Genomic DNA, 230206 nt, shown 5'->3' on the forward strand with positions numbered 1-230206 from the left:
GAGCGCATCGCAGCGGAGCCACTGCTCAAGCGTGTACGCTGGCGCTTCGCCAATCAGTCTGTCTCCCATCATGATGTCTGCATCGGCAAGCTGCTGGCACCCGTCCCACGTTTTGGCGTCGTGAAAGATGACGGTCAGTTCACAACCCTGCCGCGCAAGGTATGCTTTTAACTGGCTGGCCATGGTGTGAAGCTCAACCGGCAGGTGGTAGACGAGCATCAATGCCTCTGGCAGCGCAACGTCGGTTAAATCAGGCCATTGGGGGATCGCCCAGCCGGGTAGCAGTTCCTCGGTAGGGGTAATGAGTCCTTCGTTCAGAGGAAGCGTGTGCAGCAGCGTTGAGAGGTGAATGATATTAATCAGCCGCTTTGCCTGAAGTTCGCTCAGACGCGGACTCTGTTTCAGCGTGAGGTAGCAGAAGCCCAGACTGGTGCTGTTACTCACCAGCCGCAGGCTGGCCAGCTCGTCGGCCTCGCCAATGGCGATTTGCACCGGGTGGCGACAGCTGGTGCCCAGACTGTAGTCAAAAAGCTGGGGCGTGATCCAGTACTCGATAGCCTTAAGCAACGGATGGCCAAGGTGATACTGCTCGTGGCTTTCCAGACGCACCAGTTCAGGCTCAAAAACGCTCAGCCGGAAGGGACCGCTACCCACCACGGGGTAATCGGGATGCGCCAGACGGCTACAGTAGGTTGCCAGCCTGTGCGCCAGCCAGTAGTCAGGTTGATGGAGAATAAACGTCAGGCACTGCGGTTGCGTGGTTTCGATACGTAAGACGCTGCGGAAAAGCGTGCCCAAGCCGGGCTGCGATAACAGCGCCGTCAGGCTTTGCCGGAGCTGTGCCGTCTCTATTTTATCGCCGTTATGCCAGTGCAGGGTGGAGCGAATGTAGAAATGCCAGCGCAGGCCGTCAGCGGAGATTTCCCAGTGATGCGCCAGATCGCCCGTGGGTTCACTGCTGGTACCATTAAAACGCGTCAAACCAGAGAATACCTGTCCCGCCAGATGCTGCTCCGCCCGGCCAGGGAGAAACCCCGGCTGAAGCGGCTCCAGGGAGCGATAGTAGGGAATACGCAGCGTCGGCGTATCGTTCTGCCACTGCCCGCCCATAAACGGATGCAGCAGCGATCGCAAATCTTCAGGCGCGAGCTGGGCCAGCTCCAGCGCGTTGTGCTGCTGTCCACTTTTCAGGGCCTCTTCCATCATCGTATTACGCAACGAGTCCGGGGTGACGTGAAAGCGTAATTCCCCACGCTTACCTCGTCCGGAGCGGGCGTGCCAGCTTAGCCAGCCCGCCTCCTGCGCCTGGCGCAGCAGGGTGCGAACATGTCGCTCGCTGCAAAAGCAGCGGCTGGCAAGTTCACTGATGGTAACCTGCTGCGGTGCGCCGGCGGAGGGGTGCCACAGACGCTGATACTGGTTAAGACGATTAAGCTGGCGCATGAAAAACCCGGAACAATAATTATCATCTATTCACTATTACTTCCGTATATCTCACGTAATACTAATGCACAAGTTAACCGCATCACATTTCGGGAGTAATTATGGCTCGGCTCGCTGCATTTGATATGGACGGCACGCTGTTAATGCCGGATCACCGTTTAGGGGAGAAAACCCTGAACACACTTAAGCGCCTGCGCGAGCGTGAAGTCACCCTGACGTTTGCCACTGGTCGTCATGTTCTCGAGATGCGCCATCTGCTGGGAACATTTGCCCTCGATGCGTTCCTGATCACCGGCAACGGGACGCGCATTCACTCCGTCGACGGCAATATGCTGCACCGTCAGGATCTGAATCCGGAAGTGGCGGACATTGTCCTGCACAGCACCTGGGATACGCAGGCCAGCGTGCATGTTTTTAATGATGAAGGCTGGTTTACCGGGCGTGAGATCCCGGCCTTGCTGCACGCTCACGTTTACAGCGGCTTTAAATATCAGCTTATCGATTTGCGCCGCATTCCAGCACACAAGGTGACCAAGATCTGCTTCTGTGGCGATCACGACGATCTCTGCCGCCTGCGTATTCAACTAAACGAGGCGCTGGGCTACCGGGCGCACCTGACCTTCTCGGCGGTGGACTGCCTTGAAGTGCTGCCGGTGGGCTGTAACAAAGGATCTGCGCTGGCGGTGCTGAGCGATCATCTGGGGCTGACGATGCAGGACTGTATGGCCTTTGGTGACGCCATGAACGACCACGAGATGCTGAGCAGCGTGGGTCGTGGACTGATTATGGGGAACGCGATGCCGCAACTTATCGCCGCGCTCCCGCATTTACCGGTTATCGGACACTGTCGTAACGAAGCGGTGTCCCATTTTTTGACGCATTGGCTGGACAAAAATAACCTCCCATATTCCCCCGAATAGTGAGACCCTTCCAGCAAGCCAGGCTTTAGCCTGGCTTTTTTTTATTTCACCAGCTGCGAAATCTGCGCTTTCCACGGTTCTACATCGCCAATAGTTGCCTGCACCCATTCTGCATTGTAATAGGTGTCCAGGTAGCGCTCCCCGCTGTCACACAGCAGCGTGACGACAGAGCCGGTACGGCCTTCTTCGCGCATCCTCGCGGCCAGCTGTAGCGCGCCCCACATATTGGTGCCGGTGGAAGCCCCGACTTTACGGCCAAGCTGTGTCTCCAGCCAGTGCGCCGTCGCGACGCTGGCGGCGTCCGGCACGCGGAGCATCTCATCCACAACGTCCGGAATGAACGAGGGTTCGACGCGCGGGCGACCAATCCCTTCGATCTTGCTCCCCACGGGGCTGCGCAGGCTGGCATCGCGGGATTGCCAGTAATCGAGGAACACCGAGTTTTGCGGGTCAACCACCATCAGCTGCGTATCATAACCCTGACAGCGGATATAACGTCCGATGGTGGCGGAGGTTCCGCCCGTGCCCGCGCTCATGACAATGTAAGAGGGAACAGGATGCGGCTCGTGGGTCATCTGGCGGAAAATGCTGTCCGCAATGTTATTATTGCCGCGCCAGTCGGTGGCGCGCTCGGCGAAGGTAAACTGGTCCATATAGTGACCATTCAGTTCGCGGGCCAGCATTTCGGAGGCCGCATAGATTTCGCAGGCGCTTTCCACAAAGTGGCAGCGTCCGCCGTAAAATTCGATCTGTTCGACTTTACGTTTCGCCGTGCAGGAGGGCATCACGGCGATAAACGGGAGGCCCAGCAGGCGGGCAAAGTAGGCTTCGGAGACGGCAGTTGATCCGGACGACGATTCAATAATCGTGGTGCCTTCTTTAATCCAGCCGTTACATAAACCGTATAAAAAGAGTGAACGCGCCAGGCGATGCTTCAGGCTGCCGGTAGGATGGGTGCTTTCATCCTTCAGGTAAAGCTGAATGCCGGGAAATCCAGGCAGAGGCAGGCGGATCAAGTGGGTGTCTGCCGAGCGCTGATAGTCGGCATTTATTTCGCTGATGGCATGTTTAACCCAGGTGCTATTCATCGTAGTTATCCGTTTGTCATTTTGTGCCCAGCATAGCGAAAAGCACAGAAAAAATTGTTGCTATCTGACCTTTAAAATAGAATGTAAGGAGAATAATTTTCTCTTCGAGGTGGCTATGTTAGATAAAATTGATCGTAAGCTGCTTTCTTTGCTGCAAAGCGACTGCACCCTCTCTTTGCAGGCGCTGGCAGATGCCGTTAATCTGACCACCACACCGTGCTGGAAGCGCCTCAAGAAGCTGGAAGATGATGGCATTCTGCTGGGACGCGTGGCGTTGCTGGATCCCGAAAAACTGGGGCTTGGACTGACCGCCTTCGTCCTGATAAAAACGCAGCATCACAGTAGCGAATGGTACTGCCGCTTCGTCACCCAGGTTTCCGACATGCCCGAAGTGCTCGGCTTCTGGCGCATGGCGGGGGAATACGACTATCTGATGCGCGTTCAGGTGGCAGACATGAAGCGCTACGATGATTTCTACAAGCGGCTGGTCAATAGCGTACCAGGCTTGTCCGATGTCACCTCCAGTTTCGCCATGGAACAGATTAAATACACCACAGCGTTACCCATTGAATAACTTCTTAAAATACCTTCAGGAAAAGACCGCGTGCGATTATTTGCCCAATTAAGCTGGTACTTTCGTCGGGAGTGGCAACGCTACCTCGGCGCGGTGGCCCTGCTTATTATCATTGCCATTCTGCAACTGATCCCGCCCAAAGTGGTGGGTTACGTCGTGGATGGCGTTACGGAACAACATTACACCGCCGCACGGGTGATGATGTGGGGCGGTACGCTGGTGCTGACGGCCGTGGTGGTTTACCTGCTGCGTTATGTCTGGCGCGTGCTGCTGTTCGGCGCGTCCTATCAGCTTGCCGTTGAGCTGCGCGAGGACTTTTACCGCCAGCTGAGCCGCCAGCACCCTGAGTTTTATCTGCGTCACCGTACCGGGGATCTCATCGCCCGCGCCACTAACGATGTAGACCGCGTGGTGTTTGCCGCCGGTGAAGGGGTGCTAACGCTGGTGGATTCCCTGGTGATGGGCTGTGCGGTACTGATTGTGATGTCTACGCAAATTAGCTGGGAGCTCACGCTGCTGGCGCTGCTGCCGATGCCGCTGATGGCGCTGGCAATTAACCGCTACGGCGAGCAGCTCCATGAACGCTTTAAGCTGGCGCAGGCGGCGTTCTCGTCGCTGAACGATCGCACCCAGGAGAGCATGACCAGCATCCGCATGATTAAAGCGTTTGGTCTGGAAGACCGCCAGTCCGCGCTGTTTGCCGCCGACGCCGCCGATACCGGCGCGAAAAACATGCGCGTGGCGCGTATTGATGCCCGTTTCGATCCGACAATTTATATTGCGATTGGCATGGCGAACCTGCTGGCAGTGGGCGGCGGCAGCTGGATGGTGGTGCAAGGCACGATGACCCTCGGGCAGTTAACCAGCTTTGCGATGTACCTTGGGCTGATGATCTGGCCGATGCTGGCGCTGGCCTGGATGTTTAATATCGTTGAACGCGGGAGCGCCGCTTACAGCCGTATCCGCGCCATGCTGGCGGAAGTGCCGGTCGTGAACGATGGCAGCGAGCCGGTGGCGGAAGGTCCGGGTATTCTCAAGGCTGATATCCGCGCCTTTATCTACCCGCAAACGGAACATCCGGTGCTTGAGAACGTCAGTTTCACGCTGCGTCCTGGTCAGATGCTGGGCATCTGTGGCCCGACGGGTTCCGGTAAAAGCACCATTCTGTCACTGATTCAGCGCCATTTTGACGTGAGCGAAGGCGATATCCGTTTCCACGACGTCCCTCTGCCACGTCTGCTGCTGGATGACTGGCGCAGCCGCCTGGCGGTCGTCAGCCAGACGCCGTTTTTGTTTTCAGACACCATTGCCAACAATATCGCGCTCGGGTGTCCGACGGCGACACAGGACCAGATCGAGCACGTGGCGCGTCTGGCCAGCGTCCACGAGGATATTCTGCGCCTGCCGCAGGGCTACGATACGGAAGTGGGTGAGCGGGGCGTTATGCTCTCCGGCGGACAAAAACAGCGTATCTCTATTGCCCGCGCGCTGCTGCTGGACGCTGAGATCCTGATACTGGATGATGCGCTGTCCGCAGTTGACGGGCGTACTGAACATCAAATTTTGCATAACCTTCGCCAGTGGGGAGAGGGGCGCACGGTCATCATCAGCGCGCACCGCCTGTCGGCCCTTACCGAAGCCAGTGAAATTCTGGTGCTTCAGCACGGGCATATTGCTCAGCGTGGTCAGCATGAGCAGCTTGCCGGGCAGACCGGATGGTATCGGGATATGTACCGCTATCAACAGCTTGAAGCCGCGCTGGATGAGGAGGTCGCCGATGCGTAAGTTTGGACAGATGTGGCCGACGTTAAAACGGCTGCTGGCCTATGGCTCACCGTGGCGCAAACCGCTTTCCATCGCCGTGCTGTTGCTGTGGATCGCCGCGATTGCGGAGGTGACCGGTCCGCTGCTTATCAGTTATTTCATCGACAATATGGTGGCGAAAAACTATCTGCCGCTGGGGCTGGTGGCGGGGCTGGGCGTGGCGTATGTCGGCCTACAGCTGACGGCGGCGGGGCTGCACTATGCGCAGTCGCTGCTGTTTAACCGGGCCGCCGTGGGCGTGGTCCAGCAGCTTCGCACGGATGTGATGGATGCCGCGCTGCGCCAGCCGCTGAGCGAGTTTGATACTCAGCCGGTCGGGCAGGTTATTTCGCGCGTCACCAATGACACCGAGGTGATCCGCGACCTCTATGTAACCGTTGTCGCAACGGTTCTGCGCAGTGCCGCGTTGATTGGCGCGATGCTGGTGGCGATGTTCAGCCTGGACTGGCGTATGGCGCTGGTGGCGATCGCTATTTTCCCGGCGGTGCTGATTGTGATGGTAATTTACCAGCGCTACAGCACGCCGATTGTTCGTCGCGTGCGCGCTTACCTCGCAGATATCAATGATGGCTTCAACGAAGTGATCAACGGCATGAGCGTTATCCAGCAGTTTCGCCAGCAGGCGCGTTTTGGCGAGCGAATGGGAGAAGCCAGCCGCTCGCACTATATGGCGCGGATGCAGACGTTACGGCTGGATGGCTTCCTGTTACGCCCGCTGCTGAGCCTCTTCTCTGCGCTGGTGCTGTGCGGGCTGTTGATGCTGTTTGGCCTGACGACGCGCGGAACCATCGAGGTGGGGGTACTGTACGCATTTATCAGCTACCTTGGACGCCTTAACGAACCGCTGATTGAACTCACCACGCAGCAATCGATGCTGCAACAGGCGGTGGTTGCGGGCGAGCGTGTATTCGAGCTGATGGACAGGCCGCGTCAGACCTATGGCGATGACGAACGCCCGCTGGAAAGTGGATCCATAGCGTTTGATCATGTCTCGTTTGCCTACCGCGACGACCAGCTTGTCTTGCAGGATATCAACCTCGAGGTACCGTCGCGCGGTTTTGTCGCCCTGGTTGGGCATACCGGCAGCGGCAAAAGCACGCTCGCCAGTTTGCTGATGGGCTACTATCCGTTGACGCAGGGGGAGATCCGTCTGGACGGACGGCCGCTTGCCGCGCTTAGCCACAACGCGTTACGTAAGGGCGTCGCGATGGTGCAGCAGGATCCGGTGGTACTGGCGGATACCTTTTATGCCAACGTGACGCTGGGACGACCTTTCACGCCTGAGCAGGTATGGGAGGTGCTGGAAACGGTGCAGCTTGCGGATCTGGCGCGCGGGTTAAGCGAGGGGATCCATACCCGGCTGGGTGAGCAGGGCAATAATCTCTCGGTCGGGCAAAAGCAACTTCTTGCGCTGGCGCGCGTGCTGATTGAGACGCCACAGGTGTTAATTCTGGATGAAGCGACCGCAAGCATTGACTCCGGTACCGAGCAGGCGATCCAGCAGGCGCTGGCTGCCGTGCGGGATCGCACTACGCTGGTGGTAATCGCCCACCGCCTCTCAACCATCGTCGATGCCGATACCATTCTGGTGCTGCACCGTGGCCAGGCCGTTGAACGGGGGACGCACAGAGCGCTGCTTGAGGCAAAAGGACGCTACTGGCAGATGTATCAGTTGCAGCTGGCAGGCGACGAACTGGCCGCCAGCGCGCGCGAGGAAGAGTCACTCAGCGCCTGATGCACCATAACAAGGCAATGCGCTAACAGACTTAACCGTTGGTGCAAAACTGAAACGCACCCTGCACTGCCATGGTGCGTTTTTTTTCATCCCTACCCGGCGCATGCGCGCCGCGGCGCTTTCCTCCTCACCTTTCACTTCTGGCACACCCTTTGCAATATCCCTTTCGTGTTAGCTGCGGCCATTACCGAATTCTGACTGGAGGGGATATATGAAGCTGGTTACGGTGGTAATCAAACCATTCAAACTCGAAGACGTGCGTGAAGCGCTGTCTTCCATGGGTATTCAGGGACTGACTGTCACCGAAGTGAAAGGCTTTGGGCGTCAGAAAGGTCATGCCGAGCTTTATCGCGGGGCGGAATACAGCGTTAACTTCCTGCCAAAAGTGAAGATTGATGTGGCGATTGCCGACGATCAGCTTGATGAGGTGATTGATGTCGTCAGCAAAGCAGCCTACACCGGAAAAATTGGCGACGGCAAAATTTTCGTTGCCGAACTACAGCGCGTCATTCGCATCCGTACCGGCGAATCTGACGAAGCGGCGTTGTAAGTAACTCCTGGCACACAGTGATAGGGATCGAGAAAATGAAGAAAGCAACAATGAAAACAGGTCTGGGTTCGCTGGCACTGCTGCCGGGCCTGGCAATGGCTGCACCTGCTGTGGCAGACAAAGCCGATAACGCCTTTATGATGATTTGCACCGCGCTGGTGCTGTTCATGACGATTCCGGGGATCGCGCTGTTTTACGGCGGCCTGATCCGCGGCAAGAACGTACTCTCCATGCTGACGCAGGTTGCCGTCACGTTCGCGCTGGTGTGCGTGCTGTGGGTGGTTTACGGTTACTCGCTGGCCTTCGGGGAGGGCAACGCCTTCTTCGGCAACGTTAACTGGGCGATGCTGAAAAATATCGAACTGACCGCGGTGATGGGCAGTTTTTATCAGTATATTCATGTCGCGTTCCAGGGCTCATTCGCCTGCATCACCGTGGGGCTGATTGTGGGCGCGCTGGCTGAGCGTATCCGCTTCTCTGCGGTACTGATTTTCGTGGTGGTCTGGCTGACGCTCTCCTATATCCCGATTGCGCATATGGTCTGGGGAGGTGGTCTGTTGGCTTCCCATGGCGCGCTGGACTTTGCGGGCGGTACCGTTGTGCACATCAACGCCGCGGTAGCAGGTCTGGTAGGCGCATACCTGATTGGTAAGCGCGTGGGCTTCGGGAAGGAAGCATTCAAGCCGCACAATCTGCCGATGGTCTTTACCGGCACCGCCATCCTCTATTTTGGCTGGTTCGGCTTCAACGCAGGTTCAGCCAGCGCCGCTAACGAAATCGCCGCGCTGGCCTTCGTGAATACCGTTGTGGCAACCGCCGGCGCTATCCTCTCATGGGTATTTGGCGAGTGGGCCGTTCGCGGCAAGCCATCGCTGCTGGGTGCCTGTTCCGGGGCGATTGCCGGTCTGGTAGGTATTACACCAGCGTGCGGTTACGTGGGCGTGGGCGGTGCGCTGCTGATCGGTATCGTCGCAGGACTGGCGGGGCTGTGGGGCGTTACCGCACTGAAACGTGTTCTGCGCGTTGACGATCCGTGTGATGTATTCGGCGTACACGGTGTGTGCGGCATCGTCGGCTGTATCATGACCGGTATCTTTGCTGCCCAATCTCTGGGCGGAGTAGGTTACGCAGAAGGCGTGACCATGATGCATCAGGTGCTGGTACAGCTGGAAAGCATCGCGATCACCGTTGTCTGGTCCGGTGTTGTGGCCTTTATCGGTTACAAGCTGGCTGATATGACCGTTGGGCTGCGCGTGCCGGAAGAGCAGGAGCGCGAAGGCCTGGACGTCAACAGCCACGGCGAGAATGCCTATAACGCATAATTTGAGTGCCTTGCCGGGCGGCGGCTTCGCCTTACCCGGCCTGAAAAAGCACAATTCGCAGGCCCGGTGAGCGCAGCGCCACCGGGCTTTTTACATCATCCGCGATTACGCATCACACCTTCCTGCACGGTAGAAGCCACCAGCACGCCATCCTGAGTGTAAAACTCCCCGCGTACAAAGCCGCGCGCGCTGGACGCAGAGGTACTTTCCACGCTGTAAAGCAGCCATTCATTCATATCGAATGGACGGTGGAACCACATGGAATGGTCAATTGTGGCGACCTGCATCCCTTTTTCGAGGAAGCCCACACCGTGCGGCTGTAGCGCAACCGGCAGGAAGTTGAAATCCGACGCATACCCCAGCAGGTACTGATGCACGCGTAAATCTGCGGGTACGCTGCCGTTGGCGCGGATCCACACCTGGCGGGCGGGCTCAGCGGTATGCCCCTTCATTGGGTTATGAAATTCGACCGGGCGGATCTCCAGCGGTTTATCGCACAGAAACTTCTCTTTTACCTGCGGCGGCAGCAGATGCGCGAGAGCGCGGGCAATTTCGGTTTCCGATTTCAGATCGTCCGGCGACGGGGCAGACGGCATCTTTTTTTGATGCTCATAGCCCGGCTCTGGCGCCTGGAACGAGGCGGTCATGTAGAAGATGGGTTTGCCATGCTGGATGGCCGCCACGCGACGGGCGCTGAAGCTTTGACCGTCACGCAGAACTTCCACGTCGTAAACAATCGGTTTAGCACTGTCACCGGGGCGTAAAAAGTAGCTGTGAAACGAGTGCACCAGACGGTCTGCCGGGACGGTCTCCTTGGCGGCATACAGCGCTTGCCCCACGACCTGGCCGCCAAAAACCTGGCGTAAGCCTAAATCTTCGCTCTGTCCGCGAAATAGCCCTTCTTCTATTTTTTCCAGGTTCAGTAATGTCAGCAGATTGTTCAGTGCCTGACTCATAGTGGTCCTCAATAAACGCCGTGGCGAAAGATACGCTGAGTATAACCCAGAAATGAAAGTGGTCCGATGGGTAGAATAATCTTAATATCCGGACGAAATTAGGCATAAATCCGTGATTTGTGCCACACTTGTATTCGTTATGTGAATAAAACGACATCAGATGGGATCGATCCCGCTGGTGCATTGATGATAAGGAGACTTCAATGAAACTCGTGCCTATGCTCAGTGGTGTAGCAATTGCGGTAGCGTTGTCCGCCTGTGCTGGTAAGAGTGCCGATGTACCGGTGCCAACAGCAAGCGCAAACGGGATTAACACCCTTTCACAGCAAGCTATTCAGCAGCCAAATGTTTCCGGTACGATCTGGATCAAACAGAAGGTTGCGCTGCCGCCGGATGCGGTTTTAACGGTCACGCTGTCTGATGCTTCCCTGGCGGATGCGCCGTCTAAAGTGCTTGCGCAGCGCGCGGTTCGTACAGAGGGTAAACAGGCGCCGTTCAGCTTTGTGCTGCCGTACAACCCGTCTGACGTGCAACCCAATGCGCGTATCCTCCTGAGCGCGGCGGTAACGATCAACGATAAGCTGGTCTTTATCACCGATACCGTGCAGGAAGCGGTCAACAAAGGCGGCACCAAAATCGACCTGAACCTGGTACCGGTGCAGCAAACTGAAGTGCCTGTTGCAACGCAGACCAATCAGCCGACTCTGCCTACACCGCCAACACAGCTGTAATTCTCTTTCGCCCTCTCCATGTTGACGGGAGAGGGCGTCAGTACTCCCAGCGATACTTCTGCATATCAATTTGTCCTGCCCCGGACACCTGCACCCCTTCTGAAAGTAATGCCTGACGCTGGCGCTGCAAGTCTGGCCCGGTGAGGGAAATGGCGCCATGGCGATTGACGACCCGGTGCCACGGTAACGTGCTTCCTTCTGGTAGCCTCCTTAGCACGCCGCCTACCTGACGCGCCGCGCGCGGAGAACCCGCCAGCCGGGCGACTTCCCCATAGGTCGTGACACAGCCTTCCGGGATCGAGGCTACGATTTGCCACACTCGCTGTGGGAAAGTGTCATGTTCGTCCATTGTTACTCCTGCGGGAAATCAGCGAAGGGTAATGTTATACGAAGATAAAGAAGATTGTCGGGGCAGTTTGCGCAATAATCCAGCATCCGGTTGCCAGCGGCTTGCAATTGAGGTGCTCCACAGGGATAATGCGCCAGCGCGTTGGTTATCAACGCTCTCAATGGGGGCTCTGTTGGTTCTCCCGCAACGCTACTCTGTTCACCAGGTCAGGTCCGGAAGGAAGCAGCCAGGGCAGACGACGTGGGTGCCGGGATGTAGCTGGCAGGGCCCCCACCCATTTGTGCTCCTCTCCAGTCGTTCCCCTGAATAAACCTTCTAAATTATGTGACTATTGTATTTTTTGTAATGCAACCTTCATTTGACTGAAATAATAATGTCATAAACCTGTAATAATAGACTGTCATTTTATTTTTCGATGCCTTTATTCTGTCATAAGCTAAAAAATATATATCTGGATAACAAACTTATCTTCGTGTATTAAATTAAACACGTGTTCCGAAAGGATGTGACAATCATGGTTACTGCGGTTTTAAACGTTAAAATTGATGAAGCGCTAAAAGAAAGACTTCGCCACTATGCGGAAGACAATAATGAGAATTTAAGCGTGACCACAGAGAAACTGCTGCTGCTGGCATTTGAAGCAGTAGAAGAGGCGGGAGTATCGGAAGAGGATGTTGATAATCAGCATACGGAAGAAGAGAGCGTAACTCCATTTACTCCTAAAGAAATCAAAGCACTACGTAAACTTCTGAAGAAGAGAAAATGAAACAACAACTATCGACTGCCAGTGACTACAACGAGGCCTGCAATCTGTTACGTTCCGGCTACGTGAAACATGTTCGTCTTGGCTGGAATGTAGGAAGTGATGAGTTCTTTCGTATTGCGTCTGACTGGTGTGATACCGGTGCAAAAATAAAGAAAGAAGGGGATAATTTCATTATTTCGCTGAAAGGCTTCCCGATTCCACCTCAACATTAAGTTGTTCTTCATGAAAACTGCTGACTGCATGCGATACAGTCAGCAGTTTTTATTGTTTCTGGCGAATAATTTACACCAGGCTCCGTTTTACTGACGCTACACTTTTATTTAATGCATGCCACAGCGGTTTGATCCGCAATAATGCCTCTTCAAGTTCTGGTGAACTGAGTGAGAAGGGCATACGCAGGTAGCGGTCAAACGCGCCTGATAGTCCAAAACGCGTGCCGGTGCCCATAATGATGCCTGTCGTTTCGGCGCGTGCCGCCAGCTGTGTCGCCAGCATGCCGGGTAATTCAATCCAGTATGAAAGCCCTCCCTCCGCTTCCTGAAACCGCCATTCGGGGAAATGTTCCCGCAGCATCTGGCCGCAGCGGTCGCGCCGTTCTGCCAGCATTTGCCGCCGGGCAGGCAGGAAGGTTGCACTGTTTTCGATAAGCCACAGCGTGGCCAGCTGTTCCAGCACCGGAGAGCCCAGATCCAGCGTGTCGCGCGTTTGCGCGAGGGTGGCGATAGTGCGTGACGAGGCGCGGATCCAGCCGAGACGCAGCCCACCCCAGAAGCTTTTACCTGCGGAACCCAGCGTCATCACCGTGGCCTCCGGGTTAAAGGCGGCCAGCGGCGGCGGCGGGGGAACATCGAACCAGAGATCGACCATGGTTTCATCCACCACCAGCGTGGTGCGGGTTTGCGCGGCGATGTCGGTTATGGTCTGGCGCGTCGCGGCATCCATGCAACGTCCGGTCGGATTATGAAAATCCGGCATCAGATAGGCCAGACGCGGGGCTGTCTGGGCAAGCGTTGCGGCAAAACCGTCGGTATCCCAGCCCGTTTCAGGCAGCGAGACGCCCACGGGCCGGCATAGCGCCCCCTGAATAGCGGCTATCGCCAGCGGGTAGGTGGGATGATCCACCACCACGCGATCCCCGGGACCGGTCATCATTCTTAAGATCAGGGCGAAGCCGCTGACGGCGCCGTTCACCACCATCACTTCGTCTGCCCGGGTGGGCAGACCGCGTGCGGTGTAGCGGGCGGCGATAGCTTCACGCAGCGCCGGAAGCCCAAGCTGATCGTACCCGGTCAGCGCCAGATTCGGCGTGATGGCCGTCAGCGCGTGGGCGTAGGCCTGGTGGATCTCTGGTCCCGCGTTGAGTGCGGCGGTTGAGAGATCCAGCGCCGCGCTGGCAGTAGAAAGCGTGGGCACGGCGCGGCGGTCTGGCAGGATCGCCCGCGAACCGCTGCCGTGACGGCTCTCCAGATAACCCTCTTCCCGCAGATGCGCCAGCGCGCTGCTGATGGTGGTGCGGCTTACGCTCAGAGCGGCGGCCAGTTCCCGCTCTCCGGGCAGGCGCGTGTTTAACGCCAGCCTGCCATCCAGAATTAACAGGCGTAACGCGTCAGCCAGCTGGCGCCACAGCGGGGTGCGGGAAGAGGCTTGCTGCCAGTGCCCTAACAGGCGTACCAGAGACTGGCTTCCAAAACGACGTGATGACATATGCAGTCCACTATTTGAAAACTGGACATTAATCATAGTGCCATTTTCACCGAAGATGGAACCTGGTTCTTCGGAGAAGAGAAAATGGTACGTCGTCTGGTACAACTTTATGTCGGTTTAGGCCTGTACGGGCTTTCAACCGCGATGTTTATTCGTTCGGATCTGGGTGTCGACCCGTGGGATGTCTTTCACCTTGGCGTCGCCATCCAGATCGGGATGAGCATCGGCACGGTGATTATTTTAACCGGGGCCGCGGTGCTGCTGCTGTGGATCCCGCTGCGTCAGCTGCCGGGACTGGGTACTATCAGTAATGTGATTTGTATTGGTCTGGCGGCCGATGCGTCAATGGCGCTGATCCCTGAGCTCACCTCGCTGCCCGTGCGCATCACCCTGCTGGTTTCCGGCATTGTGGTTAACGCCCTTGCCACCGGGATGTATATCGGCGCGGGTTTTGGCGCAGGCCCGCGCGACGGTCTGATGACCGGCATACATGCCCGGCTGGGCTGGTCGATCCGCAGCGTGCGTACCGCGATCGAGGTGACCGTGTTGATCGTCGGCTACCTCCTCGGGGGAGCGTTTGGCGTTGGAACCGTACTGTATGCATTAACCATCGGCCCGCTGATCCAGCTCTGTTTGCCGTGGTTTCGTCAGGGACCGCGCATTCAGAAAGCCGCGCGGCCGGAGCGGATTGTTTAATTTTGCGAAGCGCTCACAGGCTATGATGGCGTAACTGTGTCAGAATAGAGACTTCTCTTTTTACGACGCCAGAATGTATGAAAGCGATCACTCTTTATGACGTTGCCCGCGTGGCGGGCGTTTCCTATCAGACCGTTTCCCGGGTGATTAACGACGCAGAACACGTTTCTGCCCGTACGCGGGAAAAGGTCCGGCAGGCCATGGCGGCGCTACACTATGTGCCTAACCGTGGCGCGCAGCAGCTGGCCGGGAAACGTACCCGCACGCTGGGGCTAATGACCAGCGATCTGGCGCTGCATGCGCCGTCGCAAATCGCCTCAGCTGTAAAATCCCGGGCAGTGGAGCAGGGGGCTAGCGTACTCATCTCCATGGTGGAGCAACCCGCGCAGTGTCAGGCTGCTTTGCAGGAATTACTGGCGCAGCGCGTGGAGGCGCTGCTGGTGAACGTTCCGCTGGAAGATGCACAGGCAGAAATGCTTCAGGAAATGGCCTCGCCGACCCCGGTTCTTTTTCTCGATGTTTCCCCCACAGCTCGGGTTAACAGCCTTGTTTTCAATGCCGAACAGGGCGCTGGCCTGGGGGCAGAGCATCTGCTTTCGCTGGGGCACCAGCGAATTGCGCTGCTCGCCGGGCCGGAAAGTTCTGTCTCTGCCCGGGCTCGTCTGGCGGGATGGAAAACCACGCTGGCCCGGGCCGGCGTGGAGGCGTTTGCGGTGGCGCAGGGCGACTGGAGCGCGGCCTCGGGCTATGAGAAAGGGCATCAGCTCCTGGCGGGCGCGCAGCTGCCGGAGGCGATCCTCGTCGCTAACGATCAGATGGCGCTTGGCGTTTTACGCGCCTGTGCGGAAAAAGGCGTTGCGGTACCGGGGCAGATCTCGGTTGTCGGGTTTGATGATACGGCTGACAGCGCGTGGTTTTCACCTCCGCTCACCACCGTTCGGCAGGCGTTCCGCGAGGCCGGTGAGCGCAGCGTGGAGCGGCTGATGGCACCTGCCCATCACGACGAATGCTGGCAGGAACAACTTCCCGTTACGTTGATCGTGCGTCATTCCACCGCGCCGCGCGCCGCACAGCAGGCCGATCGTGAAGATCTGGCGCAACAGCTCAGAACTCTGGCGCTGCTGGCGGAGAAACTGGCGCGCAGCTAGCACTTTTGTGATCGTGCTCGCCTGGTGACGATCAAAGTCTTTACCGCCACCGTTTACCAGGGCATGTTGGCTGAAATTGTGAGCGCTTCGCGAAGAGGTTGATATGTCTTCTACATTACCGCTGACCCTCAGCGCACTTCTGGCGCGTCGTGACTGGGAAAACCCGGGCGTGACGCAGTGGAATCGTCTGGCTACACACGCGCCTTTTCATAGCTGGCGCGATGAAACCTTCGCCCGCGAGGATAAACTTTCGCTAAGCAAGCGTCTGCTTAACGGCGTCTGGCGATTCAGCTTTTTCCCGGCGCCAGAGCAGGTTCCCGAGGCATGGATAACGGACGATCTGGCTGACGCCGTTGAGATGCCCGTGCCGTCGAACTGGCAGATGGAGGGATTTGACACTCCCATCTATACCAACGTCACCTATCCGATAAATGTGAACCCGCCGTATGTTCCGGCTGAAAACCCAACTGGTTGTTACTCGCTCACATTTGAGATGAATGACGCCTGGCTGTGCAGCGGGCAAACCCGCATTATTTTTGACGGGGTGAATTCAGCTTTTCATCTGTGGTGTAACGGCCAGTGGGTGGGCTATTCGCAGGACAGCCGTCTGCCTGCGGAGTTCGATCTTAGCGCGGTGCTGCGACCGGGGCAGAACCGTCTGGCGGTGATGGTGTTACGCTGGTGCGACGGAAGCTACCTGGAAGATCAGGACATGTGGCGGATGAGCGGCATTTTCCGTGACGTCTCGCTGCTGCACAAGCCGGAAACGCGAATTGCCGATTATCAGATCGTGACCGATCTGAATGCCGAATGCGATCGGGCGATACTCCGGGTTGACGTTGCGCTGGAAGGCTCACGCTACGCCGAATGCGAGGTGGCGTTTACCCTGTGGCGTAACGGCGAAGCCTGCGCGCAAACCACGCAGCAGCCCGGATCGGCCATCGTGGACGAACGTGGCAGTTGGGCAGAACGGCTCACGGTGGCGATCCCCGTGAACGCTCCCGCGCTGTGGAGCGCTGAAACACCGGAATGCTATCGGCTGACAATGTCGCTTCGGGATGCGCAGGGTAACGTGCTGGAGACTGAAGCCTGCGATGTCGGTTTCAGACGCGTCGAAATCAGCAACGGCCTGCTGAAGCTTAACGGCAAACCGCTGCTGATCCGCGGCGTGAACCGTCACGAACATCATCCTGAGAAGGGGCAGGTGATGGATGAGGCGACCATGCGCCGCGACATCGAACTGATGAAGCAGCATAACTTCAACGCCGTGCGCTGCTCGCATTATCCGAACCATCCTCTGTGGTACACGCTTTGCGATCGCTACGGCCTGTACGTGGTCGATGAGGCGAATATTGAAACCCATGGCATGGTGCCGATGAGCCGCCTGGCGGACGATCCGCGCTGGCTGCCTGCCATGAGCGAACGCGTTACGCGTATGGTGCAGCGGGACCGGAATCATCCGTCCATCATCATCTGGTCCCTGGGGAATGAGTCCGGGCATGGGGCGAACCACGATGCGCTGTACCGCTGGCTGAAAACCACCGATCCCACGCGGCCGGTGCAGTACGAAGGCGGCGGCGCCAGTACAGCCGCTACCGATATTGTCTGCCCGATGTATGCCCGCGTCGATCAGGATCAGCCGTTCCCGGCGGTGCCAAAGTGGTCGATTAAAAAGTGGATCGGCATGCCGGACGAAACCCGTCCGCTGATCCTCTGCGAGTATGCCCACGCGATGGGCAACAGCTTTGGCGGCTTTGCCAGCTACTGGCAGGCATTCCGCAGCCATCCCCGTTTGCAGGGCGGCTTTGTCTGGGACTGGGTCGATCAGGCGCTGACGAAAAAAGCGGAAGACGGCACGGCATTCTGGGCCTACGGCGGCGATTTTGGCGATAAGCCCAACGACCGTCAGTTCTGCCTCAACGGGCTGGTGTTTCCCGATCGCACTCCGCATCCCGCCCTTTATGAGGCGCAGCGTGCCCAGCAGTTCTTTACCTTTACGCTGGTGAGCACCGCTCCGCTGGTCGTCGAGATCCAGAGCGATTATCTGTTCCGTCATACTGACAACGAGCATCTGCGATGGTCGGTGGCGCGTGACGGTGCGGTGTTGGCTACCGGCGAAACCCCCCTTTCTGTTGCGCCCCAGGGGACGCAGCGTGTTGAGATCCCGCTGCCTGAGCTTGACGCTGAGCCGGGCGAGGTCTGGCTCAACGTGGAAATCGTTCAGCCGCAGGCCACGCCGTGGTCGCCGCCCGACCACCGTTGTGCCTGGGATCAGTGGCCGCTCCCGGCTCCGCTGTACCTTGCGCCCCCGAAAGCAGGCGGAACCCCTCCGCAGCTAACGGTGCAGGACGAGGCGCTGGACATTACTCATCAGCAGCAGCGCTGGCAGTTTAGCCGTCTCACCGGAAACCTGACCCAGTGGTGGAACGAGGGTGCTGAAACGCTCCGTTACCCGCTAACGGATAACTTCACCCGCGCGCCGCTGGACAATGACATTGGCGTCAGCGAGGCGACCCGCATCGATCCGAACGCGTGGGTGGAACGCTGGAAAGCGGCGGGAATGTATGAGATGTCCTCGCGCCTCCTCCAGTGTGAAGCGGAGCAGCATGCCCGTGAGGTGGTGGTGACCACGCAGCATGTCTGGGAGCATCAGGGAAAAGCGCTGTTTATCAGCTGCAAGGTCTGGCGGATTGATGACCACGGAGTACTGCACGGTGATGTGCAGGTGACGGTGGCGTCTGATATTCCTGAGCCCGCTCGCGTGGGCCTGAGCGTTATGCTGGCGGATATCCCGGAAACGGTGCGCTGGCTGGGGCTGGGCCCGCTGGAGAACTATCCGGACAGAAAACTGGCGGCGCAGCAGGGGCGCTGGGCGTTACCGCTGGAAGAGATGCAGACGCCGTATATCTTCCCGACGGAGAACGGTTTGCGCTGCGACACCCGCGAGCTGACGTTTGGCTCCCATCAGTTGCAGGGACAGTTCCATTTCTCCCTGAGCCGTTATAGCCAGCGGCAGCTGCATGAGACAACGCATCAGCATTTTCTGCGGGAAGAGGCTGGCTGCTGGTTGAATCTTGATGCGTTTCACATGGGCGTAGGGGGGGACGACTCATGGAGCCCGAGCGTAGCCCCGGCCTTCATTCTGCAAAACCGCCGGCTGCGCTTCACGTTTAGCTGGCAGCAGAACGGCTGAGCCGACACGTGCGGCCACTACCGTGGCCGCAATGCTTATCTCAGGATCCCGCTTACGCCGTGAATGCTCATATAAATCCCGACTACCGCGATCAGTGCCGCTGAGATCCACGGCGCCTTGCGCGAAAAGGCGCTAAAGCCGGGCCAGCGCTTCGCCGCATGTTTCATGCTTAATGCGGCAATTGCGCCAGAGGCGACGAGAGTGAGCGCCAGTCCGATACTGAAACTGAACACCAGCGTGGCGCCGAGCGCGAAATGTTTCAGTTGCAGGCAGATCAGCAGCACCGTAATGGAGGCCGGACAGGGGATAAGCCCACCGGTCAGGCCGAATAGCGCGATTTGCCCGGTGGTGACCTCTTTACCGTTGAAGCGTCGGTTAATGTCCTGGGCGTGTGCGCGCTGGTGGGCATCCTGCCACTCCTCTTCAACCAGAGGAGACGTGTGGTCGTGATGATGCGCGTGGTCGTGATGATCATGATGGTGATGATGATCATCATGGTGGTGATGCGGCTGGCTCTCCTGCCAGGTTCGCCACGCCATCCACAGGGCGATCAACACGATCAGAACCCCGGAAATCAACTGAAACCAGGGCTCAGAAGTATCTGCATCCCATCCCCGACCAAACCATAATCCCGCCATCGCAATGATCCAGACGACCGCCGTATGAGACAGCGTTGCGGACAACCCAAGCAACACAGCCTGTTTCAGCGTACCGCGGATCGCCACAATGAAAGCCGCCATCATTGTTTTTGAATGGCCTGGCTCGAGGCCGTGGAGCGCGCCAAGCAGGATGGCGCTGGGGACAAACAGCCAGGCGTTACCCTGCTGTAGAAGAGAAGAAAAAGCGTTCATTGAACATTCCGGGGTGGAAAACATGCCGGGAATACTACTCCCCTCCAGTAGTATAATACTACCCCCCAGTAGAAAAATACCCAGGGGGAGTAGAGCGTGATATGCTTTTTACGCCACCAAAGAGGAGCTAAGCGATGTCACACACAGTTCGTGATAAAAAGAAGTTATTGACCCGCCTGAAAAAAATTCAGGGGCAAAGCGCTGCGCTGGAAAAAATGCTCAACAGCGATCATGAATGCGCCGAGGTGTTACAGCAGCTGGCGGCGATCAGGGGCGCGGTAAACGGCATGATGATGCAAGTAATTGAGGGACATTTAACCGATCACGTGGTGAAAGAGCCAGAGGAAGCGCAGCGCGAGGCCGATCTCGGGGTCGTGATGCAGGTGATCAAATCGTACCTTAAGTAATGTGCTTCTCCAGGTTGTGCCCGGCCCAGAGAATGAAATCCTCTTTAGGCAGTGCCTTGCTGAAATACCAGCCCTGGCCGTACTGCACGCCGTGGCGATGCAACCATTCAATCTGCCCTTCAGTTTCAATGCCTTCTGCGACCATCGCCAGTTTAAGCGATTTGGCCATTTCGATGATGTGGGGAGTCACGTTCTTGTACTCCAGCGCATCCACAAAGGATTTATCAATCTTCAGGGTATCGACATCCAGATCCTGCAAATAGCTCAGGCTGGAGTAACCTGTACCAAAATCATCAATGTAGATAGCGTGCCCGGCGCGGCGAAACGCAGTGATGGCAGGCACGCTGACGGCGGGATCGGCAAAGCCGCGCTCGGTTAATTCAAGGGCGATCTGGCGCGGGTGGACGCCCCATTTGTTGAGCAACTGACTCAGCTGGCGAGGCAGCTCGGGGGACGTTAAATCCGATGGCGCAAGGTTGACAGAAATGTGCAGTTCCGGATGATGATGCAGCCAGGCGCCTAAATCCTCAAACACCTTATTCACCACCAGCTGCGTCAGCGTTGAAATAAGCCCCGTCTGCTCAGCCAGCGGCACAAAGAGATTGGGCGACAGGTGACTGCCATCTGGCTGCGGCCAGCGCATCAGCGCTTCAGCACCCACCAGTTTTCCACTGCACAGCGCCACGATGGGCTGATAGTAAACCTCGATCTCCCGGTTGTTGATTGCGTCGATCAGGCGGTGACGCGGGGACAGCAAACGGCGGAGGATGCGCAGGACAATAAGGGCAGCAGCCAGGCTTAGCAAGATGCCAGCCGGTAGCCAGATGATCAGCTGCTGGTGCCAGGATTCCGCCAGCGGTTTTAACGACGCCCACGCGATCACCGTAAACCCCAGTTCGGGTACAGGTTTCAACACGTACATCGAGCCGTTGTATTGTACGCGCGTAACGTCCTGCTGCTCCTTAACGACAGAAAGAATATACGGGTCGACAATATTGCTTCTGGCAAATATCCGATGGGTTTCACTGCCCACCAGGGCGGCATCCATCGAAATTTCACCAAACGGGACAACATCCACAAGCGAGGCAGGATCAACCATCACCAGATAATGTCCTTTCCCCAGAACGGCCATATAACGGTGAATGCCGAGGTCGTTTTGCGAGGTGAGCCACGCGCTATACCCGTCTGCGGTGATCCGCATCGGGGGCGGCAAGATCGCCGTATTACTGGATTGTTCCAGGGATGAGCAGAGCGGCTTCAGGTTATCGGTATACATCACTTCCTGAATATAGCGCCAGGAGAATGCAACCCGACGCATCTCGCGTAAATGCGGGGGAGTGCAGGGCGGGGCGCGGAATGTCTGTAGGTGCGTGAGCGCCTGTTTTGCCTGCGCAACGACTCTGTCGGTACGGATCAGGACGCGCGAGGCATAGCTGTCCAGAGCGTCCACAAATTTATCCTCTGCCTGACGATGCGCCAGCCAGATACTGAGGCACACAGGGACCAGCACAGAGAAGATCAGTATGCCTGTTACCAGGCTGACCAGATGTCGGGTTCGCATGCTGCTTTATCCTTTCCATATGCCCACCTTGGGCCTGGAGTTTGCGCGCCAGAAGAAAAAGTTTTTTATCGCTAAATGATATAGTTATAGCATGTGACAGTCTCAGGCAGGTATCTGAATCAACCTTTCAAAAACAGGCTGTGCGTCACAGGGGTTGTTTTTGCAGTAAAGCTCAGATAGTATTTTGTTATGTTATAACAACACATGAAGGCCAGAGATGAAACCGAATATCCATCCAACCTATCGCACCGTTGTGTTTCACGACACCACGGCGAATGAATACTTTAAAGTCGGCTCAACAATTAAGACAGACCGTGAAATTGAGCTGGAGGGGAAAACGTATCCCTACGTTACCCTTGATGTCTCCTCTAAATCACATCCGTTTTATACCGGGAAGCAGAAGACCTTCTCGACGGATGGCAGCGCGGCACGCTTCCGCAAGCGTTTTGGTGGCTTTCTTGATGCGAAGCGAGGCTAATCATGCAGGTGCTGAACTCATTGCGCAGTGCAAAACAGCGTCACCCGGATTGCCAGATAGTCAAACGCAAGGGACGCTTATACGTGATTTGCAAATCTAACCCGCGCTTTAAGGCGGTGCAGGGACGTAAAAAAAGACGCTAGACGCGCGTCTCTCGCCAGCTTTCCAGGGATCTTTTCTGTTTGCCATCGGCGGTAAAATTGTCGGTGGCAAGCCAGCTTTCAAACGCGCTCGCCAGCGCTGGCCACTCTTTGTCGAGAATTGAAAACCAGTCGGTGTCCCGGTTTCGGCCTTTAATGACCAGCGCCTGGCGAAAACGCCCTTCAAACTGAAAGCCCAGACGCAGAGCCGCTTTGCGGGATGGTTCGTTCAGGCTGTTGCACTTCCATTCATAACGCCGGTAGCCCAGGGTATCGAACACGTACCGCATCAGCAGATACTGCGCTTCTGTCGACATGGGCGTGCGACTTAACAGTGACGAGAAGTGAACATGTCCCACTTCCACAACGCCGTTTTTAGGATCGATCCGCATCAGGGACAGCGTCCCGACAGGAGACTGGGTCTGGTTATCGATAACGGTAAAGTGGATGGGATCGGCTAATTCGCTCACGCTCGCCACCCATTCGGCAAACTCCTCTGCGGTGGCATCGGGTTCACGCAGCAGCCACGTCCAGCTTCGGGTATCTCCGGCCAGGGAATACGCAGAGAACAACGCCGGGGCATGCTCCACGCGCAGAGGCTCAAGCCGACAATAGCGACCCTGAAGTATCACCCGGGACGGGTGCGGGCGAGGCTGCCAGTCGATGAGGCTTTCGCCAACAGGTTGTCCAAACTCATTGAATGTATTCATCTTTATTCCCGTCACATTGAAAAGATCTCCAGATTAATGAATTGCTGGTTCCTTAAAAAGAACCACCAGGCTATGTTTTTCTGGTACCACGAGGAGGAAAGATGAATATACCGGGTGATGAGCTTTACACCTTGCTCCATGCTGCGCTGAAAAAACGTGGGGAAGAGACGCTCCAGCGTGCGCTCTATCTTGCTTTGCGGGAGGCCATACTGTGCGGAAGGCTTCGATCCGGCAGCCATTTGCCCGGCTCACGAACGCTGGCGCAGCAGATCTCTGTGTCCCGAAATACCGTCAACGCGGCGCTGGACCAGCTCACGCTCGAAGGTTATTTGCTGCGTAGCCGCCAGGGCACGCGGGTGGGGCAATTCGCTCCTCGGACGATTGCCCGGACATTACCGGACCCGGACGTCAGGCTGACAAAACGTGTCGCCCTGCTGCCCGCGCCTGTGCCGCGCGACACTCCGGTGATGGCGTTTACGCCGGGAACGCCTGCCATCAACTATTTCCCCTTGCCGCTGTGGCGGCGGTTGTACGATCGCGTCCTGCGCGAGGAGGGAAGCGCCCTGTTAGGGTATGGCGACCCGGCCGGCGAGCCGACGCTGCGGGCCGCCATTGCCCGCCATCTTGCGCTCTCCCGCGGCATTGACTGCGATGCCAGCCAGATAGTGATAACCGAAGGGGCGCTGGAGGGCGTCAATCTCTGCACGATGCTGTTAAGCGAGCCGGGGGATGTCGCCTGGGTGGAAAATCCCGGCTATAGCGGCGCCAAAAGCGCTTTTGTCAAAACCGGCCTGGCGATGACAGGCATACCGGTGGATGACGAGGGGATGTGCTGGGAAGGGCTGTCTGCGCCTTCACCCACGCTGATTTTTACCTCGCCATCGCATCAGTTCCCTTGCGGAAGCGTGCTCAGCGCGCGGCGGCGTCTGGCGCTGCTGGAACTGGCCCGGCAGCACAGCGCGTGGATCATTGAGGATGATTACGACAGCGAATTTCGTTATACCGGTGAGCCCGTCCCGGCGATGCTGGGAATGGTCAACAATGCGCCCGTTGTGTATCTGGGGACGTTCAGCAAAACGCTGTTTCCATCGCTCCGGATGGGGTTCATGGTGTTACCGCCAGCGCTGGCGAAGGCGGCGCGTCCGGCCATCGGCTCGCTGCTGCGCGGCGGGCATCGCGCTGAACAGCGCACCCTGGCGCTGTTTATTGAGGAAGGCCACTATGCACGACATCTTGCCGCCATGCGCCGCCTTTATCGTAAGCGTTACCGCCAGCTGCGGGAGGTGCTGAGCGCAGAGCTTCATACGCCGCACCGTGTTCTTGCCGGGGAAGGGGGAATGCATCTGACGCTGGCAATTGACGGTATCGACGACCAGCGGCTGGTGGAGCAGGCGAGAGCGTTTCAGCTGGCACCCGCTGCGCTGAGCGGGTATTACCTTGAGACGAAGCAGGGGCAAACCGGTCTGGTTTTAGGTTACGGTAATACCTCTGCTTCGCAGTTTGCGCCGGGTATCCGACGTCTTCAGGCGCTCATTACACAGCAGTGGGGCGGGAAAGGGTAAAGACATCATAAAAAGAGAGCTGGCCCTTAGTGATGACCATTTTCTGCAACTTCTCTTTTTGCCCGGCTTCGACGGCCGGCGAGTGCAGGATGCTGTCGATCAGCTCCTTCGGCACGTAGCGCGTGTTGTACCACTCCCCGTTGTAGCACACGCGGAAATCGAGTACGTCGATATCTTCATACCGGTAACGCGGATTGACGTCGAAAAAGAAAAACGCGTTAAACACCACGAACAGCACAACCAGTAGCCAGACGGAATCGACCAGTGTTTCAGACTTCAGCATGACGATAAGCGTTGCCAGCCAGGCGGCGTACATGGCGACGAACAATCCGGGGTGTTTGCGAATAAAGCTGATGCTAAAGCGCGGGCGATTGTCGCGCTTTTCGCGGGTATTGAGATCGTCGATGGTGGCTGTAAGCAGGCGCTGTATCTCTGTCATTTTTTGCCTTTATGATTGTTGAAAATACAGGTGATCTGCCTATTTTATGAGAGGGGTTTACGCGATGAAAGTAACAGTTATGCCAGGAAAAAGCATAACAGTTACTCAGGATACGCTTAGAGCATTTTAATGATTTTCGCCGGATTGCCGCCCACGACAGCATTGGCCGGTACGTCTTTGGTCACTACCGCACCGGAAGCGATAACCGCATTATCGCCAATGGTGACGCCCGGGTTAATGACCGCACGTCCGCCGATCCAGACATTATCACCAATGGTAACCGGTTTACCGTACTCCAGCCCGCTGTTACGTTCGGTCGCATCCAGAGGATGCGTGGCCGTATAAATGTGCACTCCCGGCGCCAGCATACAGTTATCGCCAATGCGGACAGGACAGACGTCCAGCATGACGCAGTCAAAGTTGGCGTAAAAATTTTTGCCCAGATAGATGTTATATCCGTAGTCGCAGCGGAAGCTCGGCTCTATATAGGCGCCTTCGCTTTGACCCAGCAGGTCAGCTAATAAGGCGCGACGTTCGGCCTTCTCATCGGGTGCGGTATGGTTATAGCGGTGAACAAGATGACGCGCGCGTAAACGGTCAGCCCTCAGCGTGTCATCGCCAGGGCGGTAATATTCACCTGCAATCATCTTCTGTTTTTCTTCACTCATGGGAACCTCTCTGGAATCGTTTTACGCAGCGTAAAGAGGATTAACCAGAAAGGGAACGTTCCCTAAAAGTGGCTGTGACGGGAGTCACAACATTCTTGCGCATAAATACGTTTTATACGGGAACCTGGCGTTTGCATTTGAAGCGTAATTCGAAAGGTAAATTCAGCTTAACAACGGGCGTAATGCCTTTACAGTCTCTCTTCAACGATTAACGAACAAATTTCCACACCGAAGAGGGGATCTTGTCATACAGTTTATTCATGGTCAGCTCAGCAAGACGATGGTCGGCAGCTGAATAAAATACCGCCAGTTCATTATCAGACAGCTCGTATTTATTTTTCTCAATAACTCGTTCAAGGGTGTCAATTGACTGGCAGCGTCGCAGGCGCATCAAATAATCGACTTTTGTTAATGGTTTATCAGACATAAATTCACCTTAGTAATTGTAATAATTTTAACAGGAAAGACTAACCGGATTAGCTCTGCTGACATTAGTGAAGCAGCGAAATAGACGGTTTCCTGATTTACGCCATTTCTGCAAATCCTGTGCGTTAATGCCGTAGCTGCTGAACAACATAAAGGTGTCGTCCAGGTATTCATCAATTTGCTCTATCAACTTATTATCTTCATTGTACTTAATTTTATAATTAAGTGCGAAGGTGGCGATATGCTCGATCAGCTCGTTGAGCTGTAAATTGATAGCAGACGTTGGATCGTTCACCCAGCCATGGTTACTTTCTTCAAGATTGGCAAGGCAGTCATGGTACAAGGATTCGCAGAGAAATTTCAACTGCGCGATATCATGCCTTTTTGGCGAGTACTCGTCCATAGCGCATCCCCTTCTGAGTGATTTTTTACTCACCGAACATCATGTCGGGATGGATACAACTTGCTTAGCCACACGGGAGCTGTGTTCCTGATAACTCTAACTATAAGCCACTCTGATCAAGATTTCACCGCGCTATTACGAAAAATTACAATTAAATCGTTACTGTTCGAGCCTTTACGCAAATCTACCTTTTGCAGCGAACGCGTTAATCAATAAAAAAGACGGTTTTTATCGGTTCCTTAGAATTCATTGAGTTAGCGCAAAGTTTCATGTGAAGTCCGAAACCAGATATCTTCAGATATTTTCCATTGCTTAGGAATAGTCCGAATAATTTACGTCACGAAATGATAATAAAAGAATGCTGAGTTCCTGGTGTAAGTTATCGGCCTATTATGATAGGCCTTATTAAAAAGGAGGAAAATAAATAGAAAGGCAATAGGTCTATTTTATGATTTTTTCTGAAAAAGAAAAAGGCCGCAAATGCGGCCTTTTTATCATGTGAAACCGGTATCAGTGATGTTCTACCGAATGATTGTGCTCAACGTCTTCATTCTTACGGCTGAAGCGGCGGCGAACCACCACGAAGAACACCGGTACGAAGAAGATCGCAAGAACGGTCGCGGTTACCATCCCACCCATTACGCCGGTACCTACTGCGTTCTGTGCGCCGGAGCCCGCGCCGGAGCTGATAACCAGCGGCATAACGCCGAGGATAAATGCCAGGGACGTCATCAGGATTGGACGCAAACGCATACGAACGGCTTCCAGCGTTGCTTCAATCAGGCCTTTTCCTTCTTTCTCCATCAGATCTTTGGCGAATTCGACGATTAGTATCGCGTTCTTCGCCGACAAGCCAATGGTTGTCAGCAGGCCCACCTGGAAGTAAACGTCGTTGGTCAGCCCACGGAACGTTGCGGCAAGCAGCGCACCGATAACCCCCAGCGGAACCACCAGCATAACGGAGAATGGAATCGACCAGCTCTCATACAATGCCGCCAGACACAGGAACACCACAATCAGTGAAATGGCGTACAGGGCAGGGGCCTGGTTACCGGACAGACGTTCCTGATAGGACATGCCGGTCCAGTCGTAGCCGACACCCGCAGGCAGTTTGCTGGCCAGTTCTTCCATCAGGTTCATGGCTTCACCGGTGCTTCGGCCCGGGGCTGCCTGACCGAGGATTTCCATCGATGGCAAGCCGTTATAACGCTCCAGACGCGGTGAACCGTATTCCCAGCGCGAGGTTGAGAAGGCGGAGAACGGCACCATCTGGCCATCGCTGCCGCGAACATACCAGTTGTTGATATCGTTCGGCAGCATACGGTATTGCGCTTCGGACATCACGTAGACTTTCTTCACGCGACCACGGTCGATGAAGTCGTTGACGTAGCTGCCACCCCAGGCTGCACCCAGCGTGGTATTAATGTCGCTGATGGAAACACCCAGCGCCTGCGCTTTTTCCTGGTCGATATCGATCTTGTACTGCGGCGTATCTTCCAGACCGTTAGGACGTACGCCCACCAGCAGGTCAGGGTGTTTTGCCACCTCGCCAAACAGCTGGTTACGCGCCTGAGTCAGTTTTTCGTGGCCCAGACCGCCCTGGTCAATCAGCTGGAAGTCGAAGCCGGTCGCCGTACCCAGTTCAACAATCGCTGGCAGGTTAAAGGCGAAGACCATCGCATCTTTAATCTGTGAGAAGGTGCCCATCGCGCGGCCGGTAATGGCTTCTACCTTGTTCTCTGCGCCCGGACGTTCAGACCAGTCTTTCAGAGAAACGAAGGCGATACCGGTGTTCTGACCACGACCCGCGAAGCCAAAGCCGTTAACCGCAAACACGGATTCGACGTTGTCTTTCTCTTTGGTCAGGAAGTAGTCGGTCATCTCATCCAGCACCTTTTGCGTACGCTCTTGCGTCGCACCGGCCGGAAGCTGCGCCATACTCAGGAACACGCCCTGGTCTTCATCTGGCAGGAACGAGCTTGGCAGACGAACGAACAGGAAAGCCATCCCCACCACGATGATGATATAGAGCAGCAGGTAACGACCGGTGCTGCGCAGGATGTTACCCACGCTGTCGGTGTAGTGGTGCGTACTCTTATCAAACATGCGGTTGAACCAGCCGAAGAAGCCCTTATGCTCGCCGTGACCGCCTTTCTGAATCGGCTTCAGCATCGTCGCGCACAGGGCTGGCGTCAGGATCAGTGCAACCAGTACCGACAGCGCCATCGCCGAAACAATGGTGATGGAGAACTGACGGTAAATCGCACCGGTAGAGCCGCCAAAGAAGGCCATCGGGATAAATACCGCAGACAGTACCATCGCGATACCGACCAGCGCGCCCTGGATCTGGCCCATTGATTTACGGGTTGCTTCCTTCGGCGGCAGGCCTTCTTCCGCCATGACACGCTCGACGTTTTCGACCACCACGATGGCGTCATCCACCAGCAGGCCGATGGCGAGCACCATCCCGAACATCGTCAGGGTGTTTATCGAGTAGCCAAATATCGCCAGCACCGCGAAGGTCCCGAGCAGTACAACCGGCACGGCGATGGTTGGGATCAGCGTTGCGCGGAAGTTTTGCAGGAACAAGTACATCACCAGGAAGACGAGAATGATCGCCTCAACCAGGGTTTTCACCACTTCGTGAATCGAAATTTTAACGAATGGCGTGGTGTCATACGGATAAACGATTTTCAGACCTGACGGGAAGAACGGTTCCATCTTCTTCAGTTCTGCACGGATAGCCGTCGCGGTGTCCAGGGCGTTCGCGCCCGTCGCCAGTTTGATACCCAGACCGGAAGCCGGTTTACCGTTGAACTTCGCAATGATGTCGTAGTTCTCACCGCCCAGCTCAACCTTCGCCACGTCACGCAGGCGAACCTGCGAACCGTCCTGATTCACCTTCAGCAGAATTTTGCTGAACTCATCGGCGGAGGTCAGACGCGTTTGCGCGATGATCGACGCGTTAAGCTGCTGGCCTTTCACCGGCGGTGTACCACCCAACTGACCGGCGGCAACCTGGGCGTTCTGCGCTTTAATTGCGCTGATCACGTCAACCGGCGTCAGCTGGAAGTTGTTCAGTTTATTCGGATCCATCCAGATACGCATCGCGTACTGGGAACCGAACAGCTGAACGTCACCCACACCAGACGTACGGCTGATGGCGTCCTTCATGTTGGCGCCCACGTAGTCGGAAATATCCTCCTGCGTCATGGTGCCGTTGGTGTTGATCACGCCGACAACCATCAGGAAGCTACTGGACGATTTCTCGACGCTCACGCCCTGCTGTTGTACTTCCTGCGGCAGCAGAGGCATCGCCAGCTGCAATTTGTTCTGCACCTGAACCTGTGCAATGTCCGCATCCGTACCGGATTCAAAGGTCAGGGTGATCTGAACCGTACCGGTTGAGTCACTGTTTGAGGACATGTACATCAGGTTATCGATACCGTTCATGTTCTGTTCGATAACCTGCGTAACGGTATCCTGCACCGTTTTGGCATCAGCGCCCGGATAGGTTGCGGAGATCGTCACTGCCGGCGGCGCAATCGTTGGATATTGCGCGACAGGCAGCTTCAGGATCGCAAGTCCCCCGGCCAGCATGATGATTATGGCGATCACCCACGCAAATATGGGGCGATCGATAAAGAAATTAGGCATGTCTTAACGGCTCCTGTTTAAGTTAAGACTTGGTTTGTTCTGACTGGCCAGCGGCCGACGCTTGTTGTTTGTCGTCAGATTTCACTTCCTGAGCTTTGACCTGCGCACCAGGACGAACTTTTTGCAAACCAGTAATAATTACGCGATCGCCATCTTTCAGACCTTCCGTTACCAGCCACTTGTCGCCAATCGCCTGCGTTGCAGTGATATTGCGTGTTTCGACTTTGTTATCGGCACCCACAACCAGTGCGCTCGCATCGCCGCGTGGCGTACGGGTCACACCTTGCTGAGGAACCAGAATGGCGCTTGGGTTAGTCCCTTCCTCAAGACGGGCGCGTACGAACATACCGGGCAGCAGGGTTTTATCCGGATTGGGGAAAATGGCCCGGATGGTGATAGAGCCGGTGGTCTGATCGACGGTCACATCAGAAAATTCCAGTGTGCCAGTCTGTGAGAACTTGATACCGTCGTTGGTAACCAGTTCCACTTTGGCTTTACCATTTTCCTGTTTCAGGGTGCCGTTAGCCAGCTCCTGTTTGAGACGCAGGAAATCGTTGCTGGACTGGGTGACGTCAACGTAGATCGGGTCGAGCTGCTGCACGGTGGCCAGCGCGTTGGTTTGACCGTTCTGCACCAGCGCACCTTCGGTGACGGCTGATTTACCAATGCGACCGCTGATAGGGGAGGTCACTTTGGTGTAGGCCAGGTTAATACGCGCGGTTTCTACCGCCGCTTTCGCCGCCACAACGGCTGCGTTGGCTTGCTGTGCATCGGCCAGGGCAGAATCGTAATCCTGTTGGCTGATGTACTGCGTGCCGAGCAGTTTCTTGTAACGATTCAACGTCAGCTGCGAGATTTTGGCTGCCGCTTCGGCTTTAGCCAGATCGCCCTTAGCGCTCTCATAAGACGCCTGATAGGTTGCTGGATCAATCTGATACAGAGACTCGCCTGCCTTGACATCACCGCCTTCGGTGAAGTTACGTTTCAGGATGATACCGCTCACCTGCGGACGCACTTCCGCAATGCGGTAGGCGCTGGTGCGGCCCGGTAGTTCTGTTGTCATCTGGAGAGGTTCGGATTTGAGCGTCACGACGCCAACTTCTGGCACCTGCTGAGCTCCTTGTTGAGCCTGTTTGTCGTCACATCCTGTAAGCGCTAAGCTGCCTGAGAGCATCAGAACGACCGCCAGAGGCGTTAACCCTCTGTTTTTGTTCATATGTAAACCTCGAGTGTCCGATTTCAAATTGATCAAGGGTCCTGAGTCTAAAAACCCATTGCTGCGTTTATATTATCGTCATGCTATGGTACATACATTCATAAATGTATGTAAATCTGACTCCTGTAAATTCATCAACGTATGGCACGAAAAACCAAACAACAAGCGCTGGAAACCCGACAACACATTCTGGATGTGGCAATGCGTTTGTTCTCACAGCAGGGTGTTTCGGCAACCTCGCTGGCACAGATTGCTCAGGCCGCGGGCGTCACGCGGGGAGCGATTTACTGGCATTTCAAAGACAAGTCCGATCTGTTTGGTGAAATCTGGGAGCTTTCAGAGTCCAGCATTAGCGATCTTGAGAGTGAGTATCGGGCAAAATTCCCTCACGATCCACTCTCAGTGTTAAGAGAAATTCTAGTATATATCCTTGAAGCGACGGTTGTTGAAGAGCGTCGTCGTCTGATGATGGAAATCATCTTCCATAAATGTGAGTTCGTTGGTGAAATGGCGGTGGTTCAGCAGGCGCAGCGCGACCTGTGTCTGGAAAGCTACGATCGCATCGAACAGGTCCTCACGGAGTGCATGCAGGCCAAAATGCTTCCTGCCACATTACTCACCCGCCGGGCGGCGATCCTGATGCGCAGCTATATTTCCGGCCTGATGGAAAACTGGCTTTTTGCTCCGGAGTCGTTCGATCTCAGATCAGAGGCGCGCAGCTACGTCGAAATTTTTCTTGAGATGTGCCAGCTCTGTCCGACCCTTCAAAGTAAACTTAGCCCGCGCTCTGCCTGATCGGGCATGGGAAAAATCGTAGACCCTTTCCGTCGTACTATTCTGCTTCAGCCGGGCGTGATATCCTTCATGCCCGACTATTTCCGGTCATTTCTCACATCACATTCACAACTATGCTGCACATCAATCGCTCGCAACATCCTGTTCTGGCCCTGTTTTTGATCCTGCTGTTTTACTTTGCAGCCGCGCCGCTTTCATGGGCCCGTGCAGACAACGGCAGTGACATTCCCACGCGTGCTGATGTTCAGTCGCAACTCGACACCCTGAATAAGCAAAAAGATCTCTCCGCCCAGGAAAAGCTCGTTCAGCAGGATCTGACGGAAACCCTGGAAACGCTGGACAAGATCGATCGCATCAAAGCCGAAACGGCCCAGCTACGGCAGAAGGTCGCTCAGGCGCCGGAGAACATGCGTAAGGCAACGGAGGCGCTGAGTGCGCTCAGCGACGTCGATAACGACGATGAAACCCGAAAAACGCTTGCCACGCTGTCGTTGCGCCAGCTTGAGTCGCGCGTGGCGCAGCTGCTGGACGATCTGCAAACGGCGCAATCCGATCTCTCAACCTACAACAGCCAGCTGGTTTCGCTGCAAACCCAGCCTGAGCGCGTGCAGAACGCTATGTACTCGGCGTCGCAACAGCTACAGCAGATACGTAACCGTCTGAATGGCATCTCCGTGGGGGAAGGGGCGCTTCGTCCCACCCAGCAAACGCTGCTGAACATCCAGCAGACGCTGCTAAACGCGGAGATTGAACAGCAGCGTAAGAGCCTGGAAGGCAACACGGTGCTACAGGATGCGCTGCAAAAACAGCGTGACTACGTGACCGCGAATATCAACCGGCTTGAGCATCAGCTTCAGCTGTTGCAGGAAGCGGTGAACAGCAAGCGCCTGACGCTGACTGAAAAAACGGCGCAGGAAGCGGTTTCGCCAGACGAGACGGCCCGTATTCAGGCCAACCCGCTGGTGAAGCAGGAGCTGGAGATTAACCACCAGCTGAGCGAGCGCCTGATTCAGGCGACTGAAAACGGCAGCGCGCTGGTGCAGCAAAATATTAAGGTCAAAAACTGGCTGGATCGCGCTTTGCAGGCCGAGCGCAACGTCAAGGAGCAGATTGCCGTCCTGAAGGGCAGCCTGCTGCTGTCGCGCATTCTCTACCAGCAACAGCAGACGCTGCCGTCCGCCGACGAGCTGGAAGACATGACCAACCGCATTGCGGATTTGCGTCTTGAACAGTTTGACGTTAACCAGCAGCGCGATGCGCTATTTCAGAGCGATACCTTCGTTGCCAAAGTGGAAGAGGGCCATTCAGGTGAAGTGAACGCTGAAGTTCACGACGCGCTGTTGCAGGTGGTGGACATGCGCCGCGAATTGCTCGATCAGCTTAACAAGCAGCTCGGCAACCAGCTGATGATGGCGATTAACCTGCAAATCAACCAGCAGCAGCTGGTGAGCGTTTCTAAAAGCCTCCAGGAGATCCTGACCCAGCAGATTTTCTGGGTGAACAGCAATAAACCCATGGACTGGGACTGGTTTAAATCTTTCCCGGAAACGCTGAAATCCCAGATCAAAAGCATGAAAATTACCGTGAACTGGGAGAAAGCCTGGCCTGCGGTGATGATCGCCTTCCTGACGGGGCTGCCTTTGCTGCTCATCGCTGGCATCATACGCTGGCGTTTGAAATGGCTGAAACAGTACCAGGCGAAGCTGGCCTCGGAAGTGGGGCAACTGCGTAACGACAGCCAACTGCACACCCCGAAAGCGATCCTGATCGATCTGATCCGTGCTCTGCCGGTCTGCCTGTTGATACTCGCCGTGGGCCTGATCCTGCTGACCATGCAGCTGAATATCAGCGATCTGCTGTGGGCGTTCAGCAAGAAGCTGGCGCTGTTCTGGCTGGTGTTTGGTCTGTGCTGGAAAGTGCTGGAAAAAGATGGCGTCGCCGTCCGCCACTTCAACATGCCGGAAAAACTCACCAGCCACTGGCGTCGCCAGATTGTGCGCATCAGCCTCGCGCTGCTGCCGCTGCACTTCTGGTCAGTTGTGGCGGAGCTTTCCCCGCTGCACCTGATGGATGACGTGCTGGGGCAACTGGTGATTATGCTGAACCTGCTGCTGATTGCCGTTCTGATGTGGCCAATGTGCCGCGACAGCTGGCGGGATAAAGAGTCCCACAATCTTCGTCTGGCTACCGTAACGGTACTGGCGATCATTCCTCTGGCGCTGATGGTGCTGACGGCGACGGGTTACTTCTATACCACGCTGCGTCTGTCCGGTCGCTGGATCGAAACGGTTTATCTGGTGATTGTATGGAACCTGCTGTTCCAGACCGTGCTGCGTGGTTTGAGCGTGGCGGCGCGCCGCATTGCTTATCGTCGTGCTGTTGCCCGTCGGCAGCATCAGGTGAAAGAGGGGGCTGAAGGGGCAGAGCCGCAGGAAGAGCCGACCATTGCTCTGGAGCAGGTTAACCAGCAAACGATGCGTATTACCATGCTGGTGATGATCGCCCTGTTTGCGGTGATGTTCTGGGCCATCTGGTCTGATTTAATTACCGTCTTCGCCTACCTCGACAGTATCACGCTCTGGCAATACAACGGTACCGAAGCGGGCGCTGCGGTAATGAAAAGCGTCACCATGGGCAGCCTGCTCTTTGCGCTGGTGTCGTCAGTGGTTGCCTGGGCGTTGATCCGCAACCTGCCGGGTCTGCTGGAAGTGCTGGTGCTCTCAAGGCTGAACCTGCGTCAGGGGGCGTCGTACGCTATTACCACCATCCTGAACTATGTCATTATTATTGTCGGGGCGATGACGGTATTCGGCTCGCTGGGCGTCTCGTGGGATAAACTCCAGTGGCTGGCGGCGGCGTTGTCGGTGGGTCTGGGCTTCGGCTTGCAGGAGATCTTCGGTAACTTTGTCTCTGGCCTGATTATCCTATTCGAACGTCCGGTGCGTATCGGCGATACCGTCACCATCGGTACTTTCTCCGGGACCGTCAGCAAGATCCGCATTCGTGCGACCACCATTACCGACTTCGATCGTAAAGAGGTGATCATCCCGAACAAAGCGTTTGTGACCGAGCGTCTGATCAACTGGTCGCTCTCGGATACCACCACTCGCGTGGTGATCCGACTCGGGGTGGCCTATGGCTCGGATCTGGACAAGGTGAAAGAGGTACTGCTGAAGGCGGCAGCCGACCATCCAAAAGTGATGCACGATCCTGCGCCAGCGGTATTCTTCACCACCTTCGGGCCGAGCACTTTGGATCATGAGCTGCGCCTGTACGTACGCGAACTGCGCGATCGCAGCTACACCGTCGATGAGCTGAACCGCACCATTGACCGTCTGTGTCGTGAAAACGATATTAATATCGCCTTTAACCAGCTTGAGGTTCATCTGCGCAACGAGAAAGGCGATGAGCATACGGAAGTGAAGCGCGAGATTAAGGGGGACGACCCTACTCCCGCCTAATCTATTTCCCTCTCCCCTCTGGGGAGAGGGTAGGGTGAGGGGGAAGTTTCCCCTCAAAATCTCGTCGCACAATCTCCAGCGCTTTCAGCACCGTCTCCGCCGGGATCTCGTGATTCTCCAGCAGCATAATTAAATCGACGGCCAGCTTGACCTCGTCGGGGGCATTTTCCAGTGACATCAGTGGCTCCTGTTAACGGGTCAGGCGTTCGATGACGCGTTCAATCTCATCCAGCGCCTGACGGCAGCGGACGATGCGGCCTTCCAGCGCGCTGATTTCACGCATTAATAACTGCTGCTCTTCCAGCGTTTCGCTGGTGTTCAGGCGGGCTTCGCGCTCGCGCTTCATCTCAAACAGACGGCGCTCAAACTCCTGGTTCTCCAGCCGCTTGCGCTGCCATTTTCCGAGTCCCGGCGAGGCGCTGTCCCACGCCCGTAACGGCCAGGCGGCGATTTCCCGGTGCAGGGCGGTGATCTGCTCGGTAAGATGCTCCGCAAGCCACGCGACCTGTTCCTGCTGTTCACTCTCAACCGCGTGACGAAGCTCGTCGAGATTGGTCTGCGCTTCAGCAAGATAATCCTCAATGACGGTGCTGCGGGTGCGGAAGAGCTGTCGGTCAAAGCGCGGTTTCAGCGTGGCGTGGCCCATCAACGGCGTGGCCTGCGCCCGCAGCGCGATCAGCTGATTTTGCAGCCTCTCAAGAAGCAGTGCTGTTTTCAAGGCGCTCTCCAGTGGTAAAGTAGCCGTTCAGTTTGATAACGATTCGCATTATGCAGCGTACTATTTTAATCATCATTGGCTGGCTCGCGGTAGTGCTGGGCACGCTGGGTGTGGTTTTACCCTTGCTGCCGACCACCCCGTTTATCCTGTTGGCCGCCTGGTGCTTCGCCCGCTCGTCGCCGCGTTTTCACCACTGGCTTCTGTACCGCTCGTGGTTTGGCGGCTACCTGCGGCACTGGCAAAAACACCGGGCCATGCCGCCCGGGGCTAAGCCGCGCGCCATTGCCTTCATCCTGATCACCTTCGCCGTCTCGTTATGGCTGGTGAAAATGATGTGGGTGCGCATTCTGCTGCTGGCGATCCTGGTTTGCCTGCTGATCTTTATGTGGCGGATCCCCGTGGTTGATGAAAAGCAACAAAAGCACTGAAGCCTCATCATGGCGGTTGCAATTATGGCGCACAGCCAGTAAATTCGACCGTTTTCGAGCACAGGTGCGCCTGGTCAAAGGTTAAACAACTGTTACTTTGACCGACTCGTCGCGCGCCGTGAGTAACACTGTTTCATTTAGGCACAAACCGATGACCGCAACTGCACAGCAGCTTGAATATCTGAAAAATAGCATCAAAAGTATCCAGGACTATCCAAAACCTGGCATTCTTTTCCGCGATGTCACCAGCTTGCTGGAAGACCCGAAAGCGTACGCCCTCAGCATTGAACTGCTGGTTGAGCGTTATAAAAACGCCGGGATCACCAAAGTAGTAGGTACTGAAGCCCGTGGCTTCCTGTTTGGCGCACCGGTTGCGCTGGCGATGGGCGTGGGTTTTGTGCCGGTGCGTAAGCCGCGCAAACTGCCGCGTGAAACCATTGCTGAGAGCTATGAGCTGGAATACGGCACCGATCAGCTGGAAATTCACGTTGATGCCATCAAGCCAGGCGACAAAGTGCTGGTGGTGGACGATCTGCTGGCAACCGGCGGCACCATCGAAGCGACCGTGAAGCTGATCCGTCGTCTGGGCGGGGAAGTGACCGACGCGGCATTCATCATCAACCTGTTCGATCTCGGCGGCGAGCAGCGCCTGGAAAAACAGGGTATTACCAGCTACAGCCTGGTGCCATTCCCGGGACATTAATCCCGTATCTCACAACCTCGCTCAATGGGTGAGGTTGTGATAGCATTCCCCTCCATTAATTCACCTTCCAGCGTTGCAGAGCCTGCCCATGAGTTATCAGGTGTTAGCCCGTAAATGGCGACCACAAACCTTTGCTGACGTTGTCGGTCAGGAACATGTGCTGACGGCCCTGGCGAACGGCTTGTCGCTAGGTCGCATCCATCACGCCTATCTTTTCTCCGGCACCCGCGGCGTCGGTAAAACCTCTATTGCCCGTCTGCTGGCAAAAGGTCTGAACTGCGAAACCGGGATCACCGCCACCCCGTGCGGCGTGTGCGACAACTGTCGTGAGATCGAGCAGGGGCGTTTTGTCGATCTGATTGAGATCGACGCCGCCTCGCGCACCAAAGTGGAAGATACCCGCGATCTGCTCGACAACGTGCAGTACGCCCCGGCGCGCGGCCGCTTCAAGGTCTATCTGATCGATGAAGTGCACATGCTGTCGCGCCACAGCTTCAACGCCCTGCTGAAAACGCTGGAAGAGCCGCCTGCGCATGTCAAATTCCTGCTGGCGACCACCGATCCGCAAAAGCTGCCGGTCACGATCCTCTCGCGCTGCCTGCAATTCCACCTGAAGGCGCTCGACGTTGAGCAGATCCGCGCTCAGCTTGAGCATATCCTCGATGAAGAGAACATTGTCCACGAGCCGCGTGCGCTGCAACTGCTGGCCCGTGCCGCGGACGGCAGCCTGCGCGATGCGCTGAGCCTGACCGACCAGGCGATTGCCAGCGGTGACGGTAAACTCTCCACCGACGCGGTCAGTACCATGCTCGGCACGCTGGATGACGATCAGGCGCTGTCGCTTATTGAAGCGATGATTGCCGCCAACGGTGAGCGAGTGATGGCGCTCGTCAACGACGCCGCTGCCCGTGGCATTGAGTGGGAAGCGCTGCTTGTCGAGATGCTCAGCCTGCTGCACCGCGTGGCGATGCTGCAACTGTCTCCGTCGGCCATTGGCGCGGACATGGCGACCATTGAACAGCGGATGCGTGAACTTGCGCGCACCGTGCCGCCGGCTGACGTTCAGCTTTATTATCAGACGCTGCTGATTGGCCGCAAAGAGCTGCCGTTTGCACCGGATCGCCGGATGGGCGTTGAAATGACGCTGCTGCGCGCGCTGGCCTTCCATCCGCGCAAGCCATTGCCGGAGCCGGAAACGCCCCGGCAGTCCTTTGCGCCGGTTGCGCCGACCGCGGTAATGTCACCGCAGCAGGTGCCACCGCAACCGGCATCGCCGCCGCCGCAAAACGTGCCGCTGTCGGATGCCACCAGTTCGGTGCTTGCCGCACGAAGCCAGTTGCAACGTGCGCAGGGAGCAACCAAACCAAAAAAGAGTGAACCGGCAGCGCCTGCAAGAGCGCGGCCGGTGAACAACGCCGCGCTTGAACGACTGGCCTCGGTAACGGAGCGCGTGCAGTCGCGTCCGGCACCGTCCGCGCTCGAGCAAAAAGCCCCGGCGAAAGAAGAGGCATACCGCTGGAAGGCGACCACCGTTGTTGAAACGGTCAAGGAAGTAGTCGCCACGCCAAAAGCGCTGAAAAAGGCGCTGGAGCATGAAAAAACGCCGGAGCTGTCCGCGAAGCTCGCGGAAGAATCCATTGAGCGCGATGCCTGGGCCGCCGAGGTCAGCAAACTGCAACTGCCGAAGCTGGTGGAGCAGGTCGCGCTGAACGCCTGGAAAGAGCAGGACGGTAATCAGGTGCGTCTGCACCTGCGCCCTGGCCAGCGGCACCTCAACTCCCCTGGCGCGCAAAAGGCGCTGGCCGAGGCGCTTACCGCATTACAGGGTGTACCGGTTGAATTGACTATCATTGAAGATGATAATCCGGCGGTGAAAACGCCGCTCGAGTGGCGTCAGGCCATTTATGAAGAGAAGCTCGCGCAGGCGCGCGAGGCGATAATTGCGGATAACAACATCCAGACCCTGCGCCGGTTCTTCGACGCCGATTTGGATGAAGAGAGTATTCGCCCCATTTGATCGTGAGTCTGACTTACGGTTGTAATCCTTAACGTGAAAGAAGAGAGAAGCCTATGTTTGGTGGAAAAGGCGGTCTGGGTGGCCTGATGAAGCAGGCTCAGCAGATGCAGGAAAAAATGCAGAAGATGCAGGAAGAGATCGCTCAGCTGGAAGTCACGGGTGAATCCGGTGCCGGTCTGGTCAAGGTGACCATCAACGGTGCGCATAACTGCCGTCGCGTTGAAATCGACCCGAGCCTGCTCGAAGACGACAAAGAGATGCTGGAAGATCTGGTTGCAGCCGCGTTTAACGATGCCGCTCGCCGTATCGACGAAACCCAGAAAGAGAAAATGGCCTCTGTTTCCAGCGGTATGCAACTGCCGCCGGGCTTTAAGATGCCATTCTGATGCAAACCAGTCCGCTGCTCACGCAGTTAATGGAAGCACTGCGCTGCCTGCCGGGCGTTGGCCCGAAGTCGGCGCAGCGTATGGCGTTTACGCTATTGCAGCGCGACCGCAGCGGCGGGATGCGCCTGGCGCAGGCTCTGACCCGCGCCATGTCAGAAATTGGCCACTGTGCGGATTGCCGGACCTTTACCGAGCAGGACGTATGTAACATCTGCACGAACCCGCGTCGTCAGGAAAACGGTCAGATTTGCGTGGTGGAGAGTCCGGCGGACATCTACGCCATCGAACAAACCGGGCAGTTTTCCGGCCGCTATTTCGTGCTGATGGGGCATCTCTCCCCGCTGGATGGCATCGGCCCGGACGATATCGGTCTCGATCGCCTGGAGCAGCGCCTGGAGTCGGAAACCATCAAAGAGGTGATCCTCGCCACCAACCCGACGGTGGAAGGGGAGGCAACCGCCAACTACATCGCCGAGCTGTGCGCGCAGTACGGCGTTGACGCCAGCCGCATCGCCCACGGCGTGCCGGTCGGCGGTGAGCTGGAGATGGTCGACGGCACCACGCTGTCACACTCGCTGGCCGGACGTCACAAGATTGTTTTCTGACCAAACGGAGGCTGCGCGCGCGGCCTCCGCTTGAAAATTCCTCCCCTTATCCCCATCTCTCACTCAACGTTTTACAACCCCATTAAATGGCATTGTTGAGGTCGACTTAGATGAAAGGACAAGAAACCCGTGGTTTCCAGTCAGAAGTAAAACAGCTTCTGCACCTGATGATCCATTCCCTGTATTCCAACAAAGAAATCTTCCTGCGTGAGCTGATTTCCAACGCCTCTGATGCGGCGGACAAGCTGCGCTTCCGCGCGCTGTCTAACCCGGATCTATATGAAGGCGACGGCGAGCTGCGCGTGCGCGTCTCGTTTAATAAAGAGAACCGCACCCTGACCATCGCCGATAACGGCATCGGGATGAACCGCGACGAGGTGATTGACCACCTCGGAACCATCGCCAAATCCGGCACCAAAGCGTTCCTTGAGTCCATGGGCTCTGACCAGGCGAAAGACAGCCAGCTGATCGGTCAGTTCGGCGTAGGCTTCTACTCGGCGTTCATCGTGGCGGACAAAGTCACCGTGCGCACCCGCGCCGCGGGCGACAGCGCCGAGAACGGCGTGCTGTGGGAGTCTAAAGGTGAAGGCGAGTACACCGTTGATGACATCACCAAAGCGGATCGCGGCACCGAAATCACCCTGCACCTGCGTGAAGGCGAAGACGATTTCCTGAACGACTGGCGCGTACGCTCCATCATCAGCAAATATTCCGACCACATCGCGCTGCCGGTTGAGATTGAAAAACAGGAAGAGAAAGACGGCGAAACCGTGGTTTCCTGGGAAAAAATCAACAAGGCGCAGGCGCTGTGGACGCGTAATAAAGCTGAAATTAAAGACGACGAGTACAACGAGTTTTACAAGCACATCGCCCACGACTTCACCGATCCGCTGACCTGGAGCCACAACCGTGTGGAAGGGAAACAGGAGTACACCAGCCTGCTGTACATTCCGGCGCAGGCGCCGTGGGACATGTGGAACCGCGATCACAAGCACGGCCTGAAGCTGTACGTGCAGCGCGTCTTCATCATGGACGACGCCGAGCAGTTCATGCCGAACTACCTGCGCTTTGTGCGTGGCCTGATAGACTCCAACGATCTGCCGCTGAACGTCTCCCGTGAAATTCTTCAGGACAGCACCGTCACCCGTAACCTGCGCAACGCCCTGACCAAACGTGCGTTGCAGATGCTGGAAAAACTGGCGAAGGACGATGCGGAAAAATACCAGACCTTCTGGAAACAGTTTGGCCTGGTGCTGAAAGAAGGTCCGGCGGAAGATACTGCGAACGTGGAAGCTATCGCTAAACTGCTGCGCTTCGCCTCTACGCACAACGACTCCTCCGCCCAGACCGTGTCGCTGGAAGAGTACGTCTCCCGCATGAAAGAAGGGCAGGAGAAGATCTACTACATCACCGCCGACAGCTATGCGGCAGCGAAGAGCAGCCCGCATCTGGAACTGCTGCGTAAGAAAGGCATCGAAGTGCTGCTGCTGTCTGACCGCATCGACGAGTGGATGATGAACTACCTGACCGAGTTCGACGGTAAATCCTTCCAGTCCGTTGCCAAAGCCGACGAGTCTATCGATAAGCTGGCGGATGAAGTGGACGACAGCGCGAAAGAAGCCGAGAAGGCGCTGGAGCCGTTCGTTGAGCGCGTTAAAACGCTGCTGGGCGACCGCGTGAAAGAGGTGCGCTTCACGCACCGTCTGACCGATACGCCAGCCATTGTCACCACCGATGCGGACGAAATGAGCACCCAGATGGCGAAACTGTTCGCTGCGGCGGGCCAGGCCGTGCCGGATGTGAAATATATCTTTGAGCTTAATCCGGATCACCCGCTGGTGAAACGCGCGGCGGATACCCAGGACGACGCCCGCTTTGCGGAGTGGGTTGAACTGCTGCTGGATCAGTCCCTGCTGGCCGAGCGCGGTACGCTGGAAGATCCTAACCTGTTCATTAAACGTGTGAATGCGCTGCTGCTGGCGTAATCTTCCCTCACCCCGGCCCTCTTCCACAGGGAGAGGGTGAAAGAGTTCCCTCTCCCTGTGGGAGAGGGTTAGGGTGAGGGCACCAGACCGCACGAAGCCAAATTATCTCCCCCCGTTAACCGTTTCAGCCTTCCCGCCTTCCTTGAGCCATACCCGTTCTGGTGGTATTGTTTAGCGCTTTTTGAAAAATTGAATCGACTTTTGAGGGGATTTTCGCAATGCGTATTATTCTGCTTGGCGCTCCGGGCGCGGGTAAAGGAACTCAGGCTCAGTTCATCATGGAGAAATACGGTATTCCGCAAATCTCCACCGGTGACATGCTGCGCGCCGCTGTTAAATCTGGCTCCGAGCTGGGTAAACAAGCGAAAGACATCATGGACGCAGGCAAACTGGTGACCGACGAACTGGTTATCGCGCTGGTTAAAGAGCGCATTGCTCAGGAAGACTGCCGTAACGGTTTCCTGCTGGACGGCTTCCCGCGCACCATTCCTCAGGCTGACGCCATGAAAGAAGCGGGCATCAACGTGGATTACGTGCTGGAGTTCGACGTACCAGACGAGCTGATCGTTGACCGTATCGTTGGCCGTCGCGTACACGCTGCTTCTGGCCGCGTTTACCACATCAAATTCAACCCACCTAAGGTTGAAGGCAAAGACGACGTGACCGGCGAAGAGCTGACCACCCGTAAAGACGATCAGGAAGAAACCGTGCGTAAACGCCTGGTGGAATATCATCAGATGACCGCACCGCTGATCGGCTACTACACCAAAGAAGCGCAGGCGGGTAACACCAAATACGCGAAAGTGGACGGCACCAAAGCCGTGGCTGACGTACGTGCAGAGCTGGAAAAAATCCTCGGCTAAGCGCACCTCTCTCACCCGGAGCCCCGGGTGAGAAAAATTCTCATCTTACCTATTACAGCAATGGGTTTCGTTTAAACGCATTTCCGCTACAATTGACAGCCTATCAAATGGTTAAGAGGCGTGAATGAGTCAGGCGAAAACCGGCATCCTGCTTGCCAATCTGGGCACCCCAGAAGCACCTACTCCAGCGGCGGTCAAACGCTACCTGCGACAATTTTTAAGCGACACGCGCGTCGTGGATACCCCAAGACTGCTGTGGTGGCCACTGCTGCGTGGCGTCATTCTGCCGATTCGTTCCCCGCGTGTGGCAAAGCTCTATCAGTCCGTGTGGATGGAAGAGGGCTCGCCGCTGATGGTGTACAGCCGTCGTCAGGAGAAGGCGCTGGCCGCCCGCCTGCCGGACATGCCCGTTGCGCTCGGCATGAGCTACGGTAAGCCGTCCCTGGAAAGCGCCGTCGACTCTCTGCTGGCGCAGGGCGTTGAACACATTGTGGTGCTGGCCCTTTATCCGCAGTATTCGTGCTCCACGGTAGCTGCCGTCTGGGACGAACTGGCGCGCATTCTGGCGACCCGCCGCCGTATACCGGGTATCACCTTTATCCGCGACTACGCCGATAACGAGCTGTACATTCAGGCGCTTGCCAGCAGCGCGCGCGCGTCGTTTGAAAAACACGGCGAGCCGGATCTGCTGCTGCTCTCCTATCACGGTATTCCGCAGCGTTTCGCGAACGAAGGGGATGATTACCCCCAGCGTTGCCGCGATACCACCCGCGAGCTGGTCTCCGCCCTCGGCCTGCCGCCTGAGAAGGTGATGATGACCTTCCAGTCGCGCTTCGGCCGTGAACCGTGGCTCACCCCGTATACTGATGAAACGCTTAAGATGCTGGGCGAGAAGGGCGTGAAGCACATTCAGGTGATGTCGCCGGGCTTCTCGGCGGACTGTCTGGAAACGCTGGAAGAGATTGCTGTCCAGAACAAAGAGTTCTTTATGGAGGCGGGCGGAACGAAATACGAATACATTCCTGCGCTTAACGACTCCCCTGAACACATCGACATGATGGTGTCACTGGTCACCACCCGCCGCTGATCGCGTTACGGGCCGGGTTTGTGCTACCATTCCCGGCCCGTATTCTTTGCACAGTTCAGACCATGAAATTTCCCGGTAAACGTAAGTCCAAACACTATTTCCCCGTCGATGCCCGCGATCCGCTGTTACAGCAAATTCAGCAGGAAAGCGAAACCAGCGCTGCCTGGGTGGTCGGTATCGATCAGACGCTGGTGGACATTGAAGCCAAAGTGGATGATGCGTTTGTCGCACGTTACGGTCTGAGCGCCGGGCACTCGCTGGTGATTGAGGATGACGTTGCTGAAGCGCTGTATCAGGAGCTGGTGCGCGAAAATCTTATCACCCACCAGTTTGCCGGCGGCACCATCGGCAACACCATGCACAACTACTCCGTACTGGCAGACGACCGCTCGGTGCTGCTTGGCGTGATGTGCAGCAATATCGAAATCGGTGGCTATGCCTACCGCTACCTGTGCAATACCTCCAGCCGCACCGATCTGAACTATTTGCAGGGCGTTGACGGGCCGATTGGCCGCTGCTTTACGCTGATAAGCGATTCCGGCGAGCGTACCTTTGCCATCAGCCCCGGCCATATGAACAAGCTGCGCGCTGAAAGTATCCCGGAAGAGGTGATCGCGGGCGCGTCTGCGCTGGTACTGACCTCCTATCTGGTGCGCTGCAAGCCGGGCGAACCAATGCCGGACGCAACCATGAAGGCAATTGAGTACGCGAAGAAATACAACGTGCCTGTGGTTCTGACGCTGGGCACCAAATTCGTCATTGCCGACAACCCGGAGTGGTGGCAGGCCTTCCTGAAAGAACACGTCTCGATTCTGGCGATGAATGAAGAAGAAGCCGAAGCGCTGACCGGCGAAAGCGATCCGCTGCTGGCGTCTGATAAGGCGCTGGACTGGGTAGATCTGGTGCTCTGCACCGCCGGGCCGGTCGGGCTGTATATGGCGGGCTTCACGGAAGAAGAGAGCAAGCGGAAAACCCAGCACCCGCTGCTGCCGGGCGCAATCGCCGAATTTAACCAGTACGAGTTCAGCCGCGCCATGCGTCATAAAGACTGCATCAACCCGCTGCGTATCTTCTCCCACATCGCACCGTATATGGGTGGCCCCGAGAAGATCATGAACACCAACGGCGCGGGCGACGGCGCGCTGGCCGCGCTGCTGCACGACATCACCGCCAACGCCTACCACAAAACCAATGTGCCGAATTCCAGCAAGCACACCTTCAACTGGCTGACCTACTCCTCGCTGGCGCAGGTTTGCAAGTACGCGAACCGCGTGAGTTATCAGGTGCTGAACCAGCATTCACCGCGCTTAACGCGGGGGCTGCCGGAACGGGAAGACAGCCTCGAAGAGGCGTATTGGGACAGGTAAAAGCAAAACGGCAACCTGTGGTTGCCGTTTTTAGTTTTTGTTCCCTCTCCCTGTGGGAGAGGGCCAGGGTGAGGGCATCAGGCCGCACAAAACTTACCCCGTCACCGCCTCTTCAACCGGCGGTTTCGTCAGCATTGTCAGCATCGTATTCGCAATCTCACGCTCACCCATCACCACCTGATTCGCGCCGCGCTCGGTGATGTACTCCACTTCGTCATCATAATGGGCGCGGGCAATGATTTCGATATGTGGGCATTTTTCACGGGCTGTGGCGACAATCTCGCCAGCCTCGTAACCGTTCGGGATAGTGAGCAGCAGCCAGCGAGCGCAGTCCAGATGCGCCAGATTCATAATCTCTTCGTTAGCCGCGTTGCCCAGCACCGCGCGGATGCCGCGCTCGCGAAGCTCGTCGACGCGAGTGCGGGAGGTTTCAATCACTACCAGGGGGATCCCCTGGGCCATCAGCTTCTCACCGAGCAGGCTGCCGACGCGGCCAAAACCGACCAGCAGCGCGTGGTTGCAGATATCTACGGGGATCTGTTTCTCCTCCTCAATCGCTTCTTCCAGGGTTTGCTCTTCGAGGGTTTCGGTCTTCTCGAGATATTTCTCCAGCAGGGCAAACAATACCGGGTTTAGCATGATGGAGAGGATCGCCCCCGCCAGCACCAGATTTTGCCCCGCCTGTGGCAGCAGGTTCAGGGCCATCCCCAGACCAGCAAGAATAAAGGCGAACTCGCCAATCTGCGCCAGGCTGGCGGCGATGGTCAGCGCCGTGCGCGGCGAGTGACCGAACATCCGTACCAGGAAGAAGGCGGCAACGGACTTACCAAAGATGATGATTGCCAGCGTACCCAGCACGGCCAGCGGCTGCTGAATGAGGATCAGCGGGTCGAACAGCATCCCGACGGAGACAAAGAACAGCACCGCGAATGCATCACGTAGCGGCAGGGTATCGTGCGCGGCACGGTGGCTCAGCTCGGACTCGTTCAGCACCATCCCGGCGAAGAACGCGCCCAGCGCAAAGGAGACGTCAAACAGCTCGACGGCGCCAAAGGCAATGCCCAGCGCCAGCGCAAGGACCGAAAGCGTGAACAGTTCACGCGAGCCCGTGGCGGCGCTGCGGGACATGATCCACGGCACCAGACGGCGGCCCACCAGCATCATGATGGCGATAAACGCCACGACTTTACCGATGGTAATGCTCATATCCAGCGCCAGCGAGGCGAAGCCGATATTCTCTTTTTCCATCATCCCGGCAACGGCAGGCAGCAGAACCAGCGTCAACACCATTACCAGATCTTCAACAATCAGCCAGCCTATCGCGATTTGTCCGCGCTGGCTGTCTATCAGCTGTCTCTCTTCAAGCGCGCGCAGCAGCACCACGGTACTGGCGGTTGAAAGACACAGCCCAAATACGATACCGGTCATGATTGACCAGCCCAGCACCGCCGAAAGCGCCATGCCCAGCAGCGTCGCCACCCCTATCTGGGCGATCGCTCCCGGTATGGCGATCGACTTTACCGCCATCAGATCCTTCAGGGAAAAATGCAGTCCGACGCCAAACATCAGCAGGATCACGCCCAATTCCGCCAGCTCAGGCGCCAGTTTGGTATCTGCGACAAAACCCGGCGTAAAGGGCCCTGCCAGCACGCCCGCCAGCAAATAGCCTACAAGGGGCGAAATACGCAGTTTATTGGCAATCATGCCGAGAATAAAAGCGAGCACAAGTCCACCAACAATGGTGGTGATAAGCGGTGTGGCGTGGTGCATTCCGTCTCCTTTCGCGATGGGTGATCCATTTTTGGTGCAAATACCAAAAAGCCGATTAATAGTTTATGACAATTTTTACGCTTATGTTTATGAATAATTGTTGAAATCACAATAAAAAGGCAATAAGCATGAAAAAAGGCAGATTTTGATAAATTTGCTGAGGGGAGGGAGAGGAAAGCCTTATGGCATCAGGTTATCCGGCTGCCAAAGTTTAACTTTGGCAGCCGTGAAGTCACGCTTTATGACGATTGTCAGGCAGGAATATGGTCAACATCCCCAGAAGTGGCAGGAAAGCGCAGATTTTATAGACCAGGAAGATGCTGGTGTGGTCTGCAACCATCCCCAACACGGCTGCGCCAAGGCCGCCCATGCCAAAGGCAAAACCGAAAAAGAGGCCGGAAACCATACCGATACGTCCCGGCAGCAGCTCCTGCGCGTAGACCAGGATGGCTGAAAATGCCGATGCGAGAATAAAACCAATAATCACCGTCAATATTCCGGTCCATTCCAGCGTTGCGTACGGTAAAACAAGCGTAAACGGCGCGACGCCGAGGATAGAGCCCCAAATCACATATTTACGTCCAATTTTATCCCCTACAGGGCCGCCTATCACCGTGCCTGCCGCCACCGCAAACAGGAAGGCAAAGAGGTGGAACTGGGCGTTTTGTACTGATAATCCGAATTTTTGCATCAGATAGAAGGTGTAATAGCTGCTGATGCTCGCCATATAGAAATATTTCGAGAAAATCAGCACCAGCAGCACGCTGACGGCAAGGATCACCTTATTGCGCGGAAGGGGATTGGTTATCTTCGCGGCAGGTTTTCCCTTATTTACGCGATGCTGCGCGGCATACCAGCGGCTGATTTGCGCCAGGACGACAATCGCCAGCAGCGCGGCCAGCACAAACCACGCCACGTTGCCTTTGCCGTAAGGCGCGATAATTACCGCCGCCAGCAGAGGACCGAGGGAGCTACCAAAGTTACCCCCCACCTGGAACAGAGACTGCGCCAGCCCGTGACGTCCGCCGGAGGCCATACGTGCCACGCGGGACGATTCCGGATGGAACACCGATGAACCGGTTCCCACCAGCGCCGCGGCAACCAGTACCGCCTCAAAGCTGCCCGCCATGGCCAGCAGCACCAGCCCGCTCAGGGTAAAGCACATCCCAATGGGCAGCGACCATGGCATCGGGTATTTGTCCGTCCAGTAGCCCACCACCGGCTGTAGCAGCGAAGAGGCCAGCTGGAAGGTCAGGGTGATCATCCCGATCTGCACGAAGGTTAATGAGAACTCAGATTGCAACAGCGGGTAGATCGCCAGAATCAGCGACTGGATCATGTCGTTGAGCAGATGAGAGAGACTGATTGCGCCTAATACTTTAAAGGAAGTGCGCGATTTCGGCGGCGACGCCGGAGCGCCCTGGACGGGCTGGGTTGATTCACTGATTGCCATAAATACCACGTCGATTTGTTATTAGAGATGCAGGGAGTAATTATTATCCGACTAACATACCCGTCCGTGACATTTGAAGAAAGTCGCAATTCTGAAAACTTATTTGTCTATTCTTGTGAGTCACTGTAATTTTTGCGTTTGTCTATGGGTCAGGGAGAGAGAAGATGAAGTTAATGAAGCGTGGCGTCGCGCTGGCGCTCATCGCCGCATGGGGGCTGACAAGCCTGCCCGCGCAGGCGTATGAAAAAGATAAAACCTATAAAATTACCATTCTGCATACTAACGATCATCACGGCCATTTCTGGCGCAGCGAATACGGTGAATATGGCCTGGCGGCGCAAAAAACGCTGGTGGACGGCATTCGTAAAGAGGTCGCGGCCCAGGGCGGCGGCGTCCTGCTGCTGTCGGGCGGGGATATTAATACCGGGGTGCCGGAATCTGATTTACAGGATGCCGAGCCTGATTTCCGCGGCATGAATTTAATTGGTTACGACGCGATGGCGGTCGGAAACCACGAGTTTGATAATCCGCTGAGCGTGTTGCGCCAGCAAGAGAAGTGGTCCAAATTCCCGTTCCTTTCCGCCAATATTTATCAGAAAAGCACCGGCGAGCGTCTGTTTAAACCGTGGGCGCTGTTTAAGCGTCAGGATCTGAAGATCGCGGTCATCGGCTTAACCACCGATGATACGGCCAAAATTGGCAACCCTGAATTTTTCACCGACATCGAATTCCGTAAACCGGCGGACGAAGCGAAGCTGGTGATCCAGGAGTTGCAGCAGAATGAAAAACCGGATGTGATTATCGCGACCACCCACATGGGGCATTACGATAACGGTCAGCACGGCTCTAACGCGCCGGGCGACGTGGAGATGGCGCGCAGCCTTCCAGCGGGCTCGCTGGCGATGATTGTGGGCGGTCACTCACAGGATCCGGTCTGCATGGCTTCTGAGAATAAAAAGCAGGCAGATTATGTGCCCGGCACGCCGTGTGCGCCGGATCGTCAGAACGGGATCTGGATTGTACAGGCCCACGAGTGGGGTAAATACGTTGGCCGCGCGGATTTCGAATTCCGTAACGGCGAGATGAAGCTGGTGCACTATCAGCTCATCCCGGTCAACCTGAAGAAGAAAGTGACCTACCCGGACGGCAAAAGCGAGCGGGTACTCTACACGCCAGAGATCGCTGAAAACCAGCAGATGCTCTCGCTGCTGACGCCGTTCCAGAGCAAAGGGAAAGCGCAGCTGGACGTGAAGATTGGCACGCTTAACGGACGACTGGAAGGGGACCGCAGCAAAGTCCGCTTTGTACAGACCAACATGGGGCGTCTGGTGCTGGCCGCGCAGATGGCGCGCACGAATGCGGATTTCGGCGTGATGAGCGGCGGCGGTATTCGTGATTCCATTGAAGGCGGAGACATCACCTATAAAGACGTGCTCAAAGTGCAGCCGTTTGGCAACGTGGTGGTCTATGCGGACATGAGCGGGAAGGAGGTGATTGACTACCTGACCGCCGTGGCGCAGATGAAGCCGGATTCCGGGGCGTATCCGCAGTTTGCTAACGTCAGCTTCGTCGCGAAGGACGGCAAGCTTAACGATCTCAAAATCAAAGGCGAACCGGTTGATCCGGCGAAAACCTACCGCCTGGCAACGTTAAGCTTTAACGCCACCGGCGGCGACGGCTATCCGCATATCGATAACAAACCGGGCTATGTAAATACCGGGTTTATTGATGCGGAAGTGTTGAAGCAGTTTATCCAGCAAAATTCACCGATTGACGTGAACATGTATGAGCCGAAAGGCGAGGTGAGCTGGCAGTAGTGCGTTTTTTTGCCGGGTGGCGGCTTCGCCTTACCCGGCCTACATTTGAATCGTAGGCCCGGTAAGCGCAGCGCCACCGGGCAATTTTCTCAATCCCGGCGCGCAATATCCGCAAATTTAGCGTCCAGCATTTTCGCCAGATCGCCTGCGGCCAGTTCGATATCCAGCCCGCGTTTGCCGCCAGAAATATAGATCGTCTCAAATTCCTGCGAAGGCGCATCGATCAGCGTCGGCAGACGCTTTTTCTGGCCGAGCGGGCTGATCCCGCCGACCAGATAACCCGTTGTGCGTTGCGCAACCATCGGGTCAGCCATATCGACCTTTTTCGCTCCCAGCGCTTTGGCCACTTTCTTCAGATCAAGCTGTCCGGCGACGGGCGTCACTGCCACGGCGAGGTGCTTCATATCGCCGTTCACCGCGACCAGCAGCGTTTTGTAGACCTGGTCCGCGTTCAGCCCCAGCTTGCGCACCACTTCATCACCAAAGTTGGTTTCGTTCGGATCGTGATCGTATGTGTGGATCCGGAAAGAAATGTTGTTTTTTTCGAGTAATTTAACGGCGGGAGTCATGGCTATCCTTCTTACGACAGACGATTCATACCAGCAGCATACGCCTGACGTTTGTCTAAAAAATAGCACCATCTTGCGCAATAGTATTGGCAGTGATGGTTACTTTGAGCGACAATCGGCGTAGCCGAAGGTCACTTCGGTATAATAAAAACGATGAAATTCCTCTTTGACGGGCCAATAGAGATATTGGCCATTTTTTTATTTCAGCAGCGACGGCAAATTCCCTTCTCCGTACAAATGCAACGCGCCAACCGCGACAACATAACGACCGGCAGGCAGGGCATATAGTATCTCCCGCCACGCCTGGTTGCGCGCGTTCATCAGCACATCATACAACGATTCACTGAACGTCGACGGTAACGCCAGCTTACCGTCTGCGGGCGGCGCATCCAGCCACCAGCCAATCATCGTTTGCAGCAGACGCGCGTTGGTGTGCCAGTGGGTCAGGGTATCATCCAGCAGCATCAGGCCGTCATCGGGAAGCTGGCGAAGAAGCGCAATCTGGCTGTCCGTGCCTTCCAGTTCAATGACGGACAGGTTGCGCGCCCTTGCCGCATTCAGCAGTTGATAATCGATACCGTAATCGCCGCGCAGCCCCAGGCGCTGCGCCTGGGTGGCCTGTAACACCATGGCAATTTGCCACAGGGGCAGAGTGTCGAGCATTGAGAGCGAGACGCCGGTCTCATCCGCAAGACGGGTAAGCTCAGCCAGCTGCGTCCCGTTAAGACGTTCCGCCAGGGGGCGATCGCTTTCCAGCCCGGCAAACGGCGATTCATGGCCGGAGATGTCGGCTTCGACGATCAGCGCGTCGGCGCGCTTCAGCAGTTTAATCAGGCCGGAGGGCAGGGGGGACATGTCCTGCGTGCCCATATGAATGCTTCCCACCAGGTGCAGATGCTGCCCGCCCGGAAGCGAAATATCCATACCGGGCCAGGCATAACGGCGGGGAAAAAGGGCGCGAAACGATGTTTTTAGACGATTAAACAGACCCATACGCGCTCCATGATCGGAAAGGTTCATGCTAGCGCGTAAGGGTACAAGGTTCAATCCTTCGGTTTAAACCGCAGCAGACGGTTAGCGTTGCTCACCACGGTAATTGACGAGAGCGCCATCGCCGCACCCGCAACAACCGGGTTCAGCAGGGTACCGGTCAGCGGCCACAAAATCCCGGCGGCAATCGGAATGCCGAGCGAGTTATAGACGAAGGCCCCCAGCAGGTTCTGCTTCATGTTGCGCAACGTGGCTTTCGAAATCGCCAGCGCATCCGCCACCCCCATCAGGCTGTGGCGCATCAGGGTGATCGCCGCGGTTTCAATGGCGACATCGCTCCCGCCGCCCATCGCAATGCCTACGTCAGCCTGCGCCAGCGCCGGGGCGTCGTTGATGCCGTCGCCCACCATCGCCACCTGGCGACCCTGACTTTGCAGGTTCTTGATGGCGTCCGCTTTGCCGTCCGGCAGCACGCCCGCGATCACCTCATCAATACCGGCTTCTTTCGCAATGGCGTTGGCGGTGGTCGGGTTGTCCCCGGTCAGCATCACCAGACGATAGCCCGCGCGGTGCAGGCGCTGTAAGGCATCTACGCTGTCCTGGCGTAACGGATCGCGCACGGCCAGCAGCGCCGCCACCTGACCATCCCTCGCCAGCAGAACCGGCGTCGCGCCCTGAGAGGCCTGCGCGTTTAGCTCTGCGTCCAGCGCGGACGTATCAACGCCGTGTTCAGTCAGCAGTGCCTGGTTGCCCAGCAGCAGCGTATGGCCTTCGGCTTCACCGCTGACCCCTAAACCGCGCAGGGTGCGGAAGTTGCTGACCTGCGGCAGACGGCCATCACCGGCTTTCTCCAGGATGGCGCGCGCCAGCGGGTGGCTGGAACCTTGTTCCAGCGCGGCGGCCAGGCGCAAGGCGTCCGTCTCCGTACAGCCAACGGTACTGACGGCCACCACCTGCGGTTTGCCCTCGGTGAGCGTGCCGGTTTTATCAAAGACAAGGGTGTCCAGCGTGCTTGCCCGTTGCAGGGCGTCAGCATCACGGACCAGTACGCCAAATTCGGCGGCGCGTCCGACGCCAGAGATAATCGACATCGGCGTGGCCAGGCCAAGGGCACAAGGGCAGGCGATGATCAGCACCGTGGTGGCGATCACCAGGGTGTAGACAATCTGCGGCGCCGGGCCGAAGAAATACCAGATCGCCGCGCTCAGCAGGGCAATACCGACGACCACCGGCACAAAAATGGCGGAGATTTTATCGGCAAGCTGACCAATCTCCGGCTTACTGCTCTGCGCCTGGCGGACCATGCGAATGATGCGTGACAGCGTGGTATGGCTCCCGACCGCGCTGGCGCGGAACAGTACGCTGCCGTCCTGTACCACCGTACCCGCATGCACCGCATCGCCCTGAGATTTCTGCTGGGGTATCGGCTCGCCGGTCAGCATCGCTTCATCCAGCCAGGCATCGCCCTGGGTTATTTCACCGTCGACGGGCACGCGGTCGCCGGTGGTCAGGCGCAGCGTCATTCCCGGCTGTACCTCTGAGAGCGGAACGCTTTTTTCCCCGTCGTCCGTGACCACGCGGGCCGTCGGCGGGGTTAAATCGAGTAATCTTTCCAGCGCTTTCGACGAGCGCTGACGCGCGCGGGCTTCGAGCATATGGCCTAAGTTAATCAGACCGATAATCATCGCACTCGCTTCATAATAGAGATGGCGCGCCTCCATCGGGAACCACTGCGGCCAGACGTTCACGCTCATCGAATACAGCCACGCCGCGCCGGTACCGAGCGCGACCAGCGTGTCCATCGTCGCGGTGCGGTTTTTCAGGCTCTTCCAGGCGCTGGTATAGAAATGTCCGCCAGCAAACACCATCACCGCAAGGGTAATCAGACCAATCACCAGCCACAGGGTGCGGTTGTCAGCGGTGACCATCATGTTGTCACCCATCATGCCCCACACCATCACCGGAATACCGACCAGCAGGGCGACAATCGCCTGCCAGCGGAAACGCTTCATAGTGGCGACAGCCGTTTCCTGCTGGCGCTCGCGGCGCTCGGCATCATCTTCGATGGCCTCCGCCCCGTAGCCCGCTTTCTCCACGGCCTGCACTAACTCTGCGGCGGAGGCGCTGCCCATCACCAGCGCAGTACGCTCCGCCAGGTTTACCCGTGCCTGTGCGACGCCCGGTACCGCCTGTAAGGCGTTTTGTACCCGGGAGACGCAGCTGGCGCAGCTCATGCCGTTGATCAGCAGCTGTTGGCTGTCATCAATATCATCAGCTACCGGAAGCTCAGGAGTGGCCGCTGTCAGTGCTTCCGACGGGGATGATGACTCTGCCAGCGGTTTAGCCTTTGGGTGGCTTAACTCCGCCCCGTAACCGGCCTGTTTAATGGTATCAATCAGCGCGTCGGCGCTGGCGCTGCCGGTCACGGCGGCATGATCGATACTCACCTCAGCGCTTTCCACGTCAGGACGCTGCTCCAGGCTTTCTTTAACGCGTTTGACACAGTGGCCGCAGGAGAGGCCGTCCAGTGTCAGGTCAATAGTGTGAGACATAACAAAACTCCCGTATAATGTTCTGGTCAATTGTTGACCTTCACTCTGCTTTTCGCTAACTGTTATGAAGGTTAAACCTTCCATCAAGGGGAAGGTCAAGGGGGAAATGTGAATATCAGCGATGTTGCGAAAAAAACCGGCTTAACCAGCAAAGCGATTCGCTTTTATGAGGAAAAAGGGCTGGTGACGCCACCGTTGCGCAGTGAGAACGGCTACCGCAGCTATACGCAGCTGCATCTTGATGAACTGACGTTACTGCGTCAGGCAAGACAGGTAGGATTTAACCTTGAAGAGTGCGGCGAGCTGGTTAACCTGTTTAACGATCCGAAACGCCACAGTGCCGACGTGAAAAAACGTACGCTGGAAAAAGTGGCGGAGATCGAACGCCATATCATCGAATTACAGGCGATGCGTGAGCAACTGTTACAGCTGGCAGAATCCTGCCCGGGAGATGACAGCGCCGAGTGCCCGATTATCGACAATCTTTCCGGCTGCTGCCACCGTAAAACCCACGCCTAACGGGCTTTAACCCGCAGGGTAATGCCTTCCACCGCAATGACCTCAACCCGTGTGCCGGCGCTGAGGTCATCGTCGGCCACTACCGGCCACGAACTGTCCCCCACGCGCATATGACCGCGTCCGTTGATCAGCGCGTTATCAAGCGTAAAGCGTCTACCCACGATCTGCTGCCCACGCTGGTTGAGGTGCGCGTCGACCGGCTTCTGCGCCTTCACCCGTTTGTTCAGCCAGCGCCACCACAGCCAGGCGGCCAGCAGCGTCAGCACGGCAAACAGCGCGCCCTGCCACTCCCAGCCGACAGGCAGCAGCCAGACGACCAGCCCGGTAATCACCGCGGCAACCCCGCTCCACAGCAGATAACCGTTGCCGCCAAGCATCTCGGCGGCCAGCAGTAAACCGCCAAGGCTTAGCCAGAACGCATGAGGATGTGCAACGATGAGCTCAATCATTTTTTACGCTCGTTTCCGCCGTCTTTGATCAACTCGGCAATTCCGGCGATAGATCCCATCAGACTGCTGGCATCCAGCGGCATCATCACCACCTTGCTGTTGTTCGCGGAGCCGATCTCCTTTAGCGCATCGGTATATTTTTGCGCGACGAAGTAGTTCACGGCCTGGATATCCCCGGCGGCAATCGCCTCGGAGACCATTTGCGTCGCACGGGCTTCTGCTTCTGCCGAACGTTCACGCGCTTCCGCCTGGAGGAAGGCAGACTGACGGTCGCCCTCGGCTTTCAGGATCTGCGACTGTTTTTCCCCTTCCGCTTTCAGGATTTCAGCCTGACGCACCCCTTCGGCTTCAAGAATATAGGCACGCTTGGTACGCTCGGCCTTCATCTGCGCGTTCATGGAAGCAATCAGCTCTGCCGGTGGGCGCACGTCGCGGATCTCAATGCGGGTCACTTTGATCCCCCACGGATTGGTGGCTTCATCCACAATGTGCAGCAGGCGGGTATTTATGCTGTCGCGCTGGGAGAGCATTTCGTCCAGCTCCATTGAGCCAAGCACGGTACGGATGTTGGTCATGGTCAGGTTGACGATCGCCAGCTCCAGGTTGCTCACCTCATAGGCCGCTTTCGGCGCATCAATCACCTGAATAAAGCACACCGCATCGATGGTGACGTTGGCGTTATCCTTGGAGATGACTTCCTGGGAAGGGATATCCAGCACCTGCTCCATCATATTGATCTTACGCCCAATTCTGTCCATGAACGGGACGATCAGGCTTAAACCCGGCTGAAGAGTATTGGTGTAGCGACCGAAGCGTTCGACGGTCCACTGGTAACCCTGCGGGACAATTTTGACGCCTGCGCCCACGATAACCAGCGCAACGAATATAAGGACAGGAACAACGATGAGCATAAAAACCTCCTGTTTTGCATGCCGTAACGAGAAAAACTGCGTATTTGTTGAACGTAAGTATATCGGCTAACGAACAGGATTTCGCCCCTGTAAAGAGGTGGGAACCGGACTGGCAGAAATAAAACGCCCCGTTCGGGATGCGGGGCGCAAAGCGTTACTTTTCAGACCAGGTATAGCTGAAGTCAGTGATAAACCCATCCCCGGCGTCAGCGATAGCTTTTGATAAGCCCTGATAGTATTTTTCCAGGCCGATGGCCTCTATCTGCTGGATCTGCTCGCGAACGGGAGCGCAGAACAATACCGCATTGCCCGCCCCGACACGTTTGTTGTTCGGCGGCAGATCGCCGGTAATCGCTTTAAACCAGGTTCTGATCCCTTGCTTTAAGCTGTGCGGCGCTTTTGTAAGATCCTCCTGGCCGGTCAGCACCTGTAGGGTAGGGAATTCATTAGCATTGACGGCGGTTTTCATACGCGCAAAGAACGCGGTAAAAAGCTCAAAAGAGCCGAGATCCGTGACGCGAGGCTTGGTGGTTTTTCCGTTTTTATTGCCCATTTTTCCGGCAGGGGCTGTAGGCGCCGGAACCACATTGACCTTATGCAGATCCAGACCAAACAGCAGATTGCAGTGCGCCCGGCGCTCTTTAAGCGGGTAGGACATCAGCACGTCAATAAACGCCGTCGCCTTCACATCGGCCAGATCATGGTTAATCAGCCATTGCGAGCGGGCAAATTCCGCGGGGGAAACGAACCAGTCCGGCACCTCAGTAAAGCGTCTGGATTTACCCTTGCCGTCAAACTCGAGAAAGTAAGCTCCATCATCGAAAGCAAAATAGCAGTTTTTAAAGCTACCGATTGTGGTATTAACGATGAGCGCCTTCTTAACAAAATCGACCACCTCTGCACCCATGACAAAACGCGTGAGTTCAGAAGAATTGATGACTTCCATTAATGTTTCCACATCAGGAACACCAGGCTTCAGGGAAGAGAACTCATAAAAGATATGTGTCATGTTGCTGACTTCCTGTAGTTATAGAGGTGACAATTAGCGAGCAAAAAGTTTAACACTTGCTATAGGTTAAGGCTATTCGCGCTGCGTAGCGGAAAGGATTATGCTAAAGGCTGTTCTTATTACAGCGGTTAACGGAATCGGAATGAATAATAAAAAAAATCTTCTGGATATCAGGGATGTTGGCTTTCGTGTGGGTGATAACACCATCCTTCAGCACGTCGATTTTTGTCTCTCTCCGGGCGAATTTAAACTGATAACTGGCCCCTCCGGCTGCGGCAAAAGCACCCTCCTGAAAATCGTGGCTTCGCTACTGAGCCCAACGGAGGGAACCATCCTGTTTGCAGGAAACGATATCGCCACGCTTTCACCGGAAAGCTATCGCCAGCAGGTGTCATACTGCGTGCAAACGCCGTCCCTGTTTGGCGACACGGTGTACGACAATCTGGTTTTCCCCTGGCACATCCGCAACCAAACGCCTGATCCGAAAAAGTTTACCGACGATCTGACCCGGTTCGGGCTTTCGCCGGAGACGCTGACCAAATCGATCGCCGAACTGTCGGGAGGGGAAAAGCAGCGCGTCTCGCTGATCCGTAACCTGCAATTCTTGCCGAAGGCGCTGTTGCTGGACGAAATCACCAGCGCGCTGGATGACGCTAACAAGCGCAACGTCAATGACATTATCCATCGCTACGCCCGGGAGCAGAATATTGCCGTGCTGTGGGTGACGCATGATTCAAATGAAATTACCCATGCGGATGATGTCATCACGCTCAGGCCGCAGGGCGGGAAAATGGAGGAGGCTCACCGTGGGTGAACATAACATAACCAACGAATCGCTGGCGCTGTCGATGGTCCTGGTGCTGGTGGCGATTGTGGTCAGCTACCGGGAAAAGCTGGGGCTGGAAAAAGATATTCTTTGGAGTATCGCCCGCGCGGTCATTCAGCTCATCATCGTCGGCTATGTGCTGAAATACATCTTCAACGTCAATCATGCCGTGCTGACCCTGTTGATGGTGCTGTTTATCTGCTTTAACGCGGCATGGAACGCGCAGAAACGCAGTAAATACATCGATAAAGCGTTCATTTCGTCGTTGATCGCCATCACTACCGGGACCGCGTTAACGCTGGCGGTACTGGTACTCTCCGGCTCGATAGAATTTACGCCGATGCAGGTGATCCCCATTTCCGGGATGATTGCGGGCAATGCGATGGTGGCGGTCGGGTTGTGCTACAACAATCTGGGGCAACGGTTCAGCAGTGAACAGCAGCAGCTTCAGGAGAAGCTAAGCCTGGGCGCGACGCCGAAGGTGGCCTCGGCGCGGTTGATCCGCGACAGCATTCGCTCTTCGCTGATCCCAACGGTGGACTCCGCCAAAACGGTGGGTCTGGTGAGCCTGCCGGGCATGATGTCGGGGCTGATTTTTGCCGGTATCGATCCGGTAAAAGCGATTAAGTACCAGATTATGGTGACGTTTATGCTGCTCTCTACGGCGAGCCTGTCCACCATCATTGCCTGCTACCTGACCTATCGGAAGTTTTACAACGCGCGCCACCAGCTGGTGGTGACGCAGTTGAAAAAGACGGGGTAATATCGGCTTTTGTAGGCCCGGTAAGCGTTAGCGCCACCGGGCATTTTTTTGCTAGTAGAGCAACGCGTACAGCTGACGACGATATTTCGACGCCAGCGCGTCACCGGTACCCAGCGCGGCCAGGATCTCCTGGAACATCTTCCGCGCCTGTCCGTCTGCGGCGCCCAGGTCCTTCTGAAGATGGCTAAACAGCAGCTCCAGCGCCTCTTCGTTACGCCCCACCTGATGAAGCTGAAGCGCCAGCTGGCTTGCCAGCGCGGCATCCTGCGGGTTGTCCGCAACCTGCTGCTGAAGCTGTTGAATTTCAGGGGTATCGGCCGCCTGTTTCAGCAGGTCAATCTGCGCCACCAGACCCTGATAACGGGTATCCTGATCCTGCATCGGCACCGTTTTCAGCACGGCTTCCGCGTCTTCAGGGCGGTGCAGCGCAATCTGGGTCTCTGCCAGCAGCAGACCAATCTGGCTGTTCTGGTTCGACAGCTGCCACGCGTCTTTTAACAGCGGCAGCGCCTCGTCGTACTTGCCTTCCTGCATCAGCGCCATGGCTTCCTGCGCTTTCAGCTCTTCTTCGCGCGGCAGAACTTTATCCAGCAGGGCGCGGATCGCCTCTTCCGGCTGCGGCCCCTGGAAGCCATCCACCGGCTGACCGTTCTGGAACAGGTAGACGGTTGGGATCGCGCGCAGGCCAAACTGGGAAGCCACCATTGGTTCGGCGTCACAATCCAGCTTCGCCAGAATGAACTGACCGTTGTACTGCGCGGCAAGGCTTTCCAGGACCGGCGTCAGTTGCAGGCAGTGTTGGCTGCGTTCAGACCAGAAGTAGAACAGCACCGGTTTAGTCATTGACTGTTCGAGCGTCTGTTGCAGGTTAGCTTCAGTTATGTTGACGATATTCTGTACGGACATGCGGCATTCTCTTTTATCGGTTTACTCTTTACATGGGGGTAAGCGTCGTCGCTTCAACTCAACCCTGCAAAATTTTGTCCATCATCCGCCCCGGCAGCAGGCGTTTCAACCAGCCGACGGCATGGGTTACCAGCGTGACCGGATAGCGCATTTTAGGGGTATCGCTCTCAAACGCGTGGCGCACTTTGGCAACGACGGCTTCTGGCCCAAGCGTAAAACGCGCCGCGATGCCGGGGTTTTCGACCGGTTTGTCCGCCTGCGTCTGGTTAACGTTTTCCGTAAAGCGGGTGCGGATCGGGCCCGGTTCAATCAGGCTGACCTTAATACCGCTGTGGCGCAGCTCCATGCGCAACGCATCGGACCAGGCTTCAAGCGCATATTTACTGGCGGCGTAAGCCCCGCGGCCCGGCGTGGAGATCAGGCCCATGACCGAGGAGGTCATCACGATGCGCCCTTCGCCGTGCGGCAGCATGGCGGGGAGAAGGCGCATGGTAAGCTGATGCGCCCCGAAAAAGTTTGCGGAGAACTGCTGCTCCAGCTGTTCCCGTGAGAGAGTCTGTAGCGGGCCGTACACGCCGTAGCCCGCATTGTTGAACAGACCGTAAAGACGGTTGTTGGTCAGGGCGATAACCTCATCGGCGGCCTGCTCTACGCTCTCTGGCGAATCGAGATCCAGCAGAATGCCGGTAAATCCCAGCCCTCGCATGCGTTCGACATCCTCGGGTTTACGGCAGGCTGCCAGTACCCAAAACCCCTGGCGTTTCAGTTCAAGGGCGCTTTCAAGGCCAATTCCGCTGGAACATCCTGTTATTAAGACCGATTTTTGCATAACTTTACCTGTCAGGTTCTCAGCTGTTTGACGAGTCATGTTTTACTAAAGGAGCCAGCCGGGTTGCCATCCAGTCGGCAATGAACGGCTGGGCATCGCGATTGGGGTGAATGCCATCATCCTGCATCCACTGGGGTTTCAGATAGACCTCTTCCATGAAAAATGGCAGCAGCGGAATATCAAACTCTTTGGCAAGCTTAGGATAGATCGCGCTAAACGCCTCATTATACCGACGGCCGTAGTTGGCGGGCAGGCGAATTTGCATCAGCAGCGGCTGGGCGTTGGCGGCCTTAATGGTCTGCAAAATGGTCCGCAGCGTTTGCTCCGTTTGCTGAGGCTGGAAGCCGCGCAAACCATCATTACCGCCCAGTTCAACCAGCACCCAACGCGGTTGATGCTGCTTAAGCAGGGCAGGCAGGCGCGATAAGCCTTGCTGCGACGTATCGCCGCTGATGCTGCCGTTCACGACAGACGCCCGGGACTGCCATTTATCATTGAGCAGGGCGGGCCAGGCCGCACTGGCGGCCATACGATAGCCCGCGCTCAGGCTGTCGCCCAGAATCAATAACGTGTCCGCAGCCGCCGCGCGGAAGGTCATCAGCATCAAAAACAGGAAGGGCAAATGCCAGCGGAAAACATTGTTGAAGTTCATCGTCTTAAGAAGTCCGTCGGTCAGGGAGAACACGAGCTTTCCATCCTCACCGGAGTTGAACTCGTTGTCAAACGTGCCGAAACCATCGCCCTGATTGGTGAATCCGGTTCCGGTAAGTCCACGCTGCTGGCCATTCTCGCCGGTCTGGACGATGGCAGCAGTGGGGAAGTGAACCTGGTCGGCCAGCCCCTCCACGCGCTTGATGAAGAGGCCCGCGCCGCGCTGCGTGCCCGGCATATCGGGTTTGTCTTTCAGTCATTCATGCTGATCCCGACGCTGAACGCGCTGGAAAACGTTGAGCTGCCCGGCCTGCTGCGCGGTGACAATACTCGTGAAAGCCGCGATCACGCGAAGGCGTTGCTGGAACAGCTGGGGCTGGGCAAACGTCTCGACCACCTTCCGGCACAGCTTTCCGGCGGTGAGCAGCAGCGCGTGGCGCTGGCCCGGGCGTTTAACGGCCGCCCGGAAGTGCTGTTTGCCGATGAGCCAACGGGCAATCTCGACCGTAAAACCGGGGACAAAATTGCCGATCTGCTGTTTTCCCTCAACCGCGAGCACGGCACCACGCTGATTCTGGTTACCCACGATCCGCAGCTGGCCGCCCGCTGCGACCGCCGCCTGCGGCTGGTGAACGGTATTCTTCAGGAGGAAGCATGATTGCCCGCTGGTTCTGGCGCGAGTGGCGCTCGCCCTCGCTGCTGATTGTCTGGCTGGCGTTGAGCCTGGCGGTGGCCTGCGTGCTGGCGCTCGGTAGCGTCAGCGATCGTATGGAGAAAGGGCTTAGCCAGCAGAGTCGGGAATTTATGGCCGGGGACCGGGCTCTGCAAAGTTCTCGCCCCGTGCCGCCGGGCTGGATTGAGGAAGCGCGCAAAGAGGGGCTGAAGGTAGGGGAGCAGATCACCTTTCAGACTATGACCTTTGCGGGCGACACGCCGCAGCTTGCCAGCGTAAAAGCCGTGGATGACATCTACCCGATGTATGGTGACTTACAAACCAGCCCGCCGGGGCTAAAACCGGCGGCCGGTACGGTCCTGCTGGCATCGCGACTGATGGCGCTGCTGAACCTGAAACCCGGCGACAGTATCGACGTCGGCGACGCGACACTCAAAATTGCCGGGGAAGTGGTGCAGGAGCCCGACTCTGGATTTAATCCGTTCCAGCTTGCGCCGCGCCTGCTGATGAACACCGCTGATGTGGCGAAAACCAACGCCGTCCAGCCGGGAAGCCGTGTCACCTGGCGGTATAAGTTTGGCGGGACGCCTGCTCAGCTGGAGGCGTACGAAAAATGGCTCCTGCCGCAGCTCAAGCCGGAACACCGCTGGTACGGGCTGGAGCAGGATGACGGGGCGCTCGGCAAATCCCTCGAACGTTCCCAGCAGTTCCTGCTGCTGTCGGCGCTGTTAACTCTGCTGCTTGCCATTGCGGCGGTTGCCGTGGCGATGGGGCACTACTGCCGCAGCCGTTACGATCTGGTGGCGATCCTCAAAACCCTCGGCGCGGGCCGCGCGCAGCTGCGCAAGCTGATTGTCGGCCAGTGGCTGATGGTGCTGGCGCTGTCGGCTCTGACCGGCGGGGCGATAGGGCTGCTGTTTGAAAAGCTGCTGATGGTGCTGCTCAAACCGGTATTGCCCGCCGCATTACCGCCTGCCAGCCTCTGGCCGTGGCTGTGGGCCATCGGCGCGATGACGACGATCTCCCTGCTGGTGGGGTTACGCCCGTACCGGCTGCTGCTCGCCACCCAGCCGCTGCGCGTGCTGCGCCGCGATGTGGTGGCCAGCGTCTGGCCTCTGAAGTTCTATCTGCCGGTGATTATTGCGGTGGCGGTCGGGCTGTTGGCCTGGCTGATGGGCGGCAGTACGCTGCTGTGGGCGGTGCTGGCGGGCGCGGTGGTGCTGGCGCTGCTGTGCGGCGTAGTGGGCTGGATACTGCTTAATGTCCTGAGAAAGCTGACAGTTAAATCACTCCCCATACGGTTAGCGGTTAACCGACTGCTGCACCAGCCGTGGTCTACCCTCAGCCAGCTCTCGGCATTTTCGCTGTCGTTTATGCTGCTGGCGCTTCTGCTGGTGCTGCGCGGGGATCTGCTGGATCGCTGGCAGCAACAGCTTCCGCCGGAAAGCCCGAACTATTTCCTGATCAACATTGCTCCCGAACAGGTGACGCCGCTGAAGGGTTTCCTGTCTGAGCATCACATTATTCCGGAATCGTTCTATCCGATCGTGCGCGCCCGCCTGACGCAGATCAACGGCCAGTCGACGGAGGGAAATAAGGATGAATCGCTCAATCGCGAACTCAACCTGACCTGGCAGGCGAAACGTCCGGACCATAACCCGATCGTTGCCGGCACCTGGCCGCCGAAAGCGGGGGAAGTGTCGATGGAAGAGGGGCTGGCGACACGCCTGAACGTGAAGCTCGGAGACAGCGTGACCTTCACCGGCGATACCCAGGATTTCACCGCCAAAGTCACCAGCCTGCGCAAAGTGGACTGGGAAAGCCTGCGACCAAACTTCTTCTTCATCTTCCCGCCGGGTGCGCTGGACGGACAGCCGCAGAGCTGGCTCACCAGCTTCCGCTGGGAAAACGGCAACGGCATGCTGACGCAGCTTAACCGGGAATTTCCGACGGTGAGCCTGCTGGATATCGGCGCGATCCTCAAACAGGTCGGGCAGGTGCTGGAGCAGGTGAGCCGCGCGCTGGAGGTGATGGTAGTGCTGGTGACCGTCTGCGGTGTGCTGTTGCTGCTGGCGCAGGTGCAGGTGGGCATGCGTCAGCGTCATCAGGAGCTGGTGGTCTACCGCACGCTGGGAGCCAGTAAACGGCTGCTGCGCGCCACGCTGTGGAGCGAATTTGCCCTGCTCGGTCTGGTGGCGGGCCTGGTGGCGGCCATCGGGGCGGAAACCGCGCTGGCGGTACTCCAGAGCAAAGTCTTCGACTTCCCGTGGGAGCCCGACTGGCGGCTGTGGCTCACGCTGCCCGTCTGCGGCGCCGTGCTGCTGTCCCTGTGCGGCGGCTGGCTCGGAACCCGGCTGTTGAAAGGTAAAGCGCTATTCCGCCAGTTTGTCAGCTAGTTTACTGACGTGATGATGACGCACCGGCATTTCTGCTGGTGCGTCATCGCTTAACGGCACAAATCGTTAATGCCCCTGCATTTAGTAGCACAAAACATTAAAAACCCGCCCACACAGCCCGAATTTTTCCGGTTAATATTCACCAGCTAAATATTTAGCAGCGTGTCTATCAAGGAAAAAGAATGACTATAAGAAAAACAGCGCTGGCGACAACGATCGGCGCAGCAGTGGCATTGGCTTCTTTCGCATCTCAGGCGGAAATCACCCTTCTGAAACAGGATCCGTTGGCGGCAGTATTCGTCCTCAGTTCCAGAATATGACCGGTGATGACGGCAAAAACAGCTACAAGCGCAACGGCTTTGACGGCGGCACCCGCTTCCGTTTCGCTGCGGATTACTACCTGTTCGATGACATCAGCTGGATCAGCTACTACGAGCTGGGTGTGAACATTCCGGCGCAGTTCAACTGGGATCATCACTACGCCGACGGCGCGCACGACACCTCTCGTCGTATGCTCTACACCGGTCTGAAGAGCGACACCTGGGGTACGCTGACCTTCGGCCAGCAGAACAGCGTGTACTATGACGTAGTGGGCGCAAAAACCGATATCTGGGACTACGACATGATTGGTCAGGCGCCAGGTAACGGGATCAACGGCGACTATGACGGCTCTTACCGTTCACGCCAGATGCTGAAGTACAAGAAAACCGTGGGCGATGCTGACATCTACGCCTCTTACCTGTTTGAAGACAGCGAATACCTGCCGGGCAACGGCCTGCGTTACAAACGTAAAGGCGGCGGTTCACTGGGTATCGATTATCACCTGACTACCGATCTGACCTGGGGCGCAGCGTGGAACTACACCCGCGCGGACATGCGTAACCCGGACAACGGCGACAGCAAATCCTACGACCAGAACATCCTTGGTACCGCCCTGAGCTGGACGCCGGATAACTGGACCTTCTCCGCAGGCGGCGGCTGGTATCAGAACTTCCTGACCACCAAAAAAGTGTCCGTTAACGACTACTTCGCCGGTGATGCATGGGGTATTGAATACTTTGCGGGTTACAAGTTCCCGGTTGGTCAGTATGCGGTGAAATCCATCCAGCCGTACTTCATGGGCGACCGTATTGAGTACGTGAATGGCCGTAACTACCAGCGCATCGACAACGGTGTGGGTATCAGCTTCCAGCTGGATTACGGTTTCCGCGTGGATTACGAACACGTGTTCACCTCCAGCACCGACAACCTGGGCGACATGAACCTGGTGCGTCTGCGTTACGACTTCTAAGTGGTTTGTTCCCCGGTGGCGCTGCGCTTACCGGGGCTACAAAAGCACGCGTAGGCCGGGTAAGGCGTAGCCGCCACCCGGTTTTTTTCAGCGTTCAAGCCATTCGGCAACGTCTTCGAACACGAACACGTGTTCACCTCCAGCACCGACAACCTGGGCGACATGAACCTGGTGCGTCTGCGTTACGACTTCTAAGTGGTTTGTTCCCCGGTGGCGCTGCGCTTACCGGGGCTACAAAAGCACGCGTAGGCCGGGTAAGGCGTAGCCGCCACCCGGTTTTTTTCAGCGATCGAGCCATTCGGCAACGTCTTCGAACACGAACACGTGTTCACCTCCAGCACCGACAACCTGGGCGATATGAACCTGGTGCGTCTGCGTTACGACTTCTAAGTGGTTTGTTCCCCGGTGGCGCTGCGCTTACCGGGGCTACAAAAGTACGCGTAGGCCGGGTAAGGCGTAGCCGCCACCCGGCTTTTTTCAGCGATCGAGCCACTCAGCAATTTCTTCGTACGTCCCGCGATACACAATCTTCTCCGCCTTTTTCTCCAGCTGATAGCCGTACATCGGGTCGTAATAGTCCTTCAGCAGCGGCACAAGCCAGCTGAAGTGCGCGTCAGTGCTGCCAGTACGCTGTTGCTCGACAAGCGCGGCATCCAGCAGGGCGGTAAATTCCGCAAAGCGTTGCAGCCCCAGACGGCGACGAATGGCGTACAGGCCGTGATGCAGATATTCGCTGTACGCTTTCCAGCCCGCCTCTTCACCGCAGGCGGCAGAAAAGTCGGCCCACATGTGGACGAAATACTCTTCGCGCAGGCGCTCAAGACGGATCTCAAACGGATCCTCGACCACTACGACAGGCGCTTCAGCCATGCGGTCGCGCAGGCACTCCGGCAGGTGGTTAGAGCCAATCATCCGGCCCTCGTCTTCAAGCACCCAGCGCGCGGCGTCTTTTTTCAATAGCTCAACCGCAAGGTGATTCTCGAAGCTCGCCTGAGAAAGCTGCGGGGTGAGCGTGCGGCCAAACGACGAGCCGCGATGGTGCGCCAGCCCTTCCAGATCGATGCCCTGCGCATGCTGCTTCACCAGCAGCGTTTTCCCGTTACCGGTGCAGCCGCCGATAAGCACCATCGGCTTTTGTGACTGCTCAATGGTCACCTGAATCGCCGTCTGACGCAGGGCCTTATAGCCGCCGCGGATCAGCGGGTAGTCGATTCCCGCCTCTTTCAGCCAGGCCTGGGAGATGTGTGAGCGCTGGCCACCGCGCGCGCAGCAAAGGTAGCCCTCAGGATGGGCAAGGCTGGCTTCCCGCCAGGCGCTGATGCGCGCCTCGCGCGTCTCGCCGTTGACCAGGCTATGACCGAGCGCCAGCGCGGCGTCCGGACCCTGGCGTTTATAGCAGGTGCCGACGGCGGCACGCTCGTCGTCGTTCATTAAGGGCAGGTTGAGTGCGGCGGGCATCGCACCCTGGGCAAATTCGATCGGCGCGCGAACGTCGATTAAAGGGGTATCGGACGCGAGGATCGCGCGATAGTCCGTTCCATCGTTCATGGTGGTTCCAGAAGAAAACTGAGCAGCAATGGGCGGGGATTGTACGCCGGGGAAGGGGAAGGTCAACTCCCCGGCGAGGGATACTTACTTCAGTTTTGACTGCGCCCAGACAATACCGCTCGCATATTCTGGCGGCAGCAGGGGAACAATCGCTTCCAGCGTGGCGCTCAGGCGGTCCGTGTCGGTATCGTTCAGGTTCAGATGGCCGACCTTACGCCCCGGACGCACCTCTTTGTCGTACCAGTGCAGGTGCACCAGCGGCAGCTTCAGCCAGTTGTAGTTCAGATCGGTACCGATCAGGTTGATCATCACCGACGGGCTGGTCACAACCGGCTGCGGCAGCGGCAGATCGGTGATGGCGCGCAGGTGCAGCTCGAACTGGCTGATGGAGGCGCCGTTTTGCGTCCAGTGGCCGCTGTTGTGCACGCGCGGCGCAAGTTCGTTGATCAGCAGACCCGACGGCGTGACGAAACACTCCATCGCCATCACGCCCACATAGCCCAGCTCATGCATAATGGCAGACAGCATCTCTTCCGCCTGCGTCTGCTGGTCAGCATTGGCGTGCGGGAAGGCGACGCTGGTGCGCAGAATGCCGTCCTGATGCAGGTTATGCGTTAGCGGGTAAAAAACGGTGTGCCCGTCATGCCCGCGCGCGCCAACCAGCGACACTTCACCGCTGAAGTTAATGCCCTGCTCAACAATGCACTCGCCGTAGCAGTCGTCCGGCAGCTCGGCGGTGTCGTTCGCGCGCAGGCGCCACTGCCCGCGGCCGTCGTAGCCGCCGACGCGACGCTTCACAATCGCCAGGTCTCCCAGCATCGCAAACACGTCATCCCACTCGCGCTTATCGGAAAGCAGCTGCCACGGCGCGGTCGCGAGGCCGAGCTTGTCGAAAAGCTGTTTTTGCGTGAGACGGTCGGCAATGATCGGGAAGACGTCGCGGTTCACAAAGGCGTTATGGCGCGCCAGCTCGCGGGTCAGGGCGGTTTCCGGCCAGCGTTCAATTTCGGCGGTGATCACGCTCTGATGGAACGGCACGGCTTCCGGCTCGGCATCCAGCCCGACGGGCCAGACGGCAATACCCAGCGGCTCACCGGCCTGACGTAGCATCCGGCCAAGCTGACCATTACCAAGAACGCAAACCTGCTTCATGCTGCACCCCGCGGATCCGGGTTATCCAGCACCTCATCGGTCTGGGCTTTACGCCACTCCGCCAGACGCTGGTGCAAATCTTTATCATGCGTCGCCAGGATCTGCGCGGCCAGCAGGGCGGCATTTGCCGCACCCGCTTTACCAATCGCCAGCGTACCGACTGGAATACCGCGCGGCATCTGGACGATAGAGTAAAGGCTATCCACCCCGCTTAACGCGGCGCTTTGCACGGGAACACCCAGTACCGGCACCAGCGTTTTGGCGGCAATCATGCCCGGCAGATGTGCTGCGCCGCCCGCACCGGCAATGATCACCTCGTAACCGTTCTCTTCGGCGCTTTCGGCGAAGCTGAACAGTTTATCCGGCGTACGGTGCGCGGAAACCACTTCGACGTGGTGCGGAACATTCAGGATTTCAAAGATTTCGGCGGCGAACTGCATGGTAGCCCAGTCGCTTTTGGACCCCATCACGATGGCGACACGCGCCGGATTATTGCGGGAAGACATGCGTCTTAAAACTCCTGTGGTGCGGAACACACTGCTTTCGAGGGCACAGAGAATAGCATGTAATACCGGCAAGGAAAACGGTTGCGTGGTCGGGAAATGAGCGAAAAGACGGGGAGGCGTTAAAACGGGAAGGCGATCAGTTCCACACCTTCCGGCGTGACTTTGACCATCGTTCCTTCGCTGTGCCAGGCGCCTAAAACCACGCGATGGGCGGGCTCGCCGTTGGCGATAAGGGAATGCACATCGGGACGATGGGTATGGCCGTGGATCAGCCACTGAACGCGATGCTTCTCCATCACCTTCACCACCGCCTGCGGATTGACGTCCATGATGGTCATCGATTTGCTGCTGTTGGCGGCCTTGCTGCCCGCGCGCATTCTGGCGGCGATGCGGTTGCGGATAAACAGCGGCAGGGCGAGGAACACTTTCTGGATCCACGGGGTGTGAACTTTGGCGCGAAACGCCAGGTAGCCGGTATCGTCAGTGCAGAGCGTGTCGCCGTGCATGATCAGAATATTGCGGCCATAGAGGTTTAGCACCTGCTCTTCCGGCAGCAGCGTCATACCGCTCTCGCGGGCGTAGCGCTGGCCGATCAGGAAATCACGGTTGCCGTGAATGAAATAGCAGGGGACGCCGGAATCCACCAGCACTTTAATGGCCGCAGCTATCTCACGGTGCAGCGGGTTCGGATCGTCGTCGCCAATCCAGGCCTCAAACAGGTCGCCCAGAATGTACAGCGCGTCGGCGCTTTTCGCTTCACCGCGTAAAAAACGCAGAAAACCGGCGGTTATCGCCGGTTCTTCTGTTTGCAGATGCAGATCCGCAATAAAGAGTGTCGCCACGAATTACTCGCTGACGGTCACGCTTGTGATCACAACGTCTTCTTTAGGAACGTCCTGGTGCATACCGCTGCGGCCAGTAGAAACGGCTTTGATCTTGTCGACCACGTCCATTCCTTCAACCACTTCTGCGAATACGCAGTAGCCCCAGCCTTGCAGACTTTCGCCAGAGAAGTTCAGGAAGTCGTTGTCCGCTACGTTGATGAAGAACTGTGCGGTCGCAGAGTGTGGCGCCTGAGTACGGGCCATTGCCAGCGTACCACGGGTGTTTTTCAGGCCGTTGTTCGCTTCGTTTTTGATCGCTTCTTTCGTCTCTTTCTGGCGCATGCCAGGCTCGAAACCGCCGCCCTGGATCATAAAGCCGTTGATCACACGGTGGAAAATAGTGTTGTTGTAGAAACCTTCGCGGCAGTAGTCCAGGAAGTTTTTAACTGTTTCAGGCGCTTTGTCATCAAAGGTTTTGATTACGATATCGCCATGATTAGTGTGGAAAGTAACCATTTTTGCATCCTGTTCCGTTATTGTGGTGCGTCGACCCGTGCTCGGGTCACATATAGGGGCTTGTTATAGCATAACCACAGGACACGATCACCTTGCATTGTGTGCTGACCGTACTCCGAATTATGGGTATTATAAGGAACAAACAATCCACACACGTGTTTACATGGAATCTTCGATGTTAAAAATCTTTAATACAATGACGCGCCAAAAAGAGGAATTTAAACCTATCCATGCCGGGGAAGTCGGCATGTACGTGTGTGGTATTACGGTTTACGATCTCTGTCATATCGGCCATGGCCGTACCTTTGTCGCGTTCGACGTGGTGTCACGCTACCTGCGCTTCCTGGGCTACAACCTGAAGTACGTGCGCAACATCACCGACATCGACGACAAAATCATTAAACGTGCTAATGAAAATGGCGAAAGCTTTGTCGCGCTGGTGGATCGCATGATCGCCGAAATGCACAAGGATTTTGATGCCTTAAATATTCTGCGCCCGGACAGCGAGCCGCGTGCGACCCACCATATCCATGAAATCATTGATATCACCCAAAAGCTGATCGAGCGTGGTCACGCCTATGTGGCGGACAACGGTGACGTGATGTTCTCGGTGCCGACGGACCCAACCTACGGTGCGCTTTCCCGCCAGGATCTGGACCAGCTCCAGGCCGGTGCGCGCGTGGACGTGGTTGACGTGAAGCGCAATCCGATGGACTTCGTGCTGTGGAAGATGTCCAAAGCGGGCGAACCGAGCTGGCCATCCCCGTGGGGCGAAGGGCGTCCGGGCTGGCACATTGAATGTTCCGCGATGAACTGCAAGCAGCTGGGCAACCATTTCGACATCCATGGCGGCGGTTCGGATCTGATGTTCCCGCACCATGAAAACGAAATCGCGCAGTCCACCTGTGCACACGGCGGCGAGTACGTGAACTACTGGATGCACTCCGGGATGGTGATGGTTGACCGCGAGAAGATGTCGAAATCGCTGGGTAACTTCTTCACCGTGCGCGACGTGCTGAAGTATTACGACGCGGAAACCGTGCGCTACTTCCTGATGTCTGGCCACTATCGCAGCCAGCTGAACTACAGCGAAGAGAACCTGAAGCAGGCTCGCGCTGCGCTGGAGCGTCTGTATACCGCCTTGCGCGGCACCGATAAATCTGTTCCGGCCGCAGGCGGTGAGGCGTTCGAGGCCCGCTTCGTTGAGGTCATGAACGACGACTTCAACACCCCGGAAGCCTACTCCGTGCTGTTCGACATGGCGCGTGAGGTGAACCGCCTGAAGTCAGAAGATATGGCGGCGGCCAATGCGCTGGCGTCTCATCTGCGTAAGCTCTCTTCCGTGCTCGGCCTGCTGGAGCAGGAGCCGGACCTGTTCCTGCAAAGCGGCGCGCAGGCGGACGACGGTGAAGTGGCGGAAATTGAAGCACTGATTAAAGCACGTCTCGAAGCGCGTCAGGCGAAAGACTGGGCGGCGGCGGATGCGGCGCGTAACCGTCTGACCGAGATGGGCATTATTCTGGAAGATGGCCCGCAGGGAACGACCTGGCGTCGTAAGTAGGTCCGTAGCGCCCGGTGGCGCTAACGCTTACCGGGCCTACAGGTGAAAGTAGGCCGGGTAAGGCGCAGCCGCCACCCGGCTTTTCTTTTACCTCCGCCTCCACCACAGCAACCCCATCAGCACCATCCCCGGCAGCCACACCCACAGCAGTTCCGAGATAATGACCTCATGCCCGTAGGGCGTGGCGTAGCGCGACAGCGCAAACGGCGCGACCTTGATCACCTGCCACGGCGCAAAGAAGCGCTCATCTGACCAGGGCCACAGCCAGCCGACGCCTTTCCCGCCTGTCGTTATTGAATCCAGCAGGCTGTGCGACAGCAATGACACGGTTAAAAACAGCCAGCAGCGCGTCAGGCTGGCTCTGAACCAACGTCGGCCTGCCAGCACGCAGAGTATCGGCACCACCAGGGCAAACAGTAGCGAATGAGTGAAACCGCGGTGGCCGAAAATATTCCCGTAGGCGACACCGAATTTAAACGCCAGTACGTCGGCATCGGGCAGCATGGCGAGGACGATCCCGGCAAACAGCAGGCGGGGTGGGATGACTTTGGTTCCGAGCCCTAAGCCCAGACACAGAGGTACGGCAGCGTGGGTGATAATGGTAGGCATTGCATTTATCCATGGCAAATCATGGGAATATAGCAGCAGCTCCGCCGCAGCAAACCTGTGCTAAATTCTGATTTTACGCCGATTCCCGCGCGATAAGCTGCCCGGAGAGGGTAATGCGCTGCGTTTGCAGATCCGGCTCTTTCAGCCTGCGGATCATCAGCCCTGCCGCCTGGCGGCCGGTCTCTTCGCTGGCAGACGAAACGTAAGTCAGTGACGGCGACGTGAGATTAACGTGGAGCATATCTTCAAAACCAATCAGCGCCACCTGCTGGGTTAAAAACACGTCTTTACCCACCGTGCGCCCCACCTGGTGAATACCTGAGATTGAACCGATCATCGCGTCCGGTGAATGGCAGAGCAGGGCGGTAATCGTGTTGTTCTTCTCCAGCAGCTGACGAGTCGCCATGGCCGCCGCCTGCGTGTCATCGGTGCAGGCGGGAGAATATTCCTCACGCCAGACCAGGCCGCTCTGCGTCATCGCGCTGCGAAAACCAAGCAGGCGCTGCTCGCGGATACGGCACCCGTCGCGCCCGCCAATGTAGGCGATGTTACGGTGCCCGCGCTCGATAAGATAACGCGCGGCCAGGTTCGCCGCCTGGCGATTATCGCGCATCACCAGGTTGCATTTCTCTTCCAGCAACGACTGCGAAACCGCCACAAGCGGCAGCGGGCAGTGACGAATGTGTTCCGGAAGAGAGGCGGCGCGGGTGTCCGACGCCAGGTAGATGACGCCCGCCACGCCCTGCTGCTTAAATGAGAGCAGGGTACGCTCAAGATGTTCGCCGTCGTTCAGCGGCTGACCGAGAAATACCATATAACCCTGTTTCTCCAGCTCCTGAACGATGCTCGCCATCACCTTGATGGAAAAGCTGTCGCTGAAGTCGCGCAGGATCAGGCCGATTAAGTTGGAGGTGTTGGCGCGAAGATTGGCAGCGGCGACGTTATGAACATAGCCCAGCGTTGTGATGGCGGCATTGACCTTCCCGATCGTCGCCTCTGAGATCTTCCCTTTCTGGCGCAGCACCAGCGAAACGGTAGAAACCGACACGCCCGCATGCTTTGCGACATCAATGATGCTGACTTTCTTCAAAACCGCTCCCTGAAATTTCCCGATTATCAGCCAGATAAGAGGCGTCCCCCAGCGTACAGGAGACGCCTCCTTCAGGCATCTTATTATTTGCCAATCATCGTGGACATGGTCTGGGCGATAAACTGTGCTCTGGCCCCGAAAATCACCTGTATTCCGTTATCGCCAACGAACACCACGCCGCGCGCGCCAAGCCCGTTCAGCCCGTCCCGGTCCACCGCTTCGCTCTTCGCCACTTCCAGACGCAGACGTGTGATGCAGGAGCCGACGGAATCAATGTTCTGCGCACCGCCCAGTAGGCCGATGATTTCGGTGGCAAGTTCGGAATCGGACTTGTCATTCGCACTGGCGGTCACTTCGGTGCGGCCCGGCGTTTTCACGTCGAAGCGACGGATCACGAAGCGGAAGGTGAAGTAGTAGATCAATGCCATCGGAATGCCGATGATAATGGCGCTCAGGAAGTTGGTCTGATAGCCGTTAAACGACGGCAGGATCCCGAACGACAGGTAGTCGATAAAGCCCGCCGAGAACGACTTGGCGATGTGCGCATGCAGCAGGTACATGGTCATGTACGCCAGGCCCGCCATGATGGCGTTGAAGACGTAAAGGATCGGCGCCACGAAGATAAAGGTGAACTCTACCGGCTCGGTGATGCCCGTCAGGAAGCAGGTGAGCGCCGCAGAGAACAGAATACCGGCCGCGATTTTCTTATTCTTCGTGTGCGCTTCGTGGTACATCGCCAGACACGCCGCGGGCAGTGCGAACAGCATCAGCGGGAACTCGCCCTGCATGAATTTCCCGGCGTTCTGGTAGGTGTCGCTGCTGAAGGATTTCACTCCCTCTTCCAGCATCTTGAACCAGATGGTCTGGTCACCGTGGATCACCTGTCCCGCCTGGGTAGTGTAATCCCCGAACGAATACCAGAAGGAGGGATACCAGATATGGTGCAGGCCGAGCGGGATCAACGCGCGCTCCACCAGCCCGAAGATAAAGGTCGAGGCCGCCTGGTTATCGCCGTTCACCACCACGGACAGGGCGTCGATCCCGGACTGAATATGCTGCCAGACGTACGGCAGCAGCAGGCCGAGCAGGAACGACAGAAACGCCGTCGCAATCGCCACAAAGCGCTTGCCGGAGAAGAAGCCGAGGAACTCCGGCAGCTGCATGGTGTGAAAGCGGTTGTAACACCAGGCCGCAAGAATACCGCAGATCAGGCCGCCAAAGACGCCCATCTGCAACGTCGGAATGCCAACGACCATGGCGTATTTGCCGCCCTGAGAGGCCATTTCTGGCGTGATGCTCAGCACGGTGCTGATGGTGATGTTGGTGACAAACACGGAGACCGCCGCAGAGAGTGCGGCAATGCCGGATTCCGAAGCCAGACCGACGGCAGAGCCGATGGCGAACAGCATCGGCAGGTTATCAAAGATAACCCCGCCGGCGTTCATCATCAGCGGCAGATGGAACTTATCGCCGAAGGCCAGCAGCAGGCCCGCAGCGGGAAGCAGTGAAATTGGCAGCATTAAGGCGCGACCAATCATCGATAACTTAGACAGCGATTTAACAAACCCTGATATCAGGCTCATGCTGATTTCCCCCGAGTAGCGCTTTTTCGCGCTGTTATTGTAAGTAGAACGTTTTAGTAGAACGTTCTACTTATCGTGAGGAAAGTCTGAAAATCGCGCAACTTAAATTTCACATTTCGCCAGAGGGAATAGTGATTATTTGAAGTTGATCGATAATTAACCGTGATGGGTGTGAGGGGATTGTGAGAGAAATTGCCGGGTGGCGGCTTCGCCTTACCCGGCTTACAAACGGAGACCGTACGTAGGCCCGGTAAGCGCAGCGCCACCGGGCATCAGACAGCTTACGCCGTCACGGTCACGCTCTGACCTGCAAAGCTCACGGTCTGACCCGCGACAATTTTGCAGCGCTTGCGGGTTTCCACCGCGCCGTCTACTTTTACCTGCCCGTCGGCGATGACGATCTTCGCCTGCGCACCGCTTTCGCTCCAGCCTTCCAGCTTCAGCAGATCGCACAGCTCAACGTGCGGATGTTTACCTAAAGAAAAAGTTGCCATGATTACGCGTCCTCTACGTCGTGATACTCCTCGCACGCCTGCAAGGTATTCTGAATCAGTGTTGCTACCGTCATCGGGCCTACGCCGCCCGGGACCGGAGTGATATAGGATGCGCGCGCTGCGGCATCTTCATACACCACGTCGCCGACCACTTTGCCATTTTCCAGACGGTTAATACCCACGTCCACGACGATTGCGCCCTCTTTGATCCACTCGCCCGGAATAAAGCCCGGCTTGCCGACCGCAACGATCAGCAGATCGGCGTTTTCGACGTGGTGACGCAGGTTTTTAGTGAAGCGGTGGGTAACGGTGGTGGTACAGCCCGCCAGCAGCAGCTCCATGCTCATCGGGCGGCCCACGATGTTGGAGGCGCCAATCACCACGGCGTTGAGGCCGTAGGTATCGATGTTATAACGCTCCAGCAGCGTCACGATGCCGCGCGGGGTGCACGGACGCAGGCGTGGCGCGCGCTGGCACAGTCGGCCTACGTTATACGGATGGAAACCGTCAACGTCTTTGTCCGGCGCGATGCGCTCCAGCACCTTCACGTTGTCAATGCCCGCAGGCAGCGGCAGCTGAACCAGGATGCCGTCGATCTCCTTATCGGCATTCAGAGTGTCGATCAGTTCCAGCAGTTCCGCTTCGCTGGTGGTTTCCGGCAGATCGTAAGAGCGGGAGACGAACCCCACCTCTTCACACGCTTTGCGTTTGCTGCCGACATAAATTTGCGAAGCCGGGTTGCTGCCAACCAGCACAACGGCCAGCCCGGGGGCGCGAAATCCGGCGGCTTTACGCGCCTTCACTTTTTCCGCAACCTCAGAGCGCACCTGCTGCGCAATCGTTTTACCGTCAATAATCTTTGCTGCCATCAGAGAGAAGATTCCGTCTGTAACGTTAGAAAGGAGGGATTGCCTGTATTTTGTCAGAAGCGAGCGCCGCTGTCAGTCACCCTTTACGAGATTTCATCGATGTCCCGCAAAATCCCTTCTCAGGGCATGGTCAATTTCTTAGAGGTGATTAGGATGTGACCTGGCAAAATGGCAGCGTTTTGACATATTACAAAATAGATTCCTGAGCTACTTTGTCCTCTCCGAAATAAGCCTTCAATTTTTTAATTGATCGTATTTCTTATTCCCGAATATGCGCGGGAAGGGTTATTTACATTTTAAAGGAATAGACATGAAACTCAGCAACATTGCTTCTACTGTTATTGCAACTCTGGCCCTGGTCGCGGGTGCCGCTCACGCAGAAGATACTACCACGCCTGTATCTGTAAACGGTGGTACGGTGCATTTTAAAGGTGAATTAGTGAATGCCGCGTGCTCAGTGAATACTGACTCTTCAGAGCAGACGGTTAATCTTGGCCAGTACCGTACCGCGAAATTCACTAAAGTAGGTGACACCACCTCCAATATTCCGTTCACCATCGAACTGAACGACTGCGATCCTGCGGTAGCGAAAACCGCTGCTGTCGCGTTTACCGGCCAGATCGACGCCACCGACAAAACGCTGCTGGCGGTAAGCTCCGGTAATAACGACAACTCCGCGAAGGGCGTGGGTATTGAGATCCTCGACAGCAAATCCTCCACGCTGACCCCGGACGGCGCCACCTTCTCTGCGGCGCAGAACCTGATTGAAGGGACTAACACCCTGAACTTCACCGCGCGCTATAAAGCCACGGCGGCGACCACCGAGCCAGGCCAGGCAAACGCGGACGCAACATTCGTAATGAAATACGAGTAATGCCTGAGTACAGGGATGTGGCTGGCCTCAGGGAAGAGGTCTTTTGATCGCCTATACCGGGAGCGAAGGATGACAAGGACTGGGATACTGCTGTGTGCCCTTGCGATTGCCTCAGCGGTAAACGCACATACCGTGGTCATAGACGGCGGCAAAGTACACCTCAGGGGAGAGCTGGTGAACGGCGGCTGCGCCGTGGCCCCGGACAGCCAGAATATGCGCGTGGATATGGGGCAATACCGCACAAACGCCTTTTCCGGCGTCGGCAGCTTTTCCACGGTTAATGTGCCTTTCACCGTACGTCTGCTGGATTGCAGCGTGGACGTCTCCCGCACCGTGGGGATCCAGTTCCAGGGAGTGACACCGGCAGAAGATCCGCAGGTTTTCCTGGCGACATCGCGGCCGGGGGAAAATGCGGTCAGCAGCGGTGTCGGGCTGGCGCTTTTTGACGAACAGCAACGTCAGATCATCCCGAACGCGACGGCGGTGAGCTGGTTACCCATTGACACCCGCGAGCTGGTATTTCATTTCAGCGCCCGCTACCGGGCAATTTCCGAACACCTTGTACCAGGCACTATTCAGTCGAATGTCTGGTTTACGTTGATTTATCCCTGACGCCTGCGAACTAATTATTAAAGGTACGGTTGTGATGAACACCCTGATTAAACCTGGACTGTTTTTAGCTTTTATTTTGATGATGGTTTCTGCCAGCGCGAATGCGTCCGGCGGAATTGCGCTGGGCGCGACGCGCGTTATTTATCCGGCCGATGCCAAACAAACGTCGCTGGCGATCACCAACAGCAATAAACAAGAGCGCTATTTAATTAACGCGTGGATAGAAAATGCCAACGGGCAAAAGGAAAAAACCTTTGCCGTCACGCCGCCGCTGTTTGTCAGCGAGCCGGCCAGCGAAAACACCCTGCGCATTATCTACGCAGGCCCGGCGCTGCCTGCCGATCGCGAATCACTCTTTTACATGAACGTCAAAGCGATTCCCTCCGTCAGCAAAAAACATCAGGACGGCAACAACGTCCTGCAACTGGCTATTCTGTCACGTATCAAGCTGTTTGTTCGCCCGGCTAACCTGGCGATGCCGCCGGAAGAGGCGCTCTCACAGCTGCGCTTTGAGCGCGTCGGCAACCATCTTAAGGTGAGCAATGCCTCGCCGTATTACGTCACGCTGGTCAATCTGAAGCTCGGCGGTCAGACGCTGGATAACCTGATGGTTGCTCCTAAAAGCTCGGCGCAGCAGGTGCTGCCTGCCGCTGCGAGCGGCACGCTCTCCTGGCAGAGTGTGAATGACTATGGCGCCATTACGCCGGCGCGTAGCGTCAGCCTGTGAGCAGAGACAGGGCGATGAACACTCAATGGCGTTACTGCCCGGTTGCGCTGGCACTGATGGCAACGCTCTGGCCACTCGCTGGCTGGGGCGAAAGCTACTTTAACCCGGCGTTTCTCTCCGATGACACGGCGAACGTGGCGGATTTGTCGCGTTTTGAAAAAGGCCACCAGCAGGCACCGGGCGTCTATCGCGTCGATATCTGGCGTAACGATGAGTTTATCGGCACGCAGGACGTGCGGTTTGAGCAAGCTGACAACACGCCGCCGGTCGCGGGTGGTTTGTCGCCGTGCATTACGCGCGCGATGCTCGATCGCTTTGGCGTCAATATCGCCGCCTTCCCGGAACTGAGCAACGTGCAGGGCGATACCTGCGTTCCGCTCACCACGGCTATTCCGGGCAGCGAAACGGCGTTCAACTTCGCCTCGTTGCGCCTGAACGTCAGCCTGCCTCAGGTGGCGATGCAAAACAGCGCCCGCGGGTATATTCCGCCTGAACAGTGGGATGAAGGCATCCCCGCCGCGCTGCTGAACTACAGCTTTACCGGCAACCGGGGCAGCGACGACGACAGCTACTATCTGAACCTGCAAAGCGGGTTGAACTATGGCGCCTGGCGATTACGCAATAACGGCGCGTGGCGTTATACCGAAAGCAACGGCCAGCGGCACAGCAGCTGGCAAAATATTGGTACCTGGGCGCAGCGTACGATCATCCCGCTGAAAAGCGAGCTGGTGCTTGGCGACAGCAACACCGGTAACGATGTCTTCGACAGCGTTGGTTTTCGCGGTGGTCGCCTCTATTCGTCCGACAGTATGTACCCGGACAGCCTGCAAGGTTACGCGCCTACCGTGCGCGGAATCGCCCGCACCCCTGCCAAAGTGGTGATCCGCCAGAACGGATACGTGATTTACCAGAGCTATGTGCAGCCGGGGGCTTTTGCGATAACTGATCTTAACCCGACCTCCTCAAGCGGTGACCTGGAGGTGACGGTGGAAGAGAAGGACGGCAGCCAGCAGCGCTACACCGTCCCGTATTCCACCGTTCCGCTGCTCCAGCGTGAAGGACGCTGGAAATACGATCTGGTGGCAGGGGACTATCGCAGCGGCAACAGCGAGCAGGACACGCCGTTCTTTACTCAGGGTACGATGATTGCGGGTCTTGCCGACGGCTACACGCTGTACGGCGGAACGCAGCTGGCCTCGCGCTATACTGCCATCGCTATTGGCGCGGGTAAAAACCTCGGTGACTGGGGGGCGGTTTCACTTGATCTCACCCATGCCCGCAGCCAGCTTGCCGATGACAGCCGCCATGAAGGGCAGTCCCTGCGGTTCCTGTACGCAAAATCCCTTAACGGATTCGGCACCAACTTCCAGCTGCTGGGCTATCGCTACTCGACCAAAGGCTTCTACACCCTCGACGATGTGGCCTGGCGCACAATGGAAGGCTACCAGTATGGCGACGATCAGGACGATGACGGCGTGCCGGACGTGCAGAGCTATCACAACCTGACGCTGAATAAAAAAGGGCGTTTCCAGCTCAATATCTCCCAGTCTCTCGGCAATTACGGCTCGGTGTACGTGTCGGGCAGCCAGCAGAGTTACTGGGGCACCAGCGAATCCAACGTCTGGTATCAGCTTGGCTACGCGGGCGGGGTGAAAGGGGTCAGCTACGCCTTATCCTGGTCGTGGAACAAGGCCGTCGGCATTGACGGAACCGACCGGATCGCCTCGTTCAACGTCTCCGTCCCGTTCAGCCTGTTCACCCGTCACGGCTACCGTCGCGATAACGCGATCGACCGGGCCTATGCCACAGCCTCTGCCAGCCGTAACAGCGATGGTGATACCAGCTGGCAGACCGGGATCAGCGGAACGCTGCTCCAGGATCGTAACCTGAACTACAGCGTCACGCAGGGTCACACCAGCAATAACGGTGCCAGCGGCAGCGCCAGCGCTAACTGGCAGGCGACGTACGGCACGCTGGGCGTGGGCTACAACTACGCCCGGGATCAGCACGACCTCAACTGGCAGCTCTCCGGCGGCGTGGTAGGGCATTCAGACGGCATCACATTCAGTCAGCCGCTGGGCGATACCAACGTCTTGATCAAAGCGCCGGGCGCGTCAGGCGTGAGCGTCGAAAACCAGACCGGCGTCAAAACAGACTGGCGTGGCTATGCGGTGATGCCGTACGCCACGGTGTACCGTTACAACCGCGTGGCGCTCGACACCAACACCATGAGCAACAACACCGACATTGAAAATAACGTTTCCAGTGTCGTGCCGACGAACGGTGCGCTGGTGCGCGCCAGTTTTGACACCCGCATCGGCGTGCGTGCGCTGCTCACCGTGAAGCGTGATAACCAGCCTGTACCGTTTGGGGCGGTGGTACGCGAGACGCAGAGCGGCGTAACCAGCATGGTGGGAGATGACGGTCAGATTTACCTGAGCGGGCTGCCGCTGAGCGGAGAACTGCTGATTCAGTGGGGAGACGGGAAACAGTCCCAGTGTCGTGCGCCCTACAGCCTGCCAGAACAAAGCCTGCAACAGGCGATCACACTTAAGGGGATCCGCTGTGAATAAAATCCATTATCTGGGGCTATCCCTGCTGGCGTTTTTTCCGCTATCTGAGGCCTTCGCCACGGTCTGCGTCAATGAAAATGGCGTGCCGACGGAGGTGTATTACGACCTGACGGATAAATTTAACAGCTCCAATAACCAGGTGGGGCAGATTGTCACGCTCAGCGAGAAGTCCCAGTGGGTGGGCGTCAACGCCGTCTGCCCTAAGGGAACGTCCGGGAACACCACCAAGCGCAGCTATGTTACCGATTTCCCTGTTACGGGCACCAGCGATGGCTACCAGTATCTGAAGCTAAACGACTATCTGGACGGGGCGATGAAAATTACCGACAGCTACGCTGGCACGTTTTATCCGCCCAAAAGCTACATCCAGATGGGGAGCCACCCGAATGTGTCTAAAAACAAACCGTTTGGCGTACAGGATTCCAGCCTCGTCTTCCGGCTTAAAGTGACCCGACGCTTTATCAATATGGTGGTGATCCCCCGGGCGACCATGTTCCGGGTTTACGTCACCACGACCTCCTCGGATCCGCTCACCACGCCGGTTTATACCATCAGCTACAGCGGGACTATTCAGGTGCCTCAGAGCTGTGAAATTAATGCCGGGAATGTGGTGGAGTTCGATTTCGGAGACATCGGCGCCTCCCTGTTCAGTAAAGCAGGCATCGGGAATAAGCCGGAGGGGATCTCAGCGCAAAGCAAAACCATCGGCATCAAATGCACCAACGTCGAGGCGAACGCCATGCTCACGATGCGTGTTGAAGCGGAGAAGGTTTCAGGCAGTGCGCTGGTTTCCGATAACGCGGATGTGGGTTTTGTGATTGCCAACAGTAATGGCGTGCCGCTGACGCCCAACAACCTGACCAGCAAAATCCCGTTCCGTCTGGACGACAGCGCTCAGGCGCAGGTGGGGATCCGCGCGTGGCCCGTCAGCGTAACCGGTAAAAAACCTGCCGAGGGGCGTTTTACCTCTCGCGGCTATTTACGCGTCGACTACGACTAAGGAACAGGTATGCGAAACGGAATGCGGTATTTAGCCGTCGCTCTCTTTGCGCTTTGCTCCCCTGCACACGCAGAGACGGCGCTTGGGGAAATTAACATTCAGCTTTACGGCAATATCGTGGATTTTACCTGCGTGGCGGAGGGGGACGACAGCAATAAAACCGTCACGCTCGGCACCTGGCCCACGAAACAGCTTCGCACAACGGGGAGCCGGACGCAGCCTGTACCATTCACCCTGAAGCTGACCGGATGTCCGCCGGGGGCGGCTTCGGTCACATTTACGGGGAAGATGGACGGGCATGATAACAGCCTGCTGGCGCTGAATGATGCCAGCGCGGCCAGCAACGTGGCCGTGGAGATCCTCGACCGGGATAAAACGCGCCTCGCGTTGCAGCAGACCAGCCAGACGGTGGCGGTAGATGCGCAGGGAAATGCCGAACTGTCGTTTTATGCCAATTATATCGCCACGGCGGATAACCCGCAGCCGGGACGGGCTGACGCCGATGCAACTTTCATGATTAATTATAATTAATCGTATCCACTCTCCCTGTAACGGTTATATGTTGCAGGGAGAGGGTAGGATTATAGTAATTCGTGCGCCTTCGCGTAATCAATTAATTCAACGATACTTTGCACGCCCAGCTTGGAAAAGATATTAGACTTATGGGCGCTAATTGTTTTGTTGCTAAGTAATAATTGATCCGCAATCTCCTTATTAGATAATCCGTTCGCCAGATATCGCAGAACCGTCACTTCACGATTTGATAATGGCATATCCACGGCGGCGCCCGTCCGCGAGCCCAGGTGGTTTATAAAACTCAATGTTTCTGAGGGGAAGAAGGAATAGCCCGTCAGGATCATTTCCACCGCGTTATAAATTTCCCCCAGATCTTTTCGCTTACTGACAAAACCATTTGCCCCGGCGCGGATGGCGCGTCCTGCGTAGAAGGCTTCAGATTTTGAAGAGAGGAAAAGAACCTTAATGTCTTTATTTAAGTTCCTGATTCTTTTCAGTAATACGAACCCATCCGTGCCCGTCATTTCAATATCGAGAATGACCAGGTCAATGGGGTGGTTGCGTATACAGTCAAGCACCTCGTGGCTGTCGCCTGACTTCAGTTTGACCTGGATGTTTTTATTTTTCTGTAGCAGGACTTCTATCGACATTCTGACGATAGGGTGTTCGTCCATAATGATAACGGATGCCGGTTTCATTTTTTATGCCTCAGATTGTTAAAAGCGTTATGCTGAGTTTTGTTAAAACTCTCGAAAAGCCGGAAGGATAATTGCGCAGATCCTTGTACGGTAAATGTCCCTGGGAAGAGCGAAAGCATCCTTGTTTACGTAGTGGTGATATCAATGCCTCAGCGCAGTTATCTCATAAGGCTGGTTATGGCAAAATGATTTTTCTTATTCGCGTGTCAAACACGTCTTATTATACCGTTTAAGTATTGTCCGAAAAGCCTGTAAATTAATATCCATATATTGCTGATTATTATGTTCTGGATCTGAATCACTAACTTTTTAAAATTAGCAAAAATGTCCTGATATTGCATTTACCACACACTTTCATCTTTATGTAATAACAAAAAATAAACGATTTTACTGTATGTTAAATGAATGTTAACAGCGGGCGGGCTGTGACAACCAACATCCCGCCTGCCTGCCATCCCTGAAATCCGCCATTTCGTGCGTCATCTCTCCGTTTCAAACGCCTCCTGGCAAATTGCCGTTCCCAACAACAGAACAGTACTATCTGCTGTTTTCTTCACCTCTCATCGCATTCTTTTACAGGTGAATCGCTTGTTTTTACACCATTATCATCCTGTTAACTGAAGCGCCAGAACCTTAACGCATGGATAAAATCACTCTCGTTGAGCGTACCGGCAGCATTTCGCATGGTTTAAGACCTGGAATTAGGAATAGTTATAAAATCGAAAGTTTTGTTAAAAAACACAAAAATTTAACATACATCCTAAGTAATTTCCTAAAGGTCTTTAGGAATTAAGAAGTTACTGAATACGTTAATACGTGAAATCTGAGAGGTTGTTGAGAAGATGTAGCAACTCATGACGATGATTCAGCCCAAGTTTCGCCAGGATGCAGCTGAGACGGTAAATAATGCGGCTGTAGGGGCGGTTCTGTAACTGCGCGATCTGCCGCAAGGAGCTCCCCTGCGACAGCGCCTGTAAGATCGGCCATTCATCCCGTGAAAACCACTCTTTGCGGTTGCCGGCCGGTGACGGTGCTTCCAGCAAGGTTTGTTGCATAGCCAGCGCCGTTAGCTGGCGTTCAAGCACATGAAAAGGGCCAGCCGCTTTACAAAACAGGCGAGCATCATAATCATCGGCGCGGACGAGCAGGTAGGGTGTCAGGTAGGGGGCGAACAGGCTGTGGCGGCGTAATCGGTCCAGCAGGTCGATGAGCGGCGAGGCGCGGCTCTCAATGTCTATTACCAGACGCGATGAAGGCCAGTGATTTAAATCACTGAGGGCGGCTTCCAGCGTGGAATAGTCGCAGCAATTGCTCAGGGGCGACTGCCCGCTCAGTAAACCGGAACGGAAAAAATTATCCTGTGTGACCAGAATGATAAAGGGAGCATCGGTTTTGCGGGTCTGGTTGATTGACTGGCTCAAATATTCGAGACGATCAAAAAATGGGAGAGCAAAAGGCGAGTGCGTAGAACCCAGTGAATCACTTCCTGTCCGACGACGCCGGTAACGGCGCACTGTCATTCGCATAGCTTCCCTCTTGGCGATGACCGTTCAGTCCTCCTGCCATCTCCAGGATGGCCAATAATATCCCTGACCGAAGCGCGCGCCAGCATGAAGCGCGCAAGTACGGTCCCGTTCTGTTTCAATGCCTTCAATAAGCACATTCGCAGCGATTTTTGAACAAAGGGTGACCAGCTGTGTCAGCGCCTGCGTTTCACGTAAACGCCAGAAAGCGATCTTATCGATTTTTATTCCGCTTAATGGCAGGCGGCAGGATAAAAATGCTTGTCCTGACGCTTCATCAATATCATCCAGCCAGATCCGGTGTCCTCGCGCGGTCAACTGCTGAAGCGCACAACTCACCCTCAGACGCGCCGGGTCTGAGAGTGTAAAGAACGAGGCAGGCTCCACGAGTTCAATGTTCAGCGGTGGGCTGTTAAGTTGCAGTAAACGCTGGAACATTTCCGGTATGGTCAGAACGGTTATCGGCAAATTTATGAAAAGGTTGTCACAGGGGAAGGGGTTTTTTAACGCGGCGATCTGTGCTTCCAGCAGCATAAGCGCCCGGGCGGCGGACCAGTCCTGGAAAAAGCTTTCGTTTTGCTGATGCGGCGACAGCACGCTGAGCACTTCGGCCCCCACCGTGCGCGAAGATGAGAGGGCGACAATGGGTTCAAGCTTAATGCCTGTAATATCGTGTGAGATGTGCTGCACGCACGAGGGAAAACCTGTCTGGTCTGGCGCTGTCACTCCGTCGTCCTGTTCACTTCCAGCCTCCAGGCGGCCGGGTTACCGCTGGACAGTGTGAAGGTGAAGTAAACAGGAAAACAGCAGGCGTTACTTAAAAGCGGCTAAGCCTTTTCGCAGCCCGTAAAAGAGGGATAAATGTTGAAAAAACAGCCGTATTTACAATCAGCTAGTCATTATCGCCAGAGAAGGCGGAAAAGGCATTGACTCACTACGCATTGACCGTATAATTCCAGGCGTTTCACCACCGCGAAGTACACTCTTCTCCGTGCGCCCTTAGCTCAGTTGGATAGAGCAACGGCCTTCTAAGCCGTAGGTCGTAGGTTCGAATCCTACAGGGCGTGCCATTAAATTTCACAGATTGCCGCCTGCGCGACGTCCTGCTGATTTTCTCCATGAAATACCCCTCGCGAAAGTAGCGTTAACGCACATTTTTCACAGCACAATTGACTGTTATAACAGTATTTTTCTTACCCTATGGCAATTTTGCTATTCCTCTACCATGCTCATATCACCTCACTCTTACTCGTGGGGCTTTTCGTAGTTGCTGATTAATCTCAAGGAAAAAGGTTATGAAAAAAACGACTGCTATTTTGATGGGCACTGCATTTCTGTTTACCACCAATACCTTTGCGGCTGAACTGCTGACGAAAAACGAGTTTGAGAAAGTGGAATCACAGTATGAAAAAATCGGTACGGTTAGCACTTCCAATGAAGTCTCGGTAGACGACGCGAAAAAAGAGCTGATCGAGAAAGCCGATAAAGAAGGTGCTGATGTTCTGGTGCTGACTTCCGGTAATACCAACAACAAAATTCACGGTACCGCCGATATTTTCAAGAAAAAATAATGCCTTAGCAACCACCCCTGTTTCGGGGTGGTTGCGCGCCATACCTCCCCCTCAACATTGTTTCTTGCCGCTTCTCGCGCAGAGAGGCTCGTTGACACTTGATTACGTATTCATAATGCGTATAGTTCTCATTTGCATTTCTTTTAATAACATTTAAGGCCCGATAACGGGTCATTTTTGCGCGCACGTTAAGAGCTCATTATGAACAACACCACAATGCACAAAACGCTGCTGGCGATAGCCATCGGCGCGGTAACCCACTCCGCTTTTGCGGCGGATGAAAAAAAAGAGGACACCATCGTCGTCCAGTCCACCGCGGGGAGTGATTTCAAACCCGGCGGCGACCAGCTGGTGCCCGCCTTCCTTGACGGGCAGGTGGCGAACGGCGGACGAATGGGGATGCTCGGTCAGCAGAACGCCATGGACGTGCCGTTCAACATCATCAGCTACACCTCGAAGCTGGTGGAAGATCAGCAGGCGAAAACCATTGCTGACGTGGTTGCTAACGACGCGGGCGTGCAGTTCGTTCAGGGGTACGGCAACAGCGCGGAAACCTTCCGCATTCGCGGCCTGAAGTTTGACGGCGACGATATGACCTTTGGCGGATTGTCCGGCGTGCTGCCGCGTCAGGTGGTGGATGCCCAGATGGTTGACCGCATCGAGATCTTTAAAGGCGCCAACTCGCTGATGAACGGCGCCGCAAGCTCCGGCGTGGGCGGGATGATCAACCTTGAGCCTAAACACGCGGGCGACACCCCGCAGGCGAAAGTGGGCGTTGACTACACCTCGGATTCCCAGATTGGCACCACGCTGGATGCGGGTCGTCGCTTTGGTGATAACGACCAGTTTGGCGCGCGCGTGAACCTCGTGCATCGCGAAGGGGAAACCGGCGTGCCGAACGACCGCCGCCGCACCACGCTGCTCTCCACCGGCCTGGATTACAAAGGCGACCGCTTCCGCACCTCGCTGGACCTGGGCTACCAGAAAAAAACCTTCCACGGCAGCCCAACCAGCGTCAACATCTCGGCGGTGGACTTTGTGCCTGAACCGCCGAAGAACGATCGCAACTTCTCGCAGAAGTGGGCCTACAGCGATATCGAAAACGAGTTCGGGATGTGGCGCAGCGAGTACGACATCACCGATAGCTGGACGGCGTATACCGGTCTCGGCGCGCAGCACGCGCACGAAGAAGGGATCTACAGCGCGCCGAAGCTCCTCGATAAGAGCGGTAATGCGACGGTCAGCCGCCTTGATACCAACCGCATCAGCGATTCCGTCAGCGGCATGGCGGGTATTCGCGGTAACTTCACTACCGGCTTCGTCACGCACAAGGTCAACGTCGGATATTCGGCGATGACCAAAAACGAAAAAATCGCGTGGAAGATGTCGGCCGCGGCGGATAACCCGACCACCAACATCTACCACAACACCGGCGTGGCTATGCCGGACAGCAGCAACTTCAGCGGCTCAGGCGGCAAATACAGCGATCCGCTGACCAGCGGGCGCACCCGCACGCAGGGCTGGCTGCTGAGTGATACCCTGGGCGTGCTGGATGACAGGCTGCTGTTCACCGCAGGCGCACGTCATCAGAAAGTTGTCATCCGCGGGTACAACAAAATCACCGGCGCAGAGAACGATGCGGACGGTTTCGACGGCAGCCGCTGGATGCCAACCTACGGCGTAGTCTATAAACCGTGGGAGGAAATTTCCCTCTACGCCAACCACACCGAGGCGTTACAGCCCGGTGAAACTGCGCCTCGCTCAGCAAACAACTACGGCCAGAGCACCGGTATCGTGCACTCTAAGCAGAACGAAGTGGGCGTAAAGGCGGACTTTGGCCGCGTGGGCGGCTCCCTGGCGCTGTTTGAGATCAAAATGCCGTCGGCGATCCTTGACGACAGCGGTCACTATGGCCTGGATGCAGAACAGCGTAACCGCGGCGTGGAGCTGAACGTCTTCGGCGAGCCCATGCTCGGGATGCGCCTGAATGCCAGCGCCACCTGGTTGCAGGCCGAGCTGACCAAAACCAAAAACGGTGTCAATCAGGGCAACGATGCGATCGGTATTCCGAGCTTCTACGCCGTGCTGGGCGCAGAGTACGACATCAAGCCGATTGAAGGCCTGACGGCGACCGCGCGCGTTAACCACTCCGGCACGCAGTATGCCGATCTTGCGAACACCAAAAAGCTGGACAGCTACACCACGCTGGATTTGGGCATGCGCTATCGCTTCGCGGTGAACCACAATGAAAACCAGATGACCGTGCGGGCAGGCATCGACAACGTGACCAACGAGAACTACTGGTCAAGCGTGGACGATTCCGGTACTTACATCACTCAGGGCGAGCCGCGTACCTTTAAGGTCTCGGTTGGCTACGAGTTCTAAGCGTTCCACCTCGTTATCCGGGGCAGGGACGCCCCAATCCCTTCGTTGTCGTGTTATAAAATTGTAATAAAAGCTTCTTACACTGGTCGCCACATCCTTACCTCTTGGCCAATGACAGGAAGCCGCTATGGGCAGACCCCTCAAATCCGTATTTAAAAAAGAACATCGCGACGATATCAGTAACCGCAGCGCTAACCCGGTATTCTCCGAGGTGGCAGAGGTGTTCCTCTCCCGCCGCCGTTTTCTCCAGATGGGGGCCGTAGCGGGGGCCGCCGTATCATTCCCGTATCTGATTACACCCGAAAATGCCATTGCCGCGGTATCGAAGCCTTCCGCGCTGGCAAAAGCGGTTTCCCTGGGCTTTACCAGCATCGACGTCTCCACGGAAGACACGGTCAGGGTGCCGGAAGGCTATATTGCCCGCCCGTTCTATCGCTGGGGTGATCCGACGGGGATCAAAGACAACATGCCGGCATTTAAGCCGGACGCCAGCAATACCACAGACGAACAGGCTGTGCAGGCGGGCATGCACCACGACGGCATGGCGTGGTTTAGCCTGCCGCAGGGGGCGCAAAACCCGGAACATGGCCTGCTGGCGCTGAACCATGAATACATCGATAACGGGATGCTGTTTACCGACGGTACGGCGAACTGGAGCCTCGATAAAGCCCGCAAGGGGCAGAACGCGATGGGCGTGTCGGTGGTGGAAGTGAAAAAAACGGGCAGCGGCTGGGAGGTGGTGCGTCCGTCTTCCTTCGCCCGGCGTATTACCGTCAATACGCCGATGCAGCTTACCGGCCCGGCGCGGCATCAGGATTTAATGAAAACCGCCGCCGATCCGCAGGGGGAACGCGTTCTGGGCACCATGCAGAACTGCGCCAACGGCCACACGCCGTGGGGCACCTATCTCACCTGCGAGGAGAACTGGTCGGACATTTTTGTGAAAAAAGCCGATCTCAATCCGCTGGAAAAACGCTACGGCATCAGCGACAGCGATGAGTCCTATCGCTGGAACGAGGTGGATGAGCGGTTTAGCGTCGATAAAACCCCTAACGAACCCAACCGTTTCGGCTGGGTGGTGGAGATCGATCCCTTCAACCCGACCTCCACCCCGCGCAAGCACACCGCGCTGGGCCGCTTCAAGCATGAGGGGGCCGCCGTCACGCTCGCCGCCGATAATCGCGTGGTGGTCTACATGGGCGACGACCAGAAGTTTGAGTATATCTATAAGTTTGTCTCCGACAAAAAATACGATCCCGCGAACCGGGAAGCCAATATGCAGCTGCTGACGTCCGGCACGCTGTACGTCGCCAGGTTCAACCAGGACGGAAGCGGCGACTGGCTGCCGCTGATCTTCGGGCAAAATGGCCTGGATAAAAGCAACGGGTTTGAAAGCCAGGGCGATCTGCTGATCAAAACCCGCCTGGCGGCCGACGCGGTGGGGGCAACGAAAATGGATCGTCCCGAGTGGATTGCCGTCGATCCGCACGCCAGCGGCAGCGTCTACTGTACGCTCACCAACAACAGCGATCGCGGTAAAGAGGGGAAGGCACCGGTCGATGCCGCTAACCCGCGCGCCAACAACGTGTTTGGTCACATCATGCACTGGCACGAAGAGGGTGCCGATCCTGCCGCCGCACGCTTTAAGTGGGATATTCTGGTTATGGCCGGGCGTACCGACGGCGACGATCCGAAGGCCAAAGGCTCCATGCAGGGCGCGGCATTCGGCAGCCCGGATGGGTTGTCGTTCGATCACCAGGGCGTCCTGTGGATCCAGACCGACGTCTCCTCCAGCACCATCAATAAGAAAGCGTACGAGGGGATGGGCAATAACCAGATGGTGGCCACCATTCCGGGCACCAACGAGTATCGCCGTTTCCTGACCGGGCCGCGCGGGTGCGAAATCACCGGCATTGCGTTTACGCCTGACAACCGCACGCTGTTTATCAACATTCAGCATCCGGGGGAGGGCGGGGATGATATTACCGACCCGGCCAATCCGCGCGCTGTTTCCAACTGGCCAGACGCCAGCCCGAACGGGCGTCCGCGATCGTCAACGGTGGTGATTACCAAAGCGGACGGCGGGATCATCGGGTCGTGACGTTTATCCGCCGGGCGCATGCGCTGGCCCGGCGTTAAGCTTGCTACCACCAGCATGAAGTGTTAAAACGTGCCCCTTCTAAAAAAGAGACAGGGGTAGGGCGTGAAAGACGCGTCATCCGCTTCAGGCCATGGTAGCGCTGAAGCTTCGTCGGATCAGAGTCCGACGCTGCAACGTGGTTTGCAAAATCGACATATTCAGTTAATTGCCCTTGGCGGCGCGATCGGTACCGGGCTGTTTCTCGGCATCGGCCCCGCCATTCAAATGGCTGGCCCGGCGGTTCTGCTGGGTTACGCTATCGCCGGGATTATCGCCTTCCTGATCATGCGCCAGCTCGGCGAGATGGTCGTTGAAGAGCCGGTGTCCGGCTCCTTCGCACACTTTGCCTATAAATACTGGGGGCCGTTCGCAGGCTTCCTCTCCGGCTGGAACTACTGGGTGATGTTCGTGCTGGTGGGCATGGCAGAGCTGACCGCCGCCGGCATCTATATGCAGTACTGGCTCCCGGACGTGCCGACGTGGATTTGGGCCGCGGCCTTCTTCATCATCATTAACGCCGTTAACCTTGTGAACGTGCGCCTGTATGGCGAGACCGAGTTCTGGTTTGCGCTGATCAAGGTGCTGGCGATTATTGGCATGATCGGCTTTGGCCTGTGGCTGCTGTTCTCCGGTCACGGCGGCGAGCGTGCAAGCATCGACAACCTGTGGCAGCACGGCGGCTTTCTGGCGACCGGCTGGAAAGGGCTGATCCTGTCGCTGGCGGTCATTATGTTCTCCTTCGGCGGGCTGGAGCTGATTGGCATCACCGCGGCTGAAGCGCGCGATCCGCACAAAAGCATTCCGAAAGCGGTCAACCAGGTGGTGTACCGTATCCTGCTGTTCTATATCGGCTCGCTGGTGGTGCTGCTGGCGCTCTATCCGTGGGTAGAAGTGAAATCTGACAGTAGCCCGTTCGTGATGATCTTCCACGATTTGAACAGCAACGTGGTGGCTTCGGCGCTCAACTTCGTCATTCTCGTGGCGTCATTGTCGGTTTACAACAGCGGGGTTTACTCCAACAGCCGCATGCTGTTTGGCCTCTCCGTACAGGGCAACGCGCCGAAGTTCCTCACCCGCGTCAGCCGTCGCGGCGTGCCGATCAATTCGCTGTTCCTTTCTGGCGCTATCACCTCGCTGGTGGTGCTGATTAACTATCTGCTGCCGAAAGAGGCGTTTGGCCTGCTGATGGCGCTGGTTGTCGCCACGCTGCTGCTGAACTGGATCATGATCTGCCTGGCGCACCTTCGCTTCCGCGCGGCGATGCGACGCAAGGGGCGCGAGACGCAGTTTAAAGCGCTGCTCTATCCGGCGGGGAACTACCTCTGTATCGCCTTCCTCGGCCTGATTCTGGTGCTGATGTGCACCATGGATGAGATGCGCCTGTCAGCGATGCTGCTGCCGGTGTGGGTGGTGTTCCTGTTTATCGCATTTAAGCTTTCACGAAGGTAAAAGCAAAACGGCAACCTGGTTGCCGTTTTTAGTATTTGCACCCTCTCCCTGTGGGAGAGGGCCGGGGTGAGGGCACCAGACCGCACCACACTGCCCGCCTTAACGCCCGGTGGCGCTGCGCTTACCGGGCCTACATGTTCGGGGACGTTATTTAGTAGGCCGGGTAAGGCGCAGCCGTCACCCGGCACCTCCCCTTCACCGTTATCGTGACTCCCCTCCCAATTCTGTTTTGATCCACAGGATCTTTTTTTTGTAATCGATTACTTTTCATTTGAGCGAATTTGTAATCGATTACTTTTTCCGGGTGAGGCTTATCATGGTGTCAACTGAGAGTAGTGAAAAGGCGATAACACAGCACCGGCTGCTGGTGCCGCGTCTGTCGCTGATGATGTTTCTGCAATTTTTTATCTGGGGTAGCTGGTCGGTCACGCTTGGCCTGGTGATGACCCGGCACAACATGTCTTTGCTGATTGGCGACGCGTTCTCTGCCGGACCCATCGCTTCCATTCTTTCGCCGTTCGTGCTCGGGATGCTGGTGGACCGCTTCTTCGCCTCGCAGAAGGTGATGGCGGTGATGCACCTCGCGGGCGCGGCGATCCTCTGGTTCGTGCCGGGGGCGTTGATTGCTGAGAACGGCGCGCTGCTGATTGGCCTGCTGTTTGGCTACACGCTCTGCTATATGCCGACGCTGGCGCTGACCAACAACATTGCGTTTCACAGCCTGGCGAACGTGGATAAAACCTTCCCGGTAGTGCGCGTGTTCGGCACCATCGGCTGGATCGCGGCGGGCATTTTCATCGGCGTCACCGGCGTGGCGTCCAGCGTCACCATCTTCCAGGTGGCGGCGGTCAGCTCCGTGCTGCTGGCGCTCTACAGCCTGACGCTGCCGCACACGCCCGCGCCAGCGAAAGGCCTGCCGGTAAAGGTGCGGGATCTCTTCTGCGCGGACGCCTTCGCGCTGCTTAAAACCCGCCACTTCTTCGTTTTCTCCGTCTGCGCGATGCTGATCTCCGTCCCGCTCGGCACCTATTACGCCTACACCGCCTCGTATCTGGCGGATGCCGGGATTGCCGACGTCAGCACCGCCATGTCCTTCGGGCAGATGTCTGAGATTGTCTTCATGCTGGTTATTCCTCTGCTGTTCCGCCGCCTGGGCGTGAAATATATGCTGCTGATCGGCATGCTGGCGTGGTTCGTGCGTTATGCCATGTTCGCGCTGGGCGTCAGCGAGGAGGGGCGCATTCTGCTGTATCTCGGCATTCTGCTCCACGGCGTCTGCTACGATTTCTTCTTTGTCGTTGGCTTTATCTACACCGACCGCGTGGCGGGCGAAAAGGTCAAAGGCCAGGCGCAGAGCATGATCGTGATGTTCACCTACGGCATCGGCATGCTGCTCGGCTCGCAGATTTCCGGCGCGCTCTACAACCGTCTGGTGGCAGGGCAGACCGTGCCGCAGGCGTGGGTCACATTCTGGTGGATCCCGGCGGTGGCTGCCGCGGCGATCGCGCTGATTTTCCTTCTCACGTTTAAGTATGACGATGACAAGGCGTAACGTTCAGGAGGTGGTATGAGGACAATGAAAGGACCGGGCATTTTTCTGTCGCAGTTTATTGGCGGGGAAGCGCCCTTCAACACGCTCGACGGGCTGGCAGGATGGGCGGCGGGGAAGGGTTACAAAGCGGTGCAGATCCCCTGCAACCATCCGCATATTTTTGATGTGGAGAAAGCCGCAGAGAGTCAGGCCTACTGCGACGACATCACCGCCAGGCTGGCCGCGCATGGGCTGGTCATCAGCGAGCTGTCGACCCATCTGGAAGGGCAGCTTGTTGCGGTAAACCCGGTTTACAGCGAGGCGTTTGAACACTTCGCCCCTGCCTCCGTGCGGGGTAACGAGGCGGCGCGTCAGGCGTGGGCGACGGAAAAGCTGAAGCAGGCGGCGGTCGCCTCGGCCCGATTAGGCCTGAAAGCACACGCCACCTTCTCCGGATCGCTGGCCTGGCCGTTTTTCTACCCGTGGCCGCCGCACAACGAGCAGCGTTTTCAGGATGCATTCGGGGAGCTGGCAGCCCGCTGGCGGCCGATTCTGGATACCTTCGACGAGCAGGGCGTGGACGTCTGCTTTGAGCTGCATCCGGGGGAAGATCTGCACGACGGCGTCACCTTCGAGCGTTTTCTGGCGCTGGTCGATAACCATCCGCGCTGTAATATTCTCTACGATCCAAGCCATATGCTGCTCCAGCAGATGGACTATCTGACCTTTATTGATATCTACCATGCGCGCATTAAAGCGTTCCACGTGAAGGACGCCGAGTTCCGCCCCAGCGGGCGCAGCGGCGTCTACGGCGGCTACCAGCCGTGGATCAACCGCGCCGGACGCTTCCGCTCGCCCGGCGACGGACAGATCGACTTTAAGGGCATTTTCAGCAAGCTCACCCAGTACGACTACGACGGCTGGGCGGTGCTGGAGTGGGAGTGCTGCCTGAAGGATGGCGATACCGGCGCGAGTGAGGGCAGTGAATTTATCCGCCGTCATATCATCCCGGTTTCCGGACGGGCGTTTGATGATTTCGCCGCAGGGGGCAGCCATGATTAACGTCGGGATTATCGGCAGCGGGTTTATTGGCCCGGCGCATATCGAGGCGCTCAGGCGTCTCGGGTTTGTGCAGGTGGTCGCGCTCTGTGACGGCTCGCTCGTTAAGGCGCAGGAAAAGGCGCACCAGCTCAATGTGCCGCACGCCTGTGCCAGCGTGGAGGAACTGCTCGCGCTCCCTAATCTGCACGCGGTGCACAACTGCACGCCGAACCACCTGCACGCGGAGATTAACCGCCAGATCCTGCGTGCGGGCAAGCACGTGTTTTCCGAAAAGCCGCTGTGCATGACGCCGGACGAGGCGCGCGAGCTGGTGGCGCTGGCGGAGCAGGCAGGCGTGGTGCATGGCGTGAGTTTTGTCTATCGCCAGTTTGCGATGGTGCGCCAGGCGGCGAGCATGATGCGTGCGGGCAGCCTCGGGCGGCTGTTTGCTTCGCACGGCAGCTATTTACAGGACTGGATGCTGCTGGAAACCGACTACAACTGGCGGGTGGATGCCGCGCTCGGCGGCGCGTCGCGGGCGGTGGCGGACATCGGCTCCCACTGGTGCGATACGGTACAGTATGTGACCGGCAGGCGTATTACCGGGGTGATGGCTGATTTATCCACCGTCTGGCCGACGCGCAAGGCCAGCGCGGGCGGTCATCAGACCTTCTCCCATGACGAGCAGGCGGAGTATGAAGACAAACCGGTCACCACCGAAGACTTTGGCTCGGTGCTGTTCCGCTTTGACGACGGCAGCAAGGGCAGCTTTAGCGTCTCGCAGGTGAGCGCGGGGCGAAAAAATCGCCTGACCTTTGAAATTAACGGCAGCGAGCAGTCGGTGGCGTGGGATCAGGAAATCCCGCAGCAGCTGTGGGTCGGCCATCGCGCCAGGGCAAACCAGATACTCTGCGACGATCCGGGCCTTATGAACCGTGACGTGGCCGACAGCGCCCACTTCCCCGGCGGGCACATTGAAGGCTGGCCGGATGCCTTTAAAAATATGATGGCGCAGTTTTACCGTGCCGTGCAGGCGGGCGCGATGCCGGATAATCCGCAGTTTGCCACCTTCCACGATGGCGCCTGTGTGATGTATATCATTGATGCGATTATGAAAAGTCATCAGCAGCAGCGCTGGGTGCGCGTGGAATACTGACGCATTGCCCGGTTCGCCGGGCAATCAATTTATGGTAGCCTGCACAAAACGCTAACCGCAGGATGTATCGTCGCTATGTCAATTCAGAAAATCGCTCAACTGGCCGGGGTATCCGTAGCAACGGTCTCCCGCGTACTGAATAACAGCGATACCGTGAAGGCGAAAAACCGCGAGCGCGTTTTGCAGGCGATCCAGGAGAGTAACTATCAGCCCAATCTGCTGGCGCGTCAGCTGCGCACTGCCCGCAGCTATATGATCCTGGTGATGGTCTCGAACATCGCCAACCCGTTCTGCGCCGAAGTGGTGAAGGGCATTGAAGCCGAGGCAGAAAAGAACGGCTATCGCATTCTGCTTTGCAACTCCGGCTCGGATATTGAGCGCTCCCGCTCGGGCTTAAGCCTGCTCTCCGGCAAAATCGTCGACGGCATTATCACCATGGATGCATTCTCGAAACTGCCGGAGCTGGCCGCGCTGATTGGCAACGCGCCGTGGGTGCAGTGCGCTGAATACGCCGATGCGGGCGCGGTCTCCTGCGTGGGGATTAATGATGTTGATGCCTCCCAGCACGTTGTCAGCCAGCTTGCCGACGGGGGACGCAAACGCATTGCGCTCATCAACCACGACCTCAGCTACAAATATGCCCGTCTGCGCGAGCGCGGCTATAAGAGCGTCATACACCTGCGGGATCTGGATTATCAGGCGGTGGAGTACGCCAGTGAGCTCAGCTCTGGTGCGGGCATGGCGGCGATGCAAAATCTGTTAAAAGCAAACCCGCCGGATGCGGTGTTTGCCGTTTCCGATACGCTGGCGGCGGGGGCGCTGCGCGCCATTCAGCAGGCAGGGCTGCGGGTGCCAGAAGATATCGCGGTGGTCGGCTTTGACGGCACTGAGCTGGCGGAGATGATTTCACTCACCACTATTGAACAGCCGTCGCGGGATATCGGGCGCAAGGCGGTCAATCTGCTGTTAAATAAGATCGACAACCCGGATGCGCCCACGGAAAGGGTCATGATGGACTGGCGCTTTATTTCCCGCGCCAGCTCCTGATTATCTGGCGATGACGCCAGCCAGCGAGCGAATATCGTTTCCGGTTGGCGACTGGTGAATACGCAGGCCAAATTCATCTACCACCGCGAAAATATGATCGAAGATGTCGGCCTGAATATCTTCGTATTCCGCCCAGATCACCGTGTTGGTAAAGGCATATATTTCAATCGGCAGCCCGTTGGCATCCGGCGCGAGCTGGCGCACCATCAGCGTCATATCTTTGCGAATGCGCGGGTGGTTACGCAGATATTCATTCAGGTAGGCACGGAAGGTGCCGATATTGGTCATCTTGCGCAGGTTTAATACCGATTCCCCTTCGCCGTTCTGCTGATTCCACAGGTTAATTTCCTCATGACGCGCCGCCAGATACGGCTTCAGCAGTTTCGCCTGAATCAGTTTCTGCTGTTCCTGCTCGTCGAGGAAATGAATGCTGGTGGTATCGATGTTCAGGCTGCGCTTAATGCGGCGGCCACCGGAGGCGGACATGCCGCTCCAGTTGATGAACGCATCGGACACCAGCGCCCAGGTCGGGATGGTGGTGATGGTGTTATCGAAGTTGCGCACTTTAACGGTGGTCAGGCCGATGTCGGTCACCGTGCCGTTAGCGCCGTACTTCGGCATCTCCAGCCAGTCGCCGAGCTTGAGCATGTCGTTGGCGGAGAGCTGAATGCCCGCCACTAAGCCCAGTATCGGGTCTTTAAAGACCAGCATCAGAACGGCAGCCATCGCACCCAGGCCGCTTATCAGAATGGCGGGTGACTGACCGATCAGCAGGGAGATAATTAATATTCCCACCAGAATGGCGCTCACCAGCTTGATGCCCTGGAATATCCCCTTCAGCGGCAGCTGCGAGGCGGTAGCCATTTTCTGCGACAGATTGAAAATCACGTCCAGCAGCGAGAAGAAGGAGAGCAGGGCATAAACCATCACCCACAATTTTGCGCAGGTGGTGAGTAATTCCGCCGCTTCGCTGCCTTTTTGCAGCCACAGAACCGCCTGAACGTTGACGATTATCCCCTGGAGGGTAAACGCCAGACGGTGAAATAATTTGTTCTGCGTAATGATCTGCAACCATAAATGACTGCTGGCCTGGGCGCGTTTCTCGAATGCGCGCAGCACCACTTTGTGCAGAATAAAATGAACGATAATGGCTGTAAGAAAAATAATACCAAAGATAATCACTAAAGAGGTGGTGTGATTAATTTCAATCCCTAACTCTTCAACCTGAGCAATTAATTCCTGCATAACGTCTCCTGTATTGATGCAGCCCCATAATGGCGGCTGCGGATCTATTATGCAAATTCAGGCAGTTTTATTTTGTCGCCGGACAGGCCTTGACGACCGGTAAACACAGACGATGGCGCATACGCAGCGTGGCCAGCGCCAGCACCCCCATCATGGCCGTTTCCACCATCAGGAAGACGTTGACCGCCTGGGTATAATCTCCGTGATGATTTTGCAGCCCGTGCAGCAAAATCGCGCCGAAAATGGCCGGGCCAAGCCCCAGCGCAGCCTGTTGCAGCGTGCTTAAAATCGCGCTCGCGGCCCCCGCGTCGTCAGGCTGAATATCGCGCATCCCGATACGGTAGAAGCTGTTTACAATCAGCGCCTGCCCGTAACCCACCAGCCCGGTGGCCGGGGCCAGCGTCAGCGCGGTATTCTGCATTCCCCAGTGACGGAACGTGGCGATCAGCGCCACCAGGCCGACAAGCTGAATCGCAAGCCCGGTCAGCAGGATGGCGCTGGTGCTGTAGCGGGCAATCAGGCGTGGGGCGAACCAGGCAGAAATAAAATAGGTGACGCCAAGCGCGATAAAGCTGTTTCCTGACTGCCACGGCGCCATCCCCAGACCGCTTTGCATGGTCAACGCCATACAGAACATGAACCCGGACCAGACGCTGAAAAAGAGTATCCCGATCAGCACGCCAAAGCGGATGCTGCGCAACTGCAACAGGCGCGGCGCGATAAGCGGGTGGGCATTCTCACGCTCTTTTTTGCGCGCGTTCAGTACCATCAAACAGGCCAGCGGCACAATCGCCAGCAGTGCGGCCTTCAGCGGCCACGACCAGTGCCACTGCGGGCCGAGCGCCATCGGGAACAGCAGACAGCACAGTATTGCCGTCAGCAGGACAGTCCCGGTCCAGTCAATGCGCGACGGCGTGTCGCGGCGGGTTTCCGGCACGTAGCGACGGCTCAGCGCCAGCACCACCAGACAAATCGGCACGTTGATAAAGAAGGCGTTGCGCCAGCCCAGCCCGGCGATGTCCGCCGACACCAGCCAGCCGCCACCCATCTGGCCGACGATAAATGCAATACCGCCGATACCCCCGAACAGGCTGATCGCTCTGGCGTGTGCCGTTCCTTTTAACGTCACATGCAACGTCGCGAGAATTTGCGGCATGATCAGCGCGGCGCCCGCACCCTGAATAATGCGCGCGCCAAGTAACTGTTCGATATTGCCTGCCATGCCGCACAGCAGCGAGGCCAGGCCAAAACACGCCACGCCCCACATAAACAGGCGACGGCGGCCAAGGTTATCGCCCAGCTTGCTGCCGGGTGCCAGGCAGACGGCAAAGGCCACGCCGTAGAGGGCGACGATCAGCTCCAGTTCAGTGGCGGTGGCGTGTAATGAATGGGTGATGGAATCCAGCGCCACGTTGGTGATTGAGGTATCAATCAACGGCAGCATCTGGCCGGTTAACAGCAATATCAGGCCCGCACGACCCGGTGAAACAACTGACGTATTCATGGTGACTCCATTGCGTCAAACAGCGTAGAGTCGTAGCATCAACCATCTGATAAACGGGTACCAGTTCTTGCTTATACTGGTACTGGCACTACCATGCAGGAGATGTTATGGCGCTGATGTCTGAACCTGTCACCTCTCTCCAGGATGACACCCGCAAGCAGCTGGGCGCGTTTTTGCGTGCCCGGCGCGAAAGCCTCGATCCGCAGCGTCTCGGCTTACCGCGCAGCGGCCGCCGCCGCACGCCGGGCCTGCGCCGGGAGGAGGTGGCGATGCTCGCGGATGTCGGCGTGACCTGGTACACCTGGCTGGAGCAGGGCCGGGACGTCAATCCGTCCAGCGCGGTGATGGCCGCCATTGCAAAAGCGCTGCAATGCACCCCGACCGAAGCCCGACATCTTTTTGTGCTCGCCGGTTTGCCGCCGGGTGAAGCCCCGCAGGCGGTATGCTGCGAGGGGATCAGCGAAGGCACGCGTCGCCTGCTGGATACCCTGATGCCGAAACCTGCCAGTATTCAGAAACCGAATTTCGACATCGTGGCGTGGAACGACAGCTTTGGCCACCTGATGGGCGTCGATTTCAACGCCATCCCGCCGGAAGATCGCAACTGTATTTACCTGTTCCTCACCCATCCGGCGTGGCGCGCGCGGCTTGGCAAACGTGACGACGTGCTGCCGATTTTCGTCTCCTACTTCCGCGCGGCCATGGCTGAGCACCGTGGCGACCCGCTCTGGGAAGCGAAGCTGGCGCGTTTTTTTGCGGTGTCCGAAGAGTTCAAAACCCTGTGGCACCAGCGTAACGACGTGCGCGGCGTGGAGAACCAGCTCAAGCTGTTCACCCATCCCGAGCTGGGGGATTTTCATCTCCAGCAGATGTACTGGTACTCCGCCCCGCGAAACGGATCGCGGCTGCTGGTCTATTTACCCGTGGATGAGGCAGGGGAGAAGGCGATGGCGTGGCTGGCGGAGCAGGGGAAGTAAGTTTTTTGCGAGGGGCTTTCAGGGAATCAACGCGTGACTTAGCCTTTAATGCAAATTGCCTTATATGCTAATATCAGGGGGCCTTTTTCTGCCTTCAGGAGTACAGGCGAAGCTGACCGCCAGCTTGATAAATTTCTCGCTAACCCGACGGCGATGGGGATATTTATCAAGAAGACGCAAAAAACGCCCTCTGCTGAACTCCGTCTGGCACTGAAACGACAACAGGAGATGTTGGATGAGCAAAAAGATTATTGACTGGGACGAACTCAGAGCTGAACTGTTAAGCGATTCAGAAGTTCAGGCTTCCTTTGATGCAGAAGAGCGCAAGGAACGCCTGCGGGAGATGCTGGCGCAATGGCGCAATCATGCTGGTCTGACGCGCGCCCAGGTGGCGGAGCGGATGGGCGTCAGCGCACCGACGGTATCACGAATGGAAGCAAATATTACCCGGGCGAGTCTCGATACATTAACGCGTTATGCGCTGGTGTGCGGGGTAAAGCATCCGCAGATATCGCTTTACTGAAAACGGGCACGCCGATAGCCGGCGTGCCAGAAGCGCTTAGCATTCAGTCACAATCGTGCTCAGCGGCAGGCGAGATTTCGGCAGCGTGGCGTTGAAATCTTCCACGCTGTGATGCCCGACCGGGACCACCACCAGGCTGGTGAAGCCTTTCTCTTTCAGGCCAAACTCTTCGTCGAGGATCGCGGCGTCAAACCCTTCGATGGGTACCGCATCCAGGCCCATCGCGGCCACGCCCAGCAGGAAGTTGCCGACGTTCAGGTAAACCTGCTTCGCCATCCACTGGTCGTCATCTTTCAGATCCACGCGGTGCATGTCGGCAAAATAGCAGCGGCCTTTGTGGTTCGCGGCTTTAGCTTCTGGCGTGGCGAAACGGCCGTCAGCCTCTTCCTGATCGACAACGCGCTCAAGCCAGGCATCGTCCATCGCGGTTTTCGCGCAGAACACCACCACGTGAGAGGCATCCAGCATTTTGCGTTCGTTAAACACATAGGTGCCCGCCGCGGATTTTGCCACGCGCGCTTTACCCTCTTCAGTGCTGGCAACAATAAAGTGCCACGGCTGGGAGTTGGTGCTGGACGGGCTGTATTGCAGCAGCGTTTTGATTTTTTCCGCTTCTTCTGCGGTCAGTTTTTTGGCTGGGTCGAACGCCTTGGTAGAGTGGCGTTTCAGGGCGACAGAAATAATATCCATAACAACTCCTGGTGATGAAATTCGCCCGCGGGCGGGCGTGAAAGGAAAGCAGATTACCGCGCGAAGCGGGAAAAGATAAGTGCGATTCGAGCGCTTATTCTGTTCGTCTCAGACGAACAATCAGGCTGGCCGAATCCACTTCTGATCTTTTTTCGGCAGTTTATCAACGACCAGATTCCACGAATCCGTAATCAGGTCGGTGACCAGTTCAGGCGTGATGTCGTCCGTGCCATAAAGTGAGATCCAGTGTTTTTTATTCAGATGGTAACCGGGCTCCACGCCACGGTAGATCTGCTGATTGAGCAGCGATTTTTCCGGATCGGATTTCAGGCTGACGTGGGCCCGACCGTGTGCGGTCGCCATCAGCATAAAAATTTTCCCGCCCACCTTAAACACGTCATACTCCGGGCCAAACGGCCAGCAATGTTCGGTAAAAGGCATCTCCAGCGCGACGCGTCTGGCATGTTCCTGCAAGGATTTACTGTCCATGGTTATCTTCCTCAGCAAGCCCGCGCCACATGGCTTCAAAGCCCAGCGCTTTAAAATCGACGGCACGGGACGGATCGCGCGCGGCAAACTCCATGGTGGTTTCAGCCAGCGATAAGAACATTGCATCACCGAAGGTCTTAAACTCGTCAGACATAAACACCGGGCGGATCGAACGACGACACAGTTCATGCAGTTCCGGGAACATGTCTTTCACCGCCTGCTCGGTTTCGGCGTTCAGCTTTTCACTGACGCCAATCTGGCGGATAGCCGCATGCGCCAGGGGGTTACGAATGCCCCAGTCTACATAGCTGTTCCAGATATTGCGGGTATGCTCTTTTGGCTCGGTGATGGTGCGATCGAGATTCGCCAGCATGGTCTGGCAGAGATCCTGCTTCAGATGCAGGTAGAGGGCATTCAGCAGATCGTCTTTGGTAGCAAAGTAGCGAAACAGTGTCCCTTCAGCGACGCCCGCATTACGGGCAATTAACGCCGTTGAGGCGGCAATACCTGACTGCGCAAACGCAGCCGTTGCTGCTTCCAGTAAGGCCTGTTTTTTATCTTCACTCTTCGGACGTGCCACTAAATTTTTCCTCCCGTCAATTGTAAAAGCCCTGATTGAAACACGAGCCTTGATACGCTGCAACGCGGAATGTCAAAGAACGAAAACCTTCTTGACGGCGTAATCATCCTATCTATAATGAGTGCTTACTCACTCATAATCAAGTGTCACCCGCGCAAACCATCGGATGGGGCGCGTAGGCGGGTCAGGAAATGAAAAAGCCTCTATTCATCTGCATGGTGTTAGTCATGATTATTGCTTCAGCTGCCAGTTTACCGTTTGTACTAAATGCCGGATTTGGCCAGCCACCGCAGGGTGCGCAGCTCTCTGAAGTGGAAGCCTCTCCGCACTATCGCGACGGGCAATTCCATAACACGCTCCCTACGCCGGGCTTTACCGGGCAACAAAATATGCTGGTGGCGTGGTGGCAGTTCCTTACCCGTAAAACCGAAAACGCCCGTCCTGCGCAGCCGCTGCCGCTGGTGAAAACCGATCTGGCGAGCCTGTCGCCTGAACAGGACACGCTGGTGTGGCTCGGCCACTCCTCCTGGTATATGCAGCTGGCGGGGAAACGCATCCTGATCGATCCGGTTCTGAGTAGCTACGCCGCACCGTTCTCCTTTCTCAATAAAGCGTTTGCGGGGGAGTACCCGTGGCGTGCGGAGAGCATGCCGGAGATCGACCTGCTGATTATCTCCCACGATCACTATGACCATCTGGATTACGCCACCATCAAGGCGCTGCTGCCGAAGGTTAAGCGCGTGGTCACCCCGCTGGGCGTGGGGTCGCATCTGCGCTACTGGGGGATGAACCCTGAGATTATCGACGAGCGGGACTGGAACCAGTCGGTGCATATCAGCGATACGCTGACGGTGCACGTTCTGCCGGCGCGCCATTTTTCCGGGCGCGGCATTAAGCGTAACCAGACCCTGTGGGGCAGCTTTATGTTTGTCACCCCAGAGCGAAAGGTCTACTACAGCGGAGACTCCGGTTACGGCCCGCACTTCAAAGCGATTGGCGAGCAGTTTGGCGGAGTTGACTTAGCCATCATGGAAAACGGCCAGTACGACCAGGACTGGAAGTACATCCATATGCACCCGGCAGAAACGGCGCAGGCCTCGGCAGATCTCAATGCCAAAGCGGTCGTACCGGGACATAACGGGCGTTTTGTGCTGGCGAAACATACCTGGAACGATCCACTGATCCAGCTGGCGAAAGCCAGTAAGGATAAAAACTACCGGCTGCTGACGCCGGAGCTGGGCGAGCCCGTGCGGGTGAGTGATACCACGCAACAATTTCGCGAGTGGTGGGAATAATGTTTAAGCGAGAAGCAGAGGGGGAGAGCAGTATGACGATTTCCGCTCAGGTCATTGATACGATTGTCGAATGGATTGATGACAATCTACACCAGCCGTTACGCATCGAAGAGATTGCCCGCCATGCGGGTTACTCAAAATGGCATTTACAGCGGCTGTTTATGCAATACAAAGGCGAAAGTCTGGGGCGCTACATCCGCGAACGCAAGCTGCTGATGGCGGCGCGCGATCTGCGTGAGTCAGACGAGCGCGTGTACGATATCTGCCTGCGCTACGGGTTTGACTCGCAGCAGACGTTTACCCGCATCTTTACCCGCACCTTCAACCAGCCGCCGGGTGCGTACCGTAAAGAGAACCATAGCCAGACACATTAACATGTCGCGTGTAGGCCGGGTAAGGCGTAGCCGCCACCCGGCTTTTTTGTGGGCCCGGTGCCCTAAGTTGCCCGGTGGCGCTGCGCTTACCGGGCCTACAAATCACTTACCACCGATAATTCACCGTTGCCGTCACCGTCCGGCCAATCCCGTAGAAGCACGCCGTATCGCTTGCGCATGACGCCACATACTTCGTGTCTGCCACGTTATTGACGTTGAACTGCACGCTTGCCCCTTTCAGGCTGCGGTTCATCTCGCCCAGATCGTAGCGCAGCATCGCGTCATACAGATCCACCGATGGCACCTTGAAGGTGTTCTTCGCATCGCCGTAGCTGGTGCCGATGTAGCGCATCCCCACGCCAGCGGTCAGGCTCTTCAGCGCTCCGCCCGGAACGGTATAGCTGGCGAACGCCGATGCCATATGCGCTGGAATGCGCGCAGGCGTTTTGCCTTCAGTTCCCGCCACCGTGGTGCTTTCGGTTTTTGCATCGGTGTAAGTGTAGGAGCCAATCAGGTTGATGTTATCCATCAGCGTGGCGTGGATTTCCGCTTCGGCGCCTTTCGAACGCACCTTGCCCGCATTTTCGAACCAGCCTTCAGCGCTGTTATAGGTCGCGACGTTGTCCTGAGTCAAATCGTACAGCGCCAGGGTCATCAGCGTGGTGTCGACCGGCTGATATTTCACGCCAATCTCGGTCTGCTCCCCGGTAGTAGGCCTGAATGGCGCAACGCCCGGCGCACGGTTGGTTTGCAGGTTCGGTTCAAACGAGGTGCTGTAGCTGATGTACGGCGACAGGCCAGAATCAAACGCGTACAGCAGGCCAGTGCGCCAGGTAAATTTGTTGTCGTTCTGCTGCGTAAAGCTGTTATCGGTGAAGTCGTTGGTACGCACTTCGCTCCAGTCGTAGCGCCCGGAAACCAGCCACTCCCAGTTGTTCCAGCTCATCTGATCCTGAAGATACAGGCCCATCTGGTCGAGATTTTGCTGCTCGTCGGTGGCCGTTTTGAAGGTACTTTCATCCACGTTCACACCGTAAACCGGGTTTGTCCAGTCGAGGTCATACTGTGAGCCGCTCCCGCGCGCCAGCAGCTGTTTATCCTTACTGGTCTTGTAATCAAACCCGCCGAGCAGGGTGTGGTTGACGCTTCCGGTCTCCAGCAGATATTCCAGCTGGTTATCAAGGCCAAATTCGTTGGTCGTGCGCTCTTCACGCTGGGCGCGACGGGTCAACACCGTGCTGTTGGCCGCGCTGTTGGCGTAAACCAGATAACGATATTTCTGCTTGATGGTGGCGTAACGGGCGTTCTGGCGGAAGGTGAGGTTGTCGGCGAACTGGTGTTCCAGCTCGTAGCCAATCATCGTCTGCTCGCGCCAGGATTGATTGTAATTCGGATCGCTGACGTTAAAGTCGCGCGGGATGTACTTCCCGTCGGCGCTTTTCACCGTGCCATACGCGGGCAGGAAGTTGCGGTATCCGGCATCCGGATCTTTCTGGTAGCTGGTCAGCAGCGTAAAGCGGGTCTGATCGTTCGGGTACCAGGTGATCGCCGGGGCGATCGCCATCCGCGTCTCTTTATAATCGTCCACCTGATTATGCTGCGTACGGGCGATACCGTTCACGCGATACAGCACGCGGCCGTCGTCGCTCAGCTTGCCGCCGAAATCAAACGCACCTTCGGCGAGATCGTTATTGCCGGTGCGGAACTGCACGTTGTGAATGGCCTCCGCCGTCGGGCGCTTGCTGGTCATACTGATTAACCCGCCCGGATTCACCTGTCCAAACAGCACCGAGGCCGGGCCGCGCACCAGCTCCACGCGCTCCAGCAGCCACGGGTCAACTGTGCCCGTCTGTGAGGAAGCCGTTGCGCCAAAGCTTAAGCCGTCGAGGAATTTCGGCACGTAGCTAAAGCCGCGCACAAACACCTCGTCGTTACGGTTAGACGAGCCCCGGTACTCGGTAAACACGCCCGCCGAGTAGCGCAGCGCCTGCGAAACGGAGGTGACGTCCTGCATGTTCATCTGATCGCGGGTGATCACCGATACCGACTGCGGCGTCTTCACGATCTCCGCGCTGGTCTTGGTGGCGGAGAGCGTTTTCGTCGCCACAATGCCTTTTACGGGCGCAGTGGGCTCTTCACTCACGCCCTGCGTCACCGTAATCGTTTCTTCTTTCGTTTCTGCCTGAGCCGCGACGCTGGTCGTCGCCAGACTCAGCAGCCAGAGCTGCATTATCTTATTATTTTTAAACATTTTTATTGAACGTCCTTGGTTGCTATCGCCATAAAAACACCGGTAAAACGCCGTTGATGATATTGCAAATTATTACCATTTGCATTAGCGTTGTTAACAAATTTCGTTGGGGAACAAGCGGTAATGAAAAGGGTATGGAGTGGGTTGCTGTTGGGGATCGGCGCGCTGCCCGCCGTGGCGGCAACGTGCGAGCAGTCGTCCCGGCAGGGCGATGTTCAGGGAAAGTTTGATGCCAGCGGCGAAGTCTGCTTCTCCCTGCCCGAGCTGGATGAAAATTACGTTTCCGCCACGCTGCATGGCGTGACGGATGCGCGCCTGCTGGATGGGCAAAACCGCCGCATCCGCACGCTGATCGAAAACGGTCCTGCGGACGGGGAACACACGCTGCTGTTTGCCCTGCCGGTGAAACAGAACACCTCGCTGGTGCTACACGGCGAAGCCGGCAAGCCGTGGCGTTTTCAGTGGCGGATGAAAGAGACCTCTCCGTTACCACGCGTGCAGATGCTGGCGCCAGAAAGCCCGACGCTGAAGGCGCTGGCAAACGTCATTTCTGCCGGTGGAAGTACCGAGGCGTTCTGGCAGGCGCAGCGTCGACAGGGAACGCCGATGGTGGAGCCGGTAGATGCGAGCCATAAGCGGGTGACCTTTCTGTGGCGCGGCGCGCGGGATAACGTCTTCATTCTCGGCTCTCCGGCGGGGGATCACGATCCGCTGTTCCGTCTGGGCAACAGCGACGTCTGGTTCCGCAGCTACGTGGTCCCCGCTGATACGGTGATGCAGTACAAGCTCGCCCCCGATGTGCCGATCGTTGAAGGCTCTGCCCGCGATCAACGCCGCGCCATCCTGGTAAGCGCGCAGGCCGATCCGCTTAACCCGAATAGCTTTGGGGAGCAGAAGACCGATCGCTGGAATCGCTATTCTCTGCTCGATCTCAGCCCGGCGCGCTACTGCTCCGTTCGGGCTACGGCACAGCCGCTGTTACACGGGACGTTGAGCCGCCAGAGGCTGAGCAGCAACATCCTCGGCAATGCCCGCGACGTGATGATCTACCAACCGCGCGGCGCACAGCCTGCACGCTGGACGCTCATCCTTTTCGACGGACAGGTTTATCAGGACGAATACCATTTTGCCAACGTGCTGGACGGTCTGATTGCCCGACATCACCTGCCTCCGATTAACGTGGTGTTTATCGACAGCCTCGATCACGCCCGTCGCGGCAACGAGCTGCCGCCGAACCCGGATTTTGCTGACTTTATGGCGCACGAGCTGCTGCCGTGGCTGCGGGGGAAGGGCATCGGCATGCAGCGGCAGAAAACCGTACTGGCAGGATCAAGCTACGGGGGAATTGCCTCTTCATGGGTGGCGCTGCGCTATCCGCGCCTGTTTGGCAACGTGCTGAGCCTTTCCGGTTCTTACTGGTGGGCACCAGAAGGTGACGCTCCCGGCTGGCTGACGCGTCAGTACCAACAGTCTCCACCGTATCCGGTGCGCTTCTGGTTACAGGCCGGGAAGTTTGAAACCACGGGACCGGGCGGCGGCATCTATCGCACCACGCAGGATTTTGAACAGGTGCTGAGGAATAAAGGCTACCGCGTCAGCTTCCACCCCTCATCCAGCGGCCACGACTACGCGGCCTGGTGTGAAGCGCTGATCCACGGGATGCGCGATCTCACTGGCTTACGACGCCAGTGAAAACCAGCGGCGCCAGATGAAACGCAGGATAAAGAATTCGATGGCGCCGAGCACCAAAAACCACAGACAGAACAGAATGGTGTACAGCTGATTCAGATCGACCATATGAAAGGTCTGAACCAGCTTCTGCGCCAGCACCAGACCCAGCGACGGCGCGGGTAACAGCAGGCAGGAGAGCAGGGCCATCAGCAAAATGCCCCCTGCGGTGAGCAGCGATTCTAACGGGTGTTTCATCGTAATGTTAATCGTCAGTTAAAAATGTCATTGTCCGGCATCCTGAAACGTAAAGCAATATCATCCCCGCTGGCAAAATTGGGTAAAAGGCCACCGTTATTCTGCGAATTAATAACAGAAAATAGATAATATTTTCGGGGCGATTAAATTAATATCGCGTTATGTAAATAAACGTCTTTCTCACGAAAATAATTTTACAAAGCTATAGGTGCTATATCCAATTAACGTCGCAATAACAATGGCTGCGACAATGTATAACGCCAGACGCCGTCCGCGATAAATACCAAACATGCTTCCTCCTCGTTTAGTGTTGGTTTAGAAATATTTTGTAAAAATCAACGCGTCGAAATAATTTTAATCAGTTTTGAATAACCGGGTAGTCAATATATTGCGGTAGATCAATTTAACCCGCAAGACTTAAAAATGAATTATTTAAAGCCAGAAAGGAATTCCGGCTTCCGTCCACCGGATATTGAAGGAAAAATACCATGACCAAAAAAAATTTCTCGCAGAATATGCCACCCGCAGGCGGGCAGGCGTACCAGCAGACCGTAGAGCAGGTGCTTGCTCAGGCGCAGAGCCAGGCTAATGGCCTGGACCGTGCCGAGGCGCAGGCGCGTTTACAGAAGCATGGCCCGAACGCGCTGCCGGAGAAAAAAGGCAAGCCGGGCTGGCTGCGTTTTCTCGCGCATTTTAACGATGTCCTGATTTACGTCCTGCTGGCAGCCGCCGTATTAACGGCAGTAATGGGACACTGGGTTGATACGCTGGTTATTCTGGGCGTGGCGGTAATCAATGCCTTAATTGGCCACATTCAGGAAAGTAACGCGGAAAAATCCCTGAAGAGTATTCGCAATATGCTCTCCAGCGAGGCGCGCGTTATTCGTAACGGCAACCATGAAACTATCCCGACGACGGAAATCGTCCCGGGCGATATTATTGTGTTGCGCGCAGGAGATCGTATACCGGCGGATATGCGCTTAATCGAAGCGCATAATTTACGCGTGGAAGAGGCAATTCTGACCGGTGAATCCACCGTGGTGGATAAACACACGAGCCCGCTGAACGGCGAATTACCGCTGGGCGACCGCACGAACCTGGTCTTTTCCGGTACGACGGTAAGCGCGGGCGGCGGCGTTGGCGTGGTCATTGCCACGGGCCAGGAGACCGAACTCGGCCACATCAACCAGATGATGGCGGGCATTGAAAAACACCGCACCCCGCTGCTGGTGCAGATGGACAAGCTGGGCAAAGCGATCTTCGCCATCATTCTGGCGATGATGGCCGCGCTGTTTGTCTTCAGCCTGGTGTTCCGCGAGATCCCGATGGGCGAGCTGCTGCTCTCCCTGATTAGCCTGGCGGTAGCCTCCGTACCGGAAGGTCTGCCAGCGATTATCTCCATTATCCTCTCCCTGGGTGTGCAGGCGATGGCGCGCAAGCGGGCGATTATCCGCAAGCTGCCGACGGTTGAAACCCTGGGCGCGATGACCGTGGTCTGCTCGGATAAAACCGGCACCCTGACCATGAACGAGATGACGGTGAAAGCCATCATCACCGCCGACACCTGCTATCGCGTGGACGGCAACAGCTACGAGCCGGTGGGCAACATCTACCTCGAAGGCAGCGACGAGCCGGTGCAGATCCAGCCGGGCACCGTGCTGGAGCAGTACCTGCGCACCATCGACCTGTGTAACGACAGCCAGCTGATTCAGGACGAGCGTGGCCTGTGGGGCATCACCGGCGGGCCAACCGAGGGCGCGCTGAAGGTGCTGGCGGCCAAGGCCCACCTCGAGCCGGTCGTGACCACGCTGGTTAACAAGATCCCGTTCGACTCTCAGTACAAGTACATGAGCACCCACTACCAGATTGGCAGTGAGGAGCAGATTTTGATTACCGGCGCGCCGGACGTGATTTTCGCCCTGTGTGAGCAGCAGCAGACCCGCAACGGTGCGCAAGCCTTTGACCGCGCGTACTGGGAAACGGAGATGGAGCGCTATGCGCGTCAGGGGCTGCGCATGGTCGCCGCGGCGTTCAAGCCAGCGAACGGCGAGCAGGCATTAACTCACGACGACCTGAGCCACGGTCTGATCTTCCTCGGCATTGCCGGGATGATGGATCCGCCGCGTCCGGAAGCGATTGAGGCGATTAACGCCTGCCAGCAGGCGGGGATCCGCGTGAAGATGATCACCGGGGATCACCCGCAGACGGCGATGAGCATCGGCCAGATGCTGGGGATCACCAACAGCGAGCAGGCGGTTACCGGCTACCAGCTGGAGAAGATGGACGACGCCGAGCTGGCGGAAGCGGCGGTGAAGTATGACATCTTCGCCCGTACCAGCCCGGAGCATAAGCTGCGCCTGGTGAAAGCGTTGCAGGACAAAGGCGAAATCGTCGGCATGACCGGTGACGGCGTGAACGATGCCCCGGCGCTGCGCCAGGCGGACGTGGGTATCGCGATGGGCATCAAAGGCACGGAAGTGACCAAAGAGGCGGCGGACATGGTCCTGACGGACGATAACTTCGCCACCATCGCCAGCGCGGTAAAAGAGGGGCGTCGCGTTTACGACAACCTGAAGAAGACCATCCTGTTCATCATGCCGACCAACCTGGCGCAGGGGCTATTGATTGTGATTGCGCTGCTGGCGGGGAACATCATTCCGCTGACGCCAGTGCTGATCCTGTGGATGAACATGGCGACCTCCGCCACGCTCTCCTTCGGCCTGGCCTTCGAGGCCGCCGAGCGCAACATTATGCGCCGCCCGCCGCGTCAGACCGGGCAGCACGTGATGGACGCCTACGCCGTCTGGCGCGTGGCCTTCGTCGGCACCATGATTGCCATCGCCGCCTTTGCGCTGGAAGCCTGGCTGGCCCCGCGCGGCCACAGCGCGGAGTTCATCCGCACCGTGCTGTTGCAGATGCTGGTCTGCGCCCAGTGGGTATACATGATTAACTGCCGCAATACCGACGGGTTCTCCCTGAACCGCGGCCTGCTGGCGAACAAAGGGATCTGGCTGGTAACGGGCGTACTGTTCCTGCTCCAGGCGGCGATTATCTACCTGCCGTTTATGCAGATGCTGTTCGGCACCGAAGCGCTGCCGCTGCGCTACTGGTTCGTGACGCTGGCGGTGGCGGGCGTGATGTTCTTCGTCGTCGAAATCGAGAAGCGACTGACCCGCAGGTTCCGTAAGGCTGCATAACCTTTTGCCCTTACCCTAACCCTCTCCCACAGGGAGAGGGAACTCTGACCTCCCTCTCCCTGTGGGAGAGGGCCGGGGTGAGGGAAAACAACGCCGAGGTACTCCCATGAAATTCCCACTCCTGTTCGCGCTCCTCGCCTGCACCCTGCCACCCGCATTCGCCGCGGCCATTCCCGTGCGTGTCGCCACCGTGGAGCAGACCGCCCACGCCGCCGAGCGTCAGATCCCGGGTCGCATTGAAGCTATCCACACCGTTGAACTGCGCGCCCGCACGGAAGGCGTCATCACCAGAATCCACTTCCGCGACGGGCAGTACGTGAAAAAAGGCGACGTGTTGTTCGAACTGGACGACGCCGAGCCGCGCGCCGCCCTGCGTCTGGCGCAGGCCGAAGTGAGAAGCGCCGAAGCCACGCTGCGTCAGGCGCAGCAGCAGCTGTCACGCTTCGAAAACCTGGGCAGCAGCAACGCCATCAGCCGCCACGACGTGGACAACGCCCGCATGCAGCGCGACGTAGCGAGCGCCGCGCTGGAGCAGGCGAAAGCCCGTCTCGACACCCGCAGCGTCACCCTCAACTACACGCGTATTATTTCACCGATTGACGGGCGCGTGGGGCACAGCAACTTTCACGTCGGCAGCCTGGTGAATCCTGCCAGCGGTGTGCTGGTGGAGGTGGTGCAGCTCGATCCCATCCGCATCGCCTTTGCGCTGGAAGAGGGCACGTTTGCCACTAAAGCCGGACAGCATGCAGATATCAACGCCATGAAGCAGGCCTGGCAGGTGCTGATTGACAGCAACGGCCAGCGCATCAGCGGGGAACTCACCTCCGTGGACAACCGCATCGACCCGCGCACCGCCAGCGTGATGCTGCGCGCCGAGTTTGCCAACCCGCGCCATCAGCTCTTGCCCGGCGGCAACGTGAACGTCTACCTGCGTCCGTCAAGTGAGCAACCAGTGCTGACTCTGCCCGCCGCTGCCGTACAGCAGAATGGCCACGGGTTCTTCGCATGGGTGGTTAACGCCGAGGATAAAGCCGAAATGCGTCCGCTGAAGGTCGCCGGACAGATCGGCCAGCAGTTCCAGATTGCCTCCGGCCTGAAGCCCGGTGAGCGAGCGATTACTGACGGTGCGCAGCGCGTGCAGCCAGGCGTTGCCGTCCAGATACTGAATTAAGGAGCCATCATGCTGACGTTTTTCATCAAACGCCCGCGCTTTGCGATGGTGATAGCGCTGGTCATCACCCTGCTGGGGGCCATCGCGCTGAGGATTATTCCGGTGGAGCAGTACCCGCAGATCACCCCGCCGGTCGTGAATGTGTCAGCGTCATGGCCGGGCGCCAGCTCGGCTGACGTGGCGGAGGCCATCGCCACGCCGCTGGAAACCCAGCTGAACGGGGTGGATCATATGCTCTATATGGAGTCCACCAGTTCGGACGAGGGTAGCTATAGCCTGAACATTACCTTTGCGGCGGGCACCGATCCGGACCTCGCCGCCATCGACGTGCAAAACCGCGTGGCGCAGGCCGTGGCGCAGCTGCCGACCGAGGCGCAGCAAAACGGCGTGCAGGTGCGCAAGCGCGCCACCAACCTGATGATGGGGGTAAGCCTTTACTCACCGAACAACACCCACACGCCGCTGTTCGTCAGCAACTACGCCAGCACCCAGGTGCGCGAGGCGCTGTCTCGCCTGCCGGGCGTCGGGCAGGTACAGATGTTTGGCGCACGGGACTACAGCATGCGCATCTGGCTGCGTCCGGACCGCATGAACGCCCTGAACGTGACCAGCGATGACGTGGCGCAGGCGCTGCGCGAGCAGAACGTGCAGGGGGCGGCAGGCCAGGTCGGCACGCCGCCGGTGTTTAACGGCCAGCAGCAGACCCTGACCATTAACGGGCTGGGGCGCTTAAATCAGGCCGACGACTTTGCCAACATCATTATCCGCGCCGGGGAGATGGGTCAGCTGGTGCGCCTGAAGGACGTCGCCACCATCGAGCTTGGCTCGCGCAGCTACAGCTCTGGCGCGCAGCTGAACGGGCACGACTCCGCCTACCTCGGCATCTACCCGACGCCGTCCGCTAACGCCCTGCGCGTGGCCGATGCGGTGCGCGCGGAGCTGAAACGGTTATCCACGCGCTTCCCGGACGATCTGGTCTATGAAGTCAAATTCGACACCACCTCCTTTGTGGCCGCCACCATCAAAGAGATTGGCGTCTCGCTGGCGCTGACGATGCTGGCGGTGGTGGTCGTGGTGTCCCTGTTCCTGCAAAGCTGGCGCGCGACGCTGATTGTTGCCCTTGCCATTCCGGTGTCGCTGGTGGGCACCTTCGCGGTGCTCTATACGCTCGGCTACTCCGCCAATACGCTGAGCCTGTTCGCCATCATTCTGGCGCTGACCATGGTAGTGGATGACGCCATCGTGGTGGTGGAGAGCGTCGAAACGCTGATGGCGGAAGGGCAGAGCCGGACGGCGGCGACCGCGCTGGCGCTGCGTCAGATCGCTGGGCCAGTGATTGCCACCACGCTGGTGCTGCTGGCGGTGTTTGTGCCGGTGGCGCTCTTGCCGGGGATTGTGGGCGAGCTGTACCGCCAGTTCGCGGTGACGCTCTCCACCGCCGTCACGCTCTCAAGCCTCGTGGCGTTGACTCTTACGCCCGCCCTGTGCGCGCTGTTGCTGCGCCCGCGACCGGAGAAACCTGCGGCACTCTATCGCGCCTTTAACCACGGGCTGGACGCCACGCGCGGTTTCTACACCCGCATCGTGAACGTTTTAAACCTGCGCCCGTGGCTGGCGCTGCTGGCCACCGCGGGTGCGGCGGCGGTGGTGGTATTCAGCTTCATGTCGATGCCAAAGGGCTTCCTGCCGCAGGAGGATCAGGGCTACTTCTTCGCCAGCGTCCAGCTGCCGGAGGCAGCCTCGCTGGAGCGCACCGAAGCGGTGATGACCACCGCGCGCGAGCTGATCGCTAACAACCCGGCGGTAGAAGACGTGATTCAGGTCTCCGGGTTTAACATCCTCAACGGCACCAGCGCATCGAACGGCGGGTTTATCTCCATCATGCTCAAAGACTGGAGCGAGCGTCCGCCGCTGGATGAGGTGATGGGCATCCTTCAGCGCCAGCTGCTGGCCCTGCCGGAAGCCACCATCATGACCTTTGCGCCGCCGACGCTGCCGGGGCTGGGCAACGCCTCCGGCTTCGACCTGCGCATTCAGGCGCAGGCGGGGCAAAGTCCGGCGGAGCTGGAGCGCGTGACGCGTGAGGTGCTGGCGAAAGCCAACCAGAACCCGCAGCTGAGCCGCGTGTTCACCACCTGGAGCAGCAACGTACCGCAGATGACGCTCACCGTTGACCGCGAGCGCGCGGCCCGCCTCGACGTGCCGGTGTCACGCATCTTCAGCAGCCTGCAAACCGCCTTTGGCGGCACGCGCGCCGGGGATTTCAGCGTCAACAACCGCGTCTACCACGTAGTGATGCAGAACGAGATGCAGTGGCGCGAGCGCGCGGAGCAAATCAGCGAGCTGTTCGTGCGCAGCAACAGCGGCGAGCGGGTGCGTCTGAGCAACCTCATCACCATCACGCCGACCGTCGGCGCGCCATTTATTCAGCAGTACAACCAGTTCCCGTCGGTATCGGTGAGCGGCTCGGCAGCGGAAGGGGTGAGCAGCAGCACCGCAATGGCGGCGATGGGCGAGATTCTGGCGGAAAACCTGCCAGCCGGGTACGACTACGCCTGGAGCGGCATGTCGTATCAGGAGCAGCAGACCGGCAATCAGGCGATATGGATCGTGCTGGCGGCGGTGGTGATGGCGTGGCTGTTCCTCGTCGCCCAGTACGAGAGCTGGACGCTGCCGGCGAGCGTGATGCTCTCAGTGCTGTTCGCCATCGGCGGGGCGCTGGTCTGGCTGTGGCTGGCGGGCTACGCCAACGACGTGTATGTGCAGATTGGTCTGGTGTTACTGATAGCCCTCGCCGCCAAGAACGCAATTCTTATCGTGGAGTTTGCCCGCGCCCGGCGCATGGATGGAATGGCGATTGTCGATGCCGCACGGGAGGGGGCATCGCGCCGCTTCCGCGCGGTAATGATGACCGCCGTGTCGTTCATTATCGGCGTCCTGCCGATGATGCTGGCGACCGGGGCGGGTGCCCAGAGCCGCCGCATCATCGGCACTACGGTGTTCAGCGGCATGCTGGTGGCGACCGTGGTGGGGATAGTGTTCATCCCGGCGCTGTTCGTGCTGTTCCAGCGCCTGCGCGAGTGGGGCCACGGCCTTACGGACTCGTCGCCCACAGCTCACAGTGCTTCTGCACCAGAGAAATCAGCGAGCCGCCATCGGCGATAAAGTCCCGCATGCGCTGCGCCTCGCTCTTGCCCTGCTTTAACCGCAGGGCAATCTCATTGATTGCGCTTGTCGCGCCGAGCTTCTCGGCCGACGGCGCAACCTGCTCGAGCAGCCAGGCGATATCGTCCGCCACGGTTTTGTGCTCGCCGGTATGTACGTCCGTCAGAATGCCTTCCAGCCCGTAGCGACAGGCCTGAAAACGGTTAAAGCGATAGAGCAGAAAATCCCGTTCCTGATGCTTATACGGCCGCGCGGTCAGCAGCCAGTGCGACGTCGCCTGAATAAGCCCGGCGATGTTAATGGCGTGGCTGAGCGTCAGCGGCGTATCCATTACCCGCACCTCGACGGTGCCGAAGTGCGGGCTGGGGCGGATGTCCCAGTGCAGATCCTTAATGCTGTCGATCATGCTGGTGGAGCTCAGGCGGCGGAACAGCCCCTCGAACTCCTGCCAGCTGTTGACCCACGGCATCTGACCGTTATCCGGGAAGCCCGAGAAGATGTTGAGACGCGATGAGGCGAACTTCGTGTCCGTGCCCTGCATATACGGTGATGCGGCGGTCAGGGCGATAAAGTGCGGCACAAAACGCGACAGGCCGTGCAGCAGGTAAATGGCGTCGTCCCCGGTCCGACAGCCGACGTGGACGTGTTGGCCGAACACCGTCGCCTGCAAAATCAGGTAGCCGAAGCGCTCAAGCGTGACGTTATAGCGCTCGTCGTCGCACACCTCCTGCCGCTGCCACTTCTGGAACGGATGCGTCCCGCCGCCGCATATCTGGATATGCTGATCTTCCGCCGCGCGCAGGATGCTCTGCTGCATCACCGAGAACTGCGCGGCCGCCTGGTCGATGGTCTGGCACACGCCGGTGGCGATTTCGAGCATGCTTTCAGTAATGTCGTGTTTGACTTCGCCCCCTTTGATGTCGTCTTTGACGGCGGCGATGAGGGCAGAGGAGTCCTGGCTCAGATCGTAACCCGGCGGGTTAACCACCTGGAGTTCGAGCTCAATGCCGAGGGTATAAGGTTCAGAGGATTTGAAGTCGGGTAAAGGCATGGCGCACTCCGTTGTCTGTTATGAGTTGAGTATAGACAATGGGCGTGGCGCGCTCGTCTCAGGGTGGTATAACTGATAGCAGGCTTAGCAAAAGGGGAGTGATCCATGTCTGACTATCCAACCATTGCGCTGACAGGACCCGGTGCGATTGGGACCACCATCGCCGCGGTGCTGCATGAAGCGGGCCGCACGCCGCTGCTGTGTGGTCGCACCGCGCATCCGGAACTGCGCCTGCGTCATGATGAGGGTGAAATTGTGGTGCCCGGTCCGGTACTCACCGATCCCAGCGTCATTACGCGCCCCGTTGACCTCGTTTTTTTGGCGGTAAAAACCACGCAAAATGCCGACAGCACCGGTTGGCTGCGCGCCCTGTGCGATGAAAACACCGTGGTCTGCGCGCTGCAAAACGGCGTGGAGCAGAAAGCCCAGCTTGCGCCTTTGGTCAATGGCGCAACGGTGTTGCCCTCGGTGGTCTGGTTCCCCGCCCAGCGCGAGCCGGATGCCTCCGTCTGGTTGCGGGCGAAGCCGCGCCTGACGCTGCCGGAGGTGTCGCAGGCGCAGCGGGTGGTGGAGGCGCTTCGCGGCACGCGCTGTGACGTTGAGCTCTCGACAGATTTCACTACCGTCGCCTGGCGCAAGCTGCTGCAAAACGCGGTCGCCGGGCTGATGGTGCTGGCCAATCGCCGCGCCGGGATGTTCAGGCGCGAGGATATCAGCGAGCTGGCGCTGGCCTACCTGCGCGAGGGGCTTACCGTCGCCCGCGCCGAAGGGGCGAAGCTGGACGATGCGGTGGCGGAGGAGATCCTGGCGAACTTCCAGCGTGCGCCAGTGGATTTAGGCACGTCGATCCTTGCCGACCGTCAGGCGGATCGCCCGATGGAGTGGGACATACGCAACGGCGTGATCCAGCGCTATGGCCGCAGGCACGGGATTGCGGTGCCCGTCAGCGATGTGGTGGTGCCGCTGCTGGCGGCGGGGAGCGAGGGGCCGGGCTAACGGCCGCTGTTTTTCCGTTCGGCATAGTAATGGGCGGCCGTGCTGCCCATCGCTTTTCTAAACAAGGTGATAAACGCATTCATACCTGAGAGTGGCGGCGGGCCGATAGAGAGGAAGAGAGATGAATATGAATGTCCGCTCTGTGCCAGAAGCAGAAGTTGTTAACATTCCTATACAAGGGTAGAACTTTTAGGTGAACACTTCAAACCAAACTCTTAGCCACGTAATAATTTAAAACAAAACAATAAAATGAGAAGATATACAATTGGTGGCGTATTTTTAATTTTACATGTCTGCTGTTCATAAAGCCCTGATGGAGATTTACTATGAATGATAAGGATAAGGTCATGAGAGAGAAAACAAAGGATTTTTTGCTATCGTTAGGAGTTGTCGCGACTGGGCTGCTGCTTCTGGAGTTCAAGCATGTTTTTATCGCATTTTCAGTTTTGTTCATCTACAGCTTATATAAGCTGTACCCAGAAAGATATATGCTGGAAAAAATAATAAAAAGCACATTTTCTATTAAGTTTTATAATGTAGTGATATGGTTTATTTCATATGTATTGACGCTAAAAATGCTTAGTGTGATTTATGGTGTTGATGAGGAGTATTTGAAGTATTCCCCTGCCGTTGTTGCTATCCCTATTTCTATTTGTATTCTGTACTTCTTCTTGGTGCTTGTCGCCGGCATATCCAGTGCAGTAGGCATGATTACTGGTAACGTTGTTGGCTTCCTCCCCGAACGGGCAAAAGTTTATTATGAGCAATCAATCTTTGTCAGGTTTGTTACCATACTTCAATCTCTGGTGATTGTTGTAGCAATACCGTTCTTACTTGCCGCTATATCTTCAGGTTATGTCGCAAAGATAGCTATCTTGTCGGATGCGTCATTTGTATCTGATTGCGGAGTAAAGCAATGGGGGGTGATGTATCTAAGAAGAAACAACAATGAGTGCTATAGGTTTACTTTAAATAGGAATGTGTTTAGTGAACAGCCAGTGATTATGAATTCAAAAAAATAGAAAGGTGAGTTTCCCAGCCTTGGCTTTTACAGGTGAATCATGAGCAATAGAGTTGCGGGACAAATATATACGGTCCAACCAGACTCAGATATTAAAAAGTGATTCTACTCATCTTATTGCACATCATGAATCGCCACGGCTTCGGCAGCCAGCTTCCGCTCCTCGCTCTTAACGGACATTCAACAAACCACATTGCATTATGCATAAGGCCGAAATCCTGCTTTTTACCCCAGCAGAGCCCCGGCCTCCCATCACCCGCCTCAGTGCGCCGTTATATAAGGCTCCTTCACAAACTCCGCCAGCAGCCAGACCATATCATGCAACAGCCCGGTGAGTTCTTTCGCCACGCTCGCAGGCAACGTCCCGCCCATCACCGCCAGCGTTAACGCCTCGGCATAGTCCACCTGCATCGCCGTATCCTGCCAGCAGTCCGGCACACAGGAGGCGATCTTTTCCCCTGCGATCAGCTGTTCAACCAGATACGAAGGCAGTTCGGCATCGCAGCATTCCCGCAGCCGCTTCAGCGCTGCCAGCAGTTGCTTACAGAGCGTGGCAAATGTCACCGCATCGTCCGTTTCCACCAGTACGCTCACGTATGCCGCACAGGTGCCAGCCAGTTCAAAGAGATCCGCAGAATCGGGAAGTTGCAGGTGAAGAAGGTGATGAACAGCGCTTTCTTCAGCGTGTACGTATGAAAATCCAGGGGTAGTCGCCATTTAGCATCCTCGTTGTCCAAAAAAATGTCATGTCATGCTAACGGGTTCCTACGCCCGGTTACGGATGTGCCGCAACGCAGGCACTTTACGACCGCGGAGAAGGGATGAAAAGGGATGCCCCTGAATTACATAAGGTTGCTTAAAAGTTTGCGAGGCGGCTTCCAAAGGGCATTGCCGGGTGGCGGCTGCGCCTTACCCGGCCTACAAAACCGCCAACAAGCCAACCAACCCGCGACACGAACCGTAGGCCCGCGCAAGCGCAGCGCCGCCGGGCACAGCCACACCGTAGCTACCCCTCGCTCATCATCGCCAGAAACCGCTTCACCGTCCGCGAACGCTCAAAACGCCGCCAGCAGAGCGCGATATCGGTATAAAGCTCCGACGAGCGCAGCGCATGGTAGGTGACATTCGGCGGAGAAATAGCGGCCATGGATTTCGGCACCAGCGCGAACCCGCAGCCGGCGGAGACCATGCTCAGGGAAGAGGACAGTTGTGAAGATTGCAGCGTGTGTTGCATATCGATCCCGGCCCGCTCGCAGCTGCCGTAAACGCGGTCATACAGCCCCGGTGCTACCTCCTGGGGGAACAGCACCACCGGCGTATCCCGCAGCTCATCCAGCGCCAGATCGCCACATGCCGCCAGGGGATGATCGCGATGCAGCGCCACCACCATCGGCTCCCGGTCGAGGATTTTTAATTCGAACACCTTGCTGCTTTCGCACGGCAGGCGCACAAAGGCGATATCCAGCTCACCCTCCGCCAGCATCGTCGTCAGCGACGACATATTGGCTTCCACCTGGTGAACCTGCACAGCCATGTTCTGCATCTGAAACTGGCGAATCAGGGCGAAGATTTTGGGATGAAAAGCATCTGAACTGGTGATGCCAATCGACAGGCTGCCGTTCAGCCCGCGCGCGATGCCCCGGGCTTTCTCCAGCGCGGCGTCGCTCAGCGCCAGGATCTTACAGGCGTCCTCATAGAAGGCCTCTCCCGCTTCGGTCAGCTCCACGCCCCGTGTCAGGCGCCTGAACAGCGGCGTGCCCACTTCCTCTTCGAGCCGTTTGATCTGCTGACTCAGAGGAGGCTGTGAAATACCCAGCGCTTTGGCCGCCCTGGTGAAGTGTCGCTCGCGTGCTACCGCGACAAAATAGCGCAGATAACGAAGTTCCATATCAAAAACGTCTCAAACCAGCATGGATTCTATATTGGAACTCTCTGCTGAATCGGGTCAACATTTATTTAACCTTTATAAATAAAGTTGAAGAGGACGGGCATGATGATGCATTCATCTGCATGCGACTGTGAGGCGAGTTTATGCGAGACCCTGCGTGGGTTCTCGGCTCAGCATCCTGACAGCGTGATCTATCAGACATCGCTAATGAGCGCCCTGCTAAGCGGCGTCTACGAAGGGGAGACGACCATCGCCGACCTGCTGGCACACGGTGATTTTGGTCTCGGTACCTTTAACGAGCTGGACGGTGAAATGATTGCCTTCAGCAGCCAGGTATACCAGCTGCGCGCCGACGGCAGCGCCCGCGCCGCGAAGCCGGAGCAAAAAACGCCGTTCGCGGTGATGACCTGGTTCCAGCCGCAGTACCGCAAAGCCTTCGACGGGCCGGTCAGCCGTCAGCAGATCCACGACGTGATCGACCAGCAAATCCCCTCCGACAACCTGTTCTGCGCGCTGCGCATCGACGGCAACTTCCGCCATGCCCACACCCGCACCGTACCGCGCCAGACACCGCCGTACCGGGCGATGACCGACGTGCTGGATGACCAGCCGGTGTTCCGCTTTAACCAGCGCGAGGGCGTGCTGGTCGGGTTCCGCACCCCACAGCATATGCAGGGCATTAACGTGGCGGGCTATCACGAACACTTTATCACCGACGACCGTCAGGGCGGGGGCCACCTGCTCGACTATCAGCTGGAGAACGGCGTGCTCACCTTCGGCGAAATCCACAAGCTGATGATTGACCTGCCCGCCGACAGCGCGTTTTTACAGGCCAACCTGCACCCCAGCAACCTTGATGCGGCTATCCGCGCCGTCGAAAACTAACAGGAGAACTACCGTGAACAGTGAGAAACAGTCACGTCAGTGGGCGCACGGCGCCGATATGGTTGTCGGCCAGCTGGAAGCGCAGGGTGTGAAGCAGGTGTTCGGCATACCGGGCGCAAAAATCGACAAGGTCTTTGACTCCCTGCTGGACTCCTCCATCGAGATTATCCCGGTGCGTCACGAGGCGAACGCGGCGTTTATGGCGGCAGCGGTAGGGCGGCTAACCGGTAAGGCCGGGGTCGCGCTGGTCACCTCCGGGCCGGGCTGCTCCAACCTGATCACCGGCATCGCCACCGCCAACAGCGAAGGTGACCCGGTGGTGGCGCTGGGCGGTGCGGTGAAGCGGTCAGATAAAGCGAAACTGGTGCACCAGAGCATGGATACCGTCGCCATGTTCAGCCCGGTCACCAAATACGCCGTCGAAGTCAATTCACCGGACGCGATTGCCGAGGTGGTGTCGAACGCGTTTCGCGCTGCCGAGCAGGGCAGGCCGGGCGGGGCGTTTGTCAGCCTGCCGCAGGATATTGTCGACCAGCCCACCACGGGGGCTATTTTACCCGCCAGCACCGCGGCGCTGATGGGCCCGGCGCCGGAGTCAGCCATCAACGACGTGGCGAAGCTTATCGCGAAGGCCAAAAACCCGGTCATCTTACTCGGCCTGATGGCCAGCCAGCCCGCCAACAGCGCCGCGCTGCATAAGCTGCTGGAGAGAAGCCGTATTCCGGTCACCAGCACCTATCAGGCCGCCGGGGCGGTGAATCAGGAACACTTCACCCGCTTCGCCGGACGCGTCGGCCTCTTTAACAACCAGGCTGGCGACCGGCTGCTGCATCTGGCGGACCTGATTATCTGCATCGGCTACAGCCCGGTGGAGTACGAGCCGTCCATGTGGAACAGCGGCGACGCCACGCTGGTGCACATTGACGTGCTGCCCGCCTATGAGGAGCGCAAGTATGTTCCCGATCTGGAACTGGTCGGGGATATTGCTGCCACGCTGAATCTGCTTGCCAGTCGAATCGAGCACAAACTTGAACTCAGCCAGCGCGCCTCGGAAATTCTTGTCGATCGCCAGCATCAGCGGGACCTCCTCGACCGTCGCGGCGCATCGCTCAACCAGTTTGCGCTGCATCCGCTGCGCATCGTCCGGGCCATGCAGGACATCGTGAATAACGACGTAACGCTCACCGTCGACATGGGCAGCTTCCATATCTGGATCGCCCGCTACCTCTACAGCTTCCGGGCGCGTCAGGTGATGATCTCCAACGGTCAGCAGACCATGGGCGTGGCGCTGCCGTGGGCGATTGGCGCGTGGCTGGTCAACCCGGGGCGCAAGGTGGTCTCGGTCTCCGGGGACGGCGGCTTTTTGCAGTCGAGCATGGAGCTGGAAACCGCCGTACGCCTCAACGCCAACGTGCTGCACATCATCTGGGTGGATAACGCCTACAACATGGTGGCCATCCAGGAAGAGAAAAAATACCAGAGGCTTTCCGGCGTCGAGTTCGGCCCGGTCGATTTCAAAGTCTATGCCGACGCGTTCGGTGCGAAAGGCTTTGCCGTCGAGAGCGCCGATGCGCTCGAACCGACGCTGCGTGCGGCAATGGATGTCGATGGCCCGGCCGTGGTGGCCATTCCCGTCGACTACAGCGATAACCCGCTGCTGATGGGCCAGCTCCATCTCAGCCAGATTTTGTGAATCAATATAAGGACAGAGAAATGCAAAAAGTGGCTCTCGTAACCGGCTCCGGCCAGGGGATTGGCAAAGCGATCGCGCTTCGCCTGGTGAAGGATGGTTTTGCCGTTGCTATTGCGGATTACAACGAAGAGACGGCGAAAGCGGTCGCGGATGAGATCAACCGTAACGGCGGGAAGGCCGTCGCCGTGAAGGTGGACGTCTCTGACCGCAAGCAGGTGTTCGCGGCGGTGGAAAAAGCCCGCACCGCGCTGGGCGGTTTTAACGTCATCGTCAATAACGCCGGGGTGGCGCCGTCCACGCCCATCGAATCCATCACGCCGGAGATTGTCGACAAGGTTTACAACATCAACGTGAAAGGGGTGATCTGGGGCATTCAGGCCGCAATTGACGCGTTTCGTAAAGAGGGGCACGGCGGCAAGATCATCAACGCCTGCTCCCAGGCGGGCCACACCGGTAACCCGGAGCTGGCCGTCTACAGTTCCAGTAAATTCGCGGTGCGCGGCTTAACCCAGACCGCCGCGCGGGATCTCGCGCCGCTGGGGATCACCGTTAACGCCTACTGCCCGGGGATCGTCAAAACGCCGATGTGGGCGGAAATCGACCGTCAGGTCTCCGAGGCGGCGGGTAAACCGCTTGGCTACGGGACGGAAACCTTTGCCAAACGCATCACGCTTGGCCGTTTGTCCGAGCCAGAAGACGTGGCCGCCTGCGTCTCTTACCTCGCCGGGCCGGATTCCGACTACATGACCGGTCAGTCGCTGCTGATTGATGGTGGGATGGTGTTCAACTAAATACACAATACTAAAAAGCTCTGACATGAACTTTCCCCTGCTCCCGTGCAGGGGCTTTTTTTTGTCTCGTCAGCCATTGTGCATTACACTGCGCGCTGCAAAACTTTAGTCTTAAGATCTGACAGGCGGTAACAGCGATGAACGGTACAATCACAACGTGGTTTAAAGATAAAGGCTTTGGATTTATCAAAGATGAAAACGGCGACAACCGCTATTTTCATGTGATTAAAGTCGCCAACCCTGATCTGATTAAAAAAGATGCGGCGGTGACCTTCGAGCCAACCACCAACAGCAAAGGCCTTTCCGCGTATGCGGTGAAGGTGATCCCGGAGAGTAAGCATCTCTATATTGCGGGCGAGCGCGTGAAGCTCACCTCAATTAAATCCTTCGTGGTGTTCAGCGAGGAAGAGCCCGTTGAGACCAAAATCGACAAAGAGAATGCGGTGCTGTCGGTGGGGTTGCTGATGAACAGCATCAAACCCAAAACCGAGAAAAAGCCGGGCGAAATGCGCACGGTGAAGAAGCTGGCGATCACCACCTTCCAGAACACGACGCTGATCTTCACTGAAGATGAGATCGACATTGATGCCACGGTGAAGCTGCTGAAGTAACGTTTTGCCGGGTGGCGGCTACGCCTTACCCGGCCTACGAAAAACCATCAACGCGGCACGAAACGTAGGCCCGGTAAGCGCAGCGCCACCGGGCACCGCCGCGCGCACTTACCCCATCCTGTGCTCCCCCCGCAACATTGCTTCACGGTCAAATACCCGCTGGATCTCCCCGTGCGCCATAAATGCCGCCCGGTCGGACATATGCGCAATCACGTCCGCATCGTGGCTCACCAGCAGGTAGGTCATGCCGTGCTGCGCCTTCAGGCGGTTGAGCAGGTTCAGGATCTCCGCCTGTACCGACATATCCAGCGCCGAGGTCGGTTCATCCAGCAGCAGAAGCTGCGGGCGCAGCAGCAGCGCGCGGGCAATGGCCACGCGCTGACGCTGTCCGCCGGAAAGCTGATGCGGGTAACGCCTGCCCGCGTCGGCAGCCAGACCCACCTGTTGCAGCGCATCCGCCACCTTTTCGGCAACCTGGGTTTCGCCGTGGATGTTTAACGGCTCCGACAGGGTGCGGGCAATGGTGTGGTTCGGGTGCAAAGACGCCCACGGATCCTGGAACACCATCTGCACGTTACGTCGAAGCGCGCCTTCAAAACGTCGTCCTGGCCGTAAATTTTCCCCGAGGACGGAAATGTGGCCATTCCACTCGCGCAGCAGCCCCGCCAGCACGCGCAGAAGAGTCGATTTGCCGCAGCCGGATTCACCGATCAGGCTGAAGGTTTCGCCTTTTTCGATCGCAAAACTGGCGGCGGACACCGCCGTTTTTTCACCGAAGCTCACCTGGAGCTGATTTACCTCAACGAGGGCCATTGTTCACCTCCTTCCACGGCTGCGAGCGGTCCAGCGTCGGCAGCATCTGGCCAAAGGTTTCCGCATTGGGCCGGCAGGTCCACAGGGTGCGCGTATACGGGTGCGTCGCCTGCGGCAGCCGGTTCGCCGCCATTTCATCAACTTTCTCACCCTGATACATCACCAGCACGCGGTCGCAGTGTTCCGCGACGAGCGGCAAGTCGTGGCTGATTAACAGCATCGCCATCTGCCGCGCCTCGCACTGCTGTACGAGCAGCTCCAGGATCTGGTTGCGCAGGCGTGCGTCCAGCGCGGAAGTCGGTTCGTCGGCGATCAGCACCTGCGGGTTGTTGACGAGCGCAATGGCGATCATCACGCGCTGGCCCATGCCGCCGGAGAGTTCGCCGGGATAGCGCTGGAGCACGTGCTCGTTCAGCCCCACGGCGCGGATGATATCGTGAATGCGCGCCAGGCGTTCGGCGCGGGGCAGGCGCTGATGCAGGGTCAGCGCCTCATCAAGCTGGGCGGCGACGGTTTTCACCGGGTTCAGCGCGTAGCGCGGGTCCTGTAGAACCATCGCAATGCCGTTGCCGCGCAGCGCCTGCCAGCGGCGGCTGTTCAGGGTCAGCAGGTCGTTGCCAAGCACGTTAAGCCGCTTAGCGCTCACGATGCCGGGCTTGCGCACCAGCCCCATCAGGGCGCGGGCAGACATGGACTTGCCGGAGCCGGATTCTCCCACCAGCGCCAGCCGCTCGTTGCCAAGCGTAAAGCTCAGGTTGTGGACCACGCGCGCGGCGGGGTAGTCGATATTCAGCGCATCGACGATGACGCGGTGTTCAGTCATGCTGTGGCTCCAGTACGTCGCGCAGGCCATCGCCCAGCAGGTTAAAGGCCAGGCTGGCAAACAGAATCGCCCCGCCTGGAATGGCGGCAATCCACCACTGGTCAAAAATGACCTGCATGCCGTCGGCAATCATCGCGCCCCATTCCGCCATCGGTGGACGTGCGCCCAGGCCAAGGAAACCCAGCCCGGCGGCGGCCAGAATAATCCCGGCCAGATCCAGCGCCAGCCGCACAATCGCGGAGGGCAGGCACAGGGGCAGAATATGGCCGACCAGCAGGCGCGGGCCGCGAATGCCCATCATCTCCGCGGCGGCCAGATAATCGCTGTGGCGCAGACGCTGGATTTCACTGCGCGCCTGGCGCGCATAGGCAGGCCAGGTCGTTAAGGCCAGCGCCAGCGCGCCGTTCACCAGACCGGGGCCGAGCATCGCGACAAACGCGAAGGCGAGGATCAGGCGCGGCATCGACATCACCACGTCGGTAAAGCGCATCAGGATGCGCTCCATCCAGCCGCCGTAGTAGCCTGACAAAATCCCCACCAGCAGACCGGCGGGGAGGGTAATAACGGTGACTAAGGCCACCAGCCCCAGTGCCGGACGAGTGCCGTAGATTAATCGGGAGAGCAGATCCCGCCCATAGCTGTCGGTACCCAGCCAGTGCTGCGCGTTGGGCGGTTTCAGACGCGCGGCGGCGTCCTGCCAGTTGGGATCATGCGGCGCAAGCCACGGCGCGAACAGGGCAATGAGCACCAGCAGCGCGATGGCGATCAGCCCGCAAAACGCGGCAGGGGAGCGGCGCAGGCGGCGTAAGAAGAGATAAAACGGCATTAGCGCACCCTGGGATCGGTCGCCCGCACAAGCAGGTCGGTAAGGTTATTGATCAGAACAAAGCAGACGCCAATCAGCAGCGTACCGCCCATCACGGCGGTGGTGTCACCGGCGAACAGGGCGGTGGTGAGATAGCGCCCGATACCCGGCCACGAAAAGACGGTTTCGGTTAATACTGCGCCCTCCAGCATGCTGGTGTAGGCCAGTGCGATGACAGTCAGCAGCGTACTGCGAATGTTCGGCAGAACGTGACGCAGCAGGATGGTCATCTCTCCGGCGCCTTTGGCGCGGGCGAGCAATATATACTCTTTGTTCATCTCGCTCAGACAGGCGGAGCGCGTCAGTCGGGTGATACTTGCCAGCGAGTAGTAGGCCAGCAGCAGCACCGGCAGCACCAGGTGGCTGATGGCGTTGCGGAACGCCTCGCGGTCGCCGGAAAGCCAGGTATCAACCAGCGCAAATCCGGTTCGTGGCTCAACGGTGAATTGCCAGATGTCGTCCAGCCTGCCGGGGCCGGCGCTCCACTGTAGTTTCGCGTAGAACAGAGCCAGCATCAGCAGTCCGAGCCAGAATATCGGCACCGAATTGCCGAGCAGGGTGAGCGTTCTGATCGCTAAGTCCAGTGGCGAACCGGCGTAGCGGGCGCACAGCACACCCGCAATCACGCCGAGTACCGTGCCGATAATTAGCGCCAGCGTTGCCAGTTCCAGCGTGGCGGGAAAGGCGTGCAGCAGGTCCTGCAATACCGGCTGACCGGTAGCGCTGGCGGTGCCTAAATCCCCGTGAGCGAGGTTTTGCAGGTAGTGCCAGAACTGCACCGGCAGGGGCCGATCCAGCCCAAGCTGGTGGCGAACCTGATCGTAAGTGGACTGGCTGGCGTGATCGCCGACGATCTGCAATACGCGATCGACCGGGGAAAAGGCAGAGAGCGCAAACGTGACCAGCAGTAGCCCGAACAGCGTGAGCAGGAGAGTCAGCAGACCCTGAAGCACGCGGGTGGAAAGATGTGGCATGGGAAATCTCTTTATGCCGGGTGGCGGCTTCGCCTTACCCGGCCTGCAAAAACCAGGAACGTAGGCCGGGTAAGCGCAGCGCCACCCGGCAACAAGGGCTACTTCGTAACGCGATCGTACCAGACCATATCCGCGTTCAGCCCCTGCTGATACCCCTTCACGTTATCGCGCACCACGATCTGGGTTTTGCCCTGGTCAACGAACACATACGGCGAGTTATGCTGTAACTGTTCCTGCATCTTCTTATACAGATCCAGACGTTTTGCCGGATCCGGCTCGGCAACCGCCGCCAGCGTAGCGTTGTTCAGCTCCGGAATTTTCCAGCCGTTAAGCCCGGCCACGGTGCTGGATTTCCCGTCATTCCATGCGAAGGCGCTGGCGTTGGAGTGCGCATCGAAGTAGTCCGGGATCCACAGACGTATGGCTGCCTGATGCTGTTTCGCACGCACGCGGGCGTACACCTGGCTACCCGCAGCGGGCAGCAGATCCACCTTCACGCCGCCCTGAGCGAAGCTCGCCTGCATGGATTGCGCGATGGTGATGAACGGCGGTTTATTCTCTACGTCCAGCGTGAAATGCGCGTCTTTGATGCCCGCTTTGGCGAGGATCGCTTTTGCTTTTGCCGGGTCAAACGTGAACGGATTGTCCTCCAGCGCGCCCGGCAGGCCGACCGGCAGGAAGCTCTGATGAACAAAATACTGGCCTTTCAGCAGGTCTTTGGTGATGCCTTCATAATCCACCAGCCAGCGCGAGGCTTCCCAGAACGCAGGATTATTCAGCAGCGGGTTGGCGCTGTTGCCGGTGTTAAACACCAGATAGTTTTGCTCGGCAGAAGGAATGCTTAGCACCTTCACGCCCGGCTTGCCGCTGAGGGCGCTTATCTGGTCTGCCCCCAGATCGCGCGCCACGTCCGCATCACCCTGCTGGATCAGCAGGCGGCGGGAAGCGGGATCGGGGACGTTTTTAATGATGATGCTTTTAAGCTTCGGCGCACCGCCGGGCGCGGATTCGTTGGCTTCCAGCACGATGGCCTGATGCGGCTGGTAAACGCGCATTTTGAACGCGCCGCTGCCCGCAGAGTGCATTTTTAACCACGCGTTGCCGAAGTCGTTATCCTTCACGTTCGCCGCAACCTGCTTTTCATCGACGATGGAGGCAATCGGCGTGGAGAGAATATTCAGCGCTACCGACGGGCTGACGTCCGCCGTCCAGTGAAGCGTGAGGGTATGGTCGTCCACTTTCTTCAGCTGGCTGGTGATGTTGCTGGCGTCCCAGCCCAGTACGTTGAGGATAAACGCCGGAGATTTGTTCAGCGTCACGGCGCGGGTATATGAGAAGATCACATCTTCCGGGCGCAGCGGGTTGCCGGAGGCGAATTTCGCATCGGGCTTAAGTTTGATGGTCAGGGTTTTTGCTGCCGCGTCCGCTTCCCAGCTTTCGGCCAGAACCGGGGTGATTTTTTCCGGGTTATCGCGGTCCGGCTGTACCAGACGCTGATACAAACTCGGTACGGTCTGGATGCTGGAAAGTTCGTTGGCTTCGGCCGGGTCAAGGCTCACGATATCATCCAGACCCTGGGCGACAACCAGCGTGTTGGGTGGGGTAGCGGCGTGAGCAGCGCTGGAGAGCGCAGCCAGCACCAGTAACGGCAGCAGTTTTTTAGTCATAGCGATCCCTGAAGAAAATATATTGTGATTGTTTTATGCACCGTTACGGTAGGCTGGCTGAGGATTTCCTCAAAGTCGAAATTCTGCTTTACTTATGCCATCCGGGAATAACGCATTCGGTCTGGTTATGAGTCACCTCTCTTTGCGTTCGCTTTTTAACCTGCTATAACAAACTCCTTACCTTTCAGGGAGTCACCGCCGTGCCCGAAATCAATCAACATGGTCAAACCGTTAACGATATTGTCCCGGACTGGAAATGCGCCCGCGCGTTAACCCGTACCCTGCTCACCGGCCAGTATTGCCGCCTGGAGCCGCTGGATGCCGACCGCCATTCGGCTGATTTGTTTGAAGCCTATGCGCTGGGTGACGACAGCGACTGGACGTGGCTTGCCAGCACCCAGCCTGGGAGCGTTGAGGCCACTGCGCACTGGGTGCTCGGAAAGGTGCTGGATGACGACCTGGTGCCCTTTGCCGTCATCGATCTGCGCACCGAAAAGGCGGTAGGGCTGGTCAGCTATATGGCGATAGAACGCTTTCAGGGCTCGGTTGAGATCGGCCACGTCACCTGGTCGCGCAGGATGAAGGGCACCCGCGTGGGTACCGAAGCGGTGTGGCTGCTGCTGAAAAATGCCTTTGAGCATCAATATCGCCGGCTGGAGTGGAAGTGCGATTCGATGAACATCGCCTCACGCAACGCGGCGGAGCGGCTGGGGTTTGTCCTGGAAGGGCGCCTGCGCCAGAAGCTGGTGCGTAAAGGACGCAACCGCGACAGCGATATGCTTTCGATTATTGACGGGGAATGGCCGCAGCGCGATGCAGAGCTGCGCGCCTGGCTGGCGGCGGAGAATTTTGACGGGGAAGGACGGCAGGTTAAGCGGCTTGAAGCATTTCGGCAATAATTTCCCCTCACCCTAACCCTCTCCCTCTGGGAGAGGGCCGGGGTGAGGGGAGAAGTTCGCACTCAGCGGCGAACCGGCGCCCCATCCGCCACATAATACGCCGCCGTGCTCTTCGCCAGCGGCTCGCGCCCGCGAATGGCGTCGGCAATCTTTTCGCCAATCATGATGGTGGTGGCGTTCAGGTTGCCGGTGATAATCTGCGGCATAATCGACGCATCCACTACGCGTAACCCTTCCAGCCCGTGAACCCGGCCTTCGCCGTCAACCACCGCCATTTCGTCGTAGCCCATTTTGCAGGTGCCGCACGGGTGGAAGGCGGTTTCGGCGTGGTTGCGCACAAACTCGTCCAGCTGTTCGTCGGTCTGGCATTCGATGCCCGGGCTGATTTCACGACCGCGATACTTGTCCAGCGCCGGCTGGTGCATGATCTCGCGGGTGATGCGGATCGCGTCGCGGAACTCCTGCCAGTCCTGCTCGTGGGACATGTAGTTGAACAGGATCGCCGGATGCTGGTGCGGATCGCGCGACTTGATGCGTACGTGGCCGCGGCTCGGCGAGCGCATGGAGCCAACGTGGCACTGGAAGCCATGTTCTTTCACCGCGTTGGAGCCGTTGTAGTTAATCGCCACCGGCAGGAAGTGGTACTGGATGTTCGGCCACTCAAACTCCTCGCGGCTGCGGATAAATCCGCCCGCTTCGAAGTGGTTGCTCGCGCCCACGCCTGTGCCGCCAAACAGCCACTCCGCGCCAATCTTCGGCTGGTTCCACCATTGCAGGGCAGGGTAGAGTGAGACCGGCTCCTTACATTCATACTGAAGGTACATCTCCAGGTGATCCTGCAAGTTTTCACCCACCCCGGGTAAATCATGTACCAGCGGGATATCAAACTGCTTCAGCAGTTCAGCGTTGCCCACGCCGGAGCGCTGGAGGATCTGCGGAGACGCGATGGCGCCCGCGCACAGCAGCACCTCTTTCTTCGCCGTCGCTTTTGACGGAATGGTGCTTTCGCCTTCCAGCCACTCGACGCCAACCGCGCGCTTGCCGTCAAAGATAATGTGATCGGTCATGGCGTGGGTGCGGATGGTCAGATTCGGGCGCGGTTTGGCCTGGTCCAGATAGCCGCGCGCGGTGCTGGCGCGTCGGCCCTGCGGCGTGACCGTACGGTCCATCGGGCCAAAGCCTTCCTGCTGATAGCCGTTAAGGTCGTCGGTGCGCGGGTAGCCCGCCTGCACGCCCGCCTCTACCATCGCTTCAAACAGCGGGTTCACGCCCGGCTTAGAGGTGGTGACGCTCACCGGACCGTCGCCGCCGTGGTAGTCGTTCGGCCCCACGTCGCGGGTCTCTGCCTTGCGGTAGTAGGGCAGGCAGTTGAGGTAGCTCCAGTGCTCCAGACCCGATTGTTTCGCCCAGTTGTCCAGATCCATCGCGTTACCGCGCACGTAGCACATGCCGTTGATCAGCGACGAGCCGCCCAGCCCTTTACCCCGTCCGCATTCCATGCGGCGATTGTTCATGAAAGGCTCAGGCTCGGTTTCATACGCCCAGTTGTAGCGCTTGCCCTGCAACGGGAAGGCCAGCGCGGCAGGCATCTGGGTGCGGAAGTCAAAGCGGTAGTCCGGCCCGCCCGCCTCAAGCAGCAGGACGGTGGTGTTCGGATCTTCAGTCAGTCGTGTTGCCAGTACGTTGCCGGCAGAGCCGGCTCCGATAATGATGTAGTCAAATTGCAAATAAACCTCCCGGTTAAAATATGGACTGGAATTTACCCATCTCAACCTGGATGGACTTCACCTGGGTGTAACTCTGAAGCGTCATGACGCCGTTCTCACGGCCAATGCCGGAGTGTTTGTAGCCACCGACCGGCATCTCTGCGGCGGATTCGCCCCAGGTGTTGATCCAGCAGATGCCCGCTTCGAGCTGATGAATGGCGCCGTGGGCGCGGTTCAGATCGGCAGTGACGATGCCTGCCGCCAGACCGTAGTCGGTATCATTGGCGCGGCGAATGGCTTCTTCGTCAGTGTCATAGGTAAGGATGGACATCACCGGGCCGAAGATCTCTTCGCGCACGATGGTCATTTCGTCGGTGCAGTCGGTGAACACGGTCGGGGCCACCCACGCGCCGTTATCAAAGCCGTCGCCCTTCAGTACGTCGCCGCCGCACAGCACGCGCGCGCCTTCCTCTTTGCCTTTGGTGATGTAGCGCAGCACGCTGTCGCGATGCGGGAAGCTGACCATCGGGCCAAAGTTGGTGTTTTCATCGAACAGGTCGCCCGCGCGGATGCGGCCCACGCGCTCGACGATTTTTTGCTCAAACGCGGCTTTGACCTTCGCGGGCACGAACACGCGGGTGCCGTTGGTGCACACCTGGCCGGAGCTGAAGAAGTTCGCCATCATGGCGATATCTGCCGCGAGATCCAGATCCGCGTCGTCAAACACTATTAGCGGGGATTTACCGCCCAGCTCCATCGTCACCTCTTTCAGGGACGAGGCCGCCGAGTTCGCCATCACCTTTTTGCCGCTGGCCACGCCACCGGTGAAGGAGACTTTGGCGATGCCCGGATGCTCGGTCAGGAACTGGCCGGTCTCTGCGCCCACGCCCGGCAGGACGTTAAACACGCCGTCCGGCACGCCTGCTTCGGTGTAGATTTCCGCCAGCTTCAGGGCGGTGAGCGGGGTCACTTCGCTCGGCTTGAAGATCATCGCGTTGCCCGCCGCCAGCGCCGGGGCGGATTTCCACAGGGCGATCTGGATCGGGTAGTTCCACGCGCCGATGCCCGCCACCACGCCCAGCGGCTCGCGGCGGGTGTAGACGAACGAGGTGCCGCGCAGCGGGATCTGGCTGCCTTCCAGCGCCGGGATCAGCCCCGCGTAGTACTCCAGCACGTCTGCACCGGTGACGATGTCGACGGTCGAGGTTTCGGAATACGCTTTACCGGTGTCGAGGGTTTCCAGCTTCGCCAGCACATCGTTGCGCTCGCGCAGGATATCGACGGCGCGACGCAGGATGCGCGAGCGCTCCATGGCGGTCATCGCCGCCCAGATTTTTTGCCCGCGTTTTGCGCTTTCGACGGCGCGGTCGACGTCTTCGCGCCCGGCCGCCTGCACGGTCGCCAGAACTTCACCGTTCGCCGGGTTGATGGTCTCGAAGGTACGACCGCTGGTGGCGGATGTATAACCACCATTGATATAAAGCTGCTGTTCTGCCATTCGGGACATAAATTCTCCTCGGTTAATCGGTCGGTAAATGCTGGCTGATAAAGTGGCTGGTAAGCGACTGGGCCAGGGTTTTATCCAGCGGTTTGCCGCTGAGCGCAGCGCGCAGCCACAGCCCGTCAATCAGTGCGGCGAGCCCGTAGCCCGCCTCTTCAGCCTGTTCACGCGGCAGCTCGCGGCGGAACTCGTACACCAGGTTTGAGAGCAACCGACGGCTGCTGACCTGCTGCAAACGGTAGAGCATCGGCTGATGCATGCTGCTCGCCCAGAAGGCCAGCCAGGCCTTCATCGCCGCGCCGCTGACCTGGGTTTCATCAAAATTGCCGCCGACAATCGCCTGCAAACGCTGCTCTGCGCTGCCGTCCGGCAGGGCGCGTAAACGGCTTAATACCGCGTCGCGCAGCTGACCGGTAATGTCGCGCATGGTTGCTTCCAGCAGACCATTTTTATCTTTGAAATAGTGGCTGATGATCCCCGTGGACACGCCCGCCCGACGGGCGATCTGCGCAATGGTTGCGTCATGCATTCCCACTTCATTAATTGCTTCCAGCGTGGCATCGATTAGCTGCCTGCGCCGGATCGGCTGCATCCCCACTTTGGGCATTTTTGCCACTCCATTCATCAGCGTTGGTTAACTATTAAAGCGGTTTTTGATTGGACGTTCAATATAAAATGTGTCTTAATTGTTGCGATTTTGGATTTTAATAGTTACAAAAACAGTGGGGATACTGGATGACAGACCTTTCACAGGACAGAGAAAAAGACAAAATCAACCCGGTCGTTTTTTATACGTCCGCCGGGCTGATTTTGTTGTTTTCCCTGACGACGATCTTCTTTCGTGATTTTTCTGCCGAGTGGATTGGGCGCACCCTGAACTGGGTGTCGAAGACCTTCGGCTGGTACTATCTGCTGGCGGCGACGCTCTATATCGTGTTCGTGGTATGCATTGCCTGCTCGCGCTTTGGGTCGGTGAAGCTCGGGCCGGAGCAGTCTAAACCCGAGTTCAGCCTGCTGAGCTGGGCCGCAATGCTGTTTGCCGCGGGTATCGGCATCGACCTGATGTTCTTCTCCGTGGCGGAACCGGTCACGCAGTATATGCAGCCGCCGGAAGGGGCAGGGCAGACGATGGAGGCCGCGCGCCAGGCGATGGTCTGGACGCTGTTCCACTACGGCCTGACGGGCTGGTCGATGTACGCCCTGATGGGCATGGCGCTCGGATACTTTAGCTATCGTTATAATTTGCCCCTTACCATCCGCTCCGCGCTGTACCCGATTTTCGGCAAAAAGATCAACGGTCCGATTGGCCACAGCGTCGACATTGCGGCGGTGATCGGCACCATCTTCGGCATTGCCACCACGCTCGGGATTGGCGTGGTGCAGCTTAACTACGGGTTGAGCGTGCTGTTTGACATCCCGGATTCGATGGCGGCGAAGGCGGCACTGATTGCGCTGTCGGTGATTATCGCCACCATCTCGGTGACCTCCGGCGTGGATAAAGGGATTCGCGTGCTCTCCGAGCTGAACGTCGCGCTGGCGCTGGGGCTGATCCTGTTCGTGCTGTTTATGGGCGACACCTCGTTCCTGCTGAATGCGTTAGTGCTGAACGTAGGTGATTACGTAAATCGCTTTATGGGCATGACGCTGAACAGCTTCGCCTTTGACCGTCCGACAGAGTGGATGAACAACTGGACGCTCTTCTTCTGGGCGTGGTGGGTGGCGTGGTCGCCGTTTGTCGGCCTGTTCCTGGCGCGTATTTCGCGTGGGCGCACCATCCGTCAGTTCGTGATGGGCACGCTGATCATCCCGTTCACCTTTACCCTGCTGTGGCTGTCGATTTTCGGCAACAGCGCGCTGCACGAGATCATCCACGGCAATGCGACTTTTGCCCAGGAAGCGATGGCGCACCCGGAGCGCGGCTTCTACAGCCTGCTGGCGCAGTATCCGGCGTTTACCTTTAGCGCGTCCGTAGCGACCATTACCGGCCTGCTGTTCTACGTCACCTCGGCGGACTCCGGCGCGCTGGTGCTGGGGAACTTCACCTCGAAGCTCAAGGACATTAACAGCGACGCGCCGAACTGGCTGCGCATCTTCTGGTCCGTCGCCATCGGCCTGCTGACGCTCGGCATGCTGATGACCAACGGTATCTCGGCGTTGCAGAACACCACGGTGATCATGGGCCTGCCGTTCAGCTTCGTGATCTTCTTCGTGATGGCCGGGCTGTATAAATCGCTTAAGGTGGAAGACTACCGCCGCGTCAGCGCCAGCCGCGACACCGCCCCGCGTCCGCTGGGCGCGCAGGACAGGCTGAGCTGGAAGAAACGCCTCTCGCGCCTGATGAACTACCCCGGCACGCGCTACACCAGCCAGATGATGGAGACGGTCTGTTTCCCGGCGATGGAAGAGGTGGCCCAGGAGCTGAAGCTGCGTGGCGCCTACGTGGAGCTGAAAAACCTGCCCCCGGAAGAGGGCGAAAATCTGGGGCACCTGGATCTGCTGGTGCACATGGGCGACGAGCAGAACTTTGTCTATCAGATCTGGCCGCAGCAGTATTCGGTTCCCGGCTTTACCTACCGGGCGCGCAGCGGGAAGTCGACCTACTACCGGCTGGAGACCTTCCTGCTGGAAGGCAGCCAGGGGAATGATTTGATGGATTACAGCAAGGAGCAGGTGATCACGGACATTCTGGACCAGTATGAACGGCACCTTAACTTTATCCATCTGCACAGGGAAGCACCGGGGAATAGCGTGATGTTCCCGGATGTTTGAGGCTTGATCTGAAGAACCTACAAAGGCAGCGCCGCTGCCCTCATGCCGGGTGGCGGCGATGCCTTACCCGGCCTACAAAACCGGTTTATCGTAGGCCTGATTAGCGAAGCGCCATCAGGCGTTTAATGAGCATTGGATCTGAAGGGCAATATTTCCTTTCTTTATATTCACCATTTTATTTTTCTTTATTTACTCGAGCCGCCTCGCATTTCCCTAATATTCGACCCCTGTACATTTATCCATGGCAGTGTAATAGCGGCAGTTAAGCCAGCACTGAGATCTTGAAAGAATAGGTAAAAAGGTAAGAAAAGGAATCGCGGTACAAAGGTGTGCGACCACCTCCATACCGCTAACCACAAACAACTAAACAGGAGTTGATTATGGCTGCGAAGAATTCTATGCCAGAGCGAGCTATTGCCCAAACAGAAAATGCAGATTTAGAGATTCAGCAAGAAAATCGCGAGAAGCTACGCAAAAAACGCATCCGGGCGTTACATGACGAACCGGTTAACTCTGCGTATCTTCATGAAAGAGGAGAGGCGGGTTCCGCCTGTGTGGAACTTTATACTCGAATGGAGCGCAACTATCTGCCGTTAACCGGCGTGTGGTTAACCCGCGCAGGGTTTAAAGCAGGAATAGCCGTGAAGATCCGCGTGATGCCGGATTGTATTGTGATTACGCCGCAAAATTCCCGTGAGCTGTGGGGCTGTCTGGAAGGCGTCAGTGCAACGTATACCAACAAACTGAAGATGATGAAGTGGCTGGAGACGTTTCCGGGAGCGTTAATTGATACGGGGGATTTGCCCGTGAATGAAAGTGGAAAAGGGTAGCGCTTAAGATTAACCAGGCGATCCTGGGAATGCCAGGATCGCCGTTTCTGAGCGCCAGCATGCATTGATCTTTATGAGCCAGGTAAATTATGCGTTACTCTTCTCTTTCTGTGCAGGTTTCAACCATGCATCGCCATAAAGAATATTGCCTTTCACATAATTCCACTGAATGCCCCGGAATCGAAGCCCCACCACTTCATGCATATTCGGGGCTGAACTGCCCGGGTAATAAACATGCGTGAAATCCAGAGATGAGATCACCACGCTGTCAAGCGTAATGGTGTAGATCTCTCTTTCTGCTCCCGCTTCAACAATTTCATAATATTTGATAATGGCTTTTTGCAGCCGTCTGCCCTCGCAGGCGGCAACGGCAAGATAAGGGCTCACTTTATCTAATTGCTTATGCACGGTAACCGGACTATGCTGCCGTGTTCCGGTCATATTCCCGGTATGGCTGTCCACTGCCTGTTTTATGCCGTAACTGCTGTTCATAATTTCGATAGCACCTTCCCGGCCTGGCATCATACAGTCGCCCTGAATGAGCATTCCGTTCTCATCGTAGAGAAATAAGTAAGCGGGTAATGACATTATAATCCTCCTAAATTAGTAAGCTGTCCGTCATTATCAATAAAGAATTCGTGATGATAATTTTTATTATTTAAACCATAGCTAATAACATACGTATAGCCATACTCCCATTTCACATCTATGCAATTGTTAGGATAAGACCAACTGAGTTTATTACTTCCTGAACTTGTGATAGTTGTAATGTCGGGACCTTTGCTGGAATCAATGGTGTAATAGTTCACGACATCTTTTTTATCAATACTAAAGCAAACATGGTTACCATCAATAAAAGTAGCTCTGGAATGAGACAACGGCGGGCAACCAGGGCACCCCGTCAGGAGAATACATAATGGTGAGATGAGCGTTATAGTTTTCATCCTGGGAATCCTTTCAGAATATTTTTATATTTTTGCAGCATAGAATAAACGGGTTCATTCGAATTAATATCTCGATATTTTGGCAGGAATGTATATTTTTCAAACCCATAAAACTGTAATAACCAGTAGTCACTTACGATCGATGCTTGCTGTTCTAATCCGTAATGCAATAGATCTGCTTTATCAAAGCTATAGGTGTAGTCAGCAATACCAGAGAATAATCCCCTTGTTCTGACAAACATCCCTTTTTGGGCTTGCCAGACATGCATCATTTCATGCATGAATAGATGTTTTTTATCTAACAATTTTTCTAATGAAAAATCCGGAGAATATGTGTCTTCTCTAAACCACATTTCCCCGTTGGGAGTCATAGCAACATTTACAGGTTGTAAATTAAAAGGAAGATAGCTTTCCCTGTGTACCCACACCAGATGATAACGGATGCTGTAACCGTAAAGCGTCTTCGCAAGGGCGATTTCACCAATTGTGAGCTGTCGGATCCCGCCCGGATTAATCGGGGTTCCCGAAGTGGGGTGAATTCTTTCATTAACCGGCATGTCAATTCCCTTTTATTAATATGGGTATTGGCCGTAAATAATACTCCTGACCGTGAGAGAAAAAAGAAAGCACATTTCCTAAAAATTCCGCCTGACAGTCCAGGTTGACACAACTTTAATGATAATTATTTTCATTTAAACATAGCCTGTGCTATACCTTATAGCACAGGCTAATTTTGCTTTGAATTTAATCACCTCAGGAGACTTCTGCGATGCATCCACGGCAAGGATTGAAGCGTCTGTTGCTCGGCGCGCTGCTCATGACTGCGACCACGACCGGCGCGCTGGCGGCTGAAAAGTTCCAGGTCATCACCACTTTTACCGTTATTGCTGATATGGCGAAAAACGTGGCGGGGGATGCCGCAGAGGTCACCTCCATTACCAAACCGGGCGCGGAAATTCACGAATACCAGCCCACCCCGGGCGATATCAAACGCGCGCAGAAGGCACAGCTGATCCTGGCGAACGGCATGAATCTGGAACTGTGGTTCCAGCGCTTTTATCAGCATCTGAACGGCGTGCCGGAGGTGATTGTCACCAAAGGCATCACCCCGATGGGCATCAGCGAAGGGCCCTATAACGGCAAGCCCAATCCGCACGCGTGGATGTCGCCGGACAACGCCCTGATTTACGTCGATAACATCCGCGACGCGCTGGTGAAGTACGATCCGGCCAACGCACAGACCTATCAGCGCAATGCGGAAGCCTACAAGCAGAAGATCACCGCCACTCTCGAACCGCTGCGCAAGCAGGTCGCGGAGATACCTGAAGACAAACGCTGGATGGTAACCAGCGAAGGGGCGTTCTCCTATCTGGCGCGGGATTTGGGCCTGAAGGAGCTTTACCTGTGGCCGATCAACGCCGATCAGCAGGGCACGCCCCAGCAGGTGCGCAAGGTTATCGACATGGTGAAAAAACATCACATTCCGGCGGTGTTTAGCGAAAGTACGGTCTCGGATAAGCCCGCCCGTCAGGTGGCGCGTGAAACCGGCGCCCACTATGGCGGCGTGCTGTACGTCGACTCTCTGAGCGCGGAAAACGGCCCGGTGCCGACCTATATCGATCTGCTGAACGTCACCACCCGCACGCTGGTGCAGGGCATCCGTGACGGCATGAAGGAGTAACCATGCACGAGGGGATTGTTGTAACCGACGTGACCGTGACCTACCGCAACGGCCACACGGCGCTGCGCGACGCATCGTTCAGCGTGCCGGGCGGATCGATTGCCGCCCTGGTGGGGGTGAACGGTTCCGGCAAGTCCACGCTGTTTAAGGCGGTGATGGGGTTTGTGCGGGCGGCGAGCGGCACTATCTCCATTCTGGGGCTGCCGCCTCACCGGGCGCTGCGTCAGAACCTGGTCGCCTACGTGCCGCAGTCGGAAGAGGTCGACTGGTCGTTTCCGGTGCTCGTCGAGGACGTGGTGATGATGGGCCGCTACGGGCATATGGGGTTTCTGCGTCGTCCCAAAGAATGCGATAAGCAGATCGTCACCGACGCCCTGAAGCGTGTAGATATGCTCGAGCTGCGCCATCGGCAGATTGGCGAGCTGTCCGGCGGGCAGAAGAAGCGCGTGTTTCTGGCGCGGGCGATTGCCCAGCAGGGCGAGGTGATCCTGCTCGACGAGCCGTTTACCGGCGTGGACGTCAAAACCGAAGCCAGGATCATCAGCCTGCTGCGGGAGCTGCGCGACGAGGGCAAAACGATGCTGGTCTCGACCCATAACCTGGGCTCGGTCACGGAATTCTGCGATTACACGGTGATGGTCAAAGGCACCGTGCTGGCGAGCGGCCCGACGGAAACCACCTTTACCGCCGAGAATCTCGAGCGCGCCTTTAGCGGCGTGCTGCGCCACGTGGTGCTCAGCGGCTCGGAAGATCGCATTATTACCGACGACGAACGCCCCTTCGTCACGCACCGTCAGGAGGCCAAATGAACGTGCTTCTCGAACCCTTCGGCTACGAGTACATGCTCAACGCGATGTGGGTCTCGGCGATGGTGGGCGGGCTGTGCGCGTTTCTCTCCTGCTATCTGATGCTCAAAGGCTGGTCGCTGATCGGCGATGCGCTGTCGCACTCCATCGTGCCGGGCGTAGCGGGGGCCTACATGCTCGGGCTGCCGTTCTCGCTGGGGGCGTTTTTATCGGGCGGGCTGGCGGCGGGCAGCATGCTGTTTCTCAACCAGCGCAGCCGCCTGAAGGAGGACGCCATTATCGGGCTGATCTTCTCCTCGTTTTTCGGGCTGGGGCTGTTTATGGTCTCGCTCAACCCGACCTCGGTGAACATTCAGACCATCGTCCTCGGCAATATTCTGGCTATCGCCCCGGAAGATATCGTCCAGCTGGCGATTATCGGCGTGGTGTCGATAGTTATCCTGCTGTTCAAATGGAAAGATCTGATGGTGACCTTTTTTGATGAGAACCACGCCCGCGCCATCGGCCTGCGTCCTGAACGCCTGAAAATTCTCTTCTTCACGCTGCTGGCGGTCTCTACCGTGGCGGCGCTGCAAACCGTCGGCGCATTTCTGGTGATCTGTCTGGTGGTCACGCCCGGCGCGACCGCGTGGCTGCTGACCGACCGCTTCCCGCGCCTGCTGATGATTGCGGTCGCCATTGGCAGCATCACCAGCTTCCTCGGCGCGTGGGCCAGCTATTACCTGGACGGCGCCACCGGCGGCATTATCGTGGTCGCCCAGACGCTGCTGTTCCTGATGGCGTTCGTCTTTGCGCCGAAGCACGGACTGCTTGCCAGCCGCCGTCGGGCGCGGGAGGCACACCCATGTTGACGCTGCTTCTCGAACCCTTCCAGTTTGCGTTTATGAACAACGCGCTGCTGATTTCACTCCTGGTGGCCGTGCCCTGCGCGCTGCTGTCGGTTTTTCTGGTGCTGAAAGGCTGGGCGCTGATGGGCGACGCCATGAGCCACGCGGTGTTTCCCGGCGTCGTGCTGGCCTGGATGATGGGCCTGCCGCTGGCGCTGGGCGCGTTCGTGGCCGGTCTTTTCTGCGCGGTCGCCACCGGATATCTGAAGGATAACAGTCGCATCAAACAGGATACGGTCATGGGGATCGTCTTTTCCGGCATGTTCGGCGCGGGCCTGATCCTCTATATCGCCGTCAAACCTGAGGTGCATCTCGACCACATTCTGTTCGGCGATATGTTGGGTATTAACGGGATGGACATTCTGCAAAGCGGTCTCGTCGCGGGGCTGATTGCGCTGGTGATTGGCCTGAAGTGGCGCGATTTTCTGCTGTTCTGCTTTGACTATCAGCAGGCGCAGGCGAGTGGCCTGCGCACCCGCTGGCTGCACTACGGCTTACTGTGCATGGTTTCGCTGACCATCGTTGCGACGCTGAAAGCGGTGGGGATCATTCTGTCGATTTCCCTGCTGATTGCGCCCGGCGCCGTGGCGGTGTTGATTACCCGACGCTTTCACATGGCGCTGCTGGTGGCGGTCGCCGTTTCAGCGCTGGTGTCGGTAAGCGGCGTTTATGCCTCGTTTTATCTCGACAGCGCGCCTGCGCCGACCATTGTGGTCCTGTTCGCGATGGTGTTTATCGTGACGTTTGTGGTGACCAGCGTGAAGGCTCGTCGCCAGGAGCGTGTGACAGCAGGGTGATGACCTGTTCGCCGTGCTGCTGCCAGTGCAGGCGGAAGGCGGTGCCTTCTTCAAAGCCTGCCAGTTGACGGGTCAACGCCAGCGTGAGCGTCTTGTCGTCGAGCTTGGTAACGCGGGCGCAGTCAAAACCCATCCAGGCCTGTACCTGCGGAAAGAGGGCCTTAAACAGGCTCTCTTTGGCGCTGAAGACCAGCGTCAGGGCGAGGGCGAACGGGTATCCCTGGCGGGAAAGCACAGGTTCTTCCTGCGTATCAATAATGCCGTCTTTGATTTCCCTGGCTTCGTTTTCGAAGAGGATCGTTTCACAATCGATGCCGATAAGCGCCGGGTATTGCGTGACGACGGCTATCGCCTGCGTGCCGCTGTGGGTGATGCTGCCGGAAATACCTTGCGGCCAGAGCGGTTCCCCGCTGGGGCCGATGGCGGGCATGGTGTGGTCAGGTAAGGCGTGCGCGGCGGCGATGCGGCCTGCCAGGTGGTCGGCCTTGCGTTTGCGTCCAGCGTCAGCAAGCTGCGCGTGATGGGGGAGCCAGAGGAGATCGGCGTCGGTAAAGGTGGCGGGGTCGAAAGTGATGCGGTGGAGGGTGTGGCCGGCGAGAGAAAATGTGCTGTGGGTGGTGTGCATGGTTTTTCCCCTCACCCTGACCCTCTCCCCGGAGGGGAGAGGGAAGGATTGACTTCAGTGCCTTAAAAACGCGTATTCACGCTCATATACCAGGTACGGCCCGGTTCATTATACGTATACGCGCCCGCACCGTACATATACGCGCCGGTGGTGGTATTACCCGTGGTCTGGGCGTTACCCGCACGCCACTGGCGCTTGTCGAAGACGTTGTCCACGCCGCCGGTCAGGCTGACGTTTTTGGTCACGTCCCAGGTCGCGCTCAGGCCCACGATGCTGTACGGGCTGACTTCGTCTTTCTCAGACCCGGTGACCGGCTGACCTTTGTAGTTGTACTTCTTCGGCTGCTGCTTGCCGTACCAGGTGAAGGTCGACTGGAGCGATACGTCCTGATGCACCTGCCAGCTCAGGGTAGAGTTCAGCGTATACTCCGGGATGATCGACAGACGATCGCCGGTCTCCTTGTTCTTGCTTTGCAGCATGTAGGTGATGTTGTTGGTCCAGTTGATGGTGTCGCTGACCGGCACGTTCAGGGAGCCTTCCAGACCTTCTACTACCGCCTTCGGCACGTTTTCCCACTGGTAGATATCGGTGGTGACTTTGCCGGTGGACGTCTGGCCAATCGGCGCGTAGCCCGCTTCAATCTTGTTGCGGTAGTCGTTGCGGAACCAGGTCACGCCCGCCAGCCAGCCGTCGCGTTTCCACTCCAGGCCAATCTCTTTGTTGATGCTGGTTTCCGCTTTCAGATCGTCGTTACCCATCATGTAGCAGCCCACGCCGTCGGAACTGGCGTAGCAGCCCTGGCCTTTACTGTACAACAGGTAGTTAGGGTTGGTCTGGTACAGGCTTGGCGCTTTATAGGCGCGCGCGATGCCCATCTTCAGGGTGAAGTCATCCCCCAGACCCTGCGACAGGTTCAGGGACGGGCTCCAGTTATTACCCACAATGGTGTGGTGGTCGAAGCGCAGGGCAGGGGTCAGCATGGTGCTGTCGGTCAACTCCATGTTGTTTTCGGCAAACAGGGAGAAGATCTCCGCTGAAGTGTACGGGCTACGGTCTTCGCTCATGCCCGGAATGGTGCCGCCCTGCTGGGTTTGCGTGAAGGAGGTCGAGTCCTTCATGCGCTGCTGGTTCCACTCGGTGCCGAGCGTCAGGTTTTGATTCACAATGAAATCAATCGGCAGGTTGATTTCGCTGTGCAGCATCACGTCGGCCAGGTCGGTATCGGTGAATTTATTGCTGTTGAACAGGCCTTCCAGACCGCCCGCCAGGCCTTCGCCCAGACGTGAGTTGCGGGTGTGCTCGTACTGCGCCCAGTTGCTGGTGGTAATGCCGTTATCCCAGCCGCCGTTCCAGGTCACGGCGAAGTTCTGACGATAGATACGGTTAGTCTCTTTACCGTAGTTCTTCTTCACCAGCCCGCTGGAGCTGTTGTCGTTGTTGGTATTCTGGGTATCGCCCGCGTAAAGGTTGTTCTGGCGGCTGTATCCCGCCTCAAACTCCAGGGACTGCATAGGCGCAAAGTCCCAGCGCACCACGCCGTTGATGTCTTTATTCTCGACCCCTTCACGGCCTGCCGGCAGCGTGTCGGCATATGTGCCGGTACGGTCAGACTGATGGCCCTGGTTAATGTCCCAGGCGTCGGCCTGAGTTTTATCCAGGTTACCGTACATGCGGAAGCTGAAATCCCCGCCCAGCGGGCCGCTCAGGCTGAAGTTAGTGCGTTTGGTGGAACCTTCGTCTTTATGCTCTGGCGCATTCAGGTAGGTGTTCCAGGAGCCGTGCCACTGGTCGTCAAATTTTTTGGTAATGATGTTCACCACGCCGCCCGCCGCACCATTACCGTAGCGGGCAGCAGCCGGGCCACGGATCACTTCGATGCGCTCGATCATCTCCGGCGGGACCCAGCCGGTATCGCCGCGGGTGTCACGCTCGCCACGCCAGCCCAGACGGATGGAGTTGCGGCTGGTGACCGGCTTGCCGTCGATCAGGATCAGGGTGTTTTCCGGGCCCATGCCGCGAATGTCAATCTGACGGTTATTCCCGCGCTGGCCGCTGGTGGAGTTGCCGGTCAGGTTAACGCCCGGCATGGTGCGGATGATTTCCGCCACGTCGCGCGCGGGCGGGTTTTTGCGGATCTCGTCGGCGGTGATGGTCGACACGCCCGGCGCCTGCAAATTCTGCTCGGCGGCGGTGATCACCATGGTGTCTTCGTGCTGCGCGGCGGTGGCGGTGTTGTCGTCTGCCATGACGGGCAGCGCGACACCATAAATCCCTAAATTGACCAGCAAGGCCAGAGAGTGAATCTTCTTATTCATTGTACGTCCCGCTTTTATGGTTATTTAATGAGCGCGCTTCCCACAGCGCGGGCATTACGCTATTGCAAATGCAAATAGTTATCAATAATATTATCAATAAAATTTGCTCTGAAACAAAAAAGACTGTTAAACATGGGGTTATAAGGGTGACGGCGTTAACAACCGGAAGTGAAGCGTGGTGGCAGGCGAAAGACGGGCCGGAACGGGAACGTCATCAGGAAAACTATCGCGTGACATTCTGGTGGCGGGACCCGGCGGGAACGCAGAAAACGTCGACGGTTAAACGCGTCTGGCTCTACGTCACCGGTGTGACCGATCACCATCAAAATGCCCGTCCGCAGTCCCTTGAACGTATCCCGGATACCGACGTCTGGCAGTGGCAGGGCGAGTTCAGCCCGGAATGGCGCGGCAGCTACTGTTTTATCCCCTCCGACAATGAAAACGATTTTGCCAGCGCAGTGTTTGAAGGCGATCAGCCGGACCGCATGGCGCTGCGCGAAGGCTGGCGCAAACTATTGCCGCACGCGGTGTCCGACCCGCTGAATGCCCAGAGCTGGCGCGGCGGGCGCGGGCACGCCGTCTCGGCGCTGGAGATGCCGGAGGCGCCCGTACAGCCCGGCTGGAACCATCCCGATACCCCTTACAAAAAGCCTGTCTGCATTGAGTGGCACAGCGCGCGTCTGAAGAACCGTCGCCGCGTGTGGGTTTTTACCACCGGGGATGAAAGCCCCGAGCGCCCGCTGGCGGTGCTGCTCGACGGGCAGTTCTGGGCCGAAAGCATGCCCGTCTGGCCTGCGCTGGCGTCGCTCACCCATGAAGGCAAACTGCCGCCTGCGGTCTATGTCTTAATCGACGTGATTGACACCGCACACCGCAGCCGCGAGCTGCCGTGTAACCCTGATTTCTGGCTGGCGGTGCAGGACGAACTTCTCCCGCAGGTGAAAAGCATGGCCCCGTTCAGCGACCGCGCCGACCATACCGTGGTGGCGGGTCAGAGCTTCGGCGGGCTCTCTTCCCTCTATGCGGGCCTCAACTGGCCGCAGCGTTTTGGCTGCATCCTCAGCCAGTCCGGATCCTACTGGTGGCCGCACCGCGGCGCGCAGCAGGACGGGCTGCTCATCGAACAACTCAAAGCGGGTGACAAAACCGCTCGCGGGCTGCGCATCGTCCTTGAGGCCGGGCGCAACGAGTCGCTTATTTTGCGCGCAAACCAGGCGATCCTCGCCGAACTACACACTCAGCAACCGGTTTTCTGGCGTCAGGTTGACGGCGGACACGATGCGCTTTGCTGGCGCGGTGGGCTGACGCAGGGGCTGATGACCCTCTGGCAGCCGCTTATTCAATAACGGAGTCTGTATGGAATTCAGCAATCCTTTCGATAATCCGCAGGGACAGTTCGCCATTTTGCAAAATGACCAGGGGCAGTACAGCCTGTGGCCGCAGCAGTGCGAGTTGCCCGCGGGCTGGCGCGTGGTCTGCGAACCGCAATCTCAGGAGGCGTGCCAGCAGTGGCTGGCGGAACAGTGGCAGACGCTTGAGCCGTCATGTTTTGCGGGGGAGCGCGCATGAACCGTCTCCCTCTTGTCGCCGCCCAGCCGGGGATCTGGATGGCAGAGCAGCTTTCCTCCCTGCCAAACGCCTGGAGCGTCGCGCACTACACCGAGCTGAAAGGCGCTATCGATGCGCCATTGCTGGCAAAAGCCATCGCTGAAGGCATGATGCAGGCCGACACCCTGCGGATGCGTTTTGCCGAAGATAACGGTGAGGTGTGGCAGTGGATCGATGAGGCCATGCTCCTGCCGGAGCCGTCCATCGTGCGCGTTGACTCCCACGACGCCGCCGTGGCGCTGATGGAGGCCGATCTCAACCAGAACCTGCGCGTCGACAGCGGTCAGCCGCTGGCGTTTCACCAGCTGATCCAGGTGGGAGAAAGCCACTGGTACTGGTATCAGCGGTATCATCATCTGGTGGTAGATGGCTTCAGCTTCCCTGCTATTACCCGTCAGATCACCGCCATTTACGCTGCGTGGCAGAAAGGTGAATCCACGCCGGCCTCGCCGTTTACCCCGTTCGCCGAGGTGGTGGAGGAGTATCAGCGCTATCGCGACAGCGAGGCGTATCAGCGCGACGGTGCTTTCTGGGCCGAACAACGCAAACAGCTTCCTTCTCCGGTCTCGCTCTCTTCCGCGCCGCTGCCGGGACGCGCCGCCACTACCGATATCCTGCGCCTGAAAATTGCGATGGACAGCCATGCGTTCAGTCAGCTTGCACAGATGGCAGGCCAGGCGCAGCGTACCGATCTGGCGCTTGCGCTGGTGGCGCTGTGGCTGGGCCGCCTGACCGGACGGCTGGACTACGCTGCCGGGTTTATCTTTATGCGCCGCATGGGCTCCGCCGCGCTGACCGCGACCGGGCCTGTGCTCAATGTCCTGCCGCTGGCGGTGAATATTAACCCACAGGAGAACCTGCCGACGCTGGCGCTGCGCCTGGCGAACCAGCTGAAAAAGATGCGCCGCCATCAGCGTTACGACGCCGAGCAGATCGTGCGCGACAGCGGGCGTGCCGCAGGCGATGAAGCCCTGTTTGGTCCGGTGCTGAACGTCAAGGTGTTCGATTATCAGCTGGATATCGACGCCGTGGAGGCCATTACCCACACGCTGGCGACCGGTCCGGTGAACGATCTGGAGCTGGCGCTGTTCCCGGACGAGCAGGGCGGACTGAGTATTGAGATCCTCGCCAACAGGCAGCGTTACGACGAGGCGACGCTGAAGGGACACGCGGCGCGCCTGAACGCAATGCTGACGCAGTTTGCCGCCAATCCGGACCTGCGCTGTGGCGACGTGGAAACCGTATCAGAGCAGGAATACGCCCGGCTGGCGCGCATCAACGATACCGGGCTGGCGCTGCCGTCCACCACGCTGGCGGATCTTGTGGCGGAGCAGGCGAGCAAAACGCCGGACGCCCCCGCGCTGGCGGATGCCCATACTGAACTGAACTACCGCCAGATGCGCGAGCAGGTGGTCGCGCTGGCAAACCTGCTGCGCGCGCGCGGCGTGAAGCCGGGCGACAGCGTGGCGGTGGCGCTTCCGCGCTCGGTGTTCCTGACCCTGGCGCTGCACGGGATTGTTGAAGCTGGCGCCGCCTGGCTGCCGCTGGATACCGGTTACCCGGATGACCGTCTGCGGATGATGCTGGAGGACGCGAAGCCGTCGCTGCTCATTACCACCGACGAGCAGCTTCCGCGCTTTAACAATCTGCCGATCGCCACCTTTAGTTACAACACACTATTACCGGCCACCGATGCTGAACCTCTGCGCCTGGCGAAGCCGGAGCAGACCGCGTACATCATCTTTACCTCCGGTTCGACGGGGCGTCCAAAAGGGGTGATGGTCGGCCATACCGCCATCGTTAACCGCCTGAAGTGGATGCAGGATCATTATCCACTGGCGGCGCATGACGTGGTGGCGCAGAAAACGCCGTGCAGCTTTGACGTATCGGTGTGGGAGTTCTGGTGGCCGTTTATCGCCGGGGCGAAGCTGGTGATGGCCGAGCCGGACGCGCACCGCGATCCGCAGGCAATGCAGAGTTTCTTTGCGCAGTACGGCGTGACCACCACCCACTTCGTGCCGTCGATGCTGGCGGCGTTCGTCGCCTCGCTGACGCCGGAAAACGTCGACTGTTGCAGGACGCTGAAGCAGGTGTTCTGTAGCGGCGAGGCGTTGCCGACTGCGCTGTGTCGCGAGTGGGAACAGCTCACCCATGCGCCGCTGCACAACCTCTATGGCCCGACCGAAGCGGCGGTGGATGTCAGCTGGTATCCGGCGTACGGCCCCGAGCTGGCGGCGGTGGAAGGCAACAGCGTGCCGATCGGCTTCCCGGTGTGGAATACGGGGCTGCGCATTCTGGACGCGATGATGCGCCCGGTGCCGTTCGGCGTGGCGGGGGATCTGTATCTCACCGGCATTCAGCTGGCGCAGGGGTACCTGGGACGCCCCGACCTTACCGCCAGCCGCTTTATCGCCGATCCTTTTGCCCCCGGCGAGCGAATGTACCGCACCGGGGACGTTGCCCGCTGGCTGGACAACGGCGCGGTGGAATATCTGGGCCGCAGCGACGATCAGCTGAAAATCCGCGGCCAGCGCATCGAGCTGGGCGAAATCGACCGGGCGATGCTCGCGTTGCCGGATGTGGCCCAGGCGGTGGCGCACGCCTGCGTGTTCAACCAGGCGGCTGCCACGGGCGGCGATGCCCGCCAGCTGGTGGGATACGTTGTCTCTGAATCCGGCTTACCGCTGGATCGCGACGCGCTGCTTGCATCACTTAAAGCCCAGCTGCCACCGCATATGGTGCCGGTGGTGCTGCTGCAAATCAGCGCGCTGCCGTTAAGCGCCAACGGCAAGCTGGATCGCAAGGCGCTGCCGATGCCGGAGCTGACCAGCAAAACTTCCGGTCGCGCGCCCGAGACGCAAACCGAAGTCGCCGTGGCGCAGGCGTTTTCTGCCCTGCTGGGCTGCGCGGTGAACGATATCGAAGCCGATTTCTTTGCCCTCGGCGGCCACTCGCTGCTGGCGATGCGCCTCGCGGCTCAGCTCAGCCGTGCGTTCAGCCGCAAGGTCACGCCGGGGCAGATTATGGTCGCCTCGACGGTGAGCAAGCTTAGCGCCCTGCTGGACTCGCAGATGAGCGACGAGCAGGCGCAGCGTCTGGGGTATGAAACCGTTCTCCCGCTGCGTGAAAGCAACGGCCCCACGCTGTTTTGCTTCCATCCGGCGTCCGGCTTTGCCTGGCAGTTTAGCGTCCTGGCGCGCTACCTCAGCCCGCGCTGGTCAATCGTCGGCATTCAGTCTCCCCGGCCTGAGGGGCCGATGCAGCAGTGTGCGGATCTCGATGCGGTGATCGAACATCATCTGAACACGTTGCGTAAGCAACAGCCGCAGGGGCCGTATTATCTGTTCGGCTATTCCCTCGGCGGCACGCTGGCGCAGGGCATTGCGGCGCGTCTGCGCGAGCAGGGTGAAGACGTAGCGTTCCTCGGCCTGCTGGATACCTGGCCGCCGGAAACCCAGAACTGGGCGGAGAAAGAGGCCAACGGCCTCGATCCGGAGGTGCTGGCGGAAATTGAGCGCGAACGCCAGGCGTTTATCGCTGCCCAGCAGGGGCAGGGCTCCAGCGAGTTGTTTAACGCCATTGAAGGCAACTATGCGGACGCGGTGCGGCTGCTCACCACGGCGCACAGCGCGCGGTTTGACGGTAAAGCGACGCTGTTTGTCGCCGAGCGAACGCGAACCCTGGATCCGCAGGCCGCGTGGGCGCCGTGGGTGGATGAGCTGGAGGTGTACAGCCAGGACTGCGCCCACGTGGATATCATTTCACCGCAGGCGTTTGAAAAGATTGGGCCGGTACTGAAGGAAATTTTTGGATAGTGCAAATGCCCGGTGGCGCTGCGCTTACCGGGCCTACGGGAGCGAAATGTAGGCCGGGTAAGGCGTAGCCGCCACCCGGCAATTACCGCCGACCCAACGGCACCACCAACGGCGTACCCGCCACCGGATCCTCAATAATCATGCAGCGCATGCCGTAGATCCGCGCGATCAGATCCGGCGTCACAATCTCTTTCGGCGCGCCCTGCGCCACAATCTCGCCGTCGCGCAACGCAATCAGATGCGTCGCGTAGCGGCACGCCTGGTTTAAGTCGTGCAGCACTGCCGCCAGGGTGTACCCCTGCGTACGGTTCAGTTCGCTCAGCAGTTCCAGCAGGTCAATCTGATGGCTGATATCCAGCCAGGTCGTCGGCTCGTCCAGCAGCATGATGGAGGTCTCCTGCGCCAGCACCATCGCGATCCACGCGCGCTGGCGCTGTCCGCCGGAGAGGGTATCGACGCTTTGCTGGGCCAGATCGGTGATGCCCGTCGCCTGCATCGCGCGCTTCACGGCCTCGTCGTCCTCCTTGCGCCAGCGGGTAAACAGCGGCTGGTGCGGGTAGCGCCCGCGGGAGACCAGCTCCTGCACGGTAATATCCCCCGGCGTGGTGGCGTTTTGCGCCAGCAGCCCAATTCGGCGCGCCACCTCTTTGCTGGCGAAGCGCTGGATCTGCTCCCCGTCGAGGAACACGCTGCCCTCAACCGGCGACATCAGGCGGCTCAGCGTGCGCAGCAATGTCGATTTGCCGCAGCCGTTTGGCCCGATAATGGCGGTGAAGTGGCCGTCCGGAATGGCAACGGATAAGTCCCGGGCAATGATTTTTTTACCGTAGCCGAGGGTCAAGTTTTCGCCGCGCAAGCGGGGTGTTGAATCTGTCATTTCTTGCGTGACTCCTGAACGAGCAAGACGATGAGGTAAATCCCGCCGAGGCTGACGGTCACCACGCCCACCGGCAGTTGATAAGGCGTAAACAGCCGCTGAGCGCAGAGATCGGCGGCCAGCAGTAATACTGCGCCGCACAGCGCTGCCTGGGTTAATCCCCAGCGCGCGGTGCCGCTAAGTCGCCGCGCGATATGCGGCGCGACAAGGGCAATAAACGAGATCGGCCCGGCGATGGCGGTAGACGCTGCGGTCAGCAAGACCGCCACCAGCATCAGCATCAGGCGCGAGCGCTCTACGCTCACGCCCAGCGCGCAGGCGCTGTCGTCGCCCATCTCCAGCAGCCGCATGCGCCTGACCAGCAGCAGCGCGCCAATAAACATCAGGATAATCAGCGGCGCGGCGGGCCAGGTTTTTCCCCACGTCAGACCGTTGAGGGAACCGGCGTACCACAGCCCGGCGGAGAGTGCGGTTTCCAGCGACGCCTGTAGCAGAAGCCAGGTGTTAAACGCCATCAGCATCGCGCGGATGCCGATCCCGATGATGATCAGGCGGAAGGTGTCGATGCCGTTGCGCCAGGCCAGGGCCCAGATAAGCAGGGAGGTGAGAATGCCGCCCGCCATCGCCGTAAAGGTAATGGCCATGAGATGCTGCCCGAACAGCACCATCGCCACCAGCACGCCGCTCCACGCGCCGGTATTCAGGCCCATCACGTCCGGGCTGCCGAGGGGGTTACGCATCAGCGACTGGAATATTGCGCCGCTGACGCCAAGCGCTGCGCCAACCAGGATCGCCATCGCCACACGCGGCAGTCGCCATTCGGTGACCACCATGGTGATGTTACGTGGCGCGCTGCCGGTGAGAGCGTGAAAGACCTGCGCGAAATCAAGCGTTACGGCACCGCTTTGCAGGCTCCAGACCGCCAGCAGCAGACTGGCGACGACCAGCAGGGCGACGCTGGTGAGTAATCGACGGGACGGGGCCATCATGCGCCACCCCCGCGTCTGCGTCGTACCAGGAAGATCAGCACCGGCGCGCCGATAAAGGCGCTGACCACCGAGACGCGCAATTCACCCGGCACCAGCAGGCGGCCCAGTACGTCGGCAAACAGCAGCAGGGCAGGGGTCGCCAGCAGCGTGACCGGCAGTGACCAGCGGTGATCCGCCCCCACCAGCCAGCGCGCCATGTGCGGCATCATCAGGCCGATAAAGGCAATCGGCCCGACGACGGCGGTCGCGCTGCCGCACAGCACGGTGATGACAAGCAGGCCCGTCAGCTGCGTGCGCGCCACGCGGTTGCCGAGGGCGGTCGCGGTGTCGCTGCCGAGGCTCAGGCTGTTGAGCGCCCGGCTTAAACACAGCGCTACGGCGGCAGAGATAAACACCGGGAATGCCACCACTTTCAGGGTATCAAGGGTACGGATATCCAGCGAACCGGCCTGCCAGAAGCGCAGCTGGTCATACACGTCCGGGTTGAGCAGGGCGATGCCGTTCGATAAGCCTTCCAGCACCGCCGCGAGCGCCACGCCCGCCAGTGTCAGACGTACCGGGCTGAGCTGTCCGCCGCCCTGGCTGCCGGTAAAGGCCACCACCAGCGAGGCGGCCAGCGCGCCGCAGAAGGCCATCACCAGCTGTTCAGACGGAGAGGTGAAACCAAACAGCGCCGCGCCGAGCACAATGGCGAAACTGGCACCAGAGTTCACGCCGAGAATGCCAGGGTCCGCCAGCGGGTTGCGGGTGAGGGTTTGCATCAGGGCACCGGCAAGCCCGAGTGCGCCACCGGCCAGCAGGCCGGCAAGGGTGCGGGGCAGCCGGGCGTCGAGCACGATAATGCAGTCGGCGCTCTGGCAGGTACCGGAGAGTGCATCGACAATAACGGACGCGGGCAGCGGCTTCGCGCCAACCAGCAAACTGAGTGCAATCGCAAGGATCAACAGCAGCAATAAAACGGGCACGGCTACGGCGCGCACCGCGGAAGAGGAAAACGACATAGCAACGTCCATGATGTGATAATGATAGTAATTATCGTTATCTATCTTATTTGGCTATGTTAGCATGTGCGCCCATGGAAATGGTAGACCGATACCTCAAGGCCTTGTCATGAATCAAAAATCCTGGCTGCTCAACCTCAGCCTGCTGAAAACGCACCCGGCGTTTCGAGCGGTTTTTATCGCCCGCTTTATCTCCATTTTATCCCTCGGCCTGCTCGGGGTCGCCGTGCCGGTACAGATCCAGACCATGACCCACTCCAGCTGGCTGGTGGGGTTATCCGTCACCTTAACCGGCGGGGCGATGTTTATCGGCCTGATGGTGGGCGGCGTGCTGGCGGACCGCTACGAGCGTAAAAAACTGATCCTGCTGGCGCGCGGCACCTGCGGGGTGGGCTTTGTCGGGCTGTGTCTGAACGCAATGCTGCCGGAGCCGTCGCTGATGGCGATTTATGCCCTGGGCCTGTGGGACGGCTTTTTTGCCTCGTTAGGCGTGACGGCGCTGCTGGCGGCCACGCCCGCGCTGGTCGGGCGCGAGAACCTGATGCAGGCGGGGGCGATCACCATGCTCACCGTGCGTCTGGGATCGGTGATTTCGCCGATGGTCGGCGGCCTGCTGCTGGCGACCGGCAACGTGGCGTGGAACTACGGCCTTGCCGCGGCGGGAACCTTTATCACCACCCTGACGCTGCTGCGTCTGCCGCTCCTGCCACCGCCGCCGCAGCCGCGCGAGCATCCGCTGAAGTCCCTGATGGCCGCGATTCGTTTTCTGTTCAGCAACCCGCTGATTGGCGGCATTGCGCTGCTCGGCGGCCTGCTGACGATGGCGAGCGCCGTGCGCGTGTTGTACCCGGCGCTGGCGGGCGAGTGGCAGATGAGCGCCTCAGAGATTGGGGTGCTGTACGCCGCCATTCCGCTCGGCGCCGCGTGCGGGGCGCTGACCAGCGGAAATCTGGCGCAGAGCGCGAGACCGGGGTTAATCATGCTGGTGGCGACGCTGGCCTCGTTTATCGCGATTGGTTTCTTCAGCCTGATGCCGGTGTGGGCGCTGGGGGTGATGTGTCTGGTGATTTTTGGCTGGCTGAGCGCGGTCAGCTCTCTTTTACAGTACACCCTGATCCAGACCCAGACGCCGGAAGGGATGCTCGGGCGCATTAACGGCCTGTGGACGGCGCAGAACGTCACGGGCGATGCGATTGGCGCAGCGATCCTCGGCGGGCTGGGGGCGATAATGACCCCGGTGGCGTCGGCGAGCAGCAGCGGGTTTGTGTTAGCCGTGGTTGGCGTAATTTTATTGGCGGTTTTGGTGGAGTTGCGTCGGTTCAGGCAGAACCTGTAGGTCGGGTAAGGCGTAGCCGCCACCCGACAAAACGCCCGGTGGCGCTGCGCTTACCGGGCCTACGGGAAACGTGCCACTTATTTAAAAATTGAATTCAAACGCTGCAACACCAACAACGCGCTGTAATAATCCAGGCGGAACGTCTCCGTTCCCAGCGCCCAGACGCGCTTGTTCTTGACCGACGGCAGATGCGCCAGCAGCGGATTGGCGTAAATCGCGTCCACGTCTTTCTGGTCGCCGGCAAACACGAACAGCCCTTCGCCGTTCAGCCCCGTCGCCAGGTTTTCCCCGCCCAGCTGAATAATGTCGTGACGCTTGCCCTGGCTTTGCGAGGTGTGCAATCCATCAGGTAACGCCGCCAGCGTGAAGCCCAGCTGGTGCAGCAGCTTGCCCTGAGCCGAGTCTGTCGTCCACAGGTTCGCCGTGTGCGCCGCGGCGGTGTAGACGATGGCGTTCACCGGCTGCGGCGGCAGCTTCATCTGCTGCTTCACCTGGGCGAGCTGTTTATCGAAGGCAGCGATGCGCTCTGCGGCCTGTGTTTCCTGCCCGGTGATCGTCCCCAGCTGGGTCAGCAGTTCCTGCCAGCTTTTGTCGTCGTAGTTAATGATAAGCGTCGGGGCGATGGCGGAAAGCTGATCGTAGAGCGCCAGCGCGGAATCCCCGCCAGTGGCGCTGATCAAAATCAGGTCCGGCATCTGGGCCGCGACCGCTTCGGCGCTCGGCTCGCCGATGTACAGCCGGGCAACCTTACGCTGTTTCGCGATATCGCCCCACTGACGTAAAAAGCCCTGTGCATCCGCCACGCGGTTGTTTGGCGTGGTGGCTCCGCTGGCAATAACCGGGGCGTCAATGGCCAGCAGGGAGCCGGTTAGGGTCACGCTGGTGGAGACAATGCGCGTCGGTTTGCTCTCAAGCGTATGTACGCCGCGGCTGTCTGTGACCTGACGCGGCCAGTCGGCGGCCGTCGCTGAGGTTAGTCCTAAAACAAAAAGTCCTGTTAAAAGAAAGGCATTACGGCAAACGGCAGGGAGTTTCACAGAGCGGCATCCTGTTTTTGTTGAAGTTAATGCTTCTCATTTTCATGAATGCGGGGAAGGTATGCAAGCGTTAGTCGCACAAGTTGTTTGCTCTGCGGTTGACACCAGGGCGATGTGGGATTAGGTTAGCCGACGAAAATATAAATGATAATCATTATTACTGCTTTTATCATTTTAGGAGGATGATATGGATACGTCATTGGCTGAGGACCTTCAGCACACCGCGACCACGCTGCAATCAGACAGCTTTTTCTTTATGTCGCCCTATCGCAGTTTTACCACGTCAGGCTGTTTTGCCCGTTTTTCTGAACCCGCCGTCGGCGGTGACGATCCGGCGGGCCCCTTTCAGCAGAAATTAGCTCAGGCTTTCCAGAATGCGAAAAATAGCGGCATTGCCCATCCGGTGATGGTAGGGGCGATCCCCTTCGATACCCGCAAACCGTCATCGCTGTTTATTCCGCAACGCTGGCAAACCTTCTCCCGCCCGGCGCGTCAGCAGTCCGCACGCTACGCCTCCGGCGCGCAGACGCTGAACGTGCAACAACGCACCGAGATCCCGCCGCAGCCGGTTTTCGAGGAGATGGTCGCCCGCGCCGCGTCGCTCACCGCCACGCCGCAGGTGAATAAGGTGGTACTGTCGCGCCTGATTGATATCGCCACCGACAAACAGATTGATAGCAGCGCGCTGATGGAGCGTCTTATCGCCCAGAACCCGGCGAGCTTTAACTTCCACGTACCGCTGGAAGACGGCGGCGTGCTGCTGGGCGCCAGCCCGGAACTGCTGCTGCGTAAAGAGGGCGCGCACTTTAGCTCGCTGCCGCTGGCGGGCTCTGCGCGCCGTCAGCCGGACGATGTGCTGGATCGCGAAGCGGGCACTAAGCTGCTGGCCTCCGAAAAAGACCGTCACGAGCACGACCTGGTAACGCAGGCGATGAAAACCATTCTGGAACCGCGCAGCCATCATCTGACCATGCCGGCTTCCCCGCAGCTCATCACCACCCCGACGCTGTGGCATCTGGCGACGCCGGTAGAAGGTGACGCGCGTGAAAACGAGAACGCCCTGACGCTGGCCTGTCTGCTGCACCCGACGCCAGCGCTAAGCGGCTTCCCGCATCAGGCGGCAAAAGAGCTGATTGCCGAGCTGGAGCCGTTCGATCGTGAGCTGTTCGGCGGCATCGTCGGCTGGTGCGACAGCGAAGGTAACGGCGAGTGGGTGGTAACTATCCGCTGCGCGCGGCTGCATCAAAATACCGTTCGCCTGTTTGCCGGCGCGGGCATTGTGCCTGCTTCCTCCCCGGTGGGCGAGTGGCGCGAGACGGGCGTGAAGCTCTCCACCATGCTCAACGTGTTTGGTTTGCACTAAGGAATACTCATGACCATCCCTTTTACCCGCTGGCCTGAGGATTTTGCCCGCCGCTACCGTGAAAAAGGCTACTGGCAGGATCTGCCGCTGACCCACATCCTGACGGACCATGCGGACAACGATGCGGTCGCGATAATTGACGGCGATCGCCGCATCACCTACCGCGCGTTTAATCAGGCGGTGACGAATCTGGCGTCTGTCCTTCAGGCGCAGGGGCTGCATCGCGGCGAGACAGCGCTGGTGCAGCTCGGCAACGTGGCCGAGTTCTACATCACCTTCTTCGCGCTGCTGCAAATCGGCGTCGCACCGGTCAACGCGCTCTTTAGCCATCAGCGCAGCGAACTCAACGCCTACGCGGAGCAGATCAAACCCGCCGTGCTGATTGCCGATCGCGACCACACGCTGTTCGCGGGTGATGATTTTCTCAATACCTTTGTGGATGCGCATCGCTCGGTACGCGTTGTGCTGCTACGCGGCGATAAGGGCGAACACGCGCTGGAGGCGGCGATTGCACGCCCGGCGGACAATTTCATCCCGAACCCGACGCCCGCCGACGAAGTGGCGTTCTTCCAGCTCTCCGGCGGCAGCACCGGCACGCCGAAGCTGATCCCGCGTACGCACAACGACTACGACTACAGCATCCGTCGCAGCAACGAAATCTGCGGTATCACTGCGCACACCCGCTATCTGAACGCGCTTCCTGCGGCGCATAACTACGCCATGAGCTCGCCGGGATCGTTAGGCGTTTTCACGGCGGGCGGCTGCGTGGTGCTGGCTAACGATCCGAGCGCCACGCTCTGCTTCCCGCTGATTGAGCAGCATCAGATAAACGTCACCTCACTGGTGCCGCCCGCGGTCAGCCTGTGGTTGCAGGCGATTGCCGACGGCGCGGGGAACGCCCAGCTGAAATCCCTCGAACTGCTCCAGGTAGGCGGCGCACGTCTCTCCGCCACGCTTGCGGCACGTATTCCGGCGGAAATTGGCTGCCAGCTTCAGCAGGTGTTTGGCATGGCGGAAGGGCTGGTGAACTACACCGCCCTCGACGATGCGCCGGAGCGCATCATCAATACCCAGGGCCGCCCGATGTGCCCGGACGATGAAGTGTGGGTGGCGGACGAGGACGGCAACCCGCTGCCGCGCGGGGAAGTCGGGCGTCTGATGACGCGCGGCCCTTACACCTTCCGCGGCTATTTCAATAGCCCGGAACACAACGCCAGCGCCTTTGATGCCAACGGTTTCTACTGCTCGGGCGATCTGATCGCCATCGATGAGCAGGGTTACATCACCGTGCAGGGGCGCGAGAAAGATCAGATCAACCGCGGTGGCGAGAAGATCGCCGCCGAAGAGATCGAAAACCTGCTGCTGCGCCACGACGCGGTGATCCACGCCGCGCTGGTGAGCATGGAAGACAGCCTGCTGGGCGAAAAAAGCTGCGCGTACCTGGTGGTGAAACAGCCCCTGCGCGCGGTGGAGGTGCGCCGCTTCCTGCGCGAGCAGGGCGTCGCCGAATTTAAGCTGCCGGACCGCGTGGAGAGCGTGGATGCGCTTCCGCTCACGCCGGTCGGCAAAGTTGATAAGAAACAGTTGCGCCTGTGGCTTGCTGAACGCGCCCAGGGCTGAGGAACAGATAATGGCCATTCCAAAATTAACCGCATACGCGCTGCCAACCGCCGCCGAACTGCCGACCAGTAAAGTGAACTGGGCGTTTGAACCGGAGCGCGCCGCGCTGCTGATCCACGATATGCAGGAGTACTTCCTGAACTTCTGGGGCGAAAATAGCGACATGATGCAGCAGGTAGTGGCGAACATCGCTAAACTGCGCGCGTACTGCAAAGAGCACAATATTCCGGTGTACTACACCGCGCAGCCGAAAGATCAGAGCGATGAAGACCGCGCCCTGCTGAACGATATGTGGGGGCCGGGCCTGACTCGCTCGCCGGAGCAGCAGCGCATCGTCGCTGAGCTGACCCCGGACGAAGCGGACACCGTGCTGGTGAAGTGGCGCTACAGCGCGTTTCACCGCTCGCCGCTGGAGCAGATGCTTAAAGAGACCGGGCGCAACCAGCTTTTGATCACCGGCGTGTACGCCCACATCGGCTGCATGACCACCGCCACCGACGCCTTTATGCGCGACATCAAACCGTTCTTTATCGCCGACGCGCTGGCGGATTTCACCCGCGACGAGCACCTGATGTCGCTGAAATACGTGGCAGGACGTTCGGGCCGCGTGGTGATGACCGACGAACTGCTGCCGTCCGTTCCGACAACGAAAGCCGCGCTGCGTGAGCTGATCCTGCCGCTGCTGGACGAGTCCGACGAGCCGATGGATGACGAAAACCTGATCGACTACGGTCTGGATTCAGTGCGCATGATGGCGCTGGCCGCCCGCTGGCGCAAAGTGCACGGCGACATTGATTTCGTGATGCTGGCAAAAAATCCGACCCTCGATGCCTGGTGGGCGCTGCTCTCCCGCGAGGTGAAGTGATGGCTTTTGATTTCACCGGTAAAACGGTCTGGGTGACGGGCGCGGGTAAGGGCATTGGTTATGCGACCGCGCTGGCATTTGTGGAGGCCGGGGCGCAGGTGACCGGGTTCGATCTGGCTTTCCCTCACGGCGAATATCCGTTTGCCACCGAAACGCTGGACGTGGCGGATGCGGCGCAGGCGAGTGACGTCTGCGGGCGTTTGCTCAGCAGCCTTGAGCGGCTCGATGTGCTGGTTAACGCGGCGGGCATTCTGCGTATGGGCGCGACGGATCAGCTCTCGCAGGAGGACTGGCAGCAGACCTTTGCGGTCAACGTCGGCGGCGCGTTCAACCTGTTCCAGCAGACGATGGGCCAGTTCCGTCATCAGCAGGGGGGGGCGATTGTGACGGTGGCCTCTGACGCGGCGCACACGCCGCGCATCGGCATGAGCGCCTACGGCGCGTCGAAAGCGGCGCTGAAAAGCCTGGCGCTGACCGTCGGGCTGGAACTGGCGGGCAGCGGCGTACGCTGTAACCTGGTGTCGCCGGGTTCAACGGATACCGACATGCAGCGCACCCTGTGGACCAGCGATGATGCGGAACAGCGGCGCATTCGCGGCTTTGGTGAGCAGTTCAAGCTCGGCATTCCGCTCGGTAAAATTGCCCGTCCACAGGAGATTGCTGCGACCGTGCTGTTCCTGGCATCCGATGCCGCCAGCCATATCACCTTGCAGGATATCGTGGTGGACGGCGGCTCCACGCTGGGGGCGTAATGATCTGGAAACGTCATTTAACGCTCGAGGAGCTGAACGCCACCAGCCTGAATACGATGGTGGGGCACCTTGGCATCGTCTATACCCGCCTCGGGGACGATACGCTGGAAGCAGAGATGCCGGTGGATGCCCGCACCCACCAGCCGTTTGGCCTGCTGCATGGCGGCGCCTCGGCGGCGCTGGCGGAAACGCTGGGCTCAATGGCCGGTTTTCTGATGACCCGTGACGGGCAGAACGTGGTGGGCACGGAACTGAATGCCACGCACCACCGCGCGGTCTCTCACGGTAAGGTACGCGGCGTGTGTCAGCCGCTGCATCTGGGCCGTTCCAGCCAGAGCTGGGAGATCGTGGTGTTCGACGAGCAGGGGCGGCGGTGCTGTACCTGTCGGTTGAGTACGATGGTGTTGGGGTAAGTCATTCAGCTGAAAGTGATCGGCTTAACACTGTGGTGTAAATCTCTGGTTTGACCACGCATTATTGCGTTTCAAAGTTGTTAAATTTTATCCGTTGTTCTAGAAACAAAATGTAACATCTCACTGTTTCACAACAACGGACAACAACTATGAACAACTCAGGGAAATACCTTACGTGGGCGGTGCTCTCCGTGGTGGGAGCCTTTGCCCTGGGCTATATCGCCCTCAACCGGGGGGAGCAGATCAACGCGCTGTGGATCGTCGTCGCCTCCGTCTGCATTTATCTAATCGCATACCGTTTTTATGGCCGCTATATCGCTAAGACGGTACTGGGCGTAGACGGCACGCGCATGACGCCGGCCGTGCGTCATAACGACGGGCTGGACTACGTGCCGACCGATAAAAAAGTGCTGTTCGGTCACCATTTCGCGGCGATTGCCGGGGCAGGCCCGCTGGTGGGGCCGGTACTGGCCGCGCAGATGGGCTACCTGCCAGGGATGATCTGGATCCTCGCGGGGGTGGTGCTGGCGGGCGCGGTGCAGGACTTCATGGTGCTGTTCGTCTCCACCCGCCGCGACGGTCGTTCGCTGGGTGAGCTGGTGAAAGAGGAGATGGGCGCAACCGCCGGGGTGATTGCGCTGGTGGCGACCTTTATGATCATGGTGATCATCCTCGCGGTGCTGGCGATGATCGTGGTGAAAGCCTTGACCCACAGCCCGTGGGGAACCTATACCGTCGCCTTCACCATTCCGCTGGCGCTGTTTATGGGGATCTATATCCGCTATCTGCGTCCGGGGCGCATTGGTGAAGTTTCAGTTATTGGCCTGGTGTTCCTGGTGTTTGCCATTATCTCCGGCGGCTGGGTAGCGGAAAGCCCGACCTGGGCGCCGTTCTTCGACTTCACCGGCGTGCAACTGACCTGGATGCTGGTGGGCTACGGCTTTGTGGCGGCGGTGCTGCCGGTGTGGCTGCTGCTGGCCCCGCGTGACTACCTCTCCACCTTCCTGAAAATCGGCACCATCGTCGGGCTGGCGATCGGCATTCTGATTATGCGCCCGACCCTGACCATGCCTGCGCTGACCAAATTTATTGACGGCACCGGCCCGGTCTGGACCGGCAACCTGTTCCCGTTCCTGTTTATCACCATCGCCTGCGGCGCGGTGTCGGGCTTCCACGCGCTGATCGCCTCCGGAACCACGCCGAAGATGCTGGCGAATGAAAATCAGGCCTGCCTGATTGGCTACGGCGGCATGCTGATGGAATCCTTCGTGGCGATTATGGCGCTGGTTTCGGCCTGTATTATTGACCCGGGCGTTTACTTTGCGATGAACAGCCCAATGGCGGTACTGGCCCCGGCCGGCACCGTTGACGTGGTTGCCTCTGCCGCGCAGGTGGTCAGCGGCTGGGGCTTTGCGATTACCCCTGAAACGTTGACGCATATCGCTAATGAGGTCGGCGAGCAGTCAATTATCTCCCGCGCAGGCGGGGCGCCAACGCTGGCGGTGGGCATGGCCTACATTCTGCACGGCGCGCTGGGCGGGCTGATGGATGTCTCGTTCTGGTATCACTTCGCCATTCTGTTCGAGGCGCTGTTTATTCTGACGGCGGTGGATGCCGGTACGCGTGCGGCGCGCTTTATGTTGCAGGATCTGCTGGGGGTGATCTCCCCGAACCTGAAGCGTACCGATTCACTCCCGGCTAACCTGCTGGCGACGGCGCTGTGCGTGCTGGCGTGGGGCTACTTCCTGCATCAGGGCGTGGTCGATCCGCTCGGCGGGATTAACACCCTGTGGCCGCTGTTCGGTATCGCCAACCAGATGCTGGCGGGCATGGCCCTGATGCTCTGTGCCGTAGTCCTGTTCAAGATGAAGCGCCAGCGTTACGCATGGGTGGCGCTGGTGCCAACGGCGTGGCTGCTGATCTGTACCCTGACCGCGGGCTGGCAGAAAGCCTTCAGCCCGGACAATAAGGTGGGCTTCCTGGCGATCGCCAACAAGTTCCAGGCGATGATCGACAGCGGTAAGATCCCGGCACAGTACACCGAATCTCAACTGTCGCAGCTGGTGTTTAACAACCGTCTGGACGCCGGGCTGACCATCTTCTTTATGGTGGTGGTTGTGGTGCTGGCGTTGTATTCTCTGAAAACCGCGCTGGCGGCGTTGAAAGTCGACAAACCGACGGCGAAAGAGACGCCGTATGAGCCAATGCCTGAGAACCTGGACGAGATTGTCACCCAGGCGAAAGGGGCGCATTAACCCGTGTGCCGGGTGGCGGCTTCGCCTTACCCGGCCTACATTTCCTGTGAGATCAGAACTATGTTCGACACCCTTTCCAAAGCAGGTAAATACCTGGGCCAGGCCGCTAAAATGATGATTGGCGTGCCGGATTACGACAACTACGTCGAGCATATGCGCGTCAACCACCCGGACCAGACGCCCATGACCTACGAAGAATTTTTCCGCGACCGTCAGGACGCCCGCTACGGCGGCAAGGGCGGGGCGAAGTGCTGTTAACCCTCTTTTGGTAAATAGAGGCTGATCTGCTCCTGTTTACAGCCGTAAATTGCCGCCAGCTTTTCGCGGGTGCGCTTTTGCGGTCGGGAGTCCAGCGCCTCAAGCTGTGATACGGCGGACTGGCTGATGTCAAGCTTCTCCGCCACCTCCTGCTGGGACATGCCGCGTAAAATGCGCCAGGCGGCCTGTAGGCTGACGTTCTCGCTATGCATGATGTCGCATACTTCACCAGGTAATCCTACGTCATCATAACAATCGTGTTCGACTTCAATATCCTCTAGATCATCATCGGTTTCGTCGTCAATTTCTGCCATCTGTAAGCACATACGAAAGTATTCATCATAGGGAATAACGACGTACTGCGCTTTTCCGTCATCGTCCTTAATTAGCTGAACAGCCATAGGGGGCTTTCTCCTCGTGAAGGTAGGTCGTTGATGTTCTGCGCTTGACGGCCAAAACATAACAATGGTTATCGGGATCGTCCCGAAGTGTAATCAGAATGCGGTAATCGCCAACGCGTAGCCGGAAATGATTTTCTGTTGCCGATATTTTTTTGATATCGGGCCGGGGAGCTGAGCGATCGTCCAGCTCAGCAAGTTTTGCTTTGATTCTTCGCTGATATCGGCCATCGATTTTGGAAAACTCTTTCTTTGCATTCTTTGACCAGACAATCTTCATCCGTACCTCCACTGTACGACCACACAAATTATAAGGAAATAATAAGACTATTAGATAAATTCCGAATTTCTTATGGGGTACTGTAGAGCGGAGAAAAACCGCGAGAAAGCGGCAAAACGCGAATCGTCGAGGCGGCTCGAACAGGCCTCTGCCGGGCGACAGAGGCATACAGTAAATTTGCGATCAGGCGTTCAGACCGCCGTCGACATCCAGACCGGTGCCGGAAATTTGCCCCGCAGACGGGCTGGCGAGGAAGGTGACCGCCGCTGCGATATCCTCCGGCTGGCCGTAATGGCCCAGGGCAATAAGCTGACGCTGAGAGTCAGCCTGCTCGCCGTCTTCCGGGTTCATATCGCTGTTGGTCGGGCCGGGGTGGACCAGGTTGACGGTAATGCCGCGCGGGCCTAAATCGCGGGCCAGACCTCGGGTGAGGGAGTTAAGGGCAGACTTGGTCATCGAGTAGACGGCGATCCCCGGCTGTGCCACGCGGTTCGCCAGACAGCTACCGATGTTGATGATGCGTCCGCCGTCAGACATATGCACCAGCGCTTCCTGAATGGCGATCACCACGCCGCGGATGTTGACGTTGATCAGAGCGTCGATGTCCGCCAGGGTCATGGACTCCAGCGGGCCGCCGCGCGCAATCCCGGCGTTATTGACCAGAATATCCAGCCCGCCGAGGGAGCGCGCCGCCTGCGTGACCGCATCCTGAATCGCCTGCGCGCTGGCGCTGTCGGCCTGAATCGCCTCGCCGTGTCGCCCCAGCGCGTTGATCTCATCGACAACCTGCTGGGCTTTATCGACGGATTTTTCGTAGGTGATAACCACATCGGCACCGGCGCGTGCCAGCGACAGCGCAATCGCCCGACCCAGCCCACGACTGGCGCCAGTAACCAGCGCCTTTTTACCTGTTAAATCGATCTGCATGATGACCTCGTTGCAAGAGTGGAGAGAATCATCATTAGGTATAGCCCGTCGGCGCGATTAACGGCTGAAGGATTCCACCTTCTCAAACGCGGCGCGCAGCACCTCAGGCGTTAACGTCACCGGCAGATAGTGAATCGACTCCACCGGGCGCAGGGTGTGGGCAATGACCTTATCCAGCTCGTCGCGGTTGTGAATATCGACGTCCAGCTCGCGAAGCGTGGTCGGCAGATTGAAGCGCTGGTACGCTGCCACCAGCTGCGCCAGCACGTCGTCCTGACCGAGCAGGGCGCTCTGCACCAGAATGCCGTAGGCCACCTTGGTGCCGTGCAGGTATTTTTCCGTCTGCGGCAGCACGGTTAAGCCGTTGTGCACCGCGTGCGCCGCCGCCACGCGGGTATAGCGCTCACCCAGACCGCCGACCATTCCGCCTCCGGCAATAATCGCATCCACCACGTCCCGGAACGCCTGCGTCTGTTCGCCGCGCTGCTGATCCGCAAGCGCCTCTTCGCTGCGTTCCAGCAGCACGTCACGGATCGCCAGCGCACCGTTCAGGCCAAGACGCACGGTCAGCGGCAGACTCTCAGGTTGAGGGGCGAGCACCGCCGCTTCGTACCACTTCGCCAGCGTATCGCCGATGCCCGCCAGCAGATATTCCGCCGGGGCGTTAAGGATGATCTGCGGCTCCACCAGCACCAGAAAGTTGGCGTCGTCAAAAATCTCAAACTGTAGCGCCTGACCGGCATCGTTGTACCAGACGGAGAGCGGGGTCCACGCCGCGCAGGTGGCGGCGATAGTGGGAATGCCTACGAACGGCACGCCCAGACGACGCGCCACGGCCTTGACGGTATCCATTACCGCACCGCCGCCCACGCCAATCACCACGCTGGTTTCACTACCAGACTCGTTCACCAGATGGGTGACGTCACTCTCGCTGCAATGGCCCTTAAACAGCAGATGTTTTGCCCCCGTCGCGTTAAAACTCTGCGGCAGATAAGGGCGTGCGCCCTCGATTGCCCGCTCGCCGTAGATCCACACCGCGCGGGAAAGCTGTTCCGGAGTAAAGAAATCATCCAGGTGGGCAAAGCTTCCCGGATGAGAGAAGTAGTTCGCCGGGCCGGGCACTACGCGGATATCGGTGTTGCTCATGAAGTTGTCCTTTTTTAGCAAGCGCTAACCCGATGTTATGTCTGGACATCCGGATGGCTAATAATATTTTGCTTTAACTTATGCCTTTTACGTCGTTGTCAGTCAACAAGAGCTGTGAAAAATTCGCTAAATCAGAAGAGTAATGAAGGATTTACGCGGATGGTTTCCAGTCGCCTTGAGATGCGCGGTATCAGCCTGGCCTTTTCCGGCTTTCAGGCCCTGTCGCGCGTGGATTTCACCCTGAACGGCGGGTCGGTGCATGCGCTGACCGGCGCCAACGGCGCGGGGAAATCGACGCTGATGGCGGTGCTGTGCGGGACGCACGATCGTTATGAAGGCGAAATCTGCATTAACAACCAGCCGGTAAGTATCCGCGAGCCGCTGGACGCCAAACGGCTGGGTATCCACCTTGTGCAGCAGGAGGTGGATGTGGCGCTCATACCCGGGTTAAGCATTGCCGAAAACATCATGCTCGACCAGTTGGCGCATCCGGGGCACCGCTACAGCTGGCGCGCGGTTCGTCAGCAGGCGCGGCAGGCGCTGGCGCAGCTGGATGTTTCGCTCGACGTACGCCGCTCCATCGACAGTTGCACGCTGGCTGAAAAACAGCAGATTTTGCTGGCGCGGGCGCTCTCGCACCACTGCCGTTTTCTCATTCTTGATGAGCCCACCGCGCCGCTGGACGCGCACGAGAGTGAGCGTCTGTTTGCGGTAGTAAGACGTCTGCAACAGCAGGGTATCGGCGTGGTGTTTATCTCTCACCGCATTCACGAGCTGAAGGCCATCTGCGACACCCTGACGGTGCTGCGCGACGGCAGGCTGATTGAGTCCGGCCCGATGGCGGATCTGAGCGGCGAAGCGATTGTTGAGAAGATGCTCGGCCACGAGCTGAGCGATATCTATCCGCCCCCGCGCCCGCCGCACGGTGAGGAGACGCTGCTGCGGGTGGAAGGGCTGCACGACGATGCGCTGCTGAAAGATATCTCCCTGCACCTGCGCAAAGGTGAAATCCTCGGCATTGCCGGGCTGGCGGGGGCGGGGAAAACGGAACTCTGCAAGGCGCTGTTTGGCGCCAGCAAAAGCCGCGTCGCGCGCGGCGAGCTGAACCATCAGGCCTGGAAACCGCGCGATCCGGCAGACTCGGTACTGCGCGGTCTGGCGCTGGTGCCGGAGGAGCGGCGCAAAGAGGGCATTTTTATCGACGAGCCGGTGAGCATGAACCTTGCCGTGTGTGCCGATAACAGCTTCTCGCGCTGGAGCCTGTTTGGTCATCGTCAGGCGTGGCGCTGGGCAGAAGAGGTGATTGCCCGCGTCGGTGTGCGCACGCGCGGGCCGGGGCAGGTGCTGCGTCGGCTTTCCGGCGGTAACCAGCAGAAGGTCGCCATCGGCAAATGGCTGCGCAATGACGCCAGCGTGCTGATATTCGACGAGCCGACCAAAGGCGTGGACGTGAAGGCCAAAACCGATCTGTTTCAGCTGATCGACGGCCTGGCGCGCGAGGGCAAAGGGGTGATTTACGCCTCGGGCGAGTTTGCCGAACTGGTCGGGCTGTGCGACCGCATCTGCGTACTGTGGGACGGGCGCATCGTGGCGGAAATCGCCGGAGCCGAGGCCCGGGAAGAGACACTACTTTATTATTCAACCGGAGGAACGGCGTCGTGAGCAAGGCCCTTTCAGTGAACGCGGCGGCGTCTGGCCGTCAGCAGGTTTTCGATTTTCTCTACAGGTGGGGCATGCTGTTGACCGTCGTCGCGCTGGTGGCGGTGTTTGGCCTGGCGTCGGACAGCTTCCTCGATCCGAACAACATCATCAACATTCTGCGCTCGATTGCCATCGTGACGGTGATTGCCATCGGCGTCTCGATTTCGCTGACCGTCGGCGGGTTCGATCTCTCGGTGGGGTCAACCGCGTCGCTGGCGAACGCGCTGGTGATTTCGCTTTTCGTCTGGCACGGCTTCGGCACCACCGAGTCGATTCTGCTGACCCTAGCGCTCTGCACGCTGGTCGGCCTGTTTAACGCCTTTCTGATCGTCATCCTGCGCATTCCGGACATGCTCGCGACCCTTGCCAGCCTGTTTGTCATCCAGGGCGTGGCGATGACCTACAGCTACGGCGGGTCGATTACCGAGAACATGGTGCTGCCGAGCGGCGACATGGCGGAAGGGACCATTCCGGCGGCGTTCAGCCTGCTGGGACAGGTGCCGACCATTGTGATCGTCATGCTGGTGGTGACGATTCTGGCGCAGCTTGGCCTGTCGCTGACCACCCACGGACGCCGGATGTACGCCATTGGCGGCAACCCGGAAGCCGCGCGACTTTCCGGCATTCGCACCACGCGCTACAAGGTGGCGGCCTACGTGATTGCCTCGCTGCTGGCGGGGCTGGGCGGCATTCTGCTGGCCTCGCGCATTGGGTCGTCGCAGGTGAATGCGGGCGGCGGCTACCTGATGGATGCGGTGGCGGCGGCATGGATTGGCTTCTCGCTGGCCGGGTCCGGCAAGCCGAACGCGCTGGGCACGCTGGTGGGGGCGGTGATCCTCGGCGTGCTCTCCAACGGGCTGGTGATGCTCTCCGTGCCGTATTACGCCATGGACATTATAAAAGGGCTGGTGCTCGCGGTGGCGCTGGCGATTACTTACATACAAAAACGCTGACAACACAACGGGATAATAAATGAAAAAGATTGCACTCTCTTTAGTGGCTCTTGGGTTACTCACTGCTCTGCCGGGCCTGGCGGCTACCCCCGCGCCGGTTCCGGCCGCCATTGCGAACCATGACGGCCCCATTCGCATCGCGGTGATCCGCAACCTGGGCTCGGACGACAACACCACGCAGTTTGTTGCCGGGGCGATTCAGGAAGGGAAAAAGCTCGGCTTTAAGGTCAGCACGTTTTTAAGTAACGGGGACGACGCCAGATTCCAGGACTTCGTTAACCAGGCCATCAGCCAGAAATACGACGGGATTATTCTCTCTCAGGGGCGCGATCCGTACTCCACCGCGCTGGTGAAGAAGGCGGTGGATGCCGGGATCAAAGTTTCGGTGTTTGATACCGCCGTGAACGGCGAGATCCCGGGCGTAACCGTTACCCAGCAGGACGATGCCTCCCTGACCAACCTCTCTTTTGGTCAACTGGCGAAAGATTTCAACGGCAGGGCCAATATCGTCAAGCTGTGGGTCGCGGGCTTCCCGCCAATGGAGCGCCGTCAGGCGGCGTATAAAGAACTGCAAAAGCAGTATCCGGAGATTAAAGAGCTGGAGTCCATCGGCGCGGTCTCCTCTGACGTGCAGGGCGACACCGCCAACAAGGTGGGGGCGATCCTCGCGAAATACCCGAAAGGTAAAATCGACGCCATCTGGGGGACCTGGGATGCCTTCAGTCAGGGCGCGTATAAGGCGCTGAAAGAGAATGGCCGCACCGAGATCAAGCTCTACAGCATCGACATCTCCAACCAGGATCTCCAGCTGATGCGCGAGCCGGGTAGCCCGTGGAAGGTGAGCGTGGCGGTAGATCCGAAGCTGATTGGCGCGACCAACGTACGCCTGATCGCCAATAAGATTGCCGGAGAAGCGACGCCTGCCACCTACGATTTCAAGGCGGCGGCTATTCCGCAGGCGCTGCTGATCGCCCAGCCGGGCGCGGTGAACGTGGCGTCTCTGGGGAAAATCATTCCAGGCTGGGGCCAGACGGAAGATTTTATCGCGCCGTGGTTTGCGACGCTTGCCGCTAAAAACAAGTAAACCAAGCCGGGTGGCGGCTGCGCCTTACCCGGCCTACATTTCGTACCCGTAGGCCCGGTAAGCGTAGCGCCACCGGGCGTAAGGAGCATAAGGTGTCTCAATTACCCCCTCCCGAATACAGCCGCAATATGCGGCTGATTGGCCATAGCGACCAGGGCGGTCGTCCGGACGGTGTACAGCTGATGGTGCACCGTGGTTTCGCCTATATCGGTCATATGGTGTCGCAGGGCTTTTCCATTGTCGACGTGCGCGATCCGAAAAAACCAAAAGCCGCAGGTTACGTGCCCGCGCCGCCGGGTACCTGGAACGTACACCTCCAGGCGCACGACGATTTGCTGCTGGTGATTAACGCCCGGGATCTGTTTGCCGATACGCGTTTTGCCGATGAGAAGGTCTACTACACCCGCCAGGTGGGGGAGACCGTCAGCGACGTGCAGGATAAAGGCTGGAGCGCCGGGCTTCGCGTCTTTGATATCTCCACGCCAGACAGGCCGCGCGAAATCGGCTTTCTGTCGCTGAGCGGCATCGGCATTCACCGCATCTGGTACGTCGGCGGCCGCTGGGCCTACGTTTCAGCGCTGATCGACGGCTTTACCGACTACATCTTTCTGACCATCGATCTTGCGGACCCGCGTAAGCCTGAAGTCGCGGGGCGCTGGTGGCTGCCCGGGATGAACCAGGCCGAAGGTGAGAAGCCGGACTGGCCGGAAGGAAAACGTTACGCCCTGCACCATGCGATTATTGCCGGCGACACCGCCTACGGCAGCTGGCGCGACGGCGGCCTGACGCTGCTGGACGTGAAGGACCGCGCGCAGCCGAAGCTGATTAGCCATCGCAACTGGAGCCCGCCGTTTGGCGGCGGAACGCACACCGCGCTGCCGCTGCCGGACCGCGACCTGCTGGTGGTGCTGGACGAAGCGGTGCTCGACAATCAGGAAGACGGCGAAAAGCTGATCTGGCTGTTTGATATCCGCGAGCCGTCGAACCCGGTCAGCATCTCGACCTTCCCGCAGCCGGATGAAACCGACTACGTGGCGAAAGGGGCGCATTTCGGCCCGCACAACCTGCACGAGAACCGGCCGGGAAGCTTCGTCAGCTCAACGCTAATTTTTGCGACGTATCAGAACGCGGGCGTGCGCGCGTATGACATTTCCAATCCGTATCGCCCGGTAGAAACGGGAGCGCTGGTGCCCGCGGCGCCGGAGAGGATGATGGATACGCGGCCCAACCGCCCGCAGGTGATCCAGTCGTGCGACGTGTTTGTGGATGCGCAGGGGATTATTTACAGCACGGACTATAACGGCGGGATGTCGGTGATTGAGTATCTGGGGTGAGTGCGGTTTGATGCCCTCACCCCGGCCCTCTCCCACAGGGAGAGGGAGAAAATCAGCTGTACTGCCGCACTCGCGCCACCAGCTCTTCCGCGCTGTCGATGCGGTCGGCAATGACAATCAGCGCTTTACCGAGGGATATTGCATGGCGGAGGCATTCGTGGCGCATGGCTTCATCCTGGATGGTATCGATATCCGCCACGTGTGAAAGCCCGACGCTGCGGCGAATCAGCTCGGTGCCGCAGAACCCGATGGCGTCATGCCAGACCTTTTTCAGGAACGCGGAGGCATAGCCCGGCGCGCTGAGTGCGGCGTCGCGGGCTTTCTCGTTTGCCAGCGCCTGGAAGCGCTCCGCGAAGGTGTTCCACAGTTCCTGAATATCGTTCAGGCGCTGCTCGCGCGCGGCGGCGGCATCGCGAATGCCGAGGTGCCCAGGCAGGCCGCAGAAGTTCAGCAGCAGGTTGCCGATGGCGGTGCCAACGTCAAAGCCAATCGGCCCAAAATAGCCGAACTCAGCGTCGATGGCCTTCAGGCTGCCGTCGGCCACAAAAATCGAACCGCTGTGAATGTCTCCGTGCAGCAGGGCTTCGGCGTGCGAGAAAAAGCGGTGCTTGAGGGAGGCCACGGCGATTTTAAGCTGGGCGTCGTCGCGCAGGGCGGCAACATCGTTTTCCAGCTCGGCCGGGTAGCTGTTGCGCGCGTGGATCTGGTACGGATCGTTAAAGAACAGATCTTCGGTGATCTCGCACATCTCCGGGTTGATGAATTTCGCTACCTGCGCTTTTTTATCGTGCGGATGCAGATAAAAATCGCTGGTGTGGAACAGGGTGTGAGCCAGATATTCCCCCAGCTGACGCGCCGCCTGGGGGTAGTAAATGTTGTTAATCAGCTCGCCGCGCCAGATGCGATGGCTGGAGAGATCTTCCATCACCATCACCGCCAGTTCCGGGTCAAAGTGGTGGATTTTCACCGTGTGCTGCGGGCTGTGCTGGTAATGCTCGACCAGGGTTTGCGCTTCAAGACGGGCACGATCCAGCGTCAGCGGCCAGGATTCGCCGACGCAGCGTACATAGGGCAGCGCCTGCTTAACGACGATGCGGCTCACGCCCGCGCGGTCGAAAATTTTAAAGACCAGGTTGAGGTTGCCGTCGCCGATTTCCTGCGCCTCTACCAGCGATGAAGGATCGTCAAGTCCGCCAAACTGCCTGGCATACTCCACGGCGTCCTGAGCGGTAAAGGTACGGTATTGCGACATGGCCTGCTCCTCAGTTTTGCTAATTAAGACATGTAGACGTCTATACATCTGGAATTCATCCTGACACAATGTGCTACAACAACGCAACAGGGAATTAACGACATGCAGACATTACAGACGACCAGCCTGCGGGTGGCGGATAATCAGCTCTTTATTCTCGACCAGCAGGCGCTTCCACAGGAGAAACGCTGGCTGGATGCCTCGACGGTCGAGGCGCTGGTCGGGCACATCCACACCCTGCGGGTGCGCGGCGCGCCGCTGATTGGTCTCTCTGCAAGCCTGCTGCTGGCGCTGTTAGCGGAAAGCGGCAAAAGCCGCGACGAGCTGGCGGTGGCGCTGGAAACCCTGCGCGCCTCCCGCCCGACGGCGGTGAACCTGATGAACAATCTCGACCGCATGAAGCTGGCGCTGTGGCAGGAAGATTATGTTCCGGCGCTGGTGGCTGAAGCGCTGCGGCTGATTGACGAAGACAAACGGCTCTGTGACGCTATTGCCAGTGCGGGCAGCGCGCTGGTGAAGCCCGGCAGCCGTCTGCTGACCCACTGCAACACCGGCGGGCTGGCGACGGCGGGCGTCGGTACCGCGCTGGGGGTGATTGCTCGCGCGCATCAGGAAGGCAAGGTAAGCAACGTCTGGGTGGATGAAACCCGTCCGCTATTGCAGGGCGGCAGGCTGACCGCGTGGGAACTCGGCGAGCTGGGCGTACCGTATCAGCTGATTACCGACTCCATGGCCGCCAGCCTGATGGCAAAAGGGCAGGTGGACGCCGTGTGGGTGGGTGCAGACCGCATTGCCGCCAACGGCGACGTGGCGAACAAAATCGGCACCTATTCCCTGGCGGTGCTGGCGAAGTTTCACGGCATTCCGTTCTACGTCGCTGCCCCGCAAACGACCCTCGACCCGGACTGCCCGAACGGTGACGCAATCCCGATTGAGCAGCGCGCGGCCAGTGAAGTGACGGGCGTGGCGGGGAGCTTTGGCGCGGTGCAGTGGGCGCCGCAAGAGGCGCAGGTCTATAACCCGGCGTTTGACGTCACGCCTGCCTCGCTGATTAGCGGCTGGGTGCTGGATACTGGCGTGGTCACGCCGGACGAGGTAGCGAAAGGGAAATTTGCCTGAGTCCGGCTATCCTTTAAGGGGGGCCCTGAGAGGACAACATCGTGACGCTCGATCCTGACACAGACTTAAAACTGGAGCGCGTGGTGGATGCACCGCGCGACCTGCTGTGGCTCTGCTGGACCACGCCGGACCACATCAAAAACTTCTTCATCCCTGCACCGCATAAGGTGATCGACTGCGACCTCGATCTGCGCGTGGGTGGGCGGTTCAATACCATATTTGAGGTGGATGGGCAGCGGATGGATAACCGGGGCGTGTTTCTTGAAATCGACCCGGGGAACAAGCTGGTCTTTACCGACGGTTATACCGAGGGCTGGAAGCCTGCCGAAAAGCCGTTTATGACGGCGATCCTGCTGCTGGAGGACGTTGGGGAGGGCAAAACCCGCTACACGGCGATTGCGCGTCATCCGACGAAGGAAATCCGTGAGCAGCATGAGCAAATGGGCTTCCACGAGGGGTGGGGCGTGGTGCTGGATCAGCTGGTGGGGTATGTGAAGTCTCTTCAACCCCCTCTCCCTTGAGGGAGAGGGTTGGGGTGAGGGGGAGAAGGCGTTGATCATGTTGAAGACAGATTTCTCTTTTTTGTATTCCTCATCTGACGAAATACTGGCGCTCCCTTTTCATCAAAATATCTTTCCGGCCATATCACATCAGGCGGAATGTCTAGCGCCTGAGCGATAAGCAATTCACCTTTAGGCCATGGTCGGGTAAGCGCATTTGCCAGTGTGGATGATGAAAGCCCAGCCTTTCGAGACAAGGCTGCGAGGCTTGTTCCATGTTTCTTTAGTGCGGCGATAATATCGGCTGAGTGCCAGTTCTGCTGACGCATTTTGTCCTCCTTAGGTGTGTTTGTTACGCACTCAATTATCCTGTTTTGGGATAAAAACACAACGGGAGGATATTCGATTTCAGGATATTTGTATGGAATCGGAACAATGGCCTCAGTTTACTCGGATGAATACCAGCGTGTTATCAATGCGTTGAAGAAAGCTCGTAAAGAGAAGGGGATTACTCAGGCCCAGCTTGCGGAGGCTTTAGGGAAACCCCAATCGTTTATCGCTAAAGTGGAAAGTGGTGAACGCAGGTTAGATGTGGTGGAGTTTGTGCATCTGGCGAGGTTGGTTGATGTGAATATATCGTTGATTTTGAATGAAATAATATAGATAAGAAAATAGCAAAGTTAATTATATGGTAAATGATAAAACATCGTGCTCAAGGGGCTAAAATGAATGATAAATTACAAATTTATGCTGATAATATTAAAAGTACTGGATTTATTTTAGAAAGTAAAGTTTCTGATTTTTTAAATAATCATGGTTGGGGGGTTATTAATAATAAATATTATATAGATGATGTTCAAAGTGTTGCGCGAGAAATAGATATTATTGCTTACAAAGCGACAAAAGTTAGAGATGTATTAGTTTATACAACTCTCATAATTAGTTGTAAGAAAAATGAAGAAAATGTTTGGGCGTTATTAGTGAAAAACATTAAGCCCAATGATCCTAATATAGATTATGAGCCATTGAAAAACTGGAGTAATCACCCAGTACTAAACTATGAATTGAATTTTAATAACAAAGAGAAAATCGGCGTGCCGGATGGTATTGTTTATGAAAAAATTTTCAACGTAACAAAAAATGTTTTTGCTTTTCAAGAAATGAGTAAGAAAAGTGGAAGATCAAATAATGATAAAAATATATTCAATTCGATAACGTCATTGATGAAAGCGCAGTTTTATGAGTTAACCTCTTTATCATCAAGAAAAAAAGAACGTAGTGTTTATTTTTTCCATCTAATGTCATTAATTGATAGTGAGATGATACTACTGGATTGTGAAGGAGATGAAATACATCCAAGCGAAACGGAATCGCATACTATCATAAGTAATTATATTATAAATGGTGAATCGACTGCTTCAAAAATAAATTTCATGACACTTAATGGTTTTTTAACTAATGAAATTTATTATCAAAAACTTCACGAATATTATGTAACTTATATCAATAAATGCTTTTCGAATTTTTACAATGATGCTTTTTCTAATATTGATAAACGTAAGATTTTAACAAAAGAACTATGGCATAAGTATGGGGCAAAGTTATCGCTCGAAGTAATGAGGGGTTTTAAAGTATATGATCGTTTTAGCATAGATGACATCTGGCCTTCTGATGATTCGCTAATAGTTGAGATAACTACTAAGAGTTCGCAGCTTAACGAGCTGTTGGAGGGTAGCGAAAAAATAAAAGAGCAACTTCGAATTTATATTGAAGACGTTTTTAACATGAAAGTGAATAAAAAAATAGCTTTTATAGATGATATTCCATTTTGATTCGTTAAAAGTGCCATTGATTAACGTTAATGGCACTAGAAATGTAAATACCTATGCCAGCCTTGGATACGCATCCGCAATCGCATCACCCGTAAACTGCGCCACCCAACCCTCCGGGTTATCGAAAATACGGATCGCCGTAAAGTTCGGCTCTGAGCCCATATCAAACCAGTGCGGCGTGCCCGCAGGGACTGAAATCAGGTCGTTTTTCTCGCACAGCACCTGATACACCTCATCGCCAATATGCAGGCAGAACAGCCCGGCACCTTCCACGAAAAAGCGCACTTCGTCTTCGCCGTGGGTGTGTTCGTTCAGAAACTTCGCGCGCAGCGCCTCTTTCTGCGGATTGTCGGCGCGCAGGCTAATCACGTCCCAGCTCTGGTAACCTTTCTCTGCCACCAGCTTGTCGATCGCATGCTGATACGCTTCGATCACGGCTTCGGGCGCAGGATCGTGGCCTAAATCGCGATCCGCCGCCCAGCGTTCAAAACGCACGCCTTTCGCGTTCAGCTGTTGGGCAATCTCGGCGGCGTCGGTGCTGTGCCACTGATGCTGACTGGCGTCTTTATCGGAATAAATGGTCAATGCGCTCATGAAGGGATCTGCTCCGGATTAATCTCGTCAAACTGGTGGATCTGATGATGATGGCTTGCGCCGTCATCTTCACCGCGAATCAGTTGCAGGGTGCGAAAACCCGCCTGTTCAGCCGCGTCCAGCTCCTGATGAATATCCGACAGAAACAGGATCTGCGACGGGGCAATGCCCGTTTGCGCCGCAATATTTTGATAAGACTGCACCTCGCGCTTGGCGCCAATGTGGGTATCAAAATAGCCGCTGAACAGATGAGTAATATCACCTTCGTCGCTGTAGCCAAATAACAGTTTCTGCGCGGCGACAGAGCCAGAGGAATAAACATAGAGATCAATCCCTTGCGCCTTCCATTTTTCCAGCGCGGGCAGTACGTCAGGATAGAGGTGTCCGGTAAAGTCACCGTTGACGTAACCGTCCTGCCAGATGATGCCTTGCAGGGCTTTGAGCGCCGTCGATTTGCGGTCTTCATCCATAAAGGTAAACAGTACGTTGATGAGATCGCTGACGCTGGCATGCGGAGCGCTGATTTCATCGCGCAGGTTGTCCAGAATCGATTTGACCGGCTCGGCGTACTGCTGCGCGGTCACGAAGGCCGCCAGCCGCTCACGCGCGTAGGGGAACAAAACATCATGGACAAAACGGATATCGCTGGTGGTCCCTTCAATATCCGTCACAATCGCGCGAATCATACTCTCTCCCATTGTCGTAAACGCATTTCGCATTCAAATAAGAATTCTAAACCTTCCAGATGACGGCGGGCTTCGGCCACGTCGCGTCCCCAGCAGGTTAAGCCATGGCCGCGCAGAAGAAAACCATAATTAAGCGGGCGTGCCTGCGCGTAATGGGCGATGCGCGAGGCGAGGGCGTCGATGTCCTGGTCGTTATCAAACACCGGGATGGCCACCGTATCCTGGTGCGTGGTCTGCCCGGTAAGGGATTTTTGCATCTCGAAACCGGTGATCTTCAGCTCGGCCTCGTTGACCAGACGCGACAGCACCGTGGCATTGACAGTGTGAACGTGCAGGACGGCGTTAGCCTCGGGAAACAGGCGATAGATGAGGGTATGCAGCCCGGTCTCTGCCGATGGTTTACGGCCAGACGGCGCACGGTTGGTGGCGATTTCAACCTGTAGAAAATCGGCGGTGGTCAGGCTGCCTTTGTCTTTTCCGGATTCGCTCAGCCAGCACAGGTGTTCATCCTGACGCAAGGACATATTGCCGCCGGTAGCGGGCGCCCAGCCTTTAGCGCCAATCCAGCGGCAGGCCTCGACCAGGTGTGTGAGTTGCAGGTTGTCTGTCATTTCCTTTTACCCTCTCGGTCAGGAATATTTATATCGTTTAGACGTCTAAGCGTCTTGATTGCCAAAGACTAACATCGTGTTATAGTGTCAGCAACATAAGTATTACAGGCAGGCACACTACAATGAGCAATAACCCGTTGATCCCGCAGAGTAAACTTCCAAATCTCGGCACGACGATTTTTACCCGGATGAGCGCTCTGGCGCAGCAGCATAACGCCATTAACCTCTCGCAGGGGTTCCCGGATTTTGACGGCCCGCGCTATTTGCAGGAGCGTCTGGCGTACCACGTGGCGCAGGGGGCAAACCAGTACGCGCCGATGACCGGCGTGCAGGCGTTGCGTGAAGCCATTGCGGATAAAACGGCTGAGCTGTATGGCTATAAACCTGATGCGAACAGCGATGTCACGGTAACCGCAGGGGCGACCGAAGCGCTGTATGCGGCGATAACCGCCCTGGTGCGTACCGGCGACGAGGTTATTTGTTTTGACCCAAGCTACGATAGCTACGCCCCGGCGATTGAACTGGCCGGCGGCGTAGTGAAACGCGTGGCGCTCCAGCCGCCGCATTTTCGTCCGGACTGGCAGGCGTTTGCCGCGCTGCTGAGCGATAAAACCCGGCTGGTGATCCTGAATACGCCGCACAACCCATCGGCGACGGTGTGGCAGAAGAGCGATTTTGCCGCCCTGTGGCAGGCCATCGCCGAACGTGAAATCTATGTTCTGAGCGACGAGGTGTATGAGCATATCTGCTTCGCCGAAGAGGGACATGCCAGCGTGCTGGCGCATCCGCAGCTTCGTGAGCGTGCAATCGCGGTATCGTCATTTGGCAAAACCTACCATATGACCGGCTGGAAGGTCGGGTACTGCGTGGCGCCCGCCGCCATCAGCGCTGAGCTGCGTAAAGTGCACCAGTATCTGACGTTTGCGGTGAACACACCCGCTCAGCTGGCGCTGGCGGATATGCTGCGCAGCGAACCCGGACACTACCGTGAGCTACCGGATTTCTACCGTGCGCGTCGGGATCGGTTTGTGGCTGCGTTGAGCAAAAGCCGTCTGGAGATTTTACCCTGTGAAGGGACCTATTTCCTGCTGGCCGACTACAGCGCGATTTCCGATCTGGACGACGTGAGTTTCTGCCAGTGGCTGACGAAAGAGGTGGGCGTGGCGGCCATTCCGCTGTCGGTGTTCTGCGCCGATCCCTTCCCGCATAAGCTGATCCGACTTTGCTTTGCGAAGCAGGAATCGACGCTGCTGGCAGCGGCAGCGCGGTTAAACGCGCTCTGACTATTTCACCGTCCAGGCTTCAGAAAAACGACGGTCTGCGAAGAGTTCGAGCAGACCGTTGATCTGCTTCAGACGCAGTACTTCATCGCTGTCCATACCCAACTCCTGGCCAATTTTCTGCTCACTCCAGCCCATAAGCACCAGCTCGCGCACGATTTCTGACATGGCGTTGATCTGGTGGCGTCCGCGCGCGCGGTTGTGGCGAATGGTCGCCGCCATGCGGTCGAACTTTTCCTGCCGCGCTTTACGCAGGCAGGTGACAGGAAGGTAACCCTTAAGCTGGCGCTTCAGGGGCGCCCGGTTACTGCCGATATCATGGCGGTGAAAACCATCGACAATTTCGTAGTGCTGTGGCGCATTTTCCGTCACCACGATAGGCTGTGTGAATCCATCCAGCTCCAGTGACTTGCTGAGCAGCCGCTTTTCCGGTGGCGCGACGTTATTTGGGTTGTAATCGTTAGCGCTGATGTTTGTCTTTTTTATCCACAATACGCAATCGACGGGCTGATCGCGAAAAGGGCTGATTTCATGTAATGCCTGACGAAACGCATTAATAGCGGCTATTCGCTCTTCCTCAGAAAGTGCCTGAAGGTACGTTTCCATTTCGGTGATTATTCGTTGTTGCATAAAATCCCCCATTCCTTGCGTTTTGCTTTCACTCTGTCGCTGTAGCGCTGATAGTGTTTGGGCTTATTTGGGCTAAACGAAAGTGCCCGGCACCAATAGTCATTGTTGAGTAAAACCTTACAAATGCGTCGCCAGGAGGGGATATCTTTTGCACCAATGTCACCCTCCTGCGTATCGGGAATATCGTTCATGCCTCGCTTTTGATACCAGTGGAGATAAACCGCGATTTTATTGCGGTAATGTTCCGCCGTATTTTGCGGCATGCTGTCGAGTAGCAGCATGGCGTATTCGCGCCAGCCAAGATGGTCTGGTTTCAGGATCTTCCGGTGGCCATAAAAATGGTTATCGTGCCCGGCATAAATACCGCCGCTGCGCACCCCGCAGGCACGCTCACACATCGCCGCCCAGCGTTCGGGTTCAATGACATGATAGAGCCACAAGCCCTGACGCTGTTCCGGGCCAAACGGTTCGCAGATGCGCATATAACGCGGCGGCACCCCCGCCTTGTACATCAGGTCGTATAACGGGTTATAGCAACATTTTGATTTCGCGAACCACGTCCAGATGTCGGCGGTTTTCCAGTCGTACAGAGGGTAGATGTACCAGGTGTGCCCGCCCGGTGCGACGGTCGTCCAGGGTTTATCGTCAGAAAAGCGCTGCTTACGTGCCGACGCGATAGCCAGAAAGCGGTTGTAGGATTCATCGGCGCGGATCCCCACCATAACGGCGGCAGGACGTTTTTGCGCATACCATTCGGCAAACTCTCGCACGAAGACTTCAAACGTCATTCCCTGCTGATAAAAATCGAAATAGTGATAATCGGTAATGGCATCTTCCGGTGGCTGGCGAACCCAGTTTGTCCCGGGTTCCCAGCACTGCCATTCAGGTTGAAACTGTGACAGGGCGTTCTGGGTCGTGAGCGGAAGCGCTACCCACCAGAACTGATGGATAACATCCCGATACAGCGTTCTCATCGTGTCAACATGCTGAATGGTTGAGGAGAATTGCGCTTCCCAGTCCAGAAAGATGACATCTATTTTTCGCTTTAATTGCCGTGCTTGCTGGGCAACGAGATGCAGCATCACGGTAGAATCTTTTCCACCGGAAAAGGAAACGCATACCCTGGAGAAATTGTTTAGCGTCCAGTCTATGCGTTCCGCTGAAGCGTCTAAAACATTTTCCTGTAAAGGGATTTTATAGATCGACATGGTTAATCGCATCCTGCGTGTTAAATGTCTGGAAAAAATTAAGACGATATTATGAAATCATTTTTCATTATTTTCACGGGATCATTTTTTCAGTTTGCGATTTTTATATTCATCATATAAATGATTTTACGCAGACGGAGCGGAAAGACAGAGTTTATGCATTTTCTCAATGAACGTTGAAAAAACACTGCTGTTCAGCGATGAACGGCTGTAAAGCATATAGACATGTATTTCGGGCAATTCAAATGGGGCGGCGATCCGTTTTAATTTTAACGTCTCTTTATAGGCTTCATAGATTGATACGGGTATAAAGCCTAACAGATCAGATGAACTGACCATGGAGATAAGCGAAATGATGGAGTCCGTGCGAAAAGCAATATCTCTTTCCGGGAAAAGGTCATTGGCGCGATTCTGGAACTCTTTAACGCCCGGGTGCGCACTCTGGTAAAAGGTGAATTTTTCCCGGTATAACGCTTCAAGACTGACCGTATCGGCGAGTCTTGGATGGTTTTCTCGGCAGATTAACGCTATTGGCACCGTGGCAAAGTGAGAACACACCACAGAGCGATTCTTAATTGGGGCAATAGTAAAGATCAGGTCGGCTTTACGGTAGGCGAGCAGGTCCTCTGCGGATTCCGGAGAGATAAGCATATCTCGTTGTTCTATCTCGTAATTTTCCTCTGACATTAGCAGCTTCATTGGTTCGAGCATATAGCCGGGCGACATCATTTGAGAGCAATAGATAACGAACTTTTTCTTGATGTCCGAGTGATGCATCATGTTGATCGTCTGCTCAATTTGGTTGAGATTCTGTTCAAGATGATGATGCAGGTTGGTGCCCACCGTGGTCGGCGTAATTCCCTTACCTGAGCGGATGAACAGGGGGTCATTGAGCTGGCCACGCAGACGTTGCAGCGACTGGCTCACGGCGGATGGCGTGATATAAAGTGTCTCGGCAGCCTTACTGATACTGAGATGTTGGTAAATGCATTCGAAGATGACTAACAGATTGAGATCGAATTTTTTTAGGTCGTAGAGGTTGGCCATGTTTCGTCCTGAGTGTGCTGTGTTTGCTGTCGTTATCACATCATGGAGTACGACAGAGGGAAGTTACCTTTAACAATCCGTGGGGGTAACTCGCTTAATTTAAAAATTAAGTGATCTTAATATATCACGGCTTTGGATTATTGAAACACAACTTCAAGATTTATTAAGATAATTTTATCTTTAAAGTGTGATTGAATTATTTGAATGACAACTGGCATTTATATATAGCGCGAAATTTATAATGAAATTAAATTTATAACGTTTCTGAGATCTGTTCGATTCTGCCTATCACAACCATAGGCAGGACTATCCCTCTTATGCATTGCTCAATGCGCGCACGGATGCTGTAATCAAAGCGCTGTTACGGCCTTGATACAAGGTATGTAGAGCGCAACGCAACGCCAGCTTCGGCTGGCACTGAATGTACCTGCGGGGAATTCAGGTATCAGGGCCGCCCGTTGAGGCGGCCTTTTTACTTTCAGGCTTTCCTGTAAAAGGTTCACCTTGCTGTCTTGTTGCTGTTGTAAGGTTTGGCTGATTGATTTGATAAAGCATACGCATTAGCCCCGATGAACAAAGTTGGTTACCTTACATCTCAACGAAAACACGGAGGAAGTACAGATGTCCTTGATTAACACCAAAATTAAACCTTTCAAAAACCAGGCGTTCAAAAACGGTGAGTTCATCGAAGTGACCGAGAAAGATACCGAAGGCCGCTGGAGCGTGTTCTTCTTCTATCCGGCTGACTTCACCTTCGTTTGCCCGACCGAACTGGGTGACGTGGCAGACCACTACGAAGAACTGCAAAAGCTGGGCGTAGACGTTTACTCTGTTTCTACCGATACCCACTTTACCCACAAAGCGTGGCACAGCAGTTCTGAAACTATCGCGAAAATCAAATACGCGATGATCGGCGACCCGACTGGCGCCCTGACCCGTAACTTCGACAACATGCGTGAAGATGAAGGCCTGGCTGACCGTGCGACCTTCGTTGTTGACCCGCAGGGCATTATCCAGGCTATCGAAGTTACCGCTGAAGGTATCGGCCGTGATGCATCTGACCTGCTGCGCAAAGTGAAAGCGGCTCAGTACGTTGCTTCTCACCCAGGCGAAGTGTGCCCGGCGAAATGGAAAGAAGGCGAAGCGACGCTGGCGCCATCTCTGGACCTGGTTGGCAAGATCTAAGTCTGTAAAGCCTGGCGGCGCTACGCTTGCACAGGCCTACAGTATCGTAGGCCGGGTAAACGAAGTGCCACCCGGCAATCAATGGGCGCTCCCCGCGCCCATTTCATTCCAGCACCATGATGCAAGTTGCATTCAGGCAGCCCGTATAAGGCGGCTTGCATGATGACGTTTTAAGAGAGGGAAGAATAATGCTCGACGCTAACATGAAAACCCAGCTCAAGGCCTACCTTGAGAAACTGACCAAACCTGTTGAGCTGATTGCCACGCTGGACGACAGCGCGAAATCGGCAGAAATCAAAGCGCTGCTGACAGAGATTGCTGAGCTGTCGCCGAAGGTGACCTTCAAAGAAGACAACACGCTGGCAGTCCGTAAGCCTTCTTTCCTGATCGCCAACCCAGGGTCTGACCAGGGGCCGCGTTTCGCGGGCTCTCCGCTGGGGCACGAATTTACGTCCCTGGTGCTGGCGCTGCTGTGGACCGGTGGTCATCCGTCAAAAGAAGCGCAGGCGCTGCTGGAGCAGATCCGCGATATCGATGGTGATTTTGAGTTTGAAACCTATTACTCACTCTCCTGCCATAACTGTCCGGACGTGGTGCAGGCGCTGAACCTGATGTCAGTCCTCAACCCACGCATTAAGCACACGGCGATTGACGGCGGTACGTTCCAGAACGAAATCACCGAGCGCAACGTGATGGGCGTTCCGGCGGTTTACCTGAATGGTCAGGAGTTCGGCCAGGGGCGTATGACCTTGACCGAAATCGTCGCCAAAGTGGATACCGGCGCAGAAAAACGTGCGGCGGAAGAGTTGAACCAACGCGATGCGTACGACGTACTGATTGTTGGCTCCGGCCCGGCGGGCGCGGCGGCAGCGGTCTACTCCGCACGTAAAGGGATCCGTACCGGTCTGATGGGGGAGCGTTTCGGTGGTCAGGTTCTGGATACCGTTGACATTGAAAACTACATTTCCGTGCCGAAAACCGAAGGCCAGAAGCTGGCCGGGGCGTTGAAAGCGCACGTCAGCGACTACGACGTGGATGTCATTGACAGCCAGAGCGCCAGCAAACTGGTTCCGGCCGCGGTCGAGGGTGGTTTGCACCAGATTGAAACGGCGTCCGGCGCGGTGCTGAAGGCGCGCAGCGTGATCATTGCCACCGGCGCGAAATGGCGCAACATGAACGTCCCGGGCGAAGATCAGTATCGCACCAAAGGCGTGACCTATTGCCCGCACTGTGACGGCCCGCTATTCAAAGGTAAACGCGTAGCGGTGATCGGCGGCGGTAACTCCGGCGTGGAAGCGGCTATCGATCTGGCGGGAATTGTTGAACACGTTACCCTGCTGGAGTTCGCCCCGGAGATGAAAGCGGACCAGGTGTTGCAGGATAAGGTGCGTAGCCTGAATAACGTCGATATTGTGCTCAATGCCCAGACGACAGAAGTGAAAGGCGACGGCAGCAAAGTGACCGGTCTGGAATACCGTGACCGCGTGAGTGGCGATATCCACAGCGTGGCGCTGGCAGGGATCTTTGTTCAGATTGGCCTGCTGCCAAACACCACCTGGCTGGAAGGCGCGATTGAGCGCAACCGCATGGGCGAGATCATCATTGATGCGAAATGCGAAACCAGCGTGAAGGGCGTATTTGCGGCGGGCGACTGCACCACCGTGCCGTACAAACAGATCATCATCGCCACTGGCGAAGGTGCGAAAGCGTCGCTGAGCTCGTTTGATTATCTGATCCGCACCAAAACCGCATAATAAAAGAAAGCAAGACGACACCTGCAATGCCAGAGGCCACCAAAAGGTGGCCTCTTTTTTTATCTCACGACCATCACCGGAATGTGGGTGTGGCGGATCACGCTGGAGGCGTTCGACCCCAGCAGGTGAGTGGTGATGGAAGGGTTACGTGAACCAATCACTACCACGTCGGCATTTAATTCCCCCGCCAGCTCATTAACGGCGTCGCGCACGCTACCGAACCGGACGTGGGTTTTGATGCGGGAAGGATCGATGCTGAAGTGCCCGACCATGGTTTGCAGGCGTGTCTCGGCTTCATGCTGTAAATGCTCTTCAAAACGACGCACATCAGCAGCGAAACGATGCAGGCTCAGGCTGGCAGAGCCCGGTAAAACATGCAGAAGATGAATAACTCCGTCCTGCTGCGCGAGAAATTCCGCGTGACGTACAGCCTTATCACTCAGTTCCATTTCGAAAACATCAACCGGCATAATGATTGTTTGATACATAACCGTTTCTCCTTGTTTATAAACGCTGAAATCATTCAACCACAAAATATAAAAGGTTTCTGTAATCCCGACAGCACTTTTTTATCTCGCCAGGATAAATCTCAAAACAGCCGGATTCCGGGGCAGATCCCGAGAGGTAGCTACCCTTTTATAAGCTTACCCACACCCTTTCGGAGGTTGCATGAAAGCTCTCACCTATCACGGTCCACATCATGTTCGGGTCGATAATGTCCCCGATCCGGGCATCGAACAGCCTGACGATATCATCCTGCGCGTAACGGCCACGGCGATCTGTGGTTCTGATTTGCATCTTTATCGCGGAAAAATTCCCAAGGTCCAGCACGGCGATATCTTTGGTCATGAATTTATGGGCGAGGTGGTGGAGTGCGGGAGCGAAGTGAAAAACGTGCAGAAAGGTGACCGGGTGGTGATCCCGTTTGTGATTGCCTGCGGTGACTGCTTCTTTTGCCAGATGCAACAGTACGCGGCCTGCGAAAACACGAACCGCGGGCAGGGCGCGGCGCTGAACAAAAAGCAAATTCCCGCCCCTGCCGCGCTGTTTGGCTACAGCCATCTTTACGGCGGCGTGCCGGGCGGACAGGCGGAGTATGTGCGCGTCCCGAAAGGCAACGTGGGGCCGTTTAAAGTGCCCCAGCTGCTGTCTGACGACAAAGCGCTTTTCCTGTCAGATATTCTGCCTACCGCCTGGCAGGCGGCAAAAAATGCGCAGATCCAGAAAGGCTCCAGCGTCGCCGTATTCGGGGCCGGGCCGGTGGGGTTACTGACCATTGCCTGCGCGCGGCTTCTCGGCGCAGAGCAGATTTTCGTGGTTGACCATCATCCCTATCGACTGCGGTTTGCCCAGGAGCGCTACGGCGCGATCCCGATTAACTTTGATGACGATAACGACGCGGCGGAGAAAATCATTGAGCAAACGGCCGGACAGCGCGGAGTGGATGCGGTGATTGATGCCGTCGGGTTTGAGGCCAAAGGCAGCACCACGGAAACGATCCTCAGTAACCTGAAAATTGAAGGCAGCAGCGGCAAAGCCCTGCGCCAGTGCATTGCTGCGGTGCGACGCGGCGGCGTGGTCAGCGTGCCGGGCGTGTACGCCGGTTTTATTCACGGCTTCCTGTTTGGCGATGCCTTCGATAAAGGGCTGAGCTTTAAGATGGGGCAGACCCACGTCCATGCCTGGCTGGGAGAGCTGCTGCCGCTCATCGAAAAAGGGCTGCTTACCCCAGAAGATATTGTGACCCACTATCTTCCGCTGGCTGATGCGGAACGCGCCTATAAGATCTTCGAAAAACGGGAGGAGGAGTGCCGCAAGGTGATCCTGGTGCCTGGCGCAGACACCCCGGAGGCAGCGCAGCAGAAAGTAAAGGGACTGGTGAATGCCTTCCCCGGCGGCGTTGTGTGAGGTTCCTCACTCACCAGTGGCGCTCAAGATACAGCACCGCCACGACGAGGATCGCCAGGATGATGAGAAAAACCAGTGTGATAACAAGTATCTCACCCATGACCGTCCCCACGGCACTACAACAGACTAAGCGTGGATTAAGCGGTTTTTGTCCGGTATAGCACAATAGGGTGAATTTGCGGAAAGAGGATGCGGGTGCATCCTCTGTGCAAAGCGGGGTCGCTTGTTCAGAAGGGATTAACGCAGGTAATCGCCAGCGGCTTCGGGCTGGTAGAGCAGCTCAAGCACTTCCAGGTGAGCTGAGGCGCCGCCCGGGAGTTCCCAGTGGATGGTATCGCCCGTGCGCAGTCCAAGCAGCGCTGCGCCCACGGGTGCCAGCACCGACAGTTGCGTGCTGCTGTCGGTCATCTGCGCCGGATAGACCAGCGTACGGGTGAGCTCCTCTCCGGTGGTCAGGTTGCGGAACTTCACCTGGCTGTTCATGGTGACCACATCATGCGGCATGGTTTCAGGCGTACACATCTGCGCCCGGTCGAGCTCTTCGTTCAGCGCATCGGCTACCGGCAGCGAGGCGAATTCTGGTTTCTCCAACAGTCGGTCAATACGTTCTGCGTCGAGTTCATTGATGATAATCGTAGGTCTGGACATTTTTACTCCATGTCGTTAATGCTGCGTGTAACGCAGAAACCAATCCAAAAGAAAACCCTCGCCGTCTGGCAGCGAGGGTTTAACTTATCTGATGATACTGTCTGAAACCGTAAGTTTGAAGTGATGAAGGTCACAATCATGCGCCATATGAATTTTTGGCAATAAACCCGGCGTCCCGATTCACGCTGAACGGAAATTTCGTTACGCTGGAAAGACTGAACCCGGGCAATGCGCGTTGCAGCCCCAGCGTAGAGAGAGCGATATGTACTTTTACCAACCGTCTCAGGGGCACGGCCTGCCGCACGACCCTCTGAACGCCATTATCGGTCCACGTCCGATTGGCTGGATCTCATCCTGTGATAAGGCCGGTCAACTGAACCTTGCCCCGTACAGCTTCTTTAACTGCTTTAACTATCGCCCACCGATCATTGGTTTTTCAAGCAACGGCTGGAAGGATAGCGTGCGGAATATTACCGAAACGGGGGAGTTTGTCTGGAACCTCGCAACGCGCGATCTCGCCGAGGCGATGAATGAAACCTCCGCCACGCTCCCTCATGGCGAGGATGAATTTACCTTTGCCGGCCTGACGCCCGTAGCCAGCCAGCTTGTGAGCTCGCCGCGCGTGGCGGAAAGCCCGGTGAATTTCGAGTGTCGATTGTCACAGTGCATTCAGCTTACCGGCGCGGATGGGACACCGATTGATACCTGGCTGGTGCTCGGCGAAGTCGTGGGCGTCCATATCGCCGAGAGTTTGCTGGAAGAGGGGATTTACCAGACCGCGAAAGCGCAGCCCATTCTGCGTGCGGGTGGACCTACAGCCTACTACGCCATCAGTGACAGCCATCGCTTCGATCTGGTACGCCCGGATGCGCGCAGGGGGTGATATGCGCGCAACCCTGTTGCCCGCCGATCAGCAGTTTTTTGCCGATCTGTTGAGCGGCCTGGTGCTCAACCCACAGCAGCTGGGGCGAGTCTGGTTTGCTCAACGTGGCGCGTCTGACGCTGTCGGAAGCGTGAGCCGCGACTGGCCACGGCTTGATGTCGTTCTTCGCGGGGAATATGGCAACAGACTGGTTACCGGGCAGCAGACCCTCTGCCAGGGGGAAATGCTGTTTCTTCCCGCCCAGGCCGCCAGCGTCCCGGTGTTTGAACGACCGGTCATGCTGCTGAGCATTCTTTTTGCGCCGTCGTGGCTGGGGCTGGTGTTTCATGATACCCGTCACGGGCGCTCCGTGCCTGCGCAGCGACACGTTGAGCTTCCTCACCCTGAACGAGGCGAATGTGCTGCGATGCTGATGGCCCTGACGCACCTGAGCGCTTCCCCGCAGGATCAGGCCATTATTCAACCGCTGGTGCTGAGCCTGCTGCACTGGTGCCGGAAAGTGGTGTCGTCGCTGCCTGAACCGGGACTGTCGCGCGGGGATTTTCTCTATCAGAGCATTTGTAACTGGGTGCAGGAAAACTATGCTGAATCCCTGTCGCGGGACAGCGTCGCCGCGCTTTTTAATATTTCGGCTAACCATCTGTCACGCCTGTTCTCCCAACAGGGGACGATGAGTTTTGTGGATTACGTTCGTTGGGTGCGTATGGCGAAGGCGAGAACCATCCTGCAAAAATACCACCTGCCGGTGGGGGAAGTGGCGAAGCGCTGCGGCTATGCCGATAGCGACTATTTTAGCCGTCTGTTCCGGCGCCAGTTTGGCCTGACGCCGGGGGAGTATCGCGCACGCTTTCAGTGACAGTCAGAACGTGATTTCAGCGTTCAGCAGATCCAGGATACTTTGCGGCGTCGTTGCTGCAAACAGCGACTCGCGAAACGTTTTATTGACCAGCTTCCGCGCCAGCTGGGAAAAGACCTTCACGTGATTAATCCCTTCCTGAGCGCCGAGCGTCAGCATGATCACCAGCTCGACGTCGCCCAAATCCGACTCCCAGTCAATCGCCTTGTCCAGGCGTGCAATGCTGATGCTGGAGTGGCGTATCCATTGCGATTTGGTGTGAGGGATCGCCACGCCAAACCCGACGGCGGTGGTGACAATCTCTTCGCGCTGCCAGAGATCTTCTTCAAGTTCGAGCGGGTTTTCGGTCCTGCCATGAATCGCAAGATTTCCGCATAAGAACTGAAGCACCTGCTCTTTTGAGGTCAGCGGCTCATTGACCACGATAGTCTCCAGCGCCAGCAAGGGACGCGGCGGCGCTTCCGGTGTGAAATCCGCCAGCAGGGCTTCAATTTCCTCTGCGCTGCGGCTGTCGCAGACCTTATCTGCCAGCGCCCGGCAGGCCGCCATGTCCAGCTGACGCAGCTGGGTTTTTACCGCAGGGATGCGCGGCCCGCTCATGCTGAACTCATCTAAGCCCAGACCAAGCAGAAGAGGGAGGTAGCGCTGCTCTCCGCCAAGTTCCCCGCAAATGCCGACCCATTTCCCGTGACGATGCGCTGCGGCGACAATCTGGCGAACCATGCGTAAAAAAGACGGTGTGATGGGGTTATACAGCCCCGAAACGCGCGGGTTGTTGCGATCGACAGCGTAGAGATACTGAGTCATATCGTTCGAGCCGATACTGAAGAAATCCACCTCTTCGCAGAAGTGATCGATGATAAAGCAGACTGAAGGCACTTCAACCATGATCCCCAGCGGCAGGTGTGCGGTGTGACGTAACCCCTGTGAGGCCAGGGCGTCACGAACGTTTTGCAGCTCCTGTTTGATCCATAAAATCTGATCGAGACTGTGCACCATCGGGATCATCAACAGCGCATTGCCGCTGGCGCCTGCGCGTAAGATCGCGCGCAGTTGGGTGCGGAAGAGATCGGCAAATTCGGGATAAATACGAACGGCACGATAGCCGAGGAACGGGTTTTCTTCCTGGGGAATGTTCAGGTAAGAGAGCTGCTTATCGCCGCCGATGTCCATTGTGCGAAAGATGACCGGCTTGCCCTGCGCGGAGAGCAGCACCTGCTGATAGGCTTCGAATTGCTCCTGCTCGTCCGGCGCGGAGTCTCTGTCCATATACAGCATTTCAGTGCGAAACAGCCCGATACCCTGCGCGCCGCAGGTAAACGCCCCGGGCGCTTCCAGCGCGCTGCCGATGTTAGCGGCAATCTCTACCGGTACGTTGTCGCGGGTGAGTGCTGGAAGACCCGCATCTTTGATCTGCTGCTGGTGGCGTCGGTCGGCAAGGCGCTGCGCCACGCTATAGTAATCATTCACCGCGTCGTTGGGTTCAACGACCAGCACGCTACAGATGCCGTCCAGAATGACCTCTTTTCCCATCAACGGCGCCAGCGAGGCGACCGTTAAACCACTCAGCACAGGCACGGAGGCCGCGCGTGCCAGTATCAGCGTATGCGACGTCCGGCCTGTTTTTTCAAGCACCATTCCTTTCAGATACTGCGTGTCGAGGCTGAGAAACTGGCTGGGCGTCAGATCTTCCGCCACCAGAATAGTGGGAGCGCTGAGGGTTAATGCGGAGGTTTGCTGCAACTCCGGCCAGGTAATGTTAAGAAGCTGCTCGCTGATGTCTCGAATATCGCTGACGCGTTCACGCAGGTAGTCGCTGGCGGAGAGCGACAGCTTGTCGCAGATCAGCTCCATATTACGAATGATCGCCTCCGCAAGGCTTAGCCGCTCCTCGGCGATCAGTCGGCGTATGGTGCCGCCAAACTCCTCATCCTGGATCAGCGAAAGATGCGCGCTGAGAATGGTTTTACTCTCGCCGTCCAGCCCGCGCAGACGGTGGTTGAGCTGTTCAGCCAGCGTCGCCAGGCTGTGTTCCAGGCGGGTAATATCTTCCGGCGAGGCGGGGATCTGACAATAACGTTTGAGGTTATCGCTCTGCCAGCCTCGCAGAGTGCCAGCCCCGATGCCACTGGCGAGCGTAATGCCGTGCTGAAGGTGGGGAGCAAGCCTTACAAGCGAACGGGGTAGGGGATGCGCAACGTGCGGCGCGTCGCCGGAGGGAATACTGTCGCTGTCGATAAACGCGCCGGTGAGATACGCCTCCAGCACGCGTCGGGCCTGCTCCTCGTCGCTGCCGTTAATTTCCAGCACGCAGCTGTCATTAAACAGCGTACCGGTACTGATCAGCGCCAGCGAGCTTTTGGCATCCGCGTGAGTGTTAAGCCGTCTGTTGATAAAACGGATGTCGCTGCGCCATGCGCTGCACTGCTCTTTTAACGCCCAGGCCGGACGCGCATGCAGGCCGTTGGGCAGTGGGCAGAAAAATTCAATTGAAAGCATACTTCCTCCTGGCCGCGTGAGATCAGCATCTGAAGTCCGTCAGATGATCCACGGTCTCACGGTTCATGCATGCCACAAGCGCGACAAGCAGTTGTTGGGTGTGATGAATGTCTTTTTCGTCGGCAATGGATGCCGCGCAGTGCCCGTGTCGGGTCGGGGGACCAAGCACAAGAGTCGGCACGCCAGTGCCGGAGAGATGGATCGCCCCGCCGTCCGTTCCGCCGTTGCTGAACATGTCTTTTTGCAGCGGGATCCCTTGCGAGCGCGCGATCGTCTCAGCCAGCGCAGTCAGTTTGGCTGGGGCGATGAGCGTTTTGTCGTACAGCACCAGCATCGGGCCCGCACCGATCTGGCGATGGTTGGCGCTGCCATAATCGAAATTTTTTGACCAGCAGGCGGTATCCAGCACCAGCGCGATATCAGGATGAATGGCGCGCGTGGCGGTCTGGCCGCCGCGCAGGCCGACCTCTTCACTTGAGCTGGCCACCAGCCAAAGCTCGCAGTCGAGCGGCGTCTGGTGCAGCTCACGCAGCAGCGCGATCAGCAGGTAACAGCCGAGACGATCGTCGAAGGCTTTACCCATCACCCGATTGTGGGGAAGGGTCTGAAAGGGTGTATCGAACGCCACGCGGTCGCCTGCGTCGATACCGGCGGCGAACACCTCCTCCGCCGACGTCGCGCCAATGTCGACACGTAAATTGTCAACGTTTTCTCCTTTCAGATCCCCATCCAGCAGTCCCGGTATTTTTTCCCCGTTACGCGTGGTGATGCGCACCGGCTGAAGGGTACGGGCCATCATGCGCACGTTGCCGATGGGCAGGACATCAATGGCCCCTTCGCGCGAGACGCTACGCACCATAAAACCGACTTCATCCATATGGGCGCAGACCATCACCTTCGGGCCCCGGCTTTGGTTGACGCGGATAAGCACGGAACCCAGCCCATCAAACTGAACCTCTTTATGGTATTTTTGCGCCTCACTGAGCAGGATGTCGCGCACCTCTTGCTCTGAGGCCGCAATGGCGTCTGCTTCGCTCAGGGCGCGCAGTAAATCTCTGTCCACTCTTGTTCTCCCGTCAGCAATAGCCGTTTGTCGAGGGTATAAAGCACCTCGGCGCCCGTTTCCGTCACCAGCACCACATCTTCAATTCGTACCCCGCCCTGGTGTTCAAGGTAGATCCCCGGCTCAACGGTCAGCACCATGCCGGGCTGCAACGGGGTGCGGTCGGTAGGGGAAAAACGTGGATTTTCATGGACATCAATACCAATGGCATGGCCGGTGTTATGCCCGAACTGCGGGCCGTAACCTGCACGTTCAATCACGGAACGTGCGGCGCTATCGATCTGATGACAGGAAACGCCGGGGCGGATGGCATCAATGGCCGCCTGTTGTGCCGCCAGAACGATCTGGTACACCGCATAGAGAGGGTGCTCCTCCGGCGGCGTGTTTTGCCCGGCGACAAGAAAGGTCCTTGTCATATCCGAGCAATACCCCTGGTGTTGGGCGCCGAAATCAAGGGTGATCATCTCGCCAGGCATAATCACTTTGTCAGAGGCTTTGCCGTGGGGCAGCGCACCGCGCGGCCCGCTGGCGACAATGGTGTCGAAAGAGGGCTTGTCCGCACCCTCCTGCTTCATAAACCACTCCAGCTCGGCAGCGACTTCACGCTCGCGCATACCGGGCTGAATGAAACGCCGGATGTGTCGTGCGGCGCGGTCGGCAATGCCGCATGCTGCACGGATACGGTCGATTTCGTCAGCGCTTTTTATCTGCCGCAGCGCGTCGAGCGAGGTGCTGCAAAGGGTAGTATTCAGCGTATCGCGCCACAGCACGCCTGTTTGCCAGCTCACGTATTCACCCTCAAAGCCAAGACGGGCGAGATTGTCCTTCGCAATAATCTGGTTCACCGCCTGCGCAAACGGGTTCTCCGTGTTAAGCAGGTGCATCTCATAGCCCGCCGCTCGTGAAGCGATATCGCTGTAGTAACGGAAATCCACCAGGATATGTGCCGCGGTTTGTGTCACCAGCACATATCCCGAACCGGTTGAAATGCCCAGGTGCGGCTGTTTATTCTGGCGCGAAGAGATGAGCACGCCGTCCAGTTTTTCCGCAGCCAGCCAGGCATGAAGCCTTCTCAGTAATTCCATGGTTCACCCCGTTACAGCGTGTCGATAGCGAGTTTTCCGCGCTTGTGCAAACTGTTACGAATAATCACGACCAACAGCGCGGTGATCGCCGCCCCGACCACAATACTGAGCATGTACGCCCCCAGATTGGTGACCAGCGGCCACGCCCAGATCGCCGATTCAGGGAACCACTGCACGGCACCGAGCGCGGTGGCGGTCATCGCACCCGCGATCGCACCCGCCATATACGCCGGCAGCGTCGCAAGCGGATTTTCCAGCAGGAACGGGATGGCCCCTTCACTGATGCCCATAAAGGCGAGGAACATGGCCGTTTTGCCTTGCGGATAAAGCTGCGGACTAAACAGCCGTTTGCCGGTCAGACGATGGTCAATCAGCGTGGCCAGCCCCAGACCAATGGGCGGAATAACAATCGCCACGGCGCGGGAGGTGATGGGCAGGACATGATCGGTTGTCAGCCCTAGGCCAACAAATCCCGCCGCTTTGTTAATGGGGCCGCCAAGATCAATCGCCGTGGCCGCCGCCATCCCGATGGCGTACATCATGGAGCCCGCCTGACCCGCCGCCAGCAGTACGGTCCGCATACCTGCATTCAGCCAGCCGCCAATCGGCGTGATGATGTAATACATCGCCAGCATCACAAACAGCGCCGAGAGGATTGGGATCAGAAAGGTGCTTTTAAAGGCCAGCAGGTACTGCGGTACGTTAATACGGCTATTCAGCCATTTGACCAGATAGCCTGCGGCTATGGCGATAATCAGCGCGCCAATAAACGTGGAGGGCACGGGTTTGGTGGCAAGCCAGGTCAGTTTTTCCGCATCAAAGTTCAGCACCAGCGTCGGCTGCGTGGCGACAAGGCCACCGATAAACCCGGCCGGGAAGGCCAGCTTTCCGCCGATAGAGTTGGCGACAAAGGCGGCAAACATCGGGATGGCGAAGCTGAACAGCAGCCCGCCGAACGATTCGGTCAGATAGCCAAATTTCAATACCGAGAGATTGAAACCGGTGAATTTGCCAGAGTTAAGCGCGTCGAGAATACCGGTGTCAGGCGGGATCTCCAGCCAGACGTAGGCGATGAGCTGTGAAATGGCGAGGATAACCCCGCCCATGATAAGCGTTGGCACCATGCGGGATATCCCCGACATAATGTGCTGTGGAAGCTCTTTCCAGAAAGACGCACCGGCGGCAACCGGTGCGGATTTGATGGCAAGTGTGTCACCCTCGTGACTGTCCGGGCGAACCGCGCTGCGTTTTTTAATAGCCATGACGAAAACCCCTGGGTGTGAGGATTATTATTGTTCTGCTGCAATCATCTCTTCGATCTCTTTCAGGGTGCCTGCCGCGTTTTTAATAGCGTCCTGAAGCGTAATCTCATACACGTCGCGCGTTTCGAAGCGCTCATTGTCTTCCGGGGTGATCGCGATGGCGTGGATAATAATGTCAGCGTCGGCAATATCCTGTGGGGTCAGGCGATTCTGGATCCCGTCCGCGCCCTGGGTTTCAATTTTTACCTCATAACCGGCTTCCGTCGCCGCGTCTTCCAGCGCCTGGGCTGCCATGAAGGTATGTGCCAGGCCCATCGGGCAGGCGCACAGTGCAATCAGTTTTTTAGCCATGTGAAATTCCTCCTGTAGATAACGCCATGATTATGGCGGGGAGGTTTCAGTGATGTTTACCGGATTAATAATGCTTTAGCTGGAAAAATGATGCGTGTGAGCGGAAGTGTGAGGTTAATCGTCATATCACGGAAATCAATGAAAAACCGGGCAAAAAGGTGCCCGGCGCAGTATCAGTAACCGGCTTTATCAATGACAAACTGTTTGCCGCAGTTGCCCGGATGCGGCTGTGGCGCAAAGGAGCCGGCAGAGAGCGGGTTGTTGATGGTGCTGGCGTTCAGCGAGATCTGCATCTCGGTCAGATAAGCCGGATTGCCGTGGCAGGTAAGCTTGAACGCTTTTACGCTCTGTTTCCCCCAGCTTTTGGCCACGGCGGCATCGAAGTCGCTGCGGCGGACGGTTTTGCCATAGTTTTCTGCCAGAAATTTTCCTGCCGCGCTGTGCTTCACTTCCTGGTTCATGCGCACCATGGTGCCGAAGTAAGCGTCGGGATCAAAACCAAAGCAGACGCCGTGTTTCGCGTATTCATAACGTTCAAGGCAGGAGTTGCCGCCCGCGCCGGGCATCACGCTGTTCAGCTTCGCCGCGCCGGTTAGCGATAGTCCGGTCTCTGCGGCGTCACATTTGCGGCTGGCTTTTGCTTCCGGCATATTTGGAACCGGACGAGTGGCACAGCCGAAGCGCATCCAGCGGCGTTCATCCACTCCGCGAGCGGCAATAGATTTCGGCAGCGCGGGCCATAAGCCGTGGACGGTCAGAAAATCGGTTTTGTTGCTGCTCTCTTTTTGCAGGCGACACTCTTCCGGTTCGTCACGGTTACGTTCGACCATGCTCTGGCAAAATCCGGTTTGCCAGGAAAGGGCCAGAACGTAGCGATCGAAATCGCCGTACTGGGTTGGCTTAAGCGGATCTGCCTGAATTGAGAAGACACAGAGTGCAAGCGCTACTGCGCCAGACGGGATAACGATATCCTTCCTGAACATTTGCTTTCCTGATTGGTTGGGCGCGATTAATTTCTGGGGGTTATTAAAGCACAAAAAGCGCCCACAGGCGCTTTTTGGAAATCAGGAATTTCGCTTAGGCAGCGCCGGGAACCAGCACTTCGGTGGCGATAATAACGATAATCAGGCCAACCAGCACTGGCACTGACGTGCGTTTTACCACTTCAAACGGAGAGATTTTCGCCATCCCCGCAACCGCAACCACCACGCCCGATACCGGAGAAATGGTACGACCCAGGTTGGAAGCCTGAAGCATTGGAATGGACAGGTAAGCCGGGTTGATGCCGGAGGAGTGCGCCAGCTTAGGGATCATCTCAACAAAGGCGTAGAACGGCGCGTTACCGGAGCCGGTTGTCATCGCCGCCAGCATGGTCAGCACCACCAGCACCAGCATCAGGATAATGCTGGCCGAGCCGAACGAGGTGGCGATAGAGATCAGGCTCTGAATAAAGCCGATGGTGCTCAACCCCTGGGCAAACACCCCCGCGGCAACCAGCAGCATCACCACGCCCGCGAAGGCATCCGCCATACCGCGGAAGGCAACTTCCAGACCCGTGAACACTTTCTGGGTGTTAAAACCACGAACGAATTCCAGGATGGCCGCCAGCAGCATACAGATCACCAGGATAGTGATGATGTGCAGCTGCGGGCCCCATTTGCCGTCGAAAATAAGCACGCCAATAATCGGCGTGAAGGGCAGGATGGAATAAAACGCCGGGGCGGTAGTGGTGATTTCGCTGACGTCCATCATTTCGTGGCTGACGTTCTCTTTCTTATCGAGATAGCGCTGCCAGAAGAAATGCGCCACGCCCATGCCGAGAATAGCGGTGATGGAGATCGGTAGTGTGGTTTTGAAGGCGAAGTCAATCAACGACATTTCCGCGGCTTTTGCGGCCAGCACTACGTCACCGGAAGTCGGGGAGAGAATAATCGCCGCCGGAGAGGCGCAAATAGCCGCCGCTGCGCCACGGCTGATCCCGACGTTAACCATTACCGGGAACAACGTTGCCATTAACAGCACACCAAGACCCGTTGCTGAGGAAACGGCTAATGACATCAGACAGGCCAGGAAATAGGCCGCGACCATCAGCAGATAGGGGGAATTAATATATTGCAGCGGCTTAGAAGCCAGCTTTACCACCATATCATTCGCGCCGATATGGGTCATATAGGCAGCAAATCCGCAGAGCATCATGATCATCATGCCCAGATCGCCGCCGCGGCTCATCAGCAGAATTTTTATATATTCCACAATATCGGTAGCGGTATATCCGGTGCTGGCTTCGCTGGCGGGTAAAACCTGATGACCCATTAGCGCGCTAATGATCAGCAGCGTCAGGCCGCCGACAAATAGCACGCCGGTGGCTGAGTAACCTTTAATGATGTAGCGTGCTACACCAACAATGACCACGACTCCAATGAGGAGTTCGAGAAAAGTAAGCATGATTTCCCCTGTATCCTTGCTGCCCGAGAGACAAATAATCAATAAAAAAGAAGCTGAAATGTGCCGAATAAATGTCCAGTCCTTGCTGATTAAAATCAAGAAAGAGACTACTAAAGGCACTGATGACGATATTTTTGCTAACCCTGCGTCATTTATATTAAGACGTTATTGACCTGATGAATAGATATTATATGTCATTAAATTGATGGTGAAGTGTTAAGGTTTTGAGTATTACTTGCCGAGAATCGATTTAAAACGTAAATCTCTTTAAAACCACTTCTCTTTCATTCTTTTGCCTGCTTATACTCGGTTCACTTTTACCCTATCCGACGATCTGAATATGCACGCCAGCTGGACATATCGCCTGCGCTTTATAAAAAAACATCTGCTGATGTTTTTGCTGGCGTTTGGCTGGCTGTTGATCCAGAGTCAGGTGGCCGTCGCCTCCCATCAATGTTCAATGGATTTGCGCGGTGAGGTGGCCACTATCCAGCATATGGAGATGATGGCGCAACCGGGGCCGCATTATGCTGCCGGTGCTTCACCGCTGTGTGAAAAGCATTGTGTGCCGGATCAGGTACAAAAAGATCCTGCCCAGCCGCATCTGGTGGCGCTGCCTGCCGCCATGACCCTGACCTTAACGACCCCAGAGTGCTCGTCTGCAAGCCATTCTGCGTGGTCCGTTACCCCCCCTGCTGTGGGGCCGCCGGCAACGATCCGCTACTGCCGGTTTCGGGAGTAAAAACCTGTTAATTCGTTGATTTTATTTACTTAACGTTTAACAGGAGTTTTTTTCATGCGTACTATATTCCTTTCCGCGCTGGTTGGCGCGTCCGTCTCTTTCGCTTCTTATACCGTTCAGGCAAACCAGACCTGGCAGGGCCACGGCGTGGTTCAGTCGATCTCTGACAGCGCCGTCATGCTCCGGCACGAGGCCATACCGGAACTAAAATGGCCAGCAATGACCATGCCGTTTACTTTATCTGCCGGCGCCACGCTGAGTGACGCCAAACCAGGGGATGAAGTGACCTTCACGCTTGAGTGTGCGGGTGACGGTTTCCAGATTATCTCGCTGACGCCAGCACGCTAAGCGAGGTCACCATGAAACAACACACACTGAGCCTGTGGCTCGGTGGGGTGTTGTTCGGCCTGTTAACCTCCGCCGCGCAGGCGGAGCCGTGGACGCTCGAACACACCCTCACCGAAGCCCAGCGCTACTCAGCAGAACTCTCCGCCAGCCGTAACGAAGCGCAGGCGCTGGATGCGATGGCGGATTCCGCCAGGCAATTACCTGACCCAAAACTGAAATTCGGCATCGAAAACGTGCCGGTACAGGGCAGCAACGATCGGCGGCTGACGCGCGAAGGGATGACCATGCAGAAGGTTGGCATCATGCAAAGCTACGTCAGCTCAGAGAAGCGGGAACGTAAAGCGCAGACCTTTCAGGCGCAGGCGCGAAGCGTGCTGGCAAAATCCGAAGCCGTCCGCGCCGCGCTTCAGCGTGATACCGCCCAGGCCTGGCTGGATCTGGCGCTGGCCCAGCAGGCGCTGAACACGGCCAGAACGCTGGTCCGTGAAACCGAACGCCAGCGGGGCGTGCAGAAGGCGAGCGTCGGGGCGGGAAGCGCCACGCCGGACAGCGTACTGGCCCTGCAAATGATCCTCAGCGCCATGCGCGACAAAGAGACGCTGGCGCAGCGGGATGTGCAGCTGGCGCAAAGCCGTCTGCTGGAGCTTACGGGGCACGCGATTACGGCGGTTCGCGGTCCGTTGCCGCGCTATCAGCGTCTTCCTGCCGATGAAAAAACGTTGCAGGAGGGGATCGTCAGGCACCCGGAAGTGGAGGCCGCACGACGTGAAGCCGAGACCGCGAAAGCGCGTTCAGCGCAATCTGCCGTGGCGGCGATACCCGATGTGGATGTGGAGGTCTATTACGCCCACCGCGCCGAAGGCTACGACGATATGGCTGGCGTGATGTTCAGCGTGGATCTGCCTCTGTTCCAGTCAAAACGTCAGGACAAGGATTACGCCGCCGATGTTTCCCGCTCAATGCAGGCGGTGGATCAACTCACGCTGCTCAAACGCGAACACATTGCCCAGGTGCAAACGCTGGTGGCGCAGTATCAGGCTGCGCAAACGGTGTGGCAGCGTCAGCGGGACGAGGTACTGCCGTTGCAACGTCAACGGCTGGCGGTGCTGACGGCGCAATATCGCTCTGGACAGTCGGCGCTTCCGGCCCTGCTGGAGGCGCGTCGTGGCGTACTGGATACGGAACTGGCGGTGAACCAGGCGGAGCGCGAAATGGCGCGAACCTGGGCTGCCGTGAACTGGCTGATCCCGCAGGAGCTGGCGCAATGAAAAAAACAACGTTAATGGCGATTGCCATCGCGATAGCTGCCGCTGGCGGCTATTTTGTCGGAAAGAAGCAGACGCATCAGCCGGCTGCGGCTGCACAACCCTCTGAACGTAAGCTGCTTTACTGGTACGACCCTATGGTGCCCGGTCAGCGCTTCGATAAGCCGGGTAAATCCCCCTTTATGGATATGGATCTGGTCCCGCGCTACGCCGATGAAGCACAGGCGGCGTCAGGCGTGGTCATCAGCACTCAACAGCAGCAAAACCTGGGGATGAAAACCGCCAACGTTGAGATGCGCCAGCTGGTTTCGCCGTTCTCGGCCTTTGCCACGGTTGCAACGGATGAACGTAACGTCTCGGTGGTGTCAGCCCCGGCCAATGGCGTGGTGTCAAAATTGTTTGTTAATGCGCCACAGCAGCAGGTGAAAGCCGGAGAGGCGCTGGCGCAACTGTGGATCCCGCAATGGACCACCGCCCAGCAGGAGTACCTCGCGGTTCGTCAGCTTGGCGATGCCGCATTGACCCGCGCCGCACGCGAGCGGCTGGCGTTGCAGTTTATGCCGGAAGAGGTCATTCGTTTGCTGGAGCGTAGCGGTAAACCGCAGACCACGCTCACCCTGCGCGCTGACCGGGCGGGCTATGTGGTGAAGCTGGACGTGCGGGAAGGGGCGCAAATCACCGCAACGGCGCCGCTGTTTGAGATCGCCAGCCTCGATCCTGTCTGGCTGGTGGTCGACTACCCGCAAACGCAGGCGCAGTCTCTGGCAGTGGGCAGCAACGTGGTAGCAACGTCAGAAAGCTGGCCGGGGGAGCAATTCCACGGCACGGTCAGCGAATTGCTGCCGCAGATGGAGGCGACCACGCGAACCCTGAAAGCCCGTATCGTGCTGGAAAATACCGCACATAAGCTGAAGCCAGGCATGTACCTCTCCGTCAGGCGTGCGGAAGAGATGAAAGGCCCGCCGGTGCTGGCGGTGCCGGAAGAGGCGGTGATTAACAGCGGAGAGTCTGCGCGTCTGCTGCTGGCCAGCGGGGACGGTTATTTCCAGCCTGTGACGGTGACAACCGGCCTGACGGCGCAGGGCTGGACGGCGATCCTGTCCGGGGTCAAAGAGGGCGATAAGGTGGTGACGTCCGGGCAATTCCTCATTGATTCCGAAGCCAGCCTGCGTAGCGTGATGCCGGAGGTGACGCCATGATTGCCGCTGTGATTCGCGCCTCGTTGCGTAACCGCCTGCTGGTGATCCTGGCCGCGCTGATGATGGCCGGCTGGGGCTGGTGGGCGGTGCAGCGCGCGCCGCTGGACGCGTTGCCCGATCTGTCTGATGTGCAGGTCATTATCAAAGCGAGTTACCCCGGAAAAGCGCCGCAGGTGATTGAAGATCAGGTGACCTGGCCCCTGACAACGTCCATGTTGTCTGTGCCGGGAGCTAAAACCGTGCGTGGTTTTTCAATGTTTGGTGACGCTTATGTGTATGTGCTGTTTGAGGATGGCACCGATCTCTACTGGGCGCGATCCCGGGTGCTGGAATATTTAAGCCAGGTACAGGCGCAGTTTCCGCCGGGCGTTAAGGTGTCGCTGGGGCCGGATGCGACGGGCGTGGGCTGGATCTACGAATATGCGCTGATCGACCGTAGTGGAAAACACAGCCTGGCAGATCTGCGGGCCCTTCAGGACTGGACGCTTAAGTTCGAGCTTAAGGCGGTACCGAATGTATCTGAAGTGGCAAGTATTGGCGGAATGGTGCGTCAGTATCAGATCGTGGCGGACCCGGCGAAAATGCGCGCGCTGAATATTACCCATAGCCAGCTATCCGGCGCGGTGCAGGCCGCCAATAAAGAGAGCGGCGGCGCCCTGCTGGAGATGGGCGAAGCGGAGTATATGGTGCGGACAACGGGCTATGTGCGCTCGCTGGAAGATTTTCGCAATGTGGTGATCGCCACCCGCAATGGCGTGCCTGTCCTGCTGAAAGATGTCGCCACCATTGGTATTGGCCCGGAGATCCGCCGGGGCGTGGCGGAGCTTAACGGTGAAGGGGAGGTCGCTGGCGGCGTGATCGTGATGCGCTACGGGCAGAATGCGCTGGAAACGCTTCGTGCGGTAAAAGCGAAACTGAGCGAGCTGCAAAAAACGCTGCCGCAGGGCGTCGAGATTGTTCCGGTCTACGATCGCTCCACGCTGATTGAGGACTCGGTCAAAACGCTGACGCACAAGCTGCTCGAAGAGTTTGCCGTGGTGGTACTGGTGTGCGCGCTGTTCCTGTTCCACCTGCGCTCCGCGCTGGTAGCAATGGTCTCTCTGCCGCTGGGGATCCTCGGGGCTTTTGTGGTGATGCACTATCAGGGCATTAACGCGAATATGATGTCGCTCGGCGGGATCGCCATTGCCATCGGGGCGATGGTGGATGCGGCAATTGTGATGATTGAAAATATGCACAAGGTGCTGGAGCAGTGGCGGCATGATAATCCGGGCAAGGAGCCCGCGACGGGAGAGTACTGGCGTCTGGCGGAAAAGGCGGCGGTTGAAGTGGGACCAGCGCTGTTTTGCAGCCTGTTAATCATCACGCTGTCATTTATACCGGTTTTTTCGCTGGAAGCGCAGGAGGGACGAATGTTCTCGCCGCTGGCGTTCACCAAAACCTGGTCGATGGCCGTGGCCGCCGGGCTTGGGATCACCCTGGTGCCGGTGCTAATGGGCTTTTTCATTCGCGGGAAAATCCCGGATGAGAAGGCAAACCCGATCAACCGCCTCCTGATCCGCCTGTATGAGCCGCTGCTGGACAAGGTGCTGACCTTCCCGAAAACGACCCTGGCGCTGGCATGTCTGCTGCTGATCGCCACGCTCTGGCCGCTGAGCCGCCTGGGAAGCGAATTTATGCCGCCGCTGGATGAAGGGGATTTACTCTATATGCCCTCCACGCTGCCGGGGATCTCTGCTCGCGAGGCATCGCGGCTGCTTCAGCAGACGGACCGCTTGATCAAAAGCGTACCGGAGGTCGCGAGCGTGTTTGGCAAAGCCGGTCGCGCGGAGTCGGCAACCGATCCCGCGCCATTAACCATGCTGGAAACAACCATTCACTTTAAGCCCCGCGAGCAGTGGCGGCCAGGAATGACGCCGCAAAAGCTGGTGGAGGAGCTTGATAAAACCGTGTCGCTGCCGGGTATTGCCAATGTGTGGGTGCCGCCTGTCCGTAACCGCCTGGACATGCTGGCAACCGGGATCAAAAGCCCTGTCGGCATTAAGGTGAACGGCAATAATATTGCCGACATTGAGCGCGTGGCCCGGCAGATTGAGCAGGTGGTGAAGGACGTTCCTGGCGTCTCCTCTGCGCTGGCGGAGCGTCTGGAAGGCGGGCGCTACGTGGATATTCGTATCGATCGGCAAAAAGCCGCGCGCTACGGCGTTTCCGTCGATGAACTGCAAAGCCTGGTCTCCACGCTGGTCGGGGGCGATAACATTGGTGAGGTGATCCAGGGACGCGAGCGGTATCCCATCAACCTGCGTTATCCCCGCGATTTGCGTGATAACGTCGACACGTTGCGGGTGTTGCCGGTAGTGACCGCCAGCGGTAGCCAGGTGGCGCTGGGGGAATTGGCCGATATCGTCGTGACGGAAGGCCCACCGATGCTCAAAAGTGAAAACGCGCGCCTTTCCAGCTGGATCTACGTGGACTTGCGCGGGCGCGATCTGAAGTCCGCCGTGGATGAAATGCAAAAACGGGTGGAGGAGAAGGTGGTATTGCCGCAGGGCGTGTCTCTCTCCTGGTCCGGGCAGTTTGAATATCTGGAACGGGCGACCGCGACGCTCAAAATAGTTTTACCTGTCACGCTGATGATTATATTCGTCCTTTTATGGTTAACCTTCAGGCGGATATCAAATGTCCTGATAATAATGGGGACATTGCCGTTCGCGCTTATTGGGGGCGTGTGGTTACTGTGGCTGCTTGAATATAATTTGTCAGTGGCGGGGGCCGTTGGCTTTATCGCCCTTTCCGGAGTGGCGGCAGAATTCGGCGTAATTATGGTTCTTTATTTGAATCATGCGCTCGATAAATATCACAGGCTGGAGCCAGAAGGGGGAAATACGGTGCTGATGCGGGCGATCCACGAAGGTGCCGTGCTGCGCGTGCGTCCGAAGGTGATGACGGTCGCCACTATTATGGCAGGACTGCTGCCCATTATGTGGGGGAGTGGGAGTGGTTCGGAGGTGATGCAACGTATTGCCGCGCCGATGATTGGTGGCATGGTAACGGCACCGTTATTATCGATGTTAGTTATTCCCGCACTCTACAAATTGTTACATCAACGTTAAATATGTCAACTGCATGTGCTTATTCAGGCATGCAGTTTATGTATCCTCAGATTATTCCCAGGAACGGGATGGTAATTAGGAATAACACCCATGCTGTTAAGCGTTCATTCAAGTATTCTGTGTTAAGGTCTGCACCGAATACTAAATATGGTAATGGCATTGTGATTGTACGAATTAAATTCCCCCTGATTTTGTTGTTTATTATTGGGCAGTTATCGTTTGCGTCTGCGGTTAATGCAGACAGCAATACAGCGGATAAAGGCTGGTTCACCACCTTCACGGATAACGTTGCGCAAACATGGAATGAACCTGAGCATTACGATCTCTATATTCCGGCCATTACGTGGCATGCACGTTTTGCCTACGATAAAGAAAAAACTGACCGTTATAACGAGCGTCCGTGGGGGGCCGGCTTCGGTCAGTCTCGCTGGGATGAAAAAGGTAACTGGCATGGCCTGTACCTGATGGCGTTTAAGGACTCCTACAATAAATGGGAGCCTATTGGTGGCTACGGCTGGGAAAAAACCTGGCGTCCGTTATCAGACGACAACTTCCGTCTGGGGCTGGGCTATACGGCAGGGTTCACGGCGCGTGATAACTGGAAATACATTCCTGTTCCGGTACTGCTGCCGCTTGCCTCCATCGGCTATGGTCCGGCAACGTTTCAGATGACCTACATACCGGGTACCTATAACAACGGTAACGTTTACTTTGCCTGGATGCGGTTTCAGTTTTAACTGAATTTTTCTGCTAAATCGGCCAAAAAACGCACAGACATTGAAATGTAAAGGATAAAAATCGAACAGCGAAAATTAACGCGACTTTTGTCACTTTTTATCAAAGATCCGCTGGACAAAACGCCTCACAATTGTTGTACTGATACCCGACACAGCATTTGTGTCGTTTTTTAATGTAAAGGTAATTTTGATGTCTAAGATTAAAGGTAACGTTAAGTGGTTTAATGAGTCCAAAGGATTCGGTTTCATTACTCCTGAAGATGGCAGCAAAGACGTGTTCGTACACTTCTCTGCAATCCAGTCTAATGGTTTCAAAACTCTGGCTGAAGGTCAGCGCGTAGAGTTCGAAATCACTAACGGTGCCAAAGGCCCTTCTGCTGCTAACGTAATTGCTCTGTAATTCAGACGCGTCAGCAAGAATTTCAAAACCCGCTCAATGAGCGGGTTTTTTTCGTTCTGAATCAACCAATAAGATAGATCTTCAGGAAGCTGGCCACAATCGCGACGCTTAGCAATACCATACCCACGCCTGACAGAGTTTCTTTCATGCTATCACCCTCGTTCAATATTGAGCCAAGAGTGACAGAGAAAAATTAAGCCAACATTAAGGTTGCCGCGCTTAATGTCCGCTGGCGGAGGAAAATAACCAGAATGCGATCGCAGTCATCGCAAACGAGCCAAGCATGTTAACGGCAATGTTGGTCAGCGCCCAGCCCATCCGGCCTTCCTGAAACAGAAAGACCACCTCCGCAGAGAAGGTAGAAAACGTTGTTAAACCGCCGCAGAAACCAGTTGTAATCAGAACCTTCCACATAGGGTCGATGTTGGTCATGCGATTAAACCAGGCCAGCCCCATCCCAATAATAAACGCCCCGATCAGATTTGCCGCCAGTGTCCCCATCGGAATGGCCTGATGCAGGGGGTTAAACCGCATGCTTAAGAGCCACCGCGCAACGCTACCCGTGCCTCCACCAATAAAAACGGCTATAAGTAGTTGTAACACTGTCAATACCTGCTATTTGCTGTGTAAGTGCGTCGAGTGTAACGCTGTTTTTAACCGGGAGACAATTATGTATGTTGCAGTAGGGCAGTTCGCGGTGACGCCGGACTGGAATGAAAACGCGGAAAAATGCGTCTCCCTGATGCATCAGGCGAAGCAAAAAGGGGCGTCGTTGCTGGTACTTCCCGAGGCGTTACTGGCCCGTGATGATGGCGATCCAGACCTGTCGGTAAAGTCTGCGCAAACGCTGGAAGGGGCGTTTCTGAAACGACTGCTGGCCGAAAGCGTTGGCAACACGCTCACCACCATCTTGACGGTCCATGTTCCGTCCTCGCCGGGGCGCGCGGTAAACACGCTGGTGGCGATACGTGAGGGTGCCATCGTCGCGAGTTACGCCAAACTTCATCTGTATGATGCGTTCAGCGTTCAGGAGTCGCGCCTGGTCGATCCGGGGAGTGTCATTCCGCCGTTGATTGAGGTGGCGGGTTTTAAGGTTGGCCTGATGACCTGCTACGATATCCGTTTTCCCGAGCTGGCGCTAAACCTGGCATTGCAGGGGGCCGAGGTGCTGGTTCTGCCCGCCGCGTGGGTCAAAGGACCGCTTAAGGAGCATCACTGGGCGACGCTGCTGGCAGCACGCGCGCTGGATACCACCTGTTACGTAGTAGCCGCGGGTGAATGTGGTAACAAAAATATCGGGCAGAGCAGGGTTGTCGATCCGCTGGGGGTGACGGTTGCGGCGGCGGCAGAGACGCCTGCTTTATTGCTGACGGAGATAATTTCAGCCCGAATAGCGCTTGCGCGTCAGCAATTACCTGTTCTGCGCAACCGCAGGTTTGCGCCACCGCAATTAATGTGATGTTTTTTTCAACAATGCTTGATTCACCTTGTTACAGATTGCTATTGTGTGCACGCGCCAAATGACCGTTAATACGTTCAGGTTTTTTGGCGGAATGCAGCCTGTTTCATGTAAAGAAGGTATTTATGGGTGAGATTAGTATTACCAAACTGCTGGTGGTTGCCGCACTGGTCGTCCTGCTGTTCGGTACCAAGAAGTTACGCACGCTGGGTGGAGACCTGGGTGCTGCCATTAAGGGCTTTAAGAAAGCAATGAACGATGACGACGCGGCAGCAAAGAAAAGCGCCGAAGATGACATCACTGCGCAGAAGCTTTCACACAAAGAGTAATGGCAATGCTGCAAGGCTTGCATAAAAAAACCGGCTCACGAGGCCGGTTTTTTGTTTTACTGTAAATAAATTTTACAGCTTTATTTCACTTCTTCGCCCTTCGCCTGCATATCGGCGTGATAAGAGGAGCGAACAAACGGACCGCACGCGGCATGGGTAAAGCCCATCGCCATCGCTTCGGCTTTCATTTCATCGAACTCATCCGGGCTCACGTAACGCTGTACAGGCAGGTGGTGACGGCTTGGCTGGAGGTACTGGCCCAGCGTCAGCATGGTGACGCCGTGGCGGCGCAGATCGCGCATCACTTCAATGATCTCAGCGTTGGTTTCACCCAGGCCGACCATCAAGCCAGACTTGGTTGGAATATGCGGATGGGCTTCTTTAAAGCGTTCCAGCAGCTTCAGCGACCAGTTGTAGTCTGCACCGGGACGTACCTGACGGTAGATGCGCGGTACGTTCTCCAGGTTGTGGTTGAACACGTCTGGTGGCGTCGCGGTCAGGATATCAAGCGCGCGATCCATACGGCCACGGAAGTCCGGCACCAGCGTCTCAATCTTAATGTTCGGGCTTTTTTCGCGGATGGCGGTAATACAGTCAGCAAAATGCTGAGCACCGCCATCGCGCAGATCGTCACGGTCAACGGAGGTGATAACAACATAACGCAGCGCCATATCGGCAATCGTCTGCGCCAGTTTTTGCGGTTCGTTTGCGTCAGGCGCAACAGGACGGCCATGGGCAACGTCACAGAACGGACAGCGGCGGGTGCAGATGGCACCCAGAATCATAAATGTCGCGGTACCGTGATTGAAACATTCAGCAAGGTTAGGGCAGGAGGCCTCTTCACAGACAGAGTGAAGGCCATTTTTGCGCATCGCCGCTTTGATCCCCTGGATACGCGAAGAGTCGGCCGGAAGTTTGATTTTCATCCATTCCGGTTTTCTTAACAGCGCCTCGCGCTCTGTAGCCACGTTTTTAACCGGGATAAGGGCCATTTTATCGGCATCGCGGTATTTAACACCGCGTTCCATCACAATGGGTTTACTCATAGCGTGCGTGTTCCAGTTGCGAATATCGAAGGAAAGCGTTTCAATTCAAGGGAATGTTGTAATTATCAACTATTTTTGAACGAACGACAGGCAGTATATCATTTAAAGGGGCGATAAAGCAGCCTGCCAGGTCGCCAATTTGTAAAATAGTTGTTGTTTTGTGCCTTTTGCCCCGCTTGCGGCAGGGGCTTGTGCTGAAAGGCGGGATCAGAATGTCTGGCGGATCACGTTAATGACGTTTTCCAGCACCGGATCGCGCAGGCTTAGCTTGTTGTAATGCAGTGAGATTTCAACAGATTCCGTCGTAAGTTGACTCAATGGAATGCTCTCCAGCGGCCAGCACTTTTGAAGCAGAGTGAAGAGACGCACAGGCATAATACAGAGCAAATCGCTGCTGCCAATCAGGGCCGCGAGGGTAAACATATTGTAACTGCTGAAGCTGATCAGACGGTCCGGGAACAGTTCGTCAATACGCTGGCGCAGCGGATCCGGACCCTGCCCCTCGGACATAAAGGTTGCATGTTCGTAATGACGCAAATTTTCAGGCGTCAAAGCTGCGCCCAAAGCAGGATGATTCTGACGACAAACGAGCGCCAGAGAGTCGGTATAGAGAACGTTATGCCCTAATGCCCTGGCCGCGAAGCTGTTGCTATCGATGATCAGGTCCGTCTGGAATTGTGCCAGCTGAGTTTCCGGATCGTTAACGGGCACGTTGCGGATCAGCAGCTGTGGCGCATGCTGTTTAACAGCCTGGTAAATAGCGGGCATGACCAGAACGCCCACAGAGGGAGAGGTGCCTATGGTGATGGTTCGTTGCTTATCGTAACTGCCGGTGAGATCCAGCGCGCCCAGAATCGATTCCAGACCCTGGCTGATGTACTCATGCAGATGGGTGGCGTACGCGGTGGGGGTTACGCCCTGGCCTTTACGAATAAATAAGGGATCGGGAAATATCGCGCGCAATTTTTGAATTGACTGGCTAATAGCGGAGGGCGTGAGATTAAGAATTTTCGCAGCATTAACGATACCTTTGTGGACATATACCGCCTCAAAAATAGTCAATAAATTGAGATCAATATTACGTAAAGTCCGGAAAATTTGCGGCTTATCTTCGCCGCTGGTTTCATTCAGGCGTTTGGCTGGTAAATTAGTAGGCTCCACGCTCTTACTCCGTATCCATTCACAATATGAATGATAGTTGAATTTATTTATTATGCTTGCAGAGATTCGTAAAGTGTTTCGCAAGTTTCCCTTGTTTATCGAAAACAAGCAGTTGGATGATTATCACGCACGTTACACGATACCCGGTGATGGTACTATTAAGGTTCTAATTAATATGGGACGCTAATATATGGGCGACTCGAAAATATAGAATATGCGGTTTATTGTAAAGCGTAAATGCGGCAATTAAGCAGTGGCTGGTCAAATAACCGAACCACTGCCGGAAGTGTGTTAAGCAGCAATATATTCGTAGTCAGGATTGTTAAGCAGCGCTAAAAACTTCTTCAGAAGCACGGGGCGGATATTCTCAGGGGTGGCGGTATCGACCCACTGGCGCATTTGCGTCATTTCCATACCGGCATACCCGCATGGGTTGATCCGCTGGAAAGGGGTCAGATCCATATTGATATTCAGCGCCAGCCCGTGGAACGAGCAGCCTTTACGGATACGCAGCCCCAGCGAACAGATCTTCATCTCTCCAACATAGACGCCCGGGGCATCGGCGCGAGGGTGAGCATCGATACCGTACTCAGCGAGCGTGTTCACCACGGTTTGTTCCAGTAAGGTCACGAGCTCACGCACGCCCAGCTTTCTGCGTTTCAGGTTAAGCAGGACATACATTACCTGCTGGCCCGGGCCGTGGTAGGTTACCTGTCCACCGCGATCGCTCTGGATCACCGGGATATCACCCGTCATCAATAAATGTTCGGCTTTTCCTGCCTGGCCTTGAGTAAACACCGGCAGGTGTTCAACCAGCCAGATTTCATCAGGGGTAGTGTCATCGCGCATATCGGTAAAGTCATGCATAGCCTGAGAGACTGGCTCGTAAGGCTGTAGCCCAAGATGGCGGACAAGAATTTTATCCTGGTACAAAAGGACGTCTCCGAAGACAAGGGAGAATAGGTAACGGGGAGTATATCACAGCGGGGGAGTGGGTTACCCGGCAAACCGGGTAACCGCTGAGGGACTACAGCACCATACGAACAATTTCGATATTGCCGAGCTCTTCGTACAGCGTCTCAACCTGCTCAATGTGTGTCGCAGTGATGGTGATTGAGACCGAGTGGTAGTTACCTTTGCTGCTCGGTTTGACTGATGGAGAGTAGTCGCCCGGCGCATGGCGCTGTACCACTTCAACCACCTGATCAACCAGCTCAGGTTTCGCCAGACCCATTACTTTGTAAGTAAAAGGGGTAGGGAATTCAAGCAGTTCGTTAAGTTTGGTTTTCATGTCAGCTCCGGCGTGTGTGTAAAAAATAATAACTCCCGCCACGGGGCGGGAGTTTTACTGATACGTAGTATATGGGGATCAAAATCACACTTTCAAGTGTTCAATTTTTAACCAAACCAGTGATGGAACATCAGCTTAATGTAATCAATGATTTTGCCGAAGAAATTGCCTTCAGGAATTTCCTCCAGCACCACCAGCGGGCGCTGATCGATGGTTTTGCCATCCAGCTGGAAGTTAATCGTACCCACGACCTGATTCTTTTGCAGCGGGGCGTGCAGCTCGGTGGTATTCAGCACGTAGCTGGCTTTCAGATCTTTCATACGACCGCGTGGGATCGTCAGATAGAGATCTTTGTCCACGCCCAGGGAAGCGCGATCGTTATCGCCAAACCAGACAGGTTCAGAGGCAAATTCTTTACCGGCTTTCAGCGGGTTCACGGTTTCGAAGAAGCGGAAGCCCCAGGTCAACAGCTTTTTGCTTTCCGTTTCGCGGCCTTTAAACGTACGCCCCCCCATCACGGCAGAGATCAGACGCATCTGGCCTTCAGTGGCGGAGGCCACCAGGTTATAGCCGGCTTTATCGGTGTGGCCAGTTTTGATGCCGTCGACGTTCAGGCTGTTGTCCCACAGCAGGCCGTTACGGTTGGTCTGACGAATGCCGTTGAAGGTGAACTCTTTCTCTTTGTAGATAGAGTACTCGTTTGGCACATCGCGGATCAGCGCCTGACCGATCAGCGCCATGTCACGCGCGGAACTGTACTGACCTTCGGCGTCCAGGCCGTGAACGGTCTGGAAGTGGCTGTTTTTCAGGCCCAGGGCGGAGACGTAGCTGTTCATCAGGCCCACGAACGCGTCCTGGCTGCCCGCTGCAAAATCGGCCATGGCCACGCAGGCGTCGTTACCGGACTGCAAGTTGATGCCACGGATAAGCTGAGAGACCGGAACCTGCATGCCTGGCTTCAGGAACATCAGCGATGAACCTTTGAACACCGGGTTGCCGGTTGCCCACGCATCGTTACCGATGGTCACCAGGTCGGTTTCTTTGAATTTGCCTGCTTTCATGGCCTGGCCGATAACATAGCTGGTCATCATTTTGGTCAGGCTGGCCGGATCGCGGCGGGCATCGGCGTTCTGTTCTGCCAGAACTTTGCCGGAGTTGTAATCAATCAGGATGTAGGATTCCGCGTCGATCTGCGGAACGCCAGGGATCATGGTCTTGATGTTCAGGTCGTCCGCGTGAGCTGCGGAGAACGCAGCAGCGCAAAGGGCCGTGGTCAGCGCCATGCGCTGCACAAAACGAGCAGAAAAAGTGGTCTTCATGGTCAGAACTACGACATCCGTGATGGAATTAAAAAAAGTGCCTTACTATAGCAAATGCTATACGGGCAGGCATCCGACTTTCATCATGAGAGTGTTAACGTGCTTTACACAAACTGACATTTCGGATACCACCGAATAATTATTTTGCAACAGCGATAAACGACTGGAGCTGCGCCTCGCTCTGCAAACGCTGTTGCAGGGACGCTGCCTGCGATTTGCTGGCAAATGGACCCATCTGGATACGCCATACCGCACCGTTTTGCTCAACGCGGCCTGGCACGCCAAACTGCTTGCTTAAACGCTGCTGATATTGCTCTGCACGGGTCCGATCGCTGACGGCGCCAACCTGAACCACGTAGCTGCCGCTCGCCGTCGCAGGCGCCGCCGTCTGCGTAGCAGCAGGCGCGGTCACCAGGGCGGGTTGTGTAGCGGGTGCAGCAGCGACGGGCGCAGGCGCTGGGGCAGGTTCATTTGATTCAATCACGCCCGGCGCTAACGTGGTGGGTGCGCCAAGGAAACCACTGCTTTTCACCGGGGCGCCTGTCGCGTCTTCACTTTGCAGCGTATCGTTGCTGATAGCGCGCACTTCACCCTGCGGCTGTGCGGGCTCTGCCGGCGTTGAAGCGCCCCCCATACCACCGCTCAGATCCGGGCGAGCGGGCAGGGCATAGGTCTGTTTCGCGACCGTGGTACAGGCCGTGCCCGGGCCAGACAGTGAACCATCCTGCGCCACGATAATCGGGTCGATACGCACTTTAGTATTGTTTGAGGTGTTCAGACGGTCGGCCGCCGCACGGGACAGGGAGATCACGCGATCGGTGCCGTAAGGACCGCGATCGTTGATACGCACCACGATCATTCGGCCATTCGCCAGGTTAGTGATGCGTGCATAGCTCGGGACAGGCAACGTCGGGTGTGCCGCCGTGATCTGCATCGGATCGAAGGTTTCACCCGACGCGGTCAGATTGCTGCCGGGCTCAGCGTCATAGATGGCAGCAAAGCCAGCCTGGCTGAAACGGGAAGGATCCTGAACGATTTTATAGCTTTTACCGTCGCGCTGATAATCCTGATTCACGCTGGCGTTCAGCGGTTCATAAACGGGATCGGCACCGCTAATCTCAACAATCGGGCCATTACAGACCGCAGGCTGCGGCGGCGCGACGGTTGCCTGTTGCTGACCATCATCACTTGTACAGGCGGCAAGTAAACTTGCTGCGATGCAGATCCCCAGCCACTGCTTACGCATTGCGATCCCCTTATTTTTATACGCTTTTGGACAACATTTTCCTGTGGGTATGGATCGACATGACGATACCAAACCCGGCCATCAACACGATCAGTGCCGAGCCCCCGTAACTCACCAGCGGCAGCGGTACGCCAACAACCGGCAGAATACCACTCACCATACCAATATTTACGAAGACATAAACGAACAAAATCAACATTAATCCGCCTGCCATCACGCGACCAAAGGTGGTTTGCGCGCGCGCGGCAATCCACAAACCTCGCATGATCAGCAGCACGTAGAGTGCAAGCAGCACCAGGATGCCAACCAGCCCTAACTCCTCAGCCAGAACGGCAAAGATAAAGTCGGTGTGGCGTTCCGGTAAAAATTCGAGCTGCGACTGCGTACCGTGCAGCCAGCCTTTACCACGCAGGCCTCCGGAGCCAATCGCAATCTTCGACTGAATAATATGATAGCCTGCGCCCAGCGGATCGGTCTCGGGATCGAGCAGCATCATAACGCGCTGACGCTGGTAATCATGCATCAGGAAGAACCAGAGGATGGGGATAAACGCGGCAACCAGCACCACGGCGATACCAATCAGACGCCAGCTCAGGCCGGACAGGAACAGGACGAACAGGCCGGAGAGGGCGATAAGAATTGAAGTACCGAGGTCCGGCTGTGCGGCCACGAGCAGCGTCGGCAGGAAAATCAGCACCAGCGCAATGGCGGTATTTTTCAACGACGGCGGGCAGACGTCGCGGTTAATAAAGCGCGCCACCATCAGCGGGACGGCGATTTTGGCGATTTCCGACGGCTGGAAGCGGACAATCCCCAGATCCAGCCAGCGTTGAGCCCCTTTCGAGATGGCGCCGAAAGCATCTACTGCCACCAACAAAATGATACAGAAAATATAGAGATAGGGCGCCCAGCCCTCGTACACGCGCGGCGGTATTTGCGCCATCACCACCATAATGACCAGACCCATGGCGATCTGGCCGATTTTACGCTCCATCATGCCGATATCCTGGCCGCTGGCGCTCCAGATAACGAGGGCGCTATAGACCAGCAGAGCCAGCAGGATCAGCAGCATGGCAGGGTCGATGTGGATCTTGTCCCACAGCGATTTTTTATTCGGATTATCTGTCATGATTATTGGTCCTCCGCCGCAGCGGCTGCCGGGTTTTCAGCTGGCAGTTCGGTGTTGTTGTCACCCAGCATGATGTGGTCGAGAATTTGACGCATGATGGTACCCACCGCCGGGCCTGCGCCGCCGTTCTCAAGAATCATCGCCACCGCAACCTGCGGGTTATCATAAGGGGCAAACGCCGTCATGAGCTTGTGGTCACGCAGACGTTCGGCAATTTTATGTGCGTTATAGGTTTCATTCGCTTTCAGACCGAAGACCTGAGCCGTACCTGATTTCGCGGCTACCTTATACGGTGCGCCAGCGAAATATTTGTGCGCCGTCCCGTTAGGGCGGTTGGCTACACCGTACATGCCGTCTTTCGCGATTTCCCAGTACCCGGAATGAATGTCACCCACCGGCGGCTCGTGCGGCTGTATCCACGGCACTTTTTTGCCGTCTTCAACGGTGCTTTGCAGCAGGTGCGGCACTTTCACGACGCCATCGTTGATGAGGATCATCATCGCCTTGTTCATTTGCAGCGGGGTTGCCGTCCAGTAGCCCTGGCCGATCCCCACCGGAATGGTGTCACCCTGATACCAGGGTTTTTTAAAGCGCTTCAGCTTCCATTCGCGGGTTGGCATGTTGCCGGAACGTTCTTCCGCCAAATCTATGCCGGTGTAATGCCCATAGCCGAACTTGCTCATCCATTCAGACAGACGGTCAATACCCATGTCGTAGGCGACCTGATAGAAGAAGGTATCCGCCGACTCTTCCAGTGATTTGGTCACGTTCAGATGGCCGTGGCCCCATTTTTTCCAGTCGCGGTAGCGTTTCTCAGAGCCAGGCAACTGCCACCAGCCGGGGTCAAACAGACTGGTATTACGGGTGATGACGCCCGCGCTCAGCGCAGACACGGCGACGTACGGTTTAACCGTTGAAGCTGGAGGATAAACCCCCTGCGTCGCGCGGTTCACCAGCGGCGTGTTTGGATCGTTGAGCAGGCCGGAGTAATCCTTGCTGGAGATGCCATCCACGAAGAGGTTCGGATCGTAGCTTGGCATGGAAACCATCGCCAGAATGCCGCCGGTACGCGGGTCGGTCACAATAACCGCAGCACGGCTACCCGCCAGCAGCGTTTCGATATACTGCTGGAGCTTCAGGTCGAGCGTCAGATAGACGTCATGTCCCGCCTGCGGGGGAACCTCTTTCAGCTGACGGATCACGCGGCCACGGTTGTTAACTTCAACCTCTTCATACCCGGTCTGACCGTGCAGCACATCTTCGTAATAACGTTCGATCCCCAGCTTGCCAATATCATGGGTTGCGGCGTAGTTAGCCAGCTTGCCGTCTTTATCAAGGCGTTCGACGTCTTTATCGTTGATTTTGGAGACGTAACCAATGACGTGCGTCAGCGCGGAGCCGTAAGGATAGTAGCGGCGTTTATAGCCTTTGACTTCCACACCGGGGAAACGGTACTGGTTAACGGCAAAACGGGCGACCTGCACTTCCGTCAGGTTGGTTTTTACCGGAATGGAGGTGAAGCGGTGAGAACGTGCGCGCTCTTTTTTGAACGCAGCGATATCGTCATCAGTCAGGTCGACAACGCTTCTCAGCGCGTTCAGCGTATCCTGCACGTTATCCACTTTCTCGGGCATCATCTCTATCTGGTAGATGGTGCGATTAAGCGCCAGCGGCGTGCCGTTACGATCGTAGATAATGCCGCGGCTGGGCGCGATGGGCACCAGCTTGATACGGTTTTCGTTTGAGCGGGTCTGGTAATCGGTATAGCGGACAATTTGCAGATTATAGAGGTTGGCGATCAGCACGCCGGTAAGCAGCAAAATCCCCGTAAAGGCGACCAGCGCCCGGCGCACAAACAGCGCGGACTCAGCCGTATAGTCGCGAAAAGAATTCTGTAGTTTCATCCGCTGCTTAAATTACCCTGGTCAGTCATTACTCGCGGTGATAAGGGTGGTTGGTAGTGATGCTCCATGCGCGATACAAACTTTCTGCCACGAGAACCCGTACAAGCGGGTGGGGCAGCGTCAGCGCCGAGAGTGACCAACTTTGTTCTGCTGCCGCTTTGCAGGCGGGAGATAACCCCTCTGGTCCGCCAATCAACAGACTGACGTCCCGACCATCCTGCTTCCAGCGCTCCAGTTCGTGCGCCAGCTGCGGCGTATCCCAGGGTTTGCCCGGGATATCGAGGGTCACGATGCGGTTTTTGCCTGCGGCAGCCAGCATCAGCTCTCCCTCTTTATCGAGAATACGTTTGATATCTGCGTTCTTGCCGCGCTTTCCTGCTGGGATCTCCACCAGTTCGAACGGCATATCTTTTGGGAAACGACGCAGATACTCAGTAAAACCGGTTTGTACCCAGTCCGGCATTTTGGTGCCGACGGCGACCAGTTGCAACTTCACGCATTAACCCCAGAGTTTTTCCAGCTCATACAGGCGACGGCTCTCTTCCTGCATGACGTGGACAATCACATCGCCGAGATCGACAACCACCCAGTCAGCGGTCGCTTCACCTTCAACGCCCAGCGGAAGCAGCCCTGCCGCGCGCGATTCCTGAACAACATGGTCAGCAATCGAAACAACGTGACGAGTTGAGGTCCCGGTGCAGATGATCATGCAGTCGGTGATGCTGGATTTACCCTTAACGTCGATAGCGATGATGTCCTGACCTTTCAGGTCATCAATTTTGTCGATAACAAAATCCTGGAGTGCTTTACCCTGCAAGTTTTCCCCCTGGGTGAATGAGATTGTACAACTATGAATTCGTGGTCAGTCAGTATACCTGAACTGACGCCAGTCGCGGGACAAATGTCACCGCCCGGCTTTTGAAGGCGGGTATCATCCCACCCTCCGCCTGATATTGCATCGCCATTTTTGTAAAACAATTTCTGTAAAGCAGCGATCGGCGGGAAAGTCTGGCAGCGGAGGATATCAGTATGGCTTAGCCTGTCAAGGCAGGATAATCATTAACGGACAATTTCGCCGGCGATGCTCAGACATCTGTACTTTTCTGATACAGACCGTGCGCATGGATATAGGCCAGCACGGGCGAGGGGAGGAGATCGTCACAGTCTAAACCCTGCTGGAGACGCTCGCGGATGAGGGTTGCGGAAATATCAAACCACGGCGTTTCAGCGAGGTAAATTTTCCCGGCGGGGAGACTGTGCAGGTCTTCTATATTGTCCGTCAGATGTGCGTCAAGCCACTGCTGATGCTGTGCGTCGCGCATGGTCAGCGGGTAGCCCGGACGGCGGCAGACCAGCAGATGACTGTTTTCCAGAATGGTTTCGTACTGGTACCAGCTGGAAAAGTTGAGCAAGGAATCCTGGCCGATGATGAACGCCAGCGGTTTCATGGGCCCCTGCTCATCGCGCCACTCCCGCAGCGTTTGCGATGTCCAGGAAGGGGTATCCCTGCGCAGTTCACGCTCATCAAGCGTGAAGAGAGGCTTATCGGCGATAGCCAGCGCGAGCATCGCTTTACGCTGCTCGCTGGTTGCTTCTGGCTGAGGACGGTGCGGCGGAACATTGTTGGGCATGATGATTACCCGCTGCAACCCAATCAAATTCGCGAGGATTTCTACCGGCTTAAGATGCCCATAGTGTACCGGGTCGAAGGTCCCGCCATACATTGCCTGTAAAGAATGCATATCACCCATCGATAAATACGTCTGCCAGCGCCTTATGGCAGAGCAGCAAAGAGAGGCTCTCCAGCTCCGCCCAGACAGACTGGCCGTAATCCTGTTTTAACGTCAGTTCGGCGCGCATCAGAAGTTGTACTGCCTGACGCAACTGCTCCTGGCTCAGGCGGTTTATCGCCTCCGTGGTCATCGCCCGACGGTTTTGCCAGACGCGATGTTTGTCGAATAAGGCGCGCAGGGGCGTGTGTGCTGACTGGCGTTTAAGGTTGTTCAGCAGCAGTAATTCGCGCTGGAGCGTACGGAGCAGAATGACCGGCTCACTCCCTTCCAGGCGCAGCTGTTGCAGGATGTGCAGAGCACGCTTACTTTTCGCCGACAGCAGCGCATCAACCCAGTGGAAGGGGGTAAAGTGCGCGGCATCATTCACCGCCTGTTCCACGCGCGGCAGCGTCAGCTTACCATCGGGCCACAGCAGGGCGAGCCTGTCCAGCGCCTGCGCCAGTGCCAGAAGGTTGCCTTCGTAGCAGTAGCATAGGAGCTGACTGGCGGCCTCATCCAGCTGCAAATTGTGCTGCTTTGCTCGCGCGGCAACCCATTTTGGCAGATGCGCCTGCTCTGGCGTCTGGCAGGTGACCAGCACCGCACTGGGGGCTAGCCGGGTAAACCAGGCCGCGTTTTCCTGCGCTTTTGTGAGTTTGTTGCCGCGTACGATAAGCAGCAGATCGTCGTGTAACAAACTTACCAGCATGGCCAGCTGTTCATTGATAGCAGCGTTAGGTCCATTCTCTGGCAGCAGGATCTGGATTGTCTGACGAGAGGCAAACAGGCTCATGGCCTGACAAAGCGAGAAGATAGCGTTCCAGTCGGTACTGTTATCGATCTGGAACGTATGATGCTCATCGAAACCCTGCGCGGCTGCCGCATGGCGAACCGCATCAAGGCTTTCCTGAAGTAACAGGGGGTCATTGCCGAGTAGCAGATAGGCCGCGCGCAGCCCTTCGTTGAGCTGCGCGCGGAGTTGTTCAGGATACAACCTGATCATCAGTTACCCAGAGACGTTGGCATATCCGGCGTGCTGGCATCCGGTGTTTCGATGACGTCAGCGCCTTTTTTCGTCGACGCGGCAATGGCAGGCAGTCTGCGGATCAGCTGTTCCGCGGCCTTATCGTACATCTCTTTGATGATAATCTGCTGTTCGGCGTCTTTTGCCAGCGCCGTCTGCGGGTTATCGAAGAACGAGCGGTAGACTTTGGTATTGATAGGGTAAATATCTTTACCTGGCATCAAGACGGCCGCATCAACGGTAAGCACCATCTGATATTCCGCCGTCCGCCCATCCTGGAAGATCGAGGCCGTATCTTGTGACAGCGTTGATTTCAGGACGCGAAGCGAAGGAACATCCTGACGCAGGGTTCCCTTCTCGATCAGCTCAACATCGTTCAAACGCAGCTGGTTACGAATGGCCCGGCTCAGCGGTCCGTTCGGATCGGATGAGTCGAAGATCATTGTTTTCATCTGAGCAGGCACTGCCGTGGTGTTGCGCAGGTGCCAGCCACAGCCAGCGGTGACCAGCACCGCCAGAGATAAGAGTATTGTTGCCAGTTGTCGCACGTTTCCTCCCGCGCTTAGCCAACGACCAGATTCAGCAGTTTACCAGGTACGTAGATCACTTTACGTACGGTAACGCCCTCAAGGTATTTCGCGACCAGATGCTCCTGGCCTGCGCGCTCGCGAACCTGTTCTTCGGTTGCGTCGACCGCGACGGTAATTTTACCGCGCACTTTACCGTTAACCTGCACCACCACCAGCGTGGTGTTTTCCACCATAGCGGATTCATCCGCCACTGGCCACGGCGCGTTGTCGATATCGCCTTCGCCTTTCAGCTCCTGCCACAGGGTGAAGCTAACGTGCGGCGTGAACGGGTTAAGCATGCGAACGACCGCCAGCAGCGCTTCACGCATTAAGGCGCGATCCTGCTCGCCGTCCTGCGGGGCTTTCGCCAGCTTGTTCATCAGTTCCATAATAGCCGCAATTGCGGTATTGAAGGTCTGACGACGACCAATATCATCGGTGACTTTCGCAATGGTTTTATGAACATCACGACGCAGCGCCTGCTGATCTTCGCTCAGTGCAGCCACGTTCAGCGCTGGCGCATCACCCTGAGAGGTGTGCTCGTACACCAGTTTCCAGACGCGTTTCAGGAAGCGGTTTGCCCCTTCAACGCCAGATTCCTGCCATTCCAGCGTCATATCTGCCGGGGAGGCGAACATCATGAACAGACGCACGGTGTCAGCGCCGTAACGCTCAACCATTACCTGCGGGTCGATACCGTTATTTTTCGACTTGGACATCTTGCTCATGCCGGTATACACCAGTTCATGACCTTCGGCGTCTTTCGCCTTCACGATACGGCCTTTCTCGTCGCGCTCCACAATCGCATCAACCGGAGAAACCCAGTTACGCTCGCCGTTCGCGCCAACGTAGTAGAACGCATCTGCCAGCACCATACCCTGACACAGCAGCTGTTTTGCCGGCTCGTCGGAGTTGACGAGGCCTGCGTCACGCATCAGTTTGTGGAAGAAGCGGAAGTAGAGCAGGTGCATGATGGCGTGTTCAATGCCACCGATGTAGATGTCTACCGGCAGCCAGTAGTTTGCTGCATCGGAATCCAGCATGCCTTCTTTGTACTGCGGGCAGGTGTAGCGCGCATAGTACCAGGAGGATTCCATAAAGGTGTCGAAGGTGTCGGTTTCACGCAGCGCTGGCTGACCGTTGACGGTGGTTTTCGCCCACTCAGGATCGGCTTTGATCGGGCTGGTGATGCCGTCCATGACCACGTCTTCCGGCAGGATCACCGGCAGCTGATCTTCCGGCGTTGGCATCACGGTGCCATCTTCCAGAGTCACCATTGGGATTGGCGCACCCCAGTAACGCTGACGGGAAACGCCCCAGTCGCGCAGACGGTAGTTCACTTTACGCTCGCCCACGCCCAGGGAGGCCAGCTTGTCGGCGATGGCGTTGAAGCCTTCTTCGAAGCTCAGGCCGCTGAACTCACCGGAGTTAAACAGGGTGCCTTTTTCAGTCAGCGCTTGCTCAGAGAGATCGGGCTCAGAGCCGTCAGCGGCAAGAATAACAGGCTTGATGGTCAGGCCGTATTTGGTGGCAAATTCGTAGTCGCGCTGGTCGTGACCCGGCACGGCCATCACTGCGCCTGTGCCGTATTCCATCAGTACGAAGTTGGCTGCCCAGACAGGGATCGCTTCGCCCGTCAGCGGGTGAATGGCTTTAAAGCCGGTATCAACGCCTTTTTTCTCCATCGTCGCCATGTCGGCTTCGGCCACTTTAGTATTGCGGCATTCGTCGATGAAGGTCGCCAGTTCCGGATTGTTTTCTGCCGCTTTCTGCGCCAGCGGGTGACCTGCGGCCACGGCCAGGTAGGTCGCGCCCATGAAGGTGTCCGGACGGGTGGTATAGACGGTCAGGGTCTGGTCGTAGTTCTCAACGTTGAAGGTAATTTCCACACCTTCGGAACGGCCGATCCAGTTGCGCTGCATGGTCTTAACGGTATCTGGCCAGTGGTCCAGATTATCCAGATCGTTCAGCAGTTCGTCAGCGTAGGCAGTGATTTTGATAAACCACTGCGGGATCTCTTTACGCTCTACTTTGGTGTCGCAGCGCCAGCAGCAGCCGTCGATAACCTGCTCGTTCGCGAGAACGGTCTGGTCATTCGGACACCAGTTAACGGCAGAGGTCTTCTTGTACACCAGGCCTTTTTTATACAGCTCGGTGAAGAATTTCTGCTCCCAGCGGTAGTATTCCGGGGTACAGGTTGCCAGCTCGCGACTCCAGTCATAGCCAAAGCCCAGCATTTTCAGCTGGTTTTTCATGTACGCAATGTTGTCGTACGTCCACGGAGCCGGTGCCGTGTTGTTTTTCACCGCCGCGCCTTCAGCAGGCAGGCCGAACGCATCCCAGCCGATAGGCTGAAGAACGTTTTTGCCCAGCATACGCTGGTAGCGCGCAATCACGTCACCGATGGTGTAGTTACGCACGTGGCCCATGTGTAGTCGACCAGAAGGATAGGGAAGCATCGACAGGCAGTAATACTTCTCTTTGCTCTCGTCTTCGGTTACTTCAAAGGTGCGCTTCTCGTCCCAGTGTTGCTGGACTTTTGATTCTATCTCTTCCGGGCGGTATTGCTCTTGCATGGCAGCCAGTGGTCCTGTGTTCAATACAGCTACAAATGTAGCCAATGGATGTGGTAATTCAGATCCGCATAGCATAGCCCAAACGCCCGCGTCAAAACAGCCTTTCACGCAAATGCACTTTGCAGGAATTTACCGGGTCTGTGCTTCACCTGACAAAGCGGCGGCGAAATAAGGTCTATTATTAGAGACAGTTACTTACCCGGGAGGCAAAATGATGAACAAGGTTGCTCAATTTTACCGTGAACTGGTAGCGACTCTGACGGAACGGCTGCGTAACGGCGAGCGTGATATCGACGCGCTGGTCGAACAGGCACGCGCACGCGTGACGCAAACGGGTGAGTTAACGCGAACCGAAGTGGAAGAGGTGACGCGCGCCGTACGCCGTGACCTGGAGGAGTTCGCGCGAAGCTATGAAGAGAGCCAGGACGAGATCGCCGACAGCGTTTTTATGCGGGTCATCAAAGAGAGCCTGTGGCAGGAGCTGGCGGATATCACCGACAAAACGCAGCTGGAATGGCGTGAGGTGTTTCAGGATTTAAACCACCACGGTGTCTATCACAGCGGCGAAGTAGTGGGGTTGGGGAACCTGGTGTGTGAGAAGTGCCACCACCATATCGCCGTTTATACGCCGGAGGTGCTGTCGCTGTGTCCGAAGTGCGGGCACGACCAGTTCCAGCGTCGGCCGTTTGAGCCGTAGGTAAAAGCAAAACTGTTTGCACCCTCTCCCTGTGGGAGAGGGCCGGGGTGAGGGCATCAGGCCGCAGAATAATAAGCCAGCCGCTCCGCCAGTAAATCCACAAACGCTTCCCGATCGATATCCACCATCACCGTGGTATTCGGCTTGTTTCCCGTCAGCGAGTAATAGTCCACCACTGTCATTCCCTGGGTATATTTCCCCTGTGTTTCCACACCAGCCCAACGCTCGACCGTGGTAAACATTTCCGGCTTCAGCAGCCAGGCGATGGTGCATGGGTCATGCAGCGGGGCGCCGTGGAAGCCCCACTTCTCGGCTTTGTGATACTCCATAAAGAAGTCGAGCAGCTCGGCCACGGTCGTTGCAACCGGGTTGCCCACGGCGCGGAAGCGTTCAATATCGTCTGTCATAATCTGTGCCCGATGCGTCACGTCCAGCCCCGCCATCACAATCGGCAGGCCCGACTGGAAGACGATTTCCGCGGCTTCCGGGTCAACGAAGATGTTGAACTCTGCTGCTGGCGTCCAGTTCCCCAGCCCCATTGCCCCGCCCATGATGACGATACGGGCGATGTTGCTGTGCAGTTCAGGATGGCTGTTCAGCAGCAGCGCTACGTTGGTCTGCGGGCCGGTCGCCACCAGCGTCACGGGCTCTGCGCTCTCACGTAGCACCTTCGCCATGAGCTCGACGGCAGTGCAGTTTTGCGGTGTGAAATTCGGCTCCGGTAGCGCCGGGCCATCCAGCCCACTTTCACCGTGAACATTATCCGCAATGATCAGCTCGCGCATCAGTGGTTTAACGGCGCCACCTGCGACCGGAATATCGGTGCGTTTCAGCAGCGTCAACATGCGCAACACGTTTCGCAAGGTTTTATCCGGCGTCTGGTTCCCGGCGGAGGAGGTGACAGCTTTTACGTCCAGTTCAGGGGAAGCAAGAGCAAGGACGAGTGCGATCGCGTCATCATGACCCGGATCGCAGTCGAGAATAATTGGCTGTGCCATAGCGTTCTCCATTCTCAGCATTATTTGTGACAAGGTTAACGCTGCGATGTGACACCGAATAGAAAAAGAGATCTAAAGCGTGAAGCAGTGCGCAATCCGCAGATTGCGCACTAAAAAGATTAATGCAGGATTTTGGCGAGGAAGTCTTTTGCACGTTCAGATTTAGGATTTGCGAAGAACTCTTCTTTTGGTGAGTCTTCAACAATTTTCCCTTCATCCATGAAGATCACGCGGTTGGCCACTTTACGGGCGAAGCCCATTTCATGCGTCACCACCATCATGGTCATCCCTTCGTGCGCCAGCTCCACCATGACGTCCAGCACTTCGTTGATCATCTCAGGGTCGAGCGCGGACGTCGGCTCATCAAACAGCATTGCCACCGGATCCATGCACAGCGCACGCGCGATTGCCACACGCTGCTGTTGGCCGCCCGAAAGCTGGGCCGGGAACTTATTCGCATGCGCAGACAGCCCGACGCGTTCCAGCAGCTTCAGCCCCTTTTCGCGCGCCGCTTTTTTGTCGCGCTTCAGCACTTTGACCTGCGCCAGCGTCAGGTTCTCAATGATGGACAGGTGAGGGAACAGCTCAAAATGCTGGAACACCATCCCTACGTGGGAGCGAAGCTGGGCAAGGTTGGTTTTGCGGTCATTTACTTTGGTGCCGTTAACGACAATCTCGCCCTGCTGGACAGGTTCCAGCCCATTAACGGTTTTGATAAGCGTGGACTTACCGGAACCGGACGGGCCGCATACCACTACCACATCGCCTTTTTTTACTTCTGTTGAGCAGTCGGTCAGCACCTGAAAGTGCCCATACCATTTAGAAACATTTTTCAGGGAAATCATTATACCGTCCTTTTCTTCAGCCAGCTGACCAACAGCGATGCGCTTAAACTAATCACAAAATAGACCCCGCCCGCGAAGAGGATCATCTCAACCTGCGTTCCGTCACGTTCGCCAATGGTGGAGGCGGTACGGAAGAAGTCTGCCAGACTCAGCACGTAGACCAGGGAGGTATCCTGGAACAGGACGATGCCCTGCGTCAGCAGCAGCGGAACCATGGCGCGAAACGCCTGCGGCAAAATAATGAGCTTCATGGACTGCCAGTGCGTCATACCGAGCGCCAGCGCAGCGCTGGACTGCCCGCGAGAGATACTCTGAATACCTGCGCGGATGATCTCTGAGTAGTAGGCGGCTTCAAACATGGAAAACGCCACCATGGCAGAGATCAGGCGGATATCGGTCTTTGGCGACAGTCCCAGTACGTTCTGTAAAAAGCCGGGAACAATCAGATAAAACCACAGCAGCACCATGACCAGTGGAATGGAGCGGAACACGTTAACGTAAGCCGTGGCAAACCAGGCGAGCGGCTTAAAGCTCGACAGGCGCATCACTGCAAGCAGGGTGCCCCAGACGATACCGACGATAATGGCGATAACGGTGATCTTTAAGGTGATTGCCAGTCCATCCAGCAGATAGGGCATGGAGGGAACAATGGAACTCCAGTCAAAATCGTACATTTATTTGCCCCCCAGATTGCCCGGCAGGCGTACTTTGCGTTCAACCAGGTTCATCACCAGCATGATGAAAGCGTTAATCAGAACATAGGCGAGCGTGATCGCCGTGAAGGATTCCCAGGCGTGAGCGGAGTAATCCAGCAGTTTGCCCGCCTGTGCCGCCATATCCACCAGACCGATGGTTGAGGCGATAGCCGAGTTTTTTACCAGGTTCATCATCTCGGACGTCATCGGCGGAACGATGACGCGGTAAGCGTTAGGCAGCAGTACGTAACGGTAGGCCTGGGGCAGAGTCAGGCCCATTGCCAGTGCCGCATTCTTTTGCCCGCGCGGCAGTGACTGTATGGCGGCACGTACCTGCTCGCAGACGCGCGCAGCGGTGAACAGCCCCAGACACAGCATAGAGGAGACAAAAAATTGTACGTTAGGATCCAGCTCGGCCTTAAACCACATGCCGAGATCTTCCGGCAGCAGTTCCGGGATCACCAGATACCAGGTAAAGAACTGCACGATCAGCGGAACGTTACGGAACAGTTCCACATAGAGCGTGCCAATCAAAGAGAGAAAACGGTTAGGGACGGTACGCAGAATACCGAACAGCGAACCGACAAGAAACGCGATAATCCACGCCGTTATCGATAACGCAACGGTAACCTGAAAGCCGCTCCACAGCCAGCCGAGATAGGTGGTGTTGCCGAACGGGGCTTGTTGCAGAAAGATGCCCCAGTTCCAGTCAATTGACATAGTAAACTCCAGAAAAAAAAGGGTAGCAGCGCTACCCTCGAAGATTGGTGAGAAGCTCAATTTTTGCGCTGAGTGGGGAACGACCACTCAACGTATAGTCTGTCCATGCTTCCCGACAATCGAGAGGGCAGGAGATCCCGCCCCTGTCGTTCTAATTAGTTAAGAGCTTTGTCGTTTGGTGATTTGAACAGCGCTTTCATGTCGTCAGACAGTTCAAAGTTCATGTTCAGGTTTTTTGGTGGAATTGGGTTCTTGAACCATTTGTCGAACCATTTTGCCGCTTCGCCGGAGGTTTGCGCCTGAGCGATGGTGTCATCGATCAGTTTCTTGAAGTCCTCGTCACCTTTACGCAGCATACAGCCGTAGGCTTCTTTCGACTGGGCGGTACCGACGATTTCCCAGTTGTCTGGTTTCTTCGCTTTCGCGCGTTCGCCCGCCAGCAGGGCGTCATCCATCATAAACGCGACAGCACGGCCGCTTTCCAGGGTACGGAAGGAGTCGCCATGATCTTTCGCGCTGATGATGCGCATGTCCATTTTCTTCTCGTCGTTCAGCTTGTGCAGCAGCACTTCGGACGTGGTACCGGAGGTCACGACAACCGCTTTGCCTTTCAGGTCAGCAAAATCTTTGATGTCGCCGCCTTTCTTCGTCAGCAGGCGGGTGCCTACAACGAAGATGGTGTCCGAGAAAGCGGCCTGTTTCTGACGCTCAAGGTTGTTGGTGGTTGAGCCACATTCAAAATCAAATGTGCCGTTTTGCAGCAGAGGAATACGGTTCTGTGAAGTGATGGGGATCAGCTTCACTTGCAGGTCAGGTTTGTTCAGCTTTTTCTTCACGGCTTCAACGATGGCGTTGGAGTAATCCTGTGAATAGCCCACGACTTTTTGCGTGTTGTCGTAGTAAGAGAACGGGACAGAAGATTCACGGTGGCCGACCACGATCACGCCGTTTTTGGCAATCTTGTCGAGAGTGCTTCCTGCTGCCGGAGCGTCTTCAGCGTGGACAACCCCCGCAGACATTCCCATAACCAGCATTGCTGTGGCCAGTTTACGTAATTGCATACCCAACTCCTTTCTTATCAGCGCCAGTGACGCATAGATACCCATTGTGATGTTGTTATATCTCGCGCAATGCGAGTGCAGTGTTATGCAAGCTTGTTAACATTTAGTCTGGCTTAATGTAAAGATTTTGCTGCGTTATTGTTTATTTTTGCGAAGCGCGCCGCACCATTCAGAGGCAATAATCCCTCGTTGCACCGTTTCGGTGCTACCGATGATCTACGCTGGTGCGACAAAGTTGCACGTTAAGCCAGACAGCGTTGATATGAATAAACAAAGCAACAGGCGTGCCAGAATTGAAGTTTGGGAGGAAATTGTCGGGTGGGGGCGGCGGAGAGTAGGCCGGGTAAGGCGTAGCCGCCACCCGGCAACAGAAGGTAAGGTTATTTACGACGCTGACGCAGGCTCATCAGTACTGCGCCAAAGCCGAAGAGCAAGGTCAAAATCCACAGCGGCCAGTTCCCGGTGCGCGCGTAAGGCGTAAGCCCGGTAGTTGGCGTGACGTTAGTAGTCAGCACCTCACGGGTAAATTGCGGGATCATGGCCTGGATTTCACCCTGCGGACCAATCACGGCGGTAATGCCGTTATTGGTGCTGCGCAGCAACGGACGCGCCAGCTCCAGAGAACGCATTCGCGCCATCTGGAAGTGCTGCCACGGGCCAATCGATTTACCGAACCACGCATCGTTTGAGATGGTCAGCAGATAGTCGGTGTCCGGGCGGAAATT

General features: G+C 57.2%; 215 protein-coding genes, 1 tRNA gene, 1 other RNA gene, 1 pseudogene and 1 other annotated feature (2 of these 219 only partly in view). Of the genes and pseudogenes, 108 read left to right on the forward strand and 110 right to left on the reverse strand.

Going from position 1 to position 230206, the window contains the following annotated elements:
• A protein-coding gene (locus IMQ56_RS01820; RefSeq protein WP_196063764.1) for an SgrR family transcriptional regulator crosses the window boundary here: on the reverse strand, positions 1 to 1443 show its 5' portion. 258 nt of this gene lie to the left of the window's left edge; the window shows 1443 of its 1701 coding nt (coding positions 1-1443); it begins with the start codon at positions 1441 to 1443; its stop codon lies off the left edge, out of view.
• A gap of 101 nt (positions 1444 to 1544) precedes the next feature.
• On the opposite strand from IMQ56_RS01820, the gene cof reads away from it, so the two are divergent.
• The gene (cof, locus tag IMQ56_RS01825) at positions 1545 to 2363 is read left to right on the forward strand and encodes an HMP-PP phosphatase (RefSeq protein WP_196063763.1); all 819 of its coding nucleotides are present in this window, start codon (positions 1545 to 1547) and stop codon (positions 2361 to 2363) included.
• A gap of 41 nt (positions 2364 to 2404) precedes the next feature.
• On the opposite strand, the gene IMQ56_RS01830 is transcribed toward cof, so the two are convergent.
• Entirely contained in the window at positions 2405 to 3451 is a 1047-nt protein-coding gene (locus tag IMQ56_RS01830) for a PLP-dependent cysteine synthase family protein (protein WP_017383196.1), read from the reverse strand.
• A 115-nt stretch (positions 3452 to 3566) separates the two neighbouring features.
• On the opposite strand from IMQ56_RS01830, the gene IMQ56_RS01835 reads away from it, so the two are divergent.
• The 5 genes from IMQ56_RS01835 to amtB all read left to right on the forward strand — a co-directional run bounded on the left by IMQ56_RS01835 (position 3567) and on the right by amtB (position 9456).
• A complete protein-coding gene (locus tag IMQ56_RS01835) occupies positions 3567 to 4025 on the forward strand; it encodes an Lrp/AsnC family transcriptional regulator (RefSeq protein ID WP_015571267.1) in 459 nt (152 codons plus the stop codon).
• 30 nt (positions 4026 to 4055) lie between these two features.
• Positions 4056 to 5810, forward strand: coding sequence for a SmdA family multidrug ABC transporter permease/ATP-binding protein (locus tag IMQ56_RS01840; RefSeq protein ID WP_039271554.1), 1755 nt, complete (start codon positions 4056 to 4058; stop codon positions 5808 to 5810).
• Positions 5803 to 7584 carry a SmdB family multidrug efflux ABC transporter permease/ATP-binding protein gene (locus IMQ56_RS01845; protein WP_015571266.1) on the forward strand — a complete coding sequence of 594 codons (1782 nt, stop codon included), beginning with the start codon at positions 5803 to 5805 and terminating at the stop codon, positions 7582 to 7584. Before IMQ56_RS01840 ends, IMQ56_RS01845 begins: the two co-directional genes overlap by 8 nt.
• A 211-nt stretch (positions 7585 to 7795) precedes the next feature.
• On the forward strand, positions 7796 to 8134 hold the full coding sequence (glnK, locus tag IMQ56_RS01850) for a P-II family nitrogen regulator (protein ID WP_006809867.1): 339 nt from the start codon (positions 7796 to 7798) through the stop codon (positions 8132 to 8134).
• A gap of 35 nt (positions 8135 to 8169) precedes the next feature.
• Positions 8170 to 9456, forward strand: coding sequence for an ammonium transporter AmtB (gene amtB, locus IMQ56_RS01855; RefSeq protein WP_015571265.1), 1287 nt, complete (start codon positions 8170 to 8172; stop codon positions 9454 to 9456).
• A 95-nt stretch (positions 9457 to 9551) separates the two neighbouring features.
• On the opposite strand, the gene tesB is transcribed toward amtB, so the two are convergent.
• On the reverse strand, positions 9552 to 10412 hold the full coding sequence (gene tesB, locus IMQ56_RS01860) for an acyl-CoA thioesterase II (RefSeq protein ID WP_015571264.1): 861 nt from the start codon (positions 10410 to 10412) through the stop codon (positions 9552 to 9554).
• A gap of 203 nt (positions 10413 to 10615) precedes the next feature.
• Between tesB and IMQ56_RS01865 the strand changes: the two genes are divergently transcribed.
• Positions 10616 to 11143: a YbaY family lipoprotein gene (locus IMQ56_RS01865; RefSeq protein WP_040117270.1), complete on the forward strand. Its 528-nt coding sequence runs from the start codon at positions 10616 to 10618 to the stop codon at positions 11141 to 11143.
• A gap of 37 nt (positions 11144 to 11180) precedes the next feature.
• On the opposite strand, the gene IMQ56_RS01870 is transcribed toward IMQ56_RS01865, so the two are convergent.
• The gene (locus tag IMQ56_RS01870) at positions 11181 to 11492 is read right to left on the reverse strand and encodes an MGMT family protein (protein ID WP_003859016.1); all 312 of its coding nucleotides are present in this window, start codon (positions 11490 to 11492) and stop codon (positions 11181 to 11183) included.
• A 170-nt stretch (positions 11493 to 11662) separates the two neighbouring features.
• Between IMQ56_RS01870 and ffs the strand changes: the two genes are divergently transcribed.
• From ffs to IMQ56_RS01885, 3 genes are all read left to right on the forward strand, one after another.
• Positions 11663 to 11759: signal recognition particle sRNA small type (gene ffs, locus IMQ56_RS01875), an RNA gene on the forward strand.
• 247 nt (positions 11760 to 12006) lie between these two features.
• The gene (locus IMQ56_RS01880; RefSeq protein ID WP_006809862.1) at positions 12007 to 12258 is read left to right on the forward strand and encodes a hypothetical protein; all 252 of its coding nucleotides are present in this window, start codon (positions 12007 to 12009) and stop codon (positions 12256 to 12258) included.
• Positions 12255 to 12470 (forward strand): hypothetical protein, encoded by a 216-nt coding sequence (locus IMQ56_RS01885; protein ID WP_015571263.1) that lies wholly within the window; start codon positions 12255 to 12257, stop codon positions 12468 to 12470. The genes IMQ56_RS01880 and IMQ56_RS01885 overlap by 4 nt, the downstream gene beginning before the upstream one ends.
• A 70-nt stretch (positions 12471 to 12540) precedes the next feature.
• On the opposite strand, the gene IMQ56_RS01890 is transcribed toward IMQ56_RS01885, so the two are convergent.
• On the reverse strand, positions 12541 to 13962 hold the full coding sequence (locus IMQ56_RS01890; protein ID WP_045142058.1) for a PLP-dependent aminotransferase family protein: 1422 nt from the start codon (positions 13960 to 13962) through the stop codon (positions 12541 to 12543).
• 84 nt (positions 13963 to 14046) lie between these two features.
• On the opposite strand from IMQ56_RS01890, the gene IMQ56_RS01895 reads away from it, so the two are divergent.
• From IMQ56_RS01895 to IMQ56_RS01905, 3 genes are all read left to right on the forward strand, one after another.
• Positions 14047 to 14658, forward strand: coding sequence for a membrane protein (locus IMQ56_RS01895; RefSeq protein WP_045142059.1), 612 nt, complete (start codon positions 14047 to 14049; stop codon positions 14656 to 14658).
• Between the two features lie 77 nt (positions 14659 to 14735).
• On the forward strand, positions 14736 to 15806 hold the full coding sequence (locus tag IMQ56_RS01900; RefSeq protein ID WP_017694402.1) for a LacI family DNA-binding transcriptional regulator: 1071 nt from the start codon (positions 14736 to 14738) through the stop codon (positions 15804 to 15806).
• Positions 15807 to 15909: 103 nt separating this feature from the next.
• On the forward strand, positions 15910 to 18999 hold the full coding sequence (locus tag IMQ56_RS01905) for a beta-galactosidase (protein ID WP_196063762.1): 3090 nt from the start codon (positions 15910 to 15912) through the stop codon (positions 18997 to 18999).
• 35 nt (positions 19000 to 19034) lie between these two features.
• Here IMQ56_RS01905 and IMQ56_RS01910 read toward each other — a convergent pair whose 3' ends face one another.
• Positions 19035 to 19850 carry a nickel/cobalt efflux protein RcnA gene (locus tag IMQ56_RS01910; protein ID WP_063931497.1) on the reverse strand — a complete coding sequence of 272 codons (816 nt, stop codon included), beginning with the start codon at positions 19848 to 19850 and terminating at the stop codon, positions 19035 to 19037.
• Positions 19851 to 19984: 134 nt separating this feature from the next.
• Here IMQ56_RS01910 and IMQ56_RS01915 point away from each other — a divergent pair, with 134 nt between their 5' ends.
• The gene (locus IMQ56_RS01915) at positions 19985 to 20257 is read left to right on the forward strand and encodes a metal-sensing transcriptional repressor (RefSeq protein ID WP_015571258.1); all 273 of its coding nucleotides are present in this window, start codon (positions 19985 to 19987) and stop codon (positions 20255 to 20257) included.
• Here IMQ56_RS01915 and IMQ56_RS01920 read toward each other — a convergent pair.
• Positions 20250 to 21818 (reverse strand): EAL domain-containing protein, encoded by a 1569-nt coding sequence (locus IMQ56_RS01920; RefSeq protein ID WP_049134106.1) that lies wholly within the window; start codon positions 21816 to 21818, stop codon positions 20250 to 20252. The two genes, IMQ56_RS01915 and IMQ56_RS01920, sit on opposite strands and share 8 nt — an antisense overlap.
• A gap of 217 nt (positions 21819 to 22035) precedes the next feature.
• On the opposite strand from IMQ56_RS01920, the gene IMQ56_RS01925 reads away from it, so the two are divergent.
• Together IMQ56_RS01925 and ykgO are read left to right on the forward strand one after the other, a co-directional pair.
• Positions 22036 to 22296: a type B 50S ribosomal protein L31 gene (locus IMQ56_RS01925; protein ID WP_015571255.1), complete on the forward strand. Its 261-nt coding sequence runs from the start codon at positions 22036 to 22038 to the stop codon at positions 22294 to 22296.
• Positions 22297 to 22298: 2 nt separating this feature from the next.
• Complete coding sequence (gene ykgO, locus IMQ56_RS01930) at positions 22299 to 22439, forward strand: type B 50S ribosomal protein L36 (protein WP_003859006.1); 141 nt, start codon at positions 22299 to 22301, stop codon at positions 22437 to 22439.
• Here ykgO and IMQ56_RS01935 read toward each other — a convergent pair.
• Complete coding sequence (locus tag IMQ56_RS01935; protein ID WP_017383207.1) at positions 22436 to 23146, reverse strand: GNAT family protein; 711 nt, start codon at positions 23144 to 23146, stop codon at positions 22436 to 22438. The two genes, ykgO and IMQ56_RS01935, sit on opposite strands and share 4 nt — an antisense overlap.
• 101 nt (positions 23147 to 23247) lie before the next feature.
• Here IMQ56_RS01935 and IMQ56_RS01940 point away from each other — a divergent pair, with 101 nt between their 5' ends.
• Positions 23248 to 24708 carry a PLP-dependent aminotransferase family protein gene (locus IMQ56_RS01940; RefSeq protein ID WP_032647455.1) on the forward strand — a complete coding sequence of 487 codons (1461 nt, stop codon included), beginning with the start codon at positions 23248 to 23250 and terminating at the stop codon, positions 24706 to 24708.
• On the opposite strand, the gene IMQ56_RS01945 is transcribed toward IMQ56_RS01940, so the two are convergent.
• The 6 genes from IMQ56_RS01945 to acrA form a co-directional block, all read right to left on the reverse strand.
• Entirely contained in the window at positions 24680 to 25147 is a 468-nt protein-coding gene (locus tag IMQ56_RS01945) for a YlaC family protein (protein ID WP_015571252.1), read from the reverse strand. The two genes, IMQ56_RS01940 and IMQ56_RS01945, sit on opposite strands and share 29 nt — an antisense overlap.
• A 116-nt stretch (positions 25148 to 25263) precedes the next feature.
• Positions 25264 to 25815: a maltose O-acetyltransferase gene (gene maa / locus IMQ56_RS01950; protein ID WP_017694396.1), complete on the reverse strand. Its 552-nt coding sequence runs from the start codon at positions 25813 to 25815 to the stop codon at positions 25264 to 25266.
• 208 nt (positions 25816 to 26023) lie between these two features.
• Positions 26024 to 26242: an HHA domain-containing protein gene (locus IMQ56_RS01955; RefSeq protein WP_015571250.1), complete on the reverse strand. Its 219-nt coding sequence runs from the start codon at positions 26240 to 26242 to the stop codon at positions 26024 to 26026.
• Between the two features lie 27 nt (positions 26243 to 26269).
• Positions 26270 to 26644, reverse strand: a complete 375-nt coding sequence (tomB, locus tag IMQ56_RS01960; RefSeq protein ID WP_006809850.1) for an Hha toxicity modulator TomB — start codon at positions 26642 to 26644, stop codon at positions 26270 to 26272.
• A gap of 510 nt (positions 26645 to 27154) precedes the next feature.
• The gene (gene acrB / locus IMQ56_RS01965; protein WP_015571248.1) at positions 27155 to 30301 is read right to left on the reverse strand and encodes a multidrug efflux RND transporter permease subunit AcrB; all 3147 of its coding nucleotides are present in this window, start codon (positions 30299 to 30301) and stop codon (positions 27155 to 27157) included.
• Between the two features lie 22 nt (positions 30302 to 30323).
• A complete protein-coding gene (gene acrA / locus IMQ56_RS01970) occupies positions 30324 to 31517 on the reverse strand; it encodes a multidrug efflux RND transporter periplasmic adaptor subunit AcrA (protein WP_017694395.1) in 1194 nt (397 codons plus the stop codon).
• 141 nt (positions 31518 to 31658) lie between these two features.
• Between acrA and acrR the strand changes: the two genes are divergently transcribed.
• Together acrR and mscK are read left to right on the forward strand one after the other, a co-directional pair.
• Positions 31659 to 32312, forward strand: a complete 654-nt coding sequence (acrR, locus tag IMQ56_RS01975; RefSeq protein ID WP_015571247.1) for a multidrug efflux transporter transcriptional repressor AcrR — start codon at positions 31659 to 31661, stop codon at positions 32310 to 32312.
• 113 nt (positions 32313 to 32425) lie between these two features.
• Positions 32426 to 35773 carry a mechanosensitive channel MscK gene (gene mscK / locus IMQ56_RS01980; RefSeq protein WP_196063761.1) on the forward strand — a complete coding sequence of 1116 codons (3348 nt, stop codon included), beginning with the start codon at positions 32426 to 32428 and terminating at the stop codon, positions 35771 to 35773.
• Between the two features lies 1 nt (position 35774).
• On the opposite strand, the gene rsmS is transcribed toward mscK, so the two are convergent.
• Positions 35775 to 35951, reverse strand: coding sequence for a pleiotropic regulatory protein RsmS (gene rsmS, locus IMQ56_RS01985; protein WP_017694394.1), 177 nt, complete (start codon positions 35949 to 35951; stop codon positions 35775 to 35777).
• A gap of 12 nt (positions 35952 to 35963) precedes the next feature.
• Entirely contained in the window at positions 35964 to 36491 is a 528-nt protein-coding gene (gene priC, locus IMQ56_RS01990) for a primosomal replication protein N'' (protein WP_017383213.1), read from the reverse strand.
• A gap of 50 nt (positions 36492 to 36541) precedes the next feature.
• On the opposite strand from priC, the gene IMQ56_RS01995 reads away from it, so the two are divergent.
• From IMQ56_RS01995 to IMQ56_RS02035, 9 genes are all read left to right on the forward strand, one after another.
• Complete coding sequence (locus IMQ56_RS01995) at positions 36542 to 36919, forward strand: DUF454 family protein (protein WP_015571246.1); 378 nt, start codon at positions 36542 to 36544, stop codon at positions 36917 to 36919.
• Between the two features lie 151 nt (positions 36920 to 37070).
• Positions 37071 to 37622, forward strand: a complete 552-nt coding sequence (gene apt, locus IMQ56_RS02000) for an adenine phosphoribosyltransferase (protein ID WP_000127359.1) — start codon at positions 37071 to 37073, stop codon at positions 37620 to 37622.
• Between the two features lie 88 nt (positions 37623 to 37710).
• Positions 37711 to 39639, forward strand: coding sequence for a DNA polymerase III subunit gamma/tau (gene dnaX, locus IMQ56_RS02005; protein ID WP_017694393.1), 1929 nt, complete (start codon positions 37711 to 37713; stop codon positions 39637 to 39639).
• Positions 38969 to 39033: a sequence feature (DnaX frameshifting element), on the forward strand. It overlaps the preceding gene by 65 nt.
• Before the next feature lie 53 nt (positions 39640 to 39692).
• Positions 39693 to 40025, forward strand: a complete 333-nt coding sequence (locus tag IMQ56_RS02010) for a YbaB/EbfC family nucleoid-associated protein (protein WP_003858972.1) — start codon at positions 39693 to 39695, stop codon at positions 40023 to 40025.
• Complete coding sequence (recR, locus tag IMQ56_RS02015; protein WP_045348601.1) at positions 40025 to 40630, forward strand: recombination mediator RecR; 606 nt, start codon at positions 40025 to 40027, stop codon at positions 40628 to 40630. Before IMQ56_RS02010 ends, recR begins: the two co-directional genes overlap by 1 nt.
• Before the next feature lie 110 nt (positions 40631 to 40740).
• Complete coding sequence (gene htpG / locus IMQ56_RS02020) at positions 40741 to 42615, forward strand: molecular chaperone HtpG (RefSeq protein ID WP_032670453.1); 1875 nt, start codon at positions 40741 to 40743, stop codon at positions 42613 to 42615.
• A 218-nt stretch (positions 42616 to 42833) separates the two neighbouring features.
• Complete coding sequence (gene adk, locus IMQ56_RS02025; protein WP_006809841.1) at positions 42834 to 43478, forward strand: adenylate kinase; 645 nt, start codon at positions 42834 to 42836, stop codon at positions 43476 to 43478.
• Between the two features lie 124 nt (positions 43479 to 43602).
• Positions 43603 to 44565 (forward strand): ferrochelatase, encoded by a 963-nt coding sequence (hemH, locus tag IMQ56_RS02030; protein WP_017383216.1) that lies wholly within the window; start codon positions 43603 to 43605, stop codon positions 44563 to 44565.
• Between the two features lie 62 nt (positions 44566 to 44627).
• Positions 44628 to 45932, forward strand: coding sequence for an inosine/guanosine kinase (locus IMQ56_RS02035; RefSeq protein WP_032104066.1), 1305 nt, complete (start codon positions 44628 to 44630; stop codon positions 45930 to 45932).
• Between the two features lie 93 nt (positions 45933 to 46025).
• Here the strand turns inward: IMQ56_RS02035 and ybaL are convergent, their stop codons facing one another.
• Positions 46026 to 47702, reverse strand: coding sequence for a YbaL family putative K(+) efflux transporter (gene ybaL, locus IMQ56_RS02040; RefSeq protein ID WP_017383218.1), 1677 nt, complete (start codon positions 47700 to 47702; stop codon positions 46026 to 46028).
• Between the two features lie 232 nt (positions 47703 to 47934).
• Positions 47935 to 49155 (reverse strand): MFS transporter, encoded by a 1221-nt coding sequence (locus IMQ56_RS02045; RefSeq protein ID WP_015571242.1) that lies wholly within the window; start codon positions 49153 to 49155, stop codon positions 47935 to 47937.
• A gap of 164 nt (positions 49156 to 49319) precedes the next feature.
• On the opposite strand from IMQ56_RS02045, the gene ushA reads away from it, so the two are divergent.
• A complete protein-coding gene (gene ushA, locus IMQ56_RS02050; protein ID WP_196063760.1) occupies positions 49320 to 50972 on the forward strand; it encodes a bifunctional UDP-sugar hydrolase/5'-nucleotidase UshA in 1653 nt (550 codons plus the stop codon).
• Positions 50973 to 51061: 89 nt separating this feature from the next.
• On the opposite strand, the gene ybaK is transcribed toward ushA, so the two are convergent.
• From ybaK to copA, 3 genes are all read right to left on the reverse strand, one after another.
• Positions 51062 to 51541 (reverse strand): Cys-tRNA(Pro)/Cys-tRNA(Cys) deacylase YbaK, encoded by a 480-nt coding sequence (gene ybaK, locus IMQ56_RS02055; protein ID WP_021241623.1) that lies wholly within the window; start codon positions 51539 to 51541, stop codon positions 51062 to 51064.
• A 198-nt stretch (positions 51542 to 51739) separates the two neighbouring features.
• Complete coding sequence (locus tag IMQ56_RS02060) at positions 51740 to 52534, reverse strand: TraB/GumN family protein (RefSeq protein WP_023303208.1); 795 nt, start codon at positions 52532 to 52534, stop codon at positions 51740 to 51742.
• Between the two features lie 50 nt (positions 52535 to 52584).
• Positions 52585 to 55083 carry a copper-exporting P-type ATPase CopA gene (gene copA / locus IMQ56_RS02065; RefSeq protein ID WP_017694389.1) on the reverse strand — a complete coding sequence of 833 codons (2499 nt, stop codon included), beginning with the start codon at positions 55081 to 55083 and terminating at the stop codon, positions 52585 to 52587.
• A gap of 108 nt (positions 55084 to 55191) precedes the next feature.
• Between copA and cueR the strand changes: the two genes are divergently transcribed.
• A complete protein-coding gene (gene cueR / locus IMQ56_RS02070; protein WP_017383222.1) occupies positions 55192 to 55602 on the forward strand; it encodes a Cu(I)-responsive transcriptional regulator in 411 nt (136 codons plus the stop codon).
• Here the strand turns inward: cueR and IMQ56_RS02075 are convergent.
• The 3 genes from IMQ56_RS02075 to IMQ56_RS02085 form a co-directional block, all read right to left on the reverse strand.
• Positions 55599 to 56051, reverse strand: coding sequence for an NfeD family protein (locus tag IMQ56_RS02075; protein ID WP_196063759.1), 453 nt, complete (start codon positions 56049 to 56051; stop codon positions 55599 to 55601). The two genes, cueR and IMQ56_RS02075, sit on opposite strands and share 4 nt — an antisense overlap.
• Complete coding sequence (locus tag IMQ56_RS02080) at positions 56048 to 56962, reverse strand: SPFH domain-containing protein (protein WP_003858941.1); 915 nt, start codon at positions 56960 to 56962, stop codon at positions 56048 to 56050. Before IMQ56_RS02080 ends, IMQ56_RS02075 begins: the two co-directional genes overlap by 4 nt.
• A 154-nt stretch (positions 56963 to 57116) precedes the next feature.
• Positions 57117 to 57971, reverse strand: coding sequence for a hypothetical protein (locus IMQ56_RS02085; RefSeq protein ID WP_015571236.1), 855 nt, complete (start codon positions 57969 to 57971; stop codon positions 57117 to 57119).
• Positions 57972 to 58113: 142 nt separating this feature from the next.
• On the opposite strand from IMQ56_RS02085, the gene fetA reads away from it, so the two are divergent.
• Positions 58114 to 58785 (forward strand): iron ABC transporter ATP-binding protein FetA, encoded by a 672-nt coding sequence (fetA, locus tag IMQ56_RS02090; RefSeq protein ID WP_196063758.1) that lies wholly within the window; start codon positions 58114 to 58116, stop codon positions 58783 to 58785.
• On the forward strand, positions 58778 to 59560 hold the full coding sequence (gene fetB, locus IMQ56_RS02095) for an iron export ABC transporter permease subunit FetB (protein ID WP_017383223.1): 783 nt from the start codon (positions 58778 to 58780) through the stop codon (positions 59558 to 59560). The genes fetA and fetB overlap by 8 nt, the downstream gene beginning before the upstream one ends.
• 51 nt (positions 59561 to 59611) lie before the next feature.
• Here the strand turns inward: fetB and IMQ56_RS02100 are convergent, their stop codons facing one another.
• The 3 genes from IMQ56_RS02100 to tesA are packed head-to-tail and all read right to left on the reverse strand — an operon-like array spanning position 59612 to position 61947.
• Positions 59612 to 60466, reverse strand: a complete 855-nt coding sequence (locus tag IMQ56_RS02100; RefSeq protein ID WP_003858935.1) for a co-chaperone YbbN — start codon at positions 60464 to 60466, stop codon at positions 59612 to 59614.
• 58 nt (positions 60467 to 60524) lie between these two features.
• Complete coding sequence (locus tag IMQ56_RS02105) at positions 60525 to 61334, reverse strand: SDR family oxidoreductase (protein WP_006809829.1); 810 nt, start codon at positions 61332 to 61334, stop codon at positions 60525 to 60527.
• Positions 61315 to 61947 (reverse strand): multifunctional acyl-CoA thioesterase I/protease I/lysophospholipase L1, encoded by a 633-nt coding sequence (tesA, locus tag IMQ56_RS02110; RefSeq protein WP_003858933.1) that lies wholly within the window; start codon positions 61945 to 61947, stop codon positions 61315 to 61317. The genes IMQ56_RS02105 and tesA overlap by 20 nt, the downstream gene beginning before the upstream one ends.
• Between tesA and ybbA the strand changes: the two genes are divergently transcribed.
• The 3 genes and pseudogenes from ybbA to IMQ56_RS02125 all read left to right on the forward strand — a co-directional run bounded on the left by ybbA (position 61918) and on the right by IMQ56_RS02125 (position 66306).
• Complete coding sequence (ybbA, locus tag IMQ56_RS02115) at positions 61918 to 62604, forward strand: putative ABC transporter ATP-binding protein YbbA (RefSeq protein ID WP_017383226.1); 687 nt, start codon at positions 61918 to 61920, stop codon at positions 62602 to 62604. The genes tesA and ybbA overlap by 30 nt on opposite strands.
• Positions 62601 to 65015, forward strand: coding sequence for a putative ABC transporter permease subunit YbbP (ybbP, locus tag IMQ56_RS02120; RefSeq protein ID WP_196063757.1), 2415 nt, complete (start codon positions 62601 to 62603; stop codon positions 65013 to 65015). Before ybbA ends, ybbP begins: the two co-directional genes overlap by 4 nt.
• Before the next feature lie 182 nt (positions 65016 to 65197).
• Positions 65198 to 66306, forward strand: a pseudogene (locus IMQ56_RS02125) (porin).
• A gap of 477 nt (positions 66307 to 66783) precedes the next feature.
• Here the strand turns inward: IMQ56_RS02125 and mnmH are convergent.
• The 5 genes from mnmH to ppiB form a co-directional block, all read right to left on the reverse strand.
• On the reverse strand, positions 66784 to 67854 hold the full coding sequence (gene mnmH / locus IMQ56_RS02130) for a tRNA 2-selenouridine(34) synthase MnmH (RefSeq protein WP_015571228.1): 1071 nt from the start codon (positions 67852 to 67854) through the stop codon (positions 66784 to 66786).
• Positions 67855 to 67938: 84 nt separating this feature from the next.
• Positions 67939 to 69006: a 5-(carboxyamino)imidazole ribonucleotide synthase gene (gene purK / locus IMQ56_RS02135; protein WP_023303212.1), complete on the reverse strand. Its 1068-nt coding sequence runs from the start codon at positions 69004 to 69006 to the stop codon at positions 67939 to 67941.
• Positions 69003 to 69512 (reverse strand): 5-(carboxyamino)imidazole ribonucleotide mutase, encoded by a 510-nt coding sequence (purE, locus tag IMQ56_RS02140; RefSeq protein WP_006809824.1) that lies wholly within the window; start codon positions 69510 to 69512, stop codon positions 69003 to 69005. The genes purK and purE overlap by 4 nt, the downstream gene beginning before the upstream one ends.
• A 119-nt stretch (positions 69513 to 69631) precedes the next feature.
• The gene (gene lpxH / locus IMQ56_RS02145) at positions 69632 to 70354 is read right to left on the reverse strand and encodes a UDP-2,3-diacylglucosamine diphosphatase (RefSeq protein WP_047738014.1); all 723 of its coding nucleotides are present in this window, start codon (positions 70352 to 70354) and stop codon (positions 69632 to 69634) included.
• Between the two features lie 3 nt (positions 70355 to 70357).
• Positions 70358 to 70852 (reverse strand): peptidylprolyl isomerase B, encoded by a 495-nt coding sequence (gene ppiB, locus IMQ56_RS02150; RefSeq protein WP_000256009.1) that lies wholly within the window; start codon positions 70850 to 70852, stop codon positions 70358 to 70360.
• Positions 70853 to 71027: 175 nt separating this feature from the next.
• On the opposite strand from ppiB, the gene cysS reads away from it, so the two are divergent.
• Positions 71028 to 72413: a cysteine--tRNA ligase gene (gene cysS, locus IMQ56_RS02155; RefSeq protein ID WP_017383232.1), complete on the forward strand. Its 1386-nt coding sequence runs from the start codon at positions 71028 to 71030 to the stop codon at positions 72411 to 72413.
• 87 nt (positions 72414 to 72500) lie between these two features.
• On the opposite strand, the gene IMQ56_RS02160 is transcribed toward cysS, so the two are convergent.
• The 5 genes from IMQ56_RS02160 to folD form a co-directional block, all read right to left on the reverse strand.
• On the reverse strand, positions 72501 to 73022 hold the full coding sequence (locus IMQ56_RS02160) for a metal-dependent hydrolase (RefSeq protein WP_047731523.1): 522 nt from the start codon (positions 73020 to 73022) through the stop codon (positions 72501 to 72503).
• 73 nt (positions 73023 to 73095) lie between these two features.
• Positions 73096 to 74112: a Mal regulon transcriptional regulator MalI gene (gene malI, locus IMQ56_RS02165; protein WP_023303216.1), complete on the reverse strand. Its 1017-nt coding sequence runs from the start codon at positions 74110 to 74112 to the stop codon at positions 73096 to 73098.
• An 83-nt stretch (positions 74113 to 74195) separates the two neighbouring features.
• Positions 74196 to 75695 (reverse strand): PTS transporter subunit EIIC, encoded by a 1500-nt coding sequence (locus tag IMQ56_RS02170; protein ID WP_003858916.1) that lies wholly within the window; start codon positions 75693 to 75695, stop codon positions 74196 to 74198.
• Between the two features lie 281 nt (positions 75696 to 75976).
• The gene (gene ybcJ, locus IMQ56_RS02175) at positions 75977 to 76189 is read right to left on the reverse strand and encodes a ribosome-associated protein YbcJ (protein WP_017694378.1); all 213 of its coding nucleotides are present in this window, start codon (positions 76187 to 76189) and stop codon (positions 75977 to 75979) included.
• Between the two features lie 2 nt (positions 76190 to 76191).
• The gene (gene folD, locus IMQ56_RS02180; protein WP_006809817.1) at positions 76192 to 77058 is read right to left on the reverse strand and encodes a bifunctional methylenetetrahydrofolate dehydrogenase/methenyltetrahydrofolate cyclohydrolase FolD; all 867 of its coding nucleotides are present in this window, start codon (positions 77056 to 77058) and stop codon (positions 76192 to 76194) included.
• A 310-nt stretch (positions 77059 to 77368) separates the two neighbouring features.
• Here folD and fimA point away from each other — a divergent pair, with 310 nt between their 5' ends.
• From fimA to sfmF, 6 genes are all read left to right on the forward strand, one after another.
• Complete coding sequence (fimA, locus tag IMQ56_RS02185) at positions 77369 to 77932, forward strand: type 1 fimbrial major subunit FimA (RefSeq protein ID WP_015571223.1); 564 nt, start codon at positions 77369 to 77371, stop codon at positions 77930 to 77932.
• A 69-nt stretch (positions 77933 to 78001) separates the two neighbouring features.
• Entirely contained in the window at positions 78002 to 78544 is a 543-nt protein-coding gene (gene fimI, locus IMQ56_RS02190) for a type 1 fimbrial protein subunit FimI (protein ID WP_017383235.1), read from the forward strand.
• A gap of 34 nt (positions 78545 to 78578) precedes the next feature.
• Positions 78579 to 79271, forward strand: coding sequence for a type 1 fimbria chaperone FimC (fimC, locus tag IMQ56_RS02195; protein WP_015571222.1), 693 nt, complete (start codon positions 78579 to 78581; stop codon positions 79269 to 79271).
• 14 nt (positions 79272 to 79285) lie between these two features.
• The gene (locus IMQ56_RS02200; protein ID WP_196063756.1) at positions 79286 to 81844 is read left to right on the forward strand and encodes a fimbrial biogenesis usher protein; all 2559 of its coding nucleotides are present in this window, start codon (positions 79286 to 79288) and stop codon (positions 81842 to 81844) included.
• Positions 81837 to 82844 (forward strand): type 1 fimbria D-mannose specific adhesin FimH, encoded by a 1008-nt coding sequence (gene fimH, locus IMQ56_RS02205; protein WP_047063265.1) that lies wholly within the window; start codon positions 81837 to 81839, stop codon positions 82842 to 82844. The genes IMQ56_RS02200 and fimH overlap by 8 nt, the downstream gene beginning before the upstream one ends.
• Positions 82845 to 82853: 9 nt before the next feature.
• Complete coding sequence (gene sfmF, locus IMQ56_RS02210) at positions 82854 to 83375, forward strand: fimbria assembly protein (protein ID WP_017383239.1); 522 nt, start codon at positions 82854 to 82856, stop codon at positions 83373 to 83375.
• Between the two features lie 50 nt (positions 83376 to 83425).
• Here the strand turns inward: sfmF and fimZ are convergent, their stop codons facing one another.
• From fimZ to IMQ56_RS02225, 3 genes are all read right to left on the reverse strand, one after another.
• Positions 83426 to 84058 carry a fimbria biosynthesis transcriptional regulator FimZ gene (gene fimZ / locus IMQ56_RS02215; RefSeq protein ID WP_003858901.1) on the reverse strand — a complete coding sequence of 211 codons (633 nt, stop codon included), beginning with the start codon at positions 84056 to 84058 and terminating at the stop codon, positions 83426 to 83428.
• An 809-nt stretch (positions 84059 to 84867) separates the two neighbouring features.
• A complete protein-coding gene (locus IMQ56_RS02220) occupies positions 84868 to 85584 on the reverse strand; it encodes a response regulator transcription factor (protein WP_017383240.1) in 717 nt (238 codons plus the stop codon).
• A 24-nt stretch (positions 85585 to 85608) separates the two neighbouring features.
• A complete protein-coding gene (locus IMQ56_RS02225) occupies positions 85609 to 86271 on the reverse strand; it encodes an EAL domain-containing protein (protein ID WP_017383241.1) in 663 nt (220 codons plus the stop codon).
• Between the two features lie 303 nt (positions 86272 to 86574).
• On the opposite strand from IMQ56_RS02225, the gene IMQ56_RS02230 reads away from it, so the two are divergent.
• From IMQ56_RS02230 to IMQ56_RS02270, 9 genes are all read left to right on the forward strand, one after another.
• Positions 86575 to 86651, forward strand: a tRNA-Arg gene (locus tag IMQ56_RS02230).
• 225 nt (positions 86652 to 86876) lie between these two features.
• Positions 86877 to 87152 (forward strand): DUF1471 family periplasmic protein YahO, encoded by a 276-nt coding sequence (yahO, locus tag IMQ56_RS02235; protein WP_017382562.1) that lies wholly within the window; start codon positions 86877 to 86879, stop codon positions 87150 to 87152.
• A 201-nt stretch (positions 87153 to 87353) separates the two neighbouring features.
• Positions 87354 to 89537, forward strand: coding sequence for a TonB-dependent siderophore receptor (locus IMQ56_RS02240; protein ID WP_196063755.1), 2184 nt, complete (start codon positions 87354 to 87356; stop codon positions 89535 to 89537).
• Positions 89538 to 89664: 127 nt separating this feature from the next.
• Positions 89665 to 91638 (forward strand): PhoX family phosphatase, encoded by a 1974-nt coding sequence (locus IMQ56_RS02245; RefSeq protein ID WP_017694375.1) that lies wholly within the window; start codon positions 89665 to 89667, stop codon positions 91636 to 91638.
• A 102-nt stretch (positions 91639 to 91740) separates the two neighbouring features.
• Positions 91741 to 93126: a phenylalanine transporter gene (gene pheP / locus IMQ56_RS02250; RefSeq protein WP_045334430.1), complete on the forward strand. Its 1386-nt coding sequence runs from the start codon at positions 91741 to 91743 to the stop codon at positions 93124 to 93126.
• A gap of 316 nt (positions 93127 to 93442) precedes the next feature.
• Positions 93443 to 94678: an MFS transporter gene (locus tag IMQ56_RS02255; protein WP_023324265.1), complete on the forward strand. Its 1236-nt coding sequence runs from the start codon at positions 93443 to 93445 to the stop codon at positions 94676 to 94678.
• Between the two features lie 15 nt (positions 94679 to 94693).
• Positions 94694 to 95719, forward strand: a complete 1026-nt coding sequence (locus IMQ56_RS02260) for a sugar phosphate isomerase/epimerase (RefSeq protein ID WP_165729683.1) — start codon at positions 94694 to 94696, stop codon at positions 95717 to 95719.
• Positions 95712 to 96854 carry a Gfo/Idh/MocA family oxidoreductase gene (locus tag IMQ56_RS02265; protein ID WP_032620131.1) on the forward strand — a complete coding sequence of 381 codons (1143 nt, stop codon included), beginning with the start codon at positions 95712 to 95714 and terminating at the stop codon, positions 96852 to 96854. Before IMQ56_RS02260 ends, IMQ56_RS02265 begins: the two co-directional genes overlap by 8 nt.
• A gap of 75 nt (positions 96855 to 96929) precedes the next feature.
• Positions 96930 to 97901 (forward strand): LacI family DNA-binding transcriptional regulator, encoded by a 972-nt coding sequence (locus IMQ56_RS02270; protein ID WP_015571213.1) that lies wholly within the window; start codon positions 96930 to 96932, stop codon positions 97899 to 97901.
• Here IMQ56_RS02270 and IMQ56_RS02275 read toward each other — a convergent pair whose 3' ends face one another.
• Together IMQ56_RS02275 and IMQ56_RS02280 are read right to left on the reverse strand one after the other, a co-directional pair.
• Positions 97902 to 99146, reverse strand: coding sequence for a mechanosensitive ion channel family protein (locus tag IMQ56_RS02275; RefSeq protein ID WP_022650531.1), 1245 nt, complete (start codon positions 99144 to 99146; stop codon positions 97902 to 97904).
• 67 nt (positions 99147 to 99213) lie between these two features.
• A complete protein-coding gene (locus tag IMQ56_RS02280) occupies positions 99214 to 100650 on the reverse strand; it encodes an MFS transporter (RefSeq protein WP_048220293.1) in 1437 nt (478 codons plus the stop codon).
• A gap of 107 nt (positions 100651 to 100757) precedes the next feature.
• Between IMQ56_RS02280 and IMQ56_RS02285 the strand changes: the two genes are divergently transcribed.
• Genes IMQ56_RS02285 through IMQ56_RS02295 form a run of 3 tightly spaced genes read left to right on the forward strand, consistent with a single transcriptional unit; the run spans position 100758 to position 102150 of the window.
• Positions 100758 to 101627 carry a helix-turn-helix transcriptional regulator gene (locus IMQ56_RS02285; RefSeq protein ID WP_045334174.1) on the forward strand — a complete coding sequence of 290 codons (870 nt, stop codon included), beginning with the start codon at positions 100758 to 100760 and terminating at the stop codon, positions 101625 to 101627.
• Between the two features lie 48 nt (positions 101628 to 101675).
• Complete coding sequence (locus tag IMQ56_RS02290; protein ID WP_039271411.1) at positions 101676 to 101882, forward strand: hypothetical protein; 207 nt, start codon at positions 101676 to 101678, stop codon at positions 101880 to 101882.
• Positions 101863 to 102150, forward strand: a complete 288-nt coding sequence (locus IMQ56_RS02295; protein ID WP_196063754.1) for a helix-turn-helix transcriptional regulator — start codon at positions 101863 to 101865, stop codon at positions 102148 to 102150. Before IMQ56_RS02290 ends, IMQ56_RS02295 begins: the two co-directional genes overlap by 20 nt.
• A gap of 36 nt (positions 102151 to 102186) precedes the next feature.
• Here IMQ56_RS02295 and nfsB read toward each other — a convergent pair whose 3' ends face one another.
• From nfsB to IMQ56_RS02310, 3 genes are all read right to left on the reverse strand, one after another.
• Entirely contained in the window at positions 102187 to 102840 is a 654-nt protein-coding gene (gene nfsB / locus IMQ56_RS02300; RefSeq protein WP_003858884.1) for an oxygen-insensitive NAD(P)H nitroreductase, read from the reverse strand.
• A gap of 120 nt (positions 102841 to 102960) precedes the next feature.
• Entirely contained in the window at positions 102961 to 103329 is a 369-nt protein-coding gene (locus IMQ56_RS02305; protein ID WP_003858883.1) for an MmcQ/YjbR family DNA-binding protein, read from the reverse strand.
• Entirely contained in the window at positions 103319 to 103909 is a 591-nt protein-coding gene (locus tag IMQ56_RS02310) for a TetR/AcrR family transcriptional regulator (protein WP_003858882.1), read from the reverse strand. The genes IMQ56_RS02305 and IMQ56_RS02310 overlap by 11 nt, the downstream gene beginning before the upstream one ends.
• Positions 103910 to 104100: 191 nt before the next feature.
• On the opposite strand from IMQ56_RS02310, the gene IMQ56_RS02315 reads away from it, so the two are divergent.
• Positions 104101 to 105204: a RomA family MBL fold metallo-hydrolase gene (locus IMQ56_RS02315; protein WP_063134766.1), complete on the forward strand. Its 1104-nt coding sequence runs from the start codon at positions 104101 to 104103 to the stop codon at positions 105202 to 105204.
• Positions 105205 to 105236: 32 nt separating this feature from the next.
• Entirely contained in the window at positions 105237 to 105578 is a 342-nt protein-coding gene (locus tag IMQ56_RS02320) for a RamA family antibiotic efflux transcriptional regulator (protein WP_017694370.1), read from the forward strand.
• Between the two features lie 106 nt (positions 105579 to 105684).
• Here the strand turns inward: IMQ56_RS02320 and IMQ56_RS02325 are convergent, their stop codons facing one another.
• Positions 105685 to 107829: a TonB-dependent siderophore receptor gene (locus IMQ56_RS02325; protein WP_196063753.1), complete on the reverse strand. Its 2145-nt coding sequence runs from the start codon at positions 107827 to 107829 to the stop codon at positions 105685 to 105687.
• A 123-nt stretch (positions 107830 to 107952) separates the two neighbouring features.
• On the opposite strand from IMQ56_RS02325, the gene IMQ56_RS02330 reads away from it, so the two are divergent.
• Complete coding sequence (locus IMQ56_RS02330) at positions 107953 to 109521, forward strand: alpha/beta hydrolase-fold protein (RefSeq protein ID WP_023303241.1); 1569 nt, start codon at positions 107953 to 107955, stop codon at positions 109519 to 109521.
• Here the strand turns inward: IMQ56_RS02330 and IMQ56_RS02335 are convergent.
• A complete protein-coding gene (locus IMQ56_RS02335) occupies positions 109507 to 109755 on the reverse strand; it encodes a DUF1158 domain-containing protein (RefSeq protein WP_003858875.1) in 249 nt (82 codons plus the stop codon). The genes IMQ56_RS02330 and IMQ56_RS02335 overlap by 15 nt on opposite strands.
• Positions 109756 to 110243: 488 nt before the next feature.
• On the opposite strand from IMQ56_RS02335, the gene IMQ56_RS02340 reads away from it, so the two are divergent.
• From IMQ56_RS02340 to IMQ56_RS02350, 3 genes are all read left to right on the forward strand, one after another.
• A complete protein-coding gene (locus IMQ56_RS02340) occupies positions 110244 to 112952 on the forward strand; it encodes a cation-transporting P-type ATPase (protein WP_015571204.1) in 2709 nt (902 codons plus the stop codon).
• Positions 112953 to 113058: 106 nt separating this feature from the next.
• The gene (locus IMQ56_RS02345; RefSeq protein WP_196063752.1) at positions 113059 to 114123 is read left to right on the forward strand and encodes an efflux RND transporter periplasmic adaptor subunit; all 1065 of its coding nucleotides are present in this window, start codon (positions 113059 to 113061) and stop codon (positions 114121 to 114123) included.
• 9 nt (positions 114124 to 114132) lie between these two features.
• On the forward strand, positions 114133 to 117288 hold the full coding sequence (locus IMQ56_RS02350) for an efflux RND transporter permease subunit (RefSeq protein ID WP_196063751.1): 3156 nt from the start codon (positions 114133 to 114135) through the stop codon (positions 117286 to 117288).
• On the opposite strand, the gene IMQ56_RS02355 is transcribed toward IMQ56_RS02350, so the two are convergent.
• Positions 117218 to 118339 carry a YbdK family carboxylate-amine ligase gene (locus IMQ56_RS02355; protein ID WP_196063750.1) on the reverse strand — a complete coding sequence of 374 codons (1122 nt, stop codon included), beginning with the start codon at positions 118337 to 118339 and terminating at the stop codon, positions 117218 to 117220. The genes IMQ56_RS02350 and IMQ56_RS02355 overlap by 71 nt on opposite strands.
• 105 nt (positions 118340 to 118444) lie before the next feature.
• Here IMQ56_RS02355 and IMQ56_RS02360 point away from each other — a divergent pair, with 105 nt between their 5' ends.
• Together IMQ56_RS02360 and IMQ56_RS02365 are read left to right on the forward strand one after the other, a co-directional pair.
• Positions 118445 to 119335 (forward strand): oxidoreductase, encoded by an 891-nt coding sequence (locus IMQ56_RS02360; protein ID WP_196063749.1) that lies wholly within the window; start codon positions 118445 to 118447, stop codon positions 119333 to 119335.
• 326 nt (positions 119336 to 119661) lie between these two features.
• Positions 119662 to 120357, forward strand: coding sequence for a hypothetical protein (locus tag IMQ56_RS02365; RefSeq protein WP_047746743.1), 696 nt, complete (start codon positions 119662 to 119664; stop codon positions 120355 to 120357).
• A gap of 260 nt (positions 120358 to 120617) precedes the next feature.
• Here the strand turns inward: IMQ56_RS02365 and IMQ56_RS02370 are convergent, their stop codons facing one another.
• Together IMQ56_RS02370 and IMQ56_RS02375 are read right to left on the reverse strand one after the other, a co-directional pair.
• Positions 120618 to 121073: a hypothetical protein gene (locus tag IMQ56_RS02370; protein ID WP_063859378.1), complete on the reverse strand. Its 456-nt coding sequence runs from the start codon at positions 121071 to 121073 to the stop codon at positions 120618 to 120620.
• A gap of 289 nt (positions 121074 to 121362) precedes the next feature.
• Positions 121363 to 122244 (reverse strand): LysR family transcriptional regulator, encoded by an 882-nt coding sequence (locus IMQ56_RS02375; RefSeq protein ID WP_196063748.1) that lies wholly within the window; start codon positions 122242 to 122244, stop codon positions 121363 to 121365.
• A 105-nt stretch (positions 122245 to 122349) separates the two neighbouring features.
• Between IMQ56_RS02375 and budA the strand changes: the two genes are divergently transcribed.
• From budA to IMQ56_RS02395, 4 genes are all read left to right on the forward strand, one after another.
• On the forward strand, positions 122350 to 123129 hold the full coding sequence (gene budA, locus IMQ56_RS02380; RefSeq protein WP_026080550.1) for an acetolactate decarboxylase: 780 nt from the start codon (positions 122350 to 122352) through the stop codon (positions 123127 to 123129).
• Positions 123130 to 123142: 13 nt separating this feature from the next.
• Positions 123143 to 124822, forward strand: a complete 1680-nt coding sequence (alsS, locus tag IMQ56_RS02385) for an acetolactate synthase AlsS (protein ID WP_062938171.1) — start codon at positions 123143 to 123145, stop codon at positions 124820 to 124822.
• A gap of 20 nt (positions 124823 to 124842) precedes the next feature.
• Positions 124843 to 125613 carry a (S)-acetoin forming diacetyl reductase gene (locus IMQ56_RS02390; RefSeq protein WP_045349884.1) on the forward strand — a complete coding sequence of 257 codons (771 nt, stop codon included), beginning with the start codon at positions 124843 to 124845 and terminating at the stop codon, positions 125611 to 125613.
• A gap of 137 nt (positions 125614 to 125750) precedes the next feature.
• Positions 125751 to 126224, forward strand: a complete 474-nt coding sequence (locus IMQ56_RS02395; RefSeq protein WP_015571193.1) for a cold shock domain-containing protein — start codon at positions 125751 to 125753, stop codon at positions 126222 to 126224.
• Positions 126225 to 126332: 108 nt separating this feature from the next.
• On the opposite strand, the gene IMQ56_RS02400 is transcribed toward IMQ56_RS02395, so the two are convergent.
• The 5 genes from IMQ56_RS02400 to IMQ56_RS02420 form a co-directional block, all read right to left on the reverse strand.
• Positions 126333 to 127037 carry an ABC transporter ATP-binding protein gene (locus IMQ56_RS02400; RefSeq protein ID WP_194302015.1) on the reverse strand — a complete coding sequence of 235 codons (705 nt, stop codon included), beginning with the start codon at positions 127035 to 127037 and terminating at the stop codon, positions 126333 to 126335.
• Positions 127024 to 127860, reverse strand: a complete 837-nt coding sequence (locus IMQ56_RS02405; protein ID WP_196063777.1) for an ABC transporter ATP-binding protein — start codon at positions 127858 to 127860, stop codon at positions 127024 to 127026. Before IMQ56_RS02405 ends, IMQ56_RS02400 begins: the two co-directional genes overlap by 14 nt.
• On the reverse strand, positions 127853 to 128686 hold the full coding sequence (locus IMQ56_RS02410) for an ABC transporter permease (protein ID WP_193136195.1): 834 nt from the start codon (positions 128684 to 128686) through the stop codon (positions 127853 to 127855). Before IMQ56_RS02410 ends, IMQ56_RS02405 begins: the two co-directional genes overlap by 8 nt.
• The gene (locus IMQ56_RS02415) at positions 128686 to 129699 is read right to left on the reverse strand and encodes an ABC transporter permease (protein WP_023303249.1); all 1014 of its coding nucleotides are present in this window, start codon (positions 129697 to 129699) and stop codon (positions 128686 to 128688) included. The genes IMQ56_RS02410 and IMQ56_RS02415 overlap by 1 nt, the downstream gene beginning before the upstream one ends.
• A gap of 98 nt (positions 129700 to 129797) precedes the next feature.
• The gene (locus IMQ56_RS02420) at positions 129798 to 131366 is read right to left on the reverse strand and encodes an ABC transporter substrate-binding protein (protein ID WP_193136193.1); all 1569 of its coding nucleotides are present in this window, start codon (positions 131364 to 131366) and stop codon (positions 129798 to 129800) included.
• A 200-nt stretch (positions 131367 to 131566) separates the two neighbouring features.
• Here IMQ56_RS02420 and IMQ56_RS02425 point away from each other — a divergent pair, with 200 nt between their 5' ends.
• The gene (locus tag IMQ56_RS02425; protein WP_047737941.1) at positions 131567 to 132265 is read left to right on the forward strand and encodes a GNAT family protein; all 699 of its coding nucleotides are present in this window, start codon (positions 131567 to 131569) and stop codon (positions 132263 to 132265) included.
• A 62-nt stretch (positions 132266 to 132327) separates the two neighbouring features.
• Here the strand turns inward: IMQ56_RS02425 and betA are convergent, their stop codons facing one another.
• From betA to betI, 3 genes are read right to left on the reverse strand one after another with little or no spacing between them, the layout of a single operon-like run.
• On the reverse strand, positions 132328 to 133992 hold the full coding sequence (gene betA / locus IMQ56_RS02430; protein ID WP_047063308.1) for a choline dehydrogenase: 1665 nt from the start codon (positions 133990 to 133992) through the stop codon (positions 132328 to 132330).
• Positions 133993 to 134005: 13 nt separating this feature from the next.
• Positions 134006 to 135478: a betaine-aldehyde dehydrogenase gene (gene betB / locus IMQ56_RS02435; protein WP_196063747.1), complete on the reverse strand. Its 1473-nt coding sequence runs from the start codon at positions 135476 to 135478 to the stop codon at positions 134006 to 134008.
• A gap of 13 nt (positions 135479 to 135491) precedes the next feature.
• The gene (gene betI, locus IMQ56_RS02440; RefSeq protein ID WP_003858827.1) at positions 135492 to 136079 is read right to left on the reverse strand and encodes a transcriptional regulator BetI; all 588 of its coding nucleotides are present in this window, start codon (positions 136077 to 136079) and stop codon (positions 135492 to 135494) included.
• 128 nt (positions 136080 to 136207) lie between these two features.
• Here betI and betT point away from each other — a divergent pair, with 128 nt between their 5' ends.
• Together betT and IMQ56_RS02450 are read left to right on the forward strand one after the other, a co-directional pair.
• On the forward strand, positions 136208 to 138241 hold the full coding sequence (gene betT, locus IMQ56_RS02445) for a choline BCCT transporter BetT (RefSeq protein ID WP_023296083.1): 2034 nt from the start codon (positions 136208 to 136210) through the stop codon (positions 138239 to 138241).
• A gap of 380 nt (positions 138242 to 138621) precedes the next feature.
• Positions 138622 to 139071, forward strand: a complete 450-nt coding sequence (locus IMQ56_RS02450; protein ID WP_196063746.1) for a SymE family type I addiction module toxin — start codon at positions 138622 to 138624, stop codon at positions 139069 to 139071.
• Between the two features lie 87 nt (positions 139072 to 139158).
• On the opposite strand, the gene IMQ56_RS02455 is transcribed toward IMQ56_RS02450, so the two are convergent.
• From IMQ56_RS02455 to IMQ56_RS02465, 3 genes are read right to left on the reverse strand one after another with little or no spacing between them, the layout of a single operon-like run.
• Positions 139159 to 139659 carry a type VI secretion system tube protein Hcp gene (locus IMQ56_RS02455; RefSeq protein ID WP_196063745.1) on the reverse strand — a complete coding sequence of 167 codons (501 nt, stop codon included), beginning with the start codon at positions 139657 to 139659 and terminating at the stop codon, positions 139159 to 139161.
• The gene (locus tag IMQ56_RS02460) at positions 139659 to 140015 is read right to left on the reverse strand and encodes a putative T6SS immunity periplasmic lipoprotein (protein WP_196063744.1); all 357 of its coding nucleotides are present in this window, start codon (positions 140013 to 140015) and stop codon (positions 139659 to 139661) included. The genes IMQ56_RS02455 and IMQ56_RS02460 overlap by 1 nt, the downstream gene beginning before the upstream one ends.
• Positions 140012 to 140572 (reverse strand): hypothetical protein, encoded by a 561-nt coding sequence (locus IMQ56_RS02465; RefSeq protein ID WP_045324902.1) that lies wholly within the window; start codon positions 140570 to 140572, stop codon positions 140012 to 140014. The genes IMQ56_RS02460 and IMQ56_RS02465 overlap by 4 nt, the downstream gene beginning before the upstream one ends.
• Before the next feature lie 212 nt (positions 140573 to 140784).
• Between IMQ56_RS02465 and sitA the strand changes: the two genes are divergently transcribed.
• The 4 genes from sitA to IMQ56_RS02485 are packed head-to-tail and all read left to right on the forward strand — an operon-like array spanning position 140785 to position 144186.
• A complete protein-coding gene (gene sitA / locus IMQ56_RS02470; protein ID WP_045339331.1) occupies positions 140785 to 141696 on the forward strand; it encodes an iron/manganese ABC transporter substrate-binding protein SitA in 912 nt (303 codons plus the stop codon).
• Positions 141697 to 141698: 2 nt separating this feature from the next.
• The gene (sitB, locus tag IMQ56_RS02475; RefSeq protein ID WP_017382524.1) at positions 141699 to 142505 is read left to right on the forward strand and encodes an iron/manganese ABC transporter ATP-binding protein SitB; all 807 of its coding nucleotides are present in this window, start codon (positions 141699 to 141701) and stop codon (positions 142503 to 142505) included.
• Positions 142502 to 143353: an iron/manganese ABC transporter permease subunit SitC gene (gene sitC, locus IMQ56_RS02480; RefSeq protein WP_023296090.1), complete on the forward strand. Its 852-nt coding sequence runs from the start codon at positions 142502 to 142504 to the stop codon at positions 143351 to 143353. Before sitB ends, sitC begins: the two co-directional genes overlap by 4 nt.
• The gene (locus tag IMQ56_RS02485; RefSeq protein ID WP_017382522.1) at positions 143347 to 144186 is read left to right on the forward strand and encodes a metal ABC transporter permease; all 840 of its coding nucleotides are present in this window, start codon (positions 143347 to 143349) and stop codon (positions 144184 to 144186) included. Before sitC ends, IMQ56_RS02485 begins: the two co-directional genes overlap by 7 nt.
• On the opposite strand, the gene entD is transcribed toward IMQ56_RS02485, so the two are convergent.
• Both entD and IMQ56_RS02495 read right to left on the reverse strand, forming a co-directional pair.
• Positions 144122 to 144811, reverse strand: coding sequence for an enterobactin synthase subunit EntD (entD, locus tag IMQ56_RS02490; RefSeq protein WP_039271382.1), 690 nt, complete (start codon positions 144809 to 144811; stop codon positions 144122 to 144124). The genes IMQ56_RS02485 and entD overlap by 65 nt on opposite strands.
• A 62-nt stretch (positions 144812 to 144873) precedes the next feature.
• Positions 144874 to 147126: a TonB-dependent siderophore receptor gene (locus IMQ56_RS02495; RefSeq protein WP_196063743.1), complete on the reverse strand. Its 2253-nt coding sequence runs from the start codon at positions 147124 to 147126 to the stop codon at positions 144874 to 144876.
• 146 nt (positions 147127 to 147272) lie between these two features.
• Here IMQ56_RS02495 and fes point away from each other — a divergent pair, with 146 nt between their 5' ends.
• From fes to entF, 3 genes are read left to right on the forward strand one after another with little or no spacing between them, the layout of a single operon-like run.
• Positions 147273 to 148472 carry an enterochelin esterase gene (gene fes, locus IMQ56_RS02500; RefSeq protein WP_045328983.1) on the forward strand — a complete coding sequence of 400 codons (1200 nt, stop codon included), beginning with the start codon at positions 147273 to 147275 and terminating at the stop codon, positions 148470 to 148472.
• 10 nt (positions 148473 to 148482) lie between these two features.
• Entirely contained in the window at positions 148483 to 148695 is a 213-nt protein-coding gene (locus IMQ56_RS02505) for an MbtH family NRPS accessory protein (RefSeq protein WP_015571182.1), read from the forward strand.
• Complete coding sequence (gene entF, locus IMQ56_RS02510; RefSeq protein WP_196063742.1) at positions 148692 to 152549, forward strand: enterobactin non-ribosomal peptide synthetase EntF; 3858 nt, start codon at positions 148692 to 148694, stop codon at positions 152547 to 152549. The genes IMQ56_RS02505 and entF overlap by 4 nt, the downstream gene beginning before the upstream one ends.
• An 82-nt stretch (positions 152550 to 152631) precedes the next feature.
• On the opposite strand, the gene fepC is transcribed toward entF, so the two are convergent.
• From fepC to fepD, 3 genes are read right to left on the reverse strand one after another with little or no spacing between them, the layout of a single operon-like run.
• Entirely contained in the window at positions 152632 to 153426 is a 795-nt protein-coding gene (gene fepC, locus IMQ56_RS02515; protein ID WP_032652926.1) for an iron-enterobactin ABC transporter ATP-binding protein, read from the reverse strand.
• A complete protein-coding gene (gene fepG / locus IMQ56_RS02520) occupies positions 153423 to 154412 on the reverse strand; it encodes an iron-enterobactin ABC transporter permease (RefSeq protein WP_026094382.1) in 990 nt (329 codons plus the stop codon). Before fepG ends, fepC begins: the two co-directional genes overlap by 4 nt.
• The gene (gene fepD, locus IMQ56_RS02525; protein WP_017382515.1) at positions 154412 to 155416 is read right to left on the reverse strand and encodes a Fe(3+)-siderophore ABC transporter permease; all 1005 of its coding nucleotides are present in this window, start codon (positions 155414 to 155416) and stop codon (positions 154412 to 154414) included. The genes fepG and fepD overlap by 1 nt, the downstream gene beginning before the upstream one ends.
• Positions 155417 to 155525: 109 nt before the next feature.
• On the opposite strand from fepD, the gene entS reads away from it, so the two are divergent.
• Positions 155526 to 156752: an enterobactin transporter EntS gene (entS, locus tag IMQ56_RS02530; protein WP_017382514.1), complete on the forward strand. Its 1227-nt coding sequence runs from the start codon at positions 155526 to 155528 to the stop codon at positions 156750 to 156752.
• A 77-nt stretch (positions 156753 to 156829) separates the two neighbouring features.
• Here the strand turns inward: entS and fepB are convergent, their stop codons facing one another.
• Positions 156830 to 157789 carry a Fe2+-enterobactin ABC transporter substrate-binding protein gene (fepB, locus tag IMQ56_RS02535; RefSeq protein ID WP_032103091.1) on the reverse strand — a complete coding sequence of 320 codons (960 nt, stop codon included), beginning with the start codon at positions 157787 to 157789 and terminating at the stop codon, positions 156830 to 156832.
• Positions 157790 to 157976: 187 nt separating this feature from the next.
• Here fepB and entC point away from each other — a divergent pair, with 187 nt between their 5' ends.
• From entC to IMQ56_RS02570, 7 genes are all read left to right on the forward strand, one after another.
• A complete protein-coding gene (gene entC, locus IMQ56_RS02540) occupies positions 157977 to 159152 on the forward strand; it encodes an isochorismate synthase EntC (protein ID WP_017382512.1) in 1176 nt (391 codons plus the stop codon).
• Between the two features lie 9 nt (positions 159153 to 159161).
• The gene (entE, locus tag IMQ56_RS02545; protein ID WP_196063741.1) at positions 159162 to 160772 is read left to right on the forward strand and encodes a (2,3-dihydroxybenzoyl)adenylate synthase EntE; all 1611 of its coding nucleotides are present in this window, start codon (positions 159162 to 159164) and stop codon (positions 160770 to 160772) included.
• Positions 160773 to 160782: 10 nt separating this feature from the next.
• On the forward strand, positions 160783 to 161637 hold the full coding sequence (locus tag IMQ56_RS02550; protein WP_015571175.1) for an isochorismatase: 855 nt from the start codon (positions 160783 to 160785) through the stop codon (positions 161635 to 161637).
• The gene (gene entA, locus IMQ56_RS02555) at positions 161637 to 162389 is read left to right on the forward strand and encodes a 2,3-dihydro-2,3-dihydroxybenzoate dehydrogenase EntA (protein ID WP_015571174.1); all 753 of its coding nucleotides are present in this window, start codon (positions 161637 to 161639) and stop codon (positions 162387 to 162389) included. Before IMQ56_RS02550 ends, entA begins: the two co-directional genes overlap by 1 nt.
• Complete coding sequence (gene entH / locus IMQ56_RS02560; RefSeq protein ID WP_015571173.1) at positions 162389 to 162802, forward strand: proofreading thioesterase EntH; 414 nt, start codon at positions 162389 to 162391, stop codon at positions 162800 to 162802. Before entA ends, entH begins: the two co-directional genes overlap by 1 nt.
• A gap of 149 nt (positions 162803 to 162951) precedes the next feature.
• A complete protein-coding gene (cstA, locus tag IMQ56_RS02565; RefSeq protein ID WP_015571172.1) occupies positions 162952 to 165057 on the forward strand; it encodes a pyruvate/proton symporter CstA in 2106 nt (701 codons plus the stop codon).
• Between the two features lie 60 nt (positions 165058 to 165117).
• Positions 165118 to 165315 carry a YbdD/YjiX family protein gene (locus tag IMQ56_RS02570; protein ID WP_006809671.1) on the forward strand — a complete coding sequence of 66 codons (198 nt, stop codon included), beginning with the start codon at positions 165118 to 165120 and terminating at the stop codon, positions 165313 to 165315.
• Here the strand turns inward: IMQ56_RS02570 and IMQ56_RS02575 are convergent.
• From IMQ56_RS02575 to IMQ56_RS02590, 4 genes are all read right to left on the reverse strand, one after another.
• Positions 165312 to 165716, reverse strand: coding sequence for a helix-turn-helix transcriptional regulator (locus IMQ56_RS02575; RefSeq protein WP_023303271.1), 405 nt, complete (start codon positions 165714 to 165716; stop codon positions 165312 to 165314). The genes IMQ56_RS02570 and IMQ56_RS02575 overlap by 4 nt on opposite strands.
• Positions 165697 to 165993, reverse strand: a complete 297-nt coding sequence (locus IMQ56_RS02580; RefSeq protein WP_023303272.1) for a type II toxin-antitoxin system RelE/ParE family toxin — start codon at positions 165991 to 165993, stop codon at positions 165697 to 165699. Before IMQ56_RS02580 ends, IMQ56_RS02575 begins: the two co-directional genes overlap by 20 nt.
• Before the next feature lie 183 nt (positions 165994 to 166176).
• Entirely contained in the window at positions 166177 to 166920 is a 744-nt protein-coding gene (locus tag IMQ56_RS02585) for a 3-oxoacyl-ACP reductase family protein (RefSeq protein WP_196063740.1), read from the reverse strand.
• A gap of 57 nt (positions 166921 to 166977) precedes the next feature.
• Positions 166978 to 168066 (reverse strand): oxidoreductase, encoded by a 1089-nt coding sequence (locus IMQ56_RS02590; protein ID WP_196063739.1) that lies wholly within the window; start codon positions 168064 to 168066, stop codon positions 166978 to 166980.
• Between the two features lie 159 nt (positions 168067 to 168225).
• On the opposite strand from IMQ56_RS02590, the gene IMQ56_RS02595 reads away from it, so the two are divergent.
• The 4 genes from IMQ56_RS02595 to IMQ56_RS02610 all read left to right on the forward strand — a co-directional run bounded on the left by IMQ56_RS02595 (position 168226) and on the right by IMQ56_RS02610 (position 173138).
• On the forward strand, positions 168226 to 169728 hold the full coding sequence (locus IMQ56_RS02595) for a sugar ABC transporter ATP-binding protein (protein WP_023296101.1): 1503 nt from the start codon (positions 168226 to 168228) through the stop codon (positions 169726 to 169728).
• Positions 169725 to 170720: an ABC transporter permease gene (locus IMQ56_RS02600; RefSeq protein WP_032647655.1), complete on the forward strand. Its 996-nt coding sequence runs from the start codon at positions 169725 to 169727 to the stop codon at positions 170718 to 170720. The genes IMQ56_RS02595 and IMQ56_RS02600 overlap by 4 nt, the downstream gene beginning before the upstream one ends.
• Before the next feature lie 19 nt (positions 170721 to 170739).
• Entirely contained in the window at positions 170740 to 171804 is a 1065-nt protein-coding gene (locus IMQ56_RS02605; RefSeq protein WP_032647657.1) for a sugar ABC transporter substrate-binding protein, read from the forward strand.
• A 92-nt stretch (positions 171805 to 171896) separates the two neighbouring features.
• Entirely contained in the window at positions 171897 to 173138 is a 1242-nt protein-coding gene (locus tag IMQ56_RS02610; RefSeq protein WP_032647659.1) for an LVIVD repeat-containing protein, read from the forward strand.
• Positions 173139 to 173190: 52 nt separating this feature from the next.
• On the opposite strand, the gene mtnK is transcribed toward IMQ56_RS02610, so the two are convergent.
• Positions 173191 to 174390: an S-methyl-5-thioribose kinase gene (gene mtnK, locus IMQ56_RS02615; RefSeq protein WP_032103099.1), complete on the reverse strand. Its 1200-nt coding sequence runs from the start codon at positions 174388 to 174390 to the stop codon at positions 173191 to 173193.
• A 102-nt stretch (positions 174391 to 174492) separates the two neighbouring features.
• On the opposite strand from mtnK, the gene mtnA reads away from it, so the two are divergent.
• Both mtnA and IMQ56_RS02625 read left to right on the forward strand, forming a co-directional pair.
• Positions 174493 to 175509 (forward strand): S-methyl-5-thioribose-1-phosphate isomerase, encoded by a 1017-nt coding sequence (gene mtnA / locus IMQ56_RS02620; protein WP_196063738.1) that lies wholly within the window; start codon positions 174493 to 174495, stop codon positions 175507 to 175509.
• Between the two features lie 41 nt (positions 175510 to 175550).
• Positions 175551 to 176030: an SRPBCC family protein gene (locus IMQ56_RS02625; protein ID WP_017382500.1), complete on the forward strand. Its 480-nt coding sequence runs from the start codon at positions 175551 to 175553 to the stop codon at positions 176028 to 176030.
• Between the two features lie 35 nt (positions 176031 to 176065).
• Here the strand turns inward: IMQ56_RS02625 and IMQ56_RS02630 are convergent, their stop codons facing one another.
• Positions 176066 to 176338, reverse strand: a complete 273-nt coding sequence (locus IMQ56_RS02630; protein ID WP_017382499.1) for a helix-turn-helix transcriptional regulator — start codon at positions 176336 to 176338, stop codon at positions 176066 to 176068.
• A 106-nt stretch (positions 176339 to 176444) separates the two neighbouring features.
• Here IMQ56_RS02630 and IMQ56_RS02635 point away from each other — a divergent pair, with 106 nt between their 5' ends.
• Together IMQ56_RS02635 and IMQ56_RS02640 are read left to right on the forward strand one after the other, a co-directional pair.
• Positions 176445 to 176672, forward strand: coding sequence for a helix-turn-helix transcriptional regulator (locus tag IMQ56_RS02635; RefSeq protein ID WP_015571165.1), 228 nt, complete (start codon positions 176445 to 176447; stop codon positions 176670 to 176672).
• A 62-nt stretch (positions 176673 to 176734) separates the two neighbouring features.
• On the forward strand, positions 176735 to 177841 hold the full coding sequence (locus IMQ56_RS02640) for a hypothetical protein (RefSeq protein ID WP_196063737.1): 1107 nt from the start codon (positions 176735 to 176737) through the stop codon (positions 177839 to 177841).
• Between the two features lie 51 nt (positions 177842 to 177892).
• Here IMQ56_RS02640 and IMQ56_RS02645 read toward each other — a convergent pair whose 3' ends face one another.
• From IMQ56_RS02645 to IMQ56_RS02655, 3 genes are read right to left on the reverse strand one after another with little or no spacing between them, the layout of a single operon-like run.
• On the reverse strand, positions 177893 to 178435 hold the full coding sequence (locus tag IMQ56_RS02645; protein ID WP_015571163.1) for an acireductone dioxygenase apoprotein: 543 nt from the start codon (positions 178433 to 178435) through the stop codon (positions 177893 to 177895).
• Positions 178432 to 179121, reverse strand: coding sequence for an acireductone synthase (gene mtnC, locus IMQ56_RS02650; RefSeq protein ID WP_006809660.1), 690 nt, complete (start codon positions 179119 to 179121; stop codon positions 178432 to 178434). The genes IMQ56_RS02645 and mtnC overlap by 4 nt, the downstream gene beginning before the upstream one ends.
• Positions 179118 to 179732: a methylthioribulose 1-phosphate dehydratase gene (locus tag IMQ56_RS02655; RefSeq protein ID WP_017694328.1), complete on the reverse strand. Its 615-nt coding sequence runs from the start codon at positions 179730 to 179732 to the stop codon at positions 179118 to 179120. The genes mtnC and IMQ56_RS02655 overlap by 4 nt, the downstream gene beginning before the upstream one ends.
• A gap of 122 nt (positions 179733 to 179854) precedes the next feature.
• Here IMQ56_RS02655 and IMQ56_RS02660 point away from each other — a divergent pair, with 122 nt between their 5' ends.
• Entirely contained in the window at positions 179855 to 181015 is a 1161-nt protein-coding gene (locus IMQ56_RS02660; protein ID WP_017694327.1) for a pyridoxal phosphate-dependent aminotransferase, read from the forward strand.
• On the opposite strand, the gene IMQ56_RS02665 is transcribed toward IMQ56_RS02660, so the two are convergent.
• The 3 genes from IMQ56_RS02665 to IMQ56_RS02675 all read right to left on the reverse strand — a co-directional run bounded on the left by IMQ56_RS02665 (position 181016) and on the right by IMQ56_RS02675 (position 183897).
• Positions 181016 to 181642, reverse strand: coding sequence for a ParB/RepB/Spo0J family partition protein (locus tag IMQ56_RS02665; protein WP_017382492.1), 627 nt, complete (start codon positions 181640 to 181642; stop codon positions 181016 to 181018).
• Positions 181627 to 182850 (reverse strand): phosphoadenosine phosphosulfate reductase, encoded by a 1224-nt coding sequence (locus tag IMQ56_RS02670; RefSeq protein WP_017382491.1) that lies wholly within the window; start codon positions 182848 to 182850, stop codon positions 181627 to 181629. The genes IMQ56_RS02665 and IMQ56_RS02670 overlap by 16 nt, the downstream gene beginning before the upstream one ends.
• 126 nt (positions 182851 to 182976) lie before the next feature.
• Positions 182977 to 183897: a LysR substrate-binding domain-containing protein gene (locus tag IMQ56_RS02675; protein WP_017694326.1), complete on the reverse strand. Its 921-nt coding sequence runs from the start codon at positions 183895 to 183897 to the stop codon at positions 182977 to 182979.
• 621 nt (positions 183898 to 184518) lie between these two features.
• On the opposite strand from IMQ56_RS02675, the gene ahpC reads away from it, so the two are divergent.
• Complete coding sequence (gene ahpC, locus IMQ56_RS02680) at positions 184519 to 185082, forward strand: alkyl hydroperoxide reductase subunit C (RefSeq protein ID WP_014882974.1); 564 nt, start codon at positions 184519 to 184521, stop codon at positions 185080 to 185082.
• Between the two features lie 188 nt (positions 185083 to 185270).
• The gene (gene ahpF, locus IMQ56_RS02685) at positions 185271 to 186836 is read left to right on the forward strand and encodes an alkyl hydroperoxide reductase subunit F (RefSeq protein ID WP_017382489.1); all 1566 of its coding nucleotides are present in this window, start codon (positions 185271 to 185273) and stop codon (positions 186834 to 186836) included.
• A gap of 59 nt (positions 186837 to 186895) precedes the next feature.
• Here the strand turns inward: ahpF and uspG are convergent, their stop codons facing one another.
• A complete protein-coding gene (gene uspG, locus IMQ56_RS02690; RefSeq protein ID WP_006809652.1) occupies positions 186896 to 187324 on the reverse strand; it encodes a universal stress protein UspG in 429 nt (142 codons plus the stop codon).
• A gap of 181 nt (positions 187325 to 187505) precedes the next feature.
• On the opposite strand from uspG, the gene IMQ56_RS02695 reads away from it, so the two are divergent.
• Entirely contained in the window at positions 187506 to 188744 is a 1239-nt protein-coding gene (locus IMQ56_RS02695; RefSeq protein ID WP_015571156.1) for a zinc-dependent alcohol dehydrogenase, read from the forward strand.
• Between the two features lie 10 nt (positions 188745 to 188754).
• Here IMQ56_RS02695 and yldA read toward each other — a convergent pair whose 3' ends face one another.
• Both yldA and rnk read right to left on the reverse strand, forming a co-directional pair.
• Complete coding sequence (gene yldA, locus IMQ56_RS23105) at positions 188755 to 188844, reverse strand: small membrane protein YldA (RefSeq protein WP_015571155.1); 90 nt, start codon at positions 188842 to 188844, stop codon at positions 188755 to 188757.
• A gap of 137 nt (positions 188845 to 188981) precedes the next feature.
• The gene (gene rnk / locus IMQ56_RS02700; protein WP_006809650.1) at positions 188982 to 189392 is read right to left on the reverse strand and encodes a nucleoside diphosphate kinase regulator; all 411 of its coding nucleotides are present in this window, start codon (positions 189390 to 189392) and stop codon (positions 188982 to 188984) included.
• A gap of 262 nt (positions 189393 to 189654) precedes the next feature.
• Here rnk and IMQ56_RS02705 point away from each other — a divergent pair, with 262 nt between their 5' ends.
• Both IMQ56_RS02705 and IMQ56_RS02710 read left to right on the forward strand, forming a co-directional pair.
• A complete protein-coding gene (locus tag IMQ56_RS02705) occupies positions 189655 to 190275 on the forward strand; it encodes a flavin reductase family protein (protein ID WP_003858756.1) in 621 nt (206 codons plus the stop codon).
• Between the two features lies 1 nt (position 190276).
• Positions 190277 to 191131, forward strand: coding sequence for an AraC family transcriptional regulator (locus IMQ56_RS02710; protein WP_026094381.1), 855 nt, complete (start codon positions 190277 to 190279; stop codon positions 191129 to 191131).
• Between the two features lie 3 nt (positions 191132 to 191134).
• Here the strand turns inward: IMQ56_RS02710 and ptsP are convergent, their stop codons facing one another.
• The 7 genes from ptsP to dcuC all read right to left on the reverse strand — a co-directional run bounded on the left by ptsP (position 191135) and on the right by dcuC (position 199836).
• Positions 191135 to 193630, reverse strand: coding sequence for a phosphoenolpyruvate--protein phosphotransferase (gene ptsP / locus IMQ56_RS02715; protein ID WP_196063736.1), 2496 nt, complete (start codon positions 193628 to 193630; stop codon positions 191135 to 191137).
• A 22-nt stretch (positions 193631 to 193652) separates the two neighbouring features.
• Positions 193653 to 194693, reverse strand: coding sequence for an aminopeptidase (ypdE, locus tag IMQ56_RS02720; RefSeq protein WP_047365423.1), 1041 nt, complete (start codon positions 194691 to 194693; stop codon positions 193653 to 193655).
• Positions 194666 to 195778, reverse strand: a complete 1113-nt coding sequence (gene ypdF / locus IMQ56_RS02725) for an aminopeptidase (protein ID WP_047365425.1) — start codon at positions 195776 to 195778, stop codon at positions 194666 to 194668. Before ypdF ends, ypdE begins: the two co-directional genes overlap by 28 nt.
• 11 nt (positions 195779 to 195789) lie before the next feature.
• A complete protein-coding gene (locus IMQ56_RS02730) occupies positions 195790 to 197040 on the reverse strand; it encodes a PTS fructose transporter subunit IIC (protein WP_017382484.1) in 1251 nt (416 codons plus the stop codon).
• Between the two features lie 27 nt (positions 197041 to 197067).
• Positions 197068 to 197391 (reverse strand): fructose PTS transporter subunit IIB, encoded by a 324-nt coding sequence (locus tag IMQ56_RS02735; protein WP_017382483.1) that lies wholly within the window; start codon positions 197389 to 197391, stop codon positions 197068 to 197070.
• Positions 197392 to 197564: 173 nt separating this feature from the next.
• Positions 197565 to 198374 carry a ribonuclease I gene (gene rna, locus IMQ56_RS02740; RefSeq protein ID WP_003858741.1) on the reverse strand — a complete coding sequence of 270 codons (810 nt, stop codon included), beginning with the start codon at positions 198372 to 198374 and terminating at the stop codon, positions 197565 to 197567.
• Between the two features lie 94 nt (positions 198375 to 198468).
• Positions 198469 to 199836 (reverse strand): anaerobic C4-dicarboxylate transporter DcuC, encoded by a 1368-nt coding sequence (gene dcuC / locus IMQ56_RS02745; protein WP_017382481.1) that lies wholly within the window; start codon positions 199834 to 199836, stop codon positions 198469 to 198471.
• 340 nt (positions 199837 to 200176) lie between these two features.
• On the opposite strand from dcuC, the gene IMQ56_RS02750 reads away from it, so the two are divergent.
• The 7 genes from IMQ56_RS02750 to cspE all read left to right on the forward strand — a co-directional run bounded on the left by IMQ56_RS02750 (position 200177) and on the right by cspE (position 207640).
• Positions 200177 to 200578 carry a hypothetical protein gene (locus IMQ56_RS02750; protein WP_032620077.1) on the forward strand — a complete coding sequence of 134 codons (402 nt, stop codon included), beginning with the start codon at positions 200177 to 200179 and terminating at the stop codon, positions 200576 to 200578.
• Positions 200579 to 200632: 54 nt separating this feature from the next.
• The gene (locus IMQ56_RS02755; protein WP_047727366.1) at positions 200633 to 200926 is read left to right on the forward strand and encodes a copper-binding protein; all 294 of its coding nucleotides are present in this window, start codon (positions 200633 to 200635) and stop codon (positions 200924 to 200926) included.
• Positions 200927 to 200937: 11 nt separating this feature from the next.
• On the forward strand, positions 200938 to 202194 hold the full coding sequence (locus IMQ56_RS02760) for a TolC family protein (RefSeq protein ID WP_015571145.1): 1257 nt from the start codon (positions 200938 to 200940) through the stop codon (positions 202192 to 202194).
• Positions 202191 to 203390, forward strand: a complete 1200-nt coding sequence (locus IMQ56_RS02765) for an efflux RND transporter periplasmic adaptor subunit (RefSeq protein ID WP_047727368.1) — start codon at positions 202191 to 202193, stop codon at positions 203388 to 203390. Before IMQ56_RS02760 ends, IMQ56_RS02765 begins: the two co-directional genes overlap by 4 nt.
• The gene (locus tag IMQ56_RS02770; protein WP_047727370.1) at positions 203387 to 206503 is read left to right on the forward strand and encodes an efflux RND transporter permease subunit; all 3117 of its coding nucleotides are present in this window, start codon (positions 203387 to 203389) and stop codon (positions 206501 to 206503) included. Before IMQ56_RS02765 ends, IMQ56_RS02770 begins: the two co-directional genes overlap by 4 nt.
• 161 nt (positions 206504 to 206664) lie before the next feature.
• Positions 206665 to 207240 (forward strand): lipid IV(A) palmitoyltransferase PagP, encoded by a 576-nt coding sequence (gene pagP, locus IMQ56_RS02775; protein ID WP_017382475.1) that lies wholly within the window; start codon positions 206665 to 206667, stop codon positions 207238 to 207240.
• 190 nt (positions 207241 to 207430) lie between these two features.
• On the forward strand, positions 207431 to 207640 hold the full coding sequence (cspE, locus tag IMQ56_RS02780) for a transcription antiterminator/RNA stability regulator CspE (RefSeq protein WP_002439184.1): 210 nt from the start codon (positions 207431 to 207433) through the stop codon (positions 207638 to 207640).
• Positions 207641 to 207859: 219 nt separating this feature from the next.
• Here the strand turns inward: cspE and crcB are convergent, their stop codons facing one another.
• The gene (gene crcB / locus IMQ56_RS02785; RefSeq protein WP_017382474.1) at positions 207860 to 208243 is read right to left on the reverse strand and encodes a fluoride efflux transporter CrcB; all 384 of its coding nucleotides are present in this window, start codon (positions 208241 to 208243) and stop codon (positions 207860 to 207862) included.
• A 67-nt stretch (positions 208244 to 208310) separates the two neighbouring features.
• Between crcB and IMQ56_RS02790 the strand changes: the two genes are divergently transcribed.
• Positions 208311 to 209099 (forward strand): deaminated glutathione amidase, encoded by a 789-nt coding sequence (locus tag IMQ56_RS02790; protein WP_062938652.1) that lies wholly within the window; start codon positions 208311 to 208313, stop codon positions 209097 to 209099.
• Between the two features lie 125 nt (positions 209100 to 209224).
• On the forward strand, positions 209225 to 209428 hold the full coding sequence (gene tatE, locus IMQ56_RS02795) for a twin-arginine translocase subunit TatE (RefSeq protein ID WP_003858723.1): 204 nt from the start codon (positions 209225 to 209227) through the stop codon (positions 209426 to 209428).
• Between the two features lie 80 nt (positions 209429 to 209508).
• Here the strand turns inward: tatE and lipA are convergent, their stop codons facing one another.
• The 14 genes from lipA to leuS all read right to left on the reverse strand — a co-directional run bounded on the left by lipA (position 209509) and on the right by leuS (position 224465).
• On the reverse strand, positions 209509 to 210474 hold the full coding sequence (gene lipA, locus IMQ56_RS02800; RefSeq protein WP_006809637.1) for a lipoyl synthase: 966 nt from the start codon (positions 210472 to 210474) through the stop codon (positions 209509 to 209511).
• Positions 210475 to 210681: 207 nt separating this feature from the next.
• On the reverse strand, positions 210682 to 211635 hold the full coding sequence (locus IMQ56_RS02805; protein WP_049134529.1) for a YbeF family transcriptional regulator: 954 nt from the start codon (positions 211633 to 211635) through the stop codon (positions 210682 to 210684).
• 291 nt (positions 211636 to 211926) lie between these two features.
• Positions 211927 to 212568, reverse strand: coding sequence for a lipoyl(octanoyl) transferase LipB (gene lipB / locus IMQ56_RS02810; RefSeq protein WP_017382471.1), 642 nt, complete (start codon positions 212566 to 212568; stop codon positions 211927 to 211929).
• 94 nt (positions 212569 to 212662) lie between these two features.
• Positions 212663 to 212926 carry a DUF493 family protein YbeD gene (gene ybeD / locus IMQ56_RS02815; protein WP_003858718.1) on the reverse strand — a complete coding sequence of 88 codons (264 nt, stop codon included), beginning with the start codon at positions 212924 to 212926 and terminating at the stop codon, positions 212663 to 212665.
• 107 nt (positions 212927 to 213033) lie between these two features.
• Positions 213034 to 214245: a D-alanyl-D-alanine carboxypeptidase DacA gene (gene dacA, locus IMQ56_RS02820; protein ID WP_003858714.1), complete on the reverse strand. Its 1212-nt coding sequence runs from the start codon at positions 214243 to 214245 to the stop codon at positions 213034 to 213036.
• A gap of 139 nt (positions 214246 to 214384) precedes the next feature.
• Positions 214385 to 215491: an endolytic peptidoglycan transglycosylase RlpA gene (rlpA, locus tag IMQ56_RS02825; protein WP_047727988.1), complete on the reverse strand. Its 1107-nt coding sequence runs from the start codon at positions 215489 to 215491 to the stop codon at positions 214385 to 214387.
• Between the two features lie 16 nt (positions 215492 to 215507).
• The gene (gene mrdB / locus IMQ56_RS02830; RefSeq protein WP_015571139.1) at positions 215508 to 216620 is read right to left on the reverse strand and encodes a peptidoglycan glycosyltransferase MrdB; all 1113 of its coding nucleotides are present in this window, start codon (positions 216618 to 216620) and stop codon (positions 215508 to 215510) included.
• A gap of 2 nt (positions 216621 to 216622) precedes the next feature.
• Positions 216623 to 218524, reverse strand: a complete 1902-nt coding sequence (gene mrdA, locus IMQ56_RS02835) for a peptidoglycan DD-transpeptidase MrdA (RefSeq protein ID WP_015571138.1) — start codon at positions 218522 to 218524, stop codon at positions 216623 to 216625.
• Positions 218525 to 218552: 28 nt separating this feature from the next.
• On the reverse strand, positions 218553 to 219020 hold the full coding sequence (gene rlmH, locus IMQ56_RS02840) for a 23S rRNA (pseudouridine(1915)-N(3))-methyltransferase RlmH (RefSeq protein WP_003858701.1): 468 nt from the start codon (positions 219018 to 219020) through the stop codon (positions 218553 to 218555).
• A 3-nt stretch (positions 219021 to 219023) separates the two neighbouring features.
• Complete coding sequence (gene rsfS / locus IMQ56_RS02845; protein WP_003858696.1) at positions 219024 to 219341, reverse strand: ribosome silencing factor; 318 nt, start codon at positions 219339 to 219341, stop codon at positions 219024 to 219026.
• A gap of 268 nt (positions 219342 to 219609) precedes the next feature.
• On the reverse strand, positions 219610 to 220275 hold the full coding sequence (gene nadD / locus IMQ56_RS02850) for a nicotinate-nucleotide adenylyltransferase (RefSeq protein WP_196063735.1): 666 nt from the start codon (positions 220273 to 220275) through the stop codon (positions 219610 to 219612).
• Positions 220268 to 221299, reverse strand: a complete 1032-nt coding sequence (gene holA / locus IMQ56_RS02855) for a DNA polymerase III subunit delta (protein WP_015571137.1) — start codon at positions 221297 to 221299, stop codon at positions 220268 to 220270. The genes nadD and holA overlap by 8 nt, the downstream gene beginning before the upstream one ends.
• A complete protein-coding gene (gene lptE / locus IMQ56_RS02860) occupies positions 221299 to 221868 on the reverse strand; it encodes an LPS assembly lipoprotein LptE (protein WP_006809628.1) in 570 nt (189 codons plus the stop codon). The genes holA and lptE overlap by 1 nt, the downstream gene beginning before the upstream one ends.
• Positions 221869 to 221882: 14 nt before the next feature.
• Positions 221883 to 224465, reverse strand: a complete 2583-nt coding sequence (gene leuS, locus IMQ56_RS02865; protein WP_015571136.1) for a leucine--tRNA ligase — start codon at positions 224463 to 224465, stop codon at positions 221883 to 221885.
• A gap of 214 nt (positions 224466 to 224679) precedes the next feature.
• Between leuS and IMQ56_RS02870 the strand changes: the two genes are divergently transcribed.
• Positions 224680 to 225162, forward strand: coding sequence for a zinc ribbon-containing protein (locus IMQ56_RS02870; protein ID WP_003858689.1), 483 nt, complete (start codon positions 224680 to 224682; stop codon positions 225160 to 225162).
• 56 nt (positions 225163 to 225218) lie between these two features.
• Here the strand turns inward: IMQ56_RS02870 and rihA are convergent, their stop codons facing one another.
• The 6 genes from rihA to lnt all read right to left on the reverse strand — a co-directional run.
• Complete coding sequence (rihA, locus tag IMQ56_RS02875) at positions 225219 to 226160, reverse strand: pyrimidine-specific ribonucleoside hydrolase RihA (RefSeq protein ID WP_047732912.1); 942 nt, start codon at positions 226158 to 226160, stop codon at positions 225219 to 225221.
• A 119-nt stretch (positions 226161 to 226279) separates the two neighbouring features.
• The gene (locus IMQ56_RS02880; protein WP_017382465.1) at positions 226280 to 227005 is read right to left on the reverse strand and encodes an amino acid ABC transporter ATP-binding protein; all 726 of its coding nucleotides are present in this window, start codon (positions 227003 to 227005) and stop codon (positions 226280 to 226282) included.
• On the reverse strand, positions 227005 to 227679 hold the full coding sequence (gltK, locus tag IMQ56_RS02885; protein ID WP_003858686.1) for a glutamate/aspartate ABC transporter permease GltK: 675 nt from the start codon (positions 227677 to 227679) through the stop codon (positions 227005 to 227007). The genes IMQ56_RS02880 and gltK overlap by 1 nt, the downstream gene beginning before the upstream one ends.
• Complete coding sequence (gene gltJ, locus IMQ56_RS02890) at positions 227680 to 228420, reverse strand: glutamate/aspartate ABC transporter permease GltJ (RefSeq protein WP_196063734.1); 741 nt, start codon at positions 228418 to 228420, stop codon at positions 227680 to 227682.
• 155 nt (positions 228421 to 228575) lie between these two features.
• A complete protein-coding gene (locus IMQ56_RS02895; RefSeq protein ID WP_003858681.1) occupies positions 228576 to 229481 on the reverse strand; it encodes an amino acid ABC transporter substrate-binding protein in 906 nt (301 codons plus the stop codon).
• Between the two features lie 380 nt (positions 229482 to 229861).
• Positions 229862 to 230206 carry the 3' portion of an apolipoprotein N-acyltransferase gene (lnt, locus tag IMQ56_RS02900; RefSeq protein ID WP_032670351.1) on the reverse strand. It continues 1194 nt past the right edge of the window, so the window shows 345 of its 1539 coding nt (coding positions 1195-1539); its start codon lies off the right edge, out of view; its stop codon occupies positions 229862 to 229864.

This window comes from Enterobacter sp. Res13-Sevr-PEC09-46 (assembly GCF_015672585.1).
GTDB classification, from domain to species: Bacteria; Pseudomonadota; Gammaproteobacteria; order Enterobacterales; family Enterobacteriaceae; genus Enterobacter; species Enterobacter hormaechei_C.

Coding starts and splice junctions, on each gene's coding strand:
- tesB (WP_015571264.1), bottom strand. CDS start 10,412: ATGAGTCAGGCACTGAACAATCTGCTGACATTACTGAACCTGGAAAAA.
- tatE (WP_003858723.1), top strand. CDS start 209,225: ATGGGTGAGATTAGTATTACCAAACTGCTGGTGGTTGCCGCACTGGTC.
- fimZ (WP_003858901.1), bottom strand. CDS start 84,058: ATGAAACCGGCATCCGTTATCATTATGGACGAACACCCTATCGTCAGA.
- fetA (WP_196063758.1), top strand. CDS start 58,114: ATGAATAATAAAAAAAATCTTCTGGATATCAGGGATGTTGGCTTTCGT.
- ypdF (WP_047365425.1), bottom strand. CDS start 195,778: ATGGAATTACTGAGAAGGCTTCATGCCTGGCTGGCTGCGGAAAAACTG.
- IMQ56_RS02375 (WP_196063748.1), bottom strand. CDS start 122,244: ATGGAACTTCGTTATCTGCGCTATTTTGTCGCGGTAGCACGCGAGCGA.
- htpG (WP_032670453.1), top strand. CDS start 40,741: ATGAAAGGACAAGAAACCCGTGGTTTCCAGTCAGAAGTAAAACAGCTT.
- IMQ56_RS01900 (WP_017694402.1), top strand. CDS start 14,736: ATGAAAGCGATCACTCTTTATGACGTTGCCCGCGTGGCGGGCGTTTCC.
- IMQ56_RS02870 (WP_003858689.1), top strand. CDS start 224,680: ATGAACAAGGTTGCTCAATTTTACCGTGAACTGGTAGCGACTCTGACG.
- ahpC (WP_014882974.1), top strand. CDS start 184,519: ATGTCCTTGATTAACACCAAAATTAAACCTTTCAAAAACCAGGCGTTC.
- entD (WP_039271382.1), bottom strand. CDS start 144,811: ATGCACACCACCCACAGCACATTTTCTCTCGCCGGCCACACCCTCCAC.
- tomB (WP_006809850.1), bottom strand. CDS start 26,644: ATGGACGAGTACTCGCCAAAAAGGCATGATATCGCGCAGTTGAAATTT.
- hemH (WP_017383216.1), top strand. CDS start 43,603: ATGAGTCAGGCGAAAACCGGCATCCTGCTTGCCAATCTGGGCACCCCA.
- entE (WP_196063741.1), top strand. CDS start 159,162: ATGACCATCCCTTTTACCCGCTGGCCTGAGGATTTTGCCCGCCGCTAC.
- IMQ56_RS02595 (WP_023296101.1), top strand. CDS start 168,226: ATGGTTTCCAGTCGCCTTGAGATGCGCGGTATCAGCCTGGCCTTTTCC.
- IMQ56_RS02280 (WP_048220293.1), bottom strand. CDS start 100,650: ATGAATACGTCAGTTGTTTCACCGGGTCGTGCGGGCCTGATATTGCTG.
- fepG (WP_026094382.1), bottom strand. CDS start 154,412: ATGGCCCCGTCCCGTCGATTACTCACCAGCGTCGCCCTGCTGGTCGTC.
- IMQ56_RS02200 (WP_196063756.1), top strand. CDS start 79,286: ATGAACACTCAATGGCGTTACTGCCCGGTTGCGCTGGCACTGATGGCA.
- glnK (WP_006809867.1), top strand. CDS start 7,796: ATGAAGCTGGTTACGGTGGTAATCAAACCATTCAAACTCGAAGACGTG.
- IMQ56_RS02360 (WP_196063749.1), top strand. CDS start 118,445: ATGTCTGACTATCCAACCATTGCGCTGACAGGACCCGGTGCGATTGGG.
- folD (WP_006809817.1), bottom strand. CDS start 77,058: ATGGCAGCAAAGATTATTGACGGTAAAACGATTGCGCAGCAGGTGCGC.
- mtnA (WP_196063738.1), top strand. CDS start 174,493: ATGCAGACATTACAGACGACCAGCCTGCGGGTGGCGGATAATCAGCTC.
- ahpF (WP_017382489.1), top strand. CDS start 185,271: ATGCTCGACGCTAACATGAAAACCCAGCTCAAGGCCTACCTTGAGAAA.
- IMQ56_RS02760 (WP_015571145.1), top strand. CDS start 200,938: ATGAAACAACACACACTGAGCCTGTGGCTCGGTGGGGTGTTGTTCGGC.
- IMQ56_RS02605 (WP_032647657.1), top strand. CDS start 170,740: ATGAAAAAGATTGCACTCTCTTTAGTGGCTCTTGGGTTACTCACTGCT.
- IMQ56_RS02495 (WP_196063743.1), bottom strand. CDS start 147,126: ATGAATAAGAAGATTCACTCTCTGGCCTTGCTGGTCAATTTAGGGATT.
- yldA (WP_015571155.1), bottom strand. CDS start 188,844: ATGGGTGAGATACTTGTTATCACACTGGTTTTTCTCATCATCCTGGCG.
- IMQ56_RS01865 (WP_040117270.1), top strand. CDS start 10,616: ATGAAACTCGTGCCTATGCTCAGTGGTGTAGCAATTGCGGTAGCGTTG.
- IMQ56_RS02315 (WP_063134766.1), top strand. CDS start 104,101: ATGAAAAAGCCTCTATTCATCTGCATGGTGTTAGTCATGATTATTGCT.
- dcuC (WP_017382481.1), bottom strand. CDS start 199,836: ATGCTTACTTTTCTCGAACTCCTCATTGGAGTCGTGGTCATTGTTGGT.
- IMQ56_RS02710 (WP_026094381.1), top strand. CDS start 190,277: ATGCGCGCAACCCTGTTGCCCGCCGATCAGCAGTTTTTTGCCGATCTG.
- IMQ56_RS02365 (WP_047746743.1), top strand. CDS start 119,662: ATGAATGATAAGGATAAGGTCATGAGAGAGAAAACAAAGGATTTTTTG.
- IMQ56_RS02465 (WP_045324902.1), bottom strand. CDS start 140,572: ATGCCGGTTAATGAAAGAATTCACCCCACTTCGGGAACCCCGATTAAT.
- entC (WP_017382512.1), top strand. CDS start 157,977: ATGGATACGTCATTGGCTGAGGACCTTCAGCACACCGCGACCACGCTG.
- mtnC (WP_006809660.1), bottom strand. CDS start 179,121: ATGATTCGCGCGATTGTGACGGATATTGAAGGGACCACCAGCGATATC.
- IMQ56_RS02085 (WP_015571236.1), bottom strand. CDS start 57,971: ATGACACATATCTTTTATGAGTTCTCTTCCCTGAAGCCTGGTGTTCCT.
- mscK (WP_196063761.1), top strand. CDS start 32,426: ATGCTGCACATCAATCGCTCGCAACATCCTGTTCTGGCCCTGTTTTTG.
- acrB (WP_015571248.1), bottom strand. CDS start 30,301: ATGCCTAATTTCTTTATCGATCGCCCCATATTTGCGTGGGTGATCGCC.
- IMQ56_RS01830 (WP_017383196.1), bottom strand. CDS start 3,451: ATGAATAGCACCTGGGTTAAACATGCCATCAGCGAAATAAATGCCGAC.
- ybbP (WP_196063757.1), top strand. CDS start 62,601: ATGATTGCCCGCTGGTTCTGGCGCGAGTGGCGCTCGCCCTCGCTGCTG.
- IMQ56_RS02290 (WP_039271411.1), top strand. CDS start 101,676: ATGCAAATTGCCTTATATGCTAATATCAGGGGGCCTTTTTCTGCCTTC.
- IMQ56_RS02045 (WP_015571242.1), bottom strand. CDS start 49,155: ATGGCAATCAGTGAATCAACCCAGCCCGTCCAGGGCGCTCCGGCGTCG.
- purK (WP_023303212.1), bottom strand. CDS start 69,006: ATGAAGCAGGTTTGCGTTCTTGGTAATGGTCAGCTTGGCCGGATGCTA.
- IMQ56_RS02265 (WP_032620131.1), top strand. CDS start 95,712: ATGATTAACGTCGGGATTATCGGCAGCGGGTTTATTGGCCCGGCGCAT.
- IMQ56_RS02630 (WP_017382499.1), bottom strand. CDS start 176,338: ATGCGTCAGCAGAACTGGCACTCAGCCGATATTATCGCCGCACTAAAG.
- sitC (WP_023296090.1), top strand. CDS start 142,502: ATGAACGTGCTTCTCGAACCCTTCGGCTACGAGTACATGCTCAACGCG.
- IMQ56_RS02335 (WP_003858875.1), bottom strand. CDS start 109,755: ATGAAACACCCGTTAGAATCGCTGCTCACCGCAGGGGGCATTTTGCTG.
- IMQ56_RS02735 (WP_017382483.1), bottom strand. CDS start 197,391: ATGGCTAAAAAACTGATTGCACTGTGCGCCTGCCCGATGGGCCTGGCA.
- recR (WP_045348601.1), top strand. CDS start 40,025: ATGCAAACCAGTCCGCTGCTCACGCAGTTAATGGAAGCACTGCGCTGC.
- IMQ56_RS02460 (WP_196063744.1), bottom strand. CDS start 140,015: ATGAAAACTATAACGCTCATCTCACCATTATGTATTCTCCTGACGGGG.
- IMQ56_RS02585 (WP_196063740.1), bottom strand. CDS start 166,920: ATGCAGATCGATTTAACAGGTAAAAAGGCGCTGGTTACTGGCGCCAGT.
- IMQ56_RS02010 (WP_003858972.1), top strand. CDS start 39,693: ATGTTTGGTGGAAAAGGCGGTCTGGGTGGCCTGATGAAGCAGGCTCAG.
- IMQ56_RS02100 (WP_003858935.1), bottom strand. CDS start 60,466: ATGTCCGTACAGAATATCGTCAACATAACTGAAGCTAACCTGCAACAG.
- gltJ (WP_196063734.1), bottom strand. CDS start 228,420: ATGTCAATTGACTGGAACTGGGGCATCTTTCTGCAACAAGCCCCGTTC.
- IMQ56_RS01995 (WP_015571246.1), top strand. CDS start 36,542: ATGCAGCGTACTATTTTAATCATCATTGGCTGGCTCGCGGTAGTGCTG.
- IMQ56_RS02415 (WP_023303249.1), bottom strand. CDS start 129,699: ATGCCACATCTTTCCACCCGCGTGCTTCAGGGTCTGCTGACTCTCCTG.
- rna (WP_003858741.1), bottom strand. CDS start 198,374: ATGTTCAGGAAGGATATCGTTATCCCGTCTGGCGCAGTAGCGCTTGCA.
- dnaX (WP_017694393.1), top strand. CDS start 37,711: ATGAGTTATCAGGTGTTAGCCCGTAAATGGCGACCACAAACCTTTGCT.
- IMQ56_RS02285 (WP_045334174.1), top strand. CDS start 100,758: ATGGCGCTGATGTCTGAACCTGTCACCTCTCTCCAGGATGACACCCGC.
- IMQ56_RS02345 (WP_196063752.1), top strand. CDS start 113,059: ATGAAATTCCCACTCCTGTTCGCGCTCCTCGCCTGCACCCTGCCACCC.
- IMQ56_RS01925 (WP_015571255.1), top strand. CDS start 22,036: ATGAAACCGAATATCCATCCAACCTATCGCACCGTTGTGTTTCACGAC.
- IMQ56_RS02550 (WP_015571175.1), top strand. CDS start 160,783: ATGGCCATTCCAAAATTAACCGCATACGCGCTGCCAACCGCCGCCGAA.
- mtnK (WP_032103099.1), bottom strand. CDS start 174,390: ATGTCGCAATACCGTACCTTTACCGCTCAGGACGCCGTGGAGTATGCC.
- yahO (WP_017382562.1), top strand. CDS start 86,877: ATGAAAAAAACGACTGCTATTTTGATGGGCACTGCATTTCTGTTTACC.
- IMQ56_RS01955 (WP_015571250.1), bottom strand. CDS start 26,242: ATGTCTGATAAACCATTAACAAAAGTCGATTATTTGATGCGCCTGCGA.
- ybaL (WP_017383218.1), bottom strand. CDS start 47,702: ATGCACCACGCCACACCGCTTATCACCACCATTGTTGGTGGACTTGTG.
- maa (WP_017694396.1), bottom strand. CDS start 25,815: ATGAGTGAAGAAAAACAGAAGATGATTGCAGGTGAATATTACCGCCCT.
- IMQ56_RS02640 (WP_196063737.1), top strand. CDS start 176,735: ATGAATGATAAATTACAAATTTATGCTGATAATATTAAAAGTACTGGA.
- IMQ56_RS02405 (WP_196063777.1), bottom strand. CDS start 127,860: ATGACTGAACACCGCGTCATCGTCGATGCGCTGAATATCGACTACCCC.
- IMQ56_RS02410 (WP_193136195.1), bottom strand. CDS start 128,686: ATGCCGTTTTATCTCTTCTTACGCCGCCTGCGCCGCTCCCCTGCCGCG.
- IMQ56_RS02325 (WP_196063753.1), bottom strand. CDS start 107,829: ATGTTTAAAAATAATAAGATAATGCAGCTCTGGCTGCTGAGTCTGGCG.
- gltK (WP_003858686.1), bottom strand. CDS start 227,679: ATGTACGATTTTGACTGGAGTTCCATTGTTCCCTCCATGCCCTATCTG.
- IMQ56_RS02390 (WP_045349884.1), top strand. CDS start 124,843: ATGCAAAAAGTGGCTCTCGTAACCGGCTCCGGCCAGGGGATTGGCAAA.
- IMQ56_RS02305 (WP_003858883.1), bottom strand. CDS start 103,329: ATGGACAGTAAATCCTTGCAGGAACATGCCAGACGCGTCGCGCTGGAG.
- fimA (WP_015571223.1), top strand. CDS start 77,369: ATGAAACTCAGCAACATTGCTTCTACTGTTATTGCAACTCTGGCCCTG.
- IMQ56_RS02655 (WP_017694328.1), bottom strand. CDS start 179,732: ATGACAGACAACCTGCAACTCACACACCTGGTCGAGGCCTGCCGCTGG.
- cspE (WP_002439184.1), top strand. CDS start 207,431: ATGTCTAAGATTAAAGGTAACGTTAAGTGGTTTAATGAGTCCAAAGGA.
- IMQ56_RS01920 (WP_049134106.1), bottom strand. CDS start 21,818: ATGCGAACCCGACATCTGGTCAGCCTGGTAACAGGCATACTGATCTTC.
- nadD (WP_196063735.1), bottom strand. CDS start 220,275: ATGGGTGATATGCATTCTTTACAGGCAATGTATGGCGGGACCTTCGAC.
- IMQ56_RS02790 (WP_062938652.1), top strand. CDS start 208,311: ATGTATGTTGCAGTAGGGCAGTTCGCGGTGACGCCGGACTGGAATGAA.
- ybcJ (WP_017694378.1), bottom strand. CDS start 76,189: ATGGCAACTTTTTCTTTAGGTAAACATCCGCACGTTGAGCTGTGCGAT.
- IMQ56_RS02170 (WP_003858916.1), bottom strand. CDS start 75,695: ATGAGCCTGATATCAGGGTTTGTTAAATCGCTGTCTAAGTTATCGATG.
- IMQ56_RS02350 (WP_196063751.1), top strand. CDS start 114,133: ATGCTGACGTTTTTCATCAAACGCCCGCGCTTTGCGATGGTGATAGCG.
- IMQ56_RS02570 (WP_006809671.1), top strand. CDS start 165,118: ATGTTCGACACCCTTTCCAAAGCAGGTAAATACCTGGGCCAGGCCGCT.
- IMQ56_RS02295 (WP_196063754.1), top strand. CDS start 101,863: ATGAGCAAAAAGATTATTGACTGGGACGAACTCAGAGCTGAACTGTTA.
- IMQ56_RS02160 (WP_047731523.1), bottom strand. CDS start 73,022: ATGCCTACCATTATCACCCACGCTGCCGTACCTCTGTGTCTGGGCTTA.
- IMQ56_RS02750 (WP_032620077.1), top strand. CDS start 200,177: ATGCACGCCAGCTGGACATATCGCCTGCGCTTTATAAAAAAACATCTG.
- IMQ56_RS02370 (WP_063859378.1), bottom strand. CDS start 121,073: ATGGCGACTACCCCTGGATTTTCATACGTACACGCTGAAGAAAGCGCT.
- IMQ56_RS01845 (WP_015571266.1), top strand. CDS start 5,803: ATGCGTAAGTTTGGACAGATGTGGCCGACGTTAAAACGGCTGCTGGCC.
- IMQ56_RS02340 (WP_015571204.1), top strand. CDS start 110,244: ATGACCAAAAAAAATTTCTCGCAGAATATGCCACCCGCAGGCGGGCAG.
- entF (WP_196063742.1), top strand. CDS start 148,692: ATGAACCGTCTCCCTCTTGTCGCCGCCCAGCCGGGGATCTGGATGGCA.
- IMQ56_RS01835 (WP_015571267.1), top strand. CDS start 3,567: ATGTTAGATAAAATTGATCGTAAGCTGCTTTCTTTGCTGCAAAGCGAC.
- dacA (WP_003858714.1), bottom strand. CDS start 214,245: ATGAAGACCACTTTTTCTGCTCGTTTTGTGCAGCGCATGGCGCTGACC.
- cstA (WP_015571172.1), top strand. CDS start 162,952: ATGAACAACTCAGGGAAATACCTTACGTGGGCGGTGCTCTCCGTGGTG.
- entH (WP_015571173.1), top strand. CDS start 162,389: ATGATCTGGAAACGTCATTTAACGCTCGAGGAGCTGAACGCCACCAGC.
- mrdB (WP_015571139.1), bottom strand. CDS start 216,620: ATGACAGATAATCCGAATAAAAAATCGCTGTGGGACAAGATCCACATC.
- IMQ56_RS02420 (WP_193136193.1), bottom strand. CDS start 131,366: ATGACTAAAAAACTGCTGCCGTTACTGGTGCTGGCTGCGCTCTCCAGC.
- IMQ56_RS01885 (WP_015571263.1), top strand. CDS start 12,255: ATGAAACAACAACTATCGACTGCCAGTGACTACAACGAGGCCTGCAAT.
- IMQ56_RS02060 (WP_023303208.1), bottom strand. CDS start 52,534: ATGGGTCTGTTTAATCGTCTAAAAACATCGTTTCGCGCCCTTTTTCCC.
- IMQ56_RS02395 (WP_015571193.1), top strand. CDS start 125,751: ATGAACGGTACAATCACAACGTGGTTTAAAGATAAAGGCTTTGGATTT.
- ppiB (WP_000256009.1), bottom strand. CDS start 70,852: ATGGTTACTTTCCACACTAATCATGGCGATATCGTAATCAAAACCTTT.
- entA (WP_015571174.1), top strand. CDS start 161,637: ATGGCTTTTGATTTCACCGGTAAAACGGTCTGGGTGACGGGCGCGGGT.
- IMQ56_RS02770 (WP_047727370.1), top strand. CDS start 203,387: ATGATTGCCGCTGTGATTCGCGCCTCGTTGCGTAACCGCCTGCTGGTG.
- rsmS (WP_017694394.1), bottom strand. CDS start 35,951: ATGTCACTGGAAAATGCCCCCGACGAGGTCAAGCTGGCCGTCGATTTA.
- IMQ56_RS02675 (WP_017694326.1), bottom strand. CDS start 183,897: ATGGCCAACCTCTACGACCTAAAAAAATTCGATCTCAATCTGTTAGTC.
- betB (WP_196063747.1), bottom strand. CDS start 135,478: ATGTCCCGAATGGCAGAACAGCAGCTTTATATCAATGGTGGTTATACA.
- IMQ56_RS02330 (WP_023303241.1), top strand. CDS start 107,953: ATGAAAAGGGTATGGAGTGGGTTGCTGTTGGGGATCGGCGCGCTGCCC.
- apt (WP_000127359.1), top strand. CDS start 37,071: ATGACCGCAACTGCACAGCAGCTTGAATATCTGAAAAATAGCATCAAA.
- IMQ56_RS02505 (WP_015571182.1), top strand. CDS start 148,483: ATGGAATTCAGCAATCCTTTCGATAATCCGCAGGGACAGTTCGCCATT.
- IMQ56_RS02705 (WP_003858756.1), top strand. CDS start 189,655: ATGTACTTTTACCAACCGTCTCAGGGGCACGGCCTGCCGCACGACCCT.
- IMQ56_RS02580 (WP_023303272.1), bottom strand. CDS start 165,993: ATGAAGATTGTCTGGTCAAAGAATGCAAAGAAAGAGTTTTCCAAAATC.
- cof (WP_196063763.1), top strand. CDS start 1,545: ATGGCTCGGCTCGCTGCATTTGATATGGACGGCACGCTGTTAATGCCG.
- holA (WP_015571137.1), bottom strand. CDS start 221,299: ATGATCAGGTTGTATCCTGAACAACTCCGCGCGCAGCTCAACGAAGGG.
- purE (WP_006809824.1), bottom strand. CDS start 69,512: ATGTCTTCCCGCAATAATCCGGCGCGTGTCGCCATCGTGATGGGGTCC.
- budA (WP_026080550.1), top strand. CDS start 122,350: ATGATGCATTCATCTGCATGCGACTGTGAGGCGAGTTTATGCGAGACC.
- copA (WP_017694389.1), bottom strand. CDS start 55,083: ATGTCTCACACTATTGACCTGACACTGGACGGCCTCTCCTGCGGCCAC.
- IMQ56_RS02880 (WP_017382465.1), bottom strand. CDS start 227,005: ATGATTTCCCTGAAAAATGTTTCTAAATGGTATGGGCACTTTCAGGTG.
- fimI (WP_017383235.1), top strand. CDS start 78,002: ATGACAAGGACTGGGATACTGCTGTGTGCCCTTGCGATTGCCTCAGCG.
- IMQ56_RS02730 (WP_017382484.1), bottom strand. CDS start 197,040: ATGGCTATTAAAAAACGCAGCGCGGTTCGCCCGGACAGTCACGAGGGT.
- IMQ56_RS01915 (WP_015571258.1), top strand. CDS start 19,985: ATGTCACACACAGTTCGTGATAAAAAGAAGTTATTGACCCGCCTGAAA.
- mrdA (WP_015571138.1), bottom strand. CDS start 218,524: ATGAAACTACAGAATTCTTTTCGCGACTATACGGCTGAGTCCGCGCTG.
- IMQ56_RS02255 (WP_023324265.1), top strand. CDS start 93,443: ATGGTGTCAACTGAGAGTAGTGAAAAGGCGATAACACAGCACCGGCTG.
- adk (WP_006809841.1), top strand. CDS start 42,834: ATGCGTATTATTCTGCTTGGCGCTCCGGGCGCGGGTAAAGGAACTCAG.
- rihA (WP_047732912.1), bottom strand. CDS start 226,160: ATGGCACAGCCAATTATTCTCGACTGCGATCCGGGTCATGATGACGCG.
- cysS (WP_017383232.1), top strand. CDS start 71,028: ATGTTAAAAATCTTTAATACAATGACGCGCCAAAAAGAGGAATTTAAA.
- ptsP (WP_196063736.1), bottom strand. CDS start 193,630: ATGCTTTCAATTGAATTTTTCTGCCCACTGCCCAACGGCCTGCATGCG.
- fepC (WP_032652926.1), bottom strand. CDS start 153,426: ATGACAGATTCAACACCCCGCTTGCGCGGCGAAAACTTGACCCTCGGC.
- IMQ56_RS02895 (WP_003858681.1), bottom strand. CDS start 229,481: ATGCAATTACGTAAACTGGCCACAGCAATGCTGGTTATGGGAATGTCT.
- IMQ56_RS02575 (WP_023303271.1), bottom strand. CDS start 165,716: ATGGCTGTTCAGCTAATTAAGGACGATGACGGAAAAGCGCAGTACGTC.
- IMQ56_RS02635 (WP_015571165.1), top strand. CDS start 176,445: ATGGCCTCAGTTTACTCGGATGAATACCAGCGTGTTATCAATGCGTTG.
- fimC (WP_015571222.1), top strand. CDS start 78,579: ATGAACACCCTGATTAAACCTGGACTGTTTTTAGCTTTTATTTTGATG.
- IMQ56_RS02355 (WP_196063750.1), bottom strand. CDS start 118,339: ATGCCTTTACCCGACTTCAAATCCTCTGAACCTTATACCCTCGGCATT.
- IMQ56_RS02590 (WP_196063739.1), bottom strand. CDS start 168,066: ATGAGCAACACCGATATCCGCGTAGTGCCCGGCCCGGCGAACTACTTC.
- IMQ56_RS02240 (WP_196063755.1), top strand. CDS start 87,354: ATGAACAACACCACAATGCACAAAACGCTGCTGGCGATAGCCATCGGC.
- IMQ56_RS01880 (WP_006809862.1), top strand. CDS start 12,007: ATGGTTACTGCGGTTTTAAACGTTAAAATTGATGAAGCGCTAAAAGAA.
- IMQ56_RS02080 (WP_003858941.1), bottom strand. CDS start 56,962: ATGCTCATCGTTGTTCCTGTCCTTATATTCGTTGCGCTGGTTATCGTG.
- IMQ56_RS02270 (WP_015571213.1), top strand. CDS start 96,930: ATGTCAATTCAGAAAATCGCTCAACTGGCCGGGGTATCCGTAGCAACG.
- leuS (WP_015571136.1), bottom strand. CDS start 224,465: ATGCAAGAGCAATACCGCCCGGAAGAGATAGAATCAAAAGTCCAGCAA.
- ybeD (WP_003858718.1), bottom strand. CDS start 212,926: ATGAAAACCAAACTTAACGAACTGCTTGAATTCCCTACCCCTTTTACT.
- entS (WP_017382514.1), top strand. CDS start 155,526: ATGAATCAAAAATCCTGGCTGCTCAACCTCAGCCTGCTGAAAACGCAC.
- mnmH (WP_015571228.1), bottom strand. CDS start 67,854: ATGAACGATGGAACGGACTATCGCGCGATCCTCGCGTCCGATACCCCT.
- rnk (WP_006809650.1), bottom strand. CDS start 189,392: ATGTCCAGACCTACGATTATCATCAATGAACTCGACGCAGAACGTATT.
- IMQ56_RS01910 (WP_063931497.1), bottom strand. CDS start 19,850: ATGAACGCTTTTTCTTCTCTTCTACAGCAGGGTAACGCCTGGCTGTTT.
- sitA (WP_045339331.1), top strand. CDS start 140,785: ATGCATCCACGGCAAGGATTGAAGCGTCTGTTGCTCGGCGCGCTGCTC.
- tesA (WP_003858933.1), bottom strand. CDS start 61,947: ATGAACTTCAACAATGTTTTCCGCTGGCATTTGCCCTTCCTGTTTTTG.
- IMQ56_RS02105 (WP_006809829.1), bottom strand. CDS start 61,334: ATGACTCGTCAAACAGCTGAGAACCTGACAGGTAAAGTTATGCAAAAA.
- fepD (WP_017382515.1), bottom strand. CDS start 155,416: ATGTCGTTTTCCTCTTCCGCGGTGCGCGCCGTAGCCGTGCCCGTTTTA.
- IMQ56_RS02260 (WP_165729683.1), top strand. CDS start 94,694: ATGAGGACAATGAAAGGACCGGGCATTTTTCTGTCGCAGTTTATTGGC.
- nfsB (WP_003858884.1), bottom strand. CDS start 102,840: ATGGATATTATTTCTGTCGCCCTGAAACGCCACTCTACCAAGGCGTTC.
- ushA (WP_196063760.1), top strand. CDS start 49,320: ATGAAGTTAATGAAGCGTGGCGTCGCGCTGGCGCTCATCGCCGCATGG.
- IMQ56_RS01935 (WP_017383207.1), bottom strand. CDS start 23,146: ATGAATACATTCAATGAGTTTGGACAACCTGTTGGCGAAAGCCTCATC.
- IMQ56_RS02660 (WP_017694327.1), top strand. CDS start 179,855: ATGAGCAATAACCCGTTGATCCCGCAGAGTAAACTTCCAAATCTCGGC.
- uspG (WP_006809652.1), bottom strand. CDS start 187,324: ATGTATCAAACAATCATTATGCCGGTTGATGTTTTCGAAATGGAACTG.
- IMQ56_RS02765 (WP_047727368.1), top strand. CDS start 202,191: ATGAAAAAAACAACGTTAATGGCGATTGCCATCGCGATAGCTGCCGCT.
- IMQ56_RS02035 (WP_032104066.1), top strand. CDS start 44,628: ATGAAATTTCCCGGTAAACGTAAGTCCAAACACTATTTCCCCGTCGAT.
- IMQ56_RS01895 (WP_045142059.1), top strand. CDS start 14,047: ATGGTACGTCGTCTGGTACAACTTTATGTCGGTTTAGGCCTGTACGGG.
- IMQ56_RS02075 (WP_196063759.1), bottom strand. CDS start 56,051: ATGATTGAGCTCATCGTTGCACATCCTCATGCGTTCTGGCTAAGCCTT.
- IMQ56_RS01945 (WP_015571252.1), bottom strand. CDS start 25,147: ATGACAGAGATACAGCGCCTGCTTACAGCCACCATCGACGATCTCAAT.
- IMQ56_RS02245 (WP_017694375.1), top strand. CDS start 89,665: ATGGGCAGACCCCTCAAATCCGTATTTAAAAAAGAACATCGCGACGAT.
- amtB (WP_015571265.1), top strand. CDS start 8,170: ATGAAGAAAGCAACAATGAAAACAGGTCTGGGTTCGCTGGCACTGCTG.
- IMQ56_RS02665 (WP_017382492.1), bottom strand. CDS start 181,642: ATGCAACAACGAATAATCACCGAAATGGAAACGTACCTTCAGGCACTT.
- IMQ56_RS01890 (WP_045142058.1), bottom strand. CDS start 13,962: ATGTCATCACGTCGTTTTGGAAGCCAGTCTCTGGTACGCCTGTTAGGG.
- IMQ56_RS02755 (WP_047727366.1), top strand. CDS start 200,633: ATGCGTACTATATTCCTTTCCGCGCTGGTTGGCGCGTCCGTCTCTTTC.
- IMQ56_RS02645 (WP_015571163.1), bottom strand. CDS start 178,435: ATGAGCGCATTGACCATTTATTCCGATAAAGACGCCAGTCAGCATCAG.
- sitB (WP_017382524.1), top strand. CDS start 141,699: ATGCACGAGGGGATTGTTGTAACCGACGTGACCGTGACCTACCGCAAC.
- IMQ56_RS02220 (WP_017383240.1), bottom strand. CDS start 85,584: ATGCGAATGACAGTGCGCCGTTACCGGCGTCGTCGGACAGGAAGTGAT.
- IMQ56_RS01905 (WP_196063762.1), top strand. CDS start 15,910: ATGTCTTCTACATTACCGCTGACCCTCAGCGCACTTCTGGCGCGTCGT.
- IMQ56_RS02400 (WP_194302015.1), bottom strand. CDS start 127,037: ATGGCCCTCGTTGAGGTAAATCAGCTCCAGGTGAGCTTCGGTGAAAAA.
- acrR (WP_015571247.1), top strand. CDS start 31,659: ATGGCACGAAAAACCAAACAACAAGCGCTGGAAACCCGACAACACATT.
- rlpA (WP_047727988.1), bottom strand. CDS start 215,491: ATGCGTAAGCAGTGGCTGGGGATCTGCATCGCAGCAAGTTTACTTGCC.
- IMQ56_RS02485 (WP_017382522.1), top strand. CDS start 143,347: ATGTTGACGCTGCTTCTCGAACCCTTCCAGTTTGCGTTTATGAACAAC.
- ybbA (WP_017383226.1), top strand. CDS start 61,918: ATGCCAGCGGAAAACATTGTTGAAGTTCATCGTCTTAAGAAGTCCGTC.
- IMQ56_RS02320 (WP_017694370.1), top strand. CDS start 105,237: ATGACGATTTCCGCTCAGGTCATTGATACGATTGTCGAATGGATTGAT.
- ybaK (WP_021241623.1), bottom strand. CDS start 51,541: ATGACTCCCGCCGTTAAATTACTCGAAAAAAACAACATTTCTTTCCGG.
- lipA (WP_006809637.1), bottom strand. CDS start 210,474: ATGAGTAAACCCATTGTGATGGAACGCGGTGTTAAATACCGCGATGCC.
- acrA (WP_017694395.1), bottom strand. CDS start 31,517: ATGAACAAAAACAGAGGGTTAACGCCTCTGGCGGTCGTTCTGATGCTC.
- IMQ56_RS02695 (WP_015571156.1), top strand. CDS start 187,506: ATGAAAGCTCTCACCTATCACGGTCCACATCATGTTCGGGTCGATAAT.
- betI (WP_003858827.1), bottom strand. CDS start 136,079: ATGCCCAAAGTGGGGATGCAGCCGATCCGGCGCAGGCAGCTAATCGAT.
- IMQ56_RS02455 (WP_196063745.1), bottom strand. CDS start 139,659: ATGTCATTACCCGCTTACTTATTTCTCTACGATGAGAACGGAATGCTC.
- IMQ56_RS02275 (WP_022650531.1), bottom strand. CDS start 99,146: ATGCAGGAATTAATTGCTCAGGTTGAAGAGTTAGGGATTGAAATTAAT.
- sfmF (WP_017383239.1), top strand. CDS start 82,854: ATGCGAAACGGAATGCGGTATTTAGCCGTCGCTCTCTTTGCGCTTTGC.
- IMQ56_RS02670 (WP_017382491.1), bottom strand. CDS start 182,850: ATGTCGATCTATAAAATCCCTTTACAGGAAAATGTTTTAGACGCTTCA.
- IMQ56_RS02450 (WP_196063746.1), top strand. CDS start 138,622: ATGGCTGCGAAGAATTCTATGCCAGAGCGAGCTATTGCCCAAACAGAA.
- IMQ56_RS01870 (WP_003859016.1), bottom strand. CDS start 11,492: ATGGACGAACATGACACTTTCCCACAGCGAGTGTGGCAAATCGTAGCC.
- betT (WP_023296083.1), top strand. CDS start 136,208: ATGACAGACCTTTCACAGGACAGAGAAAAAGACAAAATCAACCCGGTC.
- IMQ56_RS01940 (WP_032647455.1), top strand. CDS start 23,248: ATGAATATACCGGGTGATGAGCTTTACACCTTGCTCCATGCTGCGCTG.
- ykgO (WP_003859006.1), top strand. CDS start 22,299: ATGCAGGTGCTGAACTCATTGCGCAGTGCAAAACAGCGTCACCCGGAT.